General features: G+C 73.3%; 212 protein-coding genes, 3 tRNA genes, 1 pseudogene and 1 riboswitch (2 of these 217 only partly in view). Of the genes and pseudogenes, 73 read left to right on the top strand and 143 right to left on the bottom strand.

All coding sequences use genetic code 11. The features are described from left to right. Together J7523_RS01585 and J7523_RS01580 are read left to right on the top strand one after the other, a co-directional pair. Positions 1-831: the 3' portion of a polysaccharide pyruvyl transferase family protein gene (locus J7523_RS01585; RefSeq protein WP_291881447.1), read on the top strand. Its footprint begins 243 nt before the window's first position; 831 of the gene's 1074 nt are visible here — the last part of the coding sequence; its start codon lies beyond the left edge, outside the window; its stop codon occupies positions 829-831. A 4-nt stretch (positions 832-835) separates the two neighbouring features. Next, positions 836-2353, top strand: a complete 1518-nt coding sequence (locus J7523_RS01580; RefSeq protein WP_291881445.1) for a lipopolysaccharide biosynthesis protein — start codon at positions 836-838, stop codon at positions 2351-2353. An 89-nt stretch (positions 2354-2442) separates the two neighbouring features. Here J7523_RS01580 and J7523_RS01575 read toward each other — a convergent pair whose 3' ends face one another. Then, on the bottom strand, positions 2443-4530 hold the full coding sequence (locus J7523_RS01575) for an acyltransferase family protein (protein ID WP_291881443.1): 2088 nt from the start codon (positions 4528-4530) through the stop codon (positions 2443-2445). Positions 4531-4572: 42 nt separating this feature from the next. Beyond that, positions 4573-6102, bottom strand: a complete 1530-nt coding sequence (locus J7523_RS01570; RefSeq protein ID WP_291881442.1) for a sugar transferase — start codon at positions 6100-6102, stop codon at positions 4573-4575. A gap of 278 nt (positions 6103-6380) precedes the next feature. On the opposite strand from J7523_RS01570, the gene J7523_RS01565 reads away from it, so the two are divergent. The 3 genes from J7523_RS01565 (at position 6381) to J7523_RS01555 (ending at position 11441) form a co-directional block, all read left to right on the top strand. Further along, entirely contained in the window at positions 6381-7994 is a 1614-nt protein-coding gene (locus J7523_RS01565; protein WP_291881440.1) for a right-handed parallel beta-helix repeat-containing protein, read from the top strand. Positions 7995-8120: 126 nt separating this feature from the next. Next, a complete protein-coding gene (locus tag J7523_RS01560) occupies positions 8121-9110 on the top strand; it encodes a DUF6492 family protein (RefSeq protein WP_291881439.1) in 990 nt (329 codons plus the stop codon). Between the two features lie 198 nt (positions 9111-9308). Beyond that, entirely contained in the window at positions 9309-11441 is a 2133-nt protein-coding gene (locus tag J7523_RS01555; protein ID WP_291881438.1) for a right-handed parallel beta-helix repeat-containing protein, read from the top strand. Between the two features lie 88 nt (positions 11442-11529). On the opposite strand, the gene pth is transcribed toward J7523_RS01555, so the two are convergent. The 5 genes from pth to J7523_RS01530 all read right to left on the bottom strand — a co-directional run bounded on the left by pth (position 11530) and on the right by J7523_RS01530 (position 16059). Further along, positions 11530-12150 (bottom strand): aminoacyl-tRNA hydrolase, encoded by a 621-nt coding sequence (pth, locus tag J7523_RS01550; protein WP_291881437.1) that lies wholly within the window; start codon positions 12148-12150, stop codon positions 11530-11532. A gap of 96 nt (positions 12151-12246) precedes the next feature. Beyond that, on the bottom strand, positions 12247-12867 hold the full coding sequence (locus J7523_RS01545) for a 50S ribosomal protein L25/general stress protein Ctc (RefSeq protein ID WP_291881435.1): 621 nt from the start codon (positions 12865-12867) through the stop codon (positions 12247-12249). 330 nt (positions 12868-13197) lie between these two features. Next, positions 13198-14181 carry a ribose-phosphate diphosphokinase gene (locus tag J7523_RS01540; protein WP_291881433.1) on the bottom strand — a complete coding sequence of 328 codons (984 nt, stop codon included), beginning with the start codon at positions 14179-14181 and terminating at the stop codon, positions 13198-13200. Further along, a complete protein-coding gene (glmU, locus tag J7523_RS01535; RefSeq protein ID WP_291881432.1) occupies positions 14178-15851 on the bottom strand; it encodes a bifunctional UDP-N-acetylglucosamine diphosphorylase/glucosamine-1-phosphate N-acetyltransferase GlmU in 1674 nt (557 codons plus the stop codon). Before glmU ends, J7523_RS01540 begins: the two co-directional genes overlap by 4 nt. Before the next feature lie 136 nt (positions 15852-15987). After that, a tRNA-Gln gene (locus J7523_RS01530) sits at positions 15988-16059 on the bottom strand. Between the two features lie 191 nt (positions 16060-16250). Here J7523_RS01530 and J7523_RS01525 point away from each other — a divergent pair. Genes J7523_RS01525 through J7523_RS01515 form a run of 3 tightly spaced genes read left to right on the top strand, consistent with a single transcriptional unit; the run spans position 16251 to position 18635 of the window. Continuing rightward, on the top strand, positions 16251-16850 hold the full coding sequence (locus tag J7523_RS01525; protein WP_291881655.1) for a TetR/AcrR family transcriptional regulator: 600 nt from the start codon (positions 16251-16253) through the stop codon (positions 16848-16850). Between the two features lie 44 nt (positions 16851-16894). Then, positions 16895-17419: a MarR family transcriptional regulator gene (locus J7523_RS01520; RefSeq protein ID WP_291881430.1), complete on the top strand. Its 525-nt coding sequence runs from the start codon at positions 16895-16897 to the stop codon at positions 17417-17419. A 4-nt stretch (positions 17420-17423) separates the two neighbouring features. Further along, positions 17424-18635 (top strand): MFS transporter, encoded by a 1212-nt coding sequence (locus tag J7523_RS01515; protein WP_291881429.1) that lies wholly within the window; start codon positions 17424-17426, stop codon positions 18633-18635. Positions 18636-18647: 12 nt separating this feature from the next. On the opposite strand, the gene J7523_RS01510 is transcribed toward J7523_RS01515, so the two are convergent. The 11 genes from J7523_RS01510 to J7523_RS01460 all read right to left on the bottom strand — a co-directional run bounded on the left by J7523_RS01510 (position 18648) and on the right by J7523_RS01460 (position 31024). After that, positions 18648-20462, bottom strand: coding sequence for an ABC-F family ATP-binding cassette domain-containing protein (locus J7523_RS01510; protein WP_291881427.1), 1815 nt, complete (start codon positions 20460-20462; stop codon positions 18648-18650). A 40-nt stretch (positions 20463-20502) separates the two neighbouring features. Continuing rightward, positions 20503-21438, bottom strand: coding sequence for a 4-(cytidine 5'-diphospho)-2-C-methyl-D-erythritol kinase (locus J7523_RS01505; protein WP_291881425.1), 936 nt, complete (start codon positions 21436-21438; stop codon positions 20503-20505). Further along, positions 21435-22385 carry a 16S rRNA (adenine(1518)-N(6)/adenine(1519)-N(6))-dimethyltransferase RsmA gene (gene rsmA, locus J7523_RS01500; protein WP_291881423.1) on the bottom strand — a complete coding sequence of 317 codons (951 nt, stop codon included), beginning with the start codon at positions 22383-22385 and terminating at the stop codon, positions 21435-21437. The genes J7523_RS01505 and rsmA overlap by 4 nt, the downstream gene beginning before the upstream one ends. A 101-nt stretch (positions 22386-22486) precedes the next feature. Further along, positions 22487-23770: a resuscitation-promoting factor gene (locus tag J7523_RS01495; protein ID WP_291881421.1), complete on the bottom strand. Its 1284-nt coding sequence runs from the start codon at positions 23768-23770 to the stop codon at positions 22487-22489. A 359-nt stretch (positions 23771-24129) separates the two neighbouring features. Continuing rightward, positions 24130-25329 (bottom strand): ubiquitin-like domain-containing protein, encoded by a 1200-nt coding sequence (locus J7523_RS01490; protein ID WP_291881420.1) that lies wholly within the window; start codon positions 25327-25329, stop codon positions 24130-24132. Positions 25330-25536: 207 nt separating this feature from the next. Beyond that, positions 25537-26553, bottom strand: coding sequence for a TatD family hydrolase (locus J7523_RS01485; RefSeq protein WP_291881418.1), 1017 nt, complete (start codon positions 26551-26553; stop codon positions 25537-25539). A 5-nt stretch (positions 26554-26558) separates the two neighbouring features. After that, entirely contained in the window at positions 26559-28343 is a 1785-nt protein-coding gene (gene metG / locus J7523_RS01480) for a methionine--tRNA ligase (protein ID WP_291881417.1), read from the bottom strand. A 10-nt stretch (positions 28344-28353) separates the two neighbouring features. Beyond that, the gene (locus J7523_RS01475) at positions 28354-29193 is read right to left on the bottom strand and encodes a PH domain-containing protein (protein WP_291881416.1); all 840 of its coding nucleotides are present in this window, start codon (positions 29191-29193) and stop codon (positions 28354-28356) included. A gap of 1 nt (position 29194) precedes the next feature. Beyond that, positions 29195-29461: a hypothetical protein gene (locus tag J7523_RS01470; protein WP_291881671.1), complete on the bottom strand. Its 267-nt coding sequence runs from the start codon at positions 29459-29461 to the stop codon at positions 29195-29197. A 165-nt stretch (positions 29462-29626) separates the two neighbouring features. Next, positions 29627-29965 carry a YciI family protein gene (locus J7523_RS01465; protein ID WP_291881415.1) on the bottom strand — a complete coding sequence of 113 codons (339 nt, stop codon included), beginning with the start codon at positions 29963-29965 and terminating at the stop codon, positions 29627-29629. 78 nt (positions 29966-30043) lie between these two features. Beyond that, entirely contained in the window at positions 30044-31024 is a 981-nt protein-coding gene (locus tag J7523_RS01460; RefSeq protein ID WP_363266302.1) for a PQQ-dependent sugar dehydrogenase, read from the bottom strand. A 324-nt stretch (positions 31025-31348) separates the two neighbouring features. On the opposite strand from J7523_RS01460, the gene J7523_RS01455 reads away from it, so the two are divergent. Then, positions 31349-31960, top strand: coding sequence for an isochorismatase family protein (locus J7523_RS01455; protein ID WP_291881412.1), 612 nt, complete (start codon positions 31349-31351; stop codon positions 31958-31960). Between the two features lie 12 nt (positions 31961-31972). Here J7523_RS01455 and J7523_RS01450 read toward each other — a convergent pair whose 3' ends face one another. Both J7523_RS01450 and rsmI read right to left on the bottom strand, forming a co-directional pair. Continuing rightward, on the bottom strand, positions 31973-32419 hold the full coding sequence (locus J7523_RS01450) for a hypothetical protein (RefSeq protein ID WP_291881410.1): 447 nt from the start codon (positions 32417-32419) through the stop codon (positions 31973-31975). 65 nt (positions 32420-32484) lie between these two features. Continuing rightward, the gene (rsmI, locus tag J7523_RS01445) at positions 32485-33342 is read right to left on the bottom strand and encodes a 16S rRNA (cytidine(1402)-2'-O)-methyltransferase (RefSeq protein ID WP_291881409.1); all 858 of its coding nucleotides are present in this window, start codon (positions 33340-33342) and stop codon (positions 32485-32487) included. A gap of 122 nt (positions 33343-33464) precedes the next feature. On the opposite strand from rsmI, the gene J7523_RS01440 reads away from it, so the two are divergent. Beyond that, positions 33465-35312, top strand: coding sequence for a phospholipid carrier-dependent glycosyltransferase (locus J7523_RS01440; RefSeq protein ID WP_291881407.1), 1848 nt, complete (start codon positions 33465-33467; stop codon positions 35310-35312). Between the two features lie 18 nt (positions 35313-35330). On the opposite strand, the gene J7523_RS01435 is transcribed toward J7523_RS01440, so the two are convergent. Next, the gene (locus J7523_RS01435) at positions 35331-36782 is read right to left on the bottom strand and encodes a family 20 glycosylhydrolase (RefSeq protein ID WP_291881405.1); all 1452 of its coding nucleotides are present in this window, start codon (positions 36780-36782) and stop codon (positions 35331-35333) included. A 45-nt stretch (positions 36783-36827) separates the two neighbouring features. Continuing rightward, complete coding sequence (locus J7523_RS01430) at positions 36828-37826, bottom strand: bile acid:sodium symporter family protein (RefSeq protein ID WP_291881403.1); 999 nt, start codon at positions 37824-37826, stop codon at positions 36828-36830. A 203-nt stretch (positions 37827-38029) separates the two neighbouring features. On the opposite strand from J7523_RS01430, the gene J7523_RS01425 reads away from it, so the two are divergent. Continuing rightward, positions 38030-38299, top strand: a complete 270-nt coding sequence (locus tag J7523_RS01425; RefSeq protein ID WP_291881401.1) for a GlsB/YeaQ/YmgE family stress response membrane protein — start codon at positions 38030-38032, stop codon at positions 38297-38299. 90 nt (positions 38300-38389) lie between these two features. Here J7523_RS01425 and J7523_RS01420 read toward each other — a convergent pair whose 3' ends face one another. The 7 genes from J7523_RS01420 to J7523_RS01390 all read right to left on the bottom strand — a co-directional run bounded on the left by J7523_RS01420 (position 38390) and on the right by J7523_RS01390 (position 42299). Beyond that, complete coding sequence (locus J7523_RS01420; RefSeq protein WP_291881399.1) at positions 38390-39565, bottom strand: VOC family protein; 1176 nt, start codon at positions 39563-39565, stop codon at positions 38390-38392. A 160-nt stretch (positions 39566-39725) separates the two neighbouring features. After that, complete coding sequence (locus J7523_RS01415; RefSeq protein WP_291881397.1) at positions 39726-40304, bottom strand: hypothetical protein; 579 nt, start codon at positions 40302-40304, stop codon at positions 39726-39728. Continuing rightward, the gene (locus tag J7523_RS01410; protein WP_291881396.1) at positions 40301-40900 is read right to left on the bottom strand and encodes a hypothetical protein; all 600 of its coding nucleotides are present in this window, start codon (positions 40898-40900) and stop codon (positions 40301-40303) included. Before J7523_RS01410 ends, J7523_RS01415 begins: the two co-directional genes overlap by 4 nt. Further along, entirely contained in the window at positions 40897-41301 is a 405-nt protein-coding gene (locus tag J7523_RS01405) for an Asp23/Gls24 family envelope stress response protein (protein WP_291881394.1), read from the bottom strand. Before J7523_RS01405 ends, J7523_RS01410 begins: the two co-directional genes overlap by 4 nt. A gap of 10 nt (positions 41302-41311) precedes the next feature. Further along, the gene (locus tag J7523_RS01400) at positions 41312-41491 is read right to left on the bottom strand and encodes a DUF2273 domain-containing protein (protein ID WP_291881392.1); all 180 of its coding nucleotides are present in this window, start codon (positions 41489-41491) and stop codon (positions 41312-41314) included. Between the two features lie 2 nt (positions 41492-41493). After that, positions 41494-41844: a hypothetical protein gene (locus J7523_RS01395; protein ID WP_291881391.1), complete on the bottom strand. Its 351-nt coding sequence runs from the start codon at positions 41842-41844 to the stop codon at positions 41494-41496. Next, positions 41841-42299, bottom strand: a complete 459-nt coding sequence (locus J7523_RS01390; RefSeq protein ID WP_291881390.1) for an Asp23/Gls24 family envelope stress response protein — start codon at positions 42297-42299, stop codon at positions 41841-41843. Before J7523_RS01390 ends, J7523_RS01395 begins: the two co-directional genes overlap by 4 nt. Before the next feature lie 156 nt (positions 42300-42455). Between J7523_RS01390 and J7523_RS01385 the strand changes: the two genes are divergently transcribed. Both J7523_RS01385 and J7523_RS01380 read left to right on the top strand, forming a co-directional pair. Then, a complete protein-coding gene (locus J7523_RS01385; protein WP_291881389.1) occupies positions 42456-43010 on the top strand; it encodes an RNA polymerase sigma factor in 555 nt (184 codons plus the stop codon). Then, a complete protein-coding gene (locus J7523_RS01380) occupies positions 43007-43453 on the top strand; it encodes a hypothetical protein (protein WP_291881388.1) in 447 nt (148 codons plus the stop codon). Before J7523_RS01385 ends, J7523_RS01380 begins: the two co-directional genes overlap by 4 nt. A 49-nt stretch (positions 43454-43502) precedes the next feature. Here J7523_RS01380 and J7523_RS01375 read toward each other — a convergent pair. Beyond that, a pseudogene (locus tag J7523_RS01375) lies at positions 43503-43706 on the bottom strand (DapH/DapD/GlmU-related protein); the annotation flags it as partial. 48 nt (positions 43707-43754) lie between these two features. On the opposite strand from J7523_RS01375, the gene J7523_RS01370 reads away from it, so the two are divergent. Then, on the top strand, positions 43755-44339 hold the full coding sequence (locus tag J7523_RS01370) for a hypothetical protein (protein ID WP_291881387.1): 585 nt from the start codon (positions 43755-43757) through the stop codon (positions 44337-44339). A gap of 542 nt (positions 44340-44881) precedes the next feature. On the opposite strand, the gene J7523_RS01365 is transcribed toward J7523_RS01370, so the two are convergent. From J7523_RS01365 to J7523_RS01355, 3 genes are read right to left on the bottom strand one after another with little or no spacing between them, the layout of a single operon-like run. Next, positions 44882-46144, bottom strand: coding sequence for an ABC transporter permease (locus tag J7523_RS01365; protein ID WP_291881386.1), 1263 nt, complete (start codon positions 46142-46144; stop codon positions 44882-44884). After that, the gene (locus J7523_RS01360; protein ID WP_291881385.1) at positions 46141-46851 is read right to left on the bottom strand and encodes an ABC transporter ATP-binding protein; all 711 of its coding nucleotides are present in this window, start codon (positions 46849-46851) and stop codon (positions 46141-46143) included. The genes J7523_RS01365 and J7523_RS01360 overlap by 4 nt, the downstream gene beginning before the upstream one ends. Further along, positions 46848-48398, bottom strand: a complete 1551-nt coding sequence (locus tag J7523_RS01355) for a hypothetical protein (RefSeq protein ID WP_291881384.1) — start codon at positions 48396-48398, stop codon at positions 46848-46850. The genes J7523_RS01360 and J7523_RS01355 overlap by 4 nt, the downstream gene beginning before the upstream one ends. A gap of 428 nt (positions 48399-48826) precedes the next feature. Between J7523_RS01355 and J7523_RS01350 the strand changes: the two genes are divergently transcribed. The 3 genes from J7523_RS01350 to J7523_RS01340 all read left to right on the top strand — a co-directional run bounded on the left by J7523_RS01350 (position 48827) and on the right by J7523_RS01340 (position 51185). After that, positions 48827-49330 carry a hypothetical protein gene (locus J7523_RS01350; protein ID WP_291881383.1) on the top strand — a complete coding sequence of 168 codons (504 nt, stop codon included), beginning with the start codon at positions 48827-48829 and terminating at the stop codon, positions 49328-49330. A gap of 387 nt (positions 49331-49717) precedes the next feature. Next, a complete protein-coding gene (locus J7523_RS01345) occupies positions 49718-50476 on the top strand; it encodes a hypothetical protein (protein ID WP_291881382.1) in 759 nt (252 codons plus the stop codon). Positions 50477-50633: 157 nt separating this feature from the next. Continuing rightward, positions 50634-51185 carry an HD domain-containing protein gene (locus J7523_RS01340; protein ID WP_291881381.1) on the top strand — a complete coding sequence of 184 codons (552 nt, stop codon included), beginning with the start codon at positions 50634-50636 and terminating at the stop codon, positions 51183-51185. Here J7523_RS01340 and J7523_RS01335 read toward each other — a convergent pair. Beyond that, positions 51135-51605, bottom strand: coding sequence for an NUDIX domain-containing protein (locus J7523_RS01335; RefSeq protein ID WP_291881380.1), 471 nt, complete (start codon positions 51603-51605; stop codon positions 51135-51137). The two genes, J7523_RS01340 and J7523_RS01335, sit on opposite strands and share 51 nt — an antisense overlap. Before the next feature lie 20 nt (positions 51606-51625). Continuing rightward, positions 51626-52366 (bottom strand): XRE family transcriptional regulator, encoded by a 741-nt coding sequence (locus tag J7523_RS01330; RefSeq protein WP_291881379.1) that lies wholly within the window; start codon positions 52364-52366, stop codon positions 51626-51628. Between the two features lie 151 nt (positions 52367-52517). On the opposite strand from J7523_RS01330, the gene J7523_RS01325 reads away from it, so the two are divergent. From J7523_RS01325 to J7523_RS01300, 6 genes are all read left to right on the top strand, one after another. Further along, the gene (locus J7523_RS01325; RefSeq protein ID WP_291881378.1) at positions 52518-52943 is read left to right on the top strand and encodes a plasmid replication, integration and excision activator; all 426 of its coding nucleotides are present in this window, start codon (positions 52518-52520) and stop codon (positions 52941-52943) included. Further along, positions 52943-53320 carry a hypothetical protein gene (locus J7523_RS01320; RefSeq protein WP_291881376.1) on the top strand — a complete coding sequence of 126 codons (378 nt, stop codon included), beginning with the start codon at positions 52943-52945 and terminating at the stop codon, positions 53318-53320. Before J7523_RS01325 ends, J7523_RS01320 begins: the two co-directional genes overlap by 1 nt. Beyond that, the gene (locus tag J7523_RS01315; RefSeq protein ID WP_291881374.1) at positions 53320-54786 is read left to right on the top strand and encodes an FtsK/SpoIIIE domain-containing protein; all 1467 of its coding nucleotides are present in this window, start codon (positions 53320-53322) and stop codon (positions 54784-54786) included. The genes J7523_RS01320 and J7523_RS01315 overlap by 1 nt, the downstream gene beginning before the upstream one ends. Positions 54787-54875: 89 nt before the next feature. Continuing rightward, complete coding sequence (locus tag J7523_RS01310; protein ID WP_291881373.1) at positions 54876-56330, top strand: replication initiator; 1455 nt, start codon at positions 54876-54878, stop codon at positions 56328-56330. Between the two features lie 18 nt (positions 56331-56348). Then, the gene (locus tag J7523_RS01305; protein ID WP_291881371.1) at positions 56349-56522 is read left to right on the top strand and encodes a helix-turn-helix domain-containing protein; all 174 of its coding nucleotides are present in this window, start codon (positions 56349-56351) and stop codon (positions 56520-56522) included. Then, complete coding sequence (locus J7523_RS01300) at positions 56519-57640, top strand: tyrosine-type recombinase/integrase (RefSeq protein ID WP_291881368.1); 1122 nt, start codon at positions 56519-56521, stop codon at positions 57638-57640. The genes J7523_RS01305 and J7523_RS01300 overlap by 4 nt, the downstream gene beginning before the upstream one ends. A 110-nt stretch (positions 57641-57750) precedes the next feature. Here the strand turns inward: J7523_RS01300 and J7523_RS01295 are convergent. The 5 genes from J7523_RS01295 to J7523_RS01275 all read right to left on the bottom strand — a co-directional run bounded on the left by J7523_RS01295 (position 57751) and on the right by J7523_RS01275 (position 62520). Beyond that, positions 57751-57823: transfer RNA gene (locus J7523_RS01295), tRNA-Ala, on the bottom strand. 65 nt (positions 57824-57888) lie between these two features. Beyond that, positions 57889-59142, bottom strand: a complete 1254-nt coding sequence (locus tag J7523_RS01290; RefSeq protein ID WP_291881366.1) for a hypothetical protein — start codon at positions 59140-59142, stop codon at positions 57889-57891. 85 nt (positions 59143-59227) lie between these two features. Continuing rightward, entirely contained in the window at positions 59228-59836 is a 609-nt protein-coding gene (locus J7523_RS01285) for a GNAT family protein (protein ID WP_291881365.1), read from the bottom strand. 4 nt (positions 59837-59840) lie between these two features. After that, entirely contained in the window at positions 59841-61076 is a 1236-nt protein-coding gene (gene glp / locus J7523_RS01280; RefSeq protein ID WP_291881363.1) for a gephyrin-like molybdotransferase Glp, read from the bottom strand. Positions 61077-61131: 55 nt separating this feature from the next. Then, positions 61132-62520, bottom strand: coding sequence for a UTP--glucose-1-phosphate uridylyltransferase (locus J7523_RS01275; RefSeq protein WP_291881361.1), 1389 nt, complete (start codon positions 62518-62520; stop codon positions 61132-61134). 169 nt (positions 62521-62689) lie between these two features. Between J7523_RS01275 and J7523_RS01270 the strand changes: the two genes are divergently transcribed. After that, on the top strand, positions 62690-63325 hold the full coding sequence (locus tag J7523_RS01270; protein WP_291881359.1) for a 5-formyltetrahydrofolate cyclo-ligase: 636 nt from the start codon (positions 62690-62692) through the stop codon (positions 63323-63325). Between the two features lie 13 nt (positions 63326-63338). Here J7523_RS01270 and J7523_RS01265 read toward each other — a convergent pair whose 3' ends face one another. After that, entirely contained in the window at positions 63339-65906 is a 2568-nt protein-coding gene (locus J7523_RS01265) for a penicillin acylase family protein (RefSeq protein ID WP_291881358.1), read from the bottom strand. Positions 65907-66080: 174 nt separating this feature from the next. Between J7523_RS01265 and J7523_RS01260 the strand changes: the two genes are divergently transcribed. The 3 genes from J7523_RS01260 to mscL all read left to right on the top strand — a co-directional run bounded on the left by J7523_RS01260 (position 66081) and on the right by mscL (position 67932). Continuing rightward, positions 66081-66407 carry an FmdB family zinc ribbon protein gene (locus J7523_RS01260; protein ID WP_291881357.1) on the top strand — a complete coding sequence of 109 codons (327 nt, stop codon included), beginning with the start codon at positions 66081-66083 and terminating at the stop codon, positions 66405-66407. A 112-nt stretch (positions 66408-66519) separates the two neighbouring features. Further along, positions 66520-67212, top strand: a complete 693-nt coding sequence (locus J7523_RS01255; protein ID WP_291881355.1) for an SAF domain-containing protein — start codon at positions 66520-66522, stop codon at positions 67210-67212. 144 nt (positions 67213-67356) lie between these two features. Further along, positions 67357-67932, top strand: coding sequence for a large conductance mechanosensitive channel protein MscL (gene mscL, locus J7523_RS01250; RefSeq protein ID WP_291881353.1), 576 nt, complete (start codon positions 67357-67359; stop codon positions 67930-67932). 153 nt (positions 67933-68085) lie between these two features. On the opposite strand, the gene J7523_RS01245 is transcribed toward mscL, so the two are convergent. From J7523_RS01245 to J7523_RS01230, 4 genes are all read right to left on the bottom strand, one after another. Then, entirely contained in the window at positions 68086-68379 is a 294-nt protein-coding gene (locus J7523_RS01245) for a hypothetical protein (RefSeq protein WP_291881351.1), read from the bottom strand. 118 nt (positions 68380-68497) lie between these two features. After that, positions 68498-73207, bottom strand: coding sequence for a hypothetical protein (locus J7523_RS01240; protein WP_291881350.1), 4710 nt, complete (start codon positions 73205-73207; stop codon positions 68498-68500). Between the two features lie 585 nt (positions 73208-73792). Beyond that, positions 73793-74515, bottom strand: a complete 723-nt coding sequence (locus J7523_RS01235; protein WP_291881349.1) for a matrixin family metalloprotease — start codon at positions 74513-74515, stop codon at positions 73793-73795. A 181-nt stretch (positions 74516-74696) separates the two neighbouring features. Further along, positions 74697-75251 carry a DUF308 domain-containing protein gene (locus J7523_RS01230; protein WP_291881347.1) on the bottom strand — a complete coding sequence of 185 codons (555 nt, stop codon included), beginning with the start codon at positions 75249-75251 and terminating at the stop codon, positions 74697-74699. 222 nt (positions 75252-75473) lie between these two features. Between J7523_RS01230 and J7523_RS01225 the strand changes: the two genes are divergently transcribed. Next, positions 75474-77837, top strand: coding sequence for an SNF2-related protein (locus tag J7523_RS01225; protein ID WP_291881345.1), 2364 nt, complete (start codon positions 75474-75476; stop codon positions 77835-77837). A 15-nt stretch (positions 77838-77852) separates the two neighbouring features. Here J7523_RS01225 and J7523_RS01220 read toward each other — a convergent pair whose 3' ends face one another. Further along, positions 77853-78212 (bottom strand): nuclear transport factor 2 family protein, encoded by a 360-nt coding sequence (locus tag J7523_RS01220; RefSeq protein WP_291881344.1) that lies wholly within the window; start codon positions 78210-78212, stop codon positions 77853-77855. Between the two features lie 84 nt (positions 78213-78296). On the opposite strand from J7523_RS01220, the gene J7523_RS01215 reads away from it, so the two are divergent. Continuing rightward, on the top strand, positions 78297-79271 hold the full coding sequence (locus tag J7523_RS01215; RefSeq protein ID WP_291881342.1) for an RNA polymerase subunit sigma-70: 975 nt from the start codon (positions 78297-78299) through the stop codon (positions 79269-79271). Positions 79272-79299: 28 nt separating this feature from the next. Here the strand turns inward: J7523_RS01215 and J7523_RS01210 are convergent, their stop codons facing one another. The 3 genes from J7523_RS01210 to J7523_RS01200 form a co-directional block, all read right to left on the bottom strand. Continuing rightward, positions 79300-80661 carry a hypothetical protein gene (locus J7523_RS01210; protein ID WP_291881341.1) on the bottom strand — a complete coding sequence of 454 codons (1362 nt, stop codon included), beginning with the start codon at positions 80659-80661 and terminating at the stop codon, positions 79300-79302. Beyond that, entirely contained in the window at positions 80651-81202 is a 552-nt protein-coding gene (locus tag J7523_RS01205; protein WP_291881340.1) for a sigma-70 family RNA polymerase sigma factor, read from the bottom strand. The genes J7523_RS01210 and J7523_RS01205 overlap by 11 nt, the downstream gene beginning before the upstream one ends. 86 nt (positions 81203-81288) lie before the next feature. Beyond that, positions 81289-81690 (bottom strand): PLD nuclease N-terminal domain-containing protein, encoded by a 402-nt coding sequence (locus tag J7523_RS01200; protein WP_291881339.1) that lies wholly within the window; start codon positions 81688-81690, stop codon positions 81289-81291. A gap of 163 nt (positions 81691-81853) precedes the next feature. On the opposite strand from J7523_RS01200, the gene J7523_RS01195 reads away from it, so the two are divergent. Next, positions 81854-82621, top strand: a complete 768-nt coding sequence (locus J7523_RS01195) for a hypothetical protein (protein WP_291881337.1) — start codon at positions 81854-81856, stop codon at positions 82619-82621. Between the two features lie 7 nt (positions 82622-82628). Here the strand turns inward: J7523_RS01195 and J7523_RS01190 are convergent, their stop codons facing one another. The 4 genes from J7523_RS01190 to J7523_RS01175 all read right to left on the bottom strand — a co-directional run bounded on the left by J7523_RS01190 (position 82629) and on the right by J7523_RS01175 (position 88322). Further along, positions 82629-83102, bottom strand: a complete 474-nt coding sequence (locus J7523_RS01190; protein WP_291881335.1) for a hypothetical protein — start codon at positions 83100-83102, stop codon at positions 82629-82631. Between the two features lie 121 nt (positions 83103-83223). Beyond that, complete coding sequence (locus J7523_RS01185; protein WP_291881333.1) at positions 83224-84708, bottom strand: MATE family efflux transporter; 1485 nt, start codon at positions 84706-84708, stop codon at positions 83224-83226. Between the two features lie 186 nt (positions 84709-84894). After that, positions 84895-87480, bottom strand: a complete 2586-nt coding sequence (locus J7523_RS01180) for a cellulase family glycosylhydrolase (RefSeq protein WP_291881331.1) — start codon at positions 87478-87480, stop codon at positions 84895-84897. Positions 87481-87629: 149 nt separating this feature from the next. Further along, a complete protein-coding gene (locus J7523_RS01175) occupies positions 87630-88322 on the bottom strand; it encodes an NAD(P)-binding oxidoreductase (protein WP_291881329.1) in 693 nt (230 codons plus the stop codon). Between the two features lie 140 nt (positions 88323-88462). On the opposite strand from J7523_RS01175, the gene J7523_RS01170 reads away from it, so the two are divergent. Continuing rightward, positions 88463-89422: an AraC family transcriptional regulator gene (locus J7523_RS01170; protein WP_291881328.1), complete on the top strand. Its 960-nt coding sequence runs from the start codon at positions 88463-88465 to the stop codon at positions 89420-89422. A 15-nt stretch (positions 89423-89437) separates the two neighbouring features. Here J7523_RS01170 and J7523_RS01165 read toward each other — a convergent pair whose 3' ends face one another. Next, the gene (locus J7523_RS01165; protein ID WP_291881326.1) at positions 89438-91084 is read right to left on the bottom strand and encodes a M15 family metallopeptidase; all 1647 of its coding nucleotides are present in this window, start codon (positions 91082-91084) and stop codon (positions 89438-89440) included. A gap of 296 nt (positions 91085-91380) precedes the next feature. Continuing rightward, a complete protein-coding gene (locus J7523_RS01160; protein ID WP_291881324.1) occupies positions 91381-93483 on the bottom strand; it encodes a RecQ family ATP-dependent DNA helicase in 2103 nt (700 codons plus the stop codon). 235 nt (positions 93484-93718) lie between these two features. Between J7523_RS01160 and gdhA the strand changes: the two genes are divergently transcribed. After that, positions 93719-95059: an NADP-specific glutamate dehydrogenase gene (gdhA, locus tag J7523_RS01155; protein ID WP_291881323.1), complete on the top strand. Its 1341-nt coding sequence runs from the start codon at positions 93719-93721 to the stop codon at positions 95057-95059. Positions 95060-95094: 35 nt separating this feature from the next. Here gdhA and J7523_RS01150 read toward each other — a convergent pair whose 3' ends face one another. After that, positions 95095-95364, bottom strand: a complete 270-nt coding sequence (locus J7523_RS01150) for a dihydrofolate reductase family protein (RefSeq protein WP_291881321.1) — start codon at positions 95362-95364, stop codon at positions 95095-95097. 220 nt (positions 95365-95584) lie between these two features. On the opposite strand from J7523_RS01150, the gene J7523_RS01145 reads away from it, so the two are divergent. The 4 genes from J7523_RS01145 to J7523_RS01130 all read left to right on the top strand — a co-directional run bounded on the left by J7523_RS01145 (position 95585) and on the right by J7523_RS01130 (position 100496). Next, entirely contained in the window at positions 95585-96037 is a 453-nt protein-coding gene (locus J7523_RS01145; protein ID WP_291881319.1) for a hypothetical protein, read from the top strand. A 75-nt stretch (positions 96038-96112) separates the two neighbouring features. Continuing rightward, the gene (locus J7523_RS01140; protein ID WP_291881317.1) at positions 96113-96613 is read left to right on the top strand and encodes a DUF6584 family protein; all 501 of its coding nucleotides are present in this window, start codon (positions 96113-96115) and stop codon (positions 96611-96613) included. Positions 96614-97180: 567 nt separating this feature from the next. Next, entirely contained in the window at positions 97181-99187 is a 2007-nt protein-coding gene (locus tag J7523_RS01135) for a zinc-dependent metalloprotease family protein (RefSeq protein ID WP_291881315.1), read from the top strand. A 250-nt stretch (positions 99188-99437) separates the two neighbouring features. After that, positions 99438-100496, top strand: a complete 1059-nt coding sequence (locus tag J7523_RS01130) for a hypothetical protein (RefSeq protein ID WP_291881313.1) — start codon at positions 99438-99440, stop codon at positions 100494-100496. 211 nt (positions 100497-100707) lie between these two features. Here J7523_RS01130 and J7523_RS01125 read toward each other — a convergent pair whose 3' ends face one another. Next, positions 100708-102849 carry a DEAD/DEAH box helicase gene (locus tag J7523_RS01125; RefSeq protein ID WP_291881311.1) on the bottom strand — a complete coding sequence of 714 codons (2142 nt, stop codon included), beginning with the start codon at positions 102847-102849 and terminating at the stop codon, positions 100708-100710. 358 nt (positions 102850-103207) lie between these two features. Here J7523_RS01125 and J7523_RS01120 point away from each other — a divergent pair, with 358 nt between their 5' ends. Then, positions 103208-103870, top strand: a complete 663-nt coding sequence (locus J7523_RS01120) for a hypothetical protein (RefSeq protein ID WP_291881310.1) — start codon at positions 103208-103210, stop codon at positions 103868-103870. Between the two features lie 558 nt (positions 103871-104428). On the opposite strand, the gene J7523_RS01115 is transcribed toward J7523_RS01120, so the two are convergent. The 3 genes from J7523_RS01115 to J7523_RS01105 all read right to left on the bottom strand — a co-directional run bounded on the left by J7523_RS01115 (position 104429) and on the right by J7523_RS01105 (position 109183). After that, positions 104429-106435 (bottom strand): hypothetical protein, encoded by a 2007-nt coding sequence (locus J7523_RS01115; protein ID WP_291881308.1) that lies wholly within the window; start codon positions 106433-106435, stop codon positions 104429-104431. 115 nt (positions 106436-106550) lie between these two features. Then, the gene (locus J7523_RS01110; protein WP_291881306.1) at positions 106551-108536 is read right to left on the bottom strand and encodes an ATP-binding protein; all 1986 of its coding nucleotides are present in this window, start codon (positions 108534-108536) and stop codon (positions 106551-106553) included. Beyond that, entirely contained in the window at positions 108533-109183 is a 651-nt protein-coding gene (locus J7523_RS01105; RefSeq protein ID WP_291881305.1) for a hypothetical protein, read from the bottom strand. Before J7523_RS01105 ends, J7523_RS01110 begins: the two co-directional genes overlap by 4 nt. Before the next feature lie 71 nt (positions 109184-109254). On the opposite strand from J7523_RS01105, the gene J7523_RS01100 reads away from it, so the two are divergent. From J7523_RS01100 to J7523_RS01085, 4 genes are all read left to right on the top strand, one after another. Continuing rightward, positions 109255-110325 carry an AAA family ATPase gene (locus tag J7523_RS01100; RefSeq protein ID WP_363266348.1) on the top strand — a complete coding sequence of 357 codons (1071 nt, stop codon included), beginning with the start codon at positions 109255-109257 and terminating at the stop codon, positions 110323-110325. Positions 110326-110353: 28 nt separating this feature from the next. Next, positions 110354-110557, top strand: a complete 204-nt coding sequence (locus J7523_RS01095) for a helix-turn-helix domain-containing protein (protein WP_291881304.1) — start codon at positions 110354-110356, stop codon at positions 110555-110557. Positions 110558-110891: 334 nt separating this feature from the next. Beyond that, positions 110892-111674: a site-specific integrase gene (locus J7523_RS01090; protein ID WP_291881302.1), complete on the top strand. Its 783-nt coding sequence runs from the start codon at positions 110892-110894 to the stop codon at positions 111672-111674. A 35-nt stretch (positions 111675-111709) separates the two neighbouring features. After that, positions 111710-112519: a DUF2971 domain-containing protein gene (locus J7523_RS01085; RefSeq protein WP_291881300.1), complete on the top strand. Its 810-nt coding sequence runs from the start codon at positions 111710-111712 to the stop codon at positions 112517-112519. A 243-nt stretch (positions 112520-112762) separates the two neighbouring features. Here J7523_RS01085 and J7523_RS01080 read toward each other — a convergent pair whose 3' ends face one another. Beyond that, the gene (locus J7523_RS01080) at positions 112763-114358 is read right to left on the bottom strand and encodes an ATP-binding protein (RefSeq protein ID WP_291881298.1); all 1596 of its coding nucleotides are present in this window, start codon (positions 114356-114358) and stop codon (positions 112763-112765) included. A gap of 191 nt (positions 114359-114549) precedes the next feature. Beyond that, positions 114550-114622 (bottom strand) — tRNA-Arg (locus J7523_RS01075). A gap of 238 nt (positions 114623-114860) precedes the next feature. Between J7523_RS01075 and J7523_RS01070 the strand changes: the two genes are divergently transcribed. Continuing rightward, the gene (locus J7523_RS01070) at positions 114861-116198 is read left to right on the top strand and encodes an MFS transporter (protein ID WP_291881296.1); all 1338 of its coding nucleotides are present in this window, start codon (positions 114861-114863) and stop codon (positions 116196-116198) included. A gap of 4 nt (positions 116199-116202) precedes the next feature. On the opposite strand, the gene J7523_RS01065 is transcribed toward J7523_RS01070, so the two are convergent. After that, entirely contained in the window at positions 116203-116388 is a 186-nt protein-coding gene (locus J7523_RS01065) for a hypothetical protein (RefSeq protein WP_291881294.1), read from the bottom strand. Between the two features lie 194 nt (positions 116389-116582). On the opposite strand from J7523_RS01065, the gene J7523_RS01060 reads away from it, so the two are divergent. Beyond that, entirely contained in the window at positions 116583-117194 is a 612-nt protein-coding gene (locus J7523_RS01060) for a hypothetical protein (protein ID WP_291881293.1), read from the top strand. A 62-nt stretch (positions 117195-117256) separates the two neighbouring features. On the opposite strand, the gene J7523_RS01055 is transcribed toward J7523_RS01060, so the two are convergent. The 6 genes from J7523_RS01055 to J7523_RS01030 form a co-directional block, all read right to left on the bottom strand. Continuing rightward, positions 117257-118096, bottom strand: a complete 840-nt coding sequence (locus J7523_RS01055; RefSeq protein WP_291881290.1) for an ABC transporter permease — start codon at positions 118094-118096, stop codon at positions 117257-117259. Continuing rightward, positions 118093-118896, bottom strand: coding sequence for an ATP-binding cassette domain-containing protein (locus J7523_RS01050; RefSeq protein WP_291881289.1), 804 nt, complete (start codon positions 118894-118896; stop codon positions 118093-118095). Before J7523_RS01050 ends, J7523_RS01055 begins: the two co-directional genes overlap by 4 nt. Positions 118897-118971: 75 nt before the next feature. Beyond that, entirely contained in the window at positions 118972-119814 is an 843-nt protein-coding gene (locus J7523_RS01045) for a DUF4097 family beta strand repeat-containing protein (protein ID WP_291881287.1), read from the bottom strand. Between the two features lie 58 nt (positions 119815-119872). Then, complete coding sequence (locus tag J7523_RS01040; protein WP_291881286.1) at positions 119873-120391, bottom strand: YlcI/YnfO family protein; 519 nt, start codon at positions 120389-120391, stop codon at positions 119873-119875. Positions 120392-120577: 186 nt separating this feature from the next. Next, positions 120578-121276, bottom strand: coding sequence for a GNAT family N-acetyltransferase (locus J7523_RS01035; protein WP_291881284.1), 699 nt, complete (start codon positions 121274-121276; stop codon positions 120578-120580). Positions 121277-121355: 79 nt separating this feature from the next. Continuing rightward, positions 121356-124877 (bottom strand): immunoglobulin domain-containing protein, encoded by a 3522-nt coding sequence (locus tag J7523_RS01030; protein ID WP_291881283.1) that lies wholly within the window; start codon positions 124875-124877, stop codon positions 121356-121358. A gap of 103 nt (positions 124878-124980) precedes the next feature. Here J7523_RS01030 and J7523_RS01025 point away from each other — a divergent pair, with 103 nt between their 5' ends. The 8 genes from J7523_RS01025 to J7523_RS00990 all read left to right on the top strand — a co-directional run bounded on the left by J7523_RS01025 (position 124981) and on the right by J7523_RS00990 (position 129054). Continuing rightward, positions 124981-125358, top strand: coding sequence for a hypothetical protein (locus J7523_RS01025; protein WP_291881282.1), 378 nt, complete (start codon positions 124981-124983; stop codon positions 125356-125358). After that, positions 125358-125861 (top strand): GNAT family N-acetyltransferase, encoded by a 504-nt coding sequence (locus J7523_RS01020; RefSeq protein WP_291881281.1) that lies wholly within the window; start codon positions 125358-125360, stop codon positions 125859-125861. The genes J7523_RS01025 and J7523_RS01020 overlap by 1 nt, the downstream gene beginning before the upstream one ends. Then, a complete protein-coding gene (locus J7523_RS01015; protein ID WP_291881280.1) occupies positions 125858-126160 on the top strand; it encodes a hypothetical protein in 303 nt (100 codons plus the stop codon). The genes J7523_RS01020 and J7523_RS01015 overlap by 4 nt, the downstream gene beginning before the upstream one ends. Continuing rightward, positions 126157-126675 carry a tail fiber protein gene (locus J7523_RS01010; protein WP_291881279.1) on the top strand — a complete coding sequence of 173 codons (519 nt, stop codon included), beginning with the start codon at positions 126157-126159 and terminating at the stop codon, positions 126673-126675. The genes J7523_RS01015 and J7523_RS01010 overlap by 4 nt, the downstream gene beginning before the upstream one ends. Positions 126676-126684: 9 nt before the next feature. Then, the gene (locus tag J7523_RS01005; RefSeq protein ID WP_291881278.1) at positions 126685-127179 is read left to right on the top strand and encodes a tail fiber protein; all 495 of its coding nucleotides are present in this window, start codon (positions 126685-126687) and stop codon (positions 127177-127179) included. A 9-nt stretch (positions 127180-127188) separates the two neighbouring features. Next, positions 127189-127725 (top strand): tail fiber protein, encoded by a 537-nt coding sequence (locus tag J7523_RS01000; RefSeq protein ID WP_291881277.1) that lies wholly within the window; start codon positions 127189-127191, stop codon positions 127723-127725. 73 nt (positions 127726-127798) lie between these two features. After that, positions 127799-128278, top strand: coding sequence for an OsmC family protein (locus tag J7523_RS00995; RefSeq protein WP_291881276.1), 480 nt, complete (start codon positions 127799-127801; stop codon positions 128276-128278). Between the two features lie 5 nt (positions 128279-128283). Then, complete coding sequence (locus J7523_RS00990; RefSeq protein ID WP_291881275.1) at positions 128284-129054, top strand: hypothetical protein; 771 nt, start codon at positions 128284-128286, stop codon at positions 129052-129054. 3 nt (positions 129055-129057) lie between these two features. Here the strand turns inward: J7523_RS00990 and J7523_RS00985 are convergent, their stop codons facing one another. After that, positions 129058-130044: an aldo/keto reductase gene (locus J7523_RS00985; RefSeq protein ID WP_291881274.1), complete on the bottom strand. Its 987-nt coding sequence runs from the start codon at positions 130042-130044 to the stop codon at positions 129058-129060. A 53-nt stretch (positions 130045-130097) separates the two neighbouring features. On the opposite strand from J7523_RS00985, the gene J7523_RS00980 reads away from it, so the two are divergent. From J7523_RS00980 to rocD, 3 genes are all read left to right on the top strand, one after another. Beyond that, positions 130098-130559: an SRPBCC family protein gene (locus J7523_RS00980; RefSeq protein WP_291881272.1), complete on the top strand. Its 462-nt coding sequence runs from the start codon at positions 130098-130100 to the stop codon at positions 130557-130559. A 158-nt stretch (positions 130560-130717) separates the two neighbouring features. Next, a complete protein-coding gene (ddaH, locus tag J7523_RS00975; protein ID WP_291881270.1) occupies positions 130718-131572 on the top strand; it encodes a dimethylargininase in 855 nt (284 codons plus the stop codon). An 11-nt stretch (positions 131573-131583) separates the two neighbouring features. Next, the gene (gene rocD, locus J7523_RS00970; protein ID WP_291881268.1) at positions 131584-132810 is read left to right on the top strand and encodes an ornithine--oxo-acid transaminase; all 1227 of its coding nucleotides are present in this window, start codon (positions 131584-131586) and stop codon (positions 132808-132810) included. Positions 132811-132961: 151 nt separating this feature from the next. On the opposite strand, the gene J7523_RS00965 is transcribed toward rocD, so the two are convergent. After that, positions 132962-134170, bottom strand: coding sequence for a hypothetical protein (locus J7523_RS00965; protein ID WP_291881266.1), 1209 nt, complete (start codon positions 134168-134170; stop codon positions 132962-132964). Positions 134171-134511: 341 nt separating this feature from the next. Between J7523_RS00965 and J7523_RS00960 the strand changes: the two genes are divergently transcribed. Beyond that, positions 134512-134988 (top strand): Lrp/AsnC family transcriptional regulator, encoded by a 477-nt coding sequence (locus J7523_RS00960; RefSeq protein WP_291881264.1) that lies wholly within the window; start codon positions 134512-134514, stop codon positions 134986-134988. 45 nt (positions 134989-135033) lie between these two features. Here the strand turns inward: J7523_RS00960 and J7523_RS00955 are convergent, their stop codons facing one another. The 4 genes from J7523_RS00955 to J7523_RS00940 form a co-directional block, all read right to left on the bottom strand. Then, positions 135034-135987 (bottom strand): universal stress protein, encoded by a 954-nt coding sequence (locus tag J7523_RS00955; protein WP_291881263.1) that lies wholly within the window; start codon positions 135985-135987, stop codon positions 135034-135036. Positions 135988-136218: 231 nt separating this feature from the next. Beyond that, positions 136219-136680 (bottom strand): HNH endonuclease, encoded by a 462-nt coding sequence (locus tag J7523_RS00950; protein WP_363266346.1) that lies wholly within the window; start codon positions 136678-136680, stop codon positions 136219-136221. Between the two features lie 348 nt (positions 136681-137028). Next, on the bottom strand, positions 137029-137805 hold the full coding sequence (locus J7523_RS00945; protein WP_291881260.1) for a C40 family peptidase: 777 nt from the start codon (positions 137803-137805) through the stop codon (positions 137029-137031). Positions 137806-137807: 2 nt separating this feature from the next. Beyond that, a riboswitch (cyclic di-AMP (ydaO/yuaA leader) is annotated at positions 137808-138003 on the bottom strand. A 382-nt stretch (positions 138004-138385) separates the two neighbouring features. Further along, entirely contained in the window at positions 138386-139087 is a 702-nt protein-coding gene (locus tag J7523_RS00940; protein WP_291881259.1) for a metal-dependent transcriptional regulator, read from the bottom strand. Between the two features lie 114 nt (positions 139088-139201). Between J7523_RS00940 and serC the strand changes: the two genes are divergently transcribed. Next, complete coding sequence (gene serC, locus J7523_RS00935; RefSeq protein WP_291881258.1) at positions 139202-140347, top strand: phosphoserine transaminase; 1146 nt, start codon at positions 139202-139204, stop codon at positions 140345-140347. Positions 140348-140461: 114 nt separating this feature from the next. On the opposite strand, the gene J7523_RS00930 is transcribed toward serC, so the two are convergent. From J7523_RS00930 to J7523_RS00870, 13 genes are all read right to left on the bottom strand, one after another. Next, positions 140462-141169: a peptidase gene (locus tag J7523_RS00930; RefSeq protein ID WP_291881256.1), complete on the bottom strand. Its 708-nt coding sequence runs from the start codon at positions 141167-141169 to the stop codon at positions 140462-140464. 126 nt (positions 141170-141295) lie between these two features. Further along, positions 141296-143164, bottom strand: a complete 1869-nt coding sequence (locus J7523_RS00925; protein WP_291881255.1) for a DUF4012 domain-containing protein — start codon at positions 143162-143164, stop codon at positions 141296-141298. Between the two features lie 110 nt (positions 143165-143274). Then, entirely contained in the window at positions 143275-144597 is a 1323-nt protein-coding gene (locus J7523_RS00920; RefSeq protein WP_291881253.1) for an MFS transporter, read from the bottom strand. Further along, positions 144594-145016 carry a MarR family transcriptional regulator gene (locus J7523_RS00915; protein WP_291881251.1) on the bottom strand — a complete coding sequence of 141 codons (423 nt, stop codon included), beginning with the start codon at positions 145014-145016 and terminating at the stop codon, positions 144594-144596. Before J7523_RS00915 ends, J7523_RS00920 begins: the two co-directional genes overlap by 4 nt. Positions 145017-145089: 73 nt before the next feature. Continuing rightward, entirely contained in the window at positions 145090-146631 is a 1542-nt protein-coding gene (locus J7523_RS00910) for an oligosaccharide flippase family protein (protein ID WP_291881249.1), read from the bottom strand. Further along, positions 146628-147971, bottom strand: a complete 1344-nt coding sequence (locus J7523_RS00905; protein ID WP_291881247.1) for a polysaccharide pyruvyl transferase family protein — start codon at positions 147969-147971, stop codon at positions 146628-146630. The genes J7523_RS00910 and J7523_RS00905 overlap by 4 nt, the downstream gene beginning before the upstream one ends. Beyond that, a complete protein-coding gene (locus J7523_RS00900; RefSeq protein WP_291881245.1) occupies positions 147968-149065 on the bottom strand; it encodes a glycosyltransferase family 4 protein in 1098 nt (365 codons plus the stop codon). The genes J7523_RS00905 and J7523_RS00900 overlap by 4 nt, the downstream gene beginning before the upstream one ends. A 22-nt stretch (positions 149066-149087) precedes the next feature. Then, a complete protein-coding gene (locus J7523_RS00895; RefSeq protein ID WP_291881243.1) occupies positions 149088-150146 on the bottom strand; it encodes a glycosyltransferase in 1059 nt (352 codons plus the stop codon). Continuing rightward, entirely contained in the window at positions 150143-152278 is a 2136-nt protein-coding gene (locus J7523_RS00890; protein ID WP_291881242.1) for a glycosyltransferase family 4 protein, read from the bottom strand. Before J7523_RS00890 ends, J7523_RS00895 begins: the two co-directional genes overlap by 4 nt. After that, complete coding sequence (locus J7523_RS00885; RefSeq protein WP_291881240.1) at positions 152275-153414, bottom strand: acyltransferase; 1140 nt, start codon at positions 153412-153414, stop codon at positions 152275-152277. Before J7523_RS00885 ends, J7523_RS00890 begins: the two co-directional genes overlap by 4 nt. Continuing rightward, a complete protein-coding gene (locus J7523_RS00880; protein WP_291881238.1) occupies positions 153411-154883 on the bottom strand; it encodes a hypothetical protein in 1473 nt (490 codons plus the stop codon). Before J7523_RS00880 ends, J7523_RS00885 begins: the two co-directional genes overlap by 4 nt. After that, a complete protein-coding gene (locus J7523_RS00875) occupies positions 154880-156037 on the bottom strand; it encodes a glycosyltransferase (protein ID WP_291881237.1) in 1158 nt (385 codons plus the stop codon). The genes J7523_RS00880 and J7523_RS00875 overlap by 4 nt, the downstream gene beginning before the upstream one ends. Further along, the gene (locus tag J7523_RS00870; RefSeq protein WP_291881236.1) at positions 156030-157190 is read right to left on the bottom strand and encodes a glycosyltransferase; all 1161 of its coding nucleotides are present in this window, start codon (positions 157188-157190) and stop codon (positions 156030-156032) included. Before J7523_RS00870 ends, J7523_RS00875 begins: the two co-directional genes overlap by 8 nt. Positions 157191-157469: 279 nt before the next feature. On the opposite strand from J7523_RS00870, the gene J7523_RS00865 reads away from it, so the two are divergent. Beyond that, the gene (locus J7523_RS00865) at positions 157470-158987 is read left to right on the top strand and encodes a polysaccharide biosynthesis tyrosine autokinase (protein WP_291881235.1); all 1518 of its coding nucleotides are present in this window, start codon (positions 157470-157472) and stop codon (positions 158985-158987) included. A 198-nt stretch (positions 158988-159185) separates the two neighbouring features. Here the strand turns inward: J7523_RS00865 and J7523_RS00860 are convergent, their stop codons facing one another. The 4 genes from J7523_RS00860 to J7523_RS00845 all read right to left on the bottom strand — a co-directional run bounded on the left by J7523_RS00860 (position 159186) and on the right by J7523_RS00845 (position 163864). Continuing rightward, positions 159186-159749 (bottom strand): hypothetical protein, encoded by a 564-nt coding sequence (locus tag J7523_RS00860; protein WP_291881234.1) that lies wholly within the window; start codon positions 159747-159749, stop codon positions 159186-159188. Positions 159750-159956: 207 nt separating this feature from the next. Beyond that, the gene (locus J7523_RS00855; RefSeq protein WP_291881233.1) at positions 159957-161840 is read right to left on the bottom strand and encodes a DUF4012 domain-containing protein; all 1884 of its coding nucleotides are present in this window, start codon (positions 161838-161840) and stop codon (positions 159957-159959) included. Positions 161841-161906: 66 nt separating this feature from the next. After that, the gene (locus tag J7523_RS00850; protein ID WP_291881232.1) at positions 161907-162542 is read right to left on the bottom strand and encodes a CAP domain-containing protein; all 636 of its coding nucleotides are present in this window, start codon (positions 162540-162542) and stop codon (positions 161907-161909) included. Then, a complete protein-coding gene (locus J7523_RS00845; RefSeq protein ID WP_291881231.1) occupies positions 162539-163864 on the bottom strand; it encodes a UDP-glucose/GDP-mannose dehydrogenase family protein in 1326 nt (441 codons plus the stop codon). The genes J7523_RS00850 and J7523_RS00845 overlap by 4 nt, the downstream gene beginning before the upstream one ends. Before the next feature lie 63 nt (positions 163865-163927). On the opposite strand from J7523_RS00845, the gene J7523_RS00840 reads away from it, so the two are divergent. Further along, positions 163928-164395, top strand: coding sequence for a VanZ family protein (locus J7523_RS00840; protein ID WP_291881228.1), 468 nt, complete (start codon positions 163928-163930; stop codon positions 164393-164395). Here the strand turns inward: J7523_RS00840 and J7523_RS00835 are convergent. After that, positions 164385-165851, bottom strand: a complete 1467-nt coding sequence (locus J7523_RS00835) for an NCS2 family permease (RefSeq protein ID WP_291881227.1) — start codon at positions 165849-165851, stop codon at positions 164385-164387. The genes J7523_RS00840 and J7523_RS00835 overlap by 11 nt on opposite strands. A 243-nt stretch (positions 165852-166094) precedes the next feature. On the opposite strand from J7523_RS00835, the gene J7523_RS00830 reads away from it, so the two are divergent. From J7523_RS00830 to galE, 4 genes are all read left to right on the top strand, one after another. Then, entirely contained in the window at positions 166095-166700 is a 606-nt protein-coding gene (locus tag J7523_RS00830) for a low molecular weight phosphatase family protein (protein ID WP_291881225.1), read from the top strand. 151 nt (positions 166701-166851) lie between these two features. Next, positions 166852-168300 carry a sugar transferase gene (locus tag J7523_RS00825; protein ID WP_291881223.1) on the top strand — a complete coding sequence of 483 codons (1449 nt, stop codon included), beginning with the start codon at positions 166852-166854 and terminating at the stop codon, positions 168298-168300. A 32-nt stretch (positions 168301-168332) separates the two neighbouring features. Beyond that, positions 168333-168581 (top strand): DUF2530 domain-containing protein, encoded by a 249-nt coding sequence (locus J7523_RS00820; protein ID WP_291881221.1) that lies wholly within the window; start codon positions 168333-168335, stop codon positions 168579-168581. Positions 168582-168652: 71 nt separating this feature from the next. After that, positions 168653-169666, top strand: coding sequence for a UDP-glucose 4-epimerase GalE (gene galE, locus J7523_RS00815; RefSeq protein ID WP_291881220.1), 1014 nt, complete (start codon positions 168653-168655; stop codon positions 169664-169666). On the opposite strand, the gene J7523_RS00810 is transcribed toward galE, so the two are convergent. The 25 genes from J7523_RS00810 to J7523_RS00690 form a co-directional block, all read right to left on the bottom strand. Then, positions 169630-170118 (bottom strand): hypothetical protein, encoded by a 489-nt coding sequence (locus tag J7523_RS00810; protein ID WP_291881219.1) that lies wholly within the window; start codon positions 170116-170118, stop codon positions 169630-169632. The genes galE and J7523_RS00810 overlap by 37 nt on opposite strands. Then, positions 170115-170477, bottom strand: coding sequence for a response regulator (locus tag J7523_RS00805; RefSeq protein ID WP_291881217.1), 363 nt, complete (start codon positions 170475-170477; stop codon positions 170115-170117). The genes J7523_RS00810 and J7523_RS00805 overlap by 4 nt, the downstream gene beginning before the upstream one ends. 37 nt (positions 170478-170514) lie before the next feature. Beyond that, positions 170515-170982 carry a chemotaxis protein CheX gene (locus J7523_RS00800; RefSeq protein ID WP_291881216.1) on the bottom strand — a complete coding sequence of 156 codons (468 nt, stop codon included), beginning with the start codon at positions 170980-170982 and terminating at the stop codon, positions 170515-170517. Continuing rightward, positions 170979-171362, bottom strand: a complete 384-nt coding sequence (locus J7523_RS00795) for a response regulator (protein ID WP_291881214.1) — start codon at positions 171360-171362, stop codon at positions 170979-170981. Before J7523_RS00795 ends, J7523_RS00800 begins: the two co-directional genes overlap by 4 nt. Then, a complete protein-coding gene (locus J7523_RS00790; protein ID WP_291881213.1) occupies positions 171359-172372 on the bottom strand; it encodes a protein-glutamate O-methyltransferase CheR in 1014 nt (337 codons plus the stop codon). Before J7523_RS00790 ends, J7523_RS00795 begins: the two co-directional genes overlap by 4 nt. Further along, complete coding sequence (gene cheB, locus J7523_RS00785; RefSeq protein ID WP_291881212.1) at positions 172369-173469, bottom strand: chemotaxis-specific protein-glutamate methyltransferase CheB; 1101 nt, start codon at positions 173467-173469, stop codon at positions 172369-172371. Before cheB ends, J7523_RS00790 begins: the two co-directional genes overlap by 4 nt. Beyond that, positions 173466-173840, bottom strand: coding sequence for a substrate-binding domain-containing protein (locus tag J7523_RS00780; RefSeq protein ID WP_291881210.1), 375 nt, complete (start codon positions 173838-173840; stop codon positions 173466-173468). Before J7523_RS00780 ends, cheB begins: the two co-directional genes overlap by 4 nt. Before the next feature lie 166 nt (positions 173841-174006). Beyond that, positions 174007-175629 (bottom strand): methyl-accepting chemotaxis protein, encoded by a 1623-nt coding sequence (locus J7523_RS00775; RefSeq protein WP_291881208.1) that lies wholly within the window; start codon positions 175627-175629, stop codon positions 174007-174009. 109 nt (positions 175630-175738) lie between these two features. After that, on the bottom strand, positions 175739-176158 hold the full coding sequence (locus J7523_RS00770; protein WP_291881206.1) for a chemotaxis protein CheW: 420 nt from the start codon (positions 176156-176158) through the stop codon (positions 175739-175741). Beyond that, positions 176158-178746 carry a chemotaxis protein CheA gene (locus J7523_RS00765; protein WP_291881203.1) on the bottom strand — a complete coding sequence of 863 codons (2589 nt, stop codon included), beginning with the start codon at positions 178744-178746 and terminating at the stop codon, positions 176158-176160. Before J7523_RS00765 ends, J7523_RS00770 begins: the two co-directional genes overlap by 1 nt. Before the next feature lie 48 nt (positions 178747-178794). Next, positions 178795-179073, bottom strand: a complete 279-nt coding sequence (gene csrA, locus J7523_RS00760) for a carbon storage regulator CsrA (RefSeq protein WP_291881201.1) — start codon at positions 179071-179073, stop codon at positions 178795-178797. A 79-nt stretch (positions 179074-179152) separates the two neighbouring features. Beyond that, entirely contained in the window at positions 179153-180418 is a 1266-nt protein-coding gene (locus J7523_RS00755) for a hypothetical protein (RefSeq protein WP_291881200.1), read from the bottom strand. Continuing rightward, a complete protein-coding gene (flhA, locus tag J7523_RS00750; RefSeq protein ID WP_291881198.1) occupies positions 180396-182453 on the bottom strand; it encodes a flagellar biosynthesis protein FlhA in 2058 nt (685 codons plus the stop codon). Before flhA ends, J7523_RS00755 begins: the two co-directional genes overlap by 23 nt. Beyond that, positions 182450-183655: an EscU/YscU/HrcU family type III secretion system export apparatus switch protein gene (locus J7523_RS00745; protein WP_291881196.1), complete on the bottom strand. Its 1206-nt coding sequence runs from the start codon at positions 183653-183655 to the stop codon at positions 182450-182452. Before J7523_RS00745 ends, flhA begins: the two co-directional genes overlap by 4 nt. Then, a complete protein-coding gene (locus tag J7523_RS00740) occupies positions 183652-184410 on the bottom strand; it encodes a flagellar biosynthetic protein FliR (protein ID WP_291881194.1) in 759 nt (252 codons plus the stop codon). The genes J7523_RS00745 and J7523_RS00740 overlap by 4 nt, the downstream gene beginning before the upstream one ends. Positions 184411-184420: 10 nt before the next feature. Next, a complete protein-coding gene (gene fliQ / locus J7523_RS00735; protein WP_203757584.1) occupies positions 184421-184693 on the bottom strand; it encodes a flagellar biosynthesis protein FliQ in 273 nt (90 codons plus the stop codon). A 1-nt stretch (position 184694) separates the two neighbouring features. Further along, positions 184695-185543 (bottom strand): flagellar type III secretion system pore protein FliP, encoded by an 849-nt coding sequence (gene fliP / locus J7523_RS00730; protein WP_291881190.1) that lies wholly within the window; start codon positions 185541-185543, stop codon positions 184695-184697. Continuing rightward, positions 185540-185995 (bottom strand): flagellar biosynthetic protein FliO, encoded by a 456-nt coding sequence (locus tag J7523_RS00725; protein WP_291881188.1) that lies wholly within the window; start codon positions 185993-185995, stop codon positions 185540-185542. The genes fliP and J7523_RS00725 overlap by 4 nt, the downstream gene beginning before the upstream one ends. Then, complete coding sequence (fliN, locus tag J7523_RS00720) at positions 185995-186696, bottom strand: flagellar motor switch protein FliN (protein ID WP_291881187.1); 702 nt, start codon at positions 186694-186696, stop codon at positions 185995-185997. Before fliN ends, J7523_RS00725 begins: the two co-directional genes overlap by 1 nt. Then, on the bottom strand, positions 186693-187619 hold the full coding sequence (locus tag J7523_RS00715) for a flagellar motor switch protein FliM (RefSeq protein WP_291881186.1): 927 nt from the start codon (positions 187617-187619) through the stop codon (positions 186693-186695). Before J7523_RS00715 ends, fliN begins: the two co-directional genes overlap by 4 nt. Before the next feature lie 151 nt (positions 187620-187770). Continuing rightward, the gene (locus J7523_RS00710; protein ID WP_291881185.1) at positions 187771-188283 is read right to left on the bottom strand and encodes a flagellar basal body-associated FliL family protein; all 513 of its coding nucleotides are present in this window, start codon (positions 188281-188283) and stop codon (positions 187771-187773) included. 2 nt (positions 188284-188285) lie between these two features. Then, positions 188286-189200 carry a flagellar motor protein MotB gene (locus tag J7523_RS00705; protein WP_291881183.1) on the bottom strand — a complete coding sequence of 305 codons (915 nt, stop codon included), beginning with the start codon at positions 189198-189200 and terminating at the stop codon, positions 188286-188288. Then, the gene (locus J7523_RS00700; RefSeq protein WP_291881182.1) at positions 189197-189964 is read right to left on the bottom strand and encodes a MotA/TolQ/ExbB proton channel family protein; all 768 of its coding nucleotides are present in this window, start codon (positions 189962-189964) and stop codon (positions 189197-189199) included. The genes J7523_RS00705 and J7523_RS00700 overlap by 4 nt, the downstream gene beginning before the upstream one ends. Next, positions 189965-190267, bottom strand: a complete 303-nt coding sequence (locus J7523_RS00695) for a flagellar FlbD family protein (RefSeq protein WP_291881181.1) — start codon at positions 190265-190267, stop codon at positions 189965-189967. 156 nt (positions 190268-190423) lie between these two features. Then, on the bottom strand, positions 190424-191044 hold the full coding sequence (locus tag J7523_RS00690) for a TetR/AcrR family transcriptional regulator (RefSeq protein ID WP_291881179.1): 621 nt from the start codon (positions 191042-191044) through the stop codon (positions 190424-190426). A gap of 73 nt (positions 191045-191117) precedes the next feature. Here J7523_RS00690 and J7523_RS00685 point away from each other — a divergent pair, with 73 nt between their 5' ends. Both J7523_RS00685 and J7523_RS00680 read left to right on the top strand, forming a co-directional pair. Then, positions 191118-192536, top strand: coding sequence for an MDR family MFS transporter (locus tag J7523_RS00685; protein WP_291881177.1), 1419 nt, complete (start codon positions 191118-191120; stop codon positions 192534-192536). A 116-nt stretch (positions 192537-192652) separates the two neighbouring features. Further along, complete coding sequence (locus J7523_RS00680) at positions 192653-194140, top strand: PQQ-binding-like beta-propeller repeat protein (RefSeq protein ID WP_291881176.1); 1488 nt, start codon at positions 192653-192655, stop codon at positions 194138-194140. A 111-nt stretch (positions 194141-194251) separates the two neighbouring features. Here the strand turns inward: J7523_RS00680 and J7523_RS00675 are convergent, their stop codons facing one another. The 17 genes from J7523_RS00675 to J7523_RS00595 form a co-directional block, all read right to left on the bottom strand. Further along, positions 194252-195430, bottom strand: a complete 1179-nt coding sequence (locus J7523_RS00675; protein WP_291881175.1) for a flagellar hook protein FlgE — start codon at positions 195428-195430, stop codon at positions 194252-194254. Between the two features lie 31 nt (positions 195431-195461). Beyond that, the gene (locus J7523_RS00670; RefSeq protein WP_291881174.1) at positions 195462-195884 is read right to left on the bottom strand and encodes a flagellar hook capping FlgD N-terminal domain-containing protein; all 423 of its coding nucleotides are present in this window, start codon (positions 195882-195884) and stop codon (positions 195462-195464) included. A gap of 31 nt (positions 195885-195915) precedes the next feature. Further along, on the bottom strand, positions 195916-197376 hold the full coding sequence (locus J7523_RS00665; RefSeq protein ID WP_291881173.1) for a flagellar hook-length control protein FliK: 1461 nt from the start codon (positions 197374-197376) through the stop codon (positions 195916-195918). Next, the gene (locus tag J7523_RS00660) at positions 197373-198050 is read right to left on the bottom strand and encodes a C40 family peptidase (RefSeq protein WP_291881172.1); all 678 of its coding nucleotides are present in this window, start codon (positions 198048-198050) and stop codon (positions 197373-197375) included. The genes J7523_RS00665 and J7523_RS00660 overlap by 4 nt, the downstream gene beginning before the upstream one ends. Beyond that, positions 198047-198481, bottom strand: coding sequence for a flagellar export protein FliJ (locus tag J7523_RS00655; protein ID WP_291881171.1), 435 nt, complete (start codon positions 198479-198481; stop codon positions 198047-198049). The genes J7523_RS00660 and J7523_RS00655 overlap by 4 nt, the downstream gene beginning before the upstream one ends. Continuing rightward, a complete protein-coding gene (locus tag J7523_RS00650; protein ID WP_291881170.1) occupies positions 198478-199788 on the bottom strand; it encodes a FliI/YscN family ATPase in 1311 nt (436 codons plus the stop codon). The genes J7523_RS00655 and J7523_RS00650 overlap by 4 nt, the downstream gene beginning before the upstream one ends. Further along, on the bottom strand, positions 199785-200534 hold the full coding sequence (locus J7523_RS00645) for a FliH/SctL family protein (protein WP_291881169.1): 750 nt from the start codon (positions 200532-200534) through the stop codon (positions 199785-199787). Before J7523_RS00645 ends, J7523_RS00650 begins: the two co-directional genes overlap by 4 nt. After that, complete coding sequence (fliG, locus tag J7523_RS00640; RefSeq protein WP_291881168.1) at positions 200527-201528, bottom strand: flagellar motor switch protein FliG; 1002 nt, start codon at positions 201526-201528, stop codon at positions 200527-200529. The genes J7523_RS00645 and fliG overlap by 8 nt, the downstream gene beginning before the upstream one ends. Continuing rightward, positions 201528-203135, bottom strand: a complete 1608-nt coding sequence (gene fliF, locus J7523_RS00635) for a flagellar basal-body MS-ring/collar protein FliF (protein WP_291881166.1) — start codon at positions 203133-203135, stop codon at positions 201528-201530. Before fliF ends, fliG begins: the two co-directional genes overlap by 1 nt. Further along, positions 203135-203437 (bottom strand): flagellar hook-basal body complex protein FliE, encoded by a 303-nt coding sequence (gene fliE / locus J7523_RS00630; RefSeq protein WP_291881165.1) that lies wholly within the window; start codon positions 203435-203437, stop codon positions 203135-203137. The genes fliF and fliE overlap by 1 nt, the downstream gene beginning before the upstream one ends. Continuing rightward, positions 203437-203835: a flagellar basal body rod protein FlgC gene (gene flgC, locus J7523_RS00625; RefSeq protein WP_291881163.1), complete on the bottom strand. Its 399-nt coding sequence runs from the start codon at positions 203833-203835 to the stop codon at positions 203437-203439. Before flgC ends, fliE begins: the two co-directional genes overlap by 1 nt. Next, complete coding sequence (locus J7523_RS00620) at positions 203835-204176, bottom strand: flagellar basal body protein (RefSeq protein ID WP_291881651.1); 342 nt, start codon at positions 204174-204176, stop codon at positions 203835-203837. The genes flgC and J7523_RS00620 overlap by 1 nt, the downstream gene beginning before the upstream one ends. A gap of 167 nt (positions 204177-204343) precedes the next feature. After that, positions 204344-204685: a hypothetical protein gene (locus J7523_RS00615; RefSeq protein ID WP_291881162.1), complete on the bottom strand. Its 342-nt coding sequence runs from the start codon at positions 204683-204685 to the stop codon at positions 204344-204346. Between the two features lies 1 nt (position 204686). Further along, positions 204687-205130 carry a flagellar export chaperone FliS gene (locus tag J7523_RS00610; RefSeq protein WP_291881161.1) on the bottom strand — a complete coding sequence of 148 codons (444 nt, stop codon included), beginning with the start codon at positions 205128-205130 and terminating at the stop codon, positions 204687-204689. 14 nt (positions 205131-205144) lie between these two features. Then, positions 205145-206503, bottom strand: a complete 1359-nt coding sequence (gene fliD, locus J7523_RS00605; protein ID WP_291881160.1) for a flagellar filament capping protein FliD — start codon at positions 206501-206503, stop codon at positions 205145-205147. A gap of 109 nt (positions 206504-206612) precedes the next feature. Further along, complete coding sequence (locus J7523_RS00600) at positions 206613-207827, bottom strand: flagellin (protein WP_291881159.1); 1215 nt, start codon at positions 207825-207827, stop codon at positions 206613-206615. 101 nt (positions 207828-207928) lie between these two features. Further along, a complete protein-coding gene (locus tag J7523_RS00595; RefSeq protein ID WP_291881157.1) occupies positions 207929-208819 on the bottom strand; it encodes a sigma-70 family RNA polymerase sigma factor in 891 nt (296 codons plus the stop codon). Positions 208820-209162: 343 nt separating this feature from the next. Here J7523_RS00595 and flgN point away from each other — a divergent pair, with 343 nt between their 5' ends. From flgN to J7523_RS00570, 5 genes are all read left to right on the top strand, one after another. Then, positions 209163-209642 (top strand): flagellar export chaperone FlgN, encoded by a 480-nt coding sequence (flgN, locus tag J7523_RS00590; protein ID WP_291881155.1) that lies wholly within the window; start codon positions 209163-209165, stop codon positions 209640-209642. A 14-nt stretch (positions 209643-209656) separates the two neighbouring features. Next, positions 209657-211099, top strand: a complete 1443-nt coding sequence (gene flgK, locus J7523_RS00585) for a flagellar hook-associated protein FlgK (protein ID WP_291881154.1) — start codon at positions 209657-209659, stop codon at positions 211097-211099. 6 nt (positions 211100-211105) lie between these two features. Further along, entirely contained in the window at positions 211106-211993 is an 888-nt protein-coding gene (flgL, locus tag J7523_RS00580; RefSeq protein ID WP_291881152.1) for a flagellar hook-associated protein FlgL, read from the top strand. Beyond that, positions 211990-212427 (top strand): flagellar assembly protein FliW, encoded by a 438-nt coding sequence (locus J7523_RS00575; RefSeq protein ID WP_291881151.1) that lies wholly within the window; start codon positions 211990-211992, stop codon positions 212425-212427. Before flgL ends, J7523_RS00575 begins: the two co-directional genes overlap by 4 nt. Positions 212428-212505: 78 nt before the next feature. Further along, positions 212506-213723, top strand: coding sequence for an HDOD domain-containing protein (locus J7523_RS00570; RefSeq protein ID WP_291881148.1), 1218 nt, complete (start codon positions 212506-212508; stop codon positions 213721-213723). Positions 213724-213777: 54 nt separating this feature from the next. Here J7523_RS00570 and J7523_RS00565 read toward each other — a convergent pair whose 3' ends face one another. From J7523_RS00565 to J7523_RS00550, 4 genes are all read right to left on the bottom strand, one after another. Next, positions 213778-216816 (bottom strand): ATP-binding protein, encoded by a 3039-nt coding sequence (locus J7523_RS00565; RefSeq protein WP_291881147.1) that lies wholly within the window; start codon positions 216814-216816, stop codon positions 213778-213780. Further along, positions 216813-217934, bottom strand: a complete 1122-nt coding sequence (locus J7523_RS00560; RefSeq protein WP_291881145.1) for a DUF3027 domain-containing protein — start codon at positions 217932-217934, stop codon at positions 216813-216815. The genes J7523_RS00565 and J7523_RS00560 overlap by 4 nt, the downstream gene beginning before the upstream one ends. Positions 217935-217936: 2 nt before the next feature. Beyond that, positions 217937-218317 carry a cold shock domain-containing protein gene (locus tag J7523_RS00555; protein WP_203757514.1) on the bottom strand — a complete coding sequence of 127 codons (381 nt, stop codon included), beginning with the start codon at positions 218315-218317 and terminating at the stop codon, positions 217937-217939. A 118-nt stretch (positions 218318-218435) separates the two neighbouring features. Then, entirely contained in the window at positions 218436-219650 is a 1215-nt protein-coding gene (locus J7523_RS00550; RefSeq protein ID WP_291881649.1) for a M20 family metallopeptidase, read from the bottom strand. A 353-nt stretch (positions 219651-220003) separates the two neighbouring features. Between J7523_RS00550 and J7523_RS00545 the strand changes: the two genes are divergently transcribed. After that, the gene (locus J7523_RS00545) at positions 220004-222325 is read left to right on the top strand and encodes a helicase-associated domain-containing protein (protein ID WP_291881144.1); all 2322 of its coding nucleotides are present in this window, start codon (positions 220004-220006) and stop codon (positions 222323-222325) included. Then, entirely contained in the window at positions 222322-223989 is a 1668-nt protein-coding gene (locus tag J7523_RS00540) for a DNA repair helicase XPB (RefSeq protein ID WP_291881142.1), read from the top strand. Before J7523_RS00545 ends, J7523_RS00540 begins: the two co-directional genes overlap by 4 nt. Before the next feature lie 188 nt (positions 223990-224177). Here the strand turns inward: J7523_RS00540 and J7523_RS00535 are convergent, their stop codons facing one another. Further along, on the bottom strand, positions 224178-224759 hold the full coding sequence (locus J7523_RS00535) for a DinB family protein (protein ID WP_291881140.1): 582 nt from the start codon (positions 224757-224759) through the stop codon (positions 224178-224180). Positions 224760-224927: 168 nt separating this feature from the next. Here J7523_RS00535 and J7523_RS00530 point away from each other — a divergent pair, with 168 nt between their 5' ends. Together J7523_RS00530 and J7523_RS00525 are read left to right on the top strand one after the other, a co-directional pair. Next, on the top strand, positions 224928-226913 hold the full coding sequence (locus tag J7523_RS00530; protein WP_291881138.1) for a TPM domain-containing protein: 1986 nt from the start codon (positions 224928-224930) through the stop codon (positions 226911-226913). A gap of 84 nt (positions 226914-226997) precedes the next feature. Then, the gene (locus tag J7523_RS00525) at positions 226998-227786 is read left to right on the top strand and encodes a PspA/IM30 family protein (protein ID WP_291881136.1); all 789 of its coding nucleotides are present in this window, start codon (positions 226998-227000) and stop codon (positions 227784-227786) included. Positions 227787-227965: 179 nt separating this feature from the next. Here the strand turns inward: J7523_RS00525 and J7523_RS00520 are convergent, their stop codons facing one another. The 3 genes from J7523_RS00520 to J7523_RS00510 all read right to left on the bottom strand — a co-directional run. Next, positions 227966-228706 carry a type 1 glutamine amidotransferase gene (locus J7523_RS00520; protein WP_291881134.1) on the bottom strand — a complete coding sequence of 247 codons (741 nt, stop codon included), beginning with the start codon at positions 228704-228706 and terminating at the stop codon, positions 227966-227968. Positions 228707-228793: 87 nt separating this feature from the next. Continuing rightward, entirely contained in the window at positions 228794-229678 is an 885-nt protein-coding gene (locus tag J7523_RS00515; protein ID WP_291881133.1) for an alpha/beta hydrolase, read from the bottom strand. A gap of 21 nt (positions 229679-229699) precedes the next feature. Then, positions 229700-230134 carry the 3' portion of a TetR/AcrR family transcriptional regulator gene (locus J7523_RS00510; RefSeq protein ID WP_291881131.1) on the bottom strand. 153 nt of this gene lie beyond the right edge of the window, so 435 of the gene's 588 nt are visible here — the last part of the coding sequence; the start codon falls outside the window, past its right edge; it ends in the stop codon at positions 229700-229702.

Below are 230134 nucleotides of genomic sequence, written 5' to 3'. Positions count from 1 at the left end.
CGGTCCGGAGACAGCTTCGCGGACATCTACGGGCTGCAGCGCCTCACCGCGATGACGGCGCTGTCCGACCTGGCCGTGCGCGCGGGTGTGCCGGTGGTGCTCGGACCCCAGACGATCGGCCCGTTCGGCACCCGTCGCGGCCGTGCGCTCGCGAAGCACACGCTGCGGCGCGCCACCACGGTGATGGCCCGCGACCACGTGAGCGCCGAGGGGGCGCGGGCGCTCGGCCGCGAGGCCGACGTGCTCACCACCGACGTGGTGTTCGCGCTGCCCGTGCCGACCGTCGAGCGCACCCGCGACGTGCTGCTCAACGTGTCCGGCCTCCTCTGGAACCCCGGGCCGCACGTCGACGCGGGCGGGTACCGCACGACGGTCGAGCAGCTGATCGACGGCCTCGTCGCCGAGGGACGCAAGGTCACGCTGCTGGCCCACGTGCTGTCGTCGTCGAAGGTGGACGACGACGTCCCCGTGGTGACCGAGATCGCGCACCGGCACGCCGGGGTCGACGTGCTGGTGCCCACCGACCTGGCCGACGTCCGCGAGGCGGTCGCGTCGGCCCGGCTCGTCGTCGGCTCGCGCATGCACGCGTGCCTCAACGCGCTGTCCGTCGGCACGCCTGCGATCCCGCTGGCCTACTCCCGCAAGTTCGAGCCGCTGCTCGACGACCTCGGCTGGCGCGCGACGATCGACCTGCGCACGTCGACCGCACCCGTCGACGAGGTGCTGCGGCTCGCGGCCGACTCCGCGCTGCTCGACGGTGTCGCCGCCGTCCGCGAGCGCGCCGAGGCCGCCCTCGGCCCGGCCGAGGCTGCGCTCCGCAAGCTCGGATGACGCCGTGACGGACCCCGCCCCCGAGGCACCCGACACCATCGCCCCGACCGCGGGGCTCGGTCGCAGGACCGCGCGCGGCGCGATGGTGACGCTCGGCGGGCAGGCCGTGCGGATGACGATCCAGATCGGCGGGGTCGTCGTCCTGGCTCACCTGCTGTCCCCGCACGACTACGGCCTGCTCGCGATGGTGCTCACGGTCGTCGGGGTCGGCGACCTGTTCCGCGACTTCGGCCTGTCGTCGGCGGCGATCCAGGCGACGACGCTGAGCCGCCACCAGCGCGACAACCTGTTCTGGCTCAACACCGGCATCGGTGCGGTCCTGGCGCTCGCCACGTTCCTCGCGGCCCCGCTCATCGCGGACCTGTACGACGAGCCCGACCTTGTGGGCATCGCACGCGCACTGTCGTTGACGTTCCTGCTCAACGGGCTCGCCACCCAGTACCGGGCGAGCCTCACGCGGCACATGCAGTTCGCGAAGCTCGCACTCATCGACATCGCGGGGCCGGCGGTGGCGCTCGCGGTCGCGGTGCTGATGGCGGTGAACGGGGCGGGGTACGAGGCGCTCGTGGTGCAGCAGCTCACCACCGCCGCGGTGCTGCTGGCTGGCGTCGTGGTGGTCGGCCGGTGGCTGCCGGGCCTCCCGCGGCGGCACGTCCCGATGCGCGGCCTGCTGAAGTTCGGCTGGAACCTGCTCGGCACCCAGCTCGTCGGGTATGCGTCGAACAACGTCGACTCGCTCACGATCGGCGTGCGGTTCGGCACGGTGAGCCTCGGTCTGTACAACCGGGCGTTCTCGCTGCTCATGCAGCCCCTCACGCAGCTGCGCGCACCCACCACGACCGTCGCCCTGCCGGTGCTCAGCCGGTTGCGCGACGACACCGTCCGGTTCGGCGAGTTCGTGCGCCGCGGACAGCTCGCGCTCGCCTACACGCTCGTCGCGGGGCTCAGCCTCGTCATCGCGGCCGCCGAGCCGCTCACGCAGATCCTGCTGGGCCCGCAGTGGACCGGCGTCATCCCGCTGATCCGGTTCCTCGCCGCGGCCGGGATGTTCCAGACGCTCGCGTACGTCGGCTACTGGGTGTACCTCGCGACCGGGCTGACCGGCGTGCTGCTCCGCTACACGCTCGTCTCGGCAGCCATCCGGATCACGTGCGTCGTCGTGGGCAGCACGTGGGGAGTCGTCGGCGTCGCCGCCGGGTACGCCGTGGCCCCCATGCTCGCGTGGCCGTTGTCGCTGTGGTGGTTGTCCCGGCACACTCCCGTGCCGCTGCGCGCGCTCCTCACGGGGGCGCTGCGCACGCTCGCCGCGTTCGGGGCCTGCGCCGCGGTCGGCTGGTACGCGTCGACGCTCGTCGACGGCCGGTGGCCGGCGCTGCTCGTCGCGCTCGGGGCGTCGCTCGCGTTCTTCGGGCTCGTGTGGCTCGCGGTGCCGCTGATCCGGCGCGACGTGCGCGAGGTCGTCGACGTCGTGCACCTGGCCCGCTCGGGCGGCGGGCCGCGGAAGGTGCCTGCGGCCGCCTGACGAGCGCGACCGACGGGCCGGCGCCCGTGTGGGGCGGACCGGTCAGGAGCGCGCGCGGACCGGTCAGAGCGCTCGGCGCACGGGACCGGTCAGGACCCGGGGACCGGCCCGACGGCCTCGTCGATCGCCTCCGACAGCATCGGCGCGAGCGTCGTCATGTACGTCATCGTCACGTGCTGGTCCTGGTGGTAGACCAGCACGTCGCCGATCACGGCCGGGCATGTGCCGTCCTGGCAGAAGTACCCGGTGAGGTCGACGAGCGCGGCGCCCGGCGTCTCCTCGACGGCGCTGACCTGCGGGTCGGGCAGCAGGCTCACGTCCTGCGAGGTGCCGCACGCCTCGGCCGAGCGGTCCTCGACGCACGCCGGCGTGCTCTGGACGCCCGCCTGCGTCGGGTCCGGGTTGTCCCGCAGCGCGACGACGCGCGCCCCGGACCCGCCCATCCGCGTCCAGGCGTCGACGAAACCCTCGACGCCGCCGTCGCCGCCGTAGTGCGTGGCGGACAGCGCGGACGTGAACACGTAGTCGAAGTCGCCGTGCTCGACGGTGTCGATGACGTCCTTCTCCCACGCCCGGCACGCGGCGCTGCGGTCCTGCGGCGGGGTCGCCGTCACGGGGCACCCCGAGCGCAGGTAGGTGGTGAGCTGCCAGCCGCGCTGCTCGGCGACGGCCGCGAGCGCGGGCTCCCACTGGGCGGCGTGCGAGTCGCCGACGAGGGCGACCTTCACGGTGCCGTCGGGGTCGCCGAACGTGCAGGGTGTCGCGATGACGGTGTCGCCGCCGACCTGGCACCCGCGGTGGACGACGCCGAAGTCGTCCTGGTCGCCGATGAGCGGCGCGGGGTACACGGCGTCGGTCGGGTCGTCGTCCGCGGACGCCGCACACGCGGGGTCGTCGACGGCCGCCGCACCGAAGCATGCGGGCGGGCTCGCGACGACGCGCTCCAGGGTGTCCCAGGCGACGGTCTGCTGGTGCCGGACGGTGGTGTTCATCGTGAACGCGGGCACCGCGACGAGCACCATCCCGGTCGCGACCGCGAGCCCGACGGTCGACTTCCGCCGCCAGAACGCGCCGCCCGTCGGCCGGTACGCGTCGAGCACGGGGATCTCGACGAAGCGCCGGGTCAGGTACGCGAGCGGCACCGCCACGAGCACAGCGACGACGCGGCCCTCGAGCCCGAGCTGTGCGCCCGCGACGAACGGCAGCAGCACGATGAGCGGCCAGTGCCACAGGTACAGCGAGTAGGACATGTCACCGACGGCCTGCACGGGCTTCCAGCCCATGAGGCCCGACGGCGACCAGCGGGCGCGCGGCAGCCCCGCGGCGAGCACGAGGACGGCCCCGAGCACGGGCACGGCGGCGGCCCAGCCGGGGAACGGCGTGCGGGACGAGAACGCGAACGCGGCGGCCGCGATGAGACCGGCACCCGCCCAGCTGCCGGCCGCACGCACCGGGTCGGGCAGGGTCGCGGCGCGGTGCACGACGAGCCAGAGGATGCCGCCGGCGGCGAACTCCCACGCCCGCGTCGTCGTGATGAAGTACGCCGACGCGGGCTCGCCGGCCGTCGCGAGCACCGACCACGTGAGCGACGCGAGGGCCAGCGGCGCGAGCACCGCCAGGTACGCGCGCCGCCACCGGCGCCACCGGGCCGCGACGATGCTGCCGACGATCAGCAGCGCGGGCCACGCGAGGTAGAACTGCTCTTCGGCCGACAGCGACCAGAAGTGCTGCACGGGGCTGACGTCGGCGGCCGGCGCGGAGTAGTCGGTCGCGTTCCCGGCGAGCACCCAGTTCTCGACGTACAGCGCGCTCGCCGCGATCTGCCGGCCGAACTGGGGCCACAGGCTGCGCGGCACGAACAGCCAGGTGCTCACGAGCGTGACCAGGAGCACGAGCATCGACGCGGGCAGCAGGCGCACCGCGCGTCGCGCGTAGAAGCCGCCGACGGTGAGCGTCCCGCGCCGCAGCGGCTTGACGATGTGCGCCGTGATGAGGAACCCGGAGATCACGAAGAACACGTCGACGCCCACGTACCCGCCGGGCAGCCCCTTGGGGGCGACGTGGTAGGCCAGCACGAGCAGCACCGCGACGGCGCGCAGCGCCTGGATCTCCGGCTTGACCGCCCCGCGCGCGGCGCGGGTGCGCAGCGCCGACGACGAGCCCGGCGGGTCAGGCACGGGCTGGGTAGCGGGTGTCGACGGCGCCTCGACGGTCACGGCTCAGTACGCACCGCTCGGTCGGACGATCGCCCGGGCCGTCTTCCACAGGATCATGAGGTCCATCCCGAGCGACCAGTTGTCGGCGTACCGCAGGTCGAGCCGGACCGACTCCGTCCAGTCGAGGTCGGAGCGTCCGCTGACCTGCCACAGGCCGGTGAGACCCGGCTTGACGCGCAGCCGCCGGTGCACGCGGTCCTCGTACACGTCGACCTCGCCGGGCAGCGGCGGCCGGGGACCGACCAGGGACATGTCGCCCCGCAGCACGTTCCACAGCTGGGGCAGCTCGTCGAGGGAGTAGCGGCGCAGGAGCCGGCCGAGCGGGGTCACACGGGGGTCGTCGCGCATCTTGAACAGCACGCCGTTGCCGTCGCTGCTCGCGGCGAGCGCCGCGCGGCGCTGGTCGGCGTCGACGTACATGGTCCGCAGCTTCCACATCGTGAAGGTGCGGCCGTCGACGCCCACACGGGTGTTCCGGTAGAACGCCGGACCCGGCGTGGTGAGCCGCACGGCGAGCGCCAGGACCGCCACGATCGGCGCGAACGCGAGCACGACGAGCGGTGCGATCGCGTAGTCCATCGCGGCCTTGGCGACCATGCGGCGCCGCGGCGGCGCGATCTCGACCTCGAGCAGCGGGAGCGACCCGGTGGGCCGCAGCGTGAGGCGAGGGCTCGCGACCTCGACGAGGTCGGGCATCACGACCATCTCGGCACCGGCACGGTCGAGCGCCCAGCCGAGGCGACGCAGGCCGTCGCCGGACAGGACGCTGCCCGTGACGATGACGACGTCGACGGCGTAGTCGGCGACCACCTGCGCGGTGTCCGCGATGCCCCCGAGCACCGGCAGGTCGGTCAGCGGGGCCTCGTCGTCCGCGGACGGCAGGCACAGGCCGACGACCTCGTAGCCCTCGTAGGCGGCGGCCGACAGGTCGTACGCGGCACGTGACGCGCTCGCCACCGAGCCGGTGACGAGCGTGCGCTGCATGTCGAGCCCGTGCTCGCGGCGGTGGTGCAACCGCTTGCGCGCGACGTAGCGCAGGCCGCACGCGAGCGCCGTGGCGAGCGGGACACCGATGAACACGGTGGTGCGCGGTGGGTCGGCGTTGAAGCTGAACGCGAGGATCACGACGAGACCAGCCACGGCCGCGCCCCCGGCGACGACGGACTGGAACTCCTCGACCCCGACCCCCAGCCGCTTCGTCTCGTATCCCCGGGCAAGCGCGATGCAGACCGGGAACGCGACGGCGGCAAGGAGTGACCAACGGAACGCGACCGGGTCGACGCCGAGGCGCGGGAGGAGCAGCGCGGCGGCGACGAGGCCGGCGGCGAGCGCGTCGGTGACGACGATGAGCGCGCGGTAGCGGCGCGAGCGGGCCGACCAGCGGTGCGCGCGCTGACCAGGCCCGTTGTACGGCGTGGGTCGCGGGACGAACGGCTGCGGCGAGGCCCAGGACCGGCGCGGTTCGCGGGAACGGGCGCGGCGTTCCCGCTCGAAAGTCGGGCCCAGACCTCCCCGGTCTGCCGTGAGCGTCATGTGTCCCCCAAGCGACGCGGACGTGAAGTGGTGGCGGCTCTTCGGAGGCTAGCGCTCTGTTCGTCCGCTTCCGTCACTACTTGTCCGATTTCACCCCTGTTCTCCCCCGTCGGGGCGAACGGCCGGGAATACGGGACTTTGTACCCGCGAATCCGTGTATACACGAATGCGTATACTGGATGCATCGCGGCCAGGGCTACCCGCCCCAGCGCCGGCCCCGCCGACGGGGCCACGGCGCGGTCGCAGACCCGAGTGAGACCCCCACCAGGAGGATTTTCGTGTCTTCAGCGCGCCGTCACCGCGGCACCCGCCCCACCGCCCGCCGCATGCTCACCGCGGCCGGTACCGGAGCCCTTGCCCTCGGCCTCGTCGCCATCGGCACCACCTCGGCCTCGGCCTGGAGCGCCGCGACCTCGTCGACCGCGATGTCGCCGAGCGCGGACGCGAGCCTGCAGCCGTACGTCGTCGACTCGTTCGGCCGCACCTCGAGCGCCGGCTGGGGCACGGACGCCCAGGCCGGGACCTGGACGCACGCCGGGACCGCCGCCGCGTTCAACGTCGCCAATGGCTACGGCACCATGACGATGCCGACCGCGGGCGGCAACTACACGTCGCGCCTCGCGACGGCGCCGAGCACGGACACCGAGGTGCAGGCGCGCGTCGGCATCGCGTCGAAGCCGACCAACGGCACGTCCGACCTCTACGTCGTCGGCCGCGCGATCGACGACAGCTCCGGCTACCGCGTCAAGCTCAAGGTCGGTACGGACGGCACGACCGTCGCGTCCCTGCTGCGGGTCGACGGGACGGCCGCGAAGTCGATCGCGACGTCCACCACGCCCCTGTCGATCACCCCCGGCAAGGACGTGCAGGTCCGGTTCCAGGTGACCGGCTCCGGCACGACGCAGCTGCGCGCCAAGGTCTGGGCTGCCGGCACCGCCGAGCCCGCCGACTGGACGCTCTCGACGACCGACACCACGGCCAACCTCCAGAGCGCCGGCGGCGTCGGCTTCACGACTTACGCGCCCGCGCTCGCCGGACAGACGGTCGCGCGCTACGCCGACCTGTGGGCCGGGCCCACGACGTCGCCCCGCGTGATCGACCGTCAGGTCGCTGCTCCCGGCACCGTCATGCCGGACGCCACCAACACCGGCGTCCCGGTCGGCACCAAGCTGACCGTCTACAACGGCAACCTCACGATCACCCAGCCGGGCACCGTCATCGACGGGCTCGACATCCGCGGGTTCGTCAAGGTCAAGGCCAAGGACGTCACGATCAAGAACTCGATCGTGCGCGGCGTGTCGACCACCACGGCGCAGGGCCTCGTCACCTCCGAGTCGACCGGCTCGCTCACGATCGAGGACTCCGAGCTCTACAACGCGACCCCGAACTGGTACGTCGACGGGCTGCGCGGCAGCAACATCACCGCCAAGCGCCTCAACATCCACGACGTCATCGACACCATGCACATCTACGGCGACAACGTGACCCTCGAGTCGTCGTGGCTGCACCACACGCTGCACTACGACAACGACCCGTCCCACCCGGACGGCACCCACGACGACAACATCCAGATCGTCAAGGGCACCAACATCAAGATCACCGGCAACCGCATCGAGGGCGCGTACAACGCGGCCATGATGTTCACCCAGGGCTCGGGCATCGTCGCGAACGTCACGATGGACAAGAACTACTTCGGCGGCGGCGCCTGCACCATCAACATCGCCGAGTCGGGCAAGGGTCCGATCCAGGGCCTGGCGTTCACGAACAACACGTTCGGCACCGACAGCCGCAAGGCCTGCAACGTGATCTCCCCCGCCACCACCACCGCGGTCACCACGTACACCAACAACGTGGACACCGACGGCAAGGCGATCGTCGTCAAGAAGGGCTGACCCAGCCCCTGACCCCGGGCCCGTCCTCGCACACCGCGAGGACGGGCCCGTCGTCGTCGGTGCCCGATATGCTCCGCCGGACCAGGACCTGGGGATCGACGTGCGAGAGGGTGGCGAGACGACACGGTGGAGCCGCTGACGTTCGTGACGCCGGTGTTCGAGGCGGAGCTGGCGCTGCTCCACCTGCAGGCCCGCTCGTTCGCGGTGCACGTGCCCGACGACCTCGGGCACCAGGTCGTCGTGCTCGACAACACCCGGCGCGGCCTGCGGTCGCCGCAGACGCTGCTCGACGCCTACGGTCCGTGGGCGCCGCGCGTGCGCATCCTGCGGCCGGCGGACGTGTGCGACCTGCCGACGGTGTCCGGCTGGCGCAGCCAGCAGGTGCTCAAGCTGGCCGTCGCGGGGCTCGTCGAGACACCGCGGTACGTCACGCTCGACGCGAAGAACCACCTGGTCACCACGCCGCAGGACTCGTTCTTCGAGGCGCCCGACGGCCGGATCCGCGTGCGGGGGTACAGCTACCGCGAGCACCCGCTGCGCGGTTCGCTCGAGCGGGTCCTCACCTACCTGGGGCTGGACCCGTCCGAGCACGTCGACCGGTTCGCCGCGACCGTCACACCGTTCACCCTCGACACCACGGTGGTCCGCGAGATGGTCGCGGACATCGAGGCGCGGTCCGGCCGCTCCTTCGCGCGCGAGTTCGTCTCGCAGGAGCTCACCGAGTTCTTCCTGTACGCCGGATGGCTCGTGCGGCGGGACGGCACGCTCGACGGTCTCTACGAGCTCACCGACGCGGTGAACCCGGTCGTGTGGCCGCGGGCCGCGACGGCGGACGGCGTGCGCGGGGTGATCGCGTCGGCGCAAGGCGTGCCGGTGTTCGGCGTGCACCGCGACGCCGTGCCGCTGCTCGACGCGGAGGCGCGCGACGTGCTCGGGGCCTTCTGGGCCGAGCGGGGGCTCGTCACGGACCGGGCCGCCGGTGCCGACCTCCTGCTGCGGCTGCGGCAGGACCACGACCGCCAGCGCCGCCGGCAGCAGGTGCGCGACCTCCCACCGCGTGCACTGACCGTGCTGCGACGTACCCGGAAGTCGCTCGCGCGCAAGCTGAGCCCCTGAATCCGTCTCAGCATCCGGGACAAGCGTTCAACTTGCCCTCGCGCAGGTCAGGGCCGATCACGAAGTGATAACGGGGCGCCCGAATCGTCCGATGTTCGGCCGTACGGGTGAAATCTCCTAGGGTGGCGGCACGCCTCGGCTCTTCTCACCGCCCTCCGGAGCCGATGTCCACTGCTCCCTCTGCCACCTGGAGGCCCCATGCGAGGACGACACTCCGCACGCCGCCCCCGTCACCTGTCCGCGCTCGTCGCGCTCACGAGCGGCCTCGCCGTCGTCCTCACCGGCCTCGTCGCCACCGGCGCCAGCTCCGCCCCCGTCACCGCCTTCCGCCCGGCCGACCCCGTGCGCGTCCTCAAGGGCACGTCGCTGGCCGCCGGCGCCGCCACCACCGTCACGCTGCCGGACGTGCCCGTCGGCACGACCGCCGTCACCTTGCAGGTCACCGCGTCCGCAGGAAGCACCGCCACCGAGGTGGCCGTGTGCGCCGGGACCGCCCGCTCCTGCGCCGGCCCGCTCGTCAAGACGTCGACCGACGAGCTCGGCACCCTGACGGTGTCCGTGCCGATCACGACCTCAGACCCGCGCGTCACGCTCACCACGAGCGCGGCCGCCAAGGTCTACGCGGACCTGCGCGGCTACACCGTCGACACCAGCCAGTCCACGTCGCCGGCGAACTCGCTGTACGTTCCGCAGGAGCCCCGCCGGCTCGCGACGGGCACGACGCTCGTCGACCGCGGGACCACCGTGGTCACCATCCCGTCGGTGCCCGCCGGCGCGACCGCCGTCGCGCTGCGCCTCAGCTCTGCCGCGGGCGCGACGTCCACCAACGTCGCCGCGTGCGCCGCAGGCGCCTCACCGAGCTGCTCGGGGACCACCGCGCTCAACCCCCACCCCCGGCGCGCACGCCAGGCGTCCGTCGTGGTGCCGCTCGGCGGCAGCGCGGGCAACCAGATCCAGCTCTTCAACCTCGGCGGCACCGCGACGCTCGACCTCGACCTCGACGGCTTCTACGTGCGCGCCTCGACGAACCCGTCGGCCGGCCGCACGGTCGTCTCGACGAAGCCGCCGACCCTCGCGGCCCGCGTGCTCGGGCCGACGGGCACCAGCACCATCACGCTGACGCCCCCGACGGGCGCCACCGCGGTCCACCTGCGTGTCCGGGCCAGCGGCGCGTGGCGGCCGAGCGTCGTGACCCTGTGCCCGGGCACGACCGCGTCGGCCGGGTGCCGCACGACCGCCCTGCTCACCGCCTCTCCCGACGCCCCCGCGTACGGCGACGCGGTCGTCGCGCTCGGCGGCTCCGGCAACACGTCCGTCACGCTCGTGAACACCGGGGCCAGCACGCGCGTCGCCCCCGAGGTGCTCGGCTGGGTCGTCGCACCCGTCACCACCGGCGGGAGCACACCGACCCCGACCCCGACCCCGACGAAGACGCCGGCGCCGACCCCGACGCCGAAACCCACGCCGACGGCGACGGCCACCGCGACACCGAAGCCGACCACCACCCCCAAGCCGACGGCGACCCCGACCCCCACCAGCACGCCGACCACGAGTGGCAAGCCGAGCTCGACGAACACGGGCGTGCCGGCCGGCACCCAGCTCACCGTGCACGAGGGCGACCTCACGATCACCGAGCCCGGCACCGTGATCGACTCGCTCGACATCCGCGGTTTCGTCAAGGTGTCCGCCGCGAACGTCACGATCCGCAACTCGATCGTCCGCGGGTACGCCGCGACGTCGAGCCGCAGCCTGGTGATCCAGGACGCCGCGTCCGGCTCGCTGCTCCTGGAGAACTCCGAGCTGTTCGCAGCGGCACCGTCGTACTGGATCGACGGCGTCCGCGGGTTCAACATCACGGTGAAGAGGTCGAACATCCACGACGTCGTCGACACCGCCCGCATCACCGGTGACAACGTCCGCATCGAGTCGTCCTGGCTGCACGACAACCTGCACTACGACGTCGCCCCCGACACGAAGGACGGGACGCACGACGACGGCATCCAGATCCAGCGGGGCACCAACATCGACATCGTCGGGAACACGATCTCCGGCGCCTACAACGCCGCGCTGATGTACTCGCCTGGTCTCGGCCCGATCTCCGACGTCGTGGTGTCCGGGAACTGGATCGACGGCGGCGGGTGCAGCGTGAACATCGCCGAGCAGGGCCGCGGACCGGCGCCCGGCCTCGTGTTCAAGAACAACGTGTTCGGGCGCGACACCCGCGTGAAGGACTGCGCGATCATCGCCCCCGACACCACCGCGGCCGCGCTCACGCTCAGCGGCAACACGTACACCGACGGGAAGGTCGTCACCGTCCATCGGGGCAGCTGACCCCTCTCCGCGAACGACCGACGGCGCCGCCCGGGATCCCGGGTCGGCGCCGTCGGTCGTTCGCGCGGTCAGCCCGCCCGCCCCCCGGTCAGGCCTTCGTGTGGAACCGCTGCTGTGCGGGCTCGAGCCCGTCGACCAGCACGGCCTCGACCGCGTCCGCGGCCCGGTCCACGAGCCACGGCAGGTCCTTGAGCTCGGCCTTCGCGAAGTCCTTCAGCACGAAGTCGGCCGGGTCCTGACGGCCCGGCGGCCGCCCGATGCCGACCCGCACCCGCACGTAGTCCTTCGAGCCGAGCGCCTTCGACGTGTCGCGCAGGCCGTTGTGGCCGCCCTCGCCACCACCGCGCTTGAGCCGCACGTCCGCGAACGGGATGTCGAGCTCGTCGTGCACCAGCACGATCCGGTCCAGCGGCACGTCGTAGTACTTCGCCAGCGCCGCGACCGGCCCGCCCGACACGTTCATGAACGTCGCCGGCTTCGCGAGGACCACGCGCGGCCCGGGCGCTCCGCCGGGCAGGACGCCGAGGCGCGCCTCCGCGACGGCGGCCTGCGGGCGGCGGTGCAGCAGCCCGCCCGAGCGGCTGCCGAACGTCGCGCCCGTGCGGCGGGCCAGCTCGTCGAGCACCATCTGGCCGACGTTGTGCCGGTTGCCCGCGTACTGCGGCCCGGGGTTGCCGAGCCCGACGACGAGCCAGGGTCCGTCGGTCATGAGCGGGGGCCTCCGTGAGGGTCTGGTGGTGCGGGAAAGGCGGACGCCCGGCACCGCGTGAACGGTACCGGGCGCCGGCGGGGAGTACTGGGGTGCTCAGGCCTCGTCGGCGTGCGCGGCGGCGGACTGCTCCGCGGCCAGCTCCGCGGCGGCCTCGTCGGCGGCCAGGTCGTCGGCCGAGGCGTGCGGCACGGAGACGGTGAGGACGATCGTCTCGGGGTCCGTCAGCAGCGACGTGCCGGCGGGGAGCTTGATCTCGCCGGCGTGCACGATCGCGCCACCCTCGAGGCCGGCGATGGAGACCTCGACGGCGGACGGCAGGTTCGTGGCCTCGGCCTCGAGGGACAGCGCCTGCGTCTCGACGACGTGGATCGTGCCGGGGGCCGACTCGTCGACGACGTGGACGTTGACCTCGACGGCGACCTTCTCGCCCTTCTTCACGATGAGGAGGTCGACGTGCTCGATGACGTTCTTGACCGGCTCGCGCTGGACGTCCTTGGCGATCGCGAGGGTGGTCTTGCCGTCGAGCTCGATCTCGAACAGCGCGTTCGCGTGCTTGAGCGCGAGCATCGTGTCGTGGCCCGGGAGCGAGACGTGCAGCGGGTCCGAGCCGTGCCCGTACAGGACGGCGGGGACCTGGTCGGCGCGGCGCAGGCGGCGCGCGGCGCCCTTGCCGAACTCGGTGCGGGCGGTGGCGGTGAGCTTGACGTCGGACACGGTGACTCCCGGGTGCAGGCGCCCGCACGACGAGGCGCGGACGAGGCGATGGTGGTGTGTGGCCGTCGTCAGGACGACGGCACCGAAGATGTGGAGGTGACGCTGGCGGTGGCCTCGACGCGGGGCGCAGGACGGGCACGCGGAGGCATACCGCCCAGTCGATCACGGAGCTAGGGCGGTCCCCCGAAGGTGGTGAAACCGGTGGACCATCCGTCGTCCCTCGCCGAGGCAACCTGAGGATCTTACCCGGTACCGGGTCGGGTCCCAAACCCCCGAAGGTCCCGGTGGACGTGCGCTACGGCACGCCCACCGGGGTGGCGCCAGGTGTGGTCAGGCCTGGCCGTCGAAGAGCGACGTGACCGAGCCGTCGTCGAAGACCTCGCGGATCGCGCGGGCGATGAGCGGGGCGATCGAGAGGACGGTGAGCGTCGGGAACCGCTTCTCGTCCTCGATGGGCAGCGTGTCGGTGACGACGACCTCGCGCGCACCGCTGGCCTGCATCCGCTCGACGGCCGGGTCGGACAGCACGCCGTGGGTCGCCGCGACGATGACGTCCTTGGCGCCGGCCTCGAGGACCACGCGCACGGCACCGGCAATGGTGCCGCCGGTGTCGATGAGGTCGTCGACCAGCACGCACGAGCGGCCCTCGACGTCACCGACCACGCGGTTGGCGACCGTCTTGTTGGGGCTGCGGATGTCGCGCGACTTGTGCACGAACGCGAGCGGGCCGCCGCCGAGCTTGTTCGCCCACTGCTCGGCGACGCGGATCCGGCCCGCGTCGGGCGAGACGACCGTGACGTTCGAGGTGTCGACGCGCGTGCGGACGTAGTCGATGAGCGTCGGCATCGCCCACAGGTGGTCGACCGGGCCGTCGAAGAAGCCCTGGATCTGCGCGGTGTGCAGGTCGACGCTCATGAGGCGGTCGGCACCGGCCGTCTTGAACAGGTCGGACAGCAGGCGGGCCGAGATCGGCTCGCGGCCGCGGTGCTTCTTGTCCTGGCGGGCGTACCCGTAGAACGGCGCGACGACCGTGATCGTCTTCGCGGAGGCGCGCTTGAGGGCGTCGACCATGAGCAGCTGCTCCATGATCCACTGGTTGATCGGCGACGCGTGCGACTGCAGCACGAACGCGTCGGAACCGCGCACGGACTCCCCGAACCGCGTGTAGATCTCACCGTTGGCGAAGTCGTACGCCGTCGTCGGGACGAGCTCGATGCCGAGCGCGGCCGCCACGTTGGCGGCGAGCTCGGTGTGCGCCCGGCCCGAGACCAGGACGAGGCGCTTCTCGCCGTCGGAGGAGACGATGCCGGTCATCGCGTGGAGTCCTTCGCGTTCGTGCCGGCGTCCGCCGACGTGGTGGTGGGCTCCGCGAGCGGTGCGGGCTGGTCGGGCAGGTGCGGCGGCGGTGTCTGCGGGGTGCCGGCGGCGGCGCGGGCGGCGCGCTCGCGCTCGGCGCGGGCCTGCGGCGACAGGTCGGCGGTGTCGTCACCCGCGAGCGCACGGGCTGCGGCGTCGGCGGCCGGCGTACCCGCGCGAGCCCGGGCGACCCAGCCCTCGATGTTGCGCTGCGCACCCGCGCTCACGCCCAGCGCGCCGGCGGGGACGTCGCGTCGGATGACGCTGCCCGCGCCCGTGTAGGCGCCGTCACCGACCGTGACCGGCGCGACGAACATGTTGTCGGCGCCGGTGCGGGCGTACGAGCCGATCGTCGTGTGGTGCTTGTTCACGCCGTCGTAGTTGACGGTCACGGACGCGGCACCGATGTTCGTGTGCTCGCCGATCGTCGCGTCGCCCACGTACGACAGGTGCGGCACCTTCGAGCCCGTGCCGATCTGGGCGTTCTTCGTCTCGACGAACGTGCCGATCTTGCCGTCGTCGCCCAGGACCGTGCCCGGGCGCAGGTAGGCGAACGGGCCGACGCTCGCGCCGCGGCCGATCACCGCGAGCGTCCCGTGCGTGCGCACGACGCTCGCGCCGGGGCCGACCTCGACGTCCGTGAGGGTGGTGTCCGGGCCGACGGTCGCTCCCTCGCGGACCACCGTCGTGCCGTGCAGCTGCGTGCCGGGCAGCAGCGTGACGTCGCGCTCGAGCTCGACGTCGACGTCGACCCACGTGGTCGCCGGGTCGACGACCGTGACGCCCTCGCGCATCCAGTCCTCGAGCAGCCGCCGGTTGAGCTCGGCGCGCAGGCGGGCGAGCTGGACGCGGTCGTTGACGCCCTCGACGACCAGCGGGTCGTCGGTGCGCAGGGCGCGCACGTGGCCGCCGTCGGCGCGGGCGATCGCCAGCACGTCCGTGAGGTACACCTCGCCCTGCGCGTTGTCCCGCCCGAGCCGGCCGAGCGCGCTGCGCAGGACGGCCGCGTCGAACACGTAGATCGACGAGTTGATCTCCGTGATCGCACGCTGCTCGTCCGAGGCGTCCTTCTCCTCGACGATGCCGAGCACGTCGCCCGTGCCGGCCTCGCGCAGGATCCGGCCGTAGCCGGTGGCGTCGTCGACCTCGGTCGTGAGCACCGTCACGGCGTTCGCGTCCGCGTGGTGCGCGGCGAGCAGCTCGCCGAGCGTCCCCGCGTCGAGCAGCGGCACGTCCCCCGCGACGACGACGACCGCGCCGTCCAGCAGCGCGCCTGCGGCTGTACCGGCGGCCGGTGTGCCCTGCGCGGCGCCGGCGACCTCGGCCTGCGCGGCGGCGTCGAGGGCCGTCATGGCCACCTGCACCGCGCGGCCCGTGCCGGGGATGTCGTCCTGGTCGGCGAGCAGCGCGCGGGGGTCGATCTCGGCCACGTGCGCCGCGACCGCGGCCCGCTCGTGACGGACCACGACGACCACGCGGGCCGGGTGCAGCGCACGCGCCGACGCCAGGGCGTGGCCGACCATGCTCCTTCCGGCCAGGGTGTGCAGGACCTTCGGGGTGGCCGAGCGCATCCGCGTGCCTTCACCAGCGGCGAGGACGATGACGGCGGCTGGGCGGGGATACGTCACCTGTGGGTGCTCCTCGCGGATCTGCCCGAGGTGGTCGGGCGGCGGACCGTGCGCACCGTGCACTCTACCGCCGTGAGAACGGCCTCCCACGCCAGCGACCACGGCCCGGGCACGCGCGCGGGTCGGGCCGGACGGGCTCCGCCCCCAGGATTCGAACCTGGACTGCACGGCTCCAAAGGCCGGCGTGCTGCCGTTACACCAGGGCGGACCGGCGGTCGTCCCCGCCGTCGGCGGACCAGTCTGCCAGGCCGGTGCCAGGCGCAGCGCAGGGCACCGGCGGGTCGGCGCGCCGCACCAACCTGTCGCCGCGCCGCGCGGCGGACGCCGCCACGGCCCGCACGTGCCGCACGGCATGATGGCCCCGTGGCTCCGGAGACCAAGCGCGTGCCCCGTTCGCGCATGACGGGCACGCAACGGCGCGCCCAGCTGCTCGACGTGTCGCGGCGCCTGTTCGCGGAGAAGGGCTTCGACGGCACGAGCGTCGAGGAGATCGCCGCGCGGGCCGAGGTGTCCAAGCCGGTCGTGTACGAGCACTTCGGCGGCAAGGAGGGCGTCTACGCGGTCGTCGTCGACCGCGAGATCCAGGCCCTGACCGGCGCGCTCACGGGCGCGCTGGAGGGTGGCGGCCACCCCAAGGTGCTGGTCGAGCGGACGGCGCTCGCGCTGCTCAGCTACATCGAGACGTCCGAGGACGGGTTCCGCATCCTCGTGCGCGACTCCCCGGTGGCGCAGGCGACGGGCACGTTCTCGAGCCTCATCGGCGACGTCGCGACGCAGGTCGAGCACCTGCTCGCCGACCAGTTCAAGAAGCAGGGCCTCGACCCGCGGACCGCGCCGATCTACGCGCAGATGCTCGTCGGGATGGTCGCGCTCACGGGCCAGTGGTGGCTCGACGCGCGCAGCCCACGCAAGGCGGAGGTCGCCGCGCACCTCGTGAACCTGGCCTGGAACGGCCTGTCCGGGCTCGAGCGCCGGCCGACGCTCGCGAAGCACACCTGACCGACGTCCCGGAGGGGTCTGTCGACGTCGAGTAATCTCGCGGCATGGCGTCAGGCACCGTTCCCGTCGAGCCGGGGGCGCGCGACGAGGTCGACCGGATCGTGCTCGCGTGGGAGCGCGAGCGGCCGGACCTCGACGTGCGCCCGCTCACCGTGCTCTCCCGGGTCAGCCGTCTCGCGCGGCACCTCGACCTGGCCCGCCGCGGGGCGTTCGCGCGGCACGACCTGGAGACGTGGGAGTTCGACGTGCTCTCGGCGCTGCGCCGCGCCGGCGCGCCGTACCGGCTGTCCCCCGGAGCACTCCTGACGCAGACGCTCGTCACGAGCGGCACCATGACGAACCGGATCGACCGGCTCGTCGAGCACGGGCTCGTGGAGCGGCAGCCGTCGCCCGACGACCGCCGCGGTGTGCTCGTCCAGCTCACCGAGGCGGGCCTGGCGCGTGTGGACGCGGCGTTCGCCGACCTGCTCGACGTCGAGCGCAACCTGCTCGGCGACCTGTCGGAGGAGGACAGGGGCCGGCTGGCCGACCTGCTCCGCGAGGTGGTCGCGCCGTTCGACGCGTCGTGACGGCATGAGCCAGGTCCGCCCGCTCGTCGGACCGGCTGCGCGGGGGCTGCTGCTGTCCGCCGTCCTGCTGTACGCGCTCAACCTGCGGGCGCCGATCACGGCGCTCGCGCCCGTCGTCGAGCCGCTGCGCGACGACCTCGGTCTGTCCGCGGCCGGTGCCGGCCTGCTCACCGGCGTACCGGTGCTGTGCTTCGCGCTCGCCACGCCGCTGGTGTCGGTGCTGCTCGCGCGGCTCGGCACGTCCCTCGTCGTCGCGGCGTCGCTGGTCACCGTGCTCGCCGGGACGGTGCTGCGCTCGTCGGGCGGCGCCACGACGGCGCTCGTCGGGACCGTGCTCATCGGGGTGGCGATCACCGCCGGGAACGTGGCCGTGCCCGTCGTCATCGGGCGGGACTTCCCCGGGCACGTCGCCCGCGTCACCGGCCTGTACACCGCGGCGCTCAACGGCGGGAGCGTGCTGACGACGACGCTCACCGCGCCGCTCGCCGAGCTCGTCGGGTGGCGGTGGGCGCTCGCGTCGTGGGGGCTGCTGGCGGTCGCGGGGCTCGCGGTGTGGTTGCGGGCCTACGGGTGGCGGCGGGCGTCGCGCTCGCCCGGGCCGGCCGCCGCCGCGGACGTCGGCCCCGACGCACGGCCCGACGTGCTGCGGCGTGCGGTCACATGGCTGCTCGCGGTGTCGTTCGCGGGGCAGGCGTTCGGCTACTACGCGGTGAGCGCATGGCTGCCGTCGGTGCTGCACGACGAGCTCGGGCTCGCGCCGACCGCGTCGGGCGGTGCGGCCGCCCTGTTCCAGCTGTTCGGGATGGTCGGCGGCGTCGCGGTCCCGCTCGCGCTCGGGCGACGGGTGCCCGTGCGAGTCGTGATGGTCGCGATCAGCGTCGGGTGGGTGCTGCTGCCCGTCGGGCTGCTCGTTGGACCCCGGTGGTGGCCGCTGTGGTGCACGCTCGCGGGCGTCGCGCAGGGCGGCAACTTCGCGGTGATCTTCACGGTCGTCGCGACGACCGCCGGGTCGCAGAGCGGGGCGCGCCGGATGTCGGCGGCGATCCAGACGTTCGGCTACGGGTGCGCGGCGCTCGGGCCCAGCGTGCTCGGGGCGGTGCACACGGCATCGGGCGGGTGGACCGCTCCCCTGCTGGTGGTGCTGGGGTCGGTGCTCACGATGTCCGTGGCGGCACAGCTCGCGCTCGCGCGGGCCGGCAGCGTGCACGACCGCTGACCCGGCCGCGGGTCAGCCGGCGATCTCCGCCGCGTCGAGCCACTGGGCCTCGAGGTCGTCCTTCTCGGCGGCGAGCGTGCGCAGCTCGGCGTCGAGCGCGAGGACGGCCTCGTGGTCGGTCGCCTGCTCGGCCATCCGGGCGTGCAGCTTCGCCTCGAGCTCCGCGATCTTCGACAGGCGGCGCTCGATGCGGGCGATCTCCTTGCGGGCGGCGCGGACATCGGCCGGTGACGCGGCGGCCGTGGGCTCGGCGGGCCCGGCCTCCGTCGTGACGGCGGGCGCCGACGGCGTGGCGGGCTGCGCGACGGCTGCGCGCCGCAGCTCGAGGTACTGCTCGACGCCGCCGGGCAGGTCGCGGATCGCGCCGTCGCCGAGCAGGGCGAGCTGGCGGTCGCAGACACGTTCCAGCAGGTAGCGGTCGTGCGAGACGACGACGAGTGTGCCGGGCCAGCCGTCGAGCAGGTCCTCGAGCGCGGCGAGCGTGTCGGTGTCGAGGTCGTTGGTCGGCTCGTCGAGCAGCAGCACGTTGGGCTCGCCGACGAGCAGGCGCAGCAGCTGCAGGCGGCGGCGCTCACCGCCTGAGAGGTCGCGGACGGGGGTCCGGGCGCGGTCCCGGGCGAAGCCGAGGCGCTCGACGAGCTGCGCCGCGGTGAGCTCCTTGCCGCCGACGACGACGGACCGCTTCTCGCGCTCGACGACCTCGACGACCCGCAGGTCGGCGAGCTCGTCGAGGTCCTCGACGTCCTGCCGCAGCTCGGCGACCTGCACGGTCTTGCCCCGCTTGACCCGCCCCGACGTCGGCTGCACCCGCCCCGCGAGCAGTCCCATGAGCGACGTCTTGCCCGCGCCGTTGACGCCCACCAGGCCGACCCGGTCGCCCGGGCCGAGCCGCCACGTGACGTCGTCGAGCAGCACGCGCGTGCCCGTGCCGTCGTGCGCGGGGTACGCGAGCGTGACGTCCTCGACGTCGAGCACGTCCTTGCCGAGGCGGGCCGTCGCCATGCGCGTGAGGGCGAGCTGGTCGCGCGGCGGCGGCTCGTCGGCGATGAGCGCGTTGGCGGCGTCGATCCGGAACTTGGGCTTCGACGTCCGCGCGGGAGCGCCGCGCCGGAGCCAGGCGAGCTCCTTGCGCAGCAGGTTCTGCCGCTTCTCCTCGGTGGTCGCCGCCGTGCGGGCGCGCTCGGCACGGGCCAGGACGTAGGCCGCGTAGCCGCCGTCGTACTGGTCGACGACGCCGTCGTGCACCTCCCACGTGCGCGTGCACACCGCGTCGAGGAACCAGCGGTCGTGCGTGACGACCACGAGGGCGCCCGACCCGCGCACGTACCGCTCGGAGAGGTGCGCCGCGAGCCAGGCGACGCCCTCGACGTCGAGGTGGTTGGTGGGCTCGTCGAGCACCAGGACCTCGTCGTCCCGCACCAGCAGGGCCGCGAGCGCGACGCGCCGCCGCTGACCGCCGGACAGGGTGCTCACGTCCGCGGCGAGGTCGACGTCGGCGAGCAGGCCCGCGTGGATCGAGCGGATGCCGGCGTGCGTCGCCCACTCGTGCTCGTCGAGGTCGCCGTGGACCGCGTCGAGGACCGTGCCCGTCGCGAGGTCGTCGCGCTGCTCGAGGACCGCGACGCGTACCCCACCCGCGCGCGTGACGCGGCCCGAGTCGACCTCCTGGAGGCCCGCGAGCACGCGCAGCAGGGTCGACTTGCCCGCGCCGTTCGGGCCGACGACGCCGAGGCGGACCCCGTCGTCGATGCCGAGGCTGACCTCGTCGAGCAGGGTGCGCGTGCCCAGCGTGAGGGTGACGCGGTCCGCGCCGAGAAGGTGAGCCATGAGGGCGACAGGCTACCGCGGGGCGATCCTCGGGCCCCGGTCAGTCCGCGGCGACGACCCGTGCGCCGGACACCGGACCGGCCGCGGTCAGCACCCGGTCGGCGACGCCGGACGCGGTGAACGCGGCCGCGAGCACGAGCGCGTGCTGCCGGCTCCGGGCGAGGGCCGCGACGGTCGGCCCGGACCCGGAGACGACGACGCCGAGCGCACCCGCGTCCTGCGCGACCGCGAGCGGCTCCGCGAGGCCCGGGTCGAGCTCGAGCGCGGCGAGCTGCAGGTCGTTGTGCAGGGCCGCGCCGAGCGCACGCGGGTCGCCCGCGCGCAGCGCCTGCATGAGCGGCACGTCGCCCTCGGGGTCGGGCGGCTCCGCCGCCGCGGACAGCTCGTCGTACGCGGAGTACACCGCGGCGGTGGACAGCCCGCGGTCCTGCACCGCGAACGCCCAGTGGAACTCGCCGCGGCTCAGCGCCGGCGTCAGCAGGTGGCCGCGGCCCGAGCCGACGGCGGTGTGGCCCACGAACGAGAACGGCACGTCCGACCCGAGCTCGGCGGCGAGCTCGAGCAGGTCCTCGCGGCCCAGGCCGGTGCGCCACAGCGCGTCGCACGCGACGAGCGCCGCAGCGGCGTCCGCCGAGCCGCCCGCCATGCCGCCGGCGACCGGGACACCCTTGTGCAGGTGCAGGTGGACGCCCTCGTCGACGCCCGCACGCTCCGCGAGCAGGGCCGCCGCGCGCAGGGCGAGGTTCGACGCGTCGGTCGGCACGAGCTCGGCCTGCGGCCCGCTCACGGTGAGCTCGCGGACGTCCGACGGGGTCGCGACGACCTCCTCGAACACCGACACGGCCTGGAAGACGGTGAGGACGGGGTGGTACCCGTCGGCCTCACGCGGGCCGACCCGGAGCGACAGGTTGACCTTGCCGGGCGCGCGGACCCTGACCTCGTGCTCGGGCAGCGGGGCCACAGGGGTCAACGTCACGGGTCCACCCTGCCAGGTCGGCCGGTGGACGGCCTGGCCGGAGGCACCACCGGCACGAGGTGCTCCGCGATCCGGGCGAAGCCCTCGATGTCGACACGCTCGCCGCGCGCCTGCGGGTCGACGCCCGCGGCGACGAGCGCCTGCTCCGCCGCGTCCGCGGACCCGGCGAGCGTCGCGAGGGCGGGCCGGAGCATCTTGCGGCGCTGCGCGAACGCCGCGTCGACGACCGCGAACACCTCCTGCCGCGTCGCGGTCGTGGTCGGCGGCTCGCGGCGGTCGAGCCGCACGAGCGCGGAGTCGACGTTCGGCACCGGCCAGAACACCGTGCGCCCGACCGTGGCCGTCCGACGGGCGTGCGTGTACCAGGCGGCCTTGGCCGACGGGACGCCGTACGTGCGGCTGCCGGGCGGTGCGGCCAGCCGGTCGGCGACCTCGGCCTGCACCATGACGAGCGCGCGGTCGAGCGAGTCGAACCGCTCGAGGAACGTGAGCAGCACCGGCACGGACACGTTGTACGGCAGGTTGGCGACGAGCGCGACGGGCGCGGGACCGGGCAGCTCGTGCACGTCGAGCGCGTCGGAGACCACGACCGTCAGGCGGTCACGGCCGTGCGCGTCGCGCAGCACCGCGTGGCCGTCCACCTCGGTCACCGTCAGGCCCTCGACGTGCCGGGCGACCGTCGACGGCAGCAGCCGCGCGAGCACGGGGTCGATCTCGACCGCGACGACGTCGGCGCCGGCCTCGAGCAGGCCCAGGGTGAGCGACCCCAGGCCGGGTCCCACCTCGACGACCCGCTCGCCCGCGGCGACGTCGGCCTGCCGCACGATCTTGCGGACCGTGCCCGCGTCGAGCACGAAGTTCTGCCCGAGCGTCTTCGTGGGCCGGACGCCCGCACGCTCGGCGAGCTCACGGATCTCCGCAGGCCCCAGCAGGGCGGTGGTCGGCATGCGGACGAGCCTAGGCGGTCGACGCCCTCGGGCCGGGACGACCGCGCCCGCCCACCGGCGAACGGTGGGCGGGCGCGGGGACGTGCTGGGTGCAGCCGGTGTCAGCTGAACAGGTTCTTGCCGCACACGGGCCACTGACCGGCGCCTGAGCGGTTGTAGAGCATCTTGGCGCGGGCCGTCTGCTCCTCGGGCGAGGCCTGCGACGGCAGACCGCTGCCGCCGACCGCCTGCCACGTGCCGACCGAGAACTGGTACAGGCCGTGGTAGAGGCCGTTCTTCGACACGATCGTCGGGTTGCCGCCCGACTCGCAGCGCGCGAGCGCCGCCCAGTTCAGGCCGTCGGCGCTGCCGCCCGCGACGACCGGCGAGCCGGACGACGCCGCGGGGGTCTTCACGACCGCGGGGCGGGCCTTGGTGCCGACCGCGACGACCTCGTCGACCGGGGCCTGCGTGACCTGGTCCGAGACGGGCACGCGGCTCGTCTCGACGCCGTCCACCGTGGTGACGGTCTCGACGACGGTGCGGACGCCGGGGACGCCGGCCGTGACCGTGCGGCGCTGGTCGGTGTAGCGCGCGGGGTCCTGCGTCGTGCTGCTCGCGAACGGGACCGCCTGCGTGGACGTGACGTCCTGCACGACCACGCGGTTGACGACGACCTGCACGCGACCGTCGTCGCCGTGCCGCACGCTGACGCGGTCGAGCGGGGACAGCGTCACGCCCATCTCGCCGAGGAGCTGGGCGACGCGGACGTCGGCATCGGGGGCGGGCAGCACGGCACCGTCCACGACGATGTCGGCGGGGCCGCGCAGCGTGAGGTCGAGGGCCATCTCGGGGCGGCCACCGGCGGCGGAGCGCGACGCGACGAGCGCGACGGAGCCCGCGCGGCTCGCGAACGTGTCGAGGGCCTCGTCGGCCGTGAGCGCCGTCGTCCAGACGGCCTGCTCGGTGCCGTCGAGGGAGAGCGTGACCTGGTGGGCGTGGCGCACGACGACCTCGGCGCCCTCCTTCAGGCCGCCGCTCGCGCTGACCTCGTCGCGGTTGCCCACCCGGACGCCCTGGTCGTCGAGGAGGCCCTCGACGGAGCCGGCGAACGTGCTGACGTGGCTGACCTCGCCGTCGACGTCGAGCGTCACGGACTTCTGGGCCTTCGCGAAGGCGGCGGTGCCGCCCGCGAGGACGAGGACGGTGGCAGCGGCGACGACGGGCACGATGCGTGCTCGCCCGGACCCGTGGGCCTTCGCTGCGGTGGAGTGGTCGGCCGTGGTGGCCTGCTCGGTGGGCGTCCCCGCGCCGTCGGCGGGGGATGCGGCGCGGGATCGCGCGAAGGGGTTCCGGGTGCGGGTCGAGAACTGCACGGGGCTCCAGCCGTCGAGGTGCCCGGGCACGGGGGCGGTCGTGCCCTCGTGAGGGCACCCGGCGGTGTGCGGTGCTGCTCGGTGCACGTCGGACGCCCCGCAGGGCGTCACCCGTCGGTCCCGGATCCCCGATCCGGCCGTCAGGGCGACTGGTGTCGCCCGCCGCTCCCCCGTCCGGCGGCACACGGGGGTGCCATGACACGAACGGGCTACAGCGACACGCGACCGTAACCGGATCGTGATCGGTTTTCCAACCCCTCGACGGCGGTCGATGTGCTATTGACCGATTCGTCCGTGCGCGTCGACGCAGGTCACGTCGCGTGTCGCCGGACGTGGACGGGCGACCGGGATCTACGTCACATCACCCGCTGCGGGGCCCGCCGGGCGGGTCAGTACCAGCCGGACGACTCGTGGTGCGCCCACGCACCGCAGGGGTTGCCGTACCGGCCGCCGATGTAGTTGAGACCCCACGTGATCTGCGTGGTCGGGTTGGTCTGCCAGTCGGCCCCGACGGTCGCCATCTTGGAGCCCGGCAGCGCCTGCGGGATGCCATACGCACCCGACGACTTGTTCTGCGCGTTGACCCGCCAGCCGCTCTCCTGGTTCCACAGGTCCAGCAGGCAGGCGAACTGGTCGTCGCCCCAGCCGCGCTGAGCGGCGAGCTGCTTGCCGATCTCCTGCGCGCTGCCCGGTTCGACGATCACGACGCTCGGGTCGGGCAGCTCGGCGGTGCCGACCTTGACCACCTGCGTCACGGGCGGCGTCGTCACGATCGAGGCCACCGGCGTGCGGCCGACGACGACCCCGCCGACCACCTGCAGCTCGTACGTCGTGGTGCGGACGCCGGCCTTGCCCTTGGTCGCGATGACCTTGTTGCCCTTGACGAGCCCTGCGTCCTCGACCTCCTGGGTCTCGAACGGCATCGCCTCGGTCACGGTCTCGCCGCCGGTGCTGGCCCGCGTCACGAGGACGACGAGCCCGTCGACCGCCGTCGCGCCGAGCGGGACCGACACCTGGTCGCCCTCCTCGAGCACCAGACCGATGTCCCGCAGCGCGTCGCGCACCGTGTCCGCGCTGCTCACGCCGTCGATGACCTGGCCGTCCACCACCAGGTGGATCGTCTTGAGGGTCGACACCCGGAGCATGTCGCGGCCCAGGCTCGCCGACCGCGACGCCGAGAGGCGGACCTCGCCGTCACGCAGACCGAGCCCGTCGACGGCCTCGCCGACGGTCAGCGCCGTGGTCCACACGGTGCTCTCCTTGCCGTCCACCTCGACCGACATCTCGTGCCCGTGCCGCACCACGATCTGGCCGCCGCGCGCGACGGTCTGGTCGAGGCCCGGAGCCACCAGGTCGCGGTCGCCGACCTCGATGTTCGTGCCCGCGAGGATGTCCCCGACCGTCCGGCCGAACGCCAGCACGTCGCGCGGCTTGCCGTCGACGTCGATGGTGACGTTCTTGTGCAGCACCGCGAACGCGCTCGTGGCGCCCACGACGAGGGTGAGGACCAGCGCCTGCGCCGCGAGGCGCGCCGCGCGACGACGACCGGCGGGGCGACCAGAGGTCGCGCGCTCGCGGTCGGGGCTCACGCGGTGTCCTTCCGGTGCGACGACGGTGCCGGGCGCCCAGCCGGCGTGCCGCACGCGGGACGCGTCACGACAGGGCCCGGACACAGGCCGCGGACGGGTCGGTGACCCCCGTCCGCAGACGCCCGAGGTGGACGCCCGTCCGACCGTAACCGATCCGTGACCCGGCCGACAGCCAGGGTCCACCGTCCGGTCCCCTCGGAGGGCCGATCACCACGTGCCGTACACCCGCTCGGAGGTCGCCGCAAGGACCCGACAGACCTCCTCGAGCGGCCGGTCCGTCACCTCCGCGACCGTCCGCACGGTGCCCGGCAGCAGGTACGGGGCGTTGGGTCGGCCCCGGAACGGGTGCACCGTGAGGTACGGCGCGTCGGTCTCGACCAGGACGAGGTCGGGTGGCACCTCCCGCAGCGCCGCGCGCAGCTCGTCGTTCGCCCCGAACGACACCGGACCGGCGAACGAGCAGAACCACCCGTGCTCCGCCGCCGTCCGCGCCAGTGCCACGTCACCCGAGAAGCAGTGGAACACCGTGCGCTCCGGGGCGCCGTCGCGCAGCAGCACGTCGACGACGTCCTGGTGCGCGTCCCGGTCGTGGATCTGCAGCGCGAGCCCCAGCTCCTTGGCGAGCGCGACGTGCGCCCGGAACGCTGCGCGCTGCATCTCGCGGCCGCGCGGGCCGGCCCGGAAGAAGTCGAGCCCGGTCTCGCCGATCGCGCGGACGCGGGGGTTGGTGCGCGCGACCTCAGCGACGCGGGCGAGCGCGTCGTCGAGGCTCGTCGCATGGCGCTCCTGCGGGTCGGGGTCGAGGCCGTCGGGCGCCACCTCGTGCACACCCGCGTGCAGGACGGCCTCGTTGGGGTGGATCGCGACGGCGCCCACCAGCTCCGGGCGGGCGCGCACGACCTCGTCCGTCCACGTCACCGCGTCGAGGTCGCAGCCGACCTGGACCATGCGGGTCACGCCGACCGACGCGGCCCGGGCGAGGTGGTCGTCGAGCGTCGGCGGGGCGGCGGGCGGCGCGGGGTCTTCGCGCACTCCCGCGCCGTCGTCCGCACGCTCGTCGTCCGCACGCCCGTCGTCCGCACGCGCGTCGTCCGCACGTCCGTGCCACCCGTCCGCGACCCACCCCAGCACCGACTCGAGGTGCGTGTGGTTGTCGACGACGGGGAACGGCAGGGCGTCAGGGGCCGGCGGCCAGCCCCGCTCGCGGCTGCGCGACCGCGCCACCGGTGTCAGGCCTGCTCGGCGCGGGCGATCTCCTGCTCCACGATCGCGTCGTCGAGCTTCGTGAACACCGGCGTCGGCTTCGCGACCGGCGTGCCGGGGACGACCGGCACGGACGCCCAGCGGGCACCCTCGCGGTAGTCGCCGGTGATCACCGGGTACGTGCGGGTGTCGTCGTCCAGGTCCGTGACCTCGTCGATCCGCGGCTGCGGCGCGAACGTGCCCGTGCCGCCGAACGTCTCGTGCACCTGCTGCGCGGCGAACGGCAGGAACGGCGCGAGCATCGTGTTCGCGTCCGCGATGACCTGCGCGGCCGTGTGCAGCACCGTGCCGAGGCGCTCGCGGTCGGTCGTGAGCTTCCACGGCTCCGTCTCGGAGATGTACCGGTTGGCCTCCTGGACCACGCGCATCGCCTCGCCGATCGCCGCGCGGTTGCGGTGCCCGCCCAGCAGGTCGCCGACCTTGGTGAACCCGTCGCGCGACGCCGCGAGCAGCGTCGCGTCGACCTCCTGCACCTCGCCCGCCGTCGGGATCTCGCCGAAGTTCTTGTGGATGAGGTTCGCCGTGCGGTTCACCAGGTTGCCCCAGCCCGCGACGAGCTCGTCGTTGGTCCGGCGCTTGAACTCGGCCCACGTGAAGTCGACGTCCTGCGTCTCCGGGCCCGCGATCGACAGGTAGTACCGCAGCGCGTCGGGCTGGTAGCGGGACAGCATGTCGCGCACGTAGATCACGACGCCGCGCGACGAGCTGAACTGCTGGCCGCCGACGTTGAGGTACTCGCTGCTCACGACCTCGGTGGGCAGCTGGAGGTTCCCGTACGGGCCGGGCGTGCCGCCCTTGTTCCCGCGGCCGTCGTAGCCCATGAGCTCCGCGGGCCAGATCTGCGAGTGGAACGTGATGTTGTCCTTGCCCATGAAGTAGTACGACAGGGCCTCGGGGTCGTTCCACCAGCCGCGCCACGCCTCGGGGTCGCCGGTGCGGCGCGCCCACTCGATCGACGCCGACAGGTACCCGATGACCGCGTCGAACCACACGTACAGACGCTTGTTCGGGTTGTCCTCCCACCCGGCGAGCGGCACGGGGATGCCCCAGTCGATGTCCCGCGTCATGGCGCGCGGACGCATGTCGTCGATGAGGTTGAGGCTGAAGTTCAGCACGTTCGGGCGCCAGCCCTCGCGCGTGCGCAGCCACGCCTCGAGGGCCTGCGCGAACGCCGGCAGGTCGAGGAAGAAGTGCGTCGACTCGACGAACTTGGGCGTCTCGCCGTTGATGCGGCTCTTCGGGTTGATGAGGTCGATCGCGTCGAGCTGGTTGCCGCAGTTGTCGCACTGGTCGCCGCGCGCGCCGTCGTAGCCGCAGATGGGGCACGTGCCCTCGATGTAGCGGTCGGGCAGCGTGCGGCCCGTGCTCGGGCTGATCGCGCCCATGGTCTGCTGCTCGACCATGTAGCCGTTGCGGTGCACCGTGCGGAACATCTCCTGCACGACCGCGTAGTGGTTGCGCGTCGTCGTCCGCGTGAACAGGTCGTACGACAGCCCGAGCTGCGTGAGGTCCTCGACGATGACCCGGTTGTAGCGGTCCGCGAGCGCCTGCGGGCTCACGCCCTCCTTCTCGGCCTGCACGAGGATCGGCGTCCCGTGCTCGTCCGTGCCCGACACCATGAGCACGTCGTGGCCCGCCATCCGCATGTAGCGGGAGAAGACGTCCGAGGGGACGCCGAAGCCGGCGACGTGACCGATGTGGCGGGGACCGTTCGCGTAGGGCCACGCGACGGCCGACAGGATGCGGGACATGGGCCCGATCCTAGGTGAGCGACCCGGGCCCCCGGTCGGTGCGTCCGCCCGTCGCGTCGGGGTCGACGGGCACGAACGTCGCCGGGGAGTCGGACACGGACCAGCCGCGCTCGGCGTCGGCCGCGGGCCGGCCCGGCACGACGCGGACGGGGATCGGCTGCGTGTCGGACGGCTCCGGGCCCGGCTCGCCCGGGCGGGGCGGCCAGTCGACGGGACGGCCGGCAGGCGGGGTGCCCGGCAGGAACCGGGGCCGGTCGGCGGCGCCCGCGTCGGGACCCGGTCCCCGGGGTGGGGCCGGCGGTCCGGAGACCGGCGCCTTGCCCGGGGCGCCCAGCGCGGTCCACGGCGACGTGAAGATCGTCGCGCACAGGTCGCGGTACGTGGTGTCGGGGTGCGCGACCCACGTGATCCGGTGCATCGCCTGGTCCTGGCCGGCCGACTCCAGGACGAACTCCCCGTAGCCGAGCACGCGGCCGAGCACCGAGCGCTGGTAGCTCATGTCGGTGACCTTGCCGAGCGGCATCATCGCGACGTTCCGGGTGATGAGCCCGTGCAGCAGGAGCATCCGCTTGTCGGTCGCGACGAACCACTCGGTGCGCCACTCGAGCACTCGCCAGCCGAGCCGCGCGAGCACCACGAACCACAGCCACCAGATCCAGTCGGCGGTGTCGCCGACCGCCCGGCCCGCGGCGTCGACGAGCCACGCGACGACGACGAACGCGACGACGGTCGTCACGACCGGCTCGACGAGCTTGGCCCAGTGGTGCCGCACGGCCAGCACCACGCGCTCGTCGGGCAGCACGTAGCGGCGCACGCTGTGGTGCCCGACGCGGTGGTCGTGCGTCGTCACGTCACTCGGTCAGGCTCGCGAAGAACCGGCCGAAGCTCGCAAACGCGCCGGTGATCATGTCCCACAGGGCCTTGACCAGGTCCGCGGCGCGGTCGGGGCTCGTGACGATCGCGTAGACCAGGAAGATCGCGATGACCCAGATCAGGAGGGTCTTCAGCTTCGGGGGCATGGGCACCTCGTGGGGACGTCGGCGGCGGTCGGGACGGCGGTCGTAGCGGTTCGCGTGGCGGCGGTGCGGGCCCGGGGCGATGCGGCGGTCGGTGGACATCGGGCGCACCTCACGGCTCGGCGGGCAGAACCCCCCGGCCGGGCAAAGGGTACTGATGCGGCAAACCTCCGCGTGCGACCGTCGCCGCGTGGCGCGCGAAAACGGGGGCCGGGACGGCGTGTCGCGCGTCCCGGCCCCCGTGTCCTGCGTGCCCCGCGGAGCGCCCTACGACTCGTCGAACCCCCAGAACTCCCGCAGCTCGAGGAGCCCGAACCGGGCCATCGGGTGCGTCGACGCGACCTCGACCGCCTCGTCGAGGTCCTGGCAGTCGAGGATGTCGAACCCGGCGATCTGCTCGCCGAGCTCCGCGAACGGGCCCTCGGTCACGAGCGTGCCGCCCTGCCGCACCCGGACCACGCGGGACTCGGCCGCGGGGCGCAGTCGGTCGCCGAGCATCCGCCGACCGAGGCGGTCGTTCTCCTCGACCCACTGCTCGATGGTGTCCTCCTCGCGGACGTAGGGCTCGGCCGTGGGGTCGGTGCAGACCAGCATCAGGTACCGCATGGAAGTTCCTCCTCGTCGTGGTCGGGGCACTCGCCCGATCACCCTGGCGACGTGCGGCCCCGACCGCAATCGACAGAGTCATCCGAGGGAGACCCGCAGGATCCTGTCGTCGCCCGGCGAGGGGTCGCCGCGCCCGTCCGTGTTGTTCGTCATGACCCACAGCGACCCGTCCGGCGCGACCGCCACGGCGCGCAGCCGCCCGTGCTCTCCGGTGAGCAGCGCCTGCGGCTCACCCACGCCGTCCGGGGTCAGCGGGACCCGCCACAGCCGCCGGCCGCGCAGGGCCGCGAGGTACACGCCCTCGTCGGTGACCGCGAGCCCGCTGGGCGACGCGTCCGACGTGGCCCAGGTCGCGACGGGGTCGACGAAGCCGTCGTCGGTGCCGCCCGTGCCCTCGACGGTCGGCCACCCGTAGTTGCCGCCGGGCACGATCACGTTGAGCTCGTCCCAGGTGTTCTGGCCGAACTCGGAGGCGAACATCCGGCCGTCCGCCGACCAGCCGATGCCCTGCACGTTGCGGTGGCCGAGGCTCCACACCCGCGAGTCGGGGTCGGGGTTGCCCGGCGCCGGGTCGCCGTCGGGCGTGATGCGCAGGATCTTGCCGTTGAGCGAGCCCGGGTCCTGCGCGTCGGGCGGGTTCGCCGCGTCACCCGTCGACACGTACAGGTAGCCGTCGGGACCGACCGCGAGCCGGCCGCCGTCGTGGTTGCGTGCCTTGTGGATGCCGGTGAGCACCGGGCGGAGCTCGCCGAGCGTGGTGCCGTCGAGCGTGCCGCGCAGCACGCGGTTGTCGTCGGCGGCCGTCGCGTACAGGGCGACGTCGACGGGACCGCCGCCCGTGCCACCGCCCAGCACCGCGACGCCGAGCAGACCGCCCTCGCCGCCCGGGACGACCTCGCGGGTCAGCTGGTCGGCGCCCGGGCCCGTGACCGGGGTCGTGGCACCGTCGGCCGTCACGACGACGAGGGACGCAGCGTCGCGGAGCGTGACGAGCGCGTCGCCGGTCGGCAGGAAGGCCAGGGCCCACGGGACGTCGAGGTCGCGGGCGATCTCGCGCACGTCGGTGACCTGCAGCGTCGCAGGGCCGGACGGGCCGGTGGCGGACGGGCCGGCCGGGGCCGTGGTGGCCGGCGGGGGCGACGCGCCCGAACCCCCGTCGTCCGCGGTGCACGCCGTCAGGGCGAGGGCACACGCCGCGACCAGGCAGGCCGCGGCCCGGCGGGTCCGCGACGGGCCCGTCGGGCGCGACGCCGCGACAGCCATGCCTCAGCGGAACACACGACGGGCACGTGCCGCCACCGCGAGAACGGCCCAGGACCGGGGCGTCACCACTGGTCGCGCACGCCGCCGGACGTGCGAAGGTGGGACGAAGGAGGCGCCACCATGACCACGACACCCGGCCCCGACGACAGCAGCACCGAGCGCCGCGCGCTCCTCGTGGTCGACGTGCAGCCGACCTTCTGCGAGGGCGGCGCTCTCGGCGTCGACGGCGGCAACGCCGTGGCGCTCGGCGTCGCCGACTACGCGGCGGCCCACCGCGACCGTTACGCGCTCGTCGTGACCACGCAGGACTGGCACGTCGACCCGGGCGACCACTTCAGCGAGACGCCCGACTACGTCGACACGTGGCCGCCGCACGGCGTCGCGGGCACCACCGAGGCCGAGCTGCACCCCGCGCTGTCCGAGCTGGGGCCTGACGCGAGCGTGAAGAAGGGCCAGTTCGCGGCCGCCTACTCCGGGTTCGAGGGGGTCGACGGGGAGGGCCGCGGACTCGCGCAGATCCTGCGGGACGCGCAGGTCACCGACGTCGACGTGGTCGGCATCGCGGAGTCCCACTGCGTGCGCTCGACGGCGCTCGACGCGATCGCCCTCGGCCTGCGCACCCGGGTGCTGACCGACCTCACCGTGCCCGTGACGCCCGACCAGGGTGCCGCGGCGCGCGAGGAGATGCGCGCCGCGGGGGCGCAGCTCGTGTCGTCGACCGACCTCGACTGAGGCGCCCGGGGCTCAGAGGGCGTGCTGCTCGATGCCCGTGCCCTCCGCGTCCACCGACCAGCCGAGGTTGCGGGCCACCTGCTCGAGCACCCCGATCGCCGTCGCGTAGTCCTGCTCGGAGACGCCCTCGACCACGGCCTGGCGGAAGGCCGCGACCCGCTCCTCGAGCACCCGGAAGTGCTCTTCGCCGTCCTCGGTGAACACGTACCCCTCGGGCTCGCGACGCAGCCAGCGGCGCGACGTGAGGAGCGTCAGCTCGCCGGATCCGGCGGGGCCCTCGAACGACGGCTCGAACGCGGCCAGCACCTGGGCGACGGCCGCCTCGTCGGCCGGTCCTGCGTGCACCACGTTGAGGACCTGCCAGTGCCGGCGCGTCAGCCCGTCACGCGCGAGGACCTCCTCGAAGCCGGACTCGATGAGCCGGTCGACGACCTTGAGCCAGTACCCGACAGGACGCATGGCACACCTCCGCGTCGATCCTCCCAGCGAGGGCGGGGGGTCGGCATGTCGACGGCGGGTCGCGGTCAGCGGGAGCGGGCTGCCAGGGCCGCGGCGTAGAGGTCGCGCTTGGCGACGCCGGCGACCGTGGCGACCTCGGCGACCGCGTCCTTCAGCCGTTCGCCGGCGTCCGCCCGGGCGAGCACCTCCGCGACGAGGTCGGCCGTGCTCGCCGACGTGGCGCGGACCGCTCCCCCGACGACCACGACGATCTCCCCGCGCACCGCCCCCTCGGCCGCCCACGCGACGAGCTCCGCGAGCGGCCCGCGGCGCACCTCCTCGTACGTCTTCGTGAGCTCGCGGCACACCGCCGCCGGACGGTCGGCCCCGAACGCGTCGACCATCGCGGCGAGCACGTCGTCGAGCCGGTGCGGCGCCTCGAAGAACACCATGGTCCGGCGTTCGTCGGCCAGGTCCGCGAGCGCCCGCGCCCGCTCGCCGGGCCGCCGCGGCAGAAACCCTTCGAAGCAGAACCGGTCCGTCGGCAGTCCCGACAGGGCGAGCGCCGTGAGCACCGCGCTCGGGCCGGGGGCCGCCGTGACCGGCAGCCCGGCGGCGACCGCGGCGGTCACCACACGGAACCCGGGGTCGGACACCGCGGGCATCCCGGCGTCCGTGACGACGACGACCGTGCCGCCGCCCGCGACCACGTCGAGCAGGTCCGCCGAGCGCTCGGCCTCGTTGTGCTCGTGGTGGCTGACCACGCGGCCGCCGATCTCCACACCCATGCGGGCCGCGAGCGCGCGCGTGCGGCGGGTGTCCTCGGCGGCGACGACGTCGGCCTCCGCGAGCAGCCGCCGCAGGTGCTCCGACGCGTCGTCGACGTTGCCGATCGGGGTCGCGGCGAGGACCAGACGGCCCGGTCCGGGTGCGGTGGCGCTCACCCCGCCAGCCTGCCACCTCGCGCGGCACGCTCCCGACGACCGCGGCGGGCGGGTCCGACGAGGCCCCGATCCGGCCGGGAGAAGCACTGCCCCTGCACAGCGGTCACCCCTACGATGACCGCGTGCCGCCCACCCGAGACGACGACGCCGTGCTGGCTGCCCCGTCCGACGACGACGTCGTGACGCCGCCCGCGCCCCACGACGTGCCCGAGCCCCACGACGAGCCCGCGCCGTCGGGCGACGACGCGCACGCGCAGCCCGTCGAGGCGACCGCGCCCGTCGAGGAGCCCACGCAGGTCAGGGAGCCCACGCAGGTCGAGGACCCGGCGCAGGTCGAGGACCCGGCGCAGGTCGAGGACCCGGACCCCGACGCAGACCTCCCCACGCGCGACCGGCTGCTGCGCCGCCTGGTCGGCGCCGACGCCCTCGCGCTCGACGCGACCCCGCGCGCCCGCCTGACCGGCTGGCTGTGGGCGCTCGGGGTGACGGTGTTCGCGGGTGTGCTGCGCCTGTGGGACCTGGGGCGCCCGCACAGCCTCGTGTTCGACGAGACGTACTACGTCAAGGACGGCTGGTCGCTCATCAAGCGCGGGTACGAGGCCGCGTGGCCGTCGGACCCGAACGCGGCGTTCGAGGCGGGTGACGCGTCCGGGCTGGGCACGGCCGCGGAGTACGTGGTGCACCCGCAGGTCGGCAAGTGGCTCATCGGGCTGGGCATCCAGCTCGGCGGCGGCGTCGGCAGCTCGGCGGCGTGGCGGCTCGCGGCGGCGGTGTTCGGGACGCTCGCGGTGCTCCTGCTCGTCCGGGTCGCGCGGCGGCTGTTCTCGTCGACGGCGTGGGGCGTGGTCGCCGGCGTGCTGCTCGCGGTCGACGGCGAGGCGATCGTGATGTCGCGCGTGAGCCTGCTCGACCCGTTCCTCATGTTCTTCGTCCTCGCGGCGTTCGGTGCGCTGCTGCTGGACCGCGAGCAGGCGCGGCGGCGGCTCGCTGACCGCGCGGCCGTGGTGCTCGACGCGGGCGGCGACCTCGGCGTCGGTCCGCGGCTGGGCTGGCGGTGGTGGCGCCTCGCGGCGGCGCTGCTGCTCGGTCTGGCGATCGGCACGAAGTGGTCCGGCCTGTACTTCCTCGCCGTCTTCGGCCTGATGACGGTCGCGTGGGACGTCACCGCGAGGCGGACGGTCGGGGTGCGCAGCTGGTTCTGGGCGGGCATCCGCCGGGACGGCATCGTCGCCGGTGTCGCGATGGTCGGCATCGCGGCCGTCACGTACGTCGCGACGTGGACGTCGTGGCTGGTCCACCCGCTCGCGTACGGGCGGCAGTGGGCGGCCGACAACCCGGGTCAGGGCGTCACGTGGCTGCCCGCACCGCTGCGGTCGCTGTGGAAGTACCACCAGGACATGTGGGCGTTCCACACGGGCCTCGACACGCCGCACAGCTACGCGTCGCACCCGCTCGGCTGGCTCGTGCAGTGGCGGCCGACGTCGATGTTCTACCCGCCCGAGATCTCCGGGCTGTCCGGCCAGCAGGCGCAGGACGCGTGCGGTGCGTCGCAGTGCTCGCAGGCCATCACGGCGATCGGCAACCCGGTGCTGTGGGTGTGCGCGACGGCGGCGATCCTCGTCGCGGTCGTCTGGCTGGTCCGATTCCGGGACTGGCGGGCGTTCGCGGTGCTGTCGGGCATCATCGCGGGCTGGCTGCCATGGTTCATGTACCCGAACCGCACGATCTTCACGTTCTACTCGATCGCGTTCGTGCCGTGGATGGTACTCACGCTCGTCTACGTGTTCACGCTCGTCGTCGGGCCGAAGGACGAGCTCGACCCGCGGGCGAGGCGGTGGGCCGTCGGGGTCGTGGGCGCGATCGTCGGGCTCGCCGTCGTGGTGGGGGCGTTCTTCTACCCGATCTGGACGGCCATGGTGGTGCCGTACTGGTTCTGGCACGCGCACATGTGGCTCACCACCTGGATCTGACGGATCCAGGCGTGGGCCTCAGCTCCAGTCCACCTGCGGGCTGCGGTGCCAGGGGAACCCGAACCGGTCCCAGAACGGCCCGTGCCCGGCCACGCGGGTCCGGAACCCGTCCCAGTCGCGGTGCTCGGGGGCGGACCACGCGACCTCCGCGACGGCGGCCAGCCGCGGCAGCAGCATCGCCGTGAGGTCGTCCAGGTCCTTGAGCGTCTCGGTCCACACGGCGGCCTCGACCCCGATGACGGACTCCGCCGGGAGGCCCTCGATGATCGCGGTGGGCTCCCAGTCGTAGGCGTCGCGCAGCTCGATGTGCCCGGCCCACTCGAGGCCGAGCTCGGTGGTCGCGTCGTACTTCATGTCGAGGTACGTCTTCGAGCCCGGCGACATGAGGAACAACGCACCGGCCTGCGCGGCGGCGACGAACGGTGCGGGGTCGACGCGCGGGTCCCAGTACTGGACGACGGTGCCGGGCTCGAGCGCAGTGTGCGCGATCTCCTGCCACCCGACGACGCGCTTGCCCTGCGCCCGGACGGCCGCGGCCGCCTGTCCGACGAGGTCGGCGTACTCCTCGCGCTCCATCGTGAGGACCTCGTCGCCGCCGATGTGCACGAAGTCGCCGGGCGTCATCGCGGCGAGGTCGGTGAACACGTCGGTGAGGAACCGGCCGGTCGCGGGCAGGTCGGCGTGCAGCCGGCTGAACCCGACCTCGATGCCCGTGTACTCGTCGGTCGGCTCGCCGTCCGGGTTGAGGTCGCCGTACGTGTGGGTCGCGGCGTTGACGTGCCCCGGGACGTCGATCTCCGGGACCACCCGGATCCCCCGGGCGGCCGCGTACGCGACGAGGTCGGCGTACTGCTCGGCGGTGTAGAACCCGCCGGGGTCGCCGCCGACGGACGTGCCGCTCGCGCGCTCGGTGAGCTGCGGGCGCGACGGCAGGTGCAGGCGCCAGCCCTGGTCGTCGGTGAGATGCAGGTGCAGCACGTTGAGCTTGTAGTGCGCCATGAGCCCGATGACGACCTTGAGGTCGCGGACCTGGATGAAGTGGCGTGCGACGTCGATCGACAGCCCGCGCCAGCCGAACCGGGGCGAGTCCTCGATCCGGACCGCCGGGACGGTGAGCTCCGGGGTCACGAGCTGGCGCAGCGTGACGATCCCGTGGACGAGGCCCGCGGGGGTGCGGGCGTCGATCGTGACCCGCTCGGGCCGCACGACGACGCGGTACGCCTCGTCGCCCGGCGGCAGCGACTCGACGAGCCGCAGCCACACCGTGCGGGGACCCTCCCCGCCCGTGTACCGCACCTCGACCGGGTGCTCGGTCACGCGCCCCAGCAGGTCGGCCGCAAGCACGCCCACCGAGATGAGCTCGGGTCGGCTCTCGACGACGACGGTGGTGCCCTCCGCGAGCGCGAACGGCTCGCCGCCGGTCACGTCGAGCGTGGTGGGGCGGGGGATCAGCGAGATCACGTCGGGCACGGGGCTCCTCGGGCGGTGACGACGGGCGGGACGTCGCAGCGCACGCTACTCGACCTCCCGGGCGAGGCGGCGCGCGACGACCGCACATGTCGCGAGCTGCAGCTGGTGGAACGCGATGACGGGCAGCGCGACGCTCGCGGCGAGCGCGGGCGAGAACAGCACGGACGCCATCGGCAGGCCCGTGGCGAGGCTCTTCTTCGAGCCGCACATGAGCAGAGCGATCCGGTCGGGCCGGTCCAGGCCGAGCCTGCCGCCGCCCGTCCACGTGACCGTCAGCATGATCGCGAGCATGACGGCGCACACGGCGAGCAGCAGCACGAGCGCGACGACCGTGACGTGGTCCCACGCGCCCGAGACGGTGGCCTCGCTCACCGACGTGTACGCGACGACGACGATCGTGCCACGGTCGGTGAACCGGGTGAGGCGCGGGTGCGCCCGGACCCACCCGCCGATCCACCGCTCGGCCACCTGCCCGGCCGCGAACGGCAGGAGCAGCTGCCACAGGATCCCGGACACGGACCCGCCGGTCGGGCCGCTCGTGCGCGTCATGAGCACACCGACGAGCAGTGGCGTCAGGACGATGCCCGCGACGTTCGAGATCGTCGCGCCCGTGATGGCGCCCGCGACGTTGCCACGCGCGACCGACGTGAACACGACGGACGCCTGCACGGTGGACGGCAGGAGCGACAGGTACAGCACGCCCGTCTTCAGCTCGGGCGCGAGGACGTCGTCGGGCAGCAGCTGCGCGAGCAGGCCGAGCACGGGGAACACGACGTACGTCGCGGCGAGCATCGACCCCTGCAGGCGCCAGTTGCGCAGGCCCGCCCACACCTCGCCGGTCGCCATGCGGGCGCCGTAGAGGAAGAACAGCAGGACGATCGCGGCGGTCCGCACGACCTCGAGGACGTCGGCGACGTCGCCACGGGCCGGCACGACCAGGCCCAGCACGAGGACCGTGACGATCATGACGACGAGCGGGTCCACCCACGCCTTGATCCTCGCGACCAGTGCTCCGGGGCCGGAGCGGGGCTGGTCGGGCGGCACCGCGTCATCATGCCATCCAGGCCGTCGCACGCGTCCGGGCCCTGCGACCCGGGCGCGGCCCGATTCGTCCGGTTATCGACCGCTATGCCCCGGGTCGCGGTGTGACGTGCGTCCAGGTCGCGCTGTTTCGGCGCGCGCTCCGACGGAATGTCCCCTACGTTCTCCGTTACCGGATCGAACCCCTCACTGTCAAGGAGTTCAACATGACCCCCGAAGGCATCATCAGCGCGATCATCATCGGCGCGATCATCGGCATCCTGGGCCGTCTCGTGGTGCGCGGCCGGCAGCGCATCTCGGCCCTCCTGACCGTCGTGGTCGGCATCGTCGCGGCGCTGGTCGGCACGTGGCTCGCGTCGCTCATCGGCGTGCAGAACACGAACGGCGTCGACTGGATCGAGCTCCTGCTGCAGGTCGGCCTGGCCGCCGTGTTCGTCGCGGCCGTCTCGGGCCGTCGCCGTCGCGGCGTGCTCTGAGCCTGCGGGCGCCCGCCCCGGCGCTCCGCACCTGGCGACACGACGAAGGCCGGACCCACGACCGGGTCCGGCCTTCGTCGTGCGTGCCCGTCACACGCTGACGACGACCAGCTCGTTGCCCTCGGGGTCCGCGACCCGCCGCCGGCCCACGGACTCGTCGAGCACGCGCCCTCCGGCCGCGACCGCCGCCGCGACGCGCGCCTGCGCGAGGTCCGCCGGAACGGCGAGCTCCACCTGGATCCGGTTGCGCTGCTGCCGCCGCTCGGTGTCCGCGACGTCGATCTCCTGGAACGCGAGCACGGGGTTGAGCTGCCGCGGGTCGACGATGTCGGTGAGCTTGGTGCGCCGGTCGTGGACGTACCCGAGCGCGGCGACCCAGAACGCGCGGACCGCGGCGACGTCGGCGGCGTCGAAGTAGAGCTGGACGAAGCGCGGCGCCGCCGGGTCCGCCGTGGCACCGAGCTCGCGGGCCGCGGTCTGGAGCCGCTGGGCGAGCCCGGTGAAGTCGAGGTCGAGCCCGTGCGCGTCGGCGTCCCACCGGTCCTTGCCGGTGTCGAGGACCACGTACCCGGGACGCAGGTCGACCAGCAGCGGGTACCCGGCGCCGTCGGCCAGCGCCGCCGCGGCGGCGGCCACCTCGGCCTGCTGCGCCGGCGACGTGACGCGGTAGCAGGCGATCGCGCTGAACACCGCCTGCCAGTCGGCCGTCCGGCCCTGCTCGTCGAGCGCGTCACCCGGGACGAGGTCGACCTCGTTGCCGTCGGCGTCGGCGTGGCAGACCCCGAACGCGCCGAACGGCTCACCGAGGCCCGCCGCCCGCTCGACCGCCGACGCCGGCCGGACGACGTCGAGGTGGACGCGGTTGCGCAACGGCCGGGGATCGTCCGACAGCCGGAACCGGAGCTCCGGGTCGCGGTGCAGCGGGTCCGCCAGGTCGCCGTCCCGCGTCGGGGCGTAGTCGAGGGCGCGCTGCCAGAACGGCATGACGGCACCCGGGTCGGGCGAGTCGAACCCGACGCTCAGGTGCTGCAGGGCGGCCGGGTCCGCGGTCAGCCCGAGCTCGCGTGCGGCCGCCGACACGGCCGGCGCGTGCTCGTCGGAGCCGAGGCGCACCCGCACGCCCGACGCACGCACGTCGACCGGGATCTCGGCGGACAGCGCCACGACCCGCGCGGCGAGCGCGGCCCCTTCCCTGAGCGACGGCGCGTCGAACCATGCCGCCGCCACACCGTCGACGACGCGCCAGTCCGATCCGAGCTCCGTCATTCCCGGCACCGTCGAGTCCATCCCGGACGACCTCCTCAGGGGAGCGATCAGGTCCCGACAGCACCGCTGGCCGGGTCGGAGCGAGGACATCGTCTCGCGACGGCGGCGGCAGCCTCAACGGGTCGGCGCGCGTCGGGGCGGTGCGGGCCGAGCGGCGTCCCTAGCGCACGCGCGGCTCGTCCGTCGGTTTCCGCAGGACGCTGATCTCGACGCGTGAACGGAGCTGGTCGGCGGGGAGCACACGCGACAGGTCGGCCAGCACGCGGTCGCAGGTCGCCACGACGTCCGGCAGCGAGGCCGTCGGCTCCACGGTCGTCCGCAGCCGCACGACCAGCTCGCCGCGGTCGCGCAGCACCGCGCCGCCCGCCGCCCGCACGTCGGGGTCCTCGGCCAGCACCTCGGCGGCGGCGGCGACCGCCGGGCCGGGATCGACCTGCAGACGCCCGGGCCGCCCGCCGGCGGGCAGCCGCAGGGGCCCGACCGACCTGCGCGGCAGGTGGGCGAGCAGCCACCACAGGCCGAGGACCACGAGAACCACCCCAGCGAGGGCGAGCAGCAGCGGGTAGCTCGACGCCCCGGTCACCTGCGTCGAGTCGACGCCCACCTGGTCGGGCGCGGACGGCCAGACGTCCCGGAGGAACCCGACCTGCCAGCCGACCGCCGCGACGCCCGCGACCACCAGGACGAGGCCGAGCAGCAGCAGGAGGACCCGGTCGACGGCGAGCACCGAACGCCTCATGGCGCGATCCCTCCGGTCCGCAGCCCCTCGCTGACCCTGCTGACGACCTTGATGCTCGGCGGCGTCGACAGGGGTGCGAGCTGGGCGGCGACCGCAGTCCGCACCGGCGCGTCGACCTGGACGCCAGGAGGGACCGTCACGGTCACGGTCACCGTCCGGCGGTTCGCCGTCGCACGCGCGTCGAGCACGTCGTCGACGTCGAGGGCCGCGACCCTCGCGAGCCTCGCGGCGTCGACGACCCCGATCGTGGTGCCGGTCGGCGCTCCCGCCGCGGACCCCGGGACCGAGACCGGCAGCCTCGTGCGCCGGCGCCGGCCGAACGCCTGCAGCACGAGCCACAGACCGACCAGCGCCACGACGACACCGGTCGCCGCGAGCGCCACGGACGGCCCCAGACCGTCGAGCCCGTCGACCGCGGGGGCGAGCCACGGGCGCCCGTCGATGCGCGCGTCGGCCACGAGCGCCTCGCGGACGCACAGCACGCCGAGCGTGACGACGAGCACCGCCAGGACGATGCCGAGCCAGCCCGCGCGGGCGGTCCGGGTCGCGTCCCGGGCGGGGGCGAACGTCATCGGCGGCTGCTGCAGCTCCGTCATCGCACCCTCGCCACCGGCCGAGCCGCGGCGGGGCGCACCACGTCGCGCACCCGCACGTCGACCCGACCGACCTGCTGCCCCGCCTGCCGTTCGAGCTCGCGCGCCACGGCGTCCTGCACGGCGGTCGTGACGTGCGCCGCCGAGGCGGGCCAGAGCAGGGCGATCTCCACGCCCACGGAGGCGTGGTCGCCCGCGCGCCGCCAGAACACCCGGGGGAAGCCGCGACCCAGGGTGCGCTCGACGGTCCCGGCGTGCTCCTGCGACGCGACGCCCGGGACCTCCTGCGCGACCTGCCGCGTGATGGCGGTCAGCGCACGGTCGGCGATGGTCAGCGAGCCCCGCCCGGCGGCGGCGTCGTCAGGCACGGCGGCGCCGTCACGCACCGCGGCGTCGTCAGGCACGGCGACGTCGTCAGGCACGGCGGCGGCCCGTCAGCATGCCGCTCACGTCGAGACGGCCGTCCACGGCCAGGCCGACCGCGAGCCCGACACCGCCCAGCACCAGGGCGAGCAGGAACATGACGAACCCGCCGACCGCGGCGACCAGCGCGAGCAGCAGGCCGGCGAACAGGCCGATGGCAGCAGATGACATGGTCACTCCTCCGTCGAGATGTCAGGCAGGTCGATGTCGTCGACGTGCACCCGCACGGGCATGGGCGCGACCGCGGACACCGCGCGCTGGACGCGCCCCGCGGTGACCACGACGGGCTCCGTCGCCGAGACGACGACGTGGACCTCGGTGCCGCCGTCGTCGATCCGCACCCCCGTCACGCGGCGACCCGGCAGGTACGTCCCGAGGCCGCCGAACGGGCCGCCGTGCAGCCGCACCACCCCGGGCACGGCGAGCACCACCGCGGCCACGAGCTCGGCGACCGAGTCGGGTGGCGGGACGTCGGTGACGACGGCTCTCGTGACGAGCGGCTCACGCCCGGGCAGGTCGCTCACTGGACGCGCTGCTCCTGCGGCGGCGCCGGCTGCGGGTCGTCCTGCGGCAGGTGCACGTCGTTGACGGCGACGTTCACCTCGACGACCCGCAGCCCGGTCATCCGCTCGACCGCGCTGATCACGTTGCGGCGGATCCCGTTGGCGAGGTCGGTGATCGACACGCCGTACTCGGCGACGAGGTCCAGGTCGACCGCGGCCTCGGTCTCGCCGACCTCGACCGACACGCCCTGCGCGTGGTTGGTGCGGGCGCCGGGGATGCGTTCGCGGAGCGTCCCGAGCGCCCGGGCGGCACCGCCACCCAGCGCGTACACGCCGCTGACCTCGCCCGCGGCGATGCCCGCGATCTTGCTCACGACCGTGTCGGCGATCGTGGTGGTGCCTTCCGGAGTCACCAGCGCGCTCTGGCGTGCTGTGGCGGCGGCGGCCGTGACGGTCTTGGCGGAGGACTCGGACATGGTGGCCTCTCTCGACAGGTGCCGCGGCGAGGGCCGGTGCCGGCGGGTGCCGCGACGGTGACGAAGAGTTGGTCTCCGCCAGGCCCGGTTCGTCACGCCGGCGCGCCAGGTTTCTTCCGGATGCGTCCTGCGCGCGACGGCCGGACAGTGCTCGGGATGGACGACGAGGGAGCACCTGACGCCGTGCTCGCCCGACGGGCGGCGCTGCACGACCGTGCCGCGTTCCGGGCGATCGTGCACCGGCACGGGCCGGCCCTCTACCGCTACGCCCGGCGCATGCTCGATGATCCAGAGGACACCGAGGACTGCGTCCAGGAGGCGTTCGCCGCCGCGTGGACGGCGCTGCCGCAGTTCGAGGGCCGCTCGTCCTTGCGCACCTGGCTGTTCTCGATCACCGCCCACAAGGTCCGCTCCCTGCAACGCCGGCGGGCCCGCACCGCACGTCCGCTGCCCTTCACACCCGACGAGACCGTCGACCCACGAGCGGTCGACCCGCAACGGTCGCTCGAGCACACCGACCTGCTGAACGCGCTCAACGCGGCGCTGCGCGAGCTCCCCAGCGGTCCACGCTCCGCCTGGCTCCTGCGGGAGGTCGAAGGGCTGAGCTATGAGGAGATCGCCCAGATCTCCGCGACGAGCACGAGCACCGTGCGCGGCCGGCTGCACCGGGCCCGGGCGCACCTCGTCACGCGGATGGAGGGATGGCGGTGAACGGCGAACGGATCCTCACCGAGGCGACCCGGGCCCTGCGCGCACACACCGACGCCGGGTGGATCGCGCTGCGCGACGACGTCGTCGCCGCCGCCGTCCGCGCCTTCCGGCCCGCTGCACCGGTGCGCGGGCACCTGCCGGGCGGCGAGCTCTGGGTCACGAGCACCGTGCTCGTCGGCCAGGTCCGTGCCGCCCTGGACGGCTTCCCGGACGCGGCGGCGCTCCGCATCACGTGCACGACCACGCCCGACGGCGACCTCGACCGGCTCACCGTCGAGGTCGTCGCGCTGTACGGCACGGCGCTGGTCCCCCTGGCGACGCGGATCCGCCTGGCGGCGGCGGACGCCGTCGCGGCGACGCTCGGCACCGCCGAGCCGCCGGTCGCGCGCGTGCACGTCGACGTCTCGGTCGGTGACGTCACCGACGACCCGTCGGACCTGTGACGGTCCGTCCCGAGCCCGACGGTGCAACGCCGAGCTCGTCCCGCCGGCGCTACCGCACCTGACCCGCGTCGTCCCCGCTCCGCCGGTCCCGCCAGTAGAACTCCCGGTCGTGCCCGCCGATCTCGCGCAGCACCCGGCACGGGGACCCGACCGCAACGACACCGGCAGGGACGTCCCGGGTGACGACCGAGCCGGCGCCGATCACGGAGTCGTCGCCGATGGACACCCCCGGCATGATCGAGACCCCCGACCCTGGCAGACGGTGCCGCCGCCGGCTCGCCACCCGATCCCCGCTGCGTACGTGCGCGACCTCGAGGTCGGCGACGAGCTCACGATCGGGATCCCGAACCGGTACTTCATCGACGGTCAGGTCCTGGTTCGGCGCGAGCACGAAGTTGTCGAGTTTCCCGAGGACGGGGAGCTGCACGAGTGCCTGGGGGTCTGCGCCCCCATGCACTACTGGACATGGGTTGCCAGTTCCCAGCGGAATCCCGTCATGCAGTGGTGGCCTGTCGACTACGCCTGGGTCTACAGGGATGCCGTGCCTCCGGGAGCGCCTACCACTGACGCACTCGGCATGAGGGAGGCGGACGACGGGAGCCGATGGCTACGGCGTGTGCGCCCCGACGCGATCCAACCTCCGGTGCGGGAGGCGGTTCCTGCACGCGAGGTGGGGGCTCTCACGGGCAGGGCTCTGCGCTCCAGGAACGCCGCCGGGGAATGGTTCTGGTTCGTCGGCGTCTCCGAGCCGATCGCCATCGACGGCGACATCTGCGTCCATGCAGTTCCGGATTCCCACTGGTGGCTTCACCAGGTGGACTACTACCGCGAGCTCCAGGACAAGATGCGGCCCATCCCGCTCCACCGCCTCTTCGCATACGTATGATCGCGCGCGGAGTCGCCAGGCGATGTCATCGAATCAGCGGACGCGCCACGCCGGTCCAGGCACTCGGGAGCGTGCTTCGCGACTCGCGTCCGCACACGAGATAAGCCCAGTGCGAGGGGCAGGTCGATGCCGAGGCCGCGAGGCGACCTCCCACCTGACCCGATCCGCGGCGGAGGTTGGCACGAAGTGCCCGCTGCACCTTCGTCTCGTCTCGCGACGGGCCTCTTCGACTGCTTCGACCCGGTACTCTCGGCACGACCACGAGTGGCGATAGGGAGCAAACGATGAGGAACTCGGTTTCCAAGCGCGTCGGCGTGTCGGTCGTCTTGGGATCTCTCTTCTTGGCCGGGCTCATCTACGTCCTCGCACCCACAGGGGCAGATGAGACTCTCCGCCCGTCAGGATCCGACATCTGGCGGAACGTTGTATTCCTCGCGCTGGTCGGGCTGGCCGTCGGTGCATCCGTTTACCTTCTCGCCGGTCCTGCTCGCCGACGACACCCAATTTCCACTCCAGACGAGATGGTGAAGTCCGAACATTAGTCAGACGCCGGCCCGCAACGCCGCAACGGGTTCGATCGAAGCTGCCTTGAGTGCGGGGTACAACCCCGCAAACAGACCGACGCAGCCTCCGACGAGGGGCGCAACGATGACCACGCGGCTATCGAGAAGCGGTGTCCAGTTCTCCAATGCGCTTACGCCCACGACTACTGCGATGCCAACTGCGGCACCAATGAGGCCGCCAAGGAGGCCTACGGCTGCGGACTCGAGCATGAACTGCGCTGCAATGTCGCGCCGCTTCGCTCCCAGCGCTCGCCGCAGGCCGATCTCGCCTGTGCGCTCGAGCACCGAGAGCAGTGTGACGTTGCCTATGCCAACAGCGCCGATGAGCAGGGCAACGCCACCCAGCGCCAAGAACAGCACATTGACGTCGCCCTGCACGCGTTCGCGCATCCTCGACGTTGACGAGGGGACTTGCATTTTGATGGTGCCAGGATCCTGCGGCTTCAAGGCCACAGGCACCTGCTCACCGACAATGTCGCCGGCACCCAGTCTGATGTGCATCTGAAGCTCGCCCGGCGTTGACAGACCGAAGTCTGCTCGGGCGGTACCGACTGGCATGATGACGGCGCCGAGCAAGTCCGGGCGACGGACCGGGCGGTCGAGGATGCCGATGACCTGGTAGGCGCGCTGACCGATGAAGATGGTCGGCTGCCTCTCAACTCCACCTATCCCCAGGCGGCCGCTCGCCTCGGCACCCAGGACGACAACACGATCGGCGCGGGTGTCATGCCCGGAATCGAAGAATCGGCCGGTGACGATGTGCGCCTGTACCGCATCGAGCAGGCCCGGAGATCCCGCCACGATCGTCGGCGGTGTGACTGCCGCCCGCGCCGGGTCGTGTACGGGTACTGCTGTCACCTCGGCATCGCCCACGTTGACGTCGGCAATGGTCCCGGCGGCCGCAACGCCGGCGAGTCGTAGAACACGCTCCGGCGAGTCCCAGGGAAGCTGCGTTACCGCATGCTGCCCATCCACGCCTTGCACGGTCGCAGGTTTGGCGACTGCCTGCGTTGCTGCAATTGCATCGAACCGCTTGTTGATCTGCCCGGCGGCCGTCTGTGCGAGGCCAATCGTGACCAACACCGACGCGATGCCCAGAACGGTCCCCAGGGTCGTCATGGCGAGGCGCCCGGGCCTGCCGCCGACCGCTGCCACGGCTTCCGTCAGTAGGTCGCGCAAGCCGAAGGCGTCGCGTCGCATCTGCATCCGTTGCCGCACGGCAATCACGCGTCGAGCCGTCATGAGGGCTCTTCCCGGAGTCGACCATCCGCAATGCGCACCCGGCGATGGGCTCGGGCGGAGACATCGTCGTCGTGGGTAATGACTACCAGCGTCAGCCCGCCTCGGTTGAGTTCGTCGAAGAGATCCAGCACTGCCGCGCTGCTGTCGGAGTCAAGATTCCCCGTGGGCTCGTCTGCAAGGAGCAGTCGAGGGGATGTGACGACAGCGCGTGCGATGGCGGCGCGTTGGCGCTCGCCTCCTGAGAGCAGTGGCGGAAGAAACCCCAGCCTGTGGCCAAGCCCGACTCGCTCCAGCGCCGCCAGCGCTCTCGGAACACGCTCGCTGCGCCGAACGCCGCTGTACGCGGTTGCGAGCAAGACATTCTCGAGGACCGTTCGCTGGGGCAGTAGATGGAACGACTGAAACACGAACCCGATGCAGGACGCACGCAAAGGAGTACGGACACGCTCCGCCGCTCCTGCCGTCGGGATGCCGTCCAGCACGTATTCGCCGGACGACGGGCGATCCAGCAGCCCAAGCACATTCAACAGAGTGGACTTACCAGATCCTGATGGGCCGACCACTGCAACGTACTCACCAGACGAAATCACGAAGTCTGTGGGATGGAGTGCATGCACGATCTGCTCGCCACCGAACTGTCGAGCTGCGCCTCGGAGTTCGACCACCGGTGGGTCAGTTTGCGTCGCGAGAGGGACCGCGACGTTCATCGTCCCCCCGCACTCTTGCCGCCGTCATTCGTCGTGGCACTGGTGCCGCCGAGCCCCCTGCCAGGTGCCCCTGCTCCGACAACCACGAGATCGCCAGCGGCAAGCTCCGCGTCCACCGCCGAGACCTCTGCGAACCCATCAGCAGCGAGACCTGTCTGGACGTCGACGATTTCGGTGCTGCCATCTGCTCGGACAAGCTCGATTCGGGACTGCCCGCCTGGCCCCGCCGTCAAAGCGGCGAGGGGAACTGCTAGGACGTCGCCGTCAGTCGACTCGACCGGGACGCTGATCCGGACGTTCTTTCCCAACAGTTGCCCGAGCAGCTCCGGTTGGAGCGTCACACCGAGGACCACGTTGGCCCCGCTCTCCTGTGGGGACTCACTCGGCTTGTCTTCGACTTCTTCCGCTGCCCCCGACTCCACGTCCCCCAGCTGAGTGATCGTCACGCGAATGTCGCTGCCATCCGGAGCCTCGATCGACCCGATCGCGCCGACCTGGAGAAGCTCGAGATCGGACCCGCTTGCTTTCGCCCGGACCTCGAGGTTGGCACCCGAGACGGTAAAGACGTCGCCGCTCACGATTCCGCCGCGAACTGCCCCAACGGTGTCAACCCGCCGCGGCAGCGACGCGAGGAAGACGACCTCACTCGACGGCAGGGGGGTGAGGGTAGCGTTCTCCGCTTCGAGCGCCGCCTCGCGAGCATCGGCGAGCGCAGCCTGCGCGCTTGTCAGCGCGGCCGAGTCGGCAGACGTGTCGACCGTCCCCGCCTCTTGGCGCGCGGCGAGCGCAGCATCCAGGTCGCCTTGTGCGCGCAAGAGGCCGGCTTCATCACATGGCTCCTCAGGAGTTGCGGCACTGCAACCTGCCTGGACAGAACTCAGGGTGGCGCGCGCTACCAGGATCGCGGTATCGAGTGCGATGAGCTCGGATCGTGGCTTTCCGGCAGCGGCCGAAGCAAGCGCGCGTTGTGCTGACGCGACTGCGTCGCTGGCTGCACGGAGTTCCTGCCGCGCCTGCTTCGCAGCGTCGATCAGGTCGCTGTCGATGAGAGGAGGTTCGTAGCCGACGCGTCGGTACAGCGCCCGCACCCCTTCTGCGACGTCGGCATCGTAGGTCGACGAGGCCAGATCTCCGGCCGGGATCCCGAGCGACGCGAGTGCTGCCCGCAACTGGCGCACGTCAGGCCCCGAAACACCAGTGCGCAGGGTTCGATACGTGGGCAGGTCGCCGGGGAGCACGATGACGGGACGGCCGTTCACCTCGAGCGCCACAGCACCCGCCTCGAGGACGCTCCCGACCATCGGCACGTGCCCCGTGACAACGGCGGGACCGCCGACGTCGCCCGTCTCGAGGCGCACGGCCACGGGATCGTCGTACGCCACGTCGCCGCGCATGACGACCTCGTTCGCGATCGTCTTGCGCTCGATCGGAACCGTAATCGGACCCGGCACCGGCGGAGCAGCGTCGGCCGCCGCTTTGCCGGGCGAAACGAGGAAGTGGCTCAGCACCAGTCCGAGAAGAAGGAAGAAGATGGCAATGCCCGCCATTGCACCTAGGGCCGATCTCCCACGGGTGCTGCGATCAAATGCGCCCGAGCTGCTCGAATTGAGTTTCGCAGACATCCGCTACGAGCCCGACCGCGCGCCATGACTGAAACCCGCACGCGCGATAAACGTATACAAAAGCTGTCTCCGTCCGTCACCAATTCTGGGAGCCTCGCGCCCGCACGGACCGTACCAGGCATGGGGCCGCGTAGGGGCGGAAACGGAGAGTGAAGTATGAAACGCCCGAACGGGTGATCTTTGGTCCGTTTGGTGCGAACCGGTCCGCCGTGCGTAGGCATGCCCCTACGTTCTCGACCGTGCGCGAGAGGCAACAGCGGCGCGACCCCCGCAAGCGCTGCCGTCTGCATCGAGAAAGACGGGCTGACCAGCACTGGCGCGGCCCGAACCTGCTGACCCAAAGGAGTGACTACATGTCAGAAACACTGAGCCGGAAGCAGCGCGCGGCACGATGGAGGCGAGGCATCGTTGTGGCCCTTGCCGCTACGTTCGCCGTGCTCGCCGTCGCGCCCTCCGCCAACGCGATCGACTACGTGAGCGCCGGCAGCGCCTCGAAGGGGCCGTATAAGATCAGCTATTCCTTCGGGTACGAGTATTACAGTCTGACGATGTCGGACGCGTGGAGCTGGACCTCCGGCAACAGCTCCACGACCCGTGTGTGGAACGTGCGCGGGACGACAACTTCGACGGCAAACCTCAACAACCAGACCACGAACGCTATTGGTCCGGTGGATAGTGCTCGTAACCCGATTTCGAGCGGTACCTACTACGGAAACGCGATGGTCGCCTACCACTTCATGCAGGCCCGCGCATGCCTCATCGAGGCTGCCGACTTCGTGTGCAACGGTTGGACCTGGCACCGGGGTCACGCAACTCTGCACTCGGGCGGTACGTGGACGCCGGTCGGGGATTACTGAGCCTGAGTGAAGTAGGTCGCTAGGCGAAGGCTTGGTGCGTCCACAACGCGTCAAGCGCCCTGCCGCCGGTAATGTTGCAGGTCAGATGAGTCTGGCTTCGGCAAAGCCGCCGAGTCAAAGCTTGAAGGATGGGCTTCGGCTCGAGGGTGGACGCATCTATCCGGATCAGTCTCGGTCATGACGTCCCTCCGGAACGTCGAGCGCCAACATTTGCGCACAATTAAGGGCGCTCGTAGGGAAAGGAATGTCATGTCTCGTTTCCGGATTCGTGCTGCAGTCGTCGCATGCATCGCAGGTCTCATGTGTGCGTCGTGCGCGCAGGGGGCGGACGAAAATCCAACCCCCTCGCGCGGTGCGGGGAGCACGTCGACCACCCCCTTGAAGGACGTGTATACGATCCTACAAGGGGGTGCGGTCGATGCCCAGTCACGAGCAAAACTCGAACGACAGATCACCGACGGCGTTTCGGCATGCATGAAGCGCCTCGGCTTTGAACTTCTTGACGGCTATTCCACGGCAGCTGCAGCGACTGCGGGCGACAGCGGGTTCGATCCCAAGGATCGCAAATCTGTCGCTGTCTTTGGATACGGTCTGACGACCATTCCGATGGATGCCGAGACGGGTCCTGGCGAGTATCCTGCAGAGTGGTCCGCAGAAATGCAGAACGCGTATGCTGCGGCCCTCTATGGGGACAGCACGGCGCCCGGCTGCGACGCGACGGTGCGCGCCGAAGTAAATCCCGGGGGCGCGGCGCTCGAAAAGGACCCGACATATGCCGCACTTATGCAGGAATTTCAGGAGCTGTGGTCGCGAGTTGATGCGGACGCCCGTACCGCAGCGCTGAACGCCGATTGGGCGAGCTGCATGGCAGATGCCGGCTTTCCGGACCTGAAGACGCAGGCCGATGCCGGTGCACTAGCGTACGAGAAGGTAGGGGGGCTCGGGCCGAAGGACACTCTGACGTTCCGGAGCACGACCTACTCTCCCTCTGAATTCGAGATTGACGTCGCCCTCGCGGACTTTGACTGCCAGGAAGCGGTGTCGTACGAGGAGCACTACAAAGCAATCAGGGTGGAGTACGAGAACGACATCGCCGAGCGCTTCGCGGATGAGATTCAGTCCCTCGTGCTCGAGTACGGCCAGTAGCTCACAAGCGCCCTTCGGCGACTGGGTGAACCCCGCTGGCCTGAGTCCAACCTCGTGCTCGGCCCATCGAGATACGACCCATGTCGGCAAGGGAGCGGGCAGACAGTGGTGTGCGGCAGGATGAGTTGGCATGTGGAGTCCTGAGCACGCCTCGAAGGTGGCGTCCGAGTACCTCTCGGGCCTCGGCCGGCGGTGGGGCCACGTGCGGACGGTGGGACGCCTCGCGGACGAGCTCTCTGCCGCCGGTCGGATCTCAGCTGACGTAGCGGCAGCGGCGTGGCTGCACGACGTGGGCTATGCAGAAGAACTGTCTGCCAGCGGCCTGCATGCTCTCGATGGAGCCAGATTCCTCCTTATGGAGGGCGCGCCCTCCGCAGTCGTTGGCCTCGTGGCGCGACACACGGGAGCCACGTTCGAAGCCGAGGAGCGAGGGCTTGAACAACAACTGGCTGCGATGCCGGACGCGGACCCGGTCGACCTCGAGACACTCACACTTCTCGACCTCGTCACAGCTCCGGACGGGTCGATGACCGACCCCGAGACCCGCATCGAGGAGATCCTCAGCCGTTATCCCGTGTCGAGTCCGGTCCACCGGGCGGTCAGGCGCTCGCGCGGCGAACTGCTCGCTTCCGCCGGCCGAGCGCGAGAGCGGCTCGGACTAGCCGATGAATGGCCTGCCAGTGCCGTGGAGCGCGTGGTCGAGCCGTAGCCGCATTGATGCGTGGAGGTCTAGGCCGTCGATCTGCTCTGCGGTGAGCCATTCCACTTCATCGCTCTCGGAGCTGGTTCTTCTGTCACCGCCGACGAGGCGAGCACGGAACGCGATCGAGAACTGCTGCCGCACCTCGCCGTCGTCGTACTGCATCACGTGGTGTGGGTTGGTGTAGGTGCCGGTGATCGTCTCGACCTCGACGTCGTAGCCCGTCTCCTCCTTGACCTCGCGGACCACGGTGTCGGCGATGCTCTCACCGAACTCGTGACCGCCGCCAGGGAGAGCCCACCGGTTGTTGTCTGTCTTGTGGATCATGAGCACACGACCCTCGTCGTCCTGGACGATCGCGACGACGGAAGGGACCACAGAGTTGATCGCCGGCGCGTTGGGGTCATCGATGTAGTCGATGCGAGCCATGGTCCCGAGAGTATGCGCGGTCACGCAGGCGTGGCGGCCCGCCACGTGCGCTCGAACGACTCCATGTAGTGCGCGAAGAGTCGACCTCCCGGGATGCGGTTAACGTGCATCATCGGCGAGTGCCCTGCGGGCGCCCCGAGGGCGTGCGGGTTGACGAGGAGCTGGTCGTCGAACCGGAACAGCGACGCGTAGAGGGTGCTTCCGTGCTTCCGGGCCTCGATGCCCGCGACGCCTTCGAGCAGCGGGGTGAGGTAGTTCCACGTCAGGTTGCACCGGGCGGCCATGAGCTCGCCGATGCCCTCTTCCTCGCCGCGCAGCGCGACGGCCGCGCTCTGCGGGTCACCGAAGAGAAGGCGGACCCGCACACCGTTCTCCGCGCGCGACGCGATGCGCTCGGCGAACTCGGGGATGCTGTCGTGCAGAAAGCTCCCGGCGAACGCGAGCAGGTCGATCGCTTCTCGGGCGTTGTCGATGAAGGCTTCCCACGTCGAGACGGGCAGCGCCGCGCGGCTGGGGTAGAGGTCGACGAACTCGGCCCTGGTGGCTGACCGCGTTCGCGGGTCGGAGTCGGTGGCCGGCCAGAGGAAGACATCGGTCTTGCCGAGGATGTGGGCGGCGTTTATCCGGTGGGTCCGGTGCGGAATTCGGTCAGTGCTGATCCAGCGCTCGACGGTCTTGGGATCAACCCCGACCTTCTCGCCGAACTGGTGCAGGGACATCCCGGCGTCGGTGATCGCTGCGCGAAGCCGCTCGTTCGTCATCACGCCTCCAGGGGCCGCATTGGGACGTTTTCGCCCAGTCTAGGACGTCCCGCAACGTCCCAGTGTGAGGTGACGACGTCCCGGCGCGTCGCGGTGTCGTGGTTGCTGGGCAGGTAGCCCACACGAATCACGAGCACGAGGAGTGGACATTATGGCCATCGCCAAGCGTTTCGAGATCGCACACGACACGGTGTTCCCCAAGGGGGCTTTCCTCCGCGGCCTCGTGGAGCCCGTCACGGACTTCCAGGCCGAGCAGCGCCCGGACGGCTCGCGGCCGCAGCAGCACGACAAGGAGACCGGCCTGCGGCTCTGGCAGTGCGTCGTCATCGACGCCGACGACGAGGCCGGCCGCCGAGAGATCGGCGTCACGGTCAAGTTCGCCGCCGAGGTCCAGCCGGTGCCGCCGAAGAACACCTCGCCGATGCCGTGGACGCCCGTGGAGTTCGTCGGGCTGACCGCGCTGCCGTACGTCGACGACTCGGGCAAGCGGCCCCGCATCGCGTGGTCGTTCCGAGCCGAGGGCTTCGCCACGCCCGGCCAGCAGGTCAAGGTCGGGGAGCCGAAGGCGGCGGCGTGATGACCGAGCTCGCGTCGCGGCGGACCCCGGAGGTTGCGTCCGGGCCGGGGCCGACGATCCCTGAGCTGCTGACGATGGCCGCCGACGTCGTCGCGATGGTCGATGGCCACGTGGCATCCACGGACGTCGGTCACGGGGTCGTCTCGGTGCACGTCACCTGTCAGGCGGCCGCCGAGTACCTCGCATGGCGGCTCGCGCTGGACCACGTCGAGGAGTACCCGCCGACGCGGACGTGCCACGCGTTCGCGGTCTGGAGCGGTGGGGAGTGGCCTGAGGGGGAGTTCAAGGTGTTCTGCCGGGGCGAGCTCGTACCGCCACTGCGGTCGTTCCCGCGCCACGCGGCCGTGGTGCGCACGGACGGCAACGAGGCTGCGTGATGGCTGGCCTCCGCGCCGCGCGGCTCGTGCTCGAGCGTCTGGGGCACGCGGTCTGGAACGTCGTCTCCTGGACTGTCCAGGCGTGGCGCGCGGTGCTCGTCTGCCTCGTGATCGGCAACGTGCTGGTGATCGCCGGTCACGAGGCAGCGGGCGCGGTCGTTCCCTGGCTCGTTCCGGCGTGGAACGCCGGCCGTGCCGTCTGGGATGCCCTCCACCCGCTGACCTACGAACGGGTGCTCGGTGGTTGGCTGCGCCGGCGTACCTGGCGGCATCGTGCCCGGAAGGACTGGGGCCGCGTGGCCCAGCGGTGCGGTCTGGCGTGGCCCTGGGAGGCGGACCGGCGTCACGCGGTCCCCCGGCTGCTGCGTGTGCAGACGACCGCGAACACCCTCACGCTGCGCGTGCGCGCCGTCGTCGGGCAGACGGTCGACGACCTGGATCGTGCCGTCGAAGCCGTCGCGACTGCGTTCGAGGCAGAGTCCGCGGAGTCGCGTCGGGCGGGCCCAGGTGTCGTCGAGATCGTCATGACGATGCGCGAGCTTCTGCACGAGCCCACCACGCCACCGCTTCCGCACGTGCTTGAGACGGATGGCGTGACCCTCGGCCGACGCGCGGACGGTTCACCATGGCGGCTCGACCTGAACGGTCGGCACACCCTCGTCGTCGGGCGGTCCGGGGCCGGCAAGGGGTCGATCTTCTGGGGCATCGCCGGCAACCTCGCGCCCGCCTCCCACGCCGGCCTCGTGCGGCTGTGGGGAGTCGACCTCAAGGGCGGTGTGGAGGTCGCGGTCGGCGCGGGCATGTTCTCGTCCGTCGCAATGGACGAGCAGACCGCTCTGCACCTCCTGAGGGCGCTCCAGCAGGTGATCGTCGAACGACAGGCCGTCATGCGGGGCCGGTCGCGCCTGTTCGAGGCGTCCCCAGGCGATCCGGCGCACGTGCTCCTGATCGACGAGCTCGCAGTGCTGACCGCGTACACCTCCCGGGACGTCGTGAACGAGGCGAGCACGCTCCTCAAGCGGATCCTGACCCAGGGGCGAGCGCTGGGCGTCATGGTCGTGGCCTTTGTGCAGGATCCGCGCAAGGAGACCGTGGGAATGCGCGAGCTGTTCACGCAGACGATCGCGCTCCGGCTCGCGTCCTCGGCCGAGACACGGATGGTCCTGGGAGACGGCTACGGCGACCTGGCTCCGGCACACCGGATCGACCGGACCATGCCGGGCGCCGGCTACGTCGTGCGGGACGACGGTGCCGTCGAACGCGTCCGTGCCGACTTCTGGCCCGACGATACGATCCGGCTCGTCGCCCAGCGGTACACCGCCGCGCCTGAACCGGCCCGCCTGGACGATGACGACGCAGAGCAAGACCTGCTCGTCATGGACGCGCCTCCCGCTCCCCCGTCGACGGCGCATCGTCGGCGCACGTCCCGCTCCCCGAGTGCGCCCGAGGACTCCGAGGTGGCGTGATGGCGACGCCGACGCGTTCTGGGTTCCGGGGGCACGGCCCTGACGCACCTCTCGATCTCGGTGACCTCTCGCCGGCCGAGGAGCGGTCCATGGTGGGGCGCCTGGCGGACGGCACCATGCCAGCGCTCGCCGAGACGCTCATTCGCGCCAACAACTGCGCCCACCCGGTCCGGTTGATCGGTCGATCGCACACCGTAGATCGCCTTACGGGCGAGATCGTCGACACGTTCCGGTCCATCGACGAGCCGATGGGTCGGCTCTACAAGCCGTGCGGGAACCGCCGGGAGTCTGCCTGCCCGGCGTGCTCGCGCATCTACGCACGCGACACCTTCGAGCTCATCTCCACCGGACTGCACGGCGGCAAGGGCGTGCCCGCCGCGGTCAACGCGAACCCGCTGCTGTTCGTCACCCTGACCGCGCCGTCGTTCGGGCCCGTGCACGGCGTCCGCGAGGGCAAGCAGCCCTGCCACCCGCGGATGAGACTCGCGATGTGCCCACACGGCCGACGCATGGCCTGTTGGGCTCAACATGACGCCGGCGACCCCCGGGTCGGCGCACCGCTGTGTCGCGACTGCTACGACACCGAGTCCGCGATCGTCTGGCAGTGGCACGCGCCCGAGCTGTGGCGTCGCTTCACCATCGCGCTGCGACGCCAGCTGGCGGTCGGGCTCGGAGTGCGGGACCGCGACCTCAACGACCACGCACGACTCGAGTACGCCAAGGTCGCCGAGTTCCAGGCACGTGGGCTGGTGCACTTCCATGCGCTGGTCCGCCTCGACGGACCCGACGGCCCCGGCTCCCCCGCACCGCTCGCCGCCGCCGCCGTCGAGGCCGCGGTGCGCAAGGCGGTCGACGTCGTGCACTGCACCGTGACGCCCCTCGACGACGCCGACTTCGAACGCACCCTCCGCTTCGGCGCGCAGACCGACGTCCGAGTCGTGCGCAACGGCTTCGCCATCGGCGACGAGATCACCACTGAGCAGGTCGCGGCGTACCTGGCGAAGTACTCGACCAAGTCCGCCGACGTCGACCCACGGCGCCCTATCCCTCACCTGGTCTGGCTGAGCGACGCCTGCCGTGGCCTGGCCACACGAGCCTTGGCCGGCTGCCGGTTCGGCTGCGACGAGCGGGCTGGCGAACGGCACCCGCACCTCTGCGGAAACTGCGCCCAGAGCCCCTACGCGCTGCTCGGGCGGTGGGCCGCGATGCTCGGCTTCCGCGGCCACTTCTCGACGAAGTCACGCCACTACTCGGTCACGCTCGGCGCCCTTCGGCGCGCCCGCCGTCGCTTCCAGGGCTTGGCGGTCGACGCGAGACATCACGCGGAGCGGCTCGACACCCGCGAGCTCGAAGCACGACTGATGGCCGACGACGCGGACACCACCTTGGTCATCGGTTCGTGGACCTACGACGGCTCGGGTTGGCCACGCGCCGGCGACAAAGCACTGGCCGACGCCGCTGCGTCGCGGGCTCGTGAGTATGCGAAGTGGCGAGCAGACCAGCGCACCAACCACCCGGCCCGACAGCCGAAAGGACGTTCGTAGCGCGACGCAGGGGGAAGCATGGACGAGTACCTGACGACGGGAGAGGTCGCACGCTGGCTCAGAGTCGCGCCGTCGACCGTGTGCCGCTGGCGCCTGGCGGGGAAGGGCCCACGCGTGACGTGGCTGTCCCCGTCTCTACCGCGGTACAAGAAGGCGGACCTGATCGCCTGGCTCAATGGTGCGACGTCGTGACGATCCGGAAGACGCGCGGCGGCAGGTTCCGTGCTCAGCTCAAGAACGGACGCCTGATCGTCGGATCTCGCACGTTCGACACCAAGGGCGAGGCTGCGGCGTGGCTCAAACGGGAGCGGGCCGCGCTCGACGGTGGCGTTGATCCGCGAGCTGGCAAGGAGCCCACCGCGCGGGTGCTCGAGCGCTGGCTCGCGGTGCGCCAGCACACGGTGGCGCTCAAGACGTACCGAGCGGACCGCGACCTGATCCGGCTCATGCCGATCTCGATGCAGCGGATGCATCTCTCGGCCGTCACGACGCGCGAGGTCGCCCGTTCGTTCGAGTCCCTGCTCTCGAGCGCACCGCGCCGCTCCCCGGCCGCGAGGGGCCGCGCGCCGATGTCCTTGGAGTACACGTCCGTCGTCCGGTATCGCGCCAGCCTGAACGCCTTCTTCGCATGGTGTGTGCGTGAGCGGCTGATCTGGGTCAACCCCGTGACAGGCGTGCGCGTCCCGCGCAGCTCCCGAGAGCGGGCAGAGATGAACCCGTTCACCGAGGGCGACCTGGAACACCACTACGGCTTGTGGGCCGAGCATGACGAGACACTGGCCGACGTCCTGCTGCTGCTCGGCTGGACAGCGCTGCGCTGGGGCGAGGCTCGCGCCCTGGTCGTCGCGGACTTCGTCGAGCTGCCGACCCCTGGCCTGCTGGTGCGCCGATCGGAACCCGAGGGCGTCGGCCGCAAGGCGACCAAAGGACGGACCTCGCGGCGGGTCCCGCTCGCGAACCGGGTCCTCCCGATCGTGCGCAACCTCGCGGCCGGCAAGGCTCCCGGCGACCTGCTGCTGACGACGTCGCACGGCGCGAAGCTCTATCGGTCGTCAGTGCTGCGGACGCTCCACTGGACGACGACGGGCGGTGGCCGGCGCCTCCACGACCTTCGCCACACGGCTGCGTGCCTCTGGCTCTCGCGCGGCGTCGACCCCGGAACGGTCCAGGCGTGGTGCGGCCACGAGTCGATCGCGACGACGAATCGGTACCTGCATTTCCTCGGAACCGGTGCCGATCAAGCGGGTCTGAACAGGCTCAATGAGGGTTGGGGGTGCGCGGGGGGTGCGCGAAACGGTCCGGAGCCCTGATTTCGTAGGTGCGGCGGGCTCGGCGGCCGGCCGGGGTGCAGAGGCCTCGAGGAGCGTTTTCGCAGTACAACGAAGGCCGGACCCTTTCGGATCCGGCCTTCGTCTTGCGGTGGAGCTGAGGGGATTCGAACCCCTGACCTTCTCATTGCGAACGAGACGCGCTACCAACTGCGCCACAGCCCCGCGAGCGGGCTACAGACTAACACCACGGCGGACCGGATCACGAAATCGGGACCCCGACGGCCCAGTCACTCCCCCGCGGCCCGCCGCTTGGCGAGCACGGCGTTGAGGTCGATGCTGCCCGTGGTCTCGGCGACCGGCTCGACGACCTCGGTCGTCTCCTCCGGCGCGGCCGTCTGCTCGGTCGCGCGGACGGCCGTCGAGCCCTCCAGGTTGTCGAGCGGGGCGGGCTCACGCCGGGGTGCGGTGGCCTTCATGGTGTACGTCGGACGCGGCACCGGGACCGGCGACCAGGCCTCGTCGGAGGCGGCCTCGTCGGCCTCGGCGTCCGCCTCCGGCGAGGACGTGTCCTGCGCGCGCGTCGTCAGGCGGACGACCGGGACGCCGCCCGTCGCCGCGTGCCGCGCGGGCGTCTCGGCCTCGGGCTCGCCGTGGTCGGCGACGATCGCGGCGAACACCTCGGTGCGCGCGTCGGACGGGTGGACCGCGCGGCCCGTGACGAGCGCGTGCGGGGCGTCGGTGGTGGCCGCCGTGGTCGGGGCGGCGTTCGTCGTGGCGGAGCTCGTCGTGGTGGAGCTCGTCGTGGTGGAGCTCGGCGCCGTCCGGCGCTCGGGGACCCGGGGCGTGGCACCGGTGATCGGCCGGCTCGACGGCGCACCGGCGGGCGCGACGACGCGCGTCGCTCCCGTCCGCGGCGCGGACCCGGCGCGGCGCTCCTCGGCGACACGGGCCTCCCACGCGGCGTCGGCGGCACGGCCGGCGAGCACGGCGCGGCGCCCCAGCACCACGACACCGGTCAGCAGCGCGGTCGGGACGGCGCCCGCGACCCACGTCACGGCCGGCGCGATCCCGGCGACGGTCCAGCCGACGACGGTCGCGACGACGAGGATCCCCGCGAGGAGACCACGACGGCGCGCGGCGGCGGCACGGCGCGCGACGGACGCCGCGCGCGCGGCACGAGCCTGGGCGGCACGGCGAGCCGCCTCGGCGGTGATCCTGCTCTCGGTCGCTGTCGGTCGGTCCACGGTCGTGCCTCCTGTCGCGCTCCCGGCGGGTAGCACCGGGAGCCCTTTCCCCGGGGTCAGCAGACCTGGCATCCTGCCGGTCGCCGTCCCGTCGGTCGAGTCCGCGGACCGCACGTGCACCGGCACTCCCCGACGCGTGCGCCGGCGGGTCACCGCCACGACGCGCAACGCCTCGGAGAACCGGTCGTCCGCCCGGGACTCGAGCAGCTGCTGTCGGTACCGCAGCTTGTGCGGCACCAGGTACGCGACCCACAGACCCACGAGCGCCAGGGCGACGGGGCCTGCGAGATCGTTCACGTCATGACGGTAGGTGCCGCCGCGCGACGAACACGGGACCGTCACGGCGTGTCGGCTGGCGCAAAGGCGCCGATCCCCGCCTCGTTCACCCCGCAGCGGCGCCCCGACGCTCCCGCCACCGGGCGACGAGCCCGTCCGGGACCTCCTCGGCGGTGAGCGCGAACGCCCGGTGGTCGCACCACTGCCCCTGGATGTGCAGGTACCGCTCACGCACCCCCTCGTCGCGGAACCCGAGCTTCTCGACGACGCGCAGCGACGGCCGGTTCTCGGGCCGGATGTTGATCTCGACGCGGTGCAGGCCGAGCGCACCGAAGCAGTGATCGGTCGCGAGCGCGACGGCGGTCGGGATGGTCCCCCGGCCCGCGACGTGCTCGGACACCCAGTAGCCGATGGTCGCCGAGCGCAGCGACCCGTACGTGATCGACGCGACCGTGAGCTGCCCGACGAGCTCGTCCTGCAGGTCCACGGCGAAGGGCAGCGTCACCCCGGACCGTGCCTGCTGCGACAGCGTCCGCACGAAGGCGGCGAACGTCGGGCGCGGACCCAGCACCGGGATCGGGCTCGTGGCGTCCCACGGCTCGAGCCAGTCGGCGTTGCGGGCCCGCAGCGCGAGCCACGCGTCCTGGTCGCGCCGCCGCAGCGGACGCAGGCGCACGTCACCCTCACGCAGGACTGCGGGCCACCCCGTTGCCACAGGGTCAGCCTTCCAGCACGAGGCAGTGGACGACCTGCCCCGGGTGCACGGTGAGGTCCTGCTCGCCGACGACCGCGAGCGCGTTGGCCTGCGACAGGGCGTGCACGCTCGGCGCGGTCGGGTCGCCGAGGGGCGTCAGGCGGTACCCCTCGTCGGGCGAGCCGAGCACGGTGGCCGGGACGAACTGGCGCAGCCCCGGCGGCGACACCCAGCCGGTCGTCGCGACGGCCGCGACGGAGGGGCGGAACAGCTCGGTGTGCCCGGCCATGGCGCGCAGCGCGGGCCGGACGAAGACCTCGAACGACACCTGCGCCGCGACGGGGTTGCCCTGCAGCGCGAAGATCGGCACGGCGCGGTCGCGCCCGAGCTCGTCGCCGACCGCGCCGAACCCGTGCCGCTGCCCGGGCACCATCGCGACCTGGTCGAGCCGCACGGTGCCGAGCGGTGCGAGCACGTCCTTGACGGTGTCGTGCGCGAGCTCGGACAGGCCGCCGGTGATGACGATCAGGTCGGCGCGGACGAGCTGGTCCTCGAGGGCCTCGCGGAGGGTCGCACGGTCGTCGGGCAGGATCCCGACGCGCACGGGCGAGGCGCCGGCGTCCCGGACGGCCGCCTCGAGCGCGTGCCCGTCGACCTCGAACACGGTCGACTCGTCGGTGCCCGACGTACCCGGCTCGGTGAGCTCGTCGCCGACCGACAGCAGCACGACACGCGGTGTCGGGTGCACCCGCAGGCGCCCCCTGCCGAGCGCGGCCGCGAGGGCGAGCTGGCGCGCGCCGAGCCGCGTGCCGGCCTCGAGCACCACCGCACCGGCCCGGACGTCGGACCCGGCGGCCCGCACGTGCTGGCCGGCGACCGCCGGGCGCTGCATCGCGACGCGCGCGGCCCCGCGGTCCGTCTCCTCGAGCGGCACGACGGCGTCGGCTCCGAGCGGGAGCGGCGCCCCCGACGCGACGCGCACGGCCTGCCCGGGGACCAGGCGCAGAGGGCGGCCCGAACCGGGCCGGACGTCGTGCGCGACGGGCAGCGCGTGGTCGCTCGCGTACCCGGCGGCCGCGGTGTCGTGTGCCGCGACCGCGTACCCGTCGCGGGCGGCGAGCGACAGGGCGGGCACGTCGGTGCGCGCGACGACGTCGGCCGCGAGGATGCAGCCGACGGCGTCGTGCAGCACGACGTCGAGAGGGGCGACCGGGCCGACGGCGGCGAGCACCGCGGCCAGGTGGTCCTGGACCGATCTCATGCGCGCATTCTGCCCCGCCCGCCGAGGTCAGGCGGCACGGGCCGCGCACGAGGGGTCAGGCGATGCCGTCCGGCCCCACCTTCGCGCCGTCCGGCACCCGCGACGGCGCGCCCGGGTCCGCGAGCACGGCGTCGCCGGTCACGACGACGCCCGTGCCGAACGTCCAGTCGCCGCGCACCCGCAGGGAGGACGCGTCGACGAGCGACGGGGTCGACGGCACGCGCGCGTCGAACGCTGCGATCGTCTTGTAGTGGTCGTCGTCGAGGTCGACGAAGGGCGCCGCGACCTGTGCGACGAGCCGGCTGTCGTCCTCCAGCCGGTACACGTCGGAGCGCAGGACGAGCAGGTCGTTCGTCGTCTTGACGGGCAGGAAGCGGGAGCGGTCCACCTCGAGCACGGCCGCGCCGTCGAACACCTCGATCGCGGCACCCATCGCGGACTCGATCTGCACGACCTTGGTCGACGTCTTGTCGCTCGGGTCGACCGTCTTCTCGTTGCGGATGAGCGGAAGGTCGAGCACGCCGCCGGTGCGCGCGAGCTCGTCGGCCAGGGCCCGCAGGTCGAGCCACAGGTTGTTGGTGTTGAAGTACGCGTGGCGCTCGATGTCGCCCGCCGCGTCGGCGTCCTCCGGCAGCGTCTGCGCCGACTCGCGCAGCACGATGCGGCCGTCGGCCGTGCGCACCACGAGGTGGCCTCCCTTGCGGTCGGCGGGCGTGCGACGCGCGACCTCCGCCGCGAACGGTGCGCCCGACTGCGCGAACCAGCCGGCGATCCGCGCGTCCGGCGCGGCGCCGAGGTTGTCGGAGTTCGAGACGGTCGCATACCGGAAGCCGGCGTCGAGCAGCGCCTGCAGCACGCCCGACGCGAACAGCGCCGTGTACAGGTCGCCGTGGCCCGGCGGGCACCACTCGAGGTCCGGGTCGGCCGGCCACTCGACCGGGGTGAGGTCGTCCGCGCGCAGCTTGGGCTCGCGGTTCTGGACGAAGTCGAGCGGCAGGCCGTCGACGGCGAGGTCGGGGTAGGCGGCGAGGGCCGCGAGGCTGTCGTCGCGCGTGCGGAAGCTGTTCATGAGGACGAGCGGGAGGCGGGCGCCGGTGGTGGCGCGGGCCGCGAGGACCTGGCCGGCGATGACGTCGAGGAACGTGCGGTCGTCGCGGACCCGGAGCAGGGACTTGGCGCGGTCCATGCCCATCGAGGTGCCGAGACCACCGTTGAGCTTGATCACCGCGGTCACGGCGAGGGCGTCGCGGGCGACGTCGTCGGGGACGTCGAGGTCGGTGAGGTGCGGGACGTCGGTCAGCGGGGCGACGTCGCGCTCGGCGATCACCCCGGTCTCACCGGACTCCAGGAGTCCGTAGAAGCGGGAGAAGACATCGATGGCGGTGGGGTGGACCTCCCCTTCGGTCATCTTGCGCTGGGCCTGTGCGAGTCCGTGGGCGCTCATGCGGCGATGCTAGGCAGGTCCGGTCGTGGGACGCAGTGGCGTGCGTCACGCGGTTTGTGACCTTTGTCCGTTGCCGCAGGTGGGCGGCCGATGGCCCACCGAGATGTCACGAGACGTTCACAGACCTTGGTCATGGTCGGCTTTGCGCAGTGTTTGCGACACTGGAGGCATGAGCAGCGTCGCCCAGCCCTATCCGCGCGTCTCCGAGGGGGACGAGGTCGAGGACGTGAAGGACCGGCTGCGGCGGGCGATCCGGGAGGCGCGCGCCCAGCGGCCCCCCCGACGACGGGAGGCCGCGGCGGTCGCGCTCGCCGACGTCGTCACGTCCATCCCGGCCGTCGCTTCCGCGCGCTGCGTCTCCGTCTACGCGGCGCGCCCCACCGAGCCCGGCACCGGTCCCCTGCTCGAGGCGCTCGCCGGCCGCGGCGTCCGGCTGCTGCTGCCCGTGCTCGGTTCCGGGCTGCGCCGCGACTGGGCCGAGTACGCGGGCCCCGACGACCTGCGCGAGCGGGCCCCCGGGCGGCCGCCCGAGCCGGGCACCCCGACCCTCGGGGCGGACGCGATCGCGCACGCCGACGTCGTCGTGGCCCCCGCGCTCGCGGTCGACACGTCAGGCGCCCGGCTCGGGCAGGGCGGCGGGTGGTACGACCGGGCGCTCGAGCACGCCCGGGACGGCGTGCTCGTGGTCGCCGTCGTGTTCCCCGAAGAGGTCTACGACGCGTCCGTGCGGCCGCTGCCGCGCGAACGGCACGACCGGACGGTCGACGTCGTCGCGACGCCCGACGGGTGGCAGCCGGTCGGCTGACACCCGCCCCCGCTCAGGGCTTCGCCGGCGTCAGGGTCAGCCGGTCCGTCGCGTCCGCGTTCGTCGCGGCCGGCGTGAACGGCCACGGGAAGGTCCGGCCGTGCGCCCACGCGTCGAACTGGTCGGTGTAGTGCACGCTCGCCGGGTGGCCCGACGTCCCCGTGAGGTTCACCCACGTCGACGAGTCCAGGTCACCCAGGTCGACGACCATCCGCATCGACGGGGCCGACGTGACCTCGTACGACCCGGAGCTCGCGTCCCACGACGTCGCGTCGACGATCGACGAGCCGCCGCCCACCTCGATCGGCGTCGGGTTGACGAGCCGGCGGACCAGCCACGGCACCGAGTCGCCGCCGAGCACCGCGTGCTGCGGGGCCGCGACGTGGAGCTGCCCCCAGCGCCAGTCGGTCGCCTGACGCCCGAGCTGCTGCGTGAGCTGGCGCCGCGCCGAGACCATCGCGCGGGTGAGCACCTCGTCACGGCCCTCCACGACACCGGGCGTCGACTTGTCGTCCCACCACGGCGACGACGGGTCGTCGAGCAGCCGCCGCACCACCTCGAGCCAGCGGGAGTCGCCCGTCGGTTCGTGGCCGTCCGGCAGGTCGTCGGCGAACGCGAGCCGCAGCACCGTCGCCCACACCGCGGAGAAGTAGGCGGCCGCCGCCGAGTCGTCGCTCGAGACCAGGTCCCAGCTGCGGAGCAGGTCCTGGCCGTCGTCGTCGTAGTCGTTGGCGATGTGCAGGCCGACCAGCGTCGGCACCAGCACCTCCGCGTACGGGTTGCGCTGGTCCAGCTGCAGGGTGCTCATGTCGGCGACCGTGATCTTGTGGTCCTGCTCGACCATCGCCGTGAGCCGGTCGCGGATCCGCTGCGCGCGGTAGCCGTAGTCCCAGTCCCCCGTGAGGAACGGGCCGACGCCCGCCGGCGTCACCGCCTGGTTCGCGGCCACGACGAACCCGTCAGCCGGGTCGAGCGTGTGCGGCATGGTCGTCGGGTCGACGAAGCCCTGCCAGTCGTACGCGCTGTCCCAGCCGGGACGCGGCCACGAGCCGTCCGACGGCACCGGGCCGGCCACGACGCGGTTGCGCACGGGGATGCGGCCCGGAGCCTGGTAGCCGATGTGCCCGTCGGTCGTCGCGAAGACGATGTTCTGCGCCGGGACCTCGAGCAGCGCCGCCGCGGCCGCCACGTCGGAGGCGTCGCGAGCCGTGTTCATCGCCAGCAGGGCGTCGGCCGTGTGACCGGGCTGCAGGGCCGTCCACGCGAGGGCGACCTCGAAGCGCGACGTCCCGCCCGACGTCGGCGAGTGGCCGACCTCGTCGAGGTCCAGGACGTCCGAGACGATCGGCCCGTGCACCGTCTCACGGACGGTGATCCGGACGGGGTCGCCGCCGTTGACCTTGATGGTCTCCTGGCGCTGCGTGACCGGGGCCGTGTGGTCGTCGACCACGGTGGTGTCGCCGTCGACCCGCTCGAGGAAGAAGTCCGTGACGTCCGCGCCGAGGTTCGTCAGACCCCACGCGAGGTGCGCGTCGTGCCCGATGACGACACCCGGCATGCCCGCGTTCGCGAAGCCCGCGACGTCGTACGGGCACGCCGACGACACGGGCGCGCAGCGCAGGCCGACCTGCGCCCAGATGCCCGGCGCCGAGATGCCCAGGTGCGGGTCGTTCGCGAGGATCGGGTCGCCCGACTCGGTGTGCTCGCCCGACACCACCCACGAGTTCGAGCCAAGGCCCGCACCGTCGCCCACCAGGTGCGGCACCGCGTCCAGCGCGCGCTGCGCCGACGACAGGGCCCGCTGCAGGTCGTCGTCCGCGAGGTCGACGCCGGCCTGCGCCGCCGTCGGCTGCACGGACGTGAGGACGTCGCCGACACCGAGGATCGGCTGGTTCATGTCCTGCGGGTAGGCGGGGAAGAGCTGGTCGACGCGAGCCACGTCCTGCACCGACGCGTACGTGACGGCCCGGTCGATCTCGTCGTCGTAGTTCGCGCGCAGGTCCCACGCGAGGGCCTTGAGCCACGCAAGCGAGTCCACCGGGTCCCACGGCTCCGGCTTCTGCGTGTCGACCTGCAGGCCGAGCACCGAGTACTCGACGGCGATCTGCGACGGGTCGCGCGGCTCGAGGTAGGCGTTGACGCCGTCCGCGTACGCCTGCAGCGCGTCCCGGGTGCGCTGGTCGACGAGGGCCCACTCCTGCTCGGCGACCCGGCGCCACCCGAACGTGCGGATCACCTTGTCCGCGTCGAGCGCGTCCTTGTTCTCGCCGACCAGCTCCGACAGGCGTCCCGACGTCACGTGCCTGCGGTAGTCCATCTCGAAGAACCGGTCCTGCGCGGCGACGTAGCCCTGCGCGCGGAACAGGTCGTCGGACGTGGTCGCCGTGATCGTGGGCACGCCGCGCTCGTCGCGCGTGACCGTCACCGTGTCGTCGAGGCCCGGGATCGACACCTCGCCGGACACCTCCGGCAGCGGGCGCCGGATGACGACGACGGCCGCGACCGACGTCGCGACCAGCCCGAGGACCAGCAGTGCGGCGATGCCGATGACGGAGAGACGGACGAGGCGACGACGAGGCACGCTTCGGAGGGTACTGGGCCGACCTGACGGGTTCGTCCCGCACGCTCGTCCGGACGCCGGCGGAATGCCCCGCGCGACCGAACCGTTACGATTGGCACTCGGACGACGCGAGTGCCAGATGCCCGGCCTCGGCCGTCGACGGCCCGACCAGCAGGAAGAGTGTCAGGAGACCCAGTGCCCACCTACGCCTACGCGTGCACGGCGTGCGGCCACGCCTTCGAGATCCAGCAGTCGTTCAGCGACGACTCCCTGACGGTCTGCCCCGAGTGCGAGGGACGACTGCGCAAGGTGTTCTCGTCGGTGGGCGTCGTGTTCAAGGGGTCCGGCTTCTACCGCAACGACGCGCGGTCCGGGTCCGGGTCGAAGACGAGCTCGTCGATCCCCGCGTCGACGGCGTCGGAGTCGTCGGCCAGCACGTCGTCGTCGGCCTCGAGCACGCCCGCGGCCGCTGGGGCGTCGTCGTCGTCGAGCGCCGTGTCGGCCCCTGCCGCGTCCGCCTGACGCTGCCGGCCCACGCACCCGAGACGTCCACAGCCCCGCGACAGTTCTCCCGGGTCACCGTGAGGCCGAGGTCTCGGCGTCCCGGTCGCCCGACCGCGTCTAGCGTCCGGGCATGCCTCACGACCGTCTGCTGCATGCTCACGCGCCCGGCGCGTCCGCTACCCGTCGGGCGCCGACGTCGCTGCGGTGGCGCGCCGTCCTATGGCGCGTCCGCTTCCTGCTCGCCGCGGCGTGCTTCGGGGTCGCCGCCGCCGCGGTGACCTCGGCGCTGCGTCCGCCGTCGCCCGTGACCGTGCCCGTGGTCGTCGCGGCGCGCGACCTCGACGCCGGGACCACGCTCACGGCGTCCGACCTCGAGGTCCGGCACGTCCCCACCGCCGCGGCACCGGCGCGCCCCTTCGGCCGGTCGTCGTCCGTCGTCGGCGCCTCGACGGCCGTCCCGGTCGGCGCCGGGGTGCCCGTCGTGGCGGGCCTGCTCGTGCCCGACGACGTGCACGGACCTGCCGGAACCGTGGTCGCGGCCATCCGGTTCGCCGACCCCGCCGTCGCCGCACTGCTTCGGCCCGGCCTGCACGTGGACGTCGTGGCCGCGACCCCCGAAGGGGCAGTCGACGGCAGGGTCGCGGTCCGCGCGCTCGTGCTTCCCGTGCCCGTCGCCTCAGGCACGACCGGCGACGGTGGACTTCTCGGTGCCCCCGGGACGACCGACCCGCCACCGGTGCTGCTCGCGGTGGCGCCCGACGAGGCGACCGCGCTCGCCGGGGCCGCCGCGTCCGCGCTGCTCTCCCCGGTCGTGGTGCCGTGAGCCTGCTCGCGCGGGATTGCCCGGTCCCCGTCGCGTGCCGGATGATCGGCGGACCGACGATCCGGACGAGCCACCGCGCGCGGTACGGCACCAGCAGGGCCGCCCCCGGCACCGGACGACCCACCTGACCAGCAAGGGGACGACGTGACTGACGCGATCACCACCGGTCTGCGAGGCGCCGGGGAGCGACTTTCCGGCCTGCCGAAGGTCTTCCAGGGGTTCAAGGACTTCATCTCCCGCGGGAACGCCATCGAGCTGGCCGTCGGCGTCGTCATCGGTGCCGCCTTCGGCGCGGTCGTCGCCTCGATCAACGAAGCGTTCATCAGCCCGCTCATCGGCTGGATCTTCGGCAAGCCGGACCTCAGCGAGCTGTGGGACATCGGTCCCTACACGTGGAACGACAGCATCGACGCGGCACCGATCAAGGTCGGCGTCATCCTCAACGCGCTGCTCACGTTCCTGCTCACCGCGGCGGCGGTCTACTTCCTCATCGTGCTGCCCCTCAACGCCATGGCCGCACGTCGCAAGCGCGGTGAGGAGGAGGAGCCCGCCGCGCCGGCCGAGGACATCCTGCTGCTGCAGGAGATCCGCGACCTGCTCGCCGCCCGGCCCACGCCCGCCGTGCTCAACGACGCCGGCACCGGGCCGACGGGCACCGGTACCGACGCCACGAGTCCGGACGGACCGCCCCCGGCGGCACCGCCGGCACCTCGCGTCTGACGGTCGTTCGCCCGACGGTCTCCGTCGGACCGCCACGCACCTGACGGGCTGCCGCGGTGCGCCACCCGTGGGCGTCTCACCAGCGGTGGGGCGTGTCACCAGCGGCGCGGCTCGTCCGCGGTGCGACGGCTCGTCACCCAGGGGCGCGGCTCGTCACCAGTGAGGCGGCTTGTCCCGGTGGAGGCGGTCGTCGTTCGAGTCGTCGCTGCCGCCCCAGCCCACGTCCGAGTCGTCGGCGCTGCGGACCGCGACCGCCGGGTCGGGCGTGCCGGTCGACGTCGCCTCGGACGCGGCCGGGCCCGTGGTCGTCGCTCGTGCGTCCTGCGCGGGGAACGCCGGAAGCGTCGAGACGAGGACTGTGTCGTCGTTCCCGACCGTCCCCGCCCGGCGGACGGCACGACGCGGGGCCTTGCCGGTCGGGCGATCGGCGGCGGGCGGCGGGGTCATGCGTCGATGATCCCACCCGGCGCGCCGGCGACCTCCCCCCCGGACCCGTGCCCCGCACACGTGTGCCTCAGTAGGCGCCGGCAGAGCACCGGGCCTGCGTCACCGGCCACGGCCCGCGTCAGCGCAGTGCGCGGGTGATCGCCGAGCGGACCGCCGTGTCGACGCGGTACGAGCGGCGGGTGATGCCGAGCTCCTTGCGGAGCGCCGCACCGAGCTGGTCGCGCGTGCGCTCCTCGCCGTCCGACATCAGCCAGCCGACGAGCTCGTCGAGCTGGTCGTCGCTGTAGGCGCCGATCGGCAGGCCGCTGCGGACGTCCGGGCGCGGACGGGTCGGGACCGCGAGCGCCAGCTGCACCGCACGAGGCTTCTCGTCGGTCGGCTCGTCGACGTCGGTCGGGGCGTCTCCCGCGTCCACCGTCGGCGACGTGGCGACAACCGGCGCGGCTCCGGTCGCCGAGCCCGGCGTGAGGGCGGGCGCCGCGTCGGTCGCGGCACCATCGTCGGGCGCCGCGTCGGTCGCCGCAGCATCGTCGGGCGCCGCGCCCGTCGCCGTACGAACGGCCGGGATCACGCCCGTCGTCACTCGGACCGGCGGGGTCGCACCGGTGGCACCGTGGACCGTCGCCGTCGCGCCCGTGGCCGCGGGGAGCTCCTCGGGCTCGTCCGGCTCGACGATCGCGTCGGGGACGCCGAGGACCAGAGGCGCGGTGCGCGGCGTCGCGGGGGCCGGGACGCGGGCGTGCACGGCGCGGCGGATGCGGTCGACCTCGGCCTGCGGGTCGAGGAACGCGGCCGCCGACCACACGCGGAGCACCGACCAGCCGAGCCGCTCGAGGCGGTCGGCCATGAGGCGCTCGCGGACCCGGATGGACGGCTCGGCGACGTACGCGTCGTCGTCGGTGAGGACGGCGACGAGCAGCTCGCCGGGTGCGTCGGGGTGGCCGACGACCATCGGGATGCGCGTGCCGCCGGGGATGCCGTGGTCGACCTCGACGACCAGGCCGTGCCGCCAGAGGCGCTCAGCGAGGTCCAGCAGCAGGCGGTCGGGCTCGTCGGACGGCGTCGGCACGACCTCGGGCGCACCGACGACGGGCGTGACACCCGTCGCGACACGGACCACGGGCGTCGCGCCGGTGCGTCGTCCGACGGCCGGGATCACGCCGGTCGACACCCGAACCGGCGCGCCGTCGGAGGTGGTGGGCGTGCCGTCCGTGGCGGACGACGCGTCGCCGTCCGCCGTCGCAGGAACCACCGGAGTCGCACCGGTCCGGGCCGTGACCACCGGCGTCGCGCCGGTCTGCGCGCCGGCGACCGCGGGCGTCGCGCCGGTCCGGGACGAGGCAGCAGGGGCGGCCGTCGAGGCCCGGCCGTCGGAGGGGCTGTCGGTCTCCTCGTCGGACGCGACCGCGACCAGGTCCTCACCGGTCTCCCCGGCGCCACGGCGGGCCGCGAAGTCGAGCAGGTCGCGCAGCAGTCGAGGGCCGGCGCCGCGCATGCGCTCGGGGTCGAGGTCGTCGGCCCCGAAGCACGCGACGACGACGAGCCGGTGCCTGCTGGACCCGAGCGCGTCGAGCAGGAGGGCGTCGCCGCCGGGCTCGTTGATCGGGCCGAACGTGTGCAGCACGCGGCGGTGCGGGGTCCGGCCGTAGCCGAGCGACAGTATGATCGCCTCGCGCCGCAGCCCGGAGACCCCGGCGAGGTCGGTGACGGCGAACGGCTCGGAGCGACCGGAGTCGAAGAACGCGGCGAGCGCCGGGTTGCCGCGAACCTCCGACAGCACGGCCTCCCGCACGGCCTCTGCGTGCGCGGGCGAGGGGGTCACGACCGCGAGCGACTCGTCGGGGTGCGTGAGGGCATGGTGCAGCACGAGCTCGACGACGTGCTCGACCTCGGTGCGGGTCGACGCGACGGCGCCGGACGCGTCGGGCATGCCCGTGCCGTCGACGACGTCGAGCCGCACGAGCGGCGTGTTCTGCGGCAGCGGCGTCGGGACGAGCACCCCGGCGTAACCGTGCGCGGCGAGGAACGCCGTGAGGTACGGGTCGCGGCGGGACGCGCCGGCGTGCAGCGCGACGGTCGGGAGGATCTCGGCGAGGTCCTGGACGGCGGTGCCGGACGCGCAGCGGGCGTCGCCGATGACGACGACCTGCCGTCCGCGGGCGATGGCGGCGAGCGCCATCTCGACGGACAGGTGCCCGGCGGAGTCGAGCACGACGAGGTCGACCGTGCGGGTCGCGGGCAGCACCTGCGGCACGAGCATCGGGCTCGCGGCGATCACCGGACGCAGCCGGCGGGCGACCTCGGGGTGCCGGGCGAACGTGTCGCGCAGCGACGTCAGCCGCTCCTCGACGAGCTCGGCGAACAGCGACTCGGCCTGCTCGCGGTGCTGGCGCAGCGTCGCGGACACGTGCCCGACGACGGCCGTGAGCACCGGCCCCGACAGGGAGGCGACGTGCTGCCGGTCGAGGGCCGCGTACTGCGCGGACAGGCCGCCGAGCGCGGTGCCGTCGTACCCGGTGAGCGACGGGTCGGCCGTGAGGATCTGCTCGATGACCGTGCTCCACCAGGCCAGGTCGAGCTCGGCGGGGCCGATCGCGGGGTCGACGCGGCGCGTCGCGAGGTCGTCGAGCAGCGCACCGAGGCCGGCACCACGCAGGCGGTGCAGGAGGCCGGTGCGGGCGGGGAGCGTCTCGAGCGCGCTGGTGTCGGCGCGCAGGCGCGTCAGCCGCTCGATGAGCGCGTCGAACGGCAGGGCGGCCAGGCCCGCACCGGCGGGGGTCGTCGCGAGCACCTCGTCGAGCGCCGCGATGTCGAGGCTCAGCGCCTGCTGCTCCTCCTCGATCTGCTCGAGCGCGTCGGGCAGCCGCGGCCAGCCGCCGGCCGGGCAGTGCGCCTGCCAGACCTCGCGCTGCGCCTGGACCTCGAGCAGCGCGGTGTGCAGGTCGGCGACGGGGCGGCCGGGCCGGACCATGTCCTTGGCCTGCTTGCGCAGCCGGCGCCGCAGCCAGTAGCCCATCGCGACGCCGTGCTCCTCGCGCCACTGCGGGCTCGCGGTCGCGGCGACGAGGTCGGCGGCGGTGCGCTCGAACACGATGGGCAGGAAGTCGTCGAGCGCACCGCGGACGCCGTCGAGCATGCGCAGCTGCTCGACCCACGTCGCGAGCGACGTCGCCTGCGTGAGGCCGGTCTCCGCGGCGACCTGGGCGGTGCGCTCGACGAGCGCCGGCAACGCGCCGTCGAGCAGCCGGTCGAGGCGGTGGACCACGACGTCGGCGTCGGCGGGCGTGCGCAGGTCGGCGCCGTACCAGGGGGTGTCCGTCGGGCGGACCTTGAAGGCGCCGAGCTCGCCGACCTTGACGAGGTCCGCGGCGAGCTCGGCGCGCCGCTCCTCGTCGAGCACGCGGGCGACGTCCGGGTCGAGACGGACCGTGGTCCGGGGCGCCGGGCGCGCCGACGTGAGCCGGGCGAGCTGCTGGAGCGCGTCGTACGCCGACACGCCCCACGGCTCGCGCGGGACGTGCAGCGAGTCGACGTACCCGCGCAGCCGCTCGCGGCTCGCGACGAGCCGGGCGCGCAGCGTGTGCACGGCGTCGACGTCGATCGCGGGGGCCTCGAGGGTCATCGCGCCGAGCAGCCGGCGGGACGCGGCGGTCCGCCACCCGGCCTCGGGGGCCACGTCGAGCAGCAGGTCGCCGAGGCCGAGCTGCGAGAGCCGGTCGGATAGAGCCGTCGCGGCTCGCCGGTGCCCGGGCACGTAGAGCACGGTCCGGCCGGACGCCGCGGCGTCGGCCACGACGGCGGCGAGCGTGCCGGTCACGTCCGAGCCGGCGGGGGCGTCGACGAACAGGTGCGTGCCCGTGGAGAGCACGTCGAGCACGTGCTGCTGGGCGGGATCGAGGTCCCCGACGCCGCGCTCGACGCCCGGGTCGCGGTCACCCGTGACGGGCGGCGGGAGCCGACGACGCAGGCGCTCGCGCTGCTCGTCGACGCCCGCGAGCGCCGCGACGAGCTCGTGGTGGCCGAGCGTCCCGGTGAGGTTGTCGAGGTCGTCGACCAGCACCTGACCGGGGTGGACGAACGTGCCCACGACGACCCGCTCGGTGAGCGTGAAGTCCTCCAGCACGGCCTCGCCGAGCGACGCGAGCCGCTGCAGGGCGGCCCGCGGGTCGAAGCCGGAGCCGGTGAACGCGCCGCGGGCGACGGCACCGGGGTCGAGCAGTGCTCCACGGCTGCGCAGGGCGCGCGCGAGCACCGGGTTGACCTCGAGCGACGGCTCCAGGGCGAGCTCGTAGTCCGCCTCACCGGTGCCGCGGGCGCGCAGGGTCACGGGCCGCAGCAGCACCGGGGCGCGGACGGTGCGCGGGGCGGGGCGGCCCGCGTCCGCCTCGTCGGGGCGCGGCGCCTGCCGGGTCACCGACGCGAGCGCGGCCATGTCGTCCGCCGCGACGAAGGGCGTGGTGCGCTCGGTCCAGGTGGCGACGCCGATCGCGAGCGACGTCGGGGCGATGCCGTACCGGTGCGCGTACACGGCGGCGCGGGCACCGACCGCTCGGGCGCGGCGGCGGGCCGTCGACAGGGCTGCGCCCTCGCGGACCAGGTTCGACAGCCGGGTCGCCCGGCCCGCGAACAGCTGGGCCATGCCCGACGGGTGCGCGGCCGTGAGGTCGAGCGCGGCCTCGCCGAGCAGCTCGACGTCGACGAGCGTCGACCCGCCCGCAGCCTCGACGAGCGCGGCACGCCACGCGGCGATGGCCCCCTCGAGGATCTCCGAGGACGACGGGGGCGCGACGAGCGACACCACCCGCTCGCCGTCGGTCGGGTCGGTCATCGTGGTCGCTTCGGTCGCGGGAGCCGGGTCGGTTCCCGTGCCGGGAGTGCGCGCGGGGACGGTCACCCTGCGAACGGTAACCGGACGCTCCGGGGCGTGCGCGGGTGGCGCGCCGCGCGCCGCGAGGTTCGCCCGGACGTGCCGGGTGGGCGTCGGCGTGCCGCGACGACGAGCCCCCGGTCGGGTGTGGGAACCGCGTGGGAACGCGTGATCGTGCGGGCCTGCGACGCCCGGACGGGAGTCCCGCCCGCGGTCCGTGGACCCACGGAACGCAAGAGCGGGACGGATCTCGAGGACCCGTCCCGCTCTCGGACGTAGAAACGGTGCGCACCGCGCAGGGGGCAGGCGATGCGCACCGTCGAGTACGAGTGTGAGGCACGGGACGGCTTCTGGTCAAACGTCCAGGCCCTCTGTCCAGGGTGATTCACACGAACGGATTCCAGGGCGCCCGGAGGGCCGCACCAGGCACGCCGGGAACGTCCGCCGGGCTCACCGCGGGCCGACCTCGACGCGGCGGCACGAGGGGCGCAGAGCCGCTGGTCAGCGCGTCGCGGCACGTCGGACGACAGGCTGACGGCACGTCCGTCAGAAACAGCCCGCCGCCGCTCCGACCCGCTGCAGGCCGGCGAGGTCGCCCGCCTGGAACACCGGCCGCGACGCGTCACCCAGCCCGGCCGCCATGACCTGCCGGGGGTCGTCGACGTGGGTCAGCCCGACGGCGTGGCCCAGCTCGTGCAGCAACGCCGTGCCGACCGAGCGTCCGGGCGCGAACCCGGGGACGAGCGCGTCGTCGACGTCGAGCACGAGGTGCGCGCGCCAGATGCGCGAGGCCGACCGCGTCGTCGACCACACGGCGCCGCCCTGCCCCGCGACGCCCCCGGCGAGCGCCGGCACGGTCGCGGCGTCCGTCCACGCGATCACGAGGTCGGCATCCGGCTCGCGCACACCGGTGTCCGCGTACGGCAGGTAGGTCGTGTCGCCGACGAGCTCGAGGTGCAGGCCCGAGGCCACCTCGAGCCGCAGCAGGGCCGACGTGACGAGGGCCTCGGCGTCGGCGGGCGCGCGCGGGTCCGCGTGGTTCACCCGGACCCTGATGGTGGTGCACGGGTCCCACCGGGCGACGTGGCCGTGCTGGTCGACGTGCAGGAGGGCGTACGGCGCGGCCGCGGTGCTCGGCACAGGCGGCGCGGGTTCGTCGGGCGGCAGCGCGGTGCCCGTGGTCGCCGTCGCGGCCAGGACGGCGGACAGGGCACCGAGCACGGACCGGTGGCGCAGCCGCGTGCGCGCCGATGGCCAGCCGTGGTGCACGTGCCGTTCCCCGTCCCGGTCGACGTCGTCGTCGACGGGAAGGATCGGCGCGCGGCACGGCCCACTTGATCCGCCGGGCGGGTGGAGCGGGGCGCGCGCCCGCCTCGGCCCGGGGCGCGGGCGCCGGGCCGAGGCGGGTCAGCGGGCGGTGTCAGGTGTGCATGGAACCAGCGGGGCGGTGTCAGGCCGGGTCGGCCGTCGGCCCCGCCTTGCGGATGCGCAGCCGGCCGAGCGTCGCGAGCGTCAGGCCCTCGACGAGGATCTGGATCCCCAGCAGGAGCCCGAGCAGCTTGACCGTGGCGGACTGCGGGTCGACGAGCACCCAGATGCCGAGCGCAAGGGACACCAGGCCGCCGATGGCCAGCAGCGCCTTGTACCGGTCCGCCTGGAACGCCATGACGATGCGGACGAGCCCGCCCGTGAAGAACAGCGCACCCGCGAGCAGCGTGAGAGTGAGCGCGCCGATCTCCGGGTTCCGGAGGATGAACACGCCGATCGCGGTGAGGATCGCGCCGCCGACGGCGGCCCAGAGGGCACCACCGGACCGGATCCTCAGCAGGGCGCCGATCAGCAGCAGGATGCCGCTGATCAGCGTGGTCCAGGCGATGAGCCAGATCGAGATCTTCGTCGCGACGGCGACGTCGCCCAGCAGCACGATGCCGGCGACGATCAGGATCACGCCGAGCACGACGTCGAGGCCCGTCCGTCGTCGCTCGACCACCACGGTGGAGGTCATGACACCCACATCCCCTCGGGCATCCGCCCAGGTCCCGGTGGTGCACGGTGCGCTGCGGCCCCCGGTCAGGAACCTGTCGGCGCCCGTCAGTCGCGACCCTAGCGGCCCGACACGCCGGAGGACGGCGGCACGACGACACCCGGTGCAGATCGGGCGGAACGGGCGCGTCGCCGCCGGTCACCGGGGCACCGGACCGGGACCCGTCGGCCTATCCTCCTGCGGGTGAGCGGCACGCCACCGAGCCCGCCGGACGACGCGCGGGACGACGCACCGGCCGACGCGCCCGCCGGCACGCCCCCTGGACCGCGGGCGCGCGCGGTCGTCGAGGACCACCGCGCGCTCGCCGCCGCCGCGCAGGCCGTCCTCGACGTCATGGACGCGACGACGGTCGGCGTCGCGGCGCTCGTCGCGCAGGACCGCGAGGCCCGCGTCCGGGCCGAGCTCGCGCAGGTGGACGTCGACCGGCTCGGCGACATGACCGAGAAGAACCTGCGGCTGTCCGCGCTGGCCGCCGCCGGGTACACGTCGGTCGCGGACCTGCTCGGCAAGGACGCCGCCGAGCTCGACGCGGTGCCGGGCGTCGGCGCGCAGACCGCTCGCAGCGTCGTCGCGGCCGTCGAGCAGCTCGCCGAGGCGGTCCGGGCGGGCACGCACGTGCGGATCGAGCTCGACGACCGGGGCCGGCCCGACTCGGCGGGCACCGTCGAGCTGCTGCGCCTGCTGCACCGGGCGATGCGCCTGCGCCCGCTCGTCGAGCCGCAGCGCTCCCGCCTGACCGACTACGCGGCGTCGGTGCGGCGGCTGCTCCCCCGCGCGTCGCGGGCCGCGTCCCGGCTGCGGTTCGCGTTCTCCCGCCCGACGACGAGACAGCAGTCGCTGGCGGCGCTCGCGCAGCTCCGCGCGTGGGAGCCGTGGCTCGCGTCGACGGACCTGCGGCGGACCGTCGACGACCTGGGCCGCGCGACGGCCGAGCCCGACGCGCCGTCGAGCGCGCTGTGGGACGACTTCGAGCGCCGGTCCGCGACGTACTACTCCGAGCTGCAGACGATCGTCCCGTCGGCCGTCAACGTGCTGGCGGCGCGGGGCATGCTCACGTCCGAGCTGGCCGACCGCGTGGCGGAGCACCCGCTCGACCTGTCGTACCTGCGGGTGCAGCTGCGCGGGTACCAGGAGTTCGGCGCCCGGTTCGCGCTGCACCAAGGGCGAGCGCTGCTGGGCGACGAGATGGGCTTGGGGAAGACCGTGCAGGCGATCGCGGCGATGACGCACCTCGCCGCGAGCGGTGAGCGGCACTTCCTCGTCGTCTGCCCGGCGAGCGTGCTGGTCAACTGGGTGCGGGAGGTCGCCGAGCACTCCGCACTGACCCCGCACCGGCTGCACGGCGCCGACCGTGACGCGGCGATCCGCGCGTGGGTCACGCAGGGCGGGGTGGGCGTGACGACGTTCGAGGGGCTCGCGCACCTGCCGCTGCCCGGCGAGGACGGTGGGCTCGGCGTCGACGAGCTCGGCATGGTCGTCGTCGACGAGGCGCACTACGTGAAGAACCCGGCGGCACGCCGGACACGCGCGGTGCGTGCGTGGACGGACACCACGTGGCGCGTGCTGCTCCTCACCGGGACGCCGATGGACAACCGGCTCGAGGACTTCGTCGAGCTCGTCCGGCTCGTGCAGCCGAACGTCGCGGACGGGTTCCCGTCGCACCTCGGGCTCGTCGGCGGCGACGCGTTCCGGGAGGCCGTCGCCCCCGTCTACCTGCGACGCAACCAGCGCGACGTGCTCGTCGAGCTGCCCGAGCTCGTGCTCGTCGACGAGTGGGAGGACCTCTCCTCCGCCGGCGAGGTGGCGTACCGGGCGGCCGTCGCGAGCGGGAACTTCATGGCGATGCGCCGGGCGGCGTTCCTCACGCCCGACCCGCGCGACTCCGCGAAGCTCGGCCGGCTGCTGGAGATCGTCGAGGACGCCGGCGAGAACGGGCACCGGACTGTGGTGTTCTCGTTCTTCCGCGACGTCATCGCCGTCGTCGACGCCTCGCTGCGCGCCGCGGGCGTGCCGGTGTTCGGACCGCTCACCGGATCCGTGCCGGCGGACGAGCGGCAGGCGATCATCGACGCGTTCGGCGTGGCCGGGCCCGACGCCGTGCTGATCGCGCAGATCACCGCCGGCGGCGTCGGGCTCAACATGCAGGCCGCGAGCGTCGCCGTGCTGTGCGAGCCGCAGCTCACGCCCGCCGCCGAGGCGCAGGCCATCGCGCGGCTGCACCGCATGGGCCAGGTCCGTAGCGTGCGGGCGCACAGGCTGCTCGCCGAGGACGGGGTCGACGAGCGGATCACCGAGATCCTCGACGGGAAGCGGCGCGTGTTCGACGAGTACGTGCGCGACTCGGCGCTCGCCGCGTCGTCCGTGCACGCCGTCGACGTTACGGAGGCGCGGCTCGCCCGGGAGGTCGTGGCCGCCGAGCAGGCGCGGCTCGGGTACGGGCCGGTGTGGGACGCGCGGGGCGACGGGGCCGGGCCGACCCTGCCCGACGGCGTCGACGAGGCCTCCGCGGAGCCCGTCGCCGCATCGGAGCCCGCGCCCGAGCCGTGACCGCACGGCCGCGGGTCAGCCCGCCGCGCGCGCCTGCGCGAACGGGAGCCGGTCGAACACGATCGTCATGCGGGTGATCAACCCGTCGGTCACCTCGACCCGCTCGGCGCCCGGCGCGTGCGGGACGAGCGTCGTCTCGGTGTCGTAGAGCACCACCGCGGTCCCGTCGTCCCCGAACGCTGCGAGCACCTCGGTGCGGGTCGTCATCGCGGCGAACGGGCCCATGAACGCACGGAACGCGTCGCGGCCGACGACGGGTCCGGCGGGGGCGTCGCACACGATGCCCGGGTCGACGAGCGCCATCGCGGCGTCGAGGTCGTGGCTGCTCCACGCCCGGTGGTAGTCGAGGGCGGTCTGCAGGGCTGCGGCGGTCATGCGTCCTCCTGTGGTGTGTCGGTGCGTCACCCGTACCGACGCCGGCCGCGCGCGTGTCGGAACGGTCTCGTACGGTCCCGTGCCATGACGATGCTCGACGCGGCGCGCGCGGGCGACGAGGGCGCGTTCACCGACCTCGTGGCACCGCACCTGCGCGAGCTGCACGTCCACTGCTACCGCATGCTCGGATCCCTCGACGACGCGGACGACGCCCTCCAGGAGGTGCTCGTGTCCGCCTGGCGCGGGCTGACCGGGTACGCGGGTCACGCGTCCGTCCGCACGTGGCTGTACGCGATCGCGACGAACCGCTGTCTCACCGTGCTCCGCACCGGGCGGCGCCGCCCGCGCGAGGTCGCGCTGCCGTTCGAGGCGCCGCCGCCCGACGACCGCACCGACGTCCCGTGGCTGCAGCCGTACCCGGACGCATGGCTGCCGCACGAGCCCGTCGAGCCGGGCCCGGCGGCGCGGTACGACGCGACCGAGTCGATCGCGCTCGCGTTCGTCGCCGCGCTGCAGGTGCTGCCACCGCGGCAGGTCGCGGTCGTCGTCCTCGGTGACGTGCTCGGGTACGCGCAGACCGAGATCGCCGCGATGACCGGGACGACGCCGACGGTCGTCAAAGGGCTGCTGCAGCGCGGGCGGGCAACGCTCGCGCGGCGGGATCGGGACCAGCCGCGCACCGACCGGCAGGTCGACCTCATGGTGGCGCACCGGTTCGCCCGGGCGCTCGAGAACGGTGACGTCGACGGCGTCGTCGCGCTCCTGACGGACGACGGCTGGCTCGCGATGCCGCCGCTGCCGCACGTGTACCGCGGGCGCGCGTCGGTGGGCGCCTTCCTGCGGGCCGCGCACGACTGGCGTGCGGGCCGCCGCCTCACCCTCACCGAGGTGCGCGCGAACGGCGGGCCGGCGTTCGTCGGCACGATGTCGGGCGGTGCGGACGAGATACCCGGCGGCGTCTACGTGCTGACGACGCGCTCCGGGCACCTCGTGTCCGCGACGCGGTTCCTCGACGACCGGCTCGCCCGGGTCGTCGACATGACGTGCCCGCGGCCGTGACCACCTCCCGCGGGCGCGGCCCCGTGGGTCATGCGCACTCGTACACCGTCGCCTGCGCGTCGCTCCGCAGCCCCAGCAACCACTCGTCGTCGAGCCCCTGGACCGCGTACAGCGCATCGTGGTCGAGGAACTGCTGCTCGGTGAACGGGTACGCCGCAGCCCCCTGCACGAAGTCTTCGAGCTCGTCGTCGAACGTGAAGCTGGTGTCCCGCGCGTGCGCGAACACGGCACGCGACACCGCGTTGCCGCCCGGCACGGGCACGTAGACCCGGCGACCGTCGAGCGCCGTGCCGGCGGGACGCCAGTCGGCGTCGACGTGGTGCTCCTCGACCGCCAGGAGCGAGGCGAAGCACCCCTGGGAGCCGGGCGCCACGGACCCGCCGCCGGCGGTCTCCGCCGACGGGCGGGCGACGCCGTCGTCCCAGGTGAACGTCCCCGGGTGAGCGACCGGGACGTCGCTCGGCTCGAGCAGGTAGGCGCTCCCCATCGGCGTCACGTACGCGTAGTGGAGCGGCGTGAGCCCGGCGACCTCGCCGAGCGCCGGTGACCGCACCTCGACCAGCTTCGCGCCGCCGATCTGGCGCAGGGTCCGGGCGTCGCCCGTGACCTGGTACCCGAGCGGCACGTAGCCCAGCATGGCGGCGCCGTCGCCGTAGACGCTTCGCCAGGTGACCGCCATGGCGCCTGTGGTGGTCACGCCGAACGTCGGGGACACCCGGATGGCGGTGGGCACGGTCAGCGACTCGTACCGGGTCGTCCTGTCGATGGTCACGCCGGGCTGCTCGTACGTGCCGTCGCCGCGTCGGCTGCACCGGTCGGCAGACGTCGGGCACGCGACGAGCGCGATCCGCTCGCCCGCGATCTCATACAGGCCCTCGACGTCCGAGGACGGCCACTCCGTGTTGACGAGCGCGTAGATCTTCGCGCCGCCGCGGTGACCGACCAGGAACGCCCGCTGCCCCTCGAACGCGGTGAGCCGGGACGCCACGGCGGTGTCCTCGACGGGCTCCTGCCACGTCTCGCCGGTGGTGGGCGACAGCACGCGGGCGATGCCGGCGGCGTCGTCGGCCGGTGCGGTCGGGAGCGCGACGGTCGCGGTCGGGGCCGAGGAGGCAGTCGGCGATGTGGGCGTCGGCGTGGACGTCGTGGTCGGCGACGGGCTCGGCGTGTGGGCTGGCGCGGGTGCGCCCCGCACGGCTCCGAGCCATGCGACGACGCCGATCACCGCGACACCGGCGACCGCCGCCACGGACTCCACGGCGTGCCGCCGCGCCCGCCGGTGCCGCACGACCCGGCGCACCGAGCCGAGCACCGGGTCCGGGGCCCCCGGCACTTGCCGCTCAATGTCGCCCGCAGCACGCTGGAGCAGGGCGTCGAGGTCACTGGCCATCTCGCACCTCCACGGTGTCGACCTGCCGCACGCTGATCCGCTCGACGGTGCCGGCGGTGCTGCCGAGCACGGCGTTGAGCCGCGCGATGCCGTCGGCGGTGTACCGCTTGACGGCCCCCTCGCTGAGGCCGAGCTGCGCGGCGGTGTCCGCGACGGACAGGTCGTCGAGCTGCCGCAGCACCACGCACGCGCGCTCGCGGGGGCTGAGCGTCGCGAGCGCCCGGAGCATGTCGGCGCCGGGCCCGCGCTCCTCGACGACGACGGGTGCGACGGCCAGGCCGGCGACCCGTCGCGTGGTGCGCGACTCGCTCGCGCGCCGCCGCCACTCGTCGACCGCGCGCGACACGATCGCGCGCCGCACGTACGCCTCGGCCTGCTCGACGGACCCGAACCGGGCACGGCCGGAGAACGTCGAGATCAGCGCCTCCTGCACGAGGTCCTGTGCGTCGGCCGACGATCCCGCGACGAGCATCGCGTGCGTGACCAGACGCGGGTAGCGCTCGCGCACCACCCGTTCCAGCAACGGCTCCCAGCTGCCCACCCGTGCTCCTCGCCCGCGCACCGACCTGTCGGGAAGACAACGGAAGCCGCCCCGTGCGCGGTTGGGGGCGGCTTCCGTCGCGAGTCTCAGCGGCCGTCGGCGGGCGGCTCCTTGTCGTCGGCGAGCCGGCTCTCCCGCTCGCGCAGCTGGGCCTCCCAGGCCTTGAGCATCTCCTCGTGCTTCTGGTCGGAGCGGCGCATGCCGGCGAGGAACTCCGGATCGTCGTCGGGCGACGACCGGCGCGGCCGCTCGTACTCGGGGAAGCCCGCCGTCGCGGTCGAGGGCCACGGCACGTTCCTCGTGCGGCGCTGCTCGGGCCGTCCCGCGACGAGCCAGGCGATGCCCCCGACGACCGGAAGGATCACGATGAGGAACACCCAGGTGATCTTCGGCAGGTTCCGGACGCTCGCGCTGTCCGTCTGCGCGCAGTCGATGAGGCAGTACACGAGCATGCCGATCTCGAGCAGGTACGGCAGCAGACGGATCACGCGGGCTCCCCGGTTCGCGCCCGGCGGCACGACGCCGACGGGACCGGCCGGAACGCTAGCGCCGACACCGCGTCCACGTCCGGGGTTCGGGCCGAGGATCACCTGATCGGACACGCCGCCGCACGTCCCGGGCCCGCAGGCCCTGGTCGGCCAGCATCCCGGCATGGCCCCCACGTTCGACGAGCGGACCGACGCGCTCGCCCGCGCCGCCCGATCGCAGCCCGGTGTCGTCGGGCTCGTGCTGCTCGGGTCCGCCGCCGAGGCGCACCGTCGCGACGAGTGGTCGGACCACGACTTCTTCGTCGTGGCCGCACCCGGCGCGGGCGGCGACGTGCGGGACGTCCGGGCCTGGCTGCCGGACGTCGACGACGTCGTCGCGCTCGCCCGCGAAGGGGAGATCGGGTTCTCGGTGCTGTACCGCGACGGGCACGTGCTCGAGTTCGCCGTCGCGACCGCCGCGGAGCTCGACGGCGTCGCGGTGGTGCACCACCGGGTGGTGTTCGACGACGGGTCGATCGCGGGGCTCGTCGCGGCGTCCGACGCGCGCGCGTCGCGCGAGGCGGCCCTCGACCCGGCGAACGAGACCGCGCTGTTCCTCGTCAAGGTGCTGCTGGGCGTCGGCCGGGCGCGCCGCGGCGAGGTGCTCAGCGGCGGGCAGCTCGTGCGGCAGTGGGCGACCCAGCACCTCGTCCGGGCGATCCGTGAGCGCGTGCCGTCGCCCCTGGACCCGGAGCGGATCGACCCGGCCCGACGGTTCGAGGCGGCCTACCCGGAGATCGGCGCACGCGTCGGGGCGGCGCTCGCCCGGCCCGTCGAGGACGCCGCCCGCGACCTGCACCGGCTCGCTCGCGAGGTGCTCGAGCCCGGCTGGGACGCGTTCCCGTCGCAGGCCGCGGACACGGTCGCGCGACGGCTCGGCTGGGACGCCTGACCTCCGTCTAGCGACCCGCCCGCCGCGCGACGGCCGCCACGCGGCCCCCGTCGACCGCCCGCGCGCGAGCCGCCCCGAGGAGCGCCGCGCCCGCGAGCAGCGCCACGACGAGCCCCGCCCCGGAGAGGCCCGACCCGGCAGCGACGAGCACCCCGACGGCGACGACGGGTGTCGCCACCGAGACGGCGACGGCGGGCACGGCCCTGTCGGGCCGACCGTCCGCGAGCGCCTGCCGTGCCACGAGCGCGGCACCACCCGCCACCGCGACGACGAGCGGCGGCAGCAGCGCGGTGCCGGGACCACCGGCAGGCACCAGCACCACGTACGCCACGGTGGCCGCGACGAGCGCGGCGACGGACCACGGGAGGGTCCGGCGCGCATGCCGGGTCTCGGACGTCGCGGCGGCCGCGACCGTCTCGCCGAGGGCGCGCGCGGCGGAGGCGGCCCAGAGGCCGAGGAGCACGAGGACGACGACGATCACGCCGCCGACGCTAGGGGCGCGCGGCGTACGGCGCCTGTCCTCCCGGCGAACACCCGGGGCAGTTCCGGGAGGTCCCCGACCCGAGGGAGCGTCCGCTCAGGGTGGTCCCCGAGCGACCCGTCTACCTGCTGACACGCTCCTCGGCGACGACGGCCACGTCCGAGCCGTCGGGCGCCGGGTACGGCGCGGGCAGGACGTCGCCGGTGAGCGCCTCCATGACCGCGGGGCCGCCGACGGGCCCCTCACCGGGGACGGTCGACACCTCGGTGGCCGCGCGGTGCGACCCGAGCCGGCGCTGCGCGACCGCGTAGGAGGGCACGAGCAGCACCACGGCACCGATCCACGCGAGGGGGTTGCCCCAGACGACGCCGTCGAACCCGTACGCCGCGCCGAGCACCCCGGCGGCGACGAGCCGGCACGCCAGCTCGATCACGCCGGTCGCGGTGGGGACGACGGTGTGGCCGAGACCCTGCAGGGCGCCGCGCAGCACGAACAGCACCCCGAGGATCGCGTACAGCACGCCGTTGACGAGCAGGTAGTGCGCGGCCATGTCGACGACCTGCTGCTCGCCGTCGCCGACGAACTGCGCGACGATCGTCGGCCCGCCGAACACCACGATCAGGCCGAGCACGAGCGAGACCGCGACGGAGATCCACGACCCCTGCCGCACGCCGACCCGGATGCGGTCGGGGCGCCCGCCGCCGAGGTTCTGCGCGACGAACGTCGACACCGCGATGCCGAGCGACGCGAGGACGAACACGGCGAGCCCGTCGACGCGGACGGCCGTGGTCCACGCGGCGACCGCGTCGGCCCCGAGCTCGTTGAGGCGCACCTGCACCGCGAGCGTGCCGATCGCGATGATCGACGCCTGGAAGCCCATCGGGAGGCCGAGCCGCAGGTGGCGGCCGAGGTCCGTGCGCGAGACCCGCCAGTCCTCGCGGTGCACGTGCAGCACGGGTACCCGTCGCCGCACGTACGCAAGGCACAGCGTCACCGACACGGCCTGCGCGACGACGGTCGACAGTGCGGCGCCGGCCACGCCCGTGCCGAGCACGCCCACGGCACCGACGACCAGCACGACGTTGAGCGCGCAGCTCACGCTGAGGAAGACCAGCGGCGTGCGGGAGTCGCCGATGGCCCGGATGATCGACGACAGGTAGTTGAAGAACACGATCGTGCTCGCGCCGAGCAGGCTGACGACCGCGAACGTCGTCGCCTGCGGCAGCAGCTCCTCGGGCGTCTGCAGAAGCCGGAGGGCCGGGCCGGCCAGGAGCGGTGCCCCGACGGTGAGGATCATGCTCGTCGCGGCCGACAGCACGGTCCCGGCGGCGACCGACCGGCGCACGGCCGCGTGGTCGCCCGCGCCGAACGCCTGCGCGGTCGGGATGCCGAAGCCCGAGGTCAGGCCCCACGCGAAGCCGAGCAGCAGGAACAGCAGGCTGCCCGTCGCTCCGACGGCCGCGAGCGCGTCGACGCCGAGCACCCGGCCGACGACGAGGGCGTCGGCCGCCTGGTACAGCTGCTGGACGACGTTGCCGACGAGCAGCGGCACCGCGAACAGCACGATGACGCGCCAGGGGCGACCGGCGGTGAGGACCTTGGGCACAGCGGACTCCGGAAACGGAGGGACAGGGGGACGTCCGCGGTGGCCTGCGGCGATCGCGTCGTCTTCCGACCGTATCGACAGGTCGGCGGTGGAACGAAACGATTTGATCATGGAAATCGAATCGATGCGATACCCGCGTTCGCGCGAGTCGCGCGCCTGGCGGCGCAGCCGACGGACGACCCCCCGCTAGGACGTCACCGACACCGTGTACGCGTCGGCCGCGCACCCCGTGACCCGCCAGCCCCCGGGCACCTCCGTCGTCGTCGCGTCGACCACGCCCGTCGTCCTGACCTGCGGGAACGCGTCACCCGGCACCCACACGTCGAGCTCGCAGCCCACGTCGTCCTGCACGACCGTCGCCGCGAGCTCGAGGTCCCGCCCGCTCGCGCCCGACGTGAGCGAGTCGAGCCGGCCCGGGAACGCACGCGGGTACGCGCGGCTCAGGGGCGTCGCGAACCCGGCGGGCGGCGGCGACAGCTCCCCCGTCCCGCAGTCGACGGACACGAGGTTGCCCGACGACGTCGCGTCCGAGCCCGTCTCCGGCGAGCCGCACCCCTGCCGCCACACCCAGAAGGCCCCGCCGATGCCCAGCCGGTCCTGCGCCGCGACGAACCGCTGCACCTTCGCGCCGTCGACGTCGGGGTCGCCGAACCAGCCCCACTCCCCCGCCCACAGCGCGGCGCCGTAGCCCGCGGCCGCGCGCGACGACACCTCGAGGTTCCGCTCGATGGATACGAGCGTGAACCCGAGGCTCTGGTCCATCGAGATGGACTCGCTGTACGGGTGCGGCGCGAACACGAGCTGGTCGTCGTCCGTGAACCCGGGCGGCGGCGTGACGTCGAACGCAAGCCCCGACCACAGGACGCTGGGCTCGAAGAAGACGAGGTGCGCGAAGCCGCCGGCGTCCTGCTCGGCGGCGCGGATCGCGTCGATCGCCGCGTCGTAGTACCGGCCGAGCAGCAGCCCCGAGGTGACGGGCGCGATCGAGCCGATCCCGGGCTCGTTGAGCAGGTCGTACCCCGCGACGGCCGGCTCGCCCGCGAACGTCCGCGCGACCTCCGCCCAGGTCCTCACGAGCTCGGTCTGGATGCCGTCGCGGTCCGTGTAGAAGTTGCTGAACGCCGTCGCGACCGCCGGAGCCAGGTCGCGGGCCATGAACTGGCAGTGCGCGGTCCCGTCGGTGATCGTCGCCCACGCCGGGGCGCCGTCCCAGCCGGTCGTCGGCGTCGTGCCGCCGCCGCACGTCGCGTCGGGCCGCGCGATCGCGTTGCCCCACGCGTCCTCGTGCATGTCGAGCACCACGTAGACGCCGTGCGCCTTCGCCGACGCGACCGCAGCGCGCACCTGCCGCAGGTACGCCTCGTCGATCTCGCCGCGCCGCGGCTCGAGCCGGGACCACGACATCCCGAGCCGCACCACGTCGAAGCCCATCGCGGCGATCTGCTCGAAGTCGTCGTCCGTGAGCGCCCCCGTCGCAGGGACGTCGGGGTCCTTGAGGTAGTAGTCAATGAGCTGGTTGACGTTGACGCCGCGCAGCACCACCTGCCGCCCCGACTCGTCGCCGATCGTCGGCAGTCCGCCCGGCTCGTCCGCGGGCAGCAGCTGCAGCCGCGGCATGGCGTCCGTGACGGCGGTCGGCGTCGTCCGCTGCGGCCCGGCCTGCGCGGGCGTCGGGACGACGAACGGGAGCCCGAGCAGCAGCACGGCCGCGGCAGCGCCGGCGAGCCGCCGCGAGCGCACGTGCGGTGCGGTGGACAGCAGCCGCTCCCGCCACGGCCACGCCAGCCCGGTCGCCAGGGCAGCGAGCAGGCCGACCGCGACGCCGTAGCCGATCCCCGTCGCGATCGCGACGAACGCCGTCGCGGCCCACCACGCGTCCGGCACCGCGTTCGGCGCCGCACCCTCGAGCGCGGCCGCTCCGGGGAGCGCCGCGACGACCGCGTCGACGACCCCGAGGACCAGCCCGGCCACGACGGCGGCGAGCCACACGGCGACCGACGCGGGGACCGCACGGTCGTCGAGCCGGCGCAGCAGCGAGCGGAGCACCCACGCGAACGCACCGACGAGCACTGCCGTCCCCGCGAGGAGCCCGAGCACGCCCGCCGCGGCCGCGGGGGCGACGAGAGGGCCGGCGAACGCGTAGCCGACCGGGCCGCCACGCCAGGACGTCGAGGCGAAGCCGACGGCGGCGAGCGAGACGACCACCAGCAGGACCACGACGGGGAACGCGACGCGGACGGCGGGCGGCGGGACGAGCGGCGTGCCGTCGGTGGTGACGACCTCGGCGGTGCTGCCCGCGGCCGTCGCCCGGCCGACCGGGCCGTCGCCGCGGAGCTCGTCCTGCGGGCCGAACCGGAACGCGAGCGCCGCCGCGACCCCCGCGAGCGGCCCGACCACGAGGAGCTCGAGCGCCGCGAACCCGCTGGTCGCGAACGCGAACCGCACGACCGACCCGGGCGACAGGTGCGGCCCCGCCATCGGCAGGGCCGCGACGATCGCCGTGGCAGCCTCGGCCAGCGCCCCCGCACCGACCGCCGCGACCGAGGTCACCCCCAGCACGCGTGGGCCGGTCACGACGGGCCGACCGGGTCCGGCGACGACCAGCACGGGCACGACGACCGCGCCGAGCAGCACGGGCAGCCCGATCAGCAGGGGTGCCCAGCCGTACGCGCCGCCCGTGCCGAGCAGCGGCATCCCCCGGCCACCGACGGGCGCGAGGAGGCCCGACGGGTCGGCGACGGAGAGCACACCGACGAACGCGAGCAGCACCACCGTGGCAGCCGCGGACGCCCGCACCTCCGGGCGCAGGAGGAGAGGGCGTCGGCGGCGCGAAGACGGCGTTGTCCGGGCGGGCATGGTGATCGCGAAGCGTAACCGCTGGCCGCCGGGACGTCAGGAAGTCCCTCCGAACGGCCCAGCGGTCAGGCGCGCGACCGCGCGACCGACGCGTCGGCGACCCCCGACAGGGCGACGCTCCGCCCCACCCAGCGGTCGTCCTCGACGGCGGCCGCGAGGAACTGCCCGACGCGCGCCCGCGCGACCTTGTACCCCTGCACGTCGCCGGTCGTCGACGTGAACGGCATCTCGTCGGCGGCCTCGTCGGTGAGGTTGACCGGCTGCACGCTCACCCAGTCCAGGCCGCTGTCCCGGACGAGCGCGTGCTGGACCTCGGTGTCGGCGATCTGCGGGCGGAGCAGGAGCGCGAAGACGACGCGCATGGCCGTCGAGAGCCGGTCGCGGGTCTCGCCGACGCCGTAGGACGTCTGGACGACGAGCCGCCGGACGCCGTGCGCACGCATCGCGTCGACGACCGTGCGGGTGCCGCGCGAACGGACGTCGGGCGCGGTGCCCGCGGGTCCGCGCAGGCGCACGCGGATCGCGCTCTCGCTGATGCCGAGCGTGACGACCACGGCGTCCTGCCCGGCGACGAGCGGTCCGACGACGGCCGGGTCGGTCGCGTCGCCGTCGACCGTGCGGACGCCGCGCAGGGTGGGGTCGGCGGTCAGGGTGCCGGCGTGCCGGGACAGGGCGGTCACCTCGTGACCGCGACGGACGAGGGCGGTCACGGCGGCGCGGCCGGAGCCGCCCGTCGCACCGACGACGAGAACCTTCATGGTGTGCCTCCGGGGTGCGGGAGCCGCGCGGTGTGCGCCGGCTCTGTGCTCAGCCCACCAGGCTCCGTTTGGACGGTCTATGATCCGACGTCGGCGGAACATGTCGGATCGTCCGACGTTCGTCCGCTGCGGAGGGCCAGATGAGCCAGCTCGTCGTCGACCCGCCCTGGGCGCCCGCCGACCCCGTCGGCGAGGCCCTGCACCGGCTGCGCATCACCGGGTTCTTCTACTGCCGCACCGAGGCCGACGGCGACTGGGCCGTGGAGATGCCCGCGTTCGCCGACTGCGTGAGCTTCCACGTCGTCACCGCCGGCGAGGCGTGGGTCGAGGTCGGCGGCGAGCCGCCCGTGCGCCTGGGGGTCGGGGACCTCGCGCTCGTGCCGCACGGCCGCGGCCACCTGCTGCTCAGCGCCCCCGGGACGCCGTCGCTCGGGCGGGTCGACGAGCTTCCGCAGGAGTACGTCACCGAGCACTACTCGGTGCTGCGGCACCACGGGCCCGGCCCCCGCACCGAGCTCGTCTGCGGCGTGCTCGGCGTCGACGGCCCCGCGTCGCGGCCCCTGCTCGACCTGCTGCCGCCCGTCGTGCACGTGAACCGTGCCACGCCCGACGCACCCTCGTGGATCGACGGCACGCTCGCGCTCATGACCGACGAGCTCCGACGTGCCCGCCCGGGCGGCGAGGCCGTCACCACCCGCCTCGCCGACATCCTCGTCATCCAGGCGGTGCGCGCCTGGCTCGACGCGCAGAACGCCCGCACCGGCTGGCTCGGCGCGCTGCGCGACCCCCAGGTCGGCGCCGCCATCGCCGCCGTGCACCGCGACCCCGGCCGCCCGTGGACCGTCGCGACGCTCGCCCGGGAGGCCGCGATGTCCCGGTCGAGCTTCGCGGCCCGGTTCACCGACGTCGTCGGCGAACCCGCCATGCGGTACGTGACCCGGTGGCGCATGCACGTGGCCGCCGACCGGCTCGCGCACGGCGGCGCGACCGTCCGCGAGGTGGCCGCCGCGCTCGGCTACGAGTCCGAGGCCGCGTTCAGCCACGCGTACACGCGGACCGTCGGGGTCCGACCTGGCAGCACCCGCCGGGCGCGGAGCTGACCCTGACCGTGAGGGTCAGGCCGGTGCGGTCGGCGTCGTGCCGGTCGGGTCCGTCGGGTCCGGCGCCGGTGTGGACGGCTCGGACGCGGGGCCCGTCGGGACAGTCGCGGGGTCGGTCGGCGGATCCGTCGGCGGGTCCGTCGGCGAGCCCGTCGGCGGGTCGGTCGGCGTCCCGGTCGGGTCGGGGGTGGGGTCGGTGCTCGGATCCGGGCTCGGCGACGCGCTCGGCGACCCGCTGGGCGTCGGCTCGGGCGTGGTGGTCGGCGACCCGGTCGGCGAGGGCGTCGGCGTCACCGTGGGCGTCGGGGTCGGCGTCGGCGTGGGTTCCGCCGTCGGGTCGTCCGTCGTCTCCGTGGTCGCCGGGTCGACCGGCACGGGCGGGATCGCGGCGTTCGGTTCGCCGTTGACGAGGATCGGGGCCGACGTGCCGGTGCCGCGGTCGTCGATCGTGCCGAACTCCCAGTGCCACGGCTCGTGCGGGCCGCGACCGCCCTCGTCCATGTACGACGGGTGGTGCCAGCCGAACAGGGCCGCGTACGCCTTGAGCCACGCGTACTGGGCCGACCGGTAGGAGTTCGCACCGTCGCCGAGGTCGATCGCGAGGCCCCACCCGTGGTTCGACGTGCCGGGCGTCGCGGCGAGCGACCCCTTGGCCGCCTTGGTGCGGACCTGGGCCTCGAGCGAGCGGTACGAGTCGGTGATCGCGATGTCGCGGCCGAACGCCGCGCGGTACGCCTCGTTCATCCGGACGAGCGCCTCGGCGGCGTCGCAGCGCAGGTGGTGCCGGGGCGCGAACGCGACGGGGCACAGCACCTCGAGCGGGATGTTGCCGTTGGTGTACCCGTCGGTCGAGTGCGCCTGCAGCTCGGCGCGGGCGATCGCGGCCTTGAGGGCCTCGTCGGCGCTCTGCGCGGCGACCCGGGCGGCGAGCGTGACGCCGGCCGCGGCGTCGCGCGCCTGCGTCGCGGTCGTCGCGGCGGTCACCACGTCACGGGCGTCGGCCGCGGCGTGCGAGGCGACGACGGCCGTGTCGAGGAGGGCCACGTGCGGGTCGGTCGGGACGAGCTGGCGCGCGAGCGCGGCGCTCTGGGCCGATGCGTCGGCGAGGTCGGTCGCGACGAGCAGCACGCCGTCCTCGACGTCGTCGACCGCCCGGATCGCGCTGCTGAGGTCGCCGGTGACGACCTCCTGCCGCGCGTCCTCCACCCGGGGCGGGAGCTGCTCCGGCTCACCTGTCCAGTGCAACGGCTCGGCGGGGGCGTCGGCCGCCGCCTCGTCCTCCGGTTCGTCCTGAAGACGCACCTGCACGTCGGCGCGCGGCACCGGACCCGCGTGGACCACGCGGCTGACCTGCACGGGCGGTTCGGGGGCGGCCGGGGCCAGCGGGTGGCCGACGAGCGTCGCGGTCGCGGTCTCGACCGCCGCGAGCCGGTCGTCGAGCCGCGCGAGGGCCTGCTGCGCCGCGAACGGGTTGACGTCGGGAGCCACCTGCTTGCGCGTGGTCGGCAGGTGCGCGGGCACACCGTCGCGCACCGCGAGGATGTCGGCCGCCTCGACCGGGGGGACCCCCTGCGACAGCAGCACCGGCGCGCCCGCGAGGAGAGCCGCCAGCACGACCGCACCGCACCTGGCGACGACGGAGTCGTGGGCTCGCACCGACATCGGGCGCGCACGGTACGCGCGCCTGCTCCTGGGCCGGTTCACGAGCACGTAGGACCCCTCTGCGGTGCGTCGTCCGTCGACCTTCTCACTGCCTCCCGGCGCGGGGCGACCCCTGCCGGGGGTGAAGGTCGCGGACCGACCCCGGGGGCTCGCCGCGACGGCCGTGCAGGACGCTGCGCGACGGTCACGAACGGAGGGTGACTCGACGCCGCCCACAGGATGAATGGACGGCACGACGGCTCCGCTGATACCTCCCGATCGGGCATCGTTCGGGGACGAGCGGCGGGGACGGACGGTCAGCCCCGCAGCGCGAGCACGAACGGCAGCACCTCCGACGCACCTGCGAGCCGCAGCTCCCGGGCGGCGACGGTCACGGTCCACCGGCTGTCCACGAGGTCGTCGACGAGCAGCACCGGCCCGGGCGGCAGCGTGAGGCCCGAGGCGTCGAACCGCTGCCACACGCCCGCGAGCCGGAACGCGCTGCTGCCGCCCGGCTCACCGGTGGGGCCGCCGTCACGCACCGCGAGCGCGCCCGCGTACGGCAGCCGCCCGACGTCGGCGATGCCCCGGGCGAGCGAGTCGACAAGGAGCGGGTGCCGCCGCGACGGCATCGCGACCACCGACGTCGGCCGTTCCTCCCAGCCCCACTGCGCGAGCACCCGCACGCAGCCGTCGAGCATCGCCCGCGTCACCGGCCCGTCGGGCGTCCCGGCGGCGAACGTCTCCCGCAGGGCGTTCCCCCAACCGAGATCCGTCAGGCGCGCGAGCGCCCGCCCCTCGGACGCACGCTCCTCGACCGCGATCCGGCCGCGCACCGGCACCCCGAGCCGGTCCGCGCCGACCGGCCACTGCGCCCGCGGCTCGACCGGCACGCCGACCCGGTCGAGCGCGCGCCCCGCCGAGGCGGCCGCGCCGTCGACCACGTCGACCGGGTACCACGCGCCGGCGCACGAGTCGCACCGCCCGCACGGTGCCGCCGTCTCGTCGTCGAGGCTGCGCTGCAGGAACTCCATGCGGCAGCCGTCGGTCCGCTCGTACTCGAGCATGTGCTCCTGCTCCGCGACCCGGGCGGCGGCGATCCGTGCGTAGCGGTCGGCGTCGTACGTCCACGGCTGGCCGGTGGCGACCCAGCCGCCCCGCACCCGGCGCACGGCACCGTCGACGTCGAGCACCTTGAGCAGCAGCTCGAGCGGCGTGCGCCGGATGTCGACGAGCGCCTCGAGCGCGGGCGTCGACAGCGGCTCGTCCGACAGCTCGGCGATGACCCGCTCGGCCCTGGCCCGGTCCGGCATCGACGCCGTCGCGAAGTACTGCCAGATGTCGCGGTCCTCGGGCCCCGGCAGCAGCAGGACGTCGGCACTCGCGGTCGCCCGCCCGGCGCGGCCGACCTGCTGGTAGTAGGCGACGGGCGACGACGGGGCGCCGAGGTGCAGCACGAACCCGAGGTCCGGCTTGTCGAAGCCCATGCCGAGCGCGCTCGTCGCGACGAGCGCCTTGACCTCGTTCCGCTTGAGCGCAGCCTCGGCGGCCTCCCGGTCGGCCGGGTCCGTCTGACCCGTGTACGCCCGCACGTCGTGGCCGGCGTCGCGCAGCAGCCGGGCGGTGTCCTCCGCGGCCGAGACGGTGAGCGTGTAGATGATCCCGGATCCGGGCAGGTCGGCGAGGTGGCTGAGCAGCCACGCCAGCCTCGTCCGAGCGTCCGGCAGCCGCAGCACGCCGAGCCGCAGCGAGGCGCGCGCGAGCGGGCCGCGGACGGTGAGCACGTCCGACCCTCCCGTGCCGAGCTGCTCCGCCACGTCCGCGACCACCCGGCGGTTCGCGGTCGCCGTGGTCGCGAGCACCGGGACACCCGTCGGCATCGCCGCGACGAGGTCGCGCAACCGGCGGTAGTCGGGCCGGAAGTCGTGCCCCCAGTCGCTGATGCAGTGCGCCTCGTCGACCACGAGCATCCCGAGCCGTCGTACGAGCGTCGGCAGCTGCTCCTCCCGGAACGACGGGTTGTTGAGCCGCTCCGGCGAGACGAGCAGCACGTCCACCTCGTCGGCCGCGAGCGCCGCGAGCACGTCCTCCCACTCGTGCGCGTTCGTCGAGTTGATCGCGAGCGCCCGGACCCCGGCCCGCTCGGCGGCGGCGACCTGGTCGCGCATGAGGGCGAGGAGCGGCGAGACGAGCACCGTGGGACCGGCGCCGCGCTCGCGCAGCAGCATCGTCGCGACGAAGTACACGGCGGACTTGCCCCACCCGGTGCGCTGCACGACGAGCGCGCGGCGGCGGTCGTCGACCAGGGCCTCGATCGCCTCCAGCTGCCCGTCGTGGAACACGGCCGCCGGGTCGCCGACGAGCCGGCGCAGGACGGTCAGGGCAGCGTCCGCCGTCACGGTGTGGTCGGTCTGCGTCACCTGGACAGCCTGCCAGCCCCCGCCGACACGGCCTCCCGACGGAGGCACGTCCGGGTGCCCGGGGCGACCGTCTTAGGGTGGAGGTCGTCCGTCCGGGCGGCGGAGATCACACCGTCACGGACCCCGGTGCGTGACGACCGGCCCACCCGGGAGCAGCCGGGCGGGTGGAGCCTGGACATCAGGCAGCGCCCACACGCAGAGGGAGCGTCGGCGCGCGACGAGCGGGAGCAGACGCATGAAGGACCAGCTGGAGACCGTCCTCGCCCAGGTGCTGGCACGCAACCCCGGTGAGCAGGAGTTCCACCAGGCCGTGCGCGAGGTGTTCGACTCGCTCGAGCCCGTGCTCCGCAAGAACCCCCAGTACGTCGACGGGGCCGTCCTCAGCCGCCTGTGCGAGCCCGAGCGCCAGATCATCTTCCGCGTCCCCTGGGTCGACGACGCAGGGCAGGTGCAGATCAACCGCGGCTTCCGCGTCGAGTACAACTCCGCGCTCGGCCCGTACAAGGGCGGCCTGCGGTTCCACCCCTCGGTGTACCTCGGCATCATCAAGTTCCTCGGCTTCGAGCAGGTCTTCAAGAACGCCCTCACGGGCATGCCCATCGGCGGCGGCAAGGGCGGCTCCGACTTCGACCCGCGCGGGAGGTCCGACGGCGAGGTCATGCGGTTCTGCCAGTCGTTCATGACGGAGCTGTACCGCCACATCGGCGAGCACACCGACGTCCCGGCGGGCGACATCGGCGTCGGCGGGCGCGAGATCGGCTACCTGTTCGGCCAGTACAAGCGCATCACGAACCGCTACGAGTCGGGTGTGCTCACCGGCAAGGGCCTCACGTGGGGCGGCTCGCTCGTGCGCACCGAGGCCACCGGCTACGGCACGGTCCTGTTCGCGGAGCGCATGCTCGCCACCCGCGGTCAGTCGTTCGACGGGCGCCGCGTGCTGGTGTCCGGCACCGGCAACGTCGCGCAGTACGCGATCCAGAAGGCCCAGCAGCTCGGCGGGAACGTCGTCGGCTGCTCGGACTCGACCGGGTACGTGGTCGACGAGGCCGACATCGACCTGGCCCTGCTCCAGCAGACCCGCGAGGTCGACCGCATGCCCGTCTCGGTCTACGCCGAGCGGCGCGGCGGGTCCGCGACGTTCGTGCCCGGCCGACGCGTGTGGGAGGTCGGCGCCGACATCGCGCTGCCCTGCGCCACGCAGAACGAGCTCGACGAGGACGACGCCGCCGCGCTCGTCCGGTCGGGCCTCGTCGCCGTCGTCGAGGGCGCCAACATGCCCACCACCCCGGCAGCGGCGGCGCTTCTGCAGGCCGCCGGGGTCCTGTACGCCCCCGGCAAGGCCGCGAACGCCGGCGGTGTCGCCACGTCGGCGCTCGAGATGCAGCAGAACGCCAGCCGCGACTCGTGGTCGTTCGACTACACCGAGCAGCGCCTCGCCGGGATCATGCACTCGATCCACGACCGCTGCCTCGCCACAGCCGACCAGTACGACGCACCCGGCAACTACGTGGTCGGCGCGAACGTCGCCGGGTTCATCAAGGTCGCCGATGCGATGCTGGCGCTCGGCGTCGTCTGAGACCCCCACCCGGGCGCCCGCCCGGCGGGACCCGACTACGGTGCGTCGGGCGGCCTGCGGCCGGAAGGTCTGCACGGTGATCCGCTCACCGGGCACACGATCAGCGCCATCTCGTCGACCAGCTGATGCTGCAGCAGCCACCAGATGAGCTGACCGCTCCCGTGCACCTGGAGCTCACCACCGGGCGTCGCCTTGAGGTCGCACACGGCCTTCTCGAGATCGCCCGACGCGGTCGTGCCCGCCCACCGCGGTGCGGTGATCGTGTTCGACGCGACGAACTTCGGCCGCCCGTTGAGCGACCTCACGAGCGGGCTCGTCAGGTGTTCCTGCACGCCCCAGCACTCGGCGAACAGCAGCGCCGTCCTGATCCGACAACGCGCGAGAGACCGCCGCACGGCGAGCGTGCTGGGGCCGCGCCCACGCGACCGATACCGTCCACCTCGTCGACGAAGGGCATGCTCCCGGCGCTCGCGCGTCCGACGGCGACGGCGGGCGCACGGCAGACGGGACCACGAGGCGGCTGACATGAGCGACAACTACCTGCGACTCTTCCCGACCGACCGGACCTGGCTCCCGACGTCCGAGCAGGCCGACCGAGCCGTCGCCACCCTCCGCGTCCTGGCCCCGAGCGCCCAGGAGATCGCGGCCGAGGTGTACGGCATGGTCACGTTCATCGACCAGGGTGCCAACCTCGAGCGGATCGGCTGCCCGGCCTGCCACGCCGAGCTCGACCTCGAGTGGTGGTCCGAGCAGATGGCGCGGCGGGACGAGCACGACTTCGTGACGCTGGACGTGGAGGCCCCATGCTGCGGGGCCGCGACCACGCTGGACGACCTGGTGTATGACTGGCCGGCCGGCTTCGCGAGCGTCGAGCTGTCGGTGCTCAACCCGGACCGCAGCTGGCTGTCCGCCGACGAGCTGAACACCGTCGCCGCGGCGGTCGGACACCCGCTGCGGCAGGTCATGGCGCATTACTGACGCACTCGACCGGAACGGCCCGGCACGTCGTATTCATGGCCCGAGCGCGGTCGACCCGCGCCTAGGGTGACGGCCGTGACCGTGGAGCGGACCCTGGCGAGGGTCGACGACGACCTGCGCAAGGGCGACGTCGCGATGGCGCGCACCCGCCTGACGAGCCTCGTGCAGAGCCTTCCGCACAGCCTCGACGCGCGTGAGCGGTTGGCCGAGGTCTGCCGGCTCGACGGCGACGAGGTCGAGGCAGGGCGCTGGTCGTACCTCAGCGAGCAGCGGGACACGGCCGAGGTGGCCGCGTTCGAGCGCGCCTGCGGTGACGACCCGCGGCGGATCATGCGCGGGCTCCGCTGGCGCGGGGCGGAGGACCTGGCGGCGAACGGGCTCGCGGAGCAGCGGCTGCGGGAGGTCCGGTCGCGGGCCGAGGCTGCCGCCGGCAAGACGCTCGACTGGTCGGACCGCGGTCGGGGCACGGAGCCCGCGTCGGACCGGCTGTTCGCGGTCGGCTGCTCCGCCGCCGTGCTCGTGCTGGTCGCGCTGGTCGTCATCGGTGCGGTGACCGTCGTCGGCTGGATCTTCTAGCGCGGCCGACGGTCGCCGCCGCGTCCGCCTTCGGGTCGTCGCTGGGGCCGCGAATCAGCCTTCCATCCGGGTAGGGCGAATTCTGCCCCAAAGGGCACCGTGATCTCTTGACACGTGTCAACGATCCGGACGAAACTTCCTGTGCGCGGTCATGAGAGCGCTCCCAGATCGGTGAGGAGCCGCTGCTCGCCCATCGTGGCCTGCGCACGTCCCGCAGAGAAACCGCAGGTGGAGAGCGCATGACGAGGAGACTGCGCCGGCCACTCGCTCGTCACCCTGCCCCGTCGCGTGTCGCGCGTGGTGCGGCCGAAGACCCGGCTGTGCGCGCATTCACGGCAATCGACAACGCCCCAGCCCGTCGTCCATTGATTCAGCGGTAGGCGGCAATTCCCGACCTTCCGCGCCCCGGGGACGCGCCCCGGGTCCGCCCACCACTGCGTCCCGGCATCGAGGCCGGTCGCGCGACCACGCCGTCGCCGCGACCGGCTTCGGTCTTCGGGGCGTCCGACGGCCCCCGCCCGGGTCGGCCGTGCACCGCAGCACCGTCCACCAGATCGGAAGCTCGCCATGCACCAGACACACGTCCACGCCCCTCCCCCACGCGTCCGCGCTCGGCTCGTCGCCGTCGCCGTCGCCGTCGCGGCCGCGCTCGCCCTCGCCGGCGCGATCGCGGGCGCCGGGTCCGCAGCTGCCGACGCGCCGCCGTCGAGCACCCAGAAGCTGACCGGCACGTACGAACGGCTGCAGGTCGACCCGCTCGTCGACGGCCCGACCACCGCTGCGGCACCGACCGCTCCCGACGCCGACCACGACCTCGTCCGCCTCGCCGACGGCACGAGCGTGCAGGTCGAGGGCGCCCCGGACCTGTTCGACGACGTCGCCCCCGGCCAGAAGGTCACGGTGACCGGCACGGCCACCTCCGAAGCGCCGGCCGCCCCCGAGGCGACCTCGACGTTCGAGGGCACCGCCGTCACGGAGCTCGCGCCCGCCCCGGCCGCCGCGGCGACGACCACCCGCACCGTCGCCGTCGTCCTGCTCCAGCTCGGCCCCGCCGGCCCGGCGCCGTGGAGCCCCGACGACGCCCGCCGGAACGTCTTCACGGCCGACGACTCCGTCGCCGCGTTCTTCCGCGAGAGCTCGTTCTCGCAGCTCGAGCTGCACGGCCGGGACCGGACGGACGGCGACGTCGTCGGCTCCCTGACGATCCCCGCCGACACCGCGTGCGGGAACGAGGCGCAGGCCGGGCAAGACGCGCTGGCGGCCGCGGGTCTCGACCTCAGCGCGTACGACCACGTCGCGTACGTGCTCGACTCGGCGGACCGCGGCTGCTGGTTCGGCGGCTGGGCGTACGTCGGCGGGCAGGTCTCGGTGAACCTGTACGCCGGCGACTGGGGCACCCGCTCCGTCCTGCAGCACGAGCTCGGCCACAACCTCGGCCTCAGCCACGCGCAGTCGCTCTACTGCACGGGTCCGGACGGGCAGGTGACGTCGCTCGAGGTGACGGGCGGGTCGTGCAGCATCTGGGAGTACGGCGACCCGTTCGACACGATGGGCAACAACTGGATCGGGTTCCAGTACTCGGCGAGCTACAAAGCCCGGCTCGGCTGGATCGCCCCGTCCGGCATCACGACCGTGACGGCGTCGGGCGACTACACGATCGCCCCGTCGGAGGTGACGACGAGTCGGTCGCAGGTCCTGAGGATCCCGCTCCCGTCGGGCGCGACGTACGACGTGGACGTCCGCCAGCCGTTCGGCCAGTTCTGGGACGCACAGGTGAAGGACTACCCCGCGCTCCTGAACGGCGTCGAGATCCGCCGCGCCGACCAATGGACCACCCAGCTCGTCGACACGACGCCCGACGGCAACTTCTCCGACGCACCGCTCCAGGTCGGCCAGACGTTCACCGACGGCGCCGCCGGGGTCTCGATCCGCACCGAGTCGGTCGGGCCCGACGGCGCGACCGTGCACGTCGAGCTCGGCACCGTCGCGCAGGAGCCCGTGCTGTTCGGGACGTTCAACAGCGGCGCGCCCGGCCCGATGACCCGCGTCCCCGGCACCGCGAACACATGGACGGCCGACGAGACCTTCTCCGGTCCGTGGGGCCGGTTCCGCGTCACGGTCAGCCCGTCGGGCGTCACGTACGGCGACCTCCAGCCCGACGGCGTCCTCGACCAGGGCGCCCCGGACATCGTCGTGCCCGACGCCGGGACGTACACGATCACCGTCGACCTCGACTCGCTCGCGTACGCCGTCACGCCGGTGACGACGGGCGGCGGGTACGCGAGCAACTACCCGATGATGACCCTGCGTGGCACCAGCACCGAGTGGGCCGCCGCTCCCATGGAGCTCGTCGCCGACCACACCTGGCGGCACACCATGGCGTTCGGCGCCCACCCCGTCGAGGAGTACCTGTTCGACGTGGACGGCACCGGCACGACGACGTTCGGCGACGTCGGTGCCGACGGGACCGCGGACCCCGGCGGCCCGACCATCCCGCTGACCCAGGGGCCGGCCATCTACGAGGTGACGTTCCACGACGACACGCTCGCCTACTCGGTCAGCCGGGTCTGGTGAGCCGAGACTCGTGACTTCGGGGCGTGGCGAGCCGACGGGCCGCGACGACGGGATCACCCGCCGTCGCGGCCCGTCCGCACGGTTCGCGGGGCGCACGCTCGACGTCGTCGACGAAGCGATCACCTCTATCGAGGCCATCGGGGGCCCTGCGCGGCACCACGGGCTCAGGCCACCAGGCGCGAGACGCATGTCGCTGACACACCGATCGTCCCCGCTCAACTCCGCCGCCCCATCCGCCGAGATCTCTGTAGTGAGCAACGACCCGCAGTCGATCGACGCCGCCCTGGACCGTCTGGTGGCCGCCTACGACGCGGCAGGCCTGCCGCCGATCCGACCCGCCGGGGACGTCGGCGCCGTCCTCGCCGAGATTCGCGCCGAGATCGCGCCGCTGGTCCTCCCTGCGGACCTCGAGCGGTTCTGGCAGCGGGTCGACCCGGCATCCATCACCGTCGCGCCGTACCCGCGCCCGACCGACGCCGCGTTCGCGCTGCGGACGTGGAAGACGCACCGTGACGAGAGCCCCGGCATGACGCCGCGCCTGCTCTTCCCGGTCGCGTACGAGAGCTGGGGCTTCCTCTTCGTCGAGCTGGAGGACGGCCGTGGGAGCGGCGGACCGGTGTTCGACTGGGCGTACGCAGGCTCGCCGTTCACGATCTGCTTCCCGACGCTCGCGGCGTACGTCGACCTCCTTGCCACGATGATCGAGCTCGACGAGTTCGTCCGCCATGAGCTGGAGACCCACTCCTACGTCGAGTTCGACCCTGACGGCCGCTGGAAGGACGCACTGAACGTGCGTCTGTCGGACGCACAGCCGCTTCTCCACTTCGGGTACGCCCGAGAGCTCGACGAGGGCGTCCGCTCGTGGCCGGAGCACTGGCTGCTCGCGGACGGGCTCACGCCCGAGACGAGAAGACTGCGTGGTGCGACGTCGACCATCGCGGACCTCCTGCGACGAGCCGCCGCCGGCGACGCACCGGTCGCGACGGTGCGGGCGCTCGTCACCAGCCTGGCTGGCTCCGGCGCGGGCTCCCGCGTCGCCATCGACGACGGCACCGGTGTGCTCGACGTGTGGTGCCCGGCAGCCGTCTGCGCGTACGGACCCAGCATCAGGTCGGAGTTCGAGTTCGACGTCGTCGTCCGCCCTGCGCCCGATCCGGTTCCGGACTGGTCCCCGGAGCATCGAGAGGCGCAGTCGGCAGCACTCGCGCACGACCTCGCGAGGGCACAGGCAGCAGCCATGGAGCTCTACGCCAAGGCCTTCCGGACGACCGCAGCAGCCGAGGCGACCGCGATCCGACCCATCCCCTGAGGGCCGGATCGCTGGACCGCCGCCGGACGACGGCTGGACTCGTTCATTGCCGCAGCACCGCGGCGGGGAACAGCACGAGCCCCCAGAACGTGCGGGCTAGCAACTCCCACCCGAGGTAGAGCGCAAGAAGCTGACGCACAGCGGGTTGTCGGAGGGCGGCCAGAGCCGGAACGAGACGGTCCCGGGATGCGCCATGACGTCCTGCCCTGACTCAGCCCACGCCCTCCGCCGCCAGTGCGTCGACCAACAGCCCCACGAGGGCCTCGAGCTGCACGTCCGTCGCCGCGCCCTCCTCGACGTCCGCCCCGTCGAGCGCCCGGGCGGCGAGCGCGGACTTGCTGTCGATGAGCTCGGCGATCTTCGCGTCGATGGTCTGCGCCGCGATGATGCGCCAGGCGGTGACGGGCTGGTCCTGGCCGATGCGGTGGATGCGGTCGATGGCCTGGGTCTGCTCGGCGTCGGTCCAGGACAGCTCGGCGAGCACCAGGTTCGACGCGACCTGCAGGTTGAGTCCGACACCGGCGGCCATGAGGGAGCAGACGGCGATCTGCACGTCGGGGTCGTCGGTGAACGCGGCGACGTTCTTGTTGCGCGTCCTCGTCGTCTGGTCGCCGCGGATCGAGGCGTACTTGATGCCGCGGTCCGCGAAGCTCTTCTCGGCCTGGTCCATGACGTCGACGTGCCGGGCGAAGAACACGACCTTGCCGACGTTGCGGGCGAGCTGCGCCGCGTAGTCGGCGGCGAGGCCGGCCTTGGCCTGACCGATGCGGCGGACCATCGTGAAGACGTTCTCGCCGCCGGCCTTGTCGCTCGAGTCCTTGAGCTCCCCGGCGGCGACGCGGCGGGCGAGGTCGAGGTCGATCCCGTCGGGGGTCATGCCGAGCGCAGTCACGGCAGAGTGGTAGCGCTCGACGAGGCGTTCCGCGAGGGCGGCCTCGGCGGCGCGGATCGAGCGGCCCACGGCGCCGTCGAGCTCGACGGGCAGGTCGGCGACGCGGCGGGCGGGGATGTCGGCGGCGACGTCGACCTTGCGACGGCGCACGATGCCCATGTCGATGACGCTCGACCGCGCGGCGGCGTAGAACCCGGGGTCGGCGGGCGTAAGGCCGGTGTCCTCGAGAGTCGTGATGAGCTTGCCGAGCGGCTTGGTGTCGTCGATCCAGCCGAGGAACTGCCAGATGGCCCGGAAGTCCTCGATGTCGTTGATGAGCGGCGTTCCGGTGAGCGCCATCATGAGCGGTCGCGCCGTGCGCGTGCGGATCTGCTCGGCGATCGCGAGCACGTTCTGCGAGCGCTGCGACGACTTGTTCTTGATGAAGTGCGCCTCGTCGACGACCATCCCGCGGAAGCCGAGGTTCCCGAGCCAGCCGACGTGCCTGTCGAGGATCTCGTAGTTGACGATCACGACGTCGGCGAAGGCGTCGACCTCGTCACCGTCGCCGTGCACCACGGTCGCCCGACGCAGCGGCGTCCACAGTCCGACCTCGTGCGCCCAGTTCGTCTTGACGACGTTCGGGACGACGACGAGCAGCGGGTACGCGTTGGCCGCCTGCGCGGACAGCAGGGCCTGGGCCGTCTTGCCGAGTCCGGGCTCGTCGGCGAGCAGGAACGTGCGGTGCCCGCGGGCCGTGGCCGCGACGACCTGCGCCTGGTGCGGCATGAGCTCACGGCCGAGCGGCAGCGGGACGGGGCGGGGCTCGGGCAGGTCCATGCAGGCGGGCTGGCCGGTCGCGGCGCGCTCGAACGACTCGAACAGCGGGTCGAGCAGCTCCCAGCCGGCCAGACGACGGGCCTTGGCGCTGCGTTCGGCCGCGGCCTCGAAGTCCGGTGCCAGGAACGGGTTCGCCAGCTGACGAGCGCGCACCGACTGCGGCACCACCTGATGGGCGGTGACCGTGAGCGACGCGGCGGTCTTCTCGGGTGCGGGTGCCGGCTCGGGCTCGTCGGGAGGCTCGACGCCGCCCGCTCGCATGAGCGTCGCCTTGTAGTCGCGGGCCGCGTCGGAGACCCGGGCGTCCTCGCTGAGCAGCTGGAGCAGCGACGTGTCGCGCGCGGCGGTCTTGGCGAGCTGCGTCGCGAGGCCGTCGAGCCGCTTGAGCTGCTCGCCACGTCGCGACGAGCTCAGCGTCGTGTCCGCCATGACGCGCGCCCGCTCCTCGCGGACCAGCAGGGCCACGACCTGGAACTTCGTGCGCATCGCCGGCTTGGTCGGCGGCCGCTGCACGACCCGCTCGACCTCGCGCGCGACATCGGCGAGCACCTCGATGAGACTGCGCTGGGCGGGGCGGCGCTGGGTGGCCGTGCCGGTGTCCGTGCGCGGACGACCGGACCGGCGCCGGGCTGGTGCTGCCACTTCTCCTCCTTCGTCCACGCCGCGACCCCGGCGCAACGCGCCGAGCCGCAGCGCGGCATCCCCACCGACGCGGCCCCCAGGCACGCGCATGCACCGACAGCGACCGGCGTCGTCCGTCCGGCAGTGCCGGACGCGCCCCTCGACGCCTCGCAGCGGATGCGTTCAGGTCACCTGGACCTGCATTCGCCCGTCTTCGCGGCTGGCTCGGCGGCCTTGCTGCGGGCCTTCTCGATACCGCGGTTCATCTTTGCACGACCTCGTCCCGGTCCTCCGGCAAAGTGCTGCCCTTCCGAGCAGTCGTGTCGCGAGTCACGCGAGGACAGAGACGGATCGCCTCCTCAGCCGTCACCGTGTCTCCATGGAGATCGCATCCCGCCGACTGCGCCGGGTGTGGTCTTGGGCGACCTCGCAGTCACAGGCGGACGCGCGACGGCGAGAAGCCGGCGCGCTCGTGGGTGAACGGATCCGCACCGTCCGCTACTTCGACCTGGACCATCGCCGCTCCGAGCTGCATCCCGAGCTGGAGGGCGCCGGCCCTCGCACCGTCGTCGACCCGTCCGAGTGGACCGATCCGAACTGGCTCAACGACGGGTTCGACGCCGTGGACCACGGGTTCGAGATCGTGACCCACTCGGGCGCAGTCTTCTCGCTCACCTGGGACCCGCCCGGCCACCAGGAGGGCATCGGCCTGCAGCCCGTCCCCCTGCTCGGGAGCGGAGTCAGCGTCGAGGCGGACGTGGCAATCTGGGACGTCCAAGAACGATCTCCCGGCTGGACGAGCATGGCGGGGACCCACGTGACCGGCGTCGACCTGCACTACGTGCCCTGGGCAGACCGGAGCGGTCCTCCGCTGTGGTGCCCGCACGTCACCATCCACGGCGAGCACGATCGGGTCGACGTCATCATGGGCGACTCCGCGGGCGGCGTGCTGGTGCCGTCCGCGGATGACGTCGCCGTACTCCACCCCGGAACGCCACTTCCTCGGTGGGCTGGGCATCGAGTCCCGTCAGACGTTCCCTGACCGCGAACCGGACATCGCGGTCGCACGGATGGCACCAGTCGCACCGTAGTTCGCGCTGACCTGCACCAACACACTGTGCGCCTGGGCAGATTCGAACTGCCGACACCCGCTTTAGGAGTTCGACGCGGATGCCGCCGTAAGGCGCTGAAATGCAGAACTACATGCGTGCAGTGCGATCCTCGCGACCAGTTTCAGATCGTTGCTGACCACGTGCTGACCACGGCGCGCCAGGGTGCGTCAGCAGGCGAGCGCCGACCACGCGACCCGAACGCTCTGGTTCCAGTCGCATGCACGGCGCAAATCGTCGCACGCTTCGGCTCCGCGTTGCGAGCCTAAGCCAACGTCGACGGTGGCGACACACTCAGGGCACCGTGCTGGCGACCGGCGTTCTCGGATCCCGCCTGAGTCGACTGCGTGACGGCACAGGCTATCGGAGCGGCTTGCGCCATGGACCGACCCGATCGCGCGAGCCGTTCGGGATAACCAAGCTCGCTCCACCTCCTCGAGTGAACCAGCCGCACCGACCTCCGGTAGACGATCGCGGCCCGCTTAGCAATCTCAGGCCCGGATTTGGCGAGGTGTTGGCCGATTCCCCCGCACTACGACTGTCACCACACGCCTCGCCGTGCCGCCCTGGATGGGAACCTCATCGACCCACACTGAGTCTTTCAAGCTCGGAACCCCTCCTCTGTGGCTCGTAAGGTCGAGCACGAGGGCTATCGACAATCCGGGGCCCACCACCGTGTACCCGGCCGTCTGCGGTCCGTAGGATCCGACCAGCGCCGCATGCGATGCATCGGACAACTCGCGCTTCACCTCGATCACGAACCGATGCTCAACACGCTGAACACTGACATCTGCCCGTCCAGCGGCAATGTCGCGCTCCTCCATCCGGGTTGAGTTGCGGAAGCCCGAGCTACACAACCACGAGTACACGTCGCGCTGCAGGTAGTCCTCTGTAAAGGCTCCCTTTCCGGCCGCGGGCGGGAACAGGTAGGCGACCGGATCCCCCCCTGACTCCCGACCGACATCGGCCCGGTCAGCGGCAAACCGAAGAACCTCCATTACCAGTTCGATAAATTCCTCACGCGCGGTGCCCCGAAAGTCCTCTGCGGCCCCCAGGGACAAGACGACTCGATCGAGGAGGTCATCCACGACCGGATCGCGGCGACGCGCCAAACTGCGCCTCCGCGCGTCTGCCTCTTCATTCATCCACGTGACGAGCTCAGGTGACTCGTCAACCGCCTTCGCGAGCTGGTCAGCGAGACGTGTCGCACCAGCCAGACCAAGCTCGGCGGCCAACGCCGGGGCCGCCGCGAGTACTTTTCCCATCGCATCACCGCCTTGAGAGTGCCCGCCGGACTCGACCCCTCGAAGGAGGGCCTCCGCGGCCCTGCGTTCGTCCTCTGGCAGGACGTCTGCCTGCAACGCAGCCTGTAGGTGCTCCAGAAGTCCCTCACGGCGGAGGAAGGCGGCCTCGACCGTCGGCTCCAGTACGATCCGCAGTCCTTCAGCCGACACCACTGTCAGAGAGCGCGACGCCTGATAGACAGCGAGCACCTGCGTCAGGGTCTCCACTGGCGTCAACCAGGAGACCTGAGCGAGCGGCCCCGTCGCGACTCTCAACTTGCCGGCGAGGGTGTACCACTCGACCTCGGCCTGACGACGTGGTGCCGCCCAGCCGCCCAACGCATCGCGCGTCGTGAATGCAGTTCGTCGGTTCATGGCCGCGGACAGCACTGCTAAGGATTCCGCCGCCTCGTCACCTGTCTGCGCGGGCGCCTGCGCGAACGCTGTCAGCACCTCGAGTGCGGCGCGAAGTATCGTGGCGTCATCTCGCGCCTCATCCAGGCTCTCGGCGGAGGTGAACTGATCGCGGGCCGCCGCAACGCCCGTGAGAATGCCTTCAAGGGAGTCTTGCTCCAGGGCCGAGCGAAGCTGAGCCTGGCCGAGCTCGAACAGTGCGTCCGCGCGCGCCTCAGGATGCTCGGCCAGCATGTAGAGCAATCCTTCGAGCGCGTCCTCCCGCCATTGATCGAACGCCAGGCCGACAAGACGAGGTAGGCGCTCAAGCAATTCGACGGCGTCATCGAGAGTGATAGACGAAAGCACATCCAGCGCTCGGAAACGAGCCGACGTTTCGGTCAGACCCAAGCGTGTTAGAGCTTCGAGGTACCAATACGCCTGCAAGCCTTCCGCGCCACGGGTCTCGTCGATGCGCTCAGCGAGCGAACCTGCCAGCTGACGCCCCTGGGCCGCCCGGAAGTGCGGGGAAGACAAAGCAACATCTGCTGCGTCGACGAATACGAGGTTCCGAAGGAATGGCAGTGCCGCAGCGGCGACAGCCAAGAGCTCAGCGGCATGGGGGTCTTCGGCGCGGGCTGCCGCTTCCGCCAGAGCCACAAACTCCGGCGCCTGTTCCCGCGCCGCGGTGGCAACGGCTCCAGCGTCGTCAAGGTCGGCGCGCTCCAAACGCCCGTACAGCTCATCGCCGAAGGCCACCAACGCGTCCAGTTCGGAGGTGCCGGGCACAGCGCGCTCGACCAGCACGTCCTGGAGCGACACGACCAGACCTCCTAAGAGTGAATGATGACGGGCTAGTAGGCGCGCAAACCCCCTTCGGATGACGCACCGGCGTGAGCCGATCGTGCGACTGATAGTCGCTACCGGAGCGGCGCCCTCACCACAGTGGTCCGCCCTCGAGGTTCGAATAGATGTGGTCGGGAGGCAGGTGCCCCTCGACCGCAGCCGGCTCCGCCGACGCGATGACCACCTGCAGTCCGGGGAGCTCTTCCTTCAATGAGTCAAGCTCCTTCAAGAGAGTTGCCTCGTCGTGCACGGTGAGCTCGTCTGACCCAGGCGAGTCAAGAAGGATCAGGCCGGGATGGCTGCCGACACCAGACCGCGCTCCCACACGGAGAAGGGCGACTATGACCGCGACGCGAAGACGCAGCCGCTCACCGCCTGTCACCCTGCTGAACGGCACCTCAGCCCCCGCCGTTGTGACTTGCATTCCTCCTTGGCGACTCAGTTCGACCTTCTCGAGGTTCTCGATACTGAACTTCCTGCCCAATGTCAGGATCTCGGTGTTCAAGTCCTCGAACATCTCGTGCGCCGCAGCGCCGGTGATCTCGGTCAGGATCTTCGTCGCAGCTTCGATCACTCGGAGCGACTCGGAGGGCTCTTGTTCGACGCCACCCTCAGGGATGCCTTCGAGCCTGCCCAACAACCGCGCCTGCTCGAGCTGCAACCTCATCCGGTCCGTGAACTCATCGGCCCTACTAGCGGCAGCGAGTGCGCGCGCCAGATCCTGAACCACGGCACTCGCGTCATCAGCCGCAGTCCGGGCGGCCTCCGCGCTCAGGCCCGCGGCCTCTTCGGCCTCCTTCAGCGCCGCGAGAGCGTCGCCGAATACCTCAGGCTCACCCACGTCTCCAGTGTCGACCTCGCCGACCAGGAACGGCTTCGTGCATACGGAACACTCGTGGAGGTCCTCCTCGCGCGTTACGCGCTGAGTCTCGAACTCCTGCTCACACCGAGGACAGTGCTTCGGGCTGAGCCCCTGAAACAAGATCTCCGCGAGCACCGTCTCGCGGTGGCTGTTCGTCCGCTGCTCCTCGGCCTGACGGGCACTCCTGGCGTCGTTGAACGTGGCTCCCGTGGCTCGCGCGTCAGCGGAAGCGGTGTCGAGAGCGCGTTCAGCTCGCCGCAGCTCGGCGGCGATGGTCTCGTACGAGCGGCCTGTCGCTGTTGGAAGCGCCGCGAGCCTTGCGTTCACCGCTTCGAGTTCGACCACGAGGTCTCGCCGCGTTTGAAATCGCGCTGCAGCATCCTCCGCTATGCGTCGATTTTGATTCAACTCGCCCTGTCTGATGACTTTCTCGAGCGTCGCCAGCCGAATCTGGGTGCTCATGAGCGGAACATTACAAAAGAGTTGTAGAATGCGAGCAGGCAAGGCGGCGAATACAACGTCGCCAAACAGAATCTCCGAACCGGCTGGCGGAAGGTAGATACCCCCAAAGTAAGCGGGCCACGTGTTGTCTCGCGTGTCGCCCTGGTCGCTATCCTTCCGCCTCTGGAAGTTGGTTATGGGCTCCAGGCTCAGCAGCGACAGCATCAACTGATCCTGCTGTTCGCGAAATTCGGGTTCTGACAAGCCGGTCGAAATGTAGTGGACAGAGCCAGAAGGCTCCTCCCCGGCTAAATGGGAGGCAAGCTCGTCGGCATCCGATGCGCGGAGAATGTCAGCAAGGAACCCCGACTCCCCCTTCGTTATTACGACCGCCATCGGCACGTCATTAACTGAATATTCCAGGACGATGCGTTCGAACCACAGGCGCACGTCTGCCCGGAGTTTGCGCGGGCTGCCGCGCAGGGCCCACGTGATAAGTTCGAGCACCGACGACTTCCCCCGTAGATTCTCGTTCGTAATTAGCGCGGTAACCCCGTCCGAAAATTCGAACTGCGCAGCGAATGGACCGTCCCATTGCGTGCGGCTACGCGTCCCGGAGAACGTTAACCGCCGAATGTCCAGGCGGCGCCGAGCTGGCGGCACAGGCACTAAAGTCACGCCGTTAGCCTTGAGGACCGTCTCAACAGTGCTGACGTCGACGTTTGCCTTCGCGGCAATGGTCCTGCTCAGATCTCCCGGGCTGGGAATGCTCATGCCACCGCACCCCCGGCTCCAGCCCGAATCTCTGCCAAGCGCTGTCGGGCACGCTCCGTTATGGACGGAATACGTGCACCGTTGGGTGTCTTCAAGTATTCCTCCTGAACGTATTGACGGTCCTTCAATTGTGTCGCACCCTGCCCACCCGCCAACTCCACTACTAAAGTCGCCCTGTGTGAGTACCAAGCCAAGTCTTCGAATTCTCGGCATATGCGGAGAGTCATTTCCCGGCCAGCCTCCAGCAGGAAATAGTCAGTCCGGACTACATGGCCCGGACGGCCCTTCCGGCGACGGACCACCAGGTCCGCCTGTCGGAGGACGGCGAGCGCATCATCCAGGTCCTCGTAGGCACCGAACAGGTACCGCAGCATGGGATACCTGCGAAGCTCCGGCTCTTCGCTGTCAAGGATCTCGCCAGCAAGCTGGAGGAGTGTCGGGTCTTGGTCCCCATCTACGTAGTCGTTCAATAGCTCATTCGCGAGGTAGTCAGGGTTCCGAACCCAGAAGTCCAGCTTCTGCAGGCGAACCTGTGAACGAACGACACCAACAGCCGTCGCGAGCGCCCCGTCACCACCGATGTCATCTGCCGTGACCGGCTCGGCCGCCTTCTCGATGAGCATCAAGAGCCGGACAGCGTCCTGCATGCGCGTCGTTGAACCGCCCATGCAGTTCCTCCCTGGTAGCCCGTTGACACGCGACCGCCGAGCGGTGCGCTCTGAAGCGATCAAACCAGATCCGGGCTGGAAAACGTCTGGCCACTCTCATCAACCACGCGGGCGCCGCCGAGGCGAAGGTGCTGCTTGTCGGGGACCACCTGCAACGCGGCGCCGTCGACGCGGGCGGTGCATTCGGGATGCTCGCCCGCCGCGGACCCACCGCTGAGCTGCGAACCCTGTGGCGGTTCAGCCACCCGTGGGAGGCGCGCGCGACCTTGGACTTGCGCCACGGCGATTCCGCCGCGCTGGACGCCTATATCGAGCACGGTCGGGTCAGCCATGGTGCGCACGACGTCATGCTGGACGACGCACTCGTTGCTGCGACGGCGGCTGAAGCACAGGGAAGAACCGTCCTGCTCGCGGCCGCCGACCGGCGCACCGTGAACGAGCTGAACGCCCGCGTCCGCGCCGAACGCATCCGAACCGGCGCCGCTCGCACCACTGGCGTCACGCATAGCGACGGACTGACCGGTGGCGTCGGCGACCGCATCGTCACTCGCCGCAACAACCGGCGCCTGCGCACCAGCGACGGGTTCGTCCGCAACGGTGACCTCTGGCAGATCACCGAGGTCCTCCCGGGCGGTGGCCTGCGCGTCGTGCCCGTCGGAGATCCGGCCGCCGGCACGCTGCGACTGCCGGGGGCCTACGTCGACGAGTCCGTCGAGCTCGGCTACGCCACCACCACCGCGCGGTCCCAAGGGATGACCGTCGACGAGACCCACACTGTCGTCACCGCCGGCATGGGCCGCGAAGACCTCTACGTCGCCGTTAGCCGCGGCCGCGAGCTCAACCGCCTGTACGTCGCCACCGACCGACCCGACCCCGACTGCCTGCCCGGCGGCGAGCCCGAGACCGCGCGCGAACTCCTCGAGCGGATCGTCGCCACCATCCACGTCGAAACCTCCGCCAACGAGACCTGGGCCACACACCACCCCGACGAGCCTCCGCCATTCCTCCCGCCGACCAGTCCGCAGCCCGCCATCCCGCCGCTGCGTCCACAGATGACGCCGCGCCCCTTGACGCCCCCGCCCAGCCCGGTCCCCGATGGACCGGTATTGGAGCGGTGGTGACCACCCAACCCACCGAAGGAGATCGACCATGTCGATGACCACGCAGACCACCGTCACCGCTGCTCGGCAGTACTACCGCGTCAAGGACGCGGCCGCCGTCCTCAGGGTGCCGGCGCGGACGCTCTACCACCTGGCCGAGACCGAGCAGATCCCCTGCCGCCGGCTCGGCACCGTCATACTCATCCCGGCCTCGTGGGTCGATCGGGAGCCCGCGCAGCCGCACCGACGCTGATGTCCGTCACCCGGCGAACGCTGCCCTCGGGCAAAGTGACCTGGCGCGCCAAGGTCTTCTTCGAGCACCGGGTCATCTCCGAGAAGTCGTTCCAGCGGAGGACCGACGCTAAGCGTTGGGAGGCCGACCAGCTGGTCAAGTTACAGAGCGGCACCTGGATCGACCCACCCGCGGGCGGGTGTCCTTCGGGATACTCGCCGAGGAGTGGCAGGGCTCTCGACAACACCTGGCGGTCCGGAGCCAGGAGACGACGCAGTTCCTGCTCGACTCCTACGTCATCCCCGTGCTCGGACGCTTTCCGATCGCCGTGATCTCCGCGTCTGACGTCGAACGGGTGCTGACCGCGATGACGGTGCGCGGGCTGGCCACGGCCACCCGGCGGCGCGTCCTGTCCGTCATCCGGCTCGTGCTCGACTACGCCGTCCGTGATCGGCGGATCTCCATCAACGTCGCGCGCTCAATCCCACTGCCCAAAGGCACGTCGAAACGGGAGCCGCACTGGCTACGTGCGGAGCAGCTGGGCAAGCTCGCCGACGCCATGCCGCCGACCTGCCGGCCGGTCGTGCTCTTCCTCGGCCTGGCCGGCTGCCGGTTCTCGGAGATGTGCGCACTGCGGGTCGACGACGTCGTCCAGACACCGCACGGCCTGGGAGTCCGGATCCACCGCGCCGCTCCGCAGTCGAAGCGAACCAGCAGAGCGATCGTCGGGCCGACGAAGACGCACCAGACCCGCACCGTGCCGGTCCCACCGACTCTCGAGACCTACGTCCGCGATCGGATCGGGCGTGCACCGTCTGGCTCGTACCTATTCCCCAGCCCGACGGGCGCTATCTGGACCAACAGCAACTTCCGGATCCGGTCCCGCTGGACGGAGACCACGCGGGCGGTCGGCCTGACCGGCACGACGATCCACGACCTCCGCCACACCGCCGCCTCTCTGCTCATCGCCGCCGGCGCCGACGTGAAGGCGGTCCAGATGATCCTCGGGCACGCCACCGCGACGATGACGATGGACCTGTACGGCCACCTCTTCTCTGAGGCGCCGTGGGTGGCGATGGAGCGAATGCCCGTGTTCCCGGACCTCCGGCCACGATCCGACGACTCCACGGAGGAATGACCTCGCTCGCAGTGTGGTGATGCAATCATCACGTCATGACACTGTTTGGAGACCTCGATCAAGGGGAGGCCTACTTCTATCACTACACACGGGCAGAGCGGCTCCGTCAGATCCTTGATGGTGGCCGGCTCCGCATGGGGCCCTACGCCTCGACCAACGACCCCCGAGAAACGAAGGCGTGGTATCCGAGCCTTTCCGTCCCCGATGACGAAGCTGATCTAGCGCAAGACGAGCACGTGCGTCTGATGGCCGATCTAGATCGCCGTCTGCGCGGGCGCGCCAAGGTGCTCTGTCTGACCAAAGATGCGGAGCCTAGGGACGAGTTGGACGCCATCTTCCAGTTTCGTCGCGGCTACGCGCGGGCGCGGATGTGGGATCAGTACGGAGAAAAGCACGCCGGGGCCTGCCTGGTATTCGACCGCCGACGACTTCACTCCACGATTGTTGAAGCTTCCGCACCGGCCGTACCGCGCTTCGGTAACGTTCGTTACGAGAACCGGCCAGTCGGGCCTACTGGCCGATTCAACTTTGATCTGGCTGCCCTTCGTCGAAACGGGGTCGAGGCAGAAGCCGACACCTTTCTCCGCGAGCACACCCGCGAGCTGTTTTTTCACAAGAACACCGACTGGGAGTCGGAGCAGGAGTTCCGCTACGTCGTTGTGGACGACAGGCCCGAGCTGTTCGTGCCGATCTGGAGCAGCCTCGTCGCCGTGGTTCTCGGGGACGGACACGACGCAGACCAGTTACCTGCGATACGCCGCCATCCCGCCGTGGCACAAGGCGACGTAGCCGTCGCGGTCTGCCGCTGGCAGAACGGCGCCCCCAATCCGCTTCCTGCAGCCTGACATGAAACCTCAGGGGCATCCGTGGACTTGCTGACCCCGAGCCCTTGAGACAGCGAGCCGACCCACCGGCTGCAGCCTGCCTTCTCTGTCTGCAGTTACACAGATTCGAACTGCCGACATCCGTTTCGGCTACGCGTGCGGTCCCTGGAGTGTATGTGTAGGTCCGCGCGCACTAACCGCTTCGCTCGGCGGCTCTGTGGTGGCTCAAACTTCTGCGCCGCCGGCATGGCCGGGTCCTGCAGGCTAGCCGGCGCCGCCAGTGGCCGAGCGGACGAACGCAGTCACTGCATCGGTCATGACGGACCACTGCCCCCACCGACCTGACTCGCTCGACGACGTCTCGTTCACGAGGTTGATTGCTTCCGCGATGACTCTGTCGTCCGGTCCCACCGCCTGGTGGCGGGCGTCACGACGGGTCGCTAGAACCTGAGCAACCGGTGCGGACCGCCGCGAGTAGAACCCAGCACAGCTCGGGTAGAAATCGTGGGTTGAAGCGTCGGCACCAGCGTCGGCAACGGCGACGACACACCACAGGAAGTCGGCTTGGCAGAGGCTATCGAGCAGCAGGTCGTCCGTCCTGGCCTCGCCCTCGGGGTCGTGCTCCATGATCTCGACGGGGACATCCTCATGGAGCACGGGAGAGCCAGTAACCGCCGAGCGCGCGAACCTGATCAGCGCGCCTTTGCGAGGCTGGCCGTCGGCGGACACGAGCACGCCCGCTCGTGACGCCTCTGTGATGGCGTGCCGGAACCATGACCTGTCGGCGTACACGTCGTCGCCGATGCGGCGCAGAACCACGGGCCGGACGAACTCCCACGCTTCTTCGCGAACAGCCATAGCGAGGATGCCAAGGACGCGCGAGATGATCTCGCGCCAGAACGTCGATGCCTCGCGCTCGCGCCCGTACTGTGCGTGCGTGTTCGTTTGATCGACCAACGCGGACTTGTAGGTGCGGTACAGCTCGGAGACGGCGAAGTCGAACATGGCCATGTTGCGCTGGCGCAGAGCCACCCCTGCCACCGAGGCCAGCCGGTCAAGGATCTGCCCGTAGGTCGCGGGCTCTCCCCCGGCCCAGGCGGTCGCGAGCTGCGCGCGGGCGGGACGCAACGCACGGCGCACGGCGTCGACCAGGCCTGACTCGATGGCGTCAGCTACCGCGTCCTCGAAATCGGACGCCTCCATGGAGATGTCGATGACGATGCGTCGGTTCCGGCCCTCACTGGCAGCTTCACGTTCTGTCTGCGCGATCCTGGCCACGACCTGCTGGATGTCGGCTGCGGCTTCGGCCCGAATCTTCTCTCGGAAGTTGGCGAGAGCGAGCGACCAGTCGCGGTGCTCGATGCGCCGGCAGCTGGTGCCGTCGCGCACGAACACATCGCCCGGCCGGAAGACGATCTTGCGGTCCGCACCTGGACCCGGGTACCAGCCCTCCTTCTTCACCATGGGTGGGAAATAGTCGACGGACGCACCGACGTAGATGACAGCGACATCTCGGTTGTCGAGCTGGTGGCTGGCCGAGATGATTGTGAGCCGACCGTCGAGGTACGAGTTCGCGATAGTGCGGAGGTTCGCTTCGTCGAACTCCGCAGGGTTGATGGCTGCCTGGGCGTGGGCGGGCCGCCCCTTGCCATCAACGCCGACGACGATGTACCCGCCTTGCGCCAAGGTGGAGAAGGCAGCCACGTCTTTGACGAAGCCGAGCCGGTGCTTAAGCTCACCGGTCTTGGACAGGTCGAGCGTCGCCTTGAAGTCGAGGACGTCCAGCTCAGTCCCGACGGCGATCAGCTCGCTGAGTTTCTCTTCGTCAACGGCCCCGTCGAGGGCGAACGGCGCGACCATGCTGGTCATCGTCGCAGCGCTGGTGTGGGCGGTGGAACTGCTCGCACGGGTGGTTCTCCATCGAGTCCGACCTTGGCTTCTGCGGACCGCGCGTGGGACTGCTGACCACGTGCTGACCACGAACTGGACATTGCGGTCGCAGCGACCACACCAGTCGCACTGGAGGGTGCGCTGACCTGCACAAACACTTGTGCGCCTGGGCAGATTCGAACTGCCGACACCCGCTTTAGGAGAGCGGTGCTCTATCCCCTGAGCTACAGGCGCGAGGGCCGCCGGCCGGTCCAAGACGTGGTGCGGCAGCCCGTTGCGATCGGCCGTTGCCGACCGGCAGAAAGGCTACCGCAGCCCCTCCCGTCCGCCCGGCCGCACGACCGACGCGTCGCTGCCGACAGGCAGGCCGGCCCCCAGCGCGGCGTATCCTCGACGAGTCCCCTGCACCGATGCCGTCCCCGGACGAGCACGTGCCGCGAGCGCCGACGGGGATTCCCGAGAAGGTGATCCGATGACCCGCGCGCCCGCGACCGGGGCCGCCCGCGCCACCATGCGCGCGCCCGCCGTCGTCTTCACGGCCGCGGTCGTCGCGTACTTCGTCGGCGTCACGCACCGCACGGCGCTGGGCGTCGCGGGCGTGGAGGCCGCGCACCGGTTTCACCTGAGCGCGACGGGTCTGGCGCTGTTCTCGGTGGTCCAGCTCGCGGTGTACGCAGGCATGCAGATCCCCGCCGGGCGGCTGCTGGACCGGTTCGGTGCGCGCGCGCTCATCACGGTCGGGTCGCTCGTGATGGCGACGGGGCAGCTGACTCTCGCGCTGTCCGACCACGTCCCGACGGCGCTCGTCGCGCGCGTGCTCATCGGTGCCGGCGACGCGGGGATCTTCATCAGCGCGATCCGGCTGGTCGCCGACTGGTTCCCGCCCCGCCGCGCACCGGTGATGGTGCAGGTCACCGGGGTCATCGGGCAGTCGGGGCAGCTCGCGTCGGCGATCCCGGTGGCGTGGCTGCTGCACGCGCACGGGTGGACGGCGACGTTCGGGACGCTCGCGGGAGCCGGTCTGCTGGCGTCGGCGGGGGCGTTCTTCGGCATCCGCGACCGCACGCTGCGCGCGCCCGCAGCGCACACCGAGCGGTTCACGCACGCCGTCCGCACCGCGGTCCGCCCGGCGGGCACCCGGCTGGGGTTCTGGAGCCACTTCGCGACGCCGTTCAGCGCGAACGTCGTCGGGATGCTGTGGGGCGTGCCGTTCTTCCTCACGGCGCAGGGCCTGACGCCCGCGCAGGCGAGCCTGCTGCTCACGTCGCTGACGTTGTCGGCGATGGCGAGCGGGCCGGTCGTCGGGCGGCTGACCGCACGGCACCCGTTGCGGCGCAGCTGGCTCGTGCTCGGGTCGTGCGTCGCGACGGCGCTCGTGTGGGTCGCGCTGCTGGTGCCGTCGACGCCGCGGCCGATGTGGCAGCTGCTCGTGTTCGTGGTCGTGGTCGGCGCGGGCGGGCCGGTGTCGCTGGTCGGCATGGACTTCGCGCGGACGTGGTCGCCGTCGACGTCGCTCGGCACCGCGACGGGATTCGTGAACACGGGCGGGTTCATCTCGACCATCGGGTCCGTGCTGGCCGTCGGGGTCGTGCTGCAGCTCGTCTCTCCGGCGGGCGCGACGACGTACACGCTCGACGCGTACCGGTTGGCGTTCGCGGTGCTCGTCGTCCCGTGGACGCTCGGCGTCGTCGGGGTGCTGCGCTCACGCCGCCGCACGCGCGCCGACATGCACGCCGCGGGTGTCGTCGTGCCGCCGCTGCGCGACGTCCTCGGGCGCCGCCGCGCGCCACGCCTCGACGACGCGGCGTGAGCGGCTACCCGTAGAAGCTCTTCAGCAGCTCGTACGCGACGATCGCGGGCCAGATGATCGCCTTCGGGATCGCCAGCACGAACAGCCAGAACGTGTCGGCCTGCTGGAAGTAGTAGACCGCCGCCCCGATGAGGCCGAGGCCGTAGACGGCCCCACCCCCGGCACCGCCGGCGTCCGAGCCCTTCGCCATGTCCGCTCCTCCGTCTCACGACCGCACTGACCAGCGGCGATGCCGCCCGCCGCCCACAGTCGACCTCACCGCCGCCCCAGGTCAAGCGGTTCCGGCGAGCCTGACGCGCTCGTCCGATCGGGTGCCGCCGCACCTCGCGTGGAAGCTCGTGGGTGCGTGCTCACTAGGCTCCGTGCCGACCACGCGGAGGACCCATGCTGCGCACGACCTTGCTCACGGCTGCCGCCGTGACGCTGGTGTCGGCCGGGGCGGGTGCCGGTGCCGCGCTGCTGGTCGAGCGGCGCGAGGTTCCCGTCGACACGTCGCACTGGCCGGTGGAGGAGCTCGTCGCGGACCCGACGGTGTCGCTGCCCTCTCCGCTGCACCTCGCGCTCGCGGGCTGCCCGGAGTTCTCGCTGTCGTCGCCCGTGCCCGACGACGGCGCCCATCCGCCGACCGCGACGTCGTACACGGTGACGTTCGACCCCGACCACCAGGTGCTCCTGGTGTGCCTCGGTCCCGTCGACGAGGGCGCCCGTCGTGCCGTCGCCGACCACCTCGGCGCCACGCAGGTCGGCGCCGCCGGCGTCACGGTGTGGAACGTCAACCCGGCGGTCGTCCGCGCCCCGTTCGGGGAGATGTACCGCGTGGACCGGGCGTTCGCCGAGGGCGCGGCGCCGCGACTCACCGACTGGCTCGTCGACCACGGGGGCTGCACCTACGCGTTCGGGTACCTGCACCCGGCCGGCGACGCGCCGGACGTCGACGTGGTGGAGGCGATGATCGCGTCGATCAGGTTCGACGGGGGCACCGAGCCGGGCGCATAGTGCGGCACACATGCGAGGACGGGCGACCCGGTCACCGGGCCACCCGTCCTCGCGTTCCGCGATCAGATCTTCCGCTCCCGCCGGAACAGCGACCGCGCCCACACGTACCCCGCGACGCCGATCACCAGCAGCCACGCGACGGCCGTGGCCGCGACCGACCCGTGGAGCCCGGCACCGCCGGCCAGCAGGCCACGGACGGTCTCGATGATGGGCGTGAACGGCTGGTGCTGCGCGAACCACTGCACGGGCGTCGGCATAGTCTCGACCGGCACGAACCCGCTGCCGAGGAACGGCAGGAGCAGGAGGATCATCGGGGTGTTGCTGGCCGTCTCGACGCTCTTCGCGTTGAGGCCCATCGCGACGCACAGCCACGCGAGCGAGAACGCCAGCAGCACGAGGATCCCGGCGAGCGCGAGCCAGTCGAGCGCGTCGGCGTCGGGCCGGTAGCCCATCGCGAACGCGGCGCCCAGCACGAGGACGAGCGCCAGGACGCCCTGCACGACCGTGCCGAGCACCTGCCCGGACAGCACGGACCCGGGCGAGATCGCCATGGTCTTGAACCGGGCCATGATGCCGCCGTACGCGTCCATCGCCGCGCTGATCGCCACGGACTGCCCGGCGCCGACGATCGTGATGACCAGCAGCGTGGGCGTGAGGTAGTCGAGGTACGCCGCGCGCGCCTCGGCACCGGGTGCGGCACCCGGGTCGACGCCGGCGCCCAGTGCGCCGCCGAAGACGTAGACGAACAGCACGAGCATGACGAGCGGGCCCAGCACCATGAACATCGTGAGGCCGGGGTACCGCACGGCGCGCAGCAGGTTGCGGCGGAGCATCGTGCGGACGTCGGCGATCGGCTTCGGCCGGGCGACGGCCGTGGGAACGGGGGTGGCGACGGTGGTCATCGGACGTTCTCCTTCTCGTCGGCCGGGACGTCGTCCTCGGCGGTGGCTGCAGGGGGTTCGGTGAGTGCGAGGAACACGTCGTCGAGCGACCCGGCGTCGTGCACGGCCTTGAGCTCGTCGGGTGTCCCCTGGGCGACGATGCGGCCGCCGTTGAGCACGGCCACGGAGTCGGCGAGCTTGTCGGCCTCCTCGAGGTACTGCGTGGTGAGCAGGATCGTGGTGCCGCTCTCGACGAGGGCGCGCACCTCGTCCCACAGGGCGCGGCGGCTGCGCGGGTCGAGGCCTGTGGTCGGCTCGTCGAGGAACACGACCGACGGTGCACCGACGAGCGTCATCGCGAGGTCGAGCTTGCGCTTCATGCCGCCCGAGTAGGTCGCGACGGGCTTGCCCGCGGCGTCGGTGAGGCCGAACCGGTCGAGCAGCTCGGTCACCCTGGCCCGGCCGGCGCGGCCCAGGTGGTTGAGGTCGGCCATGAGGCGCAGGTTCTCGGTGCCGGTGAGCAGCTCGTCGACGGCGGTGATCTGGCCGGTCACGCCGATCGACGCGCGGACGGCGTCCGGCTCGCGGGCGATGTCGTGGCCGGCGATGCGGACGGTGCCGGCGTCGGCCTTGAGGAGCGTGGACAGGACGCCGACCGTGGTGGTCTTGCCGGCACCGTTCGGGCCGAGCAGCGCGGTCACGGTGCCGGCCGGGACGACCAGGTCGACGCCGTCGAGCACGAGCTGGTCTCCGGACTTGGAGCGGTAGGTCTTGCGCAGGCCGGCGACCTCGATCGCGGGTCCGCGGGCGGAGCTGGGCATGGCTGTCTCCTTCGAGCGGGTGGTGGGCGTGCTGACGTCACTTCTGGTGCAGGTCAGGTGCGGTTCGGCTGCGGTTCAGCCGAGCGGGCGCCGGACGACGATGTCGCCGTAGCTCGTGCTGGCGCGGACCTCGACGGTCCGGTCGTTCTCGTCGGGGCCCGTCGCGCCCTGGAGGCTGTTGCGGACCGAGCCGTGCTGGGACGACGCGTCGATCCAGGCGGCCGTGCCCTCGGGCACCCCGACCTCGATCGGACCGAACGCGTTCTCGAGCTGGACGCGGCCGCCGACGGCCTGCTCGATGCGGATGCCGGCGTGCGCGGACTTGGCCGTGGTGTCGCCGAGCGACCGGTGGATCGTGATGGCACCGTGCGCGCCGTGGATGCGCAGGGTGCCGGCCGACTCGCCGACCTCGGTGTAACCGTTGGTGCACTTGACGGTCGCGTCGCCGACGAGCTCGCGGATGCGCACGCCGCCCGCGCTCGAGACGACGTCCGTCGGGCCGAGCGCACGGCCCACGACCACGTTGCCGGCCGACGCGCGCAGCTCGGCGCGACCCGCGACCTCGTCGACCCAGACGTCCCCGGCCCGGCTCGTGAACACGCAGCTCGCGAGCCGGCCCTGCGTGTACAGGGAGCCGAGCGCGCTGCCCTGCACGGCCGAGCCGGTCGGCACCTCGATCGTGATCTCGACGGACGACTTCGACAGGTAGCGCCAACGAGCGCTCATCGAGACGGTGAGGGTGCCGTCGTGGAAGTCGACGCGGGTGTCGTCGGCGGCCTTGACGTCGCCGGACTTGCTCGGGTCGCTCGGCGCGACCGTGACGACGGTGTCGCTGCGGTCGGTGGCGACGACGTTGACGGTGGCGACGGCCACGTCGACGGTCGCGGTGATCGGTTCCGGGGTCGCGAAAGCAGGCATGGTGGGTCCTCGTGTCCTGGTGGCGCCCCTGCCGGGGCGGGATGTGCGGTGCTGGCGGTCAGCGCACCCAGCCGGTCAGGCGACCGGAGGTGCTCGTGCTGCGGGTCTGCGCGGGAACGGGTGCGGGCGCGACGGGCTGGAGCGCGGCCGCGACGGCCCGGACGAGCCAGGTGTTGACCGACACGCCCTCACGAGCGGCGGCGTCCTCCACCTGGGCCTTGAGCTGGTCGGGGAGCCGCAGCGTGGTGCGGGTCGTGCTCACGTCGTCGGGGTCGAGCAGCGCCGGCCGCGACGGCTCGACGACCACCGGCGCCGCATCCTCGAAGACGGGGACGGGGGCCGGGGTGACGACGAACTCGGGCTCGCGGCCGCGGAGCCGCACGTCGACGGAGCCGGGTGCGAGCTCGGCGGTGATCTCGTTCGCCGCGGTCGAGAGCGCGTCGAGCAGGACGAGCCGGGCGGCGGCGTCGAGCGGGGCCGTCAGACGGTCGGCGAGCTCACGTGCCTCGTCCCCGCCTGCGGCGGCTGCGGTGGCGAGCTGGTGCTGCAGCTCGTCGACATATCTCGTCAGGTCCATGACGTCACTATGACACCACTAATGGTGTCATCGCAAGTGCTCTGGTGCCATGGATGACGTCGAGTGGTGTCGCAGGGGCGTGCGCGCCACGAAACCCCAGGTCAGGGTTGACACCGCGCGACACCCCCGGCGCTGCGATAGCCCCGTGTGCGGCACCACTGGTGCCACCGTGGCACCACGGCGGTGTCAGGCGGGCGTGTGCACCGTGCCGAACACCACGGTCCGGCGCACCTCGAACCCGAGGGACCGGTACAGCCGGATGGCCCGCTCGTTCTGCGCGGACGCGTGCAGGAACGGCACCTCGCCGCGCTCCCGGATCCCGTGCGCCACCGCGAGCACCAGACGCGTCGCGAGCCCCTGCCCCCGTACCTCCTCGTCGGTGCACACCGCGCTGATCTCGGTGGCGCCGCCGGGCCGCAGCCGCTCCCCCGCCATCGCGACGAGCCGCCCGTCCCGCCGGATGCCGCGGTACGTCCCCATGAGGTAGGTCTCGGGGGCGAACGGCCCCGGCTCGGTGCGGCCGGTCAGCGCGAGCATGTCGGGCACGTCGTCGGCGCCGAGCACCACGGACTCCTCGTCGGGCGCGTCCGCGACGGCGTCGGTCGCGACCATCTGCACGCCGGGCAGCGACCAGCCGCGCACCCAGCCGTCGGGCAGCTCCTCGGGCGCGTTCGTCACCGGCACCTGCACGCCGGGACCGACCAGGGCGGCCAGGTCGGCCCACGCGTCGAGGTCCGCGACGTCCCGCAGCGCCGTGAACGGCGACACCGTCGGACGGAAACGCCGGGCACCGCCCGACCCCTCCGACAGGTGCGCATGGACGCCCGTGAGCGAGAACCAGGCGGGGTTGTCGAGGACGTCGTCGAGCGTCAGGTCCGGGTGCACGGCGCGGAGTCTAGGCCGCGCGACGAGCTCCCGGACCACGCAGACGCGGGCCGTCCGGACTGTGGACCGACGCCCGGGGTCAGGCGTCCCGCCGGCGCCGCACGGCCGTGACCCCGGCCGCCCCGAGCGCGACGAGCAGCACCGCGAGACCCACCGTCGGCCAGACGTCGAACCCGGTGCTCGACAGCGCGGCGCGCGTGGCACCGGCTGACGTCGACGCGCTCGGCGCCGGCGATGCCGCCGGAACGACCGGCGCGGCCACGTGCACCCCTACCGGACCGAACGTCGTCGACCCCGCCGCGTTCGTCACGACGAGCCGCACGAGCATCCCGTCGTCCGCGAGCGCGGGCGCGAAGTCGGCGGTGTACGCGGTCCGGGTCGCGGGCGGCGCCGCGGCGCGCAGGCCCTGCACGAGCCCGACGCCGGTCACGGACCCGAGCCGGAAGGACGCAGGCGCGGGGCTCCACGTGCTGCCGCCGTCGCGCGACACGGACCAGGCCGGCGTCCCGCCCGACGACAGCACGACCCACGACAGGTGCACCGGCGCGCCCGCCACCGCCGCGACGGGCGCCGCAGGCGTCGTGCCCGGCGCGAGCGCCGGGAGGTCGACGACCGTGAGCGTCGCGGCCGCGCTGCGGACGGTCGCGGCACCGCCGACGAGCGGTGCGGTCGCGACGGCCCGGACCTGCAGGCCGTCGTCGGCGAGGGTCGGCGTGAGCGTGAGCGTCGTGCTCGACGGACCGGGCACCGAGGTCCACGTGACGCCGTCGGGCGACGTCTCCCAGCCGACGGCGGGCGTCGGCGTCCCCGTGACGTCGACGGCGAACGTCACCGCGGCACCCGGGTGCGTCGCAGCGTCGGACGGGTCGGTCACGGTCGGGGGCGCCAGCACCACGAGAGCAGCCGGGGTCGAGGCGACGGAGCCGACGACGTTGGTCGCCACGACCCGGTACGTGCCGCTCGCGGTGGCCGTGAACGACAGCGTCGCCCCGGTCTCGCCGGCGAGGTCGGTCCACGAGCCGCCGGACAGCACCTGCCACTGCAGCGTCGGAGCCGGGTTGCCCGCGACCGCGACGGTGTACGTCGCGGTCGTGCCGGCGTCGACCGTCACGGCGTCGGGCTGGTCGGTGATCACCGGCCCGTCCTGCACCGTGAGCGCGACGGCGGACGTCGTCGCGGTCCCGGCGCCCGTGAAGACCGCCCTCACCAGCAGACCGTCGTCACCGGCGGCCGTCGTCCGCGTGTACGTCGTGCTCGTCGCGCCGGCGATCGGCGTCCAGCTGCCGCCCGCGTCCGCCGAGGACTGCCACTGCACGGTCGGCGCCGGGTTGCCCGTCGCCGACGCCGTGAACGTGGCGTCCGCACCCGCGACCGTCGTCGTGGCGGACGGCTGCGCGCTGATGCTCGGGCCCCACAGCACGTGCAGCGTCGCCGGCGTGCTGGTCGCGCTCGCCGGGCCGCTGACCAGCGTGGACGAGACGACCGCGCGGTACTGGGCGCCGTCGAGGGACGGGGTGGCGGTCACGGTGAGCGTGGTGCCCGTCTCGCCAGCCAGGTCCGTCCAGGTTCCCGACTGCAGGCGCTGCCAGACGAGCGTGGGCGCCGGGCTCCCGGTGACGGTCGCGGTGAACGTCGCCGTGCCGGCGTCCGCGACGGTCAGGTCTCCCGACGTCACGGCGGTCGGCGGGGTCTGCACTGTCAGGACCGCGGCGCTCGTCGTCACCGTCGAGGCACCCGTGAGGACGGCCCGGACCCGCAACCCGTCGTCGGCCGAGGTCGTCGTGCGCGTGTACGTCGTGCCGGTCTGCGCGGGCACGGTCGTCCACGCTGAGCCGTCGGGCGACGTCTGCCACGCGACCGTCGGCGCCGGGTTGCCGATCGCGGCGACCGTGAACGTCGCGTCCGACCCGGCGACGACCGTCGTGGCCTGCGGGGTCGCGCTGACCGTCGGGCCCCACAGCACCGTCAGCGTCGCGACCGACGTCGGGGCGCCCGGCGGCCAGGTGGTGAAGTCGTTGTACGCACGGGCCATGTACTGCGTGCCGTCGAGGGTCCGGTCGGCCGTCACGGCGAGCGTGCCGCCCGTCTTCCCGGTGAGCTCGGTGAACGTGCCCGAGCCGGCCGGGGCGCTGTACCACTGCAGGTCCGGCGCGGGCACGCCGGACGCGGAGGCGGTGAACGTCGCGACGGCCCCCTCGGCGACCGTGGTGCTGGTCGGGCTCGCGACGATGCTCGCGGGCACCGCCCGGGTCACCGACGCCTGCGCGGACGAGCCCGCGACCGTCACGGTGGGCAGGCCGTTCGTCGTGCCGATCGTGAACGAGCCGCTCAGGTGACCGGTCGCGTCGATCGTCGTCGCACCCGTCGCCGTGCCGTTCGCCGCCGACCACACCGCCGGGCCGAGCAGGCGGAGCGCCGCCAGCAGGTCGGCGTCCGGCACACCGCCGCCCGACGTCCGGAACGCGGCGTCGAGCGCGACCGCGTGGCCGGTCAGGTCGATGGTCGGGGTCGCGGTGAGCGTGAGCCCGACCGGCGCCACGGGCACCGTGCCGCCGACGCGGTCGCACGTCGCGTCCGCCGATGCGCACCCGAACCAGCTGCCCGTCGGGACCGTTCCGCGCACCGCGTCGCCCGCCGTCGTGGCGCCGTTCGTCGTGGTGTTGCCGTCGAACGCGCTCGCGACGACGGTCGCTGTGCCGGCGTCGACGCGCAGCGCGCCGCCCTCGGCGGGCGACGCGGACTGCGTCGTCGCGGTGTTCTGCGCGAAGAGCGTGCCGGTCACCGACGTGACGGGAGCACCGCCGTAGACGAACAGCCCCGCCCCGCCGACCACGCCCGCGGCCGCCGACCCGGTGACGGAGTTCTGCCGGAACGTCGACGCGTCGACCGTGAGCCGGTCGGTGCCGCCGACGCCGAGGAACGCGACCGCACCGCCCGCGGCGTCGACGGACGTGTTGCCGGAGAACGTGCAGCGCTGGATCGTCAGAGCGCCGCCGGTCATCTGCACGGCGCCGCCCATCGCGTCGGCCGTGCCGGACGTGACGCCCGTGGGCAGGTTCCGGCTGTTCGTGACCGCGCAGTCGGTGAGCGTGAGGGAGTCCTCGGCGCCGGGCGTACCCGACCCCGCGATGATCGCGCCGCCGCCGTACGTGACGTCCGAGACGCGCGGCGCGCCGCCCGTGAGCGTCATGCCGGAGACCGTGACGTCGACGCCGCCGCGCAGCGTCTCGTCGAGGTCGAGCACGCGCGAGGCCCCGTGCGCGTCGATCACGGTCGAGCCCGCACCCGCGCCGGCGAGCGTGAGGTCGATCGCCTTCGACGGGTTCACCCGCAGGGGACCCGCCGACAGGGTGAACGTGCCGGCGGGGAGAGCCACCACGGACGCGTCGTCTTGGGTTGCGAGGCAGATCGCCTCGCGCAGCGAGAGCCCCGCCTGACCGTCGTCGCACGCCCCGTCCACGGCGAAGTCCGAGGTCACTGTCACGGAGTACGTGGTCGGCGGTGCCGCGAGCGCGGCCGGCGCGGCTGACAGCGAGAGGGCCGCGACCAGGACCAGGGCGGTCGCAGGGCGCACGGGACCAAGGACCGTTGCGGGGGGCACGGCCGCAACTGTAAGAGGATTCACCCGCCGCGCTGGCGGGCGCCACGGGTGAATCCTCGTACGCTCGCCCCGGTCCATCCCCCCGGAAGTCGAGGTCCTTGTCGTGCTCACGCGCCGCACCGTGCTGATCGCCGGTTCCGGGGTCGTCGCCGCCGGTGCGGTCGCCTCCGCCGTGGGCCTCGACGTGGCCCGCCGCCAGGTCCCGCTCGAGCTGGACGCGCTCACGCCGCTGGTCGGCGAGCGGTTCCGGGTGACGGCCGACGGGCGGACCCACACGCTCGTGCTCGACGCCGTGACCGGCCCCGACGGAGGCCGCCCGCGGGCCGACGCGTTCGCGCTGCGGTTCGGCACAGGCTCGACCGACGCCCTCCCGGGTGCCATCCGCACGCTGAGCCACCCGTCGGGCGACCTCGACCTGTACCTGGGGCCGGTGGGCGCCGAGCGCCGGCAGCTCGAGGCCGTCGTCGTCCGGACCGCCTGATGCCCACGCTCGCGACGCGCACCACCACCCGCACGGCCACCCGCACGGCCACCCGCACCGCCACGCCCGACGACGCGCCCTTCCTCGCGGCGCTGCACGCGGCCGGCCGGGCGCGCGAGGTCGCCGCGTTCGGGTGGGACGAGCGCACGGCCGACGCGTTCCTCGCGCAGCAGCACACGGCCCGCGAGCGCGCGTACGCGACGTCCTACCCGGGCGCCGACGACCGCGTGCTCACGGTCGACAACACCCCCGTGGGCCGCGTGCTCGTGCACCGGACCTTCGGCGCGCTGCACGTCGTCGACCTTGCCGTGCTCCCCGCGCACCAGGGCCGCGGGCTCGGCACCGCCGTGCTGCGCGGCCTGCTGGACGAGGCAGCGGCCGCCGGTGCCACCGTGCGGCTCAGCGTCCGGGCCGACAACCGTGCGCGGCGGCTGTACGAGCGGCTCGGCTTCGTCGCCCTCGACGAGACCGGCGTCGACGTGCCGATGGAGGCCCGCCCGTGACGCGCGCCGCCGGCTGGGCCGACTGGCACGCCGCCGTCGGGACCGAGCTCACCGTGCAGCCGGGCGAGCGTTGGACGCTCGCCACCTGCACCGATGTCGTCGAGACCGGCGGCTGGCGCTCGTGGGAGCTCACGTTCCGCGGCCCCGCCGGCCGCGGCCAGGGCACCTACGTGCTCGACGTGCCCGGCGCCGGCGAGCAGGCCGTCTTCGTGGTCCCCACCGCCGCGACCGAGGACGCCACGACCCTCACCGCGACATTCGTCGTCGCCGCCGACCCCACGCCGGGAGGTCCCGCATGAGCCAGCCGTACATCGGCGAGATCCGGATGTTCGCGGGAAGCTTCGCACCCGTCGGATGGGCGTTCTGCGACGGCCAAACCCTACCGATCTCCGAGAACGACACGCTGTTCAACCTCATCGGCACCACCTACGGCGGCGACGGGCAGGAGACGTTCTGCCTGCCCGACCTGCGGGGACGCGTGCCGCTGCACCAGGGCACGAGCAACGGGCTGAGCACCCGGGTGATCGGCGAGCAGGGCGGCGTCGAGCAGGTCACGCTCACGACGCAGCAGATCCCACCCCACACGCACCAGCCCGTCGCGGCCGTCGCCGCGGCGACCACGGGGACGCCGACCAACAACGTGTGGGCCGCGTCCGCGGGACCCGCGTTCGTGACGGGCCAGCCGTTCACCGCGCCGATGCCCGCCGACGTCGTGACGCCCACCGGCGGCAGCCAGCCGCACGAGAACCGGTCCCCGGCGCTCGCGGTGTCGTTCATCATCGCGCTGTACGGCGTCTACCCGAGCCCGACCTGAGGAGCACCCATGGCGACCCCGTACATCGGCGAGATCAAGATGGCGTCCTTCAACTTCGCCCCGAAGGGCTGGGCGCTGTGCAACGGCCAGCTGCTGCCGATCAACCAGAACCAGGCGCTGTTCTCGATCCTCGGCACCACGTACGGCGGCGACGGGCGCGTGAACTTCGCCCTGCCCAACCTGCAGGGACGCACCCCGATCCACACCGGTGCCGGTCACACGGTCGGTGAGCGCGGCGGCGAGGAGGCGGTGACGCTCGGCGTCAGCCAGCTCCCGGCGCACGCGCACGCCGTCGCCGCGGCGGCGGACGCGAACACGACGCACCCCGACGGCGCACGCTTCGGCACCACGACGGGCGCCCACTACGGCCCGACCGGCCAGGTCGTCATGGCACCCGGGCTCGTCGCGAGCACCGGTGGCGGCCAGGCGCACCCGAACATGCCGCCGTACCTGGTGGTGTCGTTCGTCATCGCGCTCCAGGGCATCTTCCCGAGCCAGAACTGAGGTACCCCCATGGCTGACCCGTTCGTCGCCGAGATCCGCATGTTCGCCGGCAACTTCGCCCCCACGGGCTGGGCGCTGTGCAACGGCCAGCTCATGCCCATCTCGCAGAACACGGCGCTGTTCTCGCTGCTCGGCACGTACTACGGCGGCGACGGCAGGACGACGTTCGCGCTCCCCGACCTGCAGGGGCGCTCACCGCTCGGGTGGGGCGACGGGCCCGCCCTGTCGTCGTACTCGCCCGGCGAGACGGTCGGCTCGGAGTACGTGACCCTGGTGCAGCCCGAGATGCCGGCGCACAACCACCTGGTCACCGGCGTCGGGTCGACCGTGAACGGGACCACGGGCAATCCGTCCGCGGCGGCGTGGGCCACGAGCCGGGTCGGCCGGACCACCGAGCAGCTGTACAGCACCTCGCCGGGCACGCGGCCGATGTCGCCGGGCGCGCTGTCCGTCACGGGCGGGTCGGCGCCGCACGACAACATGCCGCCGTACCTCACGCTGACGTTCATCATCGCGCTGCAGGGCGTCTTCCCGTCGCGCGGATAGCTCGACGCCACCACCGGGCGGTACCGCACGGGTGTCACGCGCGACGCCTGGCGCCCCGTGCGAGGATCGTCCGATGACGACGGACCAGACGGCCGCAGCGCCGACCTCGCAGGCGGTGCCCGACGTGACGACGAACGCGGGCGACACGCGCCTGTGGGTCGAGCGCACGGGCAAGCGTCGCTACACCGGCCGCAGCTCGCGCGGCGCCGAGGTGCTCATCGGCTCCGTGGGCGACGAGGGCGCGTTCAGCCCCGGCGAGCTGCTCAAGATCGCGCTCGCCGCGTGCAGCGGCCTGTCGTCCGACTCCGCGCTCGCGCACCGGCTCGGCGACGACGTGCAGGTGACGATCAATGTGAGCGGCATGAGCCTCGAGGAGGAGGACCGGTACCCGGCCTTCCTCGAGACGATGGACGTCGACCTGTCCGGCCTCGACCCGACCGCCCGCGAACGGCTGCTCACGGTCATCCACCGCGCCGTGGACCAGCACTGCACCGTCGGCCGCACGCTCGAGGCAGGCGCCACGGTGTCCCTGACGGTGACCGGGGAGCGCTGACGCCGATGCCGTTCCTCGACGCCGCGCTCGCGAAGGCCGTCACGATCCCGTCGGCCACCATCCACCAGCACGTCGCCCAGCTCCGCCGCCGCAACCCGGAGGCCACGCCCGCGCAGCTCGTCAAGCTGCTGGAGAAGGAGTACCTGCTGGTCGTCGCGGGTGCGGGCGGCGCGGTCGGAGCGGCGGCGGCGGCGCCCGCGGTCGGCACCGGTGTCGCGGTCGCGCTGACGGCGAGCGACGTCGCGACGTTCTTCGGGGCGTCGGCGGCGTTCGCGCTGGCCGTCGCGAGCGTGCACGGCATCGAGGTCGAGGACGCGGACCGCCGCACGGCGCTGCTGCTGTCGACGATCCTCGGCGAGTCCGGCGCGTCGGCGGTGCGCGACACCGTCGAGTTCAACGGTGGCAGCGTCGCACGCCTGCTGCTGACCCGGATGCCGCTCGCGACGGTGAAGAAGGTCAACAGCACGCTGACCCGCCGCATGGTCCGCACGCAGGTCGCGAAGCAGACCGGCGTCGCGATCGGCCGGCTCATCCCCTACGGCATCGGTGTCGTCGTCGGCGTCACGGGCGCCCGCTCGCTGGGCAAGACCGTCATCAAGGGCGCCCGCGCGTCGTTCGGGCCGGCCCCCGAGACGTTCCCGCGGGTCATCGAGGTCGCGCCCGCGGACACGCGCACGATCCTGCCGCCGCCCAAGGGCCCGTCGAGGCTGCGCTCGCTCACGTCGCGCCGTACCTCGACGGTCCCCGAGCAGAGCTCCCCGACCGACGGGTCCTGACGCTCACCAGCGGGAGTGCACGTGCTCCCGGACCAGCTCGTCGTAGACCCCGCGGAGCGCGTCGAGCGTCTCGGCGTCGAGCGGTGCCAGGTCGGCCGCGGCGGCGTTGTCGCGCGCCTGCTGCGGGTTGCGTGCACCGGGGATGACGACGGACACCCCGGGCTGGTCGACGATCCAGCGCAGCGCGAGCTGCGCGGTCGACGCACCGGCCGGTGTGAGCGACGAGACCTCCTGCGCGGCGGCGACGCCGACGTCGAACGGCACGCCGGAGAACGTCTCACCCACGTCGAACGCCTCGCCGTGCCGGTTGTACGTGCGGTGGTCGTCGGCGGCGAACTGCGTGTGCTCGTCGTACTTGCCGGACAGCAGACCGGACGCGAGCGGCACGCGCGCGATGATGCCGACGCCGGCCTCGGCGGCCGCGGGCAGCACGGCCTCGAGGGGCTTGCGGCGCAGGATGTTGAGGATGATCTGCACGGTCGCCACGTGCGGGCGGGCGATCGCGGTGAGCGCCTCGTCGACGGTCTCGACGGACACGCCGTACGCGGCGATGCGGCCCTCGGCGACCAACGTGTCGAGGTCGTCGTACGTCGCGTCGCGCGAGTAGACGGGCGTCGGGGGGCAGTGCAGCTGCACGAGGTCGAGCGTGTCGACGCCGAGGTTCTCGCGGGAGCGGTCGGTCCACGTGCGGTACGCGTCGAGCGTGTACGCCTCGGGGACGTGCGGGTCGGCGCGGCGACCCATCTTCGTCGCGACCGTGATGCCCTCGCGCCCGTGCTCGGCGAGGAACCGGCCGACGAGCTTCTCCGACCGCCCGTCGCCGTACACGTCCGCGGTGTCGAGGAACGTGACGCCCGCGTCGACCGCGGCCCGCAGCACGTCGAGGGCGGTCTCGTCGCCCACCGACCCCCAGTCGCCGCCGAGCTGCCAGCAGCCCAACCCCACGACCCCGACCTGCCGACCCGTCCTGCCCAGCACACGTGACTCCATGCGGACGACGCTACCGTGGTCCGGACCGTCCACCCGCCGCCGACGGAGGCACCGTGAGCGAGGTCCGCGTCACCCGCACGCTGCCGATCCCGGCCGACGAGGCCTGGGCGCTGCTCACCGACGTGCGGCACCACGAGCGGTGGATCCCGTTCACCCGGGTCGAGACCGACGGGCCGCCCGGCCTCGGCACACGGATCGTCGCGGTGTCGGGTCCGTTCGCGCGCGGTGGCGGGCGCGGGCTGGTCGACCGCATGGTCGTCGAGCGGTACGACCCGCCGGGGCCGGGTGCCGCCGGGGTGGCGACGTTCGTCAAGGTCGGGCGGGTGCTGCGGGGCAGCGCACGGATCGAGGTGGTCGCCGCCGGGCCGACGTCGTCGGCGGTCACGTGGGTCGAGGACGTGCACCTCGGTGGACGGCTGCCGCGGGGGCTCACGGCGGCGGTCGTCGGGCCGTTCGTCCGGGGCATGACGGCGTACGCGCTCGCCCGCGTCGCCGCGGAGCTGCGCACGAGCTGAGCGCAACGGATCACCGCTGCGAGGCGCATCTGCGCAACGGATCGGACCCGGACGCGCAACTCCGCCTGCACGGGGGCACACGCACGCGTCTCGTACGCTCGAAGGCGACTACCGCCGTCTCCCCCGGCGGACGACGGAGCACGCACCCGAGGAGCCCGATGACCGCCACCGCCCCCGGCCGCACGGACCGCCACTACCTGATGTGCGAGCCCGTCCACTACACCGTGTCGTACGAGATCAACCCGTGGATGGACAAGACCCGGTTCACGGACGCCGAGCTCGCCGTGCGGCAGTGGCGGACGCTGCGGGACACCTACCTCGACCTCGGGCACACCGTCGAGACGATCGACCCCATCCCCGGCCTGCCGGACATGGTCTACGCCGCGAACGGCGCCACGATGGTCGACGGAATCGTCTACTCGGCGCGGTTCCGGTACGCCGAGCGCGCCCCCGAGGGACCGGCCTACCAGAAGTGGTTCGCGGACCGCGGCTACGTCACGCACACCGCCGCCCAGGTCAACGAGGGCGAGGGCGACCTGCTCACGGTCGGCAACCTCATCCTCGCCGGCACGGGCTTCCGCACCGAGCGGGCCGCGCACGCCGAGGCCCAGGAGCTGTTCGGCCGACCGGTCGTGTCGCTCGAGCTCATGGACCCGCACTACTACCACCTCGACACGGCCCTCGCCGTGCTGTCGAGCACCCCCTCCGACCCGCAGATCGCCTACTACCCGCCCGCGTTCTCGCAGGGCTCGCAGGCCGTGCTGCGCCAGCTGTTCCCGGACGCCGTGATCGCCACCGAGCGGGACGCGCAGGCGCTCGGCCTCAACGCCGTGTCGGACGGCGCGAACGTCGTCGTCGCCCCCGGTGCGGTCGACCTGGCCGACGCCCTGCGCGAGCGCGGCTACACGCCCATCCCGGTGGACACGAGCGAGCTGCTCAAGGGCGGCGGCGGCGCGAAGTGCTGCACGCTCGAGATCCGCCCGGAGACCCGCACCGACGTCCGTCCGGCCTGAGGGGTTCGACGATGACCGCGGTGCAGCACGAGCCGCTCACGAGCACCGTGCTCGCGCCCAACTACCACCCGCTGCCGGTCACGATCGCCGAGGGCCTGGGCTCGTGGGTCACCGACACCCACGGGCACCGCTACCTCGACCTGCTGTCGGCGTACTCGGCGCTCAACTTCGGCCACCGGCACCCGGCGCTCGTCGCCGCCGCGCACGCGCAGCTCGACCGGCTCACGCTCACGTCCCGCGCGTTCGACCACGACCTGCTGCTGCCGTTCGCGTCGCGCCTGGCCGCCCTCGTCGGGCCGCTCGTCGCCGGCGAGCCCATGGTGCTGCCGATGAACACGGGCGCCGAGGCCGTCGAGACCGCGATCAAGGCCGCCCGCAAGTGGGGCTACGACGTCAAGGGAGTGCCCGACGGGCGCGCGACGATCGTCGTCGCGGACGGCAACTTCCACGGCCGCACGACGACCATCGTGTCGTTCTCGTCCGACCCCGACGCGCGCACCGGCTTCGGCCCGTACACGCCCGGCTTCCGGCGGGTCCCGTACGGCGACGCCGCCGCGCTCGAGGCGGCCGTCGACGAGACGACGGTCGCGGTGCTCCTCGAGCCCGTGCAGGGCGAGCAGGGGGTCGTGATCCCGCCCGACGACTTCCTGCCCGCCGTGCGCGCGGCGTGCACGCGCGCCGACGTGCTGCTGATCGCCGACGAGGTGCAGTCCGGGCTCGGCCGCACGGGCACCACGCTCGCGTGCGAGCTCTGGGGCGTCCGCCCGGACCTCGTGACGCTCGGCAAGGCGCTCGGCGGCGGCATCGTGCCCGTGTCGGCGGTGGTCGGACGGGCCGACGTGCTCGGCGTCCTCACGGCCGGCACCCACGGCTCGACGTTCGGCGGCAACCCGCTCGCGTGCGCGGTCGGCCTCGCCGTCGTCGACCTGCTCGACACGGGTGAGCCGCAGGCCCGGGCACGCGTGCTCGGCGCGCACCTGGGGGCCCGGCTCGACGGGCTGGTCGCCGCCGGCATGCTCCGCACGGTGCGCCGCGTCGGCCTGTGGGCCGGTCTCGACGTCGACCCGACCCGGTCCGGCGGGCCGACCACCGGGCGGGAGCTGTGCGAGCGCATGCTCGCCCGCGGCGTGCTCGCCAAGGACACCCACGGGCGGACGCTGCGGCTCGCACCGCCGCTCACCATGACGGACGAGGAGCTCGACCTGGCCGTCGACCGGCTCACCGACGCGCTGGCCTGACGACCGACGGCCCCGGAGCCTGCGCCCGCGCCCCCTGCCGCGGACGCGGTACCGCCCGGCACCCGAACGCTCGGGTGCCGGGCGGTACCGGTCTGTGTGCGCCGACCGCGGGCGCCGGTCCGTCGCCGGCGAACCGGCGGTCAGTCGGCGCTCAGCCGAACGTGATGGCCGTGTACAGGCACTCGCCGTACGAGACGCCGCCCATCGTGCACGGCGCGGTGACCGCACCGATGTACGCCGTGGAGTAGTTGCCGACCATGATCGCGCGGTGCCCCGCCGAGTTCGCGTACGCGTTGATCATCGCGGACGAGCTCGGCGCACTGACCCGGCCGACGATCTCCGGGGTCGCCCCGGAGTGGTAGATGCTGTTCGACGCGGCCATCGCCTGTGCGTGCGACACCCGCGCGCCCGACGACACGATCGCGAGCGACGAGAGCCCCTGCGAGGCCCGGAAGCTGTTGAGCGCCGCACCGATCGACCCCGCCGAGTAGACGGACCCGACGCCGCCCGACGTCTCCGGGGCGGGTGCGACCGACCCGCCGCCCGAGCTCGTGCTCGTGCTCGTGCGCGGCTTGGACGTCGTCGTGCGCGGCTTCGCCTTCGCGGCGGCAGCGGCAGCCGCCTGCGCGGCGGCAGCCTGCTCGGCGGCGATGCGCGCGTTCTCGGCGGCCTGCCAGGCAGCCTGCGCCTGCACCGCGGCCGCGTCCGGCGCGGCGATGCCTGCGGTCGCGGTGCGCAGCGAGGTGAACGACACGTGCGGGTCCGCGGCGGCCTTCGTCAGCGCGTCGGACGCACCCTGCAGCGCGGCCCGTGGGCCGTCACCGGCGTTCGGCGTCCCGGCGAGCGTCGTCGCGGCGTGCGCAAGGGCCGCCTGGGCGGCCGACTGCACCTGCGCGCGGCCCGCGTCGTAGACGACCAGCGTGGCGTGCTCGCCGACCGTCTGCGTCGCGGCGGCGTCGGCACCCTGCGCGGCGACGACCTCGTCGACCCGGGCGTGCGCCTGGCGCGCCTCCTCGGCGGCCTGGGCGCGGTCGCGCTGGATACCCCACGTGGCCGACCCGGTCGCGACGAGGGCGAACGCGACGGCGCCCGCGACGGCGATCGGGACCTTGCGGCGCCGCGGTGCCGGCGGCACGAGCTCGGCCGCGGGCTGGACGCGCTGCGTCGGGATGGTCGGTGTCCGGCCGACCTTCGGCGCGGCGGGGGCCCCTGCGCCCGGTGCCGTCGGCGTCCGCGTCGACCGACGCGACGAGGCCGGCGGCGCTGCTGTCGCGCCCCCGGCCTCTGCTGACGGTGCGGGCGTCGGCACGCCCGCGGCGCGCGCGACGGGCGGCGCCGTCACAAGGGTCGTCGGGGCCACGGGCGCTGCGCCCGTCGTCCCCGGAACCGTCGACAGGTCCGTCGCCTCGCCCGTGCCTCCTGGGCGTGACGTCGGGATCCTGCTCGACGACCGATCGGTGTCCTTGACCACGTCGACTCCCCCTCAACGTGAGCCCTGCCGCCCACGTGACGGAGGTGCTCCGGCCAGTGATATCGGTGCATCTCAGGTCCGGCTTGAGCGCGTTTCGTGACGACTTGAGCGCTCTCGTGTCCTCTGCGGGTCTTTGCCAGAATCGAGGCAACCAGGTCGCCTGTCCACCTGAACGGGACATGACTCCGCTCACACCCGCGCACCGGCCCGCACGCGCGATGATGTCTCCCGTGCCCGACGACGCCGCCCTCGACCCGCTCGACGCCGCGATCCTGCGGGTCCTCGCCACCGACGCGCGGGCGACGTTCGCCCAGGTAGGAGCACGTGTCTCGCTGTCCGCACCCGCGGTGAAGCGGCGCGTCGACCGGTTGCGCGAGCGCGGCGTGATCCGCGGGTTCACGGTGCGGCTCGACCCCGCCGCGATGGGCTGGCACACCGAGGCGTTCGTCGAGCTCTTCTGCCAGGGGTCGACGAGCCCGGCGACCATGCGCGACGCCGTCGAGCAGTACCCCGAGGTCGTGGCGGCGAGCACCGTGACGGGCGACGTGGACCTCATGGTGCAGGTGCGCGCGCGGGACATGCGCCACCTCGAACGCGTCGTCGAGCGGCTCGCGGCCGAGCCGTTCGTGTCCCGCACCCGCTCGACGGTGGTGCTGTCGGCGCTGGTCAGACGGCCGGACGTGCCGGGCGGACCGATCCCGGACTGAGCAGGCGGCCCGCTCGCCGACCTCGCCCGGTCGCGGCGGACCGCGTCAGGAGCTCGCGGCGTCCTGGGTCGCGGGCTCGTCCTGGGCGCACCGGTGCGTCACGACGACGACCGGGCAGTCCGAGTGGTGCAGCACCGCCTGGCTCGTCGACCCGAGCAGCAGGCCCGCGAACCCGCCGCGCCCCCGTGAGCCGACGACGATGAGGTCGGTCGCGACGGAGAACTCCGTGAGGAGCTCGGCGCCGCTGCCGTCGAGCGCGTGCCGCTTCACCACCACGTCGGGGTGCCCGACCAGCGCACGGTCGACGACGACGTTGAGCCCCTCGGCCATGTCGCGGAGCACCTGCTCGTGGTCCACCGCGTCCGGCAGCCACGCCAGCACGCCCGTCATCGACCCGATCGGCACGCCCGCGACGGCCGTCACCTCGGCGCCCCACACCTCGGCCTCGGCGATCGCGTACCGCAGCGCCTGCTCGGCGCGGGGCGACCCGTCGACGCCGACGACGATGCGGCGGACCGGCCGGATCGGGGGCAGCGCCGCGTCGTCCGGCAGCGCGTGGCCGTGCTCCCGCAGCGGCACGACGACCGTCGGGCAGTACGCGTGCGCCGGCAGCGCCGACGACACGGTGCCGAGCAGCCGGTCGGCGAAGCCGCCACGCCCCCGGGTGCCGACCACGGCCATCCGCACGTCGCGCGACAGCTCCACGAGCACGCCCGCCGCGTCACCCGTCATGACCTTGGCCGTCACGGGGACGCCGCTGTCGGAGATCCGTGCGGTCGCCTCGGCGAGGACCGCCTTGGCGCCCTCCTGGATCGCGGAGTCGTCGAGCGCGGCGTACCCGCCGTCGAGCGATGCGGCCGTGAACGACGGGAGGGCGTAGCTGCAGACCAGCAGGAGGCCCCAGCCGTGCGCCTGCGCGGCGGCGGTCGCCCAGTCCAGCGCGTGCAGGCTCGCGGCCGACCCGTCGAGCCCGACGAGCACCACGTCGTCTCGCGCCATGTGGGGCCCTCCGTGCTCGTCGATGCGCACCTCGTGTCCACCGGCCCAGGCTGCCGCCGGGACCAGTGTGGCCCCACGGGACCTGTCAGCGCACCCGTCCGGACGCGCACCAGACCATATCTTGGCACACCCTTGGTGCGACTCCCGTCGGCGGATCACCTCGACGCCGCGGGCCGACCGGCAAGCCACGGGCCCCGCGACCGGACCGCCGACGACGCCCTCGACAACCCCTCAGGCGGGCACGTACGCCGACCACAGCGGCTCGGTCCGCGCACCGCCCGCCGCGAACGACACCGACCACCGGGGAGCCTTCGGCGTGAACGCGAGCGACCAGCCGATCTCGTGCAGCAGCCGGTCGGCCTTGCGGTGGTTGCACCGCACGCACGCCGCGACGACGTTGCTCCACTCGTGCCGGCCACCGCGCGACCGCGGGTGCACGTGGTCGACCGTGTCGGCGCCACCCCCGCAGTACGCGCACCGGTGGCTGTCGCGCTGCAGCACCGTCCGCCGCGTCGGTGGCACGGGGTGGCGCACCGGCACGTGCACGTACCGCGTCAGGCACAGCACCACCGGCAGCGGGACGGACATGTGCTCGGAGTGCAGCACCCGGCCGTCGGTCTCCAGCACGGTGGCCTTCTCGGTCAGCACCAGGGACACGGCCCGGCGCAGGCTCACGATGCACAGCGGTTCCATGCTGGCGTTGAGGAGCAGCGTCCTGGCGCCCGACGCGATCAGCGGCCCGGAAGCCCGCGCGGCGGCGGGCGTGGATGTCGTGGTCTCGGTCAGCACGGCGTACTCCCGACCTCATGGGTCGGACCGGCTGGCTGCCGGTCCGGCGGAGCGTGCAACAGCGTGGTGCGCCCTCAGCGTACGCGCCGATCTGGGCAGCACCCAGGAAGTTCGCTGCGCTCGACCCGACCTCACCCGGTGAGGCACGCGTCCGTGGGCCCGTGCGGCAGACGACGAGGCCCCGACGACGGCGACGTCGTCGGGGCCTCGAGGCAGGCCGGCCGGCTGCAGGGGGCGCCGGGCGGCGGAAGGTCAGCCGATGCGGATGAAGACCGGCGCGCTCTGCCAGATGCTGCGGAACTGGACCGTCTTGCCCGGGCGCGGCGAGTCGATCTGCTCGTTGCCACCGGCGTAGATCGAGATGTGGCCGGGGCTCCAGATGAGGTCGCCAGGCTGGGCGTCCTCGCGGGAGATGACCGTGCCCGCGGCCTTGATGCCGGAGGACGTGCGCGGCAGCGAGATGCCGAGCTGCGCGTACACGTAGGAGACGAAGCCCGAGCAGTCGAAGCCGATCTCTGGGCTCGTGCCGCCCGAGACGTACGGCGTGCCGACGTAGCGCGCCGCGATCTCGAGCACCGCGTTGCCGGAGACCGACTGCGGGATCGGGTTGTTCGCCACGGCGGGGGCGGCCGTCGCGGTGCGGGCCGTGCTGCGCGAGGCGGCGGTGGTCGCGGCACGCGTCTGCTTCACCGGGGCCGGCTTGACGGCCGTCACGGCCGGGGCGTCGAACGTCCACGCGGCCTCGGCCGGGGCCGTCACGACGGGCGACGTGTTCAGCGCGGCGCGGGCTGAGGCCGTCAGCGCGGCGGTGTCCACGGCGTTGAGGGAACCGGCGGCGTCGTCGGAGTGCGAGGTGGCGCCTGCGGGCGCGCTCAGCATCGTCACGACGAGACCCGACGAAGCGGCGACGACGGCCGTACGGCGGCCGACGGTCCCCATCTGCTCCGAAGCGGCCGAGGCGAGCTCGGTCAGGGGCGTCGACGGTCGACGCGCTGCGCGATGGCGGGCGCGAGTGGTGCTCACGGTCACGTGGTGCCTCTCCTGTCGCCTGCGAGGTGAGCTGTCGGGTTCGGGTGGGAGAACACCCGGCCGCGGTGACGGTGCTGCTGTCACTGCGACTTCACCCCAAGGACACCGAGGTTACGGTGCCCGAACTTGGGTCCCCCGCCCCTGCCGGCGGTCCGTGCGGAACCTCGAAACGGCGGCAGGGTTAGGCGTTCCGCTCGAGGACTTCCGCGGAGGAGGGTTCCGGGAAGCAGGTCGAACGTACAGGACCCCTCCGGCGATTGTCACGTTCCGATCACGACGTCGATGCGGGAAGCTGGACGGACGTCCTGACCGGACACGGCTGACCTGCGCTCATGCACGTCAGCGGTGTGGGAGCGCGCACATCCGGGCACGATCGGACACGTCGCGGGTGGTCCGTCTGTCCGCCATCCGGGCGTCACGAGGGCCTCCCACGGACGTCACCGGACGCACGACTCGCGTGACGTCGCTCACACCGCCCGGCTGCCGGCGAGGACCGTGGCCCGACGCACCCCGGCCCCCGACGCACCGCGGCCCCGCTCCCGACAGGGAGCAGGGCCGCGCGGCGGGGGGCCGGGAGCCGTCAGGGCGTCCCGACGAAGATGTGCCGCGCGACGTCCTCGGGCAGGTCCAGGACGGTCTCCGAGCCGGGCGCGCCGACCGTGACGACACCGGTGCCGCGCTCGATCGCGATCTCGCTCCCGGGACGCACCCCGGCCTCGGCCATGCGGGCCAGCAGCTCGACGTCGACCTGCAGCGGCTCGGCGATCCGCGCGACGACCGCGCGCGCACCGTCGCCCGTCCCGTCACCGTCGTACGACGTGAGCGGCGTGACGCCGTCGAGGAAGCCCACGCGCGTGACGTCCTCGCCGATCTCCGCCAGCCCGGGGATGGGGTTGCCGTACGGGTCGAAGTGCGGGTGGTCGAGCAGCGAGGCGAGCCGCTTCTCGACGCGCTCGCTCATCACGTGCTCCCAGCGGCACGCCTCCTCGTGCACGTACGGCCACTCCAGGCCGATGACGTCCGTGAGGAGGCGCTCCGCGAGCCGGTGCTTGCGCATCACGCGCACCGCCTTGGCGTAGCCGGCGTCCGTGAGCTCGAGATGCCGGTCCCCCGTCACCACGACGAGCCCGTCGCGCTCCATGCGCGCCACCGTCTGCGACACCGTGGGACCCGAGTGGCCGAGCCGCTCGGCGATCCGCGCACGCAGCGGCGTGCGTCCCTCCTCGGTGAGCTCGTAGATCGTCTTGAGGTACATCTCCGTCGTGTCGATCAGGTCGCTCACCGCACTGCCTCCCGCGTCTGGACTGCACGGCTCGTTCATCGCGAGCCCTGCGCTGTGCACAGGCTAGTTGGTCGGACCGACGCCCCGGGGGCGCGGACCGCCTATTCTCGGGCCGTGCCCGATGCTCACGACGCCCCGCCCGCGATCACCCTCCCCGCGCACCTGCTCCCGCGCGACGGTCGGTTCGGCTCCGGTCCGTCCAAGGTGCGCTCCGAGCAGCTGGACTCGCTCGCCGGCCCGGGGGCGGCCCTGATGGGCACGTCGCACCGCCAGGCTCCGGTCCGCGCGCTGGTCGGGCGGGTGCGGGCCGGCCTCGCGGCACTCTTCGACGCGCCCGACGGCTACGAGGTCGTGCTCGGGAACGGCGGGTCCACCGCGTTCTGGGACGTCGCCACCCTCTGCCTCGTCGAGCAGCGCAGCGCGCACGCCGCGTTCGGCGAGTTCGGCGCCAAGTTCGCCGCCGCGGCGGCACGCGCGCCGTTCCTCGGCGAGCCGGTCGTCACGACCGCGCCGCCCGGGCAGGTCACCGTGCCGGAGCACGTCGACGGCGTCGACGTGTACGCGTGGGCGCACAACGAGACGTCGACCGGCGTCGTCGCGCCCGTGCGCCGGGTCCCCGGCTCCCGCGACCAGGGCGCCCTCGTCGTGGTCGACGGCACGTCGGCGGCCGGCGGCCTCGCGGTCGACGTCGCACAGACCGACGCCTACTACTTCGCGCCGCAGAAGTCGTTCGCCTCCGACGGGGGCCTGTGGCTCACGTTCCTGTCGCCCGCGGCCGTCGAGCGTGCCGCCCGCCTCGAGCAGTCGGGCCGCTGGGTGCCCGAGTCCCTGTCGCTGACCGCCGCCGTCACGAACTCGCGGCTGGACCAGACCCTGAACACCCCGGCGATCGCGACCCTGTGGCTGCTCGCCGAGCAGATCGACTGGATCCTCGCGCAGGGCGGCCTCGCCTGGGCCGCCGAGCGCACCGCGACGTCCGCCGGCCACCTGTACGGGTGGGCGGAGGCCCGCGACTGGGCCACGCCGTTCGTCACCGACCCCGAGGCACGCTCGTCCGTGGTCGGCACCGTGGACCTGGCGCCCGAGATCGAGGCGGCCACGGTCGCCAAGGTGCTGCGGGCCCACGGGATCGTGGACGTCGAGCCGTACCGCAAGCTCGGCCGCAACCAGCTGCGCATCGCGATGTACCCCGCGGTCGACCCGGAGGACGTGCTCGCGCTCACCGCGTGCATCGACCACGTGGTCGACCAGCTCGTCTGACCCGCACCTGGTCCGCCCACGACGACGCCCGCCCCGTGGGTCACGGGGCGGGCGTCGTCGTCGCCAGGGCCGTGGTCGCCGACGGCCCCGCGAGGGGCCACCGGCAGTCACGGGTCAGGCGGAGTGCGCGTGCCGGCGCCGGGCGACGAACAGGACCACGAGCCCACCGACGACCACGAGCGAGACGGCTCCGACGAGGAGCGGTGCGGAGTTGCTCCCGGTCGCGGACAGGACCTCGGCGCCGGTCGCGGAGAGGACCTCGCTGCCCGGAGGGTTCGTCGCGCAGTTGGGGCTCGACGGCGGGTACGCCACGGACATCGTCGCCGACGGGTTGACCTGGAAGTTCACCTGGACCGACGGGCGGACCCAGTCGAACTCGTCACCCTCGACCCACGAACCGTCGGGCAGCTGGCGCCAGCCCGGCCAGTCCGCGCCCTTGCCGTCCGGACCGACCACGGCGCCCGGCCACAGCACGGTGCCGCTCAGCGGGAGCCCGGACTGCACGACGTTCGCGCCGCCGGGGTTCACCCACGTGATCGTGACGGTGGTGTTCGGCGTGCCGATGGCCTCGGCGACGTAGCGGAGCTTCGGCACGTCGTTGTCGCAGATGGGCGACAGGAGCGTGATGTGCAGCTCGCACGGCAACGGGACGCCGTAGTCGTCGGTGGCGCCGAGGCAGCCGAACTCGCCGCCCGTGGGCGTGGTCGCGGACGGGGAGGCGGACGGCGTCGGCTGGTCGGCCGCGAGCGCGACCCCGGGTGCACCGAGCGCCACGCCGGCTGCCAGTGCAGCGATGACGCACGCCCTCAGGATCTTGCTCATGACGAAACCCCCTGGGGAGGACTGATCTGACCGAATTGCCCTCATCGTCCCTTGTCGGAGCAGCCGCAGACAGGGGCAGAACGGGTGATTTCGGACGATCCGGCGCGGTCGGGGGGTGAACGTTCCTCAGGGGCGAGGGCAGGACGCGGACACGAGGCCGGGCGACGCGACCGTGGGGGTCGTCCACACGTCGACGCGCCCGCCGCGCACGGGGACGTCGAACCGGAACGTCTGGTGCGCCCCCGGCGCCAGGACCGACCGGACCACGTGCACGGCACGCCCGTCCGTCTCGGCCGTGGCGCCCGCGACGTACCCGTCGTCGAGCCGGACCGCGCCGAGCTCGGCCCCGACCGGCGCGTAGACCGACACCGTCGAGCCGGCCCACCCCGGTGTGACGTCGCGCGAGTGGCCGAGCACGTAGGGCGGCGCCGACATGATCTCGGCGGGCGGGTCGTAGGACAGGTCGAGGCGGACCGTCGCGGTCGGGGCGTCGCCCGAGCACCGCAGGTCCTCGACGGTCACCGTGCTGCGCAGGTAGTAGTCGACCTTGCCCATCGTGGCGTCGTTGAGGAACACGCCCGTCGCGTCGCCGACGTCGCCGCTGAGGAACGCCGCACCGAGGGTGGTCGCCGCCAGGCGCGCCTGCTCGTCGGGGTGCGCGGACCAGATCCGGATGCGGCCGTCCTGGCCCTGCTCCGCGGCGGCCTTCGCGAGGCGCAGCGGGTCGGCGTCCGTCGTCGTGAGGCGTCCGAAGATCGTCGCGGCGACCGACGTGAAGAAGCGGTCGCCGTCGAGCGCGTCGGGGAAGCGCAGGTAGGAGTCGCGCAGCACGGTCGGGATCATCGTGTCGGCCGTGATCCTCGTGCCCGCTCCCCCGTCCGGCACGGTCACCGGACCGAGGACCTTCAGCAGGGCCGCCACCGCGACGGGGTCCGTCGCGACGACCCCGTCGACGTCGTCGCCGACGCTCTGCTTCCACCGGGCGGCCAGCAGCTCGGCCGACCGCGGGAAGTCGGGCGTCTGCACCGCGTTCTGCACGTTCCGGCCGAGCCCCGGCCCGGCGATCGTCAGCTCGGCGTCGGTGAGCGGCAGCACCGGCTCGGGCAGCGCGCGCAGGTCGTTCGTGGAGCGCTGCGTGACGATCGACAGCAGCCCGTCGTCCGCGTGCACGAGCACGAGGCTGCCGACGATGCCGCCCGCGCTGCGCAGCTCGGCCGAGTTGAGCGCGACCACGAGGTACGTGCGCGGACCGTCGGCGCCGAGCATCGGCGGCACGAGCGCGGCCGCCTGGGCGCCGCCGCCGAGCACGCCCGCCAGCTGCGCGAGCGCGTCCTGCGCGGTGCGCACCGGGTCGGCGAGGGGCCCGACGAGTGCGTCGGCGTCGATGCCGTCCACCTGCGCCTGCGCGGACCGGGCGACCGTCGCGGCGTCCGCGAGCGCCGGTGCGGCCGCGGCGAGCGGGGCCAGGGCGATGCGTCCGTCGGCGTCGCGGATCCCGCCCTCGCGACCGACGAGATCGGTGAGGTCCGCGGCGGCGGGCAGCGCGTCGTGCGTGACGTCGTCGAGCGCGGCCGACAACGTGGTGACGGCGGCGAGCTGCGGGCCCAGGCGCGGCAGGTGCGCGGCGGCGCGCCAGACCGGGTCCGAGGAGGCGGCACGGGCGCGCGCGGTCGCGTCCTGCGCGGTGCCGAGGTCGGCGTCCAGCCGGGTGGCGTCGCCGTCGTCGAGGCCGTGCTGCACGTCCGCCACGACCGCCTTGGCGTCGAGCAGCGCCGCCGCGGCCTGGTAGCCGCGGAAGGCCAGCCACCCGGCGACCAGCAGGACGCCGAGCAGCACGAGCGCGACCACGAGGACCGTCCGGCGCACCCACCGCCGACGGGGCGGGTCCGTGTCCACGGGCCCGCCGTCGTCCCCGGGGACAGGGAGGCTCTCGTCCGGCTCGGGTCGACCCTCCTCGACCACCGCCGGGCTCACCCCCTCGCCCTGAGCACTCACGGGGCGATCGTGACATGTCGGGCAGAAGGGTCGATACGGCGCGCATCGATGTTCACCCGGACTGCCGTGCAGGTTCAGCCGGACGGCCGCGGTGCGATGCCGACGGCCCGTCAGGCCGCGGTCTGCGCGTCCGCGGCCTCGAGCGCACCGCGCTGCTCGGGCACCCGTCCGACGCCGGCCTCGTCCCGGTACACCTCGAGGTGGGGACGGGCGAGCACGTGGTACCGGACCCGCACCTGCCAGTGCCGTCGGGCCCACAGCGCGGCACCGCTCGCGACGAGCAGCGCGGAGATCGAGCCGACCCCGATCGACCAGCGGGCGCCGAACGTCTCGCCGATCCAGCCGACGATGGGCGAGCCGATGGGCGTCGCGCCGAGGAACACCATCATGTAGAGCGACATCACCCGCCCGCGGACGGCCGGGTCGGTGCTCATCTGGATGGTCGCGTTGGCGGCCGTCATCATCGTGAGCGACGCGAGCCCCACGGGGATGCAGGCGACCGCGAAGGACGCGTACGTCGGCATCAGGGCCATGACGCCGGTCGCGATCCCGAACCCGAATGCGGCGCCGATGACGAGCCGGACCCGGGGCCGCTCGCGCCGGGCGGCGAGCAGCGCGCCGGTGAGCGACCCGATCGCGAGGATCGAGCCGAGGATCCCGTACTCCCCCGCGCCCTTGCCGAACTCGGTGCGCGCCATCATCGCGCTCGTGAGCTGGAAGTTGAGGCCGAACGTCGACACCACCCCGACGACGACCATGATCACGACGATGTCGCTGCGCCCGCGCACGTAGCGGATGCCCTCGCGGAGCTGGCCCTTGGCACGCGTCGTGGTCGGCATCGCGTGCAGCTCGGACGTCCGCATCCGGGTGAGCGACAGGATGGTCGCCGCGAACGAGACGGCGTTGATGACGAACACCCACCCCGTGCCGACGGCGGCGATGAGCAGGCCCGCCACGCCGGGGCCGATGAGCCGGGCCGCGTTGAACGAGGCGCTGTTGAGGCCGACGGCGTTGGCGAGCTTGGCGCCGGGGACCAGCTCGGCGACGAACGTCTGCCGCACGGGACCGTCGATCGCGGCGACGCAGCCGAGCAGCGCCGCGAACACGTACACGTGCCACAGCTGCGCGTGCCCGGACAGGACGAGCGCGCCGAGGCCGGCGGCGAGCACACCCATGCCGCCCTGCGTCGCGACGAGCAGCTTGCGGCGGTCGACCCGGTCGGCGAGCAGCCCGGCCCACGGGGACAGCACCAGGACCGGCGCGAACTGCAAGGCCGTGGTGATGCCGACGGCGACCCCGGAGTTGTCGGTGAGCTGGGTGAGCACGAGCCAGTCCTGGGCGACGCGCTGCATCCAGGTGCCGACGTTGGCCACCAGGGCACCGGCGAACCAGAGCCGGTAGTTGCGGAACCTCAGGCTGTCGAACGTGCTCACGACTGGGCGATCCTCCGGAGCAGCTCGATGGCGTCGGTGAGGAGCCGACGTTCGTCGGGGCTCATCTCCTGCAGGCGCTGGGTCAGCCAGGCGTCACGGCGCCGGCGGGTCTCGGCGACCTCGGCGACACCCAGGTCGCTGAGCGTCACGACGACCTGCCGGCCGTCCGTGGGGTGCTCGGTCTTGCCGACGAGACCGAGCTCGACGAGGCCGTTGACGGTGCGCGTCATGCTGGGCGGCTGGATGCGCTCGAGCTCGGCGAGCTGGCCCGGCGTGAGCGGACCCTTCTTGGTGAGCCAGAGCAGCACGTTGTACTGCGGGTCGGTGAGGCCCGCGTCGCCACGCTGCTGCCGGATGCGGCGCGCGGCCTGGCCGAGGGCCACGCGGAGCTCCCCGGCGAGGGCGTTGGTCGGCGGCATCTGCTTAGCGTAACTCATTACCTTGCGTAATGACACTCGTGAGCGGCGCCGCTGGACACGCCGAGAGCCGTCGCTAGCGCTGGCTCGTCGCGGACGCCCTCACGCGCCGACGAGCGGCGACCCGAGCCAGGAGCTCCCGGTCGCCCGCGGTCGCTCCGAGCCACACGTAGAGCGCCAGGTAGGCGACGACCCAGCCGAGCGACCGGGCGGCGATCTCCACGATCCCGTCCGCGGGCCACACGCGCGCCAGGACCACCCCGACGACCACGGCGGGGACGCCCGTGCCGAACGAGCGCGCGGCGTTCTCCCGGAAGAACGCCCCCCACCCGAGCTGGAGCCGCCGGAGCGCGATGCCGGTGTACACGGGCTCCAGCACGACGACGGGCGCGGCGATCGCGACCGCCGTCCCGATCACCCCGAGCGGTGGCGTCAGGACGATCCCCAGCGCGATGCTCGAGAGCGCCCACGCCACGTGCAGCCGCGCGTACGACCGGACGCTGCCCTGGCCCGCGAGGATCGGCAACGCGACGAGGTGGTTGTTGTTGGCCAGCAGCGAGATCACCAGGATGGTCGCGACGGTCGCCGAGTCCTCCCACCCGGCGCCGAGCCACCACGCCAAGAAGGCCTGTCCGAACGCGATGACCGGCCCCGCGATGCACAGGGCGAGCACGTTCGCGCGGCGCGACGCGGACAGGTACAGCCGCCTCAGCGCGACGTCGTCCCCCCGCACGAACGCCGTGGTCGCGTGCGGCAGGACCGCGGTGCCGAGCGCGTTGGTGACGTCCTTGCACAGCCGGTAGATCCGGAAGCCCGCGGCGAAGACCGACACCGCGGCGATCGGCAGCAGCGTCGAGACCAGCACCGTCCCCGTCTGCATGATGATCGTGCCTGACAGACCGACGACCAGCAGGTCGACCGTCAGCCGCGACATGACCCGCAGCTGGGCGATGCTGGACTCGCGCAGCCGGCTGCGGGACTCGGGCAGTGCATGGCGCCGGAGCAGCCACAGCGTCAGGGTCGTCGCGAGCATGATCACCGTGTCCGACGCTGCGACCACGAGGATGTCCTGGGAGACCTGGACGACCATGAGCGTGACGCCGAGCCGCACCAGGATCGTCGTGACCGCGGTGCCGTTCGCCAGGTCGAGCCGGCCGCCCCCGGTCAGCACGAACCGGTTGAGCGTCGCCCCGCTCGCGGCCACCACCTGCACCGCCGCGAGCACCGCGAGGCCGCGCGCCGTGTCCTCGAGGCCGGGCGGGATGTCGACCAGCGGGCGCAGCACGACATAGGCCAGCCCGACGATCCCCGCACCGACGAGCCCGAGCGCACAGAAGAACGCGGAGCTGGTCGCGACGACGGAACGCAGGGCGGCCACGTCCTTGCGCGCGAGCGCCTCCGCGACGTACCGCGAGGTCGCGCCGGCCATGCCGAGGTCCTGGGTCGCCAGGACGAGCATCGTCGACGCCAGGATGTAGAGGCCGTAGGCGTCGGTCCCGACGGCCGCCACGACCACGGGGAACAGCAGGAACTGGCTGAGCGCCGTGACGAGCTGCGACGCGTAGGTCGTCGCGATGTTGCGGCCGAGCGACGGGCGCGCCGCGGTCGCGGACCTCACGCGCGCTCCCGGGCGAGCCGCACGAGGTCGGCCCCCTCGGACCGCACCCGAGCGGCGGCATCCTGCGCACGCTCGTGGGCGAGGCGCCCCCGTGCCTCGCGGTCGGTCCAGGCGGCCTCGACCATGCCACGGAGCCGGTCGCCGGCGAGGTCGTCGATCGCGAGCCACCAGTCGTCGAGACCGAGCTCCTCGAGGATGCCCGCGGTCTTCGGCTGGTACGCGATCGCCACCACGGGGGTGCCGGCCGCCATGGCCAGGATGTTCGCGTGCATCCGGGTACCCACCAGGAGGTCGAACCTCGCGTACAGCAGGCTCAGGTCCGACGGCGAGACGCCCGGGTCGACGAGCAGGTGCGGGACGCCTGCCCGCGCGAGCTCACCGGCGAGCGTGCCGCTCACCGGCGCGTCCATCGACGTCTGCGGCACGACGACGACCGCGACGCCCTCCCGCGCATGGAGGTCCGCGAGCGCGTCGACCACCGCGCCGAGGTACGACCGCATGTCGCCCGCCGGGTCCGCCGAGCCGGGGAAGGAGTGCTCGCGGACGGAGACGCCGACCAGCCCGGCGTGGTCGGCACCGAGCTTCTCGACGCGCTCCAGCTCGGCGGCGCCGAGCGCGGAGGGGGCGCCGGGGCGGAACGTGAAGGCGAGGTCGGGCATCGCCCGGATGTGGGACGGGTCGACGCCCAGCTCGCGCAGGACGGCGACGCTGCGCGCCTCCCGGACGAGCACGAGGCGGGGAAGCCGGAAGAACCGGCGGGCCGCGCCGGCGTTGAGACCCGCGAACGGGCCGACCGAGCAGGGCCCGAGGACGAGCGGGCACCCGAGCGCGTCGACGAGCACGAGCGTTGGGACGTGGAACAGCCACGTGTCGTCCGCCTCACGCGGCGCCATCAGGTAGCCGCCCGGGACCGTCACGGTGAGGTGCGCCGACGCGATCGTGTCCGCGAGGCGCCCGACCTTGGCGGGGGCGACCGCCTTGGCCAGCGCCGGCCACCGCAGGTAGAGGGCCGCCCACGCGCGCACGACCGACTCGACGCCACGGGTGGACAGCACCCGGAACGCGGTGAGGGCGCGCCGGAGGGTCGGGGTCGTGCGCGCCACCCGCGCGCTGCCGCGCGCCACCACGGAGGTCGGGTCGACGAGCATCGGGAGGAACGGGACCCCGAAGTGCTCGGCGTCGGACGCGGGCGTGTACGACGTCAGCGCGACGCCCGACGCGCCCGCCGCCGACCGCAGCCACTCGATGTGCGACTGGACGAGGACGGCGTCCCCCTTGTTGCCCCACGTGTACGCACCCGGCGCGAACACGCGCAGGCCGCCCCTCTCGGTGTGCGTCATGCGGCGGACACCCCTGTCAACGTGACCAGGTGCTCCTCGAGAGCCGTCACCGCCCGGTCCCATGTGTAGGCCCCGATCGCGTCGTGCCCCCGGGCGGCGAGCGCCTCGCGGGCGTCGACGTCGACCACGAGGTCGATCAGCGCGGCCGCCATCGCGGCGCTGTCACCCCGCGGGACGACCCTGGCCGTCCGGTCGGGCACGGCGTAGTCGAGCACGCCGGGGTTGTCGGCCGCGACGACCGCGGCACCGCAGGCCATCGCCTCGGCGGGCGGCAGCGGCCAGCCCTCCGCGAGGCTCGGGTGCAGGTAGACGGCGAGCTCGTTGAAGTAGTCGACGAGGGCGTCCCCGTCGAGGTGCTCGCGGTACTCGACCCACGGGGGCAGGCCGTCCGGTCGCGGCCACCGGCCGTAGAGGCAGGGGGCGAGCCCGGGCACCCGCTCGCGCGCCTCGTGCAGCGCCCGGATCCCCACGTCGGTCGCCTTCCACGTCGCCGGGTGCACGAGCATCCCGACCCGCTCCGGGTCGCGCGCGGTGATCGGGACGCGGACGCGGAACCTGTCGAGATCGATCCCGTTCGGCACGTACGCCGTCCCGCCGCCCGGGTCCAGCTCGTCGGCGAGGTCCCGGAGCCACCGGGCGATCACGATCTTGGACAGCGGCAGCCGCCAGGTGGCGTCGACGCGGTCGGCCGGTCCGTTCCACGTCTCGTGGTGCTGGATCAGGTACGCACCCGCGCCGGCGCGACGCGGGCGGTCCGCCACGTGCGGGGCGGTGTGCCAGGCGGTCGCGATGGTCACGTCCGCGGCCGGCAGGACCCGAGGGTCGTCGCCGTGCGGGACGAGCACCCGGACGGTCCGCGGCAGGTCGAACCACGCGATCCCCGTGCCGTGCCGCACGCGGTCCCAGCGCTGACCCAGCCCGCCACGCCCGGCGAACCGGCGCCAACCGCGGATCTGGAGGCCAGGGGACGGCATCACGAGCGTCACCTCGTGGCCACGCTCCGCGAGCCGGGCGGCGTACTCCAGGACCACGCGGTACCCGCCCGAGACGGTCCTGCGGTACGCGGGCAGCACCAGCGTGATGGCCATCGTCATCGCGTGCACCTCTCGGCGGCCTTCATGAGGAACCGCTGCTCATCGCGTCACGGCACGCGACCGCGAAGGTGTCGCGCACCCGGTCGGGGGCGAACCGGCTGAGGGCGAGCTCACGTGCGCGCTCCCCGAGCCGCGTCCGCACGGACCGCTCGCGCACGCTCACCAGCGCGCGCGTCAACGCACCGACCGAGCCGGGCCGCACGAGCACGCCGGCGTCGCCGACGGCCCACCGCGTGGCCGGCAGGTCCGACACCACGACCGTCCTGCCCAGCATCATCCCGTCGACGAGCTTCACGGGGAGCTGGGCGCGGGAGTAGACCGTCGGCCTCGACGGGAGCGCCACGATGTCCGCGGTGCCCGCGACGTCGAGGCCCCGGTCGAAGGTCGTCGTGCCGATCCACTGCTCCCACGGCTTCGGGTCCGGCGGCGGCACGTCCGTCACGACCAGCCGGAACCCGTGGTCCTGCGTCCGGGCGACGGCCGCGCGCAGAACGTCGAGCCCCTTGTGCGGCTTGTCCGTGCCCACGAACGCGATCGTCGGGGCGTCGTCGCGCTGCCCCGCGCGGAGCCCGGGGTCCTCGCGGACGTGCGGCACCACCGTGCTGCGCCAGCGTCGGGCGAGCGTCGGGTTGCTCGCGATCGTGGGGGTCCGCAACGCCGCCGAGCGCAGGCGCTTGAGCTCGGCCACCCGCTCCCGGCGCCAGACGGCGCGGGCGGCCCGCCGGGCCGGGTCGGCCCACGACAGCTGGTGCTCGATGTCGGGGTCGTCGATGTCGAGGAGCAGCGGCCGGCGGGCCAGACGGCTCAGCTCGAGCGCGACGCCGAACGACTCCGGCAGCGGTTTCGCCGCGATGACCAGGTCGCTGCGCTGCACGGTCTCGGACATCGACGCCAGGGACCTGTCGCCCGCGACGTCGCAGTCCTGCGCGAACTCCGTCCCTGCCAGCGGCGCCCACAGCTCGTCGCCCTGCGGCGACAGCAGCGTGACGTCCCAGCCGAGCGACCGGCACAGCAGCCACAGGCAGTAGGCGCGCCCGAGCGAGTTGCTGCGGAAGTTGGAGGTCAGGATCACGACGTTCACCGGTGGTACTCCTGCAGCGTGACGCCCACCGCGCCGAGCGTGCGCCCGGCGCCGATCATCGCGGTGCGCACCCCACGTGCCCGCCGGTCGAGGTCGCGGCTCACGACGCCCGCGCCGGCGAGCAGGACGCCCACGGCCATCCGGGCGACACCGTCCGCGGACCCCACGAGCCGCGCACCCGTCCGTCGCAGCGGGCCGTCCGCGAGCACCACCGAGGTGCGGCTCCAGGTGTTGCCCCCGCGCAGCGCACGGCGGTACACCCAGCGGCTCGTGAGCCGGTGGGCGGGCACGTCCTCGTGCACCTCGGCGTCGTCGCACCAGACGATGCGGCCGCCGGCCCGGACGAGCTGTCGGGTGAGCAGCGTGTCGGACCCGCCGGTCAGACCGAACCTCTGGTCGAACGTCAGGCCCAACGCGCGGATCGTCCTCATGTCGAGCAGCAGGTTGTTCGTCGCCGCCATGGGCCGCGACGTCCCGGTGGCGAACCTCGGCCGCGGCGGGAACCCGAACGCGCGGACCCACGGGTCGGGCGGCACGTCGAAGTGCGAGACGACCGGCCCCACCACGGCCGCCGGACGCAGCTCCTCGTACACGTCGATCATGGTGCGCAGCCACGCGCCGACCGGCCGCTCGTCGTCGTCGACGAACATCACGACGTCGACGTCGTGCACGGCGGCGATCGCGGCGTTCCGTGCGGCGGCGATCCCGGGCTCGGGCTCGTGCACGTACCGGACCTTGCACCCGCTCCCGCTGAACCGCTCGACGATGTCGCGGGCGCTCGCCGTCTCGTCGTTGTCCACGACGACGACGGTCGCGCTCGGCTCGACCGACCGCGCCTGCTCGACGAGCAGCGGCAGCAGGGCCTCGAGCTCCCGGTGCCGGCGGTAGGTCGGCACGCAGACGGCCACCGTGGACCGGTCGGCGCCGTCGACCCGCGACGACGGCCAGTCGCTGCTCGTCGGTCCGTGGCCGTCGACCGCGCCCGTGAGGCCCGCGTACAGAGCCAGGTGCACCGCGGTCATGGCGGCGAGGTCGAACCGCTCGTCGACCTCGCGCGCGGCGGCGAGCCCGACATCGGGTGCCGCTCCGGCGGCGCGCACGATCGCGTCCGCGAGCGCCTCGGCGGTGGCGGACCGGGCCAGGAACCCGGTGCGGCCGTCGACGACCTTGTCGGGGATCCCGCCGACGGGCGTGCCCACGACCACCCGGCCGTGGGCCATCGCCTCCAGCGTCGTCAGGCTGCTGCCCTCGTGCCGGGACGGCTGCACGAACATCCCGGCGGTCGACAGCGCGCGTTGGACCTCCACGTCGGTGCGCCGCTCCCGGATGCTGAGCGGCACACCGGCGGTCGCCGCGGCGGTCCGCAGGCGCTCGGCATACGGCCCCGAGCCGAAGTGCACCCAAGCGGCGTCCGCCGGCAGGACCCGCCGGACCTCCGGTCGCCGGAGCGCGTCGAGGAGCAGGTCGTACCCCTTGTTCCGGACCAGACGGCCCACGGTGACGATCTCGAACCGCGCGGGCGGCGTCGCGCCGTCGGCCTGCCGCCGGAGCGCTGCGGCGTCGACGCAGTTGGGGATCACGACGACCCGCTCGCGCGCCACCCGCAGGTTCCGCACCACGGCGTCCACGAGAGGCGTGTCCGTCGCGATCACGCGGGACGCGTGGCGGGCCTGCCGAGCCTCCGACCGCAGGAAAACGCGCCGCGGGTAGCGCAGCAGGTCGAACGAGCCGAACTCCTCCATGCCGTGCGGGTTGACCACGGTCGGCACCCGCGACCGGCGCACCGACCGGCGCCGCAGCACCCCGGCCGCACCGCCGTGCAGGTGCCATACCTCACGAGGTGCACGCCGCGCGAGCAGCGCGGAGGCCAGCCGCCTGTTCCACTGACGGTAGGCGGGTCCGAACCCGAGGCCCGCGGTGCGCCGGTCCCACCGTGGCCACGGCACGTCGACGAGGACCACAGACGGCGGCAGCTGGCCGTGCACGTGCTCGGCGGGCGCGAACAGGCGCACCTCGACCCCGGCGTCGACCAGCTGCCGGACGTGCTGGCCCGCGGCCCGCTCCATCCCGCCGATGCCGTCACCGAACGAGATCGACCGGACCCCCACCGTGACGACCGGACGCGCCGTCATGCGCCACCACCCGCCGGGCGCTGGTCGACGACGCGTCGGCGCCAGGCCAGCGCGGGGACCTCGACCGCCCGCCAGCACAGGACGCCCACGCCGACGCCGAGCGCCACGAGCAGCGGGATCCGCAACGCCGCCGTGAGGCCGTCCACCGAGGACCCGATCGCGCGCATCAGGACCAGGTGCGCGAGGTAGATGCTGTAGCTGGCCAGCCCGACCACCTGCACGACCCGCAGCCCCGCGAGCCGCCCGAGCGCCGTCCGGAGCCGTCCGCTCGTCCTGAGCAGGCCGTACGCGATCAGCAGCGCGGCCGCGAGGGTCTCCGCCGACGGGCGCGCGACCCGCTGGTACAGGTCCTGCCGGACCAGCGCGGACGCGAGGAACAGCACCCCGGCGACCAGCACCGCCGCGTCCGACGCGAGGACCCGCCGGACCCGCGGCAGCCGGGCGGGATCGCTCAGCACGTCCACCACGACCGCCGCGATGATGCCGAGCCCGATCGAGTCGACGCGGGCGTCCGTGCCGTAGAGGATCCGGGTGTTCGACGCGCCCTCGGACCAGAGCACCGTCCGGACGACGGGCCCGGTGAGCACCGCGGCGGTGCCGATGACGAGCAGCCACCGTGTGCAGTGCCGCGAGCGCACCGCCATGATCCACAACACCGCGAAGACGATGTAGAACTGCTCCTCGATCGCGAGGCTCCACACCACGGACGAGCCGGGCAGGACCCGGCCGGCGCTGCCGTCGGTGTAGAGCCAGTTGTAGACGAAGAACACCTGGGCGGACACCGCGCGCCAGTCGATGCTCGACAGCACCGCGAAGACCAGGGTCGGGACGAGCACCACCACGACGAACGGCGGTCCGAGCTTGAGGAGCCTGCGCGCGTAGAACGCGGAGGGCTGGAACCCTCCGGTCCGCCGGCGCTCGCGGAGCAGGACCGTGGTGATGACGAACCCGGAGATCGCGAAGAACACGGTCACGCCCGTGGCACCGGGGACCACCTGGGCGAGACCTGCGTGAGCGAGCACGACGAGCAGCACGGCCACCGCCCGGAGCGCGTCGACGTGCGCGTAGCGCTCGCCTCCGCCCGACGGCGCGACGACCGGCTCGCCCGCGCGCCGGACCCCCGCGGGCGCGCTCACGGCACGTCCTGACGGAGGTCACCGGCGAGGGCGGGCGCGCGTCCGCGCCGCGCGAAGGCGAACCAGCCGATGAGGACGACGGTGCCGAAGAAGACCACCGACCCGCCGAGCGGACCGCGCAGCAGCCCGACCTGCGCCGTCGCGACGAGCACGGCGAGGTGGGGGGCGAGCCCGCCCTCCTGCCGGTTGTACGCGATGTCGAGCGTCCGGGACACGTACCCGAGCACGCCCATGCCGAGCACCATGCCGACGACGGTCGCGTCCAGGTACAGCTCCGACCACAGCGGCAGGCTGAGGTTGAGGAACGAGTACCCGCGGTCGGCCGCGATGTCGAGGTTCGCGGGCATCGCCTTGCCGGACCACAGCGACCGCGGCACGAAGAACGCGAACGCCGCGAGGATGTGCTCGCCGTGCGCGTAGCCGTAGTCGCGGACGTGGGCCAGCGCCGTCATGGTGGTCTGGAAGCCGTCGAAGTCGATCCCCGTGAACGTCGACAGGTCGACGCTGCGGGACGTCTGGGTGGCCGACTTCTTGAACCAGGTGGCGAGCGGGTAGAGGACGACGGTGCCGAGAACGAGGACGACGGCCGCGACGGCCCGACGGTGCACGTTGAGCAGCGGCACCAACCCCAGCACGACGGCCCCCGCGGCGCTGAACACCAGGTAGCGGGGCGTCGACCAGGGGTTCGCCAGGATGACGAGCAGCGCGACGCACACGAGCAGCCGGAGCGCCGCGACCATGACGCCCGCCGAGCGGGAGCGCCTCGCGCGGACGAGCGCGTCCGCCGACGCGTAGCCCACGACGGTGAGGATCGCCACGGGCAGCCGGTTGATCAGGAACAGCCGCACGGTGTCTCCGCTCGCGCCCATCTCGCCGAGCGCCTCACCCACCGCCGCGCCGGCCTCGTCCCGCGTCGTGAAGCGGGTCGGCAGCCCGCCGGTCGTCGTGACGACGAAGAACGCGAGCAGGATCGCGCACACGATCAGGACGGCCAGCCGGCCCCTCGGTGCGCCGGCCGCCGGGGTCCGGTCGGCGTCCTCCGGTCGCCGCCGGCCCGACACGAGCCGGGCGCCCCCGAGGTAGGACAGGATCGCGCCGAGGAAGAGGAGCTGACCCCACGGGTACAGGTCGTCGAGCCCCGAGTCCGGCCACGGCAGCCTCCCCTGGCCCATCTGCGCGAGCGAGCCGACGCACATCCAGCCGAGCAGGAACGTCCAGAACACGAGCGCGACCGGTCCGCCGTGCGGCTGGGTCACCGTCAGCACGATCTGCCGCACGACGACGAACGACGAGATGAGCGCGACGACGATCGCGCTCGTGAGCCGCAGCTGGACGAACACCGCCCACAGCACCGTCGTCGAGATCAGCGGGACCAGCACGGCCGCCGCCCCGCCGGTCCGCCGCTCCGGCGCGTGCGGCGCGGGCCGGGTGCGCCACGTGCGCTCGACGAGCGCGGCGCCGCCCGTCATCGTCGTGCCTCCGCGACGAGCTCACGTGCGACCGCCCGGAGCTCGGTCCCCCGTCGCTCCCAGCTGTGCTCCTCGGCCAGCGCGAGCCGGCGCGCCCGGACCGCGGCGTCCGGTTCGGACCCGTACCGCGCGACCGCGTCGACGTAGCCGTCATCGGCAGGCCGCACGACGACGTCGCCGTCCACCTCGCGCACCGACGGCAGCGGCGTCGACACCACCGCGAGCCCGGCCGCCAGGTACTCGTAGGTCTTCAGCGGGTCCACGCCGCGCGTGTAGGGGTTCGAGAGGTACGGGATGAGCCCGACCGAGGCGCTGCGGTACAGGTCCGCCAGCTGCTCCGGCTCGAGCATCCCGTGGTACGTCGCGCCCGCGTCCAGGGTCCGCCGCAGCTCGGCCCCCGCCGAGCCGCCGCCCTGCGCCACCGGTCCGGCGAGGTGGACGTCCGTGCCCGACCCGGCGAGGCGCTCGAGGAGCGCGAAGTCGACCTTGGACGCCGTGAGGTTCCCGGCGAACACCGCCCGCCCCGGGTGCCGCTCCCCCAGCGTCCGCGACCCGTCGCGGAACACTGCGACGTCCGCCACGTTCGGCCACCGGAGCACGTCGGCGAACCCGGCCCGCCGCAGGTGGTCGTGCACGACGTCGCTCGTGGCGGCGGCCCGCGCGCCGCACCCCACGAGCCGTCGCTCCCCCCGCTCCACGACCGTCGCGGAGATCCCCGCCACTTCGGCCAGTAGGTCGACGCAGTGGTACAGCGCGCCGGAGGCGACGGACTCCAGTCCGTACGTCTCGGGCGAGTAGGTCCACAGGACGCGGGGACCCGGGTGTCGCACCCACGGCGCGACAGACCGGTGCAGCACCCGGCGGTTGACCGCCCGGCTCGGTCCGCGGTGGTACGGCAGGATCACCGGGGAGACGACGTCGAGACCGGGCGGCCGGTCGCGTCGAGCACCGCCCGGCGCAGTCCGTCCGCGCGTGAGCCGTCGGCGGACGCGCTGCAGGTCCCGCGCCGAGAGCTGCGGGCGCCGCAGCCCGAGGGACTCCACGAACGTGACCCGGAACTCGCGGGCCAGCTCGCGCGCCGCGAAGTGCTGGTTCGTCGCAATGGGCTGGTCCCAGTCGGCGGTGCCCAGCACCAGGACCCAGGGCTCAGCCACGGTCGGTCCCGGGAGCGGGCCCGACCTGCGGGTCGTCGACCGTGTCACGCCGACCGGTCACCCAACCGCGGAGCTCCGCGTCGAACCGGCGCGTCGAGAACCGGCGCGCGTGAACCGCCACCCCGGCTCGGTCCAGGGCGGCGGCACCCGCGACGGCGTCGGCCAGCTCGGTCCGCGTGAACCGGTGCACCGCCACGCCGCCGGCCGGGGGCATCACCGCCTCGGGAGCACCGCCGGCGGCGTTGACGACGACCGGCGTGCCGCACGCCATCGCCTCGACCGGCACGATCCCGAAGTCCTCGACGGCCGGGAACACCAGCGCGAGCGCCCTCTCGTAGAGGGCGTAGAGCAGCTCGTCGGACGGCCGCCGGACGATCGTCACCGGGACGATCGCCTCCGCGCCGCGCTGCCGGAGCGCCTCCTCCTCGGGGCCTGCGCCCGCGAGCACGACCGGAAGGCCCGCCGCCTCGCCGGCCGCGACGACCAGGTCAAGCCGCTTGTAGCCGATGAACCGACTCACCCCGAGCAGGAACGTCTCGGGCAGCCGGTCCAGGACCGCCCGCTCGTCGCCGACGACCCGGTCGGCCCAGCTGCGCGCCTCCTGGATCCGTTCGACCGCGACCGGCGGGTGGATCACCCGGGCGTCGCGGTGCCACGCCGACTCGATCCGCCGACGCACGAAGTGGCTGTTCGCGACGTACTCCGTCGCCGCGTCGGCCCGCGACCGGTCGATCGAGCGCAGCGCCGGCGCTGCGAGCACCGACGCGGCGACGCCGCCGCGGGCGTCCTGGTCGCGGGCCCACAGGTACCTCGCCGGGGTGTGGACGTACACGAGCTTGCGACCGTGCCGGGCGCGTGCGTGCCGCCCGACGTGGTGGGCGAACGCGTGCGAGCTCACAAGGACCACGTCGGCGTCGGACGTGTCCACGCCGCGCCAGGCGAGCACGCTCGCCGCGAGGGCGAGCGGCTTGTGCCGCCGCAGCGGCGTCCGCGCCAGCCAGGTCTGCTCCACGGTCCTGCCCGGGTACCGGTCGTGGTCGTCGTTCCACAGGCACAGGACCCGGGCCTCGGGGAACGCGTCGACCATGCGGTCGAACACACGCTCGGACCCGCCCGTCGGGGAGATCCACTCGTGGACCAGGAGCATGCTCATCGAGCCGTCGCACGGCGACGAACGCCACCCGGACGATGACATGGCACGCGAATGCGACCCACAACTGCCCCCCATCGCTCTGTGCTGCACTCACCAGCGCGACCCTGCGGCCAGGCTAGGCGATATCCCTCAGGAGCGACACAGGTCGTCGAGGGGCGTCCGGGCAGCCTCCGCGGGAGCGGGGACTGAGCCAAGAGACGCAGATCGACATGCGTGAGAGCATGAGCCGACCAGCAGAGCGTGGTCCGTGAGGCCACAGCAGGTGGGGGGGGCTACCTGGTGGAACTGCACGAGTACGTCGCGATCCTGCGCAAGCGGTGGCTCACCGTCACGGTCGTCACGGCGCTCGGCCTCGCGCTCGCGGTCCTCGCGACCGTCTTCGCGACGCCCATGTACACGGCGACCACGAAGACGTTCGTCTCGGTCCGTTCGGGCGACACCGTCGGCGACCTGGTGCAGGGCTCGACCTACTCGCAGAGCCAGGTGCGCTCGTACGCCCAGCTCGCGACCATGCCGGCCGTCCTCGACCCGGTGATCGAGGACCTCGGCCTCACCGTCGGGCCAGGCACCCTCAGCAAGGCAATCTCGGTGACGGTGCCCCAGAACACGGTCATCATCTCGATCTCCGTCACGGACCCGAGCGCGGAGCGGGCGGCGGCGATCGCCAACGCCGTGGCGTCGCACCTGTCCCAGGCGGTCTCCGACCTCGCGCCGACGCCGGCCACCGGCTCGGACCCGATCCGGCTGTCGACCGTCGCGGAGGCCGGCGTCCCCGGGACCCCGAGCTCGCCCGACGCCAAGGTGAACCTGGCCATCGGGCTGGTGCTCGGGCTCGCTCTGGGCATCGCCGCGGCCGTCGGCCAGGAGCTGCTCGACACGCGGGTGCGCAACGAGGACGACCTGCGCAAGGTCACGGACGCGTCGGTCATCGGCTCGATCCCGCTCGACGGCACCGCGGAGCAGAGCCCGCTCGTGGTCCAGGGCAGCCCCCAGAGTCCCCGCGCCGAGGCGTTCCGCCGGCTCCGCACCAACCTGCAGTTCCTGGACGTCGGTGAACGGTCGCGGGCGATCGTCCTCGTCTCGGCGATCCCCGCCGAGGGCAAGTCGACGACCGCGATCAACCTCGCCATCACGCTCGCGGACGCCGGCTCGCGGGTGGCCCTCGTCGACGCCGACCTGCGCCGGCCCAGCATCGCGTCCTACCTCGGCATCGAGGGCAACGTCGGGCTCACCACCGTGCTCATCGGGCAGGCGACGCTCGACGACGTTCTGCAGCCGTGGGGCAGCGACCGGCTCGACGTCCTGGCGTCGGGCCAGATCCCGCCGAACCCGAGCGAGCTGCTCGGGTCACGGGCGATGTCGGCCGTGCTCAGCACGCTCACCGAGCGGTACGACGTCGTGCTGCTCGACACCGCGCCGCTGCTGCCCGTGACTGACGGCGCCGTCCTGGCGAAGCTCGCCGGGGGTGCGCTCGTCGCCGTCGGGGCCGGCACGGTCAGCCGCCACCAGCTGGCCGAGGCGCTCGGCTCGCTGGAGTCGGTGGACGCACGCGTGCTCGGCGTGGTGCTGAACAAGCTCACACGGCGGCAGGGTGACCGGTACCCGTACTACGACTACTACGCCTCGGAGGGTTCGACACGTGCCGCCACCGGCGCGACGACCGGCGGGACGACGAGCGGCGGGACGACGGTCGCCGATCCGGACCCGGTCGGCGCCGCCCGGCACGTCCGGAGCGGCGGGGGCGCCAAGGTCCGCCTCTGGCCGGGAGCGCGCGTCCCCGAGCTCGACGAGTCCTGAGCCCGACGCTGTCGGGGCTCGCGACGCCCGGCGCGGTTCGCGCTCGCCGAGTCCTCAGCCGGCACGTCCTGCGCTCGACAGGTGCTCGTCGTCGGGTACGCACCCGGCTCGTGCCCGCACGCACGTCCGGCCCGGAGACGGGTCTCCGGGCCGGACGGTGGAAGCGCGCCCCGGGGCTCCGAGGACAGCTGCAGGGCTCTAGGCGGTCTCGCGCCTGCGTTGACGAGCGACGATCACCGCGCCCGTGCCGATGAGCAGCACGGCGGCCGCGCCGCCGGCGAGCGGGAGCACGTCCGTGCCCGTCGCCGACAGTCCACCCGCGGCGGTCGACGCGCCCGAAGCCGCCGACGTGAGCCCGCCCGCGGCGGTGCCGGTGCCGGTCGCCGGGACGACGACCGTCTGCGTGGACGACACGCCACCCGCGGTGACCGTGACGTCGTAGACGCCTGGTGCCGAGATCGCGACCCTCGCGTTGACCGACCCGTCGGCGTTGATCGGCACCTCGGCCGACTTGGTGCCGCTGATGCTGATGGCACTGTCGGGCGTGGCCGGGTTGCGCGAGGTCACCGTGACGAGGGCGGTCGCCCCGGGCGTCGGGATGAACCCCGTGCACGTGATGGTGAAGATGATGCCCTGCTGGGTGATGACGATGTTGATCGTGCACGTGATCACCGTGGGCGGGTACGCCGCCGACGCCGCGGCCGCGGGGGCCAGGGCCAGTGCCGCTGCCGTGGCAGCCGTCGCGAGAATGCGTGCTTTCATGGCAACCCCCCAGTTGCGCGTGCTACGTGGAACGAGCCCGTTGCGCTGTGCCAGGTTCCTCACGATAGCGACGGGCGTCCGGAGCGCACACCCTGGTGGCGAGAACAGGTCGCAGGACTGCGCGAGTTATGACACCGGTGAAGAGATCGCGTGACCGTGCGCTGCGAGAACGCTGAGAACGTCGCTACCGACCAGTTCCAGCATTTCTCACGATGTGGACGCCGCGCCGCAGAGCGAGGCCGTGACCACGGGTGTCGCACCCTTCACCGTGGGCGTCGAGCGGACCACCGGGACGCCCGGCTGACCGGGGCCGGAGACGATCTGGACCCCGAGCGTGAACGCCGCGCCGGGCGCCAGCTTCACGGTCCGCGCGCCGACCGCCAGGTCGTCGTGGAACTGCGAGAACAGCCCCGGCTCCCCCGTGCTCACGGTGCTCTTCGTGATCGACCCTCCGGTCGGTGCGTAGACGATCACGTTCGTCCAGATCTCGCCGGGCGGCGCGATGCCCGCCGCGCGCCCCGTGAGGTAGTCCGGCAGGTTCGCCGCGTCCGCGGGAGCTGTCGAGGTCAGCGTCAGGCTCAGGTCCATCGTCTGAGAGCCGTCGGGGCGGCATGCGGTCTGCGTCAGAGTGATCTCGGGCCGCAGGAAGTAGCCCATCTTGTCGGCGTTGGCGTCCTGCAGGTACACGCCCACCACCGGGGACGTCCCGCGGTGCCCCCGGAGCTCACCCGCGAGCACGGTGCCGCTGAGCAGCAGCTGCTCGGCCGGGTCGGCCGACCAGACGTCCAGCCGGCCCTCGCGCGCCGCGGTCGCGAGCGCCTCGACCAGCTTCGGCGAACCGCCGACACCGCTCGTGAGCGTGTCGAACACCGTGCGCGCCGAGGACGCGAAGAACGCGTCCTGGGCCTGGGTGTCGTCGGTCTCGAGGTAGACCTGGTGGAGCAGCAGCTCCTCGGCGTTCTCGGCGCTCAGCGTGCGCCCGTCGGCGAGCGTGACCGGGCCCGTCGCGCCCAGCACGTCCGCGAGCGCGCCCGGGTCGACGGACAGCACGCCGTCGACGTCCCCGCCGACGGTCCGCGCCCAGATCGCGCGGGCGAGCTGCCCGGCGCGCGGGAAGTCCGGGGTGAGGGTCACGTCGAGCATCGACTCCCCGAAGTGGGGCCCGAACAGCGCCACCTCGCCGTCGGTCAGTGCGAGCGGCGGCTCGGACAGGCCGTTGAGGCTGCTGCCCGCGTGCTCGTCGCTGATCTCGACGCGCCCGTCGTCGGCCGTCAGCAGCAGCACGGACCCCGGGATCCCGCCCGTGGCCCGCGGCTCGGCGTTGTTCTGGACCAGCAGCAGGTAGCGCCGCGGCCCGTCCGCCCCGAGCATCGGCGGCAGGAGCCGGACGGCCCGGGACGCCGTCGCCGTCGTCTCCGCGACCGACGCCACCTGCGAGCGCAGCTCGGTGACGGGCGCCTCGACGAGGGGCACGAGGCGGCTGGTGTCGATCCCCGCGAGGCGGTCCTGGGCGGTGGAGACCGCGACGTCGGCGGCCACCACCTGGGGCGCCACGTCCGCGAGCGGCTCGAGGTCGATCCGCCCGTCGACCGGCGCGAGCGTGCTGGGGTCGATGACGCGCGTCGCGTCGACGAGCGCGGGCAGCGCGCTCGTCGCGAGGTCGTCGACCACGTCGGACACCGTCTGCACGGCGCGCACGTTCGGTCCGACCCAGGGCAGCGCACCCACGACGGTCCACTGCACCCCGGTCGTCGCCTCCCGGGCGGCGCTCGTGTGCCGTTGCAGGTCCCGCACGGTCGACTGCGAGCGGTCGATCTCGCCCGCCTGCACCTGGGTACGCAGCGCGACGACGTCGTCGGCCGACGCCTGGAGCTCGTCACGCGCGGTCAGCGCGTTCGCACCGACCCAGGCCGCGCAGACCACGACCACCACCAGGACCGCCGCGGCGGTCACGACGCCCCACAGCACCAGACGTCGACCGGTCGCTCGGCGACGAGCCCTCCGTCGGCGCACCTCGGAGTCGGGATGCTGCGGCGGTCGCGCGGGCACCACCACCGACGCCCACTGCTCGCCCCATCGCGGATCTGTCACGTCAGGCCCCCGTCTGTCGTGTGGGTCCGATGCTAACCACGCCGACCCCGTCCGGGTCGTCGAACGTCACCCGTGACCGAGAAAGACCTCCGCGCACACGAGGTCGTCGCCGTCGTGGGCGCACCCGACGCCGAGCCTGTCGAGGTCCGGGGCCAGCAGGTTCGCCCGGTGCCCCGGGGATCCCAGCCACAGCGTGACGACCCGGCGGGCCGTGCCGGCTCCACGGCTGAGGTTCTCGGCCGCGAGCGACGACGCGCACGTGTCGAGAACCGGGCCGAGCGGCGCGTGCTCGAGCGGCTCGCCGACGAGGGCGCCGGCGCGCGCGACGGCCTGGTCGGCGGCGCACTCCGACCACGTCAGCGCGGGCAGGCCGGCGTCCGCGCGGGCCTCGTTGGTGCCCACGAACAGACCCCGGGCGTACGCCGCGGGGTCGACGTCGGGCGACCACGGCTCGTCCGGGTCGGCCGAGACCGCGTCCCCGGCCGACGGTGGCGTGGCGGTCGGCGGCGCCACCGTGACCGTCCCGGCGGGCGGTGCGGTCACGGTGACGGACGTGGGCGGCGGCATCCCGACCGTCGTCGACGACGACGCACCGTCGGCTCCCCCGCCCCTGACCAGGAGCGCGACGCAGACGCCCGCCAGGAGCATCCCGACGACCACCAGGACCCACCCAGCGCCCCCCGCGCCGGTGCGCCGGGTCACGGCCGGCCGAGCGCCCGGTACGTCCAGCCGGCGGCCCGCCACACGCGCGGGTCGAGGACGTTGCGGCCGTCGAGGATCCGGCGGTGCGCCACGACCTCGCCGAGCTTGTGCGGCTCGAGGTCGCGGTACTCGGTCCACTCGGTGGCCAGCAGCACCACGTCGGCGTCCTCCGCGGCCTCGAGCGCGGTGTCGGCGAACCGCAGGTCGGGCCACTTGGCGCGCGCGTTGACGATGCCCTGCGGGTCGGTCACGGTGACGTGCGCGCCCTGGAGCTGCATCTGGGCGGCGACGGACAGCGCGGGCGAGTCGCGCACGTCGTCGCTGTCGGGCTTGAAGCTCGCCCCGAGCACCGCGACACGGCGGCCGACGATCGAGCCGTGGCACACCTCGCGGGCCAGGTCGACCATGCGGACGCGGCGGCGCATGTTGATCGAGTCGACCTCGCGCAGGAACGACAGCGCGTCGCTCACGCCGAGCTCGCCGGCGCGGGCCATGAACGCCCGGATGTCCTTGGGCAGGCACCCGCCGCCGAAGCCGAGGCCCGCGTTGAGGAACCGCCGGCCGATGCGCGCGTCGTAGCCGATCGCGTCCGCGAGGCGGGTCACGTCGGCGCCCGTCGCCTCGCACAGCTCGGCCATCGCGTTGATGAACGAGATCTTGGTGGCCAGGAACGAGTTCGCGGCGACCTTGACGAGCTGGGCCGTCGCGTAGTCGGTGACCACGAGCGGCGTCCGGTCGGCGAGCGGCGTCGCGTACACCTCGTCGAGCACCTCGCGCGCGGCGACGCCGACCGCCGTGGGCTCGCCGTCGTCGTCGGTCGGGAGACCGTAGACGAGCCGGTCGGGGTGCAGCGTGTCCTTGACGGCGAACCCCTCGCGCAGGAACTCCGGGTTCCACACGAGCACGGCACCCGTCCCGTCGAGCCGGGCCGCGAGCGCCTCGGCCGTCCCGACCGGGACCGTGGACTTCCCCGCGACGACGTCGCCCGGCTTGAGGTGCGGCTGCAGCGCCGCGAACGCCGACTCGACGTACGTGAGGTCCGCCCGGAACTCGCCGTGCACCTGCGGCGTGCCGACGCACAGGAAGTGCACGTCCGCGGTGGCCGCCTGCGCCATGTCGGTGCTGAACCGCAGCCGGCCCGTGGCGCGCACCTCCGCGAGCAGCTCGGGCAGCCCCGGCTCGAAGAACGGGGCCTCCCCCGCCTCGAGCAGCTCGACCTTGCGCTGGTCGACGTCGATGCCGACGACGTCGTGCCCGAGCTTGGCCATGCAGGCCGCGTGCACGGCACCGAGATAGCCGCAGCCGATGACCGAGATGCGCACGTTCCCCCCAAGGGTGGTGAAAGCCGACGAATGCCCCAGGGCCCCTAACGTACGGTGTGCAGCGTGCGCACGGGACCGCCGAGAGGGCGAAGAACGGCCGCCGCGCTGGTGGTCTACCTCATGCTCGTCGCGCGCGTGACGCTGTGGCCGTCGCCCGCACCGGGCGAGACGTTCAACGTGGTCCGGGCGGTCGTGGGGTGGTTCTCGGACCGCGGGTGGCCAGTCACGTACGCGGGCGTCGAGGCCGTCGCGAACGTGGTGATGTTCCTGCCGTTCGGGGTGCTCGTCGGGCTGCTGGTGCGGCGCTGGTGGATCGTCGTGCTGCTCGCGCTGGCGACGTCGGCCACGATCGAGCTCGCACAGCTCGCGTTCCTGCCGACGAGGGTGCCGACCGTGCAGGACGTCGTGCTGAACACGCTCGGCGCCGCGCTCGGCGTGCTCGCGCTGCGCCTGCGGACGGGACGCACGACGGGCCGGCTCCCCGCGCAGGAGGAGCCGGCCCGTCGTGAGGTTCCGGACGTCAGCCGATGAGCGTCTGGATCGGTCCGCGCACGAAGTACAGGACGAACAGCACCGTGATGACCCACATGAGCACGTGGATCTGGCGGATCTTGCCGGTGAACGCCTTGATCACCACGTAGGTGATGACGCCCGCGCCGATGCCGGCCGTGATCGAGTAGGTGAACGGCATGAGGACGATCGCGAGGAACGCCGGGATGGCGACCTCGGGGTTCTTCCAGTCGATGCCGAGCACCTGCGTGACCATGAGGTAGCCGACGACGACGAGCGCCGGGGCGGCCGCCTCGGACGGGATGACGTCGACGAGCGGGGCGAGGAACGTCGCGAGCAGGAACGCGACGCCCGTGACGACGGACGCGAACCCGGTGCGCGCACCGTCGCCGACGCCGGACGCCGACTCGATGTAGCTCGTGTTCGACGAGACGCCCGCGGCACCACCCGCGGCGGCCGCGATGGAGTCGACCACGAGGATCCGCTGGACGCCCGGGGGGTTGCCGTTCTCGTCGAGCAGGCCGGCCTCGCCGCCGACGGCGACCATCGTGCCCATCGTGTCGAAGAAGTCCGCGAGGAGCAGCGAGAAGACGAGCAGGACGACCGCGACGATGCCGATCTTCGGGATCGAGCCGAACAGCGAGAAGTGGCCGAGCAGGCTGAAGTCCGGCGCCGCGACGACCGAGTCGGGGATGCCCGGGACGTTGAGCGACCAGCCGGACGGGTTGTCGACCTTGGAGCCGAGGCTCGCGATCGCCTCCACGATGATCGCGAGGATCGTCGTGCCGATGATCGAGATGAGGATCGCGCCGCGGACCTTCTTGACCATGAGGATGATCATCGCGAGCAGGCCGAGCACGAAGACGAGCACGGGCCACGTCGACAGCGAGCCGTTCTGGCCGAGCTCGATGGGCGTGCCGCCGCCCGGCGGGACGCGCACGAAGCCCGCGTCGACGAGGCCGATGAACGCGATGAACAGGCCGATGCCGACGCTGATGGCGGTCTTGATCTCGAGCGGCACCGCGTTGAAGACGGCCTGCCGGAACCCGGTGAGCACCAGGCCGAGGATGATGAGGCCCTCCATCACGACGATGCCCATCGCGTCCTGCCACGACATGTCGGGGAGTGCGGCGATGGAGAACGCGACGACGGCGTTGAGGCCGAGGCCGGTGGCGAGCGCGAGCGGGAAGTTCGCGACGACACCCATGAGGATCGTGAGGACGCCCGCGACCAGGGCGGTCGTCGCGGCGATCGTCGCGAAGTCGGCGAGGTTGTTCCCGGTGCCGTCCTGGACGCCGCCGAGGATGATCGGGTTGAGCACGATGATGTAGCTCATCGTGAAGAAGGTGACGAGACCGCCCCGGACCTCGGTGCCGATCGTCGAGCCGCGCTCGCTGATCTTGAAGTACCGGTCGATGGCGTTCTTGGGGGGCGCGGCGCGTTCGGCCTGCGCGGTGGGGGTGGGGGTCGAGGCCATGCGGCGAAGTGTAGGAGACACAGGACCTTCACAGGCCCCGTCCACGGCGCGCCGCAACACGGCCGTCACATGCGGTAACGCGGGCTGTCCGCGAGACGAGACACCTGCTGACCTGCGCGGTGGGCCGAACGGGTGGCGCACACACCCGATCGGCCCATCGCCCGCGTCTGCGCGGCGCACTCTGACGTGGGGTGCGTCACAGCGGCCGTCCACCGTGGTCACGTTCTCGGCATCATGGTCCCCGTGACCCCCGATCCTCTTCGCGTTCTCGTGGTGTGCACGGGCAACGTGTGCCGCTCCCCCGCGGTCGAGCGCCTGCTCGCCACCGGGCTGGGCGCCGCGTACCGCGGCAAGCGCCAGCGGGGAGCGCTCGCGCCGGCCATCGAGGTGTCGAGCGCGGGGACCGCGGCGATGGTCGGCGCGCCGATGACGCCCGAGACCGCTCACATCGTCGCCGCACTGGGTCACGATGCCGAGGCGTTTCAGGCCCGGCAGCTCACGTCCTCGATGGTGCAGCGGGCCGACCTCGTGCTCGCCCTCACGCGCGACCACCGCTCGGCCGTCGTCGAGCTGCACCCCGCCGCCGTGCGCCGCACGTTCACGCTGCGCGAGCTGGCCCGGCTGGTCGCGCTCGTCGAGCCGTCCGAGCTGCCCGGCGCGGGCGCCACCACTGCGGACCGACTGCGTGCGCTGATCCCGCTCGCGGCCGTCCGGCGCGGCCTCCTGCCGGCGCTGCCCGCCGACGACGACGTCCCCGACCCCTACGGCCGGGGCGAGGCCGCCTACCGCAAGTCCTTCACGCTGCTCGTCCCCGCCGTCGACGCCGTGGTCGCCGCCGTCCGCCGCTGACTGCAGTCACGGTCCCTCTTGCGCGACTGCACCGCTTCCGGGATCGTCGGTGGTCTGACCGACTCGTCCGCCACCCCCGAGGGGCGCGCGGACGGTCCAGGGATGACAACGGTTCGGGGGGCCCGTGGTCGAGATCCAGAGCGTCCAGAGATTGTCCAGCACAGGGCCTTCGGGTGGCGCGGACGCGGGTCGCGCCTGGCTGCCGGGGTACGTGCGGGTGCTGCGCACCGCCGACCTGCTCGCCATCACCGTGGCGGTCGTCGCCGCCTACCTGGTCCGGTTCGGGGCCGACGACCGTGCGGTCGCCGGTGCCCTGTCCCCCACGTACCTCGTCGTCTCCGTCGTCCTCGTGGTCGTCTGGTTCGTCGCGCTCGCGTCCGCGCACGTGTGGGACCGGCGCATCCTCACGCTCGGCGCCGGCGAGTACACCGCGGTGTTCACCGCGACGTGGCGGCTGTTCGCGGTCGTCGCGGTCGTGGCGTACCTCGCCAAGATGGACGTCGGCCGGGCGTTCCTCGCGATCGCGTTCCCGCTGGGGCTCGCGCTGCTGCTGCTCGAGCGCGTCGTGTCGAGGCGGTGGCTGCGGGGCCGGCGCTCCCGCGGCGAGTGCCGGACGCCCGTGCTCGTCGTCGGCCAGCGCGAGCACGCCGAGGGCCTCATCCGCGAGGTCGCGGCAGACACGTCGCGCAGCCTCGGCGTCGTCGGCGTGTGCGTGCCCGGCGGGGCGCCCGAGCGCGGCGAGCAGGTGCTCGGCGTCCCCGTCGTGGGCAACCTCGCGAGCGCTGCGCACGCCGCGGCCGACGTCGGCGCGCAGGCCGTCGCCGTCACGGGGGCCGACGAGCTCACCGCGGCCGTGGTCCGGCAGCTCGGCTGGGACCTCGAGCAGACCGACACCGACCTGCTCGTCGCCGGTGCGCTGACGGACATCGCCGGGCCGCGCATCCATGTGACCCCGGTGGCGGGGCTGCCGCTGATGCAGGTCGACCCGCCCCGGTTCTCCGGCCCCCGGTACGTCGTGAAGTCCGTGGCGGACTGGTGCGGGGCGCTCGTCCTCACCGTGCTGCTCGCCCCGGTGCTGCTCGCCATCGCGGTCGCCGTGATGACGACCAGCCGAGGACCCGTGTTCTACCGGCAGGCCCGCATCGGCCGCTCGGGGACGACGTTCCGCATGCTCAAGTTCCGCACGATGGTCGCGGACGCCGACGCGCACGTCGACGAGGTCATGGCGGACGGCCGGTCGGGGCTCTTCTACAAGCGGCGCGACGACCCGCGGGTCACACGCACGGGCCGGTTCCTGCGCCGGTACTCGCTCGACGAGCTGCCGCAGCTGCTCAACGTGCTGCGCGGCGACATGAGCCTGGTCGGACCGCGACCGCAGGTCGCGAGCGAGGTCGCGCTGTACGACCGGGCCGCGCACCGCCGGCTGCTCGTCAAGCCGGGGCTCACCGGGCTGTGGCAGGTGTCCGGACGCTCCGAGCTCAGCCCCGACGAGTCGATCCGCAAGGACGTCTACTACGTCGAGAACTGGACGCTGTTCGGCGACCTCGTGATCCTGCTGCGCACGGCCCGGGCGGTCGTCGCGGGACAGGGCGCGTACTGAGCGAGCGCTGTCGCGTGGCGTAGCCTCCCAGGGTGCCCCTGCTCCCCCGCGCCACCCGGACCCCGCCCGCGCCCGTGCCGGTCGACCTCGGCCGGGTGATGCTCGTCGGCACCGCAGTGTGGCTCGTCGCGCTCGCCGTGTGCGTGGTGCTCGCCGCCGTCGGGTCGGCGACGTGGATGCCCGTGTGGGTGTGCGTCGCGGGGATCGCCGCCGGCGCGTTCGGGTGGGACTGGGCCCGGCGGCACCGCCCCGCCCCGGCAGAGGCCGACGCAGCAGCCTGACCTTCCACCGATCGGGTCACACCGGTCGAAACCCGTCAGACGAGGACGCCCCAGCCGGTACCGTCCCGCGTGTGAGTGTGCTGGTGACAGGCGGAGCGGGCTACATCGGCGCCCATGTCGTCCGCGTCCTCGCCCGGGCCGGTCACGACGTCGTCGTCGCCGACTCCCTCGTCACCGGACGCGCGTCGCGCATCGGCTCGGCCCCGCTGCTGGAGCTCGACCTGGCGTCCGACTCCGCCGTCGAGCCGCTCACCGGGTTCCTGCGCGAGCACGACGTCGACGCCGTCCTGCACCTCGCCGCGCTCAAGCGGGCCGACGAGTCGCTGGACCAGCCCGCGCGCTACTACGCGCAGAACCTCGGGGCGCTCGTCACCGTGCTGCTCGCGATGCGCGGCGCCGGCGTACGGGACGTCGTGCTGTCGTCGTCCGCGGCCGTGTACGGCGAGCCGACCACCGCCCTGGTCCGCGAGTCGCACGACACGCGGCCCCTCACCCCGTACGGCGCGACCAAGCTCGGCTGCGAGGACCTGCTCGGCTGGTCCGCCGCCGCCGGCGACGTCCGCGCCGTGTCGCTGCGCTACTTCAACGTCGCCGGCGCGGGCTGGCCCGACCTCGGCGACGACGGCACGACGAACCTCGTGTCGATCCTCGTCGACCGCGTGCTGCGTGGGAGACCGCCCGAGATCTACGGCGACGACTACCCGACCGCCGACGGCACCTGCGTGCGCGACTACGTGCACGTGCTCGACCTCGCCGAGGCGCACGTCGCCGCGCTGGAGCGGCTGCGCACGTCCGGCGCGCCGCACGAGGTGTTCAACGTCGGCACCGGCGCCGGGACGTCCGTGCGCGAGGTCGTCGACCAGCTCGAGCAGACCGTCGACCGTCCCCTCGGTGCGGTCGTGCGGCCTCGTCGCAGCGGCGACTCCGCGAGCGTCGTCGGCGCCGTCGACGCGTTCCGGCGGGCCACCGGGTGGCAGGCCCGCCGGACCGTGCGCGACATGCTCGTGTCGGCGCTCGAGGCCCGGCGGGCCGGAGCGCCGACTGACCGTCAGACGACGAGCAGCGAGAACCCGCCCTTGCCGTAGCCCGACACCTCGACGTCGAGGTCGCAGCGCGGCACGAACGCCCCCACCCACTGGGCCACGTCGGCCGGCAGCGGGTGACCCGGCTCGTACACCGCGTCCAGCCGGACGTGCGGCGCACCCTCCGCGTTGAACAGCGACGACATCACGTTGAGCACCTCGCTGGCGTTCTCCAGCAGGTTGTCGGGCAGCCCGCCGTGGTCGGCCGCCTGCTGAGCCAGGCGGACCGGGACCAGGCCGAGGGCGGCGCCGACGTACGCACCGAGCGGGACGTCGAGCAGGATCAGCCCGCTCATCGCCTTGCGGTTGTCCGTGTAGACGCCGACGAGGTTGCCGTCGCCCACGGCGGGGTCCTGCTGCTTGCCCGTCGCCCAGACCTCGACCTCACGGCCGACGAGGTTGTGCAGCAGGTCCTTGACGTCCTTGGGGGTGGCCAGCGGGGTGTCGGCGCTCATGCGAGCACCGGCTCGATGACCTCCCGGAAGGACTCCGGGGTGAAGGGCTTCGAGATGAGGAAGAGCGCCCCGGCCGCCTCGGCGGTCGCACGCATCTCCTCGGAGCTCTCCGACGTGACGAACCCGAACGGGGTCTCGAAACCCTCCGCACGGAGCTGCTGGAGCAGCTCGATGCCGTTCAGGTTCGGCATGTTCCAGTCGGAGAGCACCACGTCGGGCTCGTCGGCACGGACCGCCTCGAGCGCCTCGGCGCCGTCGGCCGCCTCACGGACGTCCCAGTCGTAGCCGGCCTGGCGCAGCGTGCGGATCACGATCTGGCGCATCACGCGGCTGTCGTCGGTCACGAGGACGCGAATCATGCTGAACTCCTTTCCAAGGTGCGTGCCGCGAGGTGCTTCACGGCTGGTCGACGGTCGGGATGGCCCAGATCTCGACGACGAGCGGGCGGCCGCGCCACGCGAGCGCGACACCGTGCATGAGCACCGCGTCGGCCGTGAGGGGCAGCTCGGCGGCGACCTCGGGCAGGCCGAGCTTGCCACCCTCGGGGAGCAGCGCCTTGACGTTGCCGCCGACCACGTTGGCGAGCTCACCGACCGCGTCGGCGAGGTCGGCGTGCGAGACCTCCTCCTCGGCGTCCATCCCGAGCAGCGCCCGGGACAGGTTGTGCGCGGTGGGCGTCTCGGTGCGCAGCGCGGCGCGACCCGACCACGGACCACGCAGGTCCACCCACGCCACGACGGGGTCCTCGAGCACGGGGGGCTCTCCGACCCACGACTCCAGGAACCCGGCTTCACCGTCGATCATCGACGAGAAGATGTCCCGGGCGATGACCAGGACCTGGTCGACCTCGACCTCTGCACTCATGCGAGCTCCTTGACTGAAACGAGTCCGAGCAGCTCGAGCTTGGCCCGGAGCTCCTCTGGGGTGAACGGCTTGATCAGGTACTCGTGCGCCCCTGCCGCAAGGGCGCGCACGATCTGCGACTGCTCGGCCTCGGTGGTCACCATCATCATCGTGATGTTGCGCCACTTGCGTTCCTTGCGGACGGCGGCCACGAGCTCGAGACCGTCCATGACTGGCATGTTCCAGTCGATGCACAGGAGCTCGAAGCGGTCGTCCTCCGTGAGCACGGTGAGCGCCTCCTCTCCGTGCTCGGCCTGCAGGACCTCGAAGCCCTGCCGTTCCAGGATCCCGGCGACGATCCTGCGCATCGTGCGCGAGTCGTCGACGACGAGTGCTCTCATCGGGTCTCTCCTCTGACAGGGGCGGGGGTGGTGCGGATGACCGGGGCGGGCACCCCGGTCGGGACGGGGGCGGGTCTGGCGTGCGGGACGACACCGGCGGGTGCCGTCCGTGGGACTGCCCCGGTGACGGGGCCGCGGGCGGTGGGCAGGACTATGGGGATCGGCGCGGTCCCGGTCAGGCCCCACGCGGGGACCTTGGGGATCGCCCGGTACACGGCACCCCGCTCGAGGGGCACCCGTTCCCAGCCGTCGTCGACGCCGATCGTGGTCTCGGCGGCGCCCAGCACCAGGTACCCGCCGGGCCGGATCGCGGCGAGCACGTGCTCGAGCACCTGGCGCTTGACGGGCAGGTCGAAGTAGATGAGGACGTTGCGCAGGAACACCACGTCGAACTGGCCGCCGAACGCGGGCGGCTCCAGCAGGTTGTGGCGCAGGAACGTGATCTGACGACGGAGCGGCTCGCGGACCCGCCAGCCGTTGCCGTCGGCGTCGAAGTAGCGCACGAGCATCGACGACGGCAGGCCGCGGTTCGTCTCGATGCGCGAGTACTCGCCGGCGGCCGCGCGGTCCAGGACCGCGGCGTTGAGGTCGCTCGCGACGATCTCGACGGCGGTCTCGGGTCCGACGCAGTCGGCGAGCGTCATCGCGATCGAGTACGGCTCCTGGCCCGTCGAGCACGCCGCCGACCACACGCGCAGCCGGGGCAGCGAGCCGTCCGCGCCGCGCAGCGCCGGCACGATGTGCTCGGTGAGCAGCCGGAACGGCGTGCCGTCCCGGAAGAACGACGTCTCGTTCGTGGTGAGCGCCTCGACGACGGCCTGCACGCCCGTGGGCTTCTCCGTGGCGCGCAGCGCACGGACGTACGTGTCGACCTTGTCGTGACCCTCCTGCTTGGCCAGGGGCAGCAGACGGCCCTCGACGAGGTACTCCTTGCCGGTGTCGAGCTGGATGCCGGCGCGGCGCTGCACGAGGTCGGCGACGTAGGCGAACACGTCGGGAGACAGGCTCATCGCGTCGCACCTCCCGCCGTCGCGAGGTCGAGCACCTGCTCCATCGCGGCCGGGATCTCGGCCATCGGCAGCACCTGGTGCGCGAGGCCCGCGGTCGCGACCGCGCCGGGCATCCCCCACACCACGCTCGACGCCTCGTCCTGCACCAGGACGGTGCCGCCCGCCTGCACGACGTCCTCGCAGCCGGTCCGGCCGTCGGCGCCCATGCCCGTGAGCACCACCGCGAGGACCTCGCCGCGCACCGCCCGGACTGCCGAGCGGAACAGCGCGTCGACCGACGGGCGGCAGAAGTTGATCGGGGCCTCGTCCGAGAGGCCCGCGCGCAGCACGCCCGTGTGCGTGTCGACCACGAGGTGATGGTCGCCGGGGGCGACGTACACGTGGCCCGGCAGCAGCTCCTGGTCGGCGACCGCCTCGTGCACGCGCGCCGGACCGAGGCGGTCCAGCCGCGCCGCGAGCTGACGCGTGAACACCGGCGGCATGTGCTGGACGACGAGCACCGGCACCCGCGGCGGCGCCGTGAACGCGCTGAGCAGGCGGGACAGCGCGTCGGGACCGCCCGTCGAGGCACCGACGAGCACGAGCTTGATGCCGTGCGTCGTCGCGTCGTCGCGGACGACGACCTCCGCCCGCTCCGGGCGCTTCGCGCGCGGCACCGGCAGGTCCGACGGCACCTCGACCGCGCTCTCGCGCGGGACGAGCGCGAGGATGCGCGGGACGAGGTCCTTCGCGACCTGCGCGAGCCCCTCCCGCACGCTTCCCATGCCGGTCGGCTTCGTCACGTAGTCGGTCGCGCCCGCCGCGAGGGCGTCGAGCGTCGCCGCCGCGCCGCGCTCCGTGAGCGTGGAGAACATGATGACGGGCATCTGGTGGCCCGAGGCGCGCAGTGCCCGGACGGCGCCGATGCCGTCCAGCTCGGGCATCTCGACGTCCATGGTGACCAGGTCGGGACGCAGCTGCTCGACCTTGGCCTGCGCGAGCCGGCCGTTCGCCGCCCAGCCCACCACGTCGATCCGCGGGTCCGCGGACAGGACGTCGCTGACGATGCGCCGCACCACGACGGAGTCGTCGACCACGAGCACCCGGATCGGCATCATGCGCGTGCCCCGGTCTGTGCGCGCAGGAGCGAGCGGACGGACGCGACGGTCTCCTGCGACCGGCCGTCCCCGTCGTGCTCGACGACGGGGACGTGGGCCAGCTCGGCCATCGCCAGCACCTCGGTGAGCACCGTGCGGTCCACGGCACCCACGACGAGCGCGTCCGCGCCGTCGTCGAGCATCGCACGCACCTGAGCCACCTGAGTCCCGGGGTCGTCCCCCGCGTAGTCCGTCCGGACCCCGAAGCCCGCCGACGTGAGGCGGTGCGTGAGGTCCTCTCCGTCCGCACGGTCGTGCGGTCCGGTACTGCTGGGCAGGGAGATCCCGACGAGCTGCGTGCGGGTGAGCTGAGCCGCAGCCTCCGGCGACATGGCTCCTCCGCCCTGGCGGCCCGCGAACGCAGCCGCCACAGCGACCGCGACCAGCGCCGCGCATGCTCCTCGTCGCGACATCCCTGTCTCCCTCGTGTCCGTCAGGTCGTCCGTGACCTGCGGTGACGTCGTGCCCGGAGGCGCCCGAGGGCGCCCCCGCGCAGGACTAGTACGTGAACGACGCGACGCGTTCGCGCAGGTCGTTCGACATCCGGGCGAGCTCCTGGACGGAGTCGCCCATCTGCGTGAGGACCTGCGAGCTCGTCGCCGCCGCCGTCGCGACGCCCGTGATGTTCGTCGCGATCTCGCCCGAGCCCGTCGCGGCCTCGATGACACCGCGCGACATCTCGTTCGTGGTCGCCGTCTGCTCCTCCACCGCCGAGGCGATGGTGAGCTGGTAGTCGTTGATCGACGCGATGATCGCCCCGATCTCCCCGATGGCGGCGACCGCCCCCGTGGTGTCCTGCTGGATGGCCTCGACCCGGCGGGCGATGTCCTCCGTGGCCTTGGCCGTCTCCGACGCGAGCTCCTTGACCTCGCCGGCGACGACCGCGAAGCCCTTGCCGGCCTCCCCGGCGCGCGCCGCCTCGATGGTCGCGTTGAGCGCGAGCAGGTTCGTCTGCTCCGCGATCGACGTGATGAGCTTGACGACCTTGCCGATCTCCTGGCTCGACGAGCCGAGGCGCGACACCGAGTCGTTCGCGGACGACGCGGCACCCGTCGCGGCCTGGGCGACCTTCGCCGCCTCGGTCGCGTTCTGTGCGATCTCGCGGATGCTCGCCCCCATCTGCTCCGCACCGGCGGCGACCGCCTGCACGTTGCGGGACACCTGCTCGGCGGCCGCGGCGACCACGCCGGCCTGCACCGACGTCTCGTCCGAGCCGGCCGAGACCTGGCTCGACGCGGCGGAGAGCTGCTCCGCGGCGGCGGCCACGTCCTCGGCCGTCTGCACGACGCCCTTGAGGGTCTGCCGGACGCCGCGCTGCGCCTTCGCGAGCGCGTCGGCCATCTGACCCATCTCGTCGCGCGACGTGTTCGGCACGCTCATCGTGAAGTCGCCGATCGCCATGGCGTTCAGCGCGCGGCACACGCCCCACACCGAGTTCCGGATGCCGGCCGACGTCTTGAAGCCCATGAACAGGGACACGAGCAGACCGGCGACGAGCATGCCGGCGAGGACCAGGCCCGCCTGCGTCGAACGGGCCGTCGCGGCGTCCGCGACCTTGGCCACGCTCGCGTTCGTCTCGCCCTGCAGCTTCTCGATGTCCGCGTTGACGAGGTCGATGACCGGCTGGCTCAGCGTCTTGACGTTGACGTTGTACGCGGTCGTGTCGTCGTCGAGCGCAGGCGGCAGGAGCGACTTGTCGCGGATCGAGAGCCACTGCTCGTAGTCCGTGACGAACGCCTTGAACGTCTCCGACTTCCCGGCGTCCGTCTTGGCGTACGCGGCCATCGACTCCGCCATGGCCGCGTCGTTCTCGGTCTGCTTGTTGATCCACTGCTGCTCGAGCGACTTGTTGTCGATCGCGGCGATCTGGGCGACGATCAGGCGCGCGTAGAGCTGGCCCGTGTCGATGTCGTTGCGCACGCTCGACACGTGGCTCTGGATCTCGGCCAGGTCCCGCGCGTCCTGCGACGCCCGGTTCAGCGACACGTACGCAAATGCGCCGGAGCCGGCGGCGACGACCGCCATGAGCCCGAGCAGCGCCAGGATCTTGGTCTGGACGCCCAGGTTCGCGAAGAAGGCGAACCGGCGTCCGCCGCCGCTCTCGCGGGAGGTCTTGCTCATCGTTGGGCTCCTCGGTAGGGACTGGTCGTCGCCGTCGACGTACAGATCGGTCGGCGCGACGCAGGTGTGAGAGATCGCGGCAGGCTGTCCCGCCGGCGGTCGGGGTCGGTCACGCGGCCGACGCGGCCTCGTCGACGTCGAGGACCAGCAGCAGCCGGTCGTCGAGCGTGCACGCGGCGCGGATGAGGCTGCGCAGGTCGGGGTCGAGCGTGTCCGGCGGGCTCTCGACGCGGTCCGCGGACACGTCGACGACGTCGCCGATCTCGTCGACCAGCAGGCTCACGGGCTCGCCCGCGACCTGGACGACGACCATCATCGGGTCGGCGTCCTCACCGAGCTGGGGCAGCCCCAGGCGGGGACGCAGGTCGACCGTGAGGACGACCTGGCCGCGCAGGTTGACGAGGCCCGCGATGCCCGTCGGGGCGAGCGGCACGCGCGTGCGCTCGTGCCCCCGCAGGGCTTCCTGAACCCGCAGGACGTCGACGCCGTAGAGGCCGTCCGCCACGGTGAACGTCACGTACCGGGCCATCAGGCCACCTCCCGCTCGTCGTCGATCGCGTCGTCGTAGAACTGGTCGTCGGCGGCGAGCACGGCGGCGCGCACGTCGAGCAGCTCGGTGACCCGGCCGTTGATGACCGTCGAGCCGATGAGGCCGCGGTCGTCGATCTCGGAGTGCAGGTCCGTCTGGTCCTCGACGATGTCGACGATCTCCGCGACCACGAGCCCGACGCTGCGCTGGCCGCGCGTGTAGACGACGAGGAGCATCTCGTCGGCCGCCTCCGTGCGGGCGCCCAGCAGCCGGTCGAGCCGCGCGAGCGGCAGGATCGTGCCGCGGTACTGGATGACCTCGCGGCCGCCCACCATCTCGACCTCCGCGGACTGCACGTGCTCCAGACGCGCGACCGACGCGAGCGGCATCGCGACGCGGCGGTCGTCGCCGATCTCCGCGACCAGCAGCTTGTCGGCCTCGACCTGCTCGGCTGCCGCCGCCTGGGCGGCGCTGAGCAGCGAGCCGCTCTGGCCGCGCTCGACCTCGAGCAGCGTGCGGCGCGCGACCGCCTGGATGTCGAGGATGAGCGCGACACCGCCGTCGCCGAGCACCGTGGTGCCCGAGTAGATGCCGATGGGCTTGAGCTGCGACGCGAGCGGCGTCACCACGATCTCCTCGGTGGTGAGCACACGGTCGACGAGCAGCCCGAAGCGGTTGTCGTCCGCGCCCACGACGACGATGACGCCGTCGGCCTTCTCCAGCGCCTCGCCCCGGCCCAGACCGAGCACCTCGGACAGCGACACGAGCTGCAGCAGCTCGCCGCGCAGCCGGTACACCGGTGCGGTCTGCACGTACTCGATGGCCGACTCCGAACGGGCCGAGTCGAGCGCGACGAGCTCGAGCACGTGCACCTGCGGCACCGCGTACACGTCGCCCTCGACCTCGACGGTCAGCGCCGGGAGGATCGCGAGCGTCAGCGGGATCCGCAGCCGCCACACCGTGCCGACGCCGATGGTCGACTCGACGTCGACCGTGCCGCCGATCGCCTCGACGCGCGTGCGGACCACGTCCATGCCGACACCGCGGCCGGACACGTTCGTCACGGCCTCCGCCGTCGAGAAGCCCGGCAGGAACAGCAGGTTGAGCAGGTCGCCCGTGCTCATGCCGTTGACCTGCTCCTGCGTGCGGAGCCCCTTCGAGACGGCCTTCGCGGCGACCTTCGCCGGGTCGATGCCCGCGCCGTCGTCCCGCACCTCGACGACCACCTGGCCGCCCGCGTGCGACGCGCGCAGCTCCAGCAGGCCCTGCGACGGCTTGCCGGCCGCGACGCGTGTCGCGGGCGACTCGATGCCGTGGTCCACCGCGTTGCGGACCAGGTGCGTCAGCGGGTCCTTGACCGCCTCGAGCAGGCCGCGGTCGAGCTCGGTGTCACCACCGGTCAGCTCGAGGCGGACCTCGCGCCCGCACGCCGCCGCGAGGTCGCGCACGACGCGCGGCATCTTCGACCACACGTGCTCGATCGGCTGCATGCGCGTGCGCATGACGCCGTCCTGCAGCTCCGAGGCGATGAGGTTGATCTGCTGCGCCGACCGGGCCAGGTCCGCGTCCTGCGCGGCACCCGCGAGGCGGCTGAGCCGGTTGCGGGCCAGGACGAGCTCGCCGACCTGGCGCATGAGCTGGTCGAGCAGGTCGACGTCCACGCGGATCGAGGACTCCGCCGCGGTGCGCAGCTGGCCGACCTCCTCGAGCGGAGTCGGCGACAGCTCCTTGACCGGCACGTACTCGGCGACCGGCTCCAGCGCGGCCGCGGCCGCGGTGGCGAGCGCCTGCGCGGCCGCCGTGGCGAGCGCGGCGTCGAGGTCGGTCGCCGCCGCGGGTGCCTCGGGGGCAGCGGTGTCCGTGGGTGCGGTGGGCCACGGGACGTTGACCGAGAACGGTGTGTCGGCGGGGACGGGAGCGGGCACCGGAGCGGGCACCGGGGCGGGTGCTGCGGCCGGGACGGGTGCGGGCGGCTCGGCCGTCGCGGAGACCGGCGGTGAGGTGCGCTTGGCGATCTTCGCGCGCGGCGTCTTCGCGGCCTTCGGCTTCGGCGCGGGCTTCGCCTCGGGGGCCGGCGCGGGCTCGGCGGCAGCCACGGGCTCGATGACCGCCGGCACGGCGGGCGCGGGCGGTGCCTCGGCCACGGGTGCCGGCGCGACCTCGGCGGCGGGGACCTCGCGGGGGTGCGGGACCTCGGTGGCCCGGCCCTCCTGCACGGCGACGATGGCGGAGATCGCGCCGTCGACGTCGACACCGCCCTCCGTCCCGTCGCGCTCGATCACCGCGAGCAGCGCCCGGACCGTGTCGACCATGCGCAGCAGCACGTCCGTCGTCGCGTGGTCCATCGTCCGCTTGCCGTCACGCAGCTCGACGAGCAGGTTCTCACCCACGTGCGTGAGCCGCTCGAGGTTGCCGAACGCGAGGAAGCCGCTGGTTCCCTTGATGGTGTGGATCGTCCTGAAGACGCTGCTCAGCAGGTCCCGGGCCCCCGGGGTCTCCTCCAGCGCCACGAGGTCGCGGTCCAGCTGGTCGAGGTTCTCGTGACTCTCGACCAGGAACTCACGGACGATCTCGTCGATGTCCTCCACGCATGCCTCCCCGCCGAAGGGCGAGCGGCACACCTTCGGTACCCCACCTCATCGGTCGGGTGCGGCCTCCGTTGAGGGGTCGGTGGCGGGCTGTGCAGGAGGTGCCGGGACGAGCTTGCGCAGGGCCGCGACGGTGCTGTCGTCAGCGGAGACGGCGTCGGCATTCGCGGCCGTCACCGCGTCGAGGACCTCCGCCCGGTGCACGCGCACGTGCCGCGGGGCGTCGATGCCCAGCTTCACGCCGTCGCTGCGGACCTCGATGACGGTGACGACGATGTCGTCACCGATCACGAGGCGCTCCCCGACGCGTCTGCTGAGCACGAGCATGCCGCGACACTACCCCGGGGGTCCGTGGACCTCCCGCGCGGCGCGCGCCCGACGACCGGGTGGACCTCGCCGCGCCCCGTCAGTCCCAGCGGGCGTGGTCGCCGAGGGCCTGGCTGAGGGCAGCCGCCCACGCGACGGTCGTCGCCGGGACGCCGTCGATCCACGCGACCGGGATGCCCAGGGCCAGGGCGGCGCCGGGCTCGGCGGTGTCGAGCAGGCCGCGCATCGCGACGGCGTCGACGGAGGACGTGACCGACCGGATCCAGCGGCGCGCGTCGGCCGTTCGGGTGCGCGCGTCCACGACGGCCCACACCTGGTCGGGCGCGCACGCGCGGACGAGCGCGGCGGCCGCGGCGCGGTCCTCGGCCTCGGGGCCGACCGCGAGCGCGACGACCCACGGGTGGTCGGCGCTCGTCGCGCCCGCACGCCAGGCGGTGACCTGCTCGGCGCTGACCATCCGGGCGCCCGTGCGCGCCCGGCCCGACGTGCGCGGGCGCGAGCCGCCGGCGGGGCGGACGGCGTCCGGGGCGAGCCGGAGGCGTTCGGCGAGCAGGGCGGCGACGGCGTCGGCGTCGTCGTCCGCACCGATGACGACGAGCACCGAGCCCGGTGCACGCGGCACGGGCGGGGCGGCGGGGACGTCGGCGAGCAGGCTCGACAGCGTCACGCGTCCGCCGGTCAGGAGGCTGCGCGGGACGCCGATGTCGGCGAGGGCGTCGTGCAGGTCGGCGTCGGGCGCGTCGTCGTGCGCGGCACCGGTCGGAGCGCCGGTCTGAGCACCGGCCGGGGCGGCGGTCGGGACGGCGGGCACCGCGGCGAGCGGCTCGAACGGGACGGGCTCCGGCTCCGGCTCGGGGTCCGGGACGGCCGCCCGGGACACGAGCGCGGCGACGGCGTCGGCCGACACGGCCGGCATCGCGGTACCTGCGGTCGCGACGAGCGCGGCGCGCTCCTCGCCCTCGGGCAGGTCCGGGACGTCGCCGTCGACGAGCCCGCTGACCTTCTCCAGGACCGCGGCGAACTCCGACCGGGCCGCCAGCCGTCCGGCCGGCATCGCCGACAGGCCGCGCGCGTCGTCGAGGCCCTGGTCCGCGTCGTCGGCCGCCGCGACCAGCGCCTCGATCCCCCCGGCGGGCACGGCCCGCAGCGCGGCGCGCGGCCGGACGACGGGCTCCGGCGGCACGTCGACCGTGATCTCGTACTTCTCGCGTGCGAAGAACCCGCCGATCCCGCCCGAGCGGATGCGCTCGGCGCGCACGACGCGGGCCGTCGGACCGAGCTCGGAGCGGACGTGCGCCATGAGCTCGGCGAGGTCGGACCCCTCAAGCAGCAATCGCGTGGTCACCGCGCACCACCCCCACGGTCTCGACGGAGACACCCGCGCCGGTCACCTCGGCGTAGGAGAGCACGGGCAGGCGCGGCAGGCCGAGCGCGACGAGCCGGTGCAGGGCGGGACGGATCGCGGGCGCGCACACCAGCACGACCGCGCGGCCGTCGGCCTCGGCGGTCGCGACGGCGCTGCGGAGCTGGCCGAGCATGGTCTCCAGACGGTTCGGGTCGACGAGCAGGTGGGTGCCCTGGTCGCCGGGACGCAGCGACTCGACGAGCGACTGCTCGAGCGCCGGGTCAAGGGTGAGGACACGCAGGACGCCCTCCTGGACGTAGGTGGCCGCGAGCGCCGGGCCGAGCGCGGCACGGGCCGCCTCGACGAGCCCCTCCGGCTCGGTCGACACCCGCGCGCGCAGCGCGAGCGCCTCGTAGATGCGGCCGAGGTCGCGGATCGGGACCTCCTCGGCGAGCAGCCCCTGCAGCACGCGCTGGACCTCGCCGAGGCTGAGCAGCGACGGCACGAGCTCCTCGACGACGGACGGGTTGACGCGCTTGACCGACTCGGTGAGCACCCGGACGTCCTCGCGGCCGAGCAGGCGCGCGGCGTTCTGCGTGATGAGCGCGCCGAGGTGGGTGATGAGCACGGACACGCGGTCGACGACGGTCGCCCCGGACATCTCGGCGGCGTGCCGCAGCTCGGCGGGCACCCACTTGCCGGGCAGGCCGAACACGGGCTCGTGCACCGCTGTGCCGGGCAGCGCGGACAGGTCGTCGCCGAGCGCGAGCATCCGGCCGCCGGGCGCCTCGCCGCGGCCGACCTCGACGCCGGCGATCTTCACGACGTAGGTGGACCGCGGCAGGTCCACGCTGTCGCGGGTCCGCACGGGCGGGACGACGATGCCGAGCTCGAGGGCCGTCTTGCGCCGCAGGCCGCGGACGCGCGCGAGCAGGTCGGCGTCGGGCCCGGAGCCCACGAGGTCGACGAGGTCGGGTGCCAGCAGGATCTCCAGGGTGTGCACGCGCATCTGCTCGATGAGCTGCTCGGGGGTGTCGGCGGGCGGCGCGGTCGGGGACGGCAGCGCGGCCTTCTCGGCGGCGGCCGCCTCCTTGGCCTGCGAGGCCTTGACGCGCTGCGCGGCGAAGATCAGCGCGCAGCCGACCAGCATGAACGGGAGCTTCGGCATGCCCGGCAGCAGGGCGAGTGCGATCGCGCCGCCGCCCGCGATGAGCATGGCCGTGCGGGACTGGCCGAGCTGCTTGGCGGCGGCCGTGCCCATGTCTCCCTCGGCGGTCGCCCGGGTGACGACGATGCCGGTGGACACCGAGAGCAGCAGCGCGGGGATCTGCGTGACGAGGCCGTCGCCGATCGTCAGCAGGCTGAACCGCTGCAGCGCGTCGCCCGCCGACATGCCCATCTGGACCATGCCGATGACGAAGCCGCCGACGAGGTTGATGACCGTGATGACGATGCCGGCGATCGCGTCGCCCTTGACGAACTTCGAGCCACCGTCCATCGCGCCGTAGAAGTCGGCCTCGGCGGCGACGTCCGCGCGACGCTTCCGGGCGGTGTCCTCGTCGATGAGGCCGCTGTTGAGGTCGGCGTCGATGGCCATCTGCTTGCCGGGCATCGCGTCGAGCGTGAACCGCGCCCCGACCTCGGCGACACGGCCCGCACCGTTCGTGATGACCGCGAACTGGATGACCACGAGGATCAGGAAGATCACGAGCCCGATGACGAGCGAGCCGCCCACCACGAAGTGGCCGAACGCGTCGATGACCTGGCCCGCGTAGCCGTCGCGCAGCACGAGCCGGGTGGACGCGACGTTGAGCCCGAGCCGGAACAGCGTGAACACGAGGATGAGCGACGGGAAGACCGAGAAGTCGAGCGGCCGCTTCACGTACATCGTGGTGAGCAGGATGACGAGCGACGCGGTGATGTTCACGGCGATGAGCACGTCGAGCAGCGGCGCGGGCAGCGGCACCACGAGCAGCAGGACGATGCCCACGACGCCCGCGGGGACGGCCATGGGGGCGATGGACCGGGGCTTCATCGGGTGGTCTCCTGCGGGGTGGTGGCGGACGCGTCGGCAGCGGTGCCGGCGGCCGGACGGGGCTGGGGCCGGCGCGCGGCGCGCGCCACGGCCCTGTGGTCGGTGGTGTCGTCGGCGGGCAGCGTCGACCCGCCGGGTGCGCGGTGCTGACCGGCGGCCATGCCGCGACGGCGCAGCGACATGACGAACGCGAGCACGCGCGCGACGGCCGTGAACAGGTGCGACGGCACCTCCTGGCCGAGCTCGCACGCGGCGTGCAGCGCACGGGCCAGCGGCACGTCCTCGACCATCGGCACGCGGTGCTCGGACGCCTCGGCGCGGATGCGTGCGGCGACGGCGCCGGCGCCCTTCGCGACGACGCGCGGCGCACCGGTGCCGGGCTCGTAGCGCAGCGCGACGGCGACGTGCGTGGGGTTGACGAGCACGACGTCGGCGTTCGCGACCTCGGCCATCATCCGGTTGCGGCTCATCGAGAGCTGCTTGGCCCGGATCGCGCCCTTGAGCATCGGGTCCCCCTCGGTCCGCTTGTGCTCTTCCTTGACCTCGCGCAGCGTCATGCGGGTCTGCTTGCGGTTGCGCCGCGCGACGACGACGACGTCCATGACGGCCAGCAGCACGCCCGCGCCGATGCCGAGCCGCAGCAGGTTCGCGGTGCCGGACGACGCGGTGCCGAGCAGGTGCGACAGCGGCAGGCTGCCCGAGGCCATGAGCGTCGGGACGAGCGCCTGCACCGCCGTCAGCAGGACGAGCGCGACGACCGCCGTCTTGAGCACGGTCTTCGCGGCCTGCCACCACGCCTGCATGCCCACCAGCCGCTTGACCGCGCCGCCGAGCTTGAGGTGGTCGACGTGCAGCGTGAGCTTGCGCGGCCGGTAGCCGCCCTGGGCCATGCCGACGGCGAGCGTGACGCCGACGAGCACGACGAACAGCGGCGCGAGCGTGGTGAGCACCGAGCCGAGCGCGTCACCGAGCACCTGCACGGCACCCTCGGGCGTCGGGTCGTGCGCGACGGCGCGCACCTCGGCGAGCTGGTCGAGCGCGGCCGCCTTGCCGCGGGTCAGCACCATCGGGAGCATCACCGCCGCCGCCGCGAGGCCCACCCACGCGGACAGGTCCTGCGACCGGCCGAGCTTGCCCTTGCGGTGGATGTCCCGCATCCGCTGCGGGGTGGCCTTGTGCGTCCTCTCCTGCCCGTCGCTCATGGCAGCACCCCCAGCAGCTGCTCGACGGACCGCCCGGTCAGCGCGTGCACGACACCGGGCAGCGCCAGGAACGCGAACGAGCCGAACGCGAGCGTGAGCAGGATCTTCAGCGGGAACCCGAGCGCGAACGCGTTGAGCGCGGGCGCGACGCGCGTCAGCAGGCCCAGCCCGACGTCGGCGAGGAACAGCACGACGACGAGCGGGCCCGCGATCTGCAGCGCGGCGACCATCATCTGCGTGAGGCCCGTGGTGAGCGTCTCCGCGAGCGGGCCCGGCTCCATGAGCACGCCGAGCGGCAGCGCGTCGAACGTGCGGACCAGCCCCGCGAGCACCACCTGGTAGCCGTCGCTCACGAACAGCAGCACGAGGGCCGTCATCTGGTAGAGCCGCGCGAACTGCGCGCCGCTCGTCATGCTCATCGGGTCGTACGCCGCGGCCATCTGGAAGCCGCCGAACATGTCGATGAGCCCGCCCGCGGACTGCACGGCCGAGAACACCAGGTACACGAGGAACCCGAGCCCCGCGCCGATGACGGCCTGCCCGGCGAGCGCCCCGACGAACAGCCCCGTGGTGTCGGACGGCAGCGGCTCGAGGCGCGGCCCGACGGCGAGCGCGAGGCCCAGCGCGAGCATGACCTTGACGGTCGCCGGCACGGACCGGGCCGCGAACGGCGGTGCGATCGCGAGGAACGCGGCCATCCGCACGCCCGCGAGCATCGTCGTCTCCACGAGGGAGACGGGCAGCGACAGCGCCATCGGGTCCACGTCAGCCCCCGACGAGCGTCGGTATGCGCTCGAACAGGTCGTGCGTGAACGTCACGAGCTCCGAGATCATCCAGTGCCCCGAGACGACGAGCGCGATCGCGACCGCGATGGCCTTCGGCACGAAGCTGAGCGTGACCTCCTGGATCTGCGTCACCGACTGCACGAGCGAGACGGCGAACCCGACCACGAGGGCCGTGACGAGGATCGGGGCGGCGAGCTTGGCGGCGAGCACGAGCGCGTCGACGCCGACGTCGAGGACCGCGTTGGTGTCCATGTCAGCCGCTCCCCGTGTAGGAGCCGACCAACGACGTGACGACCAGACCCCACCCGTCCACCAGCACGAACAGCAGCAGCTTGAACGGCAGGGAGATCATCACGGGCGGCAGCATCATCATGCCCATCGACATCAACGACGCCGACACCACGAGGTCGATCACGAGGAACGGCACGAAGATGACGAACCCCATGATGAACGCGGACCGCAGCTCGCTGAGCAGGAACGCGGGCACGAGCGTCGCGAACGACACGTCGTCGTGCGTCTCGGGGTTCTCCTGGTGCGCGGCACGCGTCAGCAGCGCGAGGTCCTGCTCGCGCGTGTGGTCGAGCATGAACTCGCGCAGCGGGGTGCCGCCGTCCTCGACGGCCTGGGAGAACGTCACCTCGCCCTTGAGGTAGGGCTGGATGCCGTCGCTGTTCACCTGGCTCACCGTGGGGGCCATGACGAACAGGCTGAGGAACAGCGCGAGCCCGGCGAGCACCTGGTTCGGCGGCACGCCCTGCAGGCCGAGCGCGTTCCGGGTGAACGACAGGACGACGAAGATCTTGGTGAAGCTCGTCGTCATGAGCAGCAGCGCCGGCGCGACGGACAGCAGCGTGATGCCGAGCAGCACCACGATCGAGCTCGACGGGGTGCCGTTGACGCCGTTGACGGCGACGGAGACGGTGTCTCCCGTGGCGGGCGCGGTGGGGGCCGTCGGGTCCGTGGGCGCGGCGGACGCGGCCGCGGCGCTCGTGACCAGCCCGACCGTCACGAGGGCCACGACGAGCAGCACGCGCCGGACGAGCGACGAGCGCAGCAGGCTGTGGAGCGCCGGGACCCGGCGCTCGCGGGCGGCGGCCGTCACCGCCGCACGGTCCTGTCCTGCAGCGCGCGCACGGCCTGCTTCCACGTGGCCGGCGACAGCACCGACCCCTGCAGGGGCGCGGGGCGCAGGCTGTCCGCGAGGCCCGCGGGCAGGTCGCCCGTGCGGGGCTGCGGCACGCTCGGCTTGGCCGGGGCCTTGGGCGCCTTCGGCACGACGGGGCTCGGCTGGACCTCGGCCACGGGCGCGAGCTCGGTCAGCAGCGTGACCTGCTGCTCGCCGTAGCCGACGAGGATCCGCCGCGCGCCGACGGCCACGACCGCGACACCGGAGTGGCGGCCGACCGACTGCCGCCCGACCACCTGGAGGCTGGCCTCACGCGACGCGCCCGCCGACCGTCCCTGACCGCCCCAGCGTCGCCCCACGTACCAGATGAGGGCGATCACGCAGGCCAGGGACAGCAGGACGCGCAGCGTCAGCATGAGACCGTTCATCAGCCGATCTGCTCCCCGCCGGCGACGATCTCGGTGACGCGGATGCCGTACACCTCGTCGACCACGACGACCTCGCCGCGCGCGACGAGCCGGCCGTTGACCATGACGTCCGCGGGGCTGCCGGCGGTGCGGTCGAGCTCGAGCACCGCGCCGGGCGCGAGCTCGAGGACCTGGCGGACGGGCAGCCGCGTGCGGCCGATCTCCGCCGTGAGCGTCATCTCGACGTCGTAGAGCATGCGCAGGTTCGCGCGCGGCGTCGGCACCTGCGACGTCGTCGGCGTCGTCACCTTCGCGCCCCGCACACGCACCGCGAACCAGGCCGCGGCGACGTCACCGGCCATGAGCGCGTACACCTCGGTGTCCTCCGCGAGGACCTTCGCGACGGGCTCCGGGCGGACCGTCTCGAGCACCCCGGCGCCGAGCGCGCGCGACGCGGCCTCGAGCGCGGGGCGCAGCGCGTCGACCGGTGCGAGGGGCGTGCCGGCCTCGACCGCGGCCGACACCGCGTCCGCGACCGCGCCGTCCGCCACGACCGCGAGCTCGGCGCTCGGCGACCCGACGAACGAGGCGACCATCGCGGTCGAGTCGGCCGGCACGTCGGCGAACGACGCGGGGACCGCGACGAGCGGCACGCTCGACGGGACGAGCGCGGCGGCGGCGTCGGCAGCGGCCTTCCCGAGGGTGGTGGTGGCGATGGTCATGCGGGGATCTCCTCGACGGTGACGACCTGGCAGGCGAGCCGGGACCCGTGGCTGCCGGCGGCGGCACGGGCGAGCACGACCCCGTCGACGACGACGTCCAGCGGCTCGGTCGACGGGTGGGACAGCGGGAGCACGTCGCCGACGGCGAGGTGCACGACGTCGCGCGGGTGCACGACGACGGGGGCGAACCGCACGGCGACGTCCACCGGGACGTCCTGCACGGACCGCTCCAGGTCGGAGTGCGCGAGCGCGGCGACGCGCTGCTCCTCCTCCGACCGGGTGTTGGCGCCCTCGTTCGCGCGCAGGGCGCCGAGGAGCAGGTCGGACGGGACCATGAACGACATGGCCTCCTCGCGCTCCCCCACGCGCAGCGAGAACGTCGCGACCAGCACGGTCTCCTGCGCGGCGACCGCCTGCACGAACTGCGGGTTGTACTGCACGCCGCGCACCGACAGCGCGAACGCCGTCACGCCGGCGAAGGCGTACTCGAGGTCGCCCAGTGCGTGCGCCAGCAGGTCCTTGACCAGGGTCCACTCGATCTCGGTGAGCTCACGGCCCTCGCGGTCGTCGCCGCGGCCGTCGCCGCCGAACAGGTAGTCGATCCACACGAGCATCGCGCCCACGGGCATCTGCAGGACTGCGGTCTGCTTGTTCTGGTCGATCGTGCACAGCACCATCGCGGTCGGCGTGGGCAGCCCGCCGACGTACTCGTCGTACGTGCGCAGCGTGATGTCGTCGAACGTCACCTGGCTGACGACCCGCAGGCGCGCGGTGAGCTGGGTGCCGAACTGGCGGGCGACACGCTGGAAGGCCATCTCGAGATGGCGTGCGTGCTCGCGGGAGAGGGTGAGGGGGCGCCGGAAGTCGTACGGCTCCGGCTCGGTGCTGCGGGTGCGCCGCGAGGTCCCCTGGTGCGTGGTCACGAACCGCCTATCGGCGGGTGCACGACGGATGTGAGCCATCCGAGTGACGAGAATCTCCGCACCGACCCGTCCTGGGTCGGCTTCCCTCGAGAAGGGGGCGAAGCGATGCGGCGCCCTCCGTGGCGCCCCGGTTCGCCGGCGTCGTGCCGGCCTACTGCGTGACGAAGTTCGTCAGGTAGACGTCCATCACCTCGCCGTCGTACTGGTCGGTGAGCTGCTTGACCAGCTCGGCCTTGAGCGACGCCCGCGTCGCGGGGTCGGAGATCTCGGCGACCGTGCGCCCCGAGTAGAGGCTGATCGCGATGTCGAGCGCGCGGGCCGTGTCCGGGGTCTCGACGGTCTCCTTGGTGAGCTGCAGCCCGAACCCGATCCGCAGGTAGTGGCCGTCGGCCAGGTTGAGGCTCACGGGGTCGACCGTGACGACCGCACCCGGCTCCGGCGCCTTCGGGATCTCCGGGCCGGTGCTGCGGAACAGGAACCAGTACGCGGCACCGCCGGCCAGCAGCACGACGGCGACCACGGCGATCAGCACCGGGCGGCGCATCTTGAGCTTGCGCTTCTTCGCCGGCTCCGGCTCCGGGGTCGGGTGCGGCACCGACGACGCGCCGCCGCCGATCTTGGCCCCGATCTTCGGGCCCGAGATGACTCGCTGCTCGATGGGCATGTCTACGCTCCTGCCGTCAGCGCGGGGATGAGGGCGCGCACCGCCTCGGGTGCGCTGCTGAGGATGACGAGGTCGACGCGACGGTTCGCCGCGAGCGCCTCGGGCGACCCGTCCGTCATGAGCGGGCGCGTGTCGCCGAAGCCCACCGCCATGATCCGGTTGCCGGGCATGCCGTCCGCCTCGACGAGGTGCCGCAGCACCTGCGTCGCCCGGTCCGACGACAGCTCCCAGTTGGTCGGGTAGCGGCCGGACACCGGGATGTTGTTCGCGTGCCCTTCGACGGACACGTTCTCGCCGAGCCCGACCATCACCGGGGCGGCGACGTCGAGCACGCGCATCGCGGTCGCGGTCAGCTCCGCGCGGGCCGGCGCGAAGAACACGTCGTCCGCGACGAGGCCCATGACGAGCCCCCGCTCGTCGATGCGGAACCGCACGACGCCGTCGAGCCCGTTCGCCGCGAGCGACGCCGCGATGGCGTCCCGGATCTGCTGCAGGTGCGCGGCCTCCGCCTGCGCCGCCGCGAGCACCGCCGGGTCCACCGTCGAGGCGGGGGTCTGCGTCTGCGGCACCATCGGGTCGGCCGCCTGCATGCCCAGGCCGTTCTCGGCGTTCACCATGCCCGCGGTGCCCGCCGCGGGGGTGTCCTCCTGGTGCACGCTGCGCCCGTCGAGGTTGCCGGACGTGCCGTCGAGCACCGACGGCGACGTCGTGGTGTCGAGGAACCCGGCCGACAACGAGTCGCGCAGCGCGATGTACTTCTCCTGGTCGACCTGGCTGATCGCGAACAGCACGATGAACAGCGCCATGAGCACGGTGATCATGTCGGAGTAGCTGATCAGCCACCGCTCGTGGTTGACGTGGTCCTCCTCGACGTGACGGCGGCGTCGACCGCCGCGCCCGCCGCCGAGCGTGCTCACGCCGCGGCCTTCGCCGCCGGCTGGTCGGCCAGCAGGCTGCGCAGACGCTCGCCGACCAGACGCGGGTTGGCGCCCGCCTGCACCGCGAGCAGACCCTCGAGGGTCATCTCCATCTGCGTGCACTCGAGGTCCGAGATGCGACGGATGCGGGTCGCCAGCGGCAGCCACACGGTGTTGGCCGACAGGATGCCCCACAGGGTCGCCACGAACGCGGCGGCGATGGAGTGGCCCAGCTCGGCCGGCGCCGACAGGTTCTCGAGCACGTGCACGAGCGAGATGACGGTGCCGATGATGCCGATGGTCGGCGCGTAGCCGCCCATGTCCTGGAAGTACTTGGCGTACATGCGCTCCCGGGTCCGCTTCGTCGCGATGCGGTCCTCGAGGATCGTGCGCAGGTCGTCCGGGTCGGTGCCGTCGATCGCGGCCTGCAGGCCGCCGCGCAGGAACATGTCGGGGATGTTCCGGGCCGCGTCCTCGAGCGCGAGGAGACCCTCGCGCCGGGCGCGGTCCGCGAGGTCGATGAGCGTGTCGACGGTGTGCGACGGGTCAGGCACGGAGGCGCGCAGCGCCCGCGGGACGGCCGCGAACGCGCCCTTGACGTCGCGCAGCGTGTGCCCCGCGAGGCCGACGCCGAGCGTGCCACCCCACACCAGCAGCAGCGGGGCGGGCAGGAGGATCGCCATCGGGTTCGTGCCCTCGATGGTCATCGCGCCGAAGATCGCCGCAAAGGCGACGCCCAGTCCGATCAGTCCAGCCGGGTCCATTCAGATGCTCCTCGGTCGGATCGGCACGGCGGGGGCGAGCGGCGCGGCGGCCTGCTCGTCGGACTCCTCAGGCAGGTCCGGCACCAGCTCCATGTGCGGCGACGCCTGGATCTCGCGCGCCCGGGCCAGGATCGACGCGCGGTGCTCGTTGATCCGGTCGATGACCTCGTCCATCGACTCGACGACGATGTACTTGGTCCCGTCGATGAGCGTGAGGATCGTGTCCGGCGCGCTGTCGATGCGCTGGACCAGGTCGGGGTTCACCCCGATCTGTCCTCCGTTGAGGCGCGTCACGACAATCACGGCTTACCGTCCCTGGTCACCTGGTTCCTGCGTGCGGCTTCTCCCGCCGGGCCCGTCCGTGGGCCCTTCGAGTCTCTGATCGGCCGCCGCGGCGCGGCGATGAGGGAAACGGGCGGTCGGGAACGCGTGTGCGCGTCTGACCTGCGGCGACGGACGTCAGCCGGCCGGCCGCGCCGCCGTGACGCCGAGGAGCGGCAGGTAGAGGTCGTCCACGATCTCCACGAGGACGTCGTCGGGCACGCGACCGAGCCGCATGAGCACCTCGTGCCGGAACAGGTCGAAGGCCAGCGTGCGGCGGCGGGGTGTCAGGCCCTCGCCGCTGAGCTCGCCGCGCGCGACGGCCCGGTCGAGGATGACGTCGACCGACGTGGCCCGTCCGCCGATCGAGGACTCGCGGAACTCGGCGGGACTGGTGCCCGTCTCCCGGAAGTAGCCGGCGAGGTGCGCGGTGAGCAGGGCCGTGGCGTCGACGCGCTTGTCGTTGGCCTCCCGCAGCAGGCCGAGGATGTCGTCGCGCAGGTTGCCGGTGTCGGGGACGTCCATGCGCTCCTGCCACAGCGTGTGCGCGGCTGCGGCCCGGACGAGGTCGGCCTTGCTCGCCCAGCGGCGTGAGATGACCGGACGGCTGGTGCCCGCGCGCTGCGCGACGCCCTCGAGCGTGAACGCGCCGTAGCCCCGCTCGACGAGCTCGGCCCAGGCGGCCTCGAGCAGCGCCTCTTCGAGCGCGGCACCGCGGCGGCGCTTCCGGCCGTCGTCGTCGGGATCGTCTAGATGCACTTGCGCATCTTAACTGCTGCGGCGTACCGTCGGCGATAAGAAGCAGCCCCGCATCTTATTCAGGAGCGCACCCATGTCCCAGAGGCTGGCGACCGACGAGCGCGCGTCCGCCGCGATCGACCCCGAGCTCAAGCGCCTCGCGACGGCGATCATCGTCGGGGCGATCGCGGTGATCCTCGACACCACGATCGTCAGCGTCGGCCTGCACGAGCTCGGCACGTCGCTGCACGCGAGCGTCTCGACGATCCAGTGGGTCAGCACCGCGTACCTGCTCGCGATGTTCGTGACGATCCCGCTGTCCGGCTGGGCGCAGGGGCGGCTCGGCAGCAAGCGGCTCTGGATCGTCGGGCTGTCCGTGTTCCTGCTCGGCTCGGCGCTGTGCGCCGCCGCGTGGGACGCGACCAGCCTCGTCGCCTTCCGCGCGATCCAGGGCGTCGGCGGCGGCGTGCTCATGCCGCTGATGACGACGATCCTCATGCAGGCCGCGCGCGGCCGGAACCTCGGCCGGCTCATGGCGACCGTCAGCCTGCCCGCCGCGCTCGGCCCGATCCTCGGCCCGGTGGTCGGCGGCCTGATCCTGCACCAGCTCTCGTGGCCGTGGCTGTTCCTCGTCAACCTGCCGCTCGGCGCGGTCGGGCTCGTGCTCGCGGTGCGGCTCATCCCCCGCGACCTCCCCGGGCGGCGGGTCCCGCTCGACGTGGTCGGCGTGCTGCTCGTGTCGCCCGGCATCGTCGGCGTGATCTTCGGCCTGACGCAGGTCGGCGTGCTCGGCGGGTTCGGGCACTCGCGCGTCGTCGTCCCGCTCGTCGCGGGCCTCGGGCTGCTCGCCGCGTTCGCCGTCTGGGCGCTGCGCCGCGGCGACCGGGCCCTCATCGACGTCCGGCTGCTGCGGCACCGCGCGCTCGGCACGTCGACCGTGCTGCTGTTCCTCACGGGCGTCGCCCTGTACGGCGCGATGCTGCTGCTCCCCCTGTACTGGCAGCAGGTCCGCGGCGAGGACGCGCTCGGCGCCGGCCTGCTGCTCGTGCCGCAGGGCATCGGCGCGCTCGCGTCGCGCACCCTGTCCGGGCGGCTCACCGACGCGATCGGCGGCCGGTGGGTCGCCGTCGGCGGGTTCGCGGTCCTCGCGCTCGCGACCGTGCCGTTCGCACTGTCGACCGAGCACACCAGCACGTGGGTGCTCATGACGACGCTGCTCGTGCGCGGGTTCGGGCTGGGGGCGGTGCTCATCCCGCTCATGACCGGGGCGTTCGTCGGGCTCGAGCACGACGAGGTGCCGCACGCCAGCATCATCACGCGCGTCGCGCAGCAGGTCGGCGGCTCGTTCGGCACCGCCGTGCTGGCCGTGATCCTCGTGAGCGCGGCGGCCGGTGCGACCTCGCTGACGGCACTGGCAGCTGCGTTCGACACGGCCTTCTGGTGGGCGACCGCGTTCACCGTAGTCGCCGCCGGCCTGTCGCTTCTGCTCCCCTCGGGCCGTCGGTCGGCCTGATCCGCGGCCGCGGGACGGGACGCGCACCTACCTCCCGATGGGCGCAGTCCCTGGAAGCCGCGCTCGCCCTCGACGACCCGCGGGTGCTGGCCGTGGTGCGCCGATAGTGTCCCGACATGGTGCACCGGAAGGACGTGCAGCAGGTCGAGCTCGACGAGGACGACGACCTGGTACCCACGTCTCCGGCCGCCGCCCGACCGCTCCGGCTGCCGTTCCGCCGCCGGTGGCTCGTGGTCGGTGCGGCGGTGGCCGCGGCCGGCATCGGGGCGGGCGAGTGGGTGGCGACCGCCCGGGAGGACGCGGCCGTGGCGCGGCTCGCCGAGGTGCCCGGCGTGCTGACCCCGGTCGACGAGACCCTCACGGTCGGCCGGCGCCTGCCCCAGAACCTTCTCGCCGAGCCGGCCCCCGTCCCCGGCGGCACCCTGCGACGCGGGTCGGACGGGTCGCTGGCGTACCACTGGGCAGACCCGGCCGGCGCTGGGTGGACGGCACCGCTCCTGCCCGCCGACGCGAGGCTCGCGGGTGCCGCACACGTCGCGTCCGCCAGCACGTGCGACACCGACGTCGTCCCCGGCGTCGACCCGCTGTCCGCGACCCGGGTCGTGTGCCTCGTCGCCGACGGGGGGACCGCGTTCACCGAGAGCGGCGCGATCGAGACCGTGCCCACGACCGCGGTCGGCGTCGTGGTGCTGTCCGCCACCGACGGGTCGGTCGAGACCCGCTGGCCCGTGCCAGCCGGCGAGACGCTGGCGCTGATGCCGGGCGGGCTCGTCGCCGTCGGGGCGCTCACCGGCCACCTGGCGGTCGTCACGGGCTACGACATGCTCACGGGCACCGAGCGCTGGACCTACGAGCAGGACGCGACACCGACCGCCGGCCGGCAGGGGGTCGGCGCCCCCGACGTCTCGCTCCTGCGGTCCGGCGACCTGATGGCCTTGGTGCCGCCCGACCGGGCGGCCGTGCTGCTCTCGACCGACGGACGGTGGGTCCGCGGCGGCCTGGTCGACGCCGACGCGACCGCGTGGGACCTCCGCCGCGACGAGCGCACGCGCCGCCTCGTCGTCACCACCGACGGCGCCTTTCGGTCCAACCGGGCGACGTTCGTCGCTCCCGACGGCGACCCGGAGAACGACGTCGTCCTCGACGGCCACCCCCTCGCGGTCCAGGTCGACGACGGCAGCCTGTCCGGGGTCGCGCTCACCGCCGACGTCCGCTCGGTGCACGGCGCCGAGGTGGGTCCCGGCCGCACCCGGTGGACGGTCGGCGTCGAGACGCCCGGGCTCGCCCTGGTGCTGCGGGGTCGCGTGCTGGTCACCGGGGCACACGGGGTCACCGCGGTCGACGGGCGGTCGGGCCACGTGCTGTGGCGGAGTGCCGACGAGGACGGCCTCGCACCGGAGAGCCTCATGGCCGACCCCCGGCACGTGCTCGTCGCGTACGAGCGCACCGGCGCCGACGCGCACGCGGCCGTGGTGGCGTACGACCCGAGCTCCGGGCAGGAGGTGTTCCGGGCGCCGTACCCGGACGGCGTCCAGGACCTGCAGCCGTGGGGCCGGCACCTCACCGGGTCGGACGACGAGGGCGGCCGGGTGCAGCTCGACTGAGCCCACCCGGCACGAACGCCGACGAGCCCAACACCGATGTCGTCCCACGGACTGCGGATGACCCTGATGTTGGGCTCGCGCGATGCGGCGTCGGGGCCGGGGCCCCGGGCGTCAGCGCTTGAGGTTGACCAGCTCCTGGAGGACCTCGTCGGACGTCGTGATGACGCGGCTGTTCGCCTGGAAGCCGCGCTGGGCGATGATCAGGCTGGTGAACTCGCTGGACAGGTCGACGTTCGACATCTCGAGCGCGCCGCCCGCGAGCGAGCCGCGGCCGCCCGTGCCGGCCGAGCCCACCTGCGCGGCACCCGAGTTGACGCCCGTGCGGAACAGCGAGCCGCCCGCCTTCTCCAGGCCGGCCGGGTTGGTGAACGAGCCGAGGGCCAGCTTGCCGACCGTCTGCTTGAGGCCGTTGCTGAACGAGCCCGTGATGGTGCCGTCGGCCCCGAGCGCGAACGACAGCAGCGTGCCGGCGGCCTGGCCGTCCTGCGTCTTGGCCTTGACGGTGTCGAGGCCCGAGAAGCCCGTGATGGTGGACAGGTCGACCGTGAGGCCGCCGACCGTGAGCGACGTCGGCGTGGTGAGCGAGCCGTTCGCGGCGAACGTCATCGCCTGCGGGCCGGTCGTCGTCGCGCCGTCGATGCCCTCGACGGACCAGCCCGTCGCCGACTTCGTGAACGTGAGCTCGAGCTCGCGCGCCGCACCCGTGGAGTCGTAGACGTCGATCGTGCGGTTGAGGACCGTGCCGGCCGCGGCAGCCGCGTCGAAGTTGCCCTCGTACGTCGCGGACGTGGTGGCGACCGCCGCCATGAGCGTGCCGGCGGGCACACGCAGGTCGGTGAGCGGGCCGTTGGTGTCGACGACGCCGTTGACGGCCATCCAGCCCTGCACCAGGGCGCCCTCGCCCGGGAGGACCATCTGGCCCGTCGCGTCGAAGTCGAACGAGCCCGCGCGCGTGTAGTAGGTCTCGGGGCCCTTGCGGACCACGAAGAAGCCGTCGCCCTGGATCATCATGTCGGTGCTGCGGCCCGTCATCTGCGACGCACCCTGCGTGAAGTTCGTCGTGATGCCCGCGACGCGCACGCCGAGGCCGACCTGCGCCGGGTTGGTGCCGCCGACGCCGGCCTGCGCGCCGCCCGCGTTCTGGATGACCTGGCTCAGGGTGTCCTGGAACTGGGTCTGCGACGACTTGAAGCCCGTCGTGTTGACGTTGGCGATGTTGTTGCCCGTGACGTCGAGCATGGTCTGGTGGCTGCGCAGACCGCTGATGCCGGAGAAGAGCGAGCGGAGCATGGGAGTTCCCTTCGGGTGGTCGTGCGCTGGATCAGGCTGTGGGGGTGGTGACGGCGGAGACGGCGTCGAGGGTGACGTCCTCGTCGCCCACCTTCACCGTCGGGACGGGACCGGCGTAGGACACCGACTGCACGACGCCCGAGTGGGCCCCGCCGTCCGCGTCGGTCCAGGAGACCTGCTGCCCGACGAGCTGGGCGGCGGACATCCGCATCTGCAGCGCGAACGACTCGCTCTGCGTCTTGGACAGCTCGACGAGGCTCTCCATCACGGACAGCTGCGTGGTCTGCTGCATGAGCTGCGAGGAGTCCATCGGGCTGCTCGGGTCCTGGTTGCGCAGCTGCGCGACGAGCAGGTCGAGGAACGCCTGCTTGTCGAGCTCCTTGGTCGGGGTCTTGCCGGAGCCGGCGGTCCCTGCGGCGCCGGTCGCGCCCAGGAACGAGACGTCGATGCTCATCGTGCCTCCGAGGTGCGGGTAGGGATGCGGGTCACAGGTCGAGCTCCAGCCCGGTGCTGCGTCCCGGTGGCGCGAGGGTCGGTCGGGGGCTGCGGCCCTCGGTCCGGTCGCTGCGGTCCGCGGCCGGCGCGTCGCCGGGTGCGCGGTCCGAGGACGTGCCGCCGGGCTGCCGGTCACGGGCGCCGCCCTGGTCGCTGCCGGTGCCGACGTCGACCTGCACGCCGCTCGACGCGAGGTCGCGGCGCAGGTCGGACAGCGAGCCGCGCAGGGCCTCGCGGGCCGCGTCGGTACCGCCGACGAGCTCGACGCGCACGGTCTCGGGGCCGATGTGCGCGACGATCCTCACCGGGCCGAAGTGCTCCGGGTCGACCGGGACCGTGAGCACGTGGCGACCGTGCGACAGACCCGTGAGCTGCGTGAGCCGGGCGCCGAGCTGCTCGGAGAGCGGAGCCGGGGCCGGGGCGGGGGCCGGGGCGGCGGGGGCCGGTGGCGGCGTCGCCGCGGCCGGGGCCGTGGGCTGCGCGACCGGGACGGCCGGCGTCACGACCGTGATGCCGGGGGCGACCGCGTCGACGGCCGGGGTCGTCGCGGCGGCCACGCGCGGGCCCGCGGTCGTGGGCGTGGTCGTCGCGGCCGTACCGGTCGCGACCGCGCTCGCGGGGGCGGCCGTGACGGACGCCGTGACTGGACGGTCCGCGGTCCTGGCGGCCGGCGTGGGAACGCCGGAGCCCGCCGCGGCAGCCGAGGGTGCAGCCACGTCCGACCCGGCCTCGGTGGGCGTGGTGCCGGGTGAGCCGGGACCCGTCGCGGCGGTGCCGGCGTCGGCGGTCGGGGCGGCGGGTGCCGGTGCGGCCGGCAGCCCGGTGGTCGGCGCAGCGACGGTGGTGCCGGCCGCGGGCACGGACGCTGCGGCGACCGGGGCAGCGCCCTCGGCACCGGTGCCGGCAGTGGTCGTCGACGCTGCGGCCGGACCCGTGTCGGTGCCCGCGGACACGGACGCCGCGACGAGCATCGCGAACGCGGCCTGCTCGAGCATGCCGTCCGTCACCGGCGAGGCGGCCGTGGCAGCGGCGTCGGTGGCGATCGTCGTCGACGCGGACGGCGCGGCGGTGGTGTCGGCCTCGGCCGGCGTGCTCGACGAGGTCCGGGTCGAGCCGTCGGCGGCCGCGCCGCGGTCGGTCCGGTCCGTCCGGTCGGGGCGGTCGGGGCGGTCGGTGCGGTCGGCCCGCGGGGAGCCGTCACGACGCTCGGCCCGGTCCGTCCGGTGGATGCGGTCGGCGCGGTCCGTCGGGCGCCGCCCGTCGACGTCGCGTCGGCCCGCGTCGTCCGCGGAGCGCCGCGGCCCGGTGCCGGACGCGCTCGCCGGGGCATCCGCGTGCGTGGCGTCGAGCACGCGCGCGAACGCGTCGCCGCTGCCGGCGTCGGTCCGGTCCTCGGTGCTCGTGCGCTGCGTGGGGATGCCGCGCAGGGCCAGCGCGAGGGCCGCGGTCATGACGCGACCTTCGTCGTGCCGAGCGACGTGAGCAGGTCGAGCTGCGCACGCTGCGACAGGGACGAGACCGACGCCGACGACGTCCCCGACGCCCCCAGCACCGACCTGAGCTGCGCCGCGAGGTCGGCGGACGACTCCTGCGGCAGGATCCGCCGGATCGCGGTGGGCGTGCCCCACACGTCCCGGATCCCGACCTTCCCGCCCGGCTTCGGTGCGTCGATCATCTTCCCGTCCCCCTCGTAGATCGCGATGTGCGTGCCCCCGCCGAACACCAGCAGGTCGCCGGGCAGGGCCTGGTCGAGCGACGGCACCGCGGTGCCGAGCCTCTGCTGGTCCCGGGCGACGCGCGGGACGTCGGTCACGCCGATGTCGGCGAGCGAGCGCAGCACGAGGCCCGAGCAGTCGAGCCCGCCCTCGTCGAGCGACTCGCCGCCCCACACGTAGGGCGTGCCGACGTACTTCTCGGCGGCCGCGAGCAGGGACTGCGCGGTCGCGCCCTGCGTCGGCTCGGGGGCCGACCCGGTGACTGCGGCGAGGGTCGACGCGAAGTCGGTGCCCGTCGCCGTCGTGCCTGCCGTGCCCGTCGTCGACGTCGTCGTCGTCGCGGGCGTGCTGACGAGCGCCCGCAGCTCGGCCATGCGGGCCTGCACGGCCTGGATGCCGTCGACCGTCATGCGTCTGCCCTCCCCTGCCCGGCGGCCCGTCGTCCGGCCACCTCGTCCAGCACCAGCTGCTCGGCGCGGGCCTCCTCGACCCGGACCATGTCGTCGTGCCGCTCCTCGAGCCGCTCGATCGCGCGCACGTGCCGGCGCGCGTCCGACCAGACCTCGGTGCGGCGCTCGGTCTCCTCCTGCGCGGCGACCGCGGTGGCGCGCTGCTCGACGAGCATCGACGCGAGCGCGACGCGGCTCGCGACGGCCGCCTGGAACGCGCGCTCCTCGGCGACGGTCGGCAGCCCGGACGCCCCGAGCCGGTCCTCGGTCGACCGGGCGCGGGCCGCGGCGGCCCGCTCGTCGCGACGCGCGGTCGCGAGCTCGGCGGCGGCGCGCTCCTCGGCCATCGCGCGCACGCGCAGCAGCCCGGCGAGCGGGAACCGGCGGTTCACGTCAGGTCCCCGAGCGCGTTGACCAGCGCGTGCAGGTGCGCCCACGCCTGGGAGGCGGGCACGACGTCGTCCATGCCCTGCTGCAGGAACTGGTCGATTGCCTTGCCGTGGGTCACGGCCGCGTCGACGAGCGGGTTGGAGCCCGCGACGTAGGCGCCGACGTCGAGCAGGTCCTGCGCCTGGCGGCGGGCGGCCATGACGGCCCGCAGGCGACGGGCGAGGTCGCGCTGCTCGGCGGTCGTCACGCGCGACGCGACACGGCTGATCGAGCCGAGCGCGTCGACGGACGGGAAGTGGCCCGCGACCGCGAGGCGCCGGTCGAGCACCACGTGGCCGTCGAGGATCGAGCGGGCCGCGTCGGCGATGGGCTCGTTATGGTCGTCGCCGTCGACGAGCACGGTGTACAGCCCGGTGACCGAGCCGGTCGCACCGGTGCCGGCGCGCTCGAGCAGCTGCGCGAGCAGCGCGAACGTCGACGGCGGGTACCCGCGGGTCGCGGGCGGCTCGCCGACGGACAGGCCGATCTCGCGCTGCGCCATCGCGACGCGGGTGAGTGAGTCCATCATCAGCACGGCGTGCGCGCCGGTGTCGCGCAGGTGCTCGGCGATGCGGGTCGCGACGAACGCGGAGCGCAGGCGCACGAGCGGCGGCTGGTCGGACGTCGCGACGACGACGACGGACCGGGCGAGGCCCTCGGGCCCCAGGTCGTCCTCGAGGAACTCGCGGACCTCGCGGCCGCGCTCGCCGACGAGCGCGATGACGGACACCTCGGCGTCCGTGCCGCGCGCGATCATCGACAGCAGCGACGACTTGCCGACGCCCGAGCCGGCGAACAGGCCGAGGCGCTGGCCCCGGCCGACGGTGACGAGCGTGTCGAGCACGCGGACGCCCAGGTCGAGCGGGGCGTCGACGCGGCTGCGCTCGAGCGGGTGCGGTGCGGCGCCGTCGACCGGCACCCACGCGTCGGGGCGCAGCGGGCCGCAGCCGTCGATCGGACGACCGAGCCCGTCGAGCACGCGGCCCAGGAGCCCGGTACCGACGGGCACGCTCAGCGCCTCGCGCATCGGCCGCACCGGCATCCCGGCCCGCAGGCCGGACGTCGGCCCGAGCGGCATGCAGCGCGCGGTCGGCCCGTCGGTCGCGACGACCTCCGCGAGCACGTCGTCGTCGATGCGCACGAGCTCACCCACCGCGGCTCCGGTGCCGAGCACCTCGACCGTGAGGCCGACCACGGCACGCACGGTGCCCACGACCTCGGGGGCCGTCGCGGCGAGCGCGCGGTCCCAGTCGGTGAGGAGCGCCGTCACGCGATGCTCCCGTGGTCGGCCGACCCGTCGAGCGCACGACGCGCCCGCGCCACGGCGGTGGTGAGGCGCGCGTCGAGGTAGCCGTCGGCGTGCTCGGCGACCGCGTCACCGGGCACCAGGGAGGCGTCGGCGACGAGCACGAGCCCGTCCCGCGGCGCGTCCGCACCGGCGGCCTGCAGCGCGGCGAGGTCGGCCGGGTGCAGCCGCACCGTGACGGCCTCGATCTCGTCGGCGTGGCGCAGCGCACGCACCAGGGCGGCGCGGCCGGACCGCTCGTGGTCGGCGAGCTCGGTGCCGAGCAGCGCCTCGGCGAGCTCGAGCGCCGCGAGCTGGAGCCGGGCCTGCAGGTCGGCGACGACGGGCTCGGTGCGGGCGCGGGCCGCGTCGGCGCAGGCCGCGAGCACGTCGAGCGCGCGTGCGGTCACCGCGGCGGCCTCGGACTCCTGCGCGAGGCGGGCAGCGAGCGCCTCCCGGGCGTGCAGCTCGGCGACACGGGCGGCCTCGCGGGCACCGGCCGCGAACCCGGCGGCGAACCCCTCGGCGCGCGCCGACTCGCTCGCGGCACGGTCGACGACGCCGACCCCGCCGACGGGCGCGGGGCGGAACGTCACGACGGCGGGGGGCACGTCGCTGGACGCGACGCGGAACTGCACGGGCGTCGCGCCGGCGGCGACGTCGGACGGCAGGAACCGGCCCGGCGTCGCGGTGGCGGTGGGGTGCGTGTGCGGCACGAAGGTGTCAGGCAACGAACTCGTCCTCTCCCTCGCGGCGGATCAGGATCTGCCCGGACTCCTCGAGCCGGCGGATGACCTGCACGATCGACGCGCGGGCGTCCTCGACGAGCGACAGGCGCACGGGCCCGAGCAGGTCGATCTCCTCGAGCAGGTTCTCCCGGGCACGCTCGGACAGGTTGCGCATGACGGTGTCGCGCACGCCCTCGCTGACGCCCTTGAGCGCCACGGACAGCTGCGCGGTCTCGACCTGCCGCAGCACGAGCTGCATCGCGCGGTCCTCGAGCAGCACGATGTCGCCGAACACGAACATCCGGCTGCGGACCTCCTCGGCGAGCTCCTCGTCGCGGCTCGCGAGCCCTTCGAGGATGACCTTCTCCGTGGTCGGGTCGGCGCGGTTGATGATCTCGACGAGCGGCTGCACGCCACCGATGACGGCGAGCTCACGCGGCGCGAGCACGGTCGACGCCTTGCGCTGCAGCTGCTCCGCGATGACGCCCACGACGTCGGGGTTCGCCCGCTCCATGAGCGCGATGCGGTGCGCGACGTCGGCCTGCAGCTCGGGGTCCAGACCGGCGAGGATCTGCGACGCGTGCTCGGGTCGCAGGTGCGCGAGCACGAGCGCGATGGCCTGCGGGTGCTCGCTGCTCAGCAGCGAGACGACCTGGCGCGCGTCGGCCTGCTGCAGGAACTCGAACGGCTGGCCGGCGAGCGTCGTCTGGAGGCGCTCGAGCATGGTCGACGCCTGCTCCTGGCCGAGCGACGCGACGAGCAGGTGCTCCGCGAGCCCGAGGCCGCCGTTGACGCCGGGTCCGACGACCGAGACCTCGTAGAACTCCTCGAGCACGTCGTCGGCCATCGCCTGGTCGATGCGGTCGAGCCGCATGATCTCGGCGGTGAGCGCCTCGATCTCGTTGACGTCGAGCTGCGCCATGACGCGCGCGGCACGCTCGCGCCCGAGCTGGAGCAGGAGCATCGCCGCCTTCTGCGACCCCGTGAGCGCCGCCATCAGCGCCGCCCGGACGTCGTGGGTGCGAGCCAGCCGCGCAACAGGTCGGCGACCTCGGCGGGCTGCTCGTCGGCGAGCGCGGAGATCTCGGCGCGCTTGCGGGTGACGAGGTCGGGCTCGTCGTCGCGCGGTGCGGGCGGGAGCTCGGGCAGACCCTCGGCGGCGATGCCCTCGAGGGCTGCGCGTCCGCCGGCGTCGCCGAGCACGGGCAGCTCGCCGAGGTCGAGCGCGGTGCGGCGCGCGCGGCGGGACCGGCGAGCCATCGCGACGGCGATCGACAGCAGGAGCAGCAGCACGACGGCACCGATCGCCGCCTGCTTGATGAGGTCGTCCTTGCGCGCCGCCTCGGCCGCCTTGTCGGCGGCCGCGAGGGCCTGCTCCGCGGCGGCGGCCTGGGCGGTGTCGAACGGGACGGCCTGCACCGCGACGGTGTCGCCGCGGGTCTCGTCGATGCCTGCGGCGGCCGCGATCGTCTTGCGGAGCTCGACCATGTCGAGCGGCGCGGCGGCCTTCTCGTCGAGCACGACGGCGACGGACTGCCGCTCGATCGCGCCGGGGCCCGCGTGCGTGACCTCGGTGCTCTTGTTGACGGCGTTGGTCTTGTCCTCGGTCGTCGACTTGTACGAGCCGTCCGTGCCGGTGCTGTCACCGTTCGGCACGGCGATGTTGTCCGGGCCGAGCACGCCGGTCGCACCGGTCGCGCCGCTGCCCGTGTACTCCTCGGACGTCGTCGACTGCGCGAGCGGCGGGGTGTCGGGCGTCGCGGAGAACTGCTCGACGGTCGTGTCCTTCTGGGTCTGGTCGACCTGCGCGGTCACGGTCACGGCCGACTTGCCGGGGCCGACGACGCGGTCGAGCAGCGCCTGCACGGACGACTGCACGCGGGCCTCGTAGTCGCTGGCCTGCTGGCCCGCGACGCCGCCCGTGGTGCCGGTGCCGACGGCCGACAGGACCTCGCCCGTGGAGTCGACGACCGCGACGTCGGTCGGCTTCATGCCGTCGATGCCCGCGGACACGAGGTGCACGACGGCCTGGACCTGGTCGAGCGACAGCGTCACGCCGGGCTTGGTGCGCACGAACACGGATGCGGTCGGGTCGGACTTCTCCGAGACGAACACGCTGTCCTCGGGGATCGCGAGCTTGACGGTCGCGGCCTCGACGCCGTCGATCGCGGAGATGGTCTTGGCGAGCTCGCCCTCCATCGCGCGCTGGTACGTCTTCTGCTGCTGGAACTCCGACGACGTCATGGGCATGTCGTCGAGCAGCGAGTAGCCGCCGCCGTCCGCGTTGGTGGGCAGGCCGGCGGCCGCGAGCTTGATGCGCTCGGAGTACAGCGCGTCGGCGGGCACGAGCACCGTGGAGCCGCCGTCGGCGAGCTGGTACTTCACGCCGTCCGACGTGAGCTGGTCGACCACGGCGCTCGCGTCCGAGCCCGACAGGCCCGTGAACAGCGGGCTCATGGTGGGCCGGGACATCCAGCTGCTCAGCGCGAACGCGCCGAGCAGCACGCCGGCGAGGCCGATGATCGCGAGCGTGCGCTGCGCGACGGTGAACTGCTTGATCGCGGCGGTGGTCCGGTCGAGGGCCGCCTGGAGCTGCGCGGGCATCAGGCCTGCATCCGCATGATCTCGGTGAACGCCTCGACGGCCTTGTTCCGCACGGCGGCCGTGAGCTCGAGCGCGGTCGACGCCTTCGCGGCGGCGATCGTGTAGTCGTGCACGTCGTCGAGGTCACCCGTGACGGCCTTGACGGCGAGGTCGTTCGACGTGGACTGCAGCTGCTGCAGGCCGTCGACGCCGCTCAGCACGGACGCGAAGCGGTCGCCCGACGTGGGGTCGGCGACGGGCGCGGTCGGCAGGCCCGGGGTCGCGGCCGTGACGGCCTGGACGGGGGCGACGGCGAAGGTCATCAGGAGCGTCCGATCTGCAGCGCTGCGGTGTAGGTCTCCTTGGCGCGGTCGACCACCGCGGCGTTCGCCTGGTAGCCGCGCTGCGCCATGATCAGCTGGGTCATCTGGCTCGACATGTCGATGTCGGGGTAGCGCACGTACCCCTGCTCGTCGGCCAGCGGGTGGTCGGGCTCGTAGACGAGGCGGCCCTCGCCGCTGCCCTCGAGCGTCCCGGCGACCTGCACGCCCTGGTTCTCGCCCGCGCTCTCCGTCGCGATGACGTACTTCTGCTTGAACGCCTCCTCGGAGGTCGCCCGGACGGTGCTGACGTTGGCCAGGTTGTCGCTGACCGCGTCGAGCCACTTGCGGTGGACCGTCAGGCCGGTGCTCGCGATGCCGATCGCGCCGAAGATGGTCATCAGCTGGTCCTCATCGCCGCGCGGATGCCGGCGAACTGCCCGGACACCGCCTGCGTGGCGAGCTGGTAGCGCAGGTTCGTGTCGACGTTGAGCAGCGTCTCGGTGTCGAGGTTGACGTTGTTGCCGTCCTCACGGGTCGGCTCGAGCGACCGCGCGGTCGTGGCCTCGACGGCGCCGTGGCCGTGGCTCACGGCCTTCGCCAGGGCGTCCTCGAACGCGACGCGCCGGGCGTGGTAGTTCGGGGTGTTGACGTTCGCGACGTTGTCCGCGATCGCTCGCTGGCGCAGCGCGAGACCGTCGAGGGCGCTGTTGAGCGCGACGGAGCTCACGGAATCGAACAAGCCCATGAGAAGGCACACCTCACCGACGAGGAACGAGTCGGCCTATCCGTGGCCTGCTGCGCGAGCGATCCGTGCTCATGCTGCCCATCGGAGGGTTCCGGCGGGCGTTGAGATGTTTCAGAAGACTTTCGTCACCGGGTTGAAAGTTGCCCGGGTGAACCCCGAGGTCAGGCCTGCTCGTCGACGTAGACGGGCGTCTCCAGCGGGCGCGGGCGCGCGAGGTCGGCGGCCGCGAGATGCCGTCGGGAGTACGCGAGCGCGTCGGCGGTGCGCCGCGCGACGTCGAGCTGGCGCTCGAGGATCGCGGACGCCCGGACGTGCAGGGCCGCGGGCAGCGGGCCGAGCTCCGTCGGCGGGTGCCAGACGGACGCCGCGGCGACCTCCTGCACGGGCGTGAGGTGCGCGGTGCGCAGCAGCTCCTCGGCGGCCGCGACGTCGAGCTCGATCGCGTCGAGCGCGTGCGTCCAGGCGGCGAGCCAGCCGTCCACCTCGGCCACCACGGTGCTCATGTCAGCCGACGCCGAGCAGGCCGACCGACGTCGCGGTCTCGAGCGCCGGCGCGTCGGGCTGGGTCGGGACGTCGACGTGCGCGAGCGACCGGGCCGCCTCGTGCCACGCCTCGGCCAGCGGCTCGATGAGGCTGCGGCACGCCAGGGCGCGCTCGACGTCGCCGCGCGAACCGGTCTCGATGAGCTCGGAGAGCAGGAACCGGTAGATCGACATGAGCTGCGGGCCGCCGTCCCACGCCTTCTCGTCGAGGCTCACGATGAGCTCGGCGACGATCTCCTGCGCGTGCACCAGGTGGCCGGTCGCGGCGCCGCGGTCGTCGGCGCGCAGCGCCTCCACGGCCCGGTCGACGTCGAGCAGCATGCGGTCGTAGAGCATCGTGAGCAGCCGGGCGGGGCCGACCGTGGCGACCGCGTCGGCCATGTACCGGGAACGGATGTCAGGCATCAGTGACCCTTCCGTCAGCTCGAGCTCGAGAGCGAGGCGAGCTGGCCGGCGAGCCAGCTCGACTGGGACTGCATGTTGGACAGCGACACCTCGAGGCGCGAGTACGTCGCCTGCAGGCCCTCGCGGCGCTGCGCGAGGCGGATGTCCCAGTTGTCGATCTGGGCACCGAGGTCCTTGACCACGGCCTGCTGGCCCGTGATCTGCAGGGTGAGGGTGCCGTCGACCTTGTCGGACGCCTTCTTCGCGACGTCCGCGACGCGCTGCGCCAGCCCCGAGATGACCTTCTGGACCTTGTCCGGGTCGGCGGTGAGCGCCGCGGTGAACTTGGCCTGGTCGAACGTGAACGTGCCGTCCTTGCCGACGACGAACCCGACGGTCGAGGGCGAGACGCCGCCGACCGGGTAGGACGCGGCGGACTGCAGCTGCTGCTGGAGCCCGCGGATGCCGCTCTCGCCCGAGAACAGGCCGCCCGAGATGACCGTGCGGCCGTCGTCGCCCTTGGTCGTCGTCGTGGCGGTGCGGGACGTGATCTCGGAGAGCACGACGCCGAGCGAGCCGACGAGCCCCGAGGCCAGGGACTGCAGCGCGGCGTCGTCCCGCTTGACAGTGAGCGTCACGGGGTCGGTCTCGACCGCGGACACCGTGATCGACGTGTTCGCGAGCACGTCCGAGAACGTGTTCGTCGAGGAGGTCACCTGCTGCGCGGCCGCCGAGCCGGACCACAGCGTGATCGCGGCGTCCTGCGCGGTGCGCGTGTGCGTGAGGGGGACGGCCGTGGCGGTGCCGCCCGTGACCTGCGCCTTGGTGCCGGCGAACAGCTCGAAGCCGCCCGCCTCGCCCGTCGAGGTGCTGGTCAGCTGGAGCCGCGTCTGCCCGTCGACCTTGACGGCGACCGCGTTCACGCCCGCACCGGACGCGGTGATCGCGCGCGCCGTGGCGGCGGCGTCGGCGCCGACCGCGACCTCGGTGAGCGTGCCGTCGGGCTTGCGGAAGGTCAGGGAGCTCGCGCCGCCCGTGAGGGTCGCGAGGTCGGTGAACGCCGGCGTCAGCGACACCTGGCTGCGGGCGACCTTGTCGACCGTGAACGAGAGCTCGGTCGGCTGCGCGCCGGTCGTGGTGGTCGCGGTGACCGACGTCGCGGAGGACGTGGCCTTCGTCGCGGACCAGCTCGTGGCCGTGGCGGCCTTCGTGGCGGCGTCGAACAGCGACGACACCTTGGTGTTGAGCGCCTGCAGGGCCGTGACGAGGTTCGTCGTCTCGGTCTGCTTGGACTTCAGGAGCGTCTGCGGGGCCGACTCGACCTGCATGAGCTGGTTGATCAGGTCGGTCGTGTTCAGGCCGCTGACCAGACCGTCGATGCCCATGGCTGCCATGTAGGAGTCCGTCCGTCCGTTCGTGTGGGGGTGAGACACCGGTGGCGGGTGGCCTTCGCCGACCCGCCACCGGTGCGTTCACGTGGTGACCGGGTGGTCACCGGTCAGGTCACCGCAGGAGCGAGAGCACGCCCTGGGGGATCTGGTTGGCCTGCGCGAGCATCGCCGTGCCGGCCTGCGACAGGATCTGCGCGCGGGTGAAGGAGACCATCTCCGACGCCATGTCCGTGTCGCGGATGCGGGACTCCGAGGCCGACAGGTTCTCGATCGCGACGTTGACGTTCTTGATCGTGTGCTCGAACCGGTTCTGGTACGCACCGAGGTTGGCGCGAGCCGTGGAGACCGACTTGATCTTGTCGTCCAGCAGCGAGATCGACGCCTGGGCGTTGGTCGGGCTGTCGAACTTCAGGCCGATCGTCGAGGTCGCACCCGCGGTGCCGACCGCGGTGAAGCCCGCGCCCGCGCCGTCGGGGTCGGCCGTGCCGACCGCACCGCCGTTGAGGGCGGAGACCACGATGCCGGTGCCGGCACCGTTGGCGTCCTTCACGACCGAGACCGAGAAGTTCGCCGCGAACGCAGCGTCGTTGCGCAGCGCGTTGGCGTACTCGTCCACCGACTGGAAGTTGGCGGCGGAGCCGTCAGCGGTGTCGTTGAGCGTGCCGGTCGTGATCGTCGTCGCGACGCCACCCTTGGTGACCGTGAAGGTCGCCGGCGTGGTCGCCAGGGCGGAGACGCCCGCCGCGGCGATGTTGAACTGCGTGCCGGACGTCGCGAGGGCGCCCGTCTTCAGGTCCGTCGCGAGCGCGCTGATGTTCGCACCCGACAGGTCGACGACGATCTGCGAGTTGGCGTCGCCGTCCGCGCCGACCTGGAACGTCAGCTTGCCCGAGCCCGCGCCGGCGGAGCCGTCGAGGAGCTTGGTGCCGTTGAAGTTCGTGGAGCCCGAGATGCGGTCGAGCTCGGAGACGAGCTGCGTCGCCTCGGTCTCGATGTTGGTGCGGGCGTCGGCGTTGTTCGAGTCGTTACCGGCCTGCACCGCGAGGTCGCGGACACGCTGCAGGATGGAGTGGACCTCGGTCAGGGCGCCCTCAGCGGTCTGCACGACCGAGATGCCGTCCTGAGCGTTGCGGGCGGCGACCTTGAGGCCACCGACCTGCGAGCGCAGACCCTCGGAGATCGCCAGACCGGCCGCGTCGTCCGCCGCACGGTTGATGCGGAAGCCCGACGAGAGCTTCTCGAGCGACTTCGCGAGGTCGTTCTGGGTGTTGCTCAGGTTGCGGTACGCGTTGGTGGCCGCGATGTTCTGGTTGATCGAGAGACCCATCGTGATCTTCCTCCATGTGTCGGGTCAGAGCTGCCCATCCGTGGGCGTACCCCTTCCATCGGCAGCGCCGACCCGGTGTGAGGAGTTTCTGCGACGAGTTTTCAGGCCGTCCTGCTGGCCGCGGGCGTGCGGGCGTCGTCGGCCGCTCCGGTGGTGCTGCGCTGGGTCGGGACGCCCGACATCCGCGCCGAGGTGGGCACGGCCGTGGCGAGCGCGGCGCGGGCGGCGACGGCCGCGAAGTAGCTCTGGCGGCGGCGCTCGGCGACGCCGTCGGGGCGCGCGGGCGCGCTCACGAGGTCGGGGTCGAGGCCGGCGTTCATGCCGTCCTTGAGGAGCGCGAGCGCCTCGGTGCGCAGCTGGCTGATGCGGGACTGGGTGACGCCGAGCTCGTCGGCGAGCTCCGCGACGGACCGGTCCTGCAGGAAGATCCCCTCGACCACGGTGCGCAGCCGGTCGGGCAGCGACTGCACGGCGGCGCGGAGCCAGACCTGCTGCTCGCCGACGAGGAGCGCCTCCTCGGGGCCGGCGGCGGGGTCGGCGACGAGCGTCGCGCCCATGCCCTCGGTCGCGTCCATCGACAGCACGCGGCGCTCGGCGTCGCGCGCGGCGGCGTCGACCGTGCGGACGTCGGTGCCGAGCGCCTCCGCGAGCTCCTCGCGCGTCGGGCGGCGCTTGAGCACGGCGGTGAGCCGCTCGGTGGTCGCGGTGAGCTCGCGGACCCGGTGCCGCGCGCCGCGCGACGCCCAGTCCATCGAGCGCAGCTCGTCGACGAGCGCGCCGCGGATGCGCAGGGACGCGTAGCGGGCGAACGGCACCCCGGTGGACGGGTCGTACGCACGCGCGGCGAGCACGAGCGCCAGGCTGCCGGCGCTGGCGAGCTCGTCGCGGGAGACCGTTGGCGGGACGCGGTGCAGCAGCTCGCTGACGGCATACCCCACCAGCGGGAGGTTCTGCAGGACCAGCTGCTCGGGTGTCTCTGTGGTGCTTGTCACTTCAGGTCGGTCGGCCCTTCGTGGACCGGCCTTGAGTGCTTGACCGCATCGATATCTCCGGGCAACCGGGTGAGTTCTGACTGCCCGGTAGGCAAATCGGAAGGAAGTCGGGGAAAGCCCACGTGGGTGCTGCCACTTCGGCCAGACGAGTGTGACGCAGATCACACCGCCACGGAATCCCGACACTTCCGGACCGTCGGGAGATAGCGCGCGGAACCGCTTCGACGATCGCCGCTGCGGGAATCCGCCCGCAAAGTCGTCAGGAACCGACAGACCCGGCCGATACCTCAGTCAGACGCGCGCCGAGCAACCGGAGCGCGACGCCGGACTGGGAGGACCCCCGATGCCCCTCAACGGGCTCTCCGAGGTGCTGTGGCACCAGCGGAACCTGCTCGAGCTGCTCCTGTTCAAGCTCGAGGAGGAGCAGATGATCCTCACGAGCGGACGCTCGCGCTGGCTGTCCCACGCGACCCGCGAGGTGGAGACCGTGCTCGACGAGATCCGTCAGGCCGAGCTCGGCCGCGCCGTCGCCGCCGACACCGCGGCGATGCACCTCGGCCTGCTCCCCGGCTCGTCGCTCGCCATGCTCGCCGAGCACGCCCCCGCGCCGTGGGACGAGCTGCTGCGCGCGCACCGCGACGCGTTCGCGTCGCTGAGCGCCGAGATCGGCCAGCTCGCCGACGGCAACCGCGAGCTCCTGCGCATGTCCCACCGCGCCACGCAGGAGACGCTCGCGTCGCTGCAGGACGTCAGCACGTACGACGGCACCGGCCAGTCCGCCCCCTCCGAGCGCGTCGCGCAGCTCGTCGACCGCACCTTCTGAGGAGCCCCGACCCCATGAGCACCTTCTCCGGACTCAGCACCGCGCTGAGCTCGCTGATCGCCCAGCGGCAGGCCCTCGACGTCGCCGGCCAGAACGTCGCGAACGCGAACACCGTCGGCTACACCCGCCAGCGCGCGACCCTGTCGTCGCTGCCCGCGGCGCAGGTGCCGTCGATGTTCTCCGTGCCGAACGGCACCGGTGAGGGCACCCGGGTGTCCGGCATCCAGCGCCTCGGCGACTCGTTCGTCGACGCGCGCCTGCGGACCCAGACCGGCGGCGCTGCCTACCTCAAGGCCCGCGCGGAGGCGTACACGACGCTCGAGTCGAGCACCGCGGAGCCGAGCGCGCAGGGCCTGTCGACGCAGCTGTCCGCGATGTGGAGCGCGTGGGGCGACGTGAGCAACACGCCGGACAAGGGCTCGGCGCGCGCCGTGCTCCTCGAGAACTCGCAGGCCGTGGTCGGCCGCATCCAGACCCTCTACACAGCCGCCCAGACGCAGTGGACGCAGGCCCGGTCGACCACCACCTCGCTCGTCGAGGAGGTCAACACGACCGCCGCGGGGGTCGCGGACCTCAACGCCCGCATCCTCGAGATCACCAACGCGGGCGGCACCGCGCACGAGCTCGCCGACCAGCGCGACCTGCTCGTCACGCAGCTGTCCTCGCTCGTCGGCGCGACCGTCTCGCAGCGTGCCGACGGGCAGCTCGACGTCATGGTCGCCGGCAACATGCTCGTCAACGGCAACCGCCCCCACGCGATCGCCGTCACCGGGGCCACCACGTTCCAGCAGGCCACCGGCGACACCTCGACGCCCGGCCAGGCCGTCACGGTCGTCTGGGCGGACCGGCCCACGCAGCAGGTCGGCCTCGACTCCGGCCGCGTCGCGGGTCTCCTGTCCGTCCTCGCACCGCCCGACGCCGCGGGCACCGGCGGCATCCTCACCGAGGCCGCCGCGCGGTACGACGACCTCGCGACGGCCATCGCGACCCAGGTCAACGCGCTGCACACCGGCGCGGTCACCACCGCGGGCACGACCGGCACCGACTTCTTCACGTTCGCACCGGGCCAGTCCCCCGCGATGGGTCTGCGCGTCGCGATCACCGACCCCGTGGACATCGCCGTCGCCGCCCCGGGCGCCGGCGCGCTCGACGGCTCGGTCGGCGACACCCTCGCCGGGCTGGGCACCTCGAGGACCGGCCCCGACGCGCTGTGGAGCGCCACGGTCGTCGAGCTCGGTGTCCGCACCGCGAGCGCAGGCTCGCGAGCGACCGTCGCCGAGGCCGCCCGGGCCACCGCCGAGCAGCAGCAGCTCGCGATCACCAGCGTCGACACCGACGAGGAGACCGTGAACATGCTCGCGTTCCAGCGCGCCTACGAGGGCGCCGCCCGCGTCCTGACCGCCGTCGACGCGATGCTCGACACGCTCATCAACCGCACCGGCCTGGTCGGAAGGTAACGGCCCATGATCTCGCGCATCACGCACCAGACCATCCAGCGCCAGACGCTGGCGAACCTGCAGGGCAACCTCTCCACGATGGCCACGCTGCAGGCGCAGATGTCCAGCGGGAAGAAGATCAACGTCCCGTCCGACGACCCCGCCGGCGCGTCCGACATGCTGCGGCTGCGCGGCGACCAGCGCGCGCTCACGCAGTACGCCCGCAACGCGAGCGACGGCGACTCGTGGCTCACCACGGTCGACTCGGCGCTCACGTCGTCGCTCGCCGCGCTGCGCCGGGCCCGCGACCTCACCGTCCAGGGGGGCGACGGCGCGCTCGGGCAGACGTCGCGCGACGCGCTCGCCTCCGAGCTCGACGGGGTCCGCGACACGATCATGGACCAGGCGAACGCGACGTACGTGGGCCGCTCCGTGTTCTCGGGCACGTCGGACGCGGGCAAGGCCTTCGACACGACCACCTACGCGTGGACCGGCACCCCGACGAGCGCCCCGGTCGAGCGCCGCGTGGGCCAGGCCATGACGGTGCGGGTCGACTCGGACGGCTCGCAGGTCTTCGGCCAGGGCGCCGGCTCGGTGTTCGCGCTGCTCGACCAGGTGTCCGCGACGCTCCGCGCGGGCGGCGACCCCACGCAGCACCTCGACGCGATCGACGCCCGCATGGAGGCCATGCTCACCGAGGTGTCCGCGGTCGGCGCCCGGCAGAACCAGATCGGGTCGGCGCAGACGTCGATCACGGGCCAGCAGCTCACCACCAAGTCGCAGCTGTCCGGCATCGAGGACATCGACCTCGCCGAGACGATCCTCGGGCTGCAGATGCAGGAGGTCGCATATCAGGGCGCTCTCGGCGCGGCGGGCAAGGTCCTGCAGCCGAGTCTGATGGACTTCCTCCGATGAACCTCGCGCCCGCCACCGTCCGCGTCGCCGTCGCCGGCGACACGTGCGACGTGCCCGCGGACCTGCACCTGGTCGTCGCGTTCCCGGGCCTGCCCGGCCGCGAGCACTACGTGCTCGACGCGCTCGACGACGCGGCCACCCTGTTCGCGCTGCGGTCGGTCCCCGACGGCGACGACGCGGCGCGCGAGGTGCGGCTGTTCGTCGTGAGCCCCACGCTCTACTTCCCGGACTACCACCCGGTCGTCGACGCGTCCGCGCTCGGTCCCGACACCGACCCCGCCGACGTCGTCCTCCTCGTCGTGGTGCACCCGGGCACGGACGGCGCAGCGCCGACCGCCAACCTGCTCGCCCCGGTCCTCGTGGACCGGCGGACGGGACGCGCCGTGCAGTCGGTCCTCGACGAGGACCGGCCGCTGCGTGCGCCGGTCGGCTGACCCGACCGCTTTCCCCTCATCCCAGGCCGCGGCCTGCCGATGTAGACCGTAGATCGTCGTCGCCATCTGGGGAGCACCATGTATGCACTGGACGAACCGACCGCACGCGTCGGCTCGGCGGTCATCCACCGCCAGCCCGTCGTGCACCCGGACCGCTCCGTCTTCGGGTACGCGGTCCGCGGTGTCGTGCTCGCGGCGGACGGCTCCGAGGAGCCCGAGAACCGCGTCGAGCAGCAGGTCGAGGCCCAGTACCGGATCCTCGACCCCGACCTCCTGACGGGCGACAAGCTCCTGGTCCTGCGGGCCACCCGGCGCATCTTCGGCGACGAGGTCGAGATCCCGTACGCCGGCAACGGGCTCGTGCTCGAGATCCCCGGCGAGCTCGCGATCCGCCCCGACGCGTACGACCTCGCCGCGACGCTCAAGATGGCCGGCTACGGCCTCGCGCTCGGCGAGTACGCGGGCTCCTCGCGGCTCGACCGCATGCTCACGCTCGTCGACTACGTGAAGGTCGACCTGGTGAAGCAGCACGACGACTTCGCGTCACTCGTCGAGCGCGCCAAGGGCGAGGGTGCCACCGTCATCGCGGAGCGCGCCGACAACACCGACCGCGTCCACTTCGCGCTGGAGGCCGGGGCCGACCTGCTCCAGGGGCCCATGTTCGAGCGCCGCCGGCCCGACAACGAGCGGCCCCTGTCCGCGGGCCAGGTGCAGTGCCTCGAGCTCGTGCGGCTGCTCAGCGCCGAGTACCCCGACCAGGACGCCGTGGTCCGCGTGATCAGCACCGACCCCGAGCTCACGATGCGCGTGCTGCACCTCGTGAACTCGAGCGCGACGGGCGTGCGCCGGCACATCGACTCGGTCCGCCAGGCCGTCGTGCTCGTGGGTCCGCGCCAGCTGTTCGCGCTCGCGATGGCGTCGATCGTCGACGCGCGCGCGGCATCGGTCGGGCCCCTGTGGTCGGTGCTGACGCGTGCCCTCACCGTCGCGCGGCTCACGAACTCCGACGCCGGCTACACCGTGGGCATGCTCTCGGCCGTCGCGTCGCACCTGCAGATCAGCGTCGACTCGATCATCGAGCGCTCCGGCGTCTCGGACGCGATCGCCGACGCGATGCGCGACCAGACGGGCCCTCTCGGCCCGGTGCTCGCCGCCGTCCTCGCGCACGAGGAGAACGACACCGCGGGCGTCCGCGCCGCCGGCTGGGAGCCCATCGAGATCGCGCACACGCACCTCGCGGCCATCCCCGAGGCCCTCGCGACGGCGACCGCGCTCGCGACGCCGCAGGCGGGCTGAGACCCCGCACCCCACGGCCCGGTCCGGATCCCACGAGGGTCCGGGCCCGGGCCGTCAGCGTCCCTGCGGCGGCCGCCACGCGGCGTCGAGCGCGACCGCGGCCGCACGGCCCGGGTCGACGAGCAGCGCCTCGACGACGTGCCGGTCCGCCCACCGCCCGGCCGCCTGCGCGAGCCCGGCGGCGAGGCCCTCGACGTGCACCGCGTGCACGACGGCCCCGCTCCCCGTCCCCTCGACCCACCACTGGACGGGCGTGCCGTCGACGAGCAGGTCCTCGTGCTCGACCCACGTCGTGGGCGCGTCCGGCAGCACGGTCCGCACGACGTCCGGCACGTCGGCCGTCTCGCCCGGGTCGCCTCCGACGAGCCCGTCCGCGAGCTCCTCGACGAGCGCGACGTCGAGCGCCTCCGCGGCCGCACGCGGGTCGGCCGCGGGGACGATCGCCGCCACGTCCGTCCGCTGGCACCACATGGGCGCACCCGCGACCGCCACGTCCTCGGCGTGCGTGAGGGCCACCCGGTCCGGCGCGACGAGCGCGGGCACCAGCTCCGGCGGGCGGTCGGGCGCCATCGCCGCCCACACGGCCACCGCGACCGACGGCGCGACGGGCGACCCGGCGGGACCCCACCCGGCGAGCAGCTCGCTCCACGCGGTCCCGTCGAGCTCGTCGAACGCGGTGACGCCGCCCAGCGCGCGCTGCACGCCCTCGTCGACGCGCGCGAGCACGTCCGGCACGGGCGACAGCACCCCGGCGACGGCCTCCCCGATCGCGAACGGCCCGCCGAGCCCGAGCCCCGCGCGCTCACGCAGCCACCACGCGGTGTACGACGGCGCTGTCCCGCCGAGCTCCGCCCGCACGGGCTCGACGAGCGCCCGGCGCAGCCGCGGCACGGTCGCGAGACGCTCGAGCACGTCGGGCCACGCACCGTCGGCCACCGCGTCGAGGTCCGCCACCGCCGTCGCCTCCCCCACGTAGGCGCCCGCGCCGAGGCGCTCCGCGAGGTGGACCAGGTAGTCCTCCCAGCCGTCGAGCGACCGGGCAGCCAGCGTCGCGTCGTCCTGCGCGTCGGTGTCGAGCGCGAGCGGGTCGACGACCACGTCCTGCACGCGCACGAGCACCAGGTCGGCGCGCACCCCGACGGCGGTGAGCGTGCGCTCGTCCCACCGGTCGAGGACGGCGACCGCGACCGGAGCCATCACGCGGTCGTCGAGCAGACGCGCCGCGACCGACCCGGGCACCACGAGCCCGTCGGCCGGCGTCGGCTCCCCGTCGGCCGCGTCGATCGTCAGCAGGCCGAGCCACGGCGGCGGTGGCGCGTCGTCGTCGTGGGTCGCCGCCGACACGAGCGCGAGGACCGCGTCGGTGACCTCGTCGACGGTCGCGAGGTCGTCGTCGTCCGCCTGCGCGAGCACCGCCCGCCGCACAGCCGGCTGCGCGAGGACCTCGGCCGCGTCGGCGTCGACCGCGCCGAGCCGCACGAGCACCGGGTGCTCGGCCGCCGGGTCGACCACCCGGACGCCCCACCGGCCGAGCGTGCGCAGCGTGTCCGGCTCGAGGCGCTCCGCCAGCTCCTCGGGCAGCACGAGCGTGCCCCGCGCACCCCGCACGACCCGCCCGTCCGCGAGCGGCACCGGTAGCGCACCGAGCGCCTCGCGGGCCTGCGGATCGCCCGCGAGGCCGGCCAGCGCGTCGTACAGGTCCCGCCAGTCGGCGTCGACGACGCCCGGCAGGTCCTCGACGACGTCCGCGAGCGAGCGCACCTCGACCCCGACCGTGCGGGCCTGCGCGTCCCGGCCGGCGGGCAGCCGCACGAGCCCGGCCAGGCGACGGCCCAGTGCCGCGAGCGCGCGGGTGTCGTGGCCCGCCGCACCCTGCAGCGCGACGGCCGTGCCGGGCGCGACGAGGACGACGTCCGTGGCGTCCTCCGGGGCCTCGGCGGGGCGCAGCAGCGGCGTCCGCGTCAGCCGGTCGACGAGGCGCGCGCGCAGGTCGCCGTCGAGCGCTCCCGCCGCGAACCCGGTCGGGACGAGCGCGAGCACGTCGCCACCCGCGGCCGCCACGTCGGTCGCCAGCCGGGCGTAGACGTCGGCCGCGTGGTCGAGCAGCGCGTCCGTGAGCGGACCTGTCGCCACGTGCCGCCGCGTCGGGTCGAGCGGCAGGGTCGCGACGAGCAGCGCCGGCACCGTGCTCGGCTCGTCCGTCGGGGTCGGTGCGTGCACCACGCGCGTGGCGGGGTCCGTGCCGTGCCGGGGCAACGCCCACGTCACCCGCCAGTCGCGCGCCGCCCGCTCCTCGACGGGCCGGTCCGCGAGCAGCGCGAGCGGCAGCTCCCCCTCGTCCGACGCCACGACCCACCGCTGCTCGACGTCCGCGACCCGGCGCGGCGGCACGTCCGACGTGAGGTCCTCGACGAGCACCTCGACGAGCGCCGGCAGGCCCAGCAGCAACGGGTCGCCCACGTCGCGCAGCAGCCCGCGGACCTCGTCGGCCGCCACCTCGTCGCGCAGCCGCAGCACCACCGCGGTGTCGTACCCCGTCGGCGGCCGCCCGTCGGCGGGGAGCGGCAGCCGCAGGGCGGGCAGCTGACCGTCGCGGCGACGCACCTCGTCCGCCAGCACCGGCACCTCCGCCGCGACCTGCGCGAGCAGCTCCGCCGTGTCGGCGACCGAGAACCGCACGCCGCCGCTCGTCGACAGCACCGAGACCTCGTCCGCCACGGCCCGCACCGCCGCGAACCCGACCCCGAACCGCCCCACGGTCCGGTTCCGCCCGTCCGGGCGCTTCGACGACGCCCGCATCGACGCGAGCGACGCGACCCCCTCCGCGTCGAGCGGGTCCCCGGTGTTCGCCGCGACCAGCACCGTGCCGCCCTCGGCCTGCACGAGCCGCAGCAGAAGCCGCCCCGGCACACCCGCGCGTGCCGCCGCGTCCGCCGCGTTCTGCGCGAGCTCGACGAGCACGCGGTCGCGGTAGTACCCGCGGGCGTGGTCCTCCTCCGTGTTGGCGTCCTCGCGCAACCTCGCGGGCAGCGCGCGCCACGCCCCCAGGACGGCAGCCCGCAGGGCCGCCGTGCCGAAGGCGTCGGCGGTCACCGCTCCGGTTCGGGCTCGGTCGGCGGCTCGTCGGCCGGAGCCTGCTCGGCGGGCACCTCGTCGACCGGAGGCTCCTCCGCGGGCACCTCGTCGAGCGCGGCGCTCTCCACGGGCGTGTCCTCGACGGGCGCGTCCTCGACGGGCGCGTCCTCGACGGGCGTGTCCTCGACGGGCATGTCCTCGACGGGCGTGTCGTCGACGGGCGTGTCCTCGACGGGCGCCTCGTCCACCGGGGCCTGCTCGACCGACGCGTCCTCGACCGCGGCGTCCTCGACCGGGGCGTCCTCGACCGGGGCGACGTCGACCGGCAGGTCCGCGGTCACCGCGGCCGTCGCAGCAGCCGCCCGGTCCCGCTCGCCGCGCGGTGCACCGCGGTCGACGACCTCGACGAGCAGCTCGTCGATCAGCGGCGCTGGCGCGGGCCAGTCGCTCGGCGGCGTCCCGGCGTCGGTCTCGGAGTGGGCGCCGCACCCGTGGTCGAGACTGACGACGCGGCCGTCGTCGGGCGACCACTCGTTCGCGCAGACCCCGAACACGGTGCCGAGCGACCCCTGCAGGGGCACGAGGAACCCGCACGACCCGCACGCGGCGGACGACGCGAGCGCACCGGCCGTCGTCGGGCCGTGCGACCCGCGGTACCAGCGCTCGGCGGCCTCGTCACGGCCCTGGGGCGAGAGCACCCGCACGCGGGCGAGCGCGAGCTCGTCGATCGCGACCTCGTCGAGCTCGGGGTCACCGGTGGGCGTCCAGCCGGGCTCGAGACGGGGGTCGTCGGCCTTGAACGGGAGCACGTCACCGGGACCGATGTCGCCGGGGCGCAGCCGGTCGGCCCACGGCACCCACGCCTGACCGAGGATCGCGTCCTCGCCGGGCAGCAGCTCGGCCTCGCACACGGTCGCGGACCGGCCGCGGGGCACGCGCGCGACCGTGACGGTCCACTCCCAGCCGCGGTAGCCCTTGGCGTTGCAGGCGAACCGGTGGGAGACCAGCCGCTCGCCCTCGACGACGAGGCCGAGGTAGTCGCCGACGTCCGACGGCTGCTCGGCGATGCCGATCGCGACGTCGCGCGCGAGGTCGACGGCCGACCCGAGCACGGCGTCCTTCGTCGCTGCGGCCACCGTCAGGCCTCGAGGTCGTCGGCCACGGCACGCAGCAGCGTCGCGTACTGCGTGGCGCGGGCCTTCTCGGGGTAGCGGCCGCGACGCAGGTCGTTGCCGACCTTGTCGAGCACCTTGATGAGGTCCTCGATGATGACCGCCATGTCGTCGGCCGGCTTGCGGGCGGCCTTCGCGACCGACGGCAGCGGGTCGAGGATCTTCACGGACAGCGCCTGGGGGCCGCGGCGACCGTCGGCGACGCCGAAGTCGACCTTGGTACCGGGCTTGGGCACGACGCCCTCGGGGAGAGCCGACGCGTGCAGGAAGACCTCGCCGCCGTCGTCGCCGGCGATGAAACCGAAGCCGCGCTCGGTGTCGAACCACTTGACCTTGCCGGTGGGCACGGCAGACCCCTGTCGTGAGAGAAGTAAGAACGTCCTGACCCTCCAGGCTACCGGGCCCGCCGCGTGCGGAGCGCGCCACAGGCACCGGGCGCGCCCCGGACGGGGCGACCCCGCGCGGTCAGCCCTCCGCGAGACGGTCGAGCGCCAGGGCGGCGAGCACGGCCGGGCCGACCGCGAGCGCCTCGTCGGCGAACCGGGCCTGGGCGGAGTGGTTGTAGGCGGCGGTCTGCGGGTCCTCCCCCACGGGCGTGGCCCCGAGCCCGAGGTAGACGCCGGGCACCTCCTGCAGCAGGTAGGAGAAGTCCTCGGCGCCGGACAGCGGCTGCGGCGCGGGGTGGTACGCCTCGTCGCCGAGCAGGCCGCGCGCGAGGGCCGCGGCGCGGTCGACCTCGGCCGGGGTGTTCGACGTCACGGGGTACCCGCGCTGATAGTCGACGTCGACGGTCATGCCGTGCGCGGCCGCGATCCCCTCGCACAGCCGCGCGAGCCGCTCGGGGACCACGGCGTGCACGGCCTCGGAGAACGTCCGGACCGTGGCCTCGAGCCGGGCCGTCGACGGGATGACGTTGTCGGTCGTCCCCGCCTCGATGCGGCCGACGGTGACGACCACGGGGTCGAAGATGTCGAACTGCCGCGTGACCATCGCCTGCAGTGCGAGCACGATCTCGGCGGCGACGGGCACGGGGTCGGCCGCCAGGTGCGGCATGGACCCGTGACCGCCGCGGCCCGTGACGGTGACGTGGACGGTGTCGGCGGCCGCGAGCATCGTGCCGGGACGGGACGTCACCAGCCCGGCGGGCAGCATCGACGACAGGACATGCAGCCCGTACGCGGCCACCACGCGGGACCCGGCGGCGTCGAGCACGCCCTCCTCGATCATGAGCCGGGCGCCGTGGTCGCCCTCCTCGCCGGGCTGGAACATGAGGACGACCGACCCCGCGATCGCCGCGCGCCGGGCGGCGAGCAGGCGGGCGGCCCCGACGAGCCCCGCGACGTGCAGGTCGTGCCCGCACGCGTGCATGACGCCGGGGTTCTCGGACGAGAACGGTTCGCCGCTGTCCTCGGTCACCGGTAGCGCGTCCATGTCGCCGCGCAGCAGCACCGCCGGACCGGGCCGGTCGCCGCGCAGCACCGCGACGACCGACGACAGACGGTCACCGGTGGTGACCTCGAGTCCGAGCGGCGCGAGCGCGTCGAGCACGAGGCGCTGCGTCGCGGGCAGGTCGAGGCCGAGCTCGGGGGTGCGGTGCAGGGCGTGCCGCAGCGCGGCGATCTCGGGGAGCTGGGCGGCGGCGTCGGCGCGCAGGCCGGCGAGGACGTCGGCGTCGATCAGGGTGGTCACGCGTGGCCTCCGGGGTGACGAGGGGCTCGCTCGCGCGCGTGCAGGCGAGCGTGTCGACATGGTGCACGAACCGCTCCGGGACGGGCCAGGAGCCGACGTCGGACACCGTGAGCCCGACCGCCGCGGACCCGAGCACCAGCCTGGGCGCGACACCGTCGATGAGCCACTCGGTCGCCGGGCCCGACGCCGAGTCCGTGGGTTGTCGCCGAGTCCGGCGCCTGCAACCCCATGACTCGGCGACAACCACCGGACTCGGCGACACCCACCGGACTCGGCGACCACCGCCGCACCGGAACCCGCACCCGGCAGCCGGGCGGGCACCCAGCGCACGTATCGTGGTGCGGATGGCCACGTTCACGGGGTACCTGCGGGCGCGCAGCGACGACGAGCTCGTCGCCCTGCTGCGGCTGCGCCCCGACCTGGCCGCCCCGTCGCCGTCGACGCTGTCGTCGCTGGCGGTCCGCGCGACGAGCCGGTCGAGCCTCGACCGCGCGCTCGCGTCCGTCGACGCGGGCGTCCTCCAGGTGCTCGAGGCCGTGGTCGCGCTCGACGAGTCCGGGCCCGTGTCGGCCGCGCAGGTGGTGCGTGCGGTCGCAGGGACCGCCGACGAGGCCGCCACCGCCGCCGTCGAAGGCGCGCTGCGGGCGGCGGAGGCGCGCGCGCTCGTCTTCCCCGAGGACACCGACCCGGACGCGGCGCTGCACCCGTCTCCCGGGCTGCCCGAGGCCCTCGGCCCGTACCCGGCGGGTCTGGCCCCGGTGGACCACCACCGCGCGGTGCACCCGCCGACCGACCCCGACGTGGTCCGCACGCTGCTCGACGACGCCCCGGCGGGTGCCCGCCAGGTGCTCGACGCGCTCACGTGGGGCCCGCCGGTCGGCCTGTCGCCGTCGCCGGGCAGCCCCACCGCGACGGCCGTCACCTGGCTGCTGCGGCACGGCCTGCTCGTCCCGGGCGACACCAAGCACGTGCTGCTGCCGCGGGCTGTCGCGCTCACGCTGCGCGGCGGCCGCACCCACCGCAGCCCGGCGACCGCCCCGCCCCTGCCGCACGACGCGGCCGTCCGGGCCGACGCGCTCGTCGCGTCCGAGTCCGCCGCCGCGGGTGAACGGGTGGCCCGCCTCGTCGCGCGGCTGGCGCGGTCGTGGGAGCAGTCGCCGCCGCCCGTGCTGCGGGCGGGCGGCCTGGGTGTCCGGGAGCTCAAGCGGACCGCGGCGGTGCTCGAGGTCGACGAGGGCGAGGCCGCGTTCGTCGTCGAGCTCGCGGGCGCCGCGGGGTTCGTCGCGGACGACGGCGAGGAGGTCCCGTCGTTCGTGCCGACGGTCGCGGTCGACGACTGGTGGGGCCAGGACGTGGCCGACCGGTGGGCGGCGCTGGCGCACGCGTGGCTCATCTCCCCGCGGGCGGCGTGGCTGGTCGGCACGCGCGACGAGCGCAGCGCGCTGCGGGCCGCGCTCGACCCCGAGCTCGTCCGGGCGTGGGCCCCGCGGCTGCGTGCGACGGTGCTCGGCACGCTTGCCGACGCGGGCCGTGGGGTCGCGCTGACCGCTCCGCAGGTGCTCGAGGTGCTGCGCTGGCGCACGCCCCGCTCGGTGCCGCCGACGAACGCGGTCGAGGCGGTGCTGCACGAGGCGGGGCTGCTCGGCGTGCTGGGCGCGGGTGCGCTGTCCGACGCGGGCCGTGCGCTCGTCGCGGGCGAGGACGCCGCCGCCGCGCTCGCCGCCTCCCTGCCGTCCGCCGTCGACGAGGTGCTGCTGCAGGGCGACCTCACGGGCATCGTGCCGGGCCGCCCGTCCGCCGCGCTCGAGGACCTGCTCGACCGCACCGCGCGCGTCGAGTCACGCGGCGGCGCGGTGACCGTGCGGTTCACGGCCGACTCGGTGCGCGCCGCGCTCGACGCCGGGTCGACGGCCGACGCGCTGCTCGCCGAGCTCCAGGCGCACGCGCGCGGCCCGGTCCCCCAGCCGCTCGAGTACCTGGTCCGCGACGCGGCCCGCCGGCACGGGCGGCTGCGCGCCGGTGCCGCGTCGAGCTACCTGCGCGCCGACGACCCCACGCTGCTCGCGGGCCTCGTCGACGACCCCCGGTTCTCCGACCTCGGCCTCGTGGCGCTCGCCCCGACCGTGCTGGTCGCGCAGGCGAGCACGCGCGAGCTCGTCGACGTCCTGCGTGACGTCGGGCTCGCGCCCGTCGCGGAGGGGCCGGACGGACAGGTGCTGCACCTGACGCCCGAGGTGCGCCGGGTCGGGCGTCGTGGCGCGGCCGCGGCGCGACGTCGGGCGGCGGACGCCGCGGCCGTCGTCGGGCCCCAGGAGGCCCTGCCCGCGGACCGGCTGGCCGCGCTCGTCCCCCGGCTGCGCCGCGCCGACGACGACCACACGGCGGCCGCCCCCGCTCCCGTGACGCCCGGCAAGCAGGCGAGGAGCACCATCGCCGGAACAGCCGACCCCGCCGGGGCGTTGGTGCTGCTGCGCGAGGCGGCCGCCGAGCGCGCACCCGTGTGGGTGGAGCTCGTCGGGCCCCAGGGCCTCACCGAGAAGCGGCTGCTGCGACCCGTGCTCGTCGAAGGGGGTCGCGTGCGCGCCGTGGACCCCGCCCGCGAGGCGGAGCTGACCATCGCGGTGCACCGCATCGCGTCGGTCACCCGAGAAGAGGAGAGCCCGTGACGAACGGCCCGTTGATCGTGCAGAGCGACAAGACGCTGCTGCTCGAGGTGGACCACGACCAGGCCGAGGCCTGCCGACGGGCCATCGCGCCGTTCGCGGAGCTGGAGCGTGCCCCCGAGCACGTGCACACGTACCGGCTCACGCCGCTGGGCCTGTGGAACGCGCGGGCCGCCGGCCACGACGCCGAGCAGGTCGTCGATGTGCTGCTCGAGTACTCGCGCTACCCGGTGCCGCACGCGCTGCTGGTCGACGTCGCGGAGACGATGTCCCGGTACGGGCGCCTGCAGCTCGTGCAGCACCCCGTGCACGGGCTCGTGCTGCACGCGCTCGACGCCGCGGTGCTCGCCGAGGTCGTCCGGTCCAAGCGGACCGCCGGTCTGCTGGGCGCACGGGTCGACGACACCGACGTGGTCGTCCACCCCTCCGAGCGCGGGCACCTCAAGCAGGTGCTGCTCAAGCTCGGCTGGCCCGCCGAGGACCTCGCCGGGTACGTCGACGGCGAGGCGCACGCGATCGCGTTGCAGCAGGACGGCTGGCACCTGCGCCCGTACCAGGAGCAGGCCGTCGAGGGGTTCTGGCACGGCGGGTCGGGCGTCGTGGTGCTCCCCTGCGGGGCCGGCAAGACGATCGTCGGCGCGGCGTCGATGGCGAAGTCGTCGACCACCACGCTCATCCTCGTGACGAACACGGTCTCCGCCCGGCAGTGGCGCGACGAGCTCGTCAAGCGCACGACCCTGACCGAGGACGAGATCGGCGAGTACTCGGGCGCCCGCAAGGAGATCCGCCCGGTCACGATCGCGACGTACCAGGTGCTCACGACGAAGCGGAAGGGCGTCTACACGCACCTCGAGCTGCTGGACGCCCGCGACTGGGGCCTCGTCGTGTACGACGAGGTGCACCTGCTGCCCGCGCCGATCTTCCGCATGACGGCCGACCTGCAGGCGCGCCGCCGGCTCGGCCTCACCGCGACGCTCGTGCGCGAGGACGGCCGCGAGGACGAGGTGTTCAGCCTCATCGGCCCCAAGCGGTTCGACGCGCCCTGGAAGGACATCGAGGCGCAGGGGTACATCGCCCCCGCCGACTGCATCGAGGTGCGCCTCACGCTGCCCGACGGCGAGCGCATGGCGTACGCGACGGCCGAGCCGGAGGAGAAGTACCGCCTGGCGGCGACCGCCGCGGGCAAGAACAAGGTCGTCGAGCAGCTCGTCGCGAAGCACACCGGCGACCAGGTGCTCGTCATCGGCCAGTACCTCGACCAGCTCCACGAGCTCGCCGAGCACATCGGCGCCGACCTCATCACGGGCGAGACACGGGTGAGCGAGCGGCAGCGGCTGTTCGACGCGTTCCGCAACGGCGAGATCCACAAGCTCGTCGTGTCGAAGGTCGCGAACTTCTCGATCGACCTGCCCGAGGCGTCCGTCGCCATCCAGGTGTCCGGCTCGTTCGGGTCCCGCCAGGAGGAGGCGCAGCGGCTCGGCCGGATCATGCGGCCCAAGGCCGACGGCAAGACGGCGCACTTCTACACGGTCGTCGCGCGCGACACCGTCGACCAGGACTTCGCGGCCCACCGGCAGCGCTTCCTGGCGGAGCAGGGGTACGCCTACACGATCGTGGATGCCGAGGACTTGCTGCACCCGAAGGACGACGAGCTCGAGCGCGACTGACCGGACGGGCGCAGCGGCAGGTTCACCACCGGGCTCGTCGCCGGGGCGGCGTCAGCGGCACGGGTCGGGATCGTTCCCCTCGCGGCGGCAGCGCGGCTGCTCCGACGTGCGGCCGCCGACCGCCGCGCGCGCAGCCGCGCCCGACCGGCACCGAGCGGCGTCGCCACGGCTTCACCGCGCACCCCCCGTCACTGGCCGAGCCGCCCGTCGATGCGTTCGCGCAGCAGGTCGACGTGGCCGAGGTGCCGCGCGTACTCCTCGATCATCCCGACGAGCAGCTCGCGCAGCGAGATCGCCCCGCCGCCGCTGCCCTTGGTGTTGTCGCCGTCGTCGACCGTCAGGTCGAGGCTCGCCGCCTGCGCGACGAACCGCGTGGCGAAGTCCACCTCAGCACGCCAGTCGTCCCACGCCTGCGCGACGACCGCGTCGTCCGGCACGGCGCCGTCGAAGTCGCCGTCCGGCTCGTCGGGCGTGGTGTACAGCCGCGGCACGTCCTCACCGGCGAGCATCACCCGGAACGTGTCGCGCTCCGTCTCGGCGAGGTGCCGCACCAGGCCGAGCAGCGAGAGCGTCGACGGCGGGACCGAGCGCCGGGCCATCGCCTCCGCGTCCAACCCGCCGCACTTGAGCTCCAGCGTCAGCCGCTGGCGCCGCAACGACTCGGCGAGGGTGGTGCGCTCGTCGCCGAGGTGGGGCCCGTGCTCGCGGGGGTCGTCGTCCGACGGACGCCCGTCCGCCGTGAACATGTCGGCCCGCCGCCTCGCCACCATGCGGCCCATGCTCCGGCCGCTCGCGGCGGCCGCCAACGGAATATCGCGCCGCGCGACGCCGTGCTCCCGCACCCGTGAGCACCCGTCGGAGCGGTGCCGGGTGGTCTGGGGAACCCGTTCGGCACATCCCTCGTTGCGACCGGTACAGCCCTCCGGAAGGATCATCGGGTGCTCCCCCGTCGTCGTGCGTCGCTGCTCCTCGTCCCTGCCCTGCTCGGCCTGTTCCTGCTGGTGGGAGGGACCCCGGCGTCGGCGGCCGAGCCGCAGACCCTGACGGGCGAGATCACCGACCAGGTGGGCGCCCTCGACGGCCAGCAGGGCGAGGTGCAGGCGGCCCTCGACAAGCTCGCGCAGGACACGCAGTACCAGCTCTACGTCGTCTACGTGTCGGACTTCGGCGGCGCGGACCCCGTGGCGTGGGCGCAGGACACGGCGCAGCAGTCCGGTCTCGGAAGCGAGGACTTCGTGCTGGCCGTCGCGACCGACGCCCGCCGCTACGCACTCGTCCCGCAGTCCACGGGAGACCTGTCGACCAGCGACGTCGAGAAGGTCGCCCGCGCGACGGAGGACCAGCTCCGCAACGACGACTGGGCCGGGGCCGCGATCGCCGCGGCGGACGGGCTGCGCGAGCAGGCGACGGGCGGCGGCGCGGGCGGCTTCGGGTTCGGCGGGATCCTCCTCGTCGGCCTGCTCGTCATCGGCGTCTTCGTGCTGGTCGGCTGGATCCGCGGCCGCTCGCGGCGCCAGCAGGTCGCGGCGGCCCCGCAGGCGGCACCCGCCGACGAGCTCGCGATGCTCCCGACGGCCGAGCTCGACCGTCGCTCGTCGACCGCGCTGGTCGCGATCGACGACGCCCTGCGCACGTCGGAGCAGGAGCTCGGCTTCGCGCAGGCGCAGTTCGGCCCGAGCGCGACGAAGGAGTTCGAGGAGGTCCTCGCCGGCGCGAAGCAGCGCGTCACGGAGGCGTTCCGGCTGCGCCAGACGCTCGACGACGACATCCCCGACTCCGAGCCGCAGGTCCGCGAGACGGCGACGCGCATCCTGCGGCAGTGCCAGCAGGTCGCGGCGGACCTGGAGGCGCAGAAGGCGGGCTTCGACCACCTGCGCGACCTGCAGGCGGGCGTCGAGCAGGCGCTCGACGCGCACGAGCAGTCGGCCGCGGCGCTGCAGGGCCGCATCGAGCCGACCCGCGCGACGCTGACGACGCTCGCGGCGCAGTACCCGGCCAGCGCGCTCGCGTCCGTCACGCACAACCCCGACCAGGCGCGCCTGCTGCTCGAGGAGATCGCGGCGACCATCGCGAAGGGTCGCGAGGCCGTCGCGCGCGACGAGCGCGGCACCGCCGTCGGGTACGCGCGCGCCACCGAGGAGGCGCTGGACCAGGTGTCGACGCTGCTCGACGCGGTCGACCGGGCCGGCGCGACGCTCGCGTCGATCGGCCCGCGGCTCGACGCCGCGATCGCGTCGATCTCGTCCGACCTCGCCGACGTCCGCCGCCTGGCCGCGACCAACCAGGACGTCGCCGGCCCGGCCGCCACCGCGACCGCCGCCATCGAGACCGCCCGCACGGCCCGCGCCGGCACGGGCGACCCGCTCGCGGCGCTGCGGACCATCACCGAGGCGGAGGCCGCGCTCGACGCCGCCCTCGCCCCCATGCGCGAGGCCGACGAGCGCGCCCGCCGCGCCCTGGGCCTGCTCGACGACCTCATCGGCCGGCTCGACTCGACGCTGCGCGCCACGAGCGACTTCATCGCGACCCGCCGCGGCGCGATCGGCCCCGAGGCCCGCACCCGGCTCGCGGAGGCCGAGCGGCTGCGCAGCCAGGCGCTCGACCAGCGCGGGCACGACCCCGAGCAGGCCCTGGAGTCCGGCCGCCGGGCGCAGGAGCTCGCGGTCGAGGCGCAGCAGCTCGCACAGGCGGACGTCGAGCACCAGCAGGACTTCGCCGGGGTCGGCGGGCGGCAGGGCGGCGGCTTCAACAACGTCGGCGGGATGGTGCTCGGCGGCATCCTGCTCGACTCGATCCTGCGCGGCGGCGGCGGGTTCGGCGGCGGGCACCACGGCGGCGGCTGGAGCGACGGAGGCGGTGGCGGCTGGGGCGGAGGCGGCGACGGCGGCGGCTTCGGGGACGGCGGCTTCGGCGGCGGGTTCTGACCCGCGCGTGAACGACGCAGAGCTGGACGAGCAACGGCACGAGCAACGGCACGACGAGCACGGACGACGAGAGGCAAGGGCACGATGACCGAGAAGCAGAGCATCTTCGGCCGCATCACGCAGCTGACCCGCGCGAACATCAACGCGCTGATCGACCAGGCGGAGGACCCGCAGAAGATGCTGGACCAGCTGGTCCGCGACTACACCAACTCCATCGCCGAGGCCGAGAAGGCCATCGCGCAGACCATCGGCAACCTGCGCCTCGCCGAGCAGGACTACAACGAGGACGTGCGGGCGTCGCGCGAGTGGGGGCAGAAGGCGCTCGCCGCGTCGACGGCCGCCGACCAGGCCCGTGCCGCGGGCGACCAGGTCAAGGCCGACCGGTTCGACAACCTCGCGAAGGTCGCGCTCGGCAAGCAGATCACCGCCGAGGGCGAGGTCCGCGACGCCGAGCCGCTCATCGCCTCGCAGCGCGAGACCGTCGAGAAGCTCAAGACCGGCCTGGCGCAGATGAAGGACAAGCTCGGCCAGCTCAAGACCCGCCGCGACACGCTCGTCGCCCGGCAGAAGTCGGCGCAGGCGCAGCAGACCGTGCAGACGGCGATCAGCTCGATCAACGTCCTCGACCCGACGAGCGAGCTCGCGCGCTTCGAGGAGAAGGTGCGCCGCGAGGAGGCGCTCGCGATGGGTCAGGCGGAGCTCGCGTCGTCGTCGCTCGACGCGCAGTTCGCCGAGCTCGAGTCGTCGGGCGAGCAGCTCGAGATCGAGGCTCGTCTGCAGGCGCTCAAGTCGGGCAGCGCCCCGACCCAGCTCGGCACGACCCCGGTGACGGCCCAGATCGAGGCCCCGCAGGACGCCCCGCGCGACGCCTGACCTCGGCACTCTCCGCCGACTTCGGTACGTCCGGTCGAGTTGGGTAGCTGCAGCTGCCGAACTCGACCGGAAGTACCGAACTGGCGCGCAGCTGCCGAGCTCGGCACGGCGTCTGGCGGAACGACTGCGGCCGGCGTCCCCTGAGGGGGCGCCGGCCGCAGTCGTGAGTAGACGTGAGGTCAGGCGGGGGTGCGCTCCGCGGCGCGGGCCACGACGATGCCCGCGAACGCCCGGGCCAGCACGCGCCCGGCACCGGCGACGACCTCGTCGTGCTCGGCCGCCGCGGCGTCGACGGCGTCGGTGTCGACGTCGTCGTGCAGGGACGCCCACGCGTGCAGCGTGGCGGGCGACGCCTCGGGGTGGAACTGCACGCCCCACGCCGACCCGACGCGGAACGCCTGGTACGGGTAGGCCCGCGAGTGCGCGAGCCACCGGGCGGCGCGCGGCAGGTCGACGATGGCGTCGGCGTGCATGCTCGGCATCCGGGTGGCGCGCCGCTCCTCGGGGAGGTCGGCGTCGACGAGCCCGCCGACCAGCTCGTCGTCCAGGGCCTCGGGCCGCCAGTGCACGTCGATGATCCCCGACTCGCGCCCGGGAGGGGCAGCGACGTGCACCTGGCCGCCGGTGGCGACGGCGAGCAGCTGCGCGCCGAGGCAGATGCCGAGGGTCGGCACGCCGGCGGCGACGGCGTCGGTGAGCAGGGCACGCGTCTCCGCGATGCCGGGCTCGTTCGACTTGGCGGACATCTGGCCGCCGAGCACGAGCAGGCCGTCGAGGGCGTCCGCAGGTCCGGCGCTCTCGCCGAGGTCGGCGCGCACGAGACGGACGTCGACACCGTCGAGCCAGTCCGCGAAGCGGTCGAGCGACACACCGTCGTCGAGCTGGACGACGGTCAGCACGGGGGTGGTTGCATCGGTCACGAGGAAGCACCGTACCGGCTTGGACACGCGCTCAGAACCGTCGGAAGTCCCTCAACGGGTATCGGTTCGGACACGCGCAGGGTGATCTCAGCCGCCGACGAACGCCACGACGCGCTTGATCGTCTCCTCGTCGCGCAGGATCCGCCGGTGCCCGAGACCGTCCGTGACGACGAGCTCGGCGCCGGGCCAGGCGCGCGCGATGCGGGGGCCGTCCTCGTGGTCGGCCTCCTTGTCGGCCCGGTCGGAGAGCACGAGCGCGGGCGGCAGCCGGTGCCGGGCGTTGGCGGCCCGGACGGGCACGTCGAGCGTGGACAGGCGGCGGTCGACGAGCGACTCCATGCGCACGACGAGGCGGTGCCGGCTCGTGTCGCCGAGCCCGAGGGCGGTGCCGAACGCGGTCACGTACGTCAGCGGCGCGGCGAGCGGGGTGATCAGCGCGAGCCGCTCGGTCGGGGTGCCGTCGAGCACCGCGAGGGCGCTCGCGGCGGCTCCGAGCGAGTGCGCGACGACGGCGTGGGCCGGTCCGTGGGCGGCGACGACGGCGTCGAGCGCGGCGACCAGCTCGGGCAGCGTCGACTGCCGCCCCCCGAGCGCACCGGGTCCGGACTCGCCGTGGCTGGGGGCGTCGTAGGCGACGACGCGGAGCCCGGCGGCGACGAGCGGCTCCACGAGCGGTCCGGCGACCTGCGCACGGTGGCCGCCCCAGCCGTGCACGAGGACGACGGTCGGGCCGTCGCCCCACGTCTGCCCGGCGATGTGCGAGCGGCCGAACGGGAGCCTCCACTGTGTGCCGCCGTCGAGCGTCGGGCGGTGCTTGGCGTGCGGCGGGCGGCACCACAGCCGCAGGGCTCCGCGGGCGACGAGGTCGGGGGCCCACGGATCGACGGCGCGGACGCCGGCCCTCAGCGCGGGCGGAACACCGAACTGATAAGAACGAACGGTCGTGCTATTTCTGGTCGACGGCGAGGTCATGGCGGACTCCTTCGAGGAATGTCAGTCGGGCAGCAGCGACTGCATGAGCCGCTCGAACGCGAAGCGCGTGCGGGTCTCGGCCGCCGGGTCGTGCAGCAGCCGGAACGCGTGGAAGTGCGCGAGCATCAGCCCGTGCAGGTCGTGGGCGAACTGCTCGGGGGCCAGGTCCTCGCGGAAGGCCCCCTCCTTGACGCCCGAGCGGTACACCTGGGCGAGCGACTCCACGAGGTCCCAGTGGTCGCGGACCACCTGGTCGCGGACCGGTCCCGGCTGGTCGTCGAACTCCGTGGCCGCAGAGACGAACAGGCAGCCGGCGCTGCCGCCCGTCGAGGCCACCAGCCAGCGCTCGAACAGCACCCGGACACGCGGCTCGCCCCGAGAAGCCGCGAGCGCCGGACGGATCACCTGGTCCACGAACCGTTCGCGCGCCGCGCCCAGCACCGCGAGCTGCAGCGC

The sequence above is a fragment of the Cellulomonas sp. genome (genome assembly GCF_017744555.1).
In the GTDB taxonomy this organism is placed as follows: Bacteria; Actinomycetota; Actinomycetes; order Actinomycetales; family Cellulomonadaceae; genus Cellulomonas.
The sequence above is the reverse complement of the archived record's forward strand: the minus strand, read 5'-3'. Positions and strand labels throughout refer to the sequence as shown.

What these genes read in the sequence shown, in the direction of transcription:
- J7523_RS01315 (WP_291881374.1), top strand. Translation starts at nt 53,320, where the DNA reads ATGGCTGGCCTCCGCGCCGCGCGGCTCGTGCTCGAGCGTCTGGGGCAC.
- J7523_RS01055 (WP_291881290.1), bottom strand. Translation starts at nt 118,096, where the DNA reads ATGACCACCGTCGCCACCCCCGTTCCCACGGCCGTCGCCCGGCCGAAG.
- J7523_RS00545 (WP_291881144.1), top strand. Translation starts at nt 220,004, where the DNA reads ATGGCCACGTTCACGGGGTACCTGCGGGCGCGCAGCGACGACGAGCTC.
- J7523_RS00610 (WP_291881161.1), bottom strand. Translation starts at nt 205,130, where the DNA reads ATGCCTGACATCCGTTCCCGGTACATGGCCGACGCGGTCGCCACGGTC.
- J7523_RS01065 (WP_291881294.1), bottom strand. Translation starts at nt 116,388, where the DNA reads ATGGCGAAGGGCTCGGACGCCGGCGGTGCCGGGGGTGGGGCCGTCTAC.
- J7523_RS01330 (WP_291881379.1), bottom strand. Translation starts at nt 52,366, where the DNA reads ATGACGAACGAGCGGCTTCGCGCAGCGATCACCGACGCCGGGATGTCC.
- J7523_RS01425 (WP_291881401.1), top strand. Translation starts at nt 38,030, where the DNA reads ATGACCCCCGAAGGCATCATCAGCGCGATCATCATCGGCGCGATCATC.
- J7523_RS01510 (WP_291881427.1), bottom strand. Translation starts at nt 20,462, where the DNA reads ATGGCTCACCTTCTCGGCGCGGACCGCGTCACCCTCACGCTGGGCACG.
- J7523_RS00860 (WP_291881234.1), bottom strand. Translation starts at nt 159,749, where the DNA reads ATGAAAGCACGCATTCTCGCGACGGCTGCCACGGCAGCGGCACTGGCC.
- J7523_RS00900 (WP_291881245.1), bottom strand. Translation starts at nt 149,065, where the DNA reads ATGACGATGGCCATCACGCTGGTGCTGCCCGCGTACCGCAGGACCGTC.
- J7523_RS01365 (WP_291881386.1), bottom strand. Translation starts at nt 46,144, where the DNA reads ATGACGGCTCGACGCGTGATTGCCGTGCGGCAACGGATGCAGATGCGA.
- J7523_RS01555 (WP_291881438.1), top strand. Translation starts at nt 9,309, where the DNA reads ATGCGAGGACGACACTCCGCACGCCGCCCCCGTCACCTGTCCGCGCTC.
- J7523_RS00700 (WP_291881182.1), bottom strand. Translation starts at nt 189,964, where the DNA reads ATGGACCCGGCTGGACTGATCGGACTGGGCGTCGCCTTTGCGGCGATC.
- J7523_RS00775 (WP_291881208.1), bottom strand. Translation starts at nt 175,629, where the DNA reads ATGAGCAAGACCTCCCGCGAGAGCGGCGGCGGACGCCGGTTCGCCTTC.
- J7523_RS01335 (WP_291881380.1), bottom strand. Translation starts at nt 51,605, where the DNA reads ATGGCTCGCATCGACTACATCGATGACCCCAACGCGCCGGCGATCAAC.
- J7523_RS01350 (WP_291881383.1), top strand. Translation starts at nt 48,827, where the DNA reads ATGTCAGAAACACTGAGCCGGAAGCAGCGCGCGGCACGATGGAGGCGA.
- J7523_RS01310 (WP_291881373.1), top strand. Translation starts at nt 54,876, where the DNA reads ATGGTGGGGCGCCTGGCGGACGGCACCATGCCAGCGCTCGCCGAGACG.
- J7523_RS01305 (WP_291881371.1), top strand. Translation starts at nt 56,349, where the DNA reads ATGGACGAGTACCTGACGACGGGAGAGGTCGCACGCTGGCTCAGAGTC.
- J7523_RS00985 (WP_291881274.1), bottom strand. Translation starts at nt 130,044, where the DNA reads ATGGAGTCACGTGTGCTGGGCAGGACGGGTCGGCAGGTCGGGGTCGTG.
- J7523_RS00810 (WP_291881219.1), bottom strand. Translation starts at nt 170,118, where the DNA reads ATGAGCGCCGACACCCCGCTGGCCACCCCCAAGGACGTCAAGGACCTG.
- J7523_RS00740 (WP_291881194.1), bottom strand. Translation starts at nt 184,410, where the DNA reads ATGGCGCTGTCGCTGCCCGTCTCCCTCGTGGAGACGACGATGCTCGCG.
- flgN (WP_291881155.1), top strand. Translation starts at nt 209,163, where the DNA reads ATGCCCCTCAACGGGCTCTCCGAGGTGCTGTGGCACCAGCGGAACCTG.
- J7523_RS01195 (WP_291881337.1), top strand. Translation starts at nt 81,854, where the DNA reads ATGGCCCCCACGTTCGACGAGCGGACCGACGCGCTCGCCCGCGCCGCC.
- J7523_RS00950 (WP_363266346.1), bottom strand. Translation starts at nt 136,680, where the DNA reads ATGGAACCGCTGTGCATCGTGAGCCTGCGCCGGGCCGTGTCCCTGGTG.
- J7523_RS00770 (WP_291881206.1), bottom strand. Translation starts at nt 176,158, where the DNA reads ATGGCCCGGTACGTGACGTTCACCGTGGCGGACGGCCTCTACGGCGTC.
- fliD (WP_291881160.1), bottom strand. Translation starts at nt 206,503, where the DNA reads ATGGCAGCCATGGGCATCGACGGTCTGGTCAGCGGCCTGAACACGACC.
- fliF (WP_291881166.1), bottom strand. Translation starts at nt 203,135, where the DNA reads ATGCCCGCGCAGCTCCAGGCGGCCCTCGACCGGACCACCGCCGCGATC.
- flhA (WP_291881198.1), bottom strand. Translation starts at nt 182,453, where the DNA reads ATGAAGCCCCGGTCCATCGCCCCCATGGCCGTCCCCGCGGGCGTCGTG.
- J7523_RS01135 (WP_291881315.1), top strand. Translation starts at nt 97,181, where the DNA reads ATGCACCAGACACACGTCCACGCCCCTCCCCCACGCGTCCGCGCTCGG.
- J7523_RS01385 (WP_291881389.1), top strand. Translation starts at nt 42,456, where the DNA reads ATGGACGACGAGGGAGCACCTGACGCCGTGCTCGCCCGACGGGCGGCG.
- J7523_RS01070 (WP_291881296.1), top strand. Translation starts at nt 114,861, where the DNA reads ATGACCCGCGCGCCCGCGACCGGGGCCGCCCGCGCCACCATGCGCGCG.
- J7523_RS01465 (WP_291881415.1), bottom strand. Translation starts at nt 29,965, where the DNA reads ATGCGGTACCTGATGCTGGTCTGCACCGACCCCACGGCCGAGCCCTAC.
- J7523_RS01045 (WP_291881287.1), bottom strand. Translation starts at nt 119,814, where the DNA reads ATGCCTGCTTTCGCGACCCCGGAACCGATCACCGCGACCGTCGACGTG.
- J7523_RS00685 (WP_291881177.1), top strand. Translation starts at nt 191,118, where the DNA reads ATGTCCCAGAGGCTGGCGACCGACGAGCGCGCGTCCGCCGCGATCGAC.
- fliN (WP_291881187.1), bottom strand. Translation starts at nt 186,696, where the DNA reads ATGACCATCGCCACCACCACCCTCGGGAAGGCCGCTGCCGACGCCGCC.
- J7523_RS00890 (WP_291881242.1), bottom strand. Translation starts at nt 152,278, where the DNA reads ATGACGGCGCGTCCGGTCGTCACGGTGGGGGTCCGGTCGATCTCGTTC.
- J7523_RS01010 (WP_291881279.1), top strand. Translation starts at nt 126,157, where the DNA reads ATGAGCCAGCCGTACATCGGCGAGATCCGGATGTTCGCGGGAAGCTTC.
- J7523_RS00615 (WP_291881162.1), bottom strand. Translation starts at nt 204,685, where the DNA reads ATGAGCACCGTGGTGGCCGAGGTGGACGGCTGGCTCGCCGCCTGGACG.
- J7523_RS01520 (WP_291881430.1), top strand. Translation starts at nt 16,895, where the DNA reads ATGGCGTCAGGCACCGTTCCCGTCGAGCCGGGGGCGCGCGACGAGGTC.
- pth (WP_291881437.1), bottom strand. Translation starts at nt 12,150, where the DNA reads ATGACCGACGGACCCTGGCTCGTCGTCGGGCTCGGCAACCCCGGGCCG.
- J7523_RS00680 (WP_291881176.1), top strand. Translation starts at nt 192,653, where the DNA reads ATGGTGCACCGGAAGGACGTGCAGCAGGTCGAGCTCGACGAGGACGAC.
- J7523_RS01095 (WP_291881304.1), top strand. Translation starts at nt 110,354, where the DNA reads ATGTCGATGACCACGCAGACCACCGTCACCGCTGCTCGGCAGTACTAC.
- J7523_RS01145 (WP_291881319.1), top strand. Translation starts at nt 95,585, where the DNA reads ATGAGCGACAACTACCTGCGACTCTTCCCGACCGACCGGACCTGGCTC.
- J7523_RS01000 (WP_291881277.1), top strand. Translation starts at nt 127,189, where the DNA reads ATGGCTGACCCGTTCGTCGCCGAGATCCGCATGTTCGCCGGCAACTTC.
- J7523_RS01110 (WP_291881306.1), bottom strand. Translation starts at nt 108,536, where the DNA reads ATGAGCATTCCCAGCCCGGGAGATCTGAGCAGGACCATTGCCGCGAAG.
- J7523_RS00535 (WP_291881140.1), bottom strand. Translation starts at nt 224,759, where the DNA reads ATGGTGGCGAGGCGGCGGGCCGACATGTTCACGGCGGACGGGCGTCCG.
- J7523_RS00880 (WP_291881238.1), bottom strand. Translation starts at nt 154,883, where the DNA reads ATGACGGGCGGCGCCGCGCTCGTCGAGCGCACGTGGCGCACCCGGCCC.
- J7523_RS01540 (WP_291881433.1), bottom strand. Translation starts at nt 14,181, where the DNA reads ATGACCGGCATCGTCTCCTCCGACGGCGAGAAGCGCCTCGTCCTGGTC.
- J7523_RS01270 (WP_291881359.1), top strand. Translation starts at nt 62,690, where the DNA reads ATGAGCAGCGTCGCCCAGCCCTATCCGCGCGTCTCCGAGGGGGACGAG.
- J7523_RS01215 (WP_291881342.1), top strand. Translation starts at nt 78,297, where the DNA reads ATGACGATGCTCGACGCGGCGCGCGCGGGCGACGAGGGCGCGTTCACC.
- J7523_RS01320 (WP_291881376.1), top strand. Translation starts at nt 52,943, where the DNA reads ATGACCGAGCTCGCGTCGCGGCGGACCCCGGAGGTTGCGTCCGGGCCG.
- J7523_RS01420 (WP_291881399.1), bottom strand. Translation starts at nt 39,565, where the DNA reads ATGACGGAGCTCGGATCGGACTGGCGCGTCGTCGACGGTGTGGCGGCG.
- J7523_RS00795 (WP_291881214.1), bottom strand. Translation starts at nt 171,362, where the DNA reads ATGAGAGCACTCGTCGTCGACGACTCGCGCACGATGCGCAGGATCGTC.
- J7523_RS01360 (WP_291881385.1), bottom strand. Translation starts at nt 46,851, where the DNA reads ATGAACGTCGCGGTCCCTCTCGCGACGCAAACTGACCCACCGGTGGTC.
- J7523_RS00905 (WP_291881247.1), bottom strand. Translation starts at nt 147,971, where the DNA reads ATGACGCACACCGAGAGGGGCGGCCTGCGCGTGTTCGCGCCGGGTGCG.
- J7523_RS00675 (WP_291881175.1), bottom strand. Translation starts at nt 195,430, where the DNA reads ATGCTCCGCTCGCTCTTCTCCGGCATCAGCGGTCTGCGCAGCCACCAG.
- J7523_RS00835 (WP_291881227.1), bottom strand. Translation starts at nt 165,851, where the DNA reads ATGGCCTCGACCCCCACCCCCACCGCGCAGGCCGAACGCGCCGCGCCC.
- glp (WP_291881363.1), bottom strand. Translation starts at nt 61,076, where the DNA reads ATGAGATCGGTCCAGGACCACCTGGCCGCGGTGCTCGCCGCCGTCGGC.
- fliG (WP_291881168.1), bottom strand. Translation starts at nt 201,528, where the DNA reads ATGGCGGCGCTCACGGGGTCGCAGAAGGCGGCGATGCTCCTGCTCCAG.
- J7523_RS01165 (WP_291881326.1), bottom strand. Translation starts at nt 91,084, where the DNA reads ATGTCGGTGCGAGCCCACGACTCCGTCGTCGCCAGGTGCGGTGCGGTC.
- J7523_RS01120 (WP_291881310.1), top strand. Translation starts at nt 103,208, where the DNA reads ATGGAGATCGCATCCCGCCGACTGCGCCGGGTGTGGTCTTGGGCGACC.
- J7523_RS00870 (WP_291881236.1), bottom strand. Translation starts at nt 157,190, where the DNA reads ATGAGCATGCTCCTGGTCCACGAGTGGATCTCCCCGACGGGCGGGTCC.
- J7523_RS00515 (WP_291881133.1), bottom strand. Translation starts at nt 229,678, where the DNA reads ATGACCTCGCCGTCGACCAGAAATAGCACGACCGTTCGTTCTTATCAG.
- J7523_RS01060 (WP_291881293.1), top strand. Translation starts at nt 116,583, where the DNA reads ATGCTGCGCACGACCTTGCTCACGGCTGCCGCCGTGACGCTGGTGTCG.
- J7523_RS00660 (WP_291881172.1), bottom strand. Translation starts at nt 198,050, where the DNA reads ATGACGGTCGACGGCATCCAGGCCGTGCAGGCCCGCATGGCCGAGCTG.
- J7523_RS01470 (WP_291881671.1), bottom strand. Translation starts at nt 29,461, where the DNA reads ATGTCCACCGACCGCCGCATCGCCCCGGGCCCGCACCGCCGCCACGCG.
- J7523_RS01390 (WP_291881390.1), bottom strand. Translation starts at nt 42,299, where the DNA reads ATGTCCGAGTCCTCCGCCAAGACCGTCACGGCCGCCGCCGCCACAGCA.
- J7523_RS01525 (WP_291881655.1), top strand. Translation starts at nt 16,251, where the DNA reads ATGACGGGCACGCAACGGCGCGCCCAGCTGCTCGACGTGTCGCGGCGC.
- J7523_RS01210 (WP_291881341.1), bottom strand. Translation starts at nt 80,661, where the DNA reads ATGGCCAGTGACCTCGACGCCCTGCTCCAGCGTGCTGCGGGCGACATT.
- J7523_RS01355 (WP_291881384.1), bottom strand. Translation starts at nt 48,398, where the DNA reads ATGGCGGGCATTGCCATCTTCTTCCTTCTTCTCGGACTGGTGCTGAGC.
- J7523_RS01220 (WP_291881344.1), bottom strand. Translation starts at nt 78,212, where the DNA reads ATGACCGCCGCAGCCCTGCAGACCGCCCTCGACTACCACCGGGCGTGG.
- J7523_RS01080 (WP_291881298.1), bottom strand. Translation starts at nt 114,358, where the DNA reads ATGGTCGCGCCGTTCGCCCTCGACGGGGCCGTTGACGAAGAGAAACTC.
- J7523_RS00995 (WP_291881276.1), top strand. Translation starts at nt 127,799, where the DNA reads ATGACGACGGACCAGACGGCCGCAGCGCCGACCTCGCAGGCGGTGCCC.
- csrA (WP_291881201.1), bottom strand. Translation starts at nt 179,073, where the DNA reads ATGCTCGTGCTCAGCAGACGCGTCGGGGAGCGCCTCGTGATCGGTGAC.
- fliE (WP_291881165.1), bottom strand. Translation starts at nt 203,437, where the DNA reads ATGACCTTCGCCGTCGCCCCCGTCCAGGCCGTCACGGCCGCGACCCCG.
- J7523_RS01245 (WP_291881351.1), bottom strand. Translation starts at nt 68,379, where the DNA reads ATGACCCCGCCGCCCGCCGCCGATCGCCCGACCGGCAAGGCCCCGCGT.
- flgK (WP_291881154.1), top strand. Translation starts at nt 209,657, where the DNA reads ATGAGCACCTTCTCCGGACTCAGCACCGCGCTGAGCTCGCTGATCGCC.
- J7523_RS01050 (WP_291881289.1), bottom strand. Translation starts at nt 118,896, where the DNA reads ATGCCCAGCTCCGCCCGCGGACCCGCGATCGAGGTCGCCGGCCTGCGC.
- J7523_RS00665 (WP_291881173.1), bottom strand. Translation starts at nt 197,376, where the DNA reads ATGACCGCGGCCCTCGCGCTGGCCCTGCGCGGCATCCCCACGCAGCGC.
- J7523_RS00990 (WP_291881275.1), top strand. Translation starts at nt 128,284, where the DNA reads ATGCCGTTCCTCGACGCCGCGCTCGCGAAGGCCGTCACGATCCCGTCG.
- J7523_RS00525 (WP_291881136.1), top strand. Translation starts at nt 226,998, where the DNA reads ATGACCGAGAAGCAGAGCATCTTCGGCCGCATCACGCAGCTGACCCGC.
- cheB (WP_291881212.1), bottom strand. Translation starts at nt 173,469, where the DNA reads ATGATGCCGATCCGGGTGCTCGTGGTCGACGACTCCGTCGTGGTGCGG.
- J7523_RS00575 (WP_291881151.1), top strand. Translation starts at nt 211,990, where the DNA reads ATGAACCTCGCGCCCGCCACCGTCCGCGTCGCCGTCGCCGGCGACACG.
- J7523_RS00600 (WP_291881159.1), bottom strand. Translation starts at nt 207,827, where the DNA reads ATGGGTCTCTCGATCAACCAGAACATCGCGGCCACCAACGCGTACCGC.
- metG (WP_291881417.1), bottom strand. Translation starts at nt 28,343, where the DNA reads ATGTCCCGCATCCTGTCGGCCGTCGCGTGGCCCTACGCGAACGGTCCC.
- J7523_RS00790 (WP_291881213.1), bottom strand. Translation starts at nt 172,372, where the DNA reads ATGAGCCTGTCTCCCGACGTGTTCGCCTACGTCGCCGACCTCGTGCAG.
- J7523_RS01415 (WP_291881397.1), bottom strand. Translation starts at nt 40,304, where the DNA reads ATGAGGCGTTCGGTGCTCGCCGTCGACCGGGTCCTCCTGCTGCTGCTC.
- J7523_RS01400 (WP_291881392.1), bottom strand. Translation starts at nt 41,491, where the DNA reads ATGTCATCTGCTGCCATCGGCCTGTTCGCCGGCCTGCTGCTCGCGCTG.
- J7523_RS00800 (WP_291881216.1), bottom strand. Translation starts at nt 170,982, where the DNA reads ATGAGTGCAGAGGTCGAGGTCGACCAGGTCCTGGTCATCGCCCGGGAC.
- J7523_RS00805 (WP_291881217.1), bottom strand. Translation starts at nt 170,477, where the DNA reads ATGATTCGCGTCCTCGTGACCGACGACAGCCGCGTGATGCGCCAGATC.
- J7523_RS01325 (WP_291881378.1), top strand. Translation starts at nt 52,518, where the DNA reads ATGGCCATCGCCAAGCGTTTCGAGATCGCACACGACACGGTGTTCCCC.
- J7523_RS01040 (WP_291881286.1), bottom strand. Translation starts at nt 120,391, where the DNA reads ATGGACCTGACGAGATATGTCGACGAGCTGCAGCACCAGCTCGCCACC.
- J7523_RS01230 (WP_291881347.1), bottom strand. Translation starts at nt 75,251, where the DNA reads ATGACCTCCACCGTGGTGGTCGAGCGACGACGGACGGGCCTCGACGTC.
- J7523_RS00710 (WP_291881185.1), bottom strand. Translation starts at nt 188,283, where the DNA reads ATGCCCATCGAGCAGCGAGTCATCTCGGGCCCGAAGATCGGGGCCAAG.
- J7523_RS00670 (WP_291881174.1), bottom strand. Translation starts at nt 195,884, where the DNA reads ATGAGCATCGACGTCTCGTTCCTGGGCGCGACCGGCGCCGCAGGGACC.
- J7523_RS01170 (WP_291881328.1), top strand. Translation starts at nt 88,463, where the DNA reads ATGAGCCAGCTCGTCGTCGACCCGCCCTGGGCGCCCGCCGACCCCGTC.
- J7523_RS01005 (WP_291881278.1), top strand. Translation starts at nt 126,685, where the DNA reads ATGGCGACCCCGTACATCGGCGAGATCAAGATGGCGTCCTTCAACTTC.
- J7523_RS01275 (WP_291881361.1), bottom strand. Translation starts at nt 62,520, where the DNA reads ATGAGCGCCCACGGACTCGCACAGGCCCAGCGCAAGATGACCGAAGGG.
- J7523_RS01255 (WP_291881355.1), top strand. Translation starts at nt 66,520, where the DNA reads ATGCCTCACGACCGTCTGCTGCATGCTCACGCGCCCGGCGCGTCCGCT.
- J7523_RS00745 (WP_291881196.1), bottom strand. Translation starts at nt 183,655, where the DNA reads ATGAGCGACGGGCAGGAGAGGACGCACAAGGCCACCCCGCAGCGGATG.
- J7523_RS01450 (WP_291881410.1), bottom strand. Translation starts at nt 32,419, where the DNA reads ATGCGTCCTGTCGGGTACTGGCTCAAGGTCGTCGACCGGCTCATCGAG.
- rsmA (WP_291881423.1), bottom strand. Translation starts at nt 22,385, where the DNA reads ATGCCGACCACCGCCCTGCTGGGGCCTGCGGAGATCCGTGAGCTCGCC.
- J7523_RS01240 (WP_291881350.1), bottom strand. Translation starts at nt 73,207, where the DNA reads ATGACCGACCCGACCGACGGCGAGCGGGTGGTGTCGCTCGTCGCGCCC.
- J7523_RS00930 (WP_291881256.1), bottom strand. Translation starts at nt 141,169, where the DNA reads ATGAGCAAGATCCTGAGGGCGTGCGTCATCGCTGCACTGGCAGCCGGC.
- J7523_RS00725 (WP_291881188.1), bottom strand. Translation starts at nt 185,995, where the DNA reads ATGAACGGTCTCATGCTGACGCTGCGCGTCCTGCTGTCCCTGGCCTGC.
- J7523_RS00915 (WP_291881251.1), bottom strand. Translation starts at nt 145,016, where the DNA reads ATGCCGCCGACCAACGCCCTCGCCGGGGAGCTCCGCGTGGCCCTCGGC.
- J7523_RS00780 (WP_291881210.1), bottom strand. Translation starts at nt 173,840, where the DNA reads ATGTCGCCGGAGGCTGCGGCTCAGCTCACCCGCACGCAGCTCGTCGGG.
- gdhA (WP_291881323.1), top strand. Translation starts at nt 93,719, where the DNA reads ATGAAGGACCAGCTGGAGACCGTCCTCGCCCAGGTGCTGGCACGCAAC.
- rocD (WP_291881268.1), top strand. Translation starts at nt 131,584, where the DNA reads ATGACCGCGGTGCAGCACGAGCCGCTCACGAGCACCGTGCTCGCGCCC.
- J7523_RS00955 (WP_291881263.1), bottom strand. Translation starts at nt 135,987, where the DNA reads ATGGCGCGAGACGACGTGGTGCTCGTCGGGCTCGACGGGTCGGCCGCG.
- ddaH (WP_291881270.1), top strand. Translation starts at nt 130,718, where the DNA reads ATGACCGCCACCGCCCCCGGCCGCACGGACCGCCACTACCTGATGTGC.
- J7523_RS00570 (WP_291881148.1), top strand. Translation starts at nt 212,506, where the DNA reads ATGTATGCACTGGACGAACCGACCGCACGCGTCGGCTCGGCGGTCATC.
- flgC (WP_291881163.1), bottom strand. Translation starts at nt 203,835, where the DNA reads ATGACCATCTTCGGCGCGATCGGCATCGCGAGCACCGGCCTGACGGTC.
- J7523_RS01515 (WP_291881429.1), top strand. Translation starts at nt 17,424, where the DNA reads ATGAGCCAGGTCCGCCCGCTCGTCGGACCGGCTGCGCGGGGGCTGCTG.
- J7523_RS01175 (WP_291881329.1), bottom strand. Translation starts at nt 88,322, where the DNA reads ATGAAGGTTCTCGTCGTCGGTGCGACGGGCGGCTCCGGCCGCGCCGCC.
- J7523_RS01455 (WP_291881412.1), top strand. Translation starts at nt 31,349, where the DNA reads ATGACCACGACACCCGGCCCCGACGACAGCAGCACCGAGCGCCGCGCG.
- J7523_RS01410 (WP_291881396.1), bottom strand. Translation starts at nt 40,900, where the DNA reads ATGACGGAGCTGCAGCAGCCGCCGATGACGTTCGCCCCCGCCCGGGAC.
- flgL (WP_291881152.1), top strand. Translation starts at nt 211,106, where the DNA reads ATGATCTCGCGCATCACGCACCAGACCATCCAGCGCCAGACGCTGGCG.
- fliQ (WP_203757584.1), bottom strand. Translation starts at nt 184,693, where the DNA reads ATGGACACCAACGCGGTCCTCGACGTCGGCGTCGACGCGCTCGTGCTC.
- J7523_RS01570 (WP_291881442.1), bottom strand. Translation starts at nt 6,102, where the DNA reads ATGACGCTCACGGCAGACCGGGGAGGTCTGGGCCCGACTTTCGAGCGG.
- J7523_RS01105 (WP_291881305.1), bottom strand. Translation starts at nt 109,183, where the DNA reads ATGCAGGACGCTGTCCGGCTCTTGATGCTCATCGAGAAGGCGGCCGAG.
- J7523_RS01085 (WP_291881300.1), top strand. Translation starts at nt 111,710, where the DNA reads ATGACACTGTTTGGAGACCTCGATCAAGGGGAGGCCTACTTCTATCAC.
- J7523_RS01020 (WP_291881281.1), top strand. Translation starts at nt 125,358, where the DNA reads ATGCCCACGCTCGCGACGCGCACCACCACCCGCACGGCCACCCGCACG.